Below are 213,457 nucleotides of genomic sequence, written 5' to 3' on the forward strand. Positions count from 1 at the left end.
CCCCGTCGTCTGGGTCAAGGACGCCTCGCGGTCGGTCCCGACCGCCGCTGCGCTGCTCAGCGACGAGCTGCGGCCCAAGCTGATGGCCAAGGTCAAGGAGGACTACGACTCGCTGCGGGCGCGGCACGCGGGCAAGGCGGACCGGCCACTGCTCGCTCTCGACGAGGCCCGGGAGCGGCGCACGCCGATCGACTGGTCCGGCTACCGACCGCCGCACCCGCACCTGCTGCTGCAGCAGGACCACGACGTCTCGTCGATCACCCGGTCGCACCGGATCTCCCAGCACGTCAAGGTGTTTCACCAGTACTCACTCGGGGAGCTGCGTCGCTACATCGACTGGCAGCCGTTCTTCAACGCGTGGGAGATGAAGGGCAGCTTCCCTGACATCCTCAACAACCCGGCGAGCGGTCAGGCGGCCCGGAAGCTCTACGACGACGCGCAGGCCATGCTCGACCGCATCGTCGAGGAGCGGTGGCTGACGGCGAACGGCGTCATCGGGTTCTTCCCGGCGAACTCGGTCGGTGACGACGTGGAGGTCTACCTCGACGACGCCCGCACGGAGCCGCTGACGGTCCTGCACCACCTTCGCCAGCAGGGGGAGCACCGGGCAGGCGTTCCCAACCGCTCGCTCGCCGACTACGTCGCCCCCAAGGGGACCAAGGACTGGGTCGGCGGCTTCGCCGTGACGGCCGGTCTCGGTGCCGGGGAGCGGGTCGCCGCGTTCCGGGCCGACCTCGACGACTACAACGCGATCCTGCTCGAGTCGCTCGCCGACCGCCTGGCTGAGGCCTTCGCCGAGCGCATGCACGAGCGGGTCCGCAAGGAGTTCTGGGGCTACGCGCCCGACGAGCACCTCGACAACGTGGCGCTGATCAAGGAGCAGTACGCCGGCATCCGCCCCGCCCCGGGCTACCCGGCGTGTCCCGAGCACACCGAGAAGGACACGCTCTGGCGCCTGCTCGACGTGGAGGCCAACACCGGCATCACGCTCACCGAGAGCATGGCGATGTCGCCCGGCGCCTCGGTCAGCGGCTGGTATCTCTCGCACCCGCAGTCCCAGTACTTCGTCGTCGGCCGACTCGGCCGCGACCAGGTCCAGGACTACGCCGACCGCAAGGGCTGGACGCTCGCCGAGGCAGAGCGCTGGCTCTCCTCGAACCTCGCCTACGACCCGGAGGACTGACCCGGTGACCCTCTCGCACACGAGCCAGGCCGACGAGGTCGTGGTCCCGACCCTGCCCGCGGCCGTCCTGTGGGACATGGACGGGACGCTCGTCGACACCGAGCCCTACTGGATCCAGGCCGAGCACGAGCTCGTCGCGGCCCACGGGGGCGAGTGGAACGACGAGTTCGCCCACCAGCTCGTCGGCAACGCCCTCGAGGTCTCGGCCCAGCTGATCATCGACAAGTCCGGCATCTCGCTCACGGTGCCCGAGATCGTCGACGCCCTTCTCGAGCGCGTCATCGCCCAGGTGGAGCGCCGGGTGCCGTGGCGTCCCGGAGCCCGCGAGCTGCTGCTCGAGCTGGGCTCCCTCGGCGTGCCGTCACTGCTCGTGACGATGTCCTGGCGCTCGCTCGCGGACATGGTCGTGCAGCGCCTTCCCGAGGGGGCCTTCGACCACCTCGTCACAGGCGACGAGGTGAGCCACGGCAAGCCGCACCCGGAGCCCTACCTCGCGGCCGCGCGACTCGTCGGGGTCGACCCCGCCGACTGCATCGCCATCGAGGACTCCCCGGCGGGCGTGCGCTCTGCGACCGCCGCCGGCGTGCCGACCATCGCGATCCCGCACGTGGTGCCCGTGCCGCCGATCGCCGGTGCGGTCCACATCGACACGCTCGCGGGCGTCGCCGCGGCCGACCTCACGACGATCGTGTCGAGCGTGCGGTCTCCTCGCTGAGGCGAGCCAGAGTGAGCAGCTGACGCCGCATCATCACGAGGTCGCCCCAGGCGAGTGCCGTGGCTCGGCCCCGAGCCACGGTCGACTCCGCGCGGGGGAGGGCGATGTCGCCGCGCAGGGTCGTCCGCGAGGTCGCTTCGCCCGGAAGGGCCACGGCCTGGTAGACGAGCGGCAGCCGCCCGAAGAGGCTTGTGCCGACCGGCTCGGTGATCTCGAGCGCGACCATCTCGTCGGGAACCCAGTCGACGAGCGTGAAGATCGTGGCGAAGCGCTGTCCCACCTCGAGGGAGTCCAGCCCGGGTGTCAGGGAGCGCGGGCTGCGCCGACCGAGGTTGTCGACGAGGTCGTAGCTGTAGGGCGCCACCCGCAGCTGACACAGCCACCGGAAGACGACGGACGGGGCGGCCTGCACGGTCACCGCCCGGCTCACGACCGGACCGTCGTGGCCGGCGAGGCGCTGCGGCACGCGAGATTCACCGAACTCGCCCCAGCGCCAGGGAAGCTCGCCCCACTGCGCCGCCCTCGTCCTCGTCCTCGTCCTCGAAAGGTCGATGATCAACGGCCCTTGCGTCGAGGGCCACGCCCGCGCGGCGCGCCCTTGCGTCCCGTCGCCTGGCCACGTCGAGCAGTGGCGCGCTGCGCTGGACTCGACGTCCGGGGGCCCCGGGCCTGCTCTGCCGGCTTCTTGACGGTCGACGACGACTCCGAGCCCGAGGCGCCGCGAGTGCTGCGCTCCGTCCGCCCGCGCACGATGCCGATGAACTCCTCGATGCGGGGGTCCCCGTCGTCGACCCGCCAGGCGAGGCCGATCCGCGACGGTGCGACGTCGGTGACCGGTCGGTGCACGACATCCTTGCGGTGGTGCAGGCGCGCGACCGACAGGGGCACGACGACGATGCCGGAGCCCGTCGCCACGACGGAGATGGCCTGCTTCGTCGTCATCGGCGGCATCGCCGTGGACCGCTCCAGCGCCTCGGGTCCGGCCACGGCTGCCCACTCGGGCACGGTGGAGGGATCCTGCATGAGCACGTCCTCCGCGAGATCGGCGACCGCGACCTCGTCGACGGCCGCGACGACGTGCTCCTTGGCCACCACGACGACCGGGACCTCCTCGTACAGGGGGATCACGTGCAGACCCTCGCGCTCGACCGGCAACCTCAGCAGGACCATCGACGACGTCCCGTCCCTGAGGTGGGTCAGAGCCTCGGCGTCCTCGACCGGCACGGCCGTCAGGGGGGACTCCGGGAGGCGCTGGGCCCACACCCGCAGCCACTTGTCGGGCGTCACGCCGGGCACGAACTCGACGCGGAAAGGTTCCGTCATGGTGGGCCTTCGCCGTCGGGACAGGTCGGTCCGAGGCTAGTCCACCGGCCAAGCTGCTGCCCGACCGGCCGATCGCCACGGACGTCGTCCGGCCGGTCACCGCGTCAGCGGTAGCCGGCGCCCAGACTCGTGCGTCGCCGGGGTCGTCGGACGCCCTAGGCTTGGCCCATGCCCACGCCGAAGCCGCAGACCATGAAGCCCCAGACGGCCGCGAAGAAGCTCGGCGTCCTGCTGTCCGAGACTCCGGCCGAGTTCCAGGACGGCGTCGTCAGCCGCACCGAGCTCAACGCCCTCCAGGCCGAGCCACCGGAGTGGCTCAGCACGCTGCGACGCAACGGTCCGCACACGCGCCAGGAGACCGCCCGACGACTTGGCATCTCCAACTCGGGCCTAGCCCGTGGTGGCATCGGGGAGCACCTGACGACCGACCAGATCAAGGCCGTCCTGGAGGAGATGCCGGCGTGGCTCGTCGCCGAGCGCGACATCTATGCGCAGGTCCGTGCCGAGGAGGCGCGCGTCAAGGCGCGTGATGCCGAGCGCGCCTGACCCGTAAAGGGCTCGCGCCGCCGTCTGACGGGCGATCACACTCGGTGTCGTGGACATCGAGGTCGACGTCACCGGTGGGACCGTCCGAGGCGGCAGCGAGGGGGAGCTCGCCGTGTTCCGAGGCATCCCGTTCGCAGCCCCTCCGGTGCCCTTCGAGGCCCCACAGCCGGTCCGTCCCTGGGTCGGGGTGCGGGACGCCACGGCGTTCGGTCCGCCGCCGCCGCAGTCCGGGTCCTTCGGCATGGACGCCCTGGGCGACGACGGCGACGACTGGTTGACGCTCAACGTGTGGTCGCCCGACCTCACCGGCCGCGCGCCGGTCATGGTGTGGATCCAGGGCGGCGCCTACATGTTCGGCATGTCGGGTCTGCCGGAGTACGACGGCAGCACACTCGCCCGTGCCGGCGTCGTCGTCGTGACCTTCAACTACAGGGTGGGCCTCGAGGGCTTCGGTCACGTCGAGGGGAGGCCCGCCAACCGCGGCCTGCTCGACCAGGTCGCGGCGCTCGAGTGGGTTCAGGGCAACATCGCCGTCCTCGGCGGTGATCCCGACCGGGTCACCGTCTTCGGCCAGTCCGCGGGCGGCGGGTCGGTGGCGGCTCTCCTGGCGATGCCTCGCGCGGCGGGGTTGTTCCGACGGGCGATCGCGCAGAGCGTCGCCGGGACGTACTTCACCCCGGCGCTCGCGGCCGACATCGCGCGAGCGTGCGCTGCCGAGCTGGGCATCGAGGTCGCCGAGCTGCCCTCCGTGGACCCTCGCCGGCTGCCGTCGGTCGGTGACGCGGTCTCGGCGAGGATGGGGCAGTTCGCCGGTCGCTGGGGCCGGGCTGCGCACGCGCACATCCCGTTCGCGCCGGTCGTCGACGGCGACGTCCTGCCGGCGACACCGTGGCAGGGGCTGACCGGCCAGGTCGAGCTCCTGGTCGGGCACACCCGTCACGAGCAGCGTCTGCTCACCGCGCTCAGCGGCATGCTCGGCGAGATCACCGAGGACCAGGCCGCCCTGGCCGCCGAGGTCTTCGGCCCGGATCCGGTGCAGTACCGGGAGGCGTTCCGGGACCCCGAGGAGCTGTACGACGTGGTGCGGTCGGACTGGCTCTTCCGGATGCCGTCGTTGAAGCTCGCAGAAGCACAGCTCGAGGCCGGCGGGCGGGCGCACCTCTACGAGCTGACCTGGCCGGCCCCCGGCATGGGTGGCGTCCTCGGTGCCTGCCACGGGCTCGACGTGCCGCTCGTCTTCGGCAACCTCGCCGCTGGACAGCCGGCCATGCTGATCGGCGAGCCGGGTCCGGAGGCCGAGGAGCTCTCGAGGCAGATGCGTGGCGCATGGACGGCGTTCGCCACGGACGGGGATCCCGGCTGGCCGGGCTTCGACACCGGCGCGACACGGCTGTTCGACCGCGTGCCCGCGGTCACGGCCTACCCCGAGGAGGTCTCCCGCCGGATCTGGACCCACGCGCCGGAGTCGCTGGACCTGTCCGGTCCGCACACCTGAAGCGTCACCGGTGCTGGGCTGTCCACGCCCCGGTCGTCGCGGCGTCCGCGATGAGGTCGGCCACCTCGGTGTGGTTCTCGCGGATCAGCCCGGTCGTGACGCGGACGTGGCCGGAGGGACCCGACGGGTGCTCGACGGAGAAGGGTGACCCCGGCGTCACGGCGATCCCCTGGCTCGCCAGTCTGAGCACGGCGGCCGCCTCGTCGCGTACCGGGACCCAGACGTTGAGTCCATCGGTGCCGGGCACCTCGATGCCGTGGGTGGCGAGCCTGTCGACGACGAGCGCGCGCCGGCGAGCGTACTCGGCCCGCGCCGAAGCCGTGTGGCGCACACAGTCCCCGTCGCGCAGGAGCGCGGCGAGGACCCGTTGCAGGAGCCGGCTGGTCCAGCCCTGGCCGATGGCCCGCGCATGACGGACGGGGGCGAGCAGGGCGGCCGGCCCACTGAGCGCCGCGATCCGCAGGTCCGGTCCGTGGGACTTGCTGAAGCTGCGGATGTGGAGCACCTGGTCCGGGATCCACGCTCCCAGACTGATCGGCGCCGACGTCGAGATCGGGCCGCTCGAGTCGTCCTCGACGACGATGCAGTCGTGACCGCGCAGCAGGCGAGCCAAGCGGCGCGCGCGAGTGGGTGACATCGACACCCCGGTCGGGTTCTGGCCGCGAGGCTGGAGGACGACCGCGGCGGGACGACCCGGCAGGAGCGCCTCGACGCGGTCGAGGTCGAGTCCCGTCTCGTCGAGTGGCACTCCCACGACGTCGACGCCACGGTCCTCGAGCAGGTCGAGCAGGGGTGGAAAGCCGGGGTTCTCGACGAGGACGAGGTCGCCCGGGCGCAGCAGGACCCGCGAGATGAGGTCGAGGGCGTCCATGGCGCCGTCCACGACGAGGAGCTCCTCGGCGGCATACGGCCAGTCCTCTGCCAGCTGGGCACGCAGCTGGTCGAGCACGGGGTCGTCGAGGTAGCTGCTCGGGGTCGCGGGCTCGGTCAGACCCGCCAGGACCGGCACGAGCGGAGGCAGCAGGGTGCTGTCGGGAATGCCCGTCGACAGGTCGAGGCTGACGGGGGACTCGTGGCGCAGGGCTCGCGTGTAGCGCTCACCACCGCGAGCGGTCGGCGCCACCGTCGTCCCGCGTCGTCCGTCCGAGCGGATCGTGCCGGACCTCGCGAGCAGCTGCCAGGCCGCGCTCACCGTCGTCGGCGACATCATCAGCTCCGCGGCCACGCGGCGGATCGGCGGCAGGTGGTCACCGGGCCGCAGGGCCTCGTCGCGGATCGCCCGCGAGACGGCCTGCGCGAGGCCCTTCGCGGTCGGGGCGTCGAGACGTTCCTCGAGGGAGGAGATGACGGCGCGCATCTTCGTAACATAGCAATCCATGCTTTGTGTGGGGTAGTGGTGGCACGTAGCGTGGACGTCATGACGACCCAGCCTGTGACGACCATCGACCACTGGATCTCCGGGGCCCGCGTGCCCGGCGCCTCCGGTCGCACCGCTCCGGTGCACGACCCCGCGACCGGACGTCGCACCGGGGTGGTGCCGCTCGCGTCGTCCTCGGAGGTGGACGCCGCGGTCAAGACCGCGTCGGCAGCGGCCCGAGACTGGCGGACGAGCTCGTTGTCGAAGCGCGCAGCGGTCCTCTTCGCGTTCCGGGAGCTGCTCCACACCCGCACCGACGAGCTCGCCGCGATCGTCACGGCCGAGCACGGCAAGGTCCTCTCGGACGCTGTCGGCGAGATCGCCCGCGGCCTGGAGAACGTCGAGTTCGCGACCGGCGTGCCGCAGCTGCTCAAGGGCGGCTTCTCGGAGCAGGCGGCGAGCGGTGTCGACGTCTACAGCATCCGTCAGCCGCTCGGCGTCGTCGCCGGCATCACGCCGTTCAACTTCCCGGTCATGGTCCCGCTGTGGATGTGCGCCAACGCCATCGCGTGCGGCAATGCCTTCGTGCTCAAGCCGAGCGAGAAGGACCCGTCGGCCTCCCTCTTCCTGGCCGAGCTCTGGAAGGAGGCAGGCCTGCCGGACGGCGTCTTCACCGTCGTGCACGGCGACAAGGAGGCCGTCGACGCGCTGCTGGACCATGACGAGATCGCCGCCGTCAGCTTCGTCGGCTCGACGCCGATCGCGAAGTACATCTACGAGCGCGGTACCGCCAACGGCAAGCGTGTCCAGGCCCTCGGAGGCGCCAAGAACCACGCGCTCGTGCTGCCCGACGCCGACATCGACATGGCCGCGGACGCCATCGTCTCGGCCGCCTACGGCGCGGCCGGCGAGCGCTGCATGGCGCTCTCGGTCGCGGTCGCGGTCGGCGGCGTCGGCGACGACCTCGTCTCGGCCATCTCCGCTCGGCTGCCGAAGCTCACGGTCGGCCCGGGCGCCGACGCAGGCACCGACATGGGCCCGCTCATCACGCGGGAGCACCGGGACAAGGTGGCCGGCTACGTCGCCGCGGGCGCCGAGGCCGGGGCGACCGTCGTCGTGGACGGCCGCGACCAGGACGTCCCGCAGGACGGCTTCTTCCTCGGCATGACCCTCCTCGACGACGTCACGCCCGACATGACCGTCTACCGCGACGAGATCTTCGGCCCGGTGCTCTCGGTCGTCCGGGTCGACAGCTACGACGAGGGCCTGGCCCTGATCAACCGCAACCAGTACGCCAACGGGACCGCGATCTTCACCCGCGACGGCGGCGCCGCCCGCCGCTTCCAGAACGAGGTCGAGGTCGGCATGGTCGGCATCAACGTGCCGATCCCCGTGCCGGTCGCCTACTACTCCTTCGGCGGGTGGAAGGACTCGCTCTTCGGCGACACCCACATGTACGGCCCGGAGGGGATCAGCTTCTACACGCGCGGCAAGGTCGTGACGCAGCGGTGGCCCGACCCCGCCACCTCGAGCGTCGACCTCGGCTTCCCGCGCACCCGCTGAGAAAGGACGCTCCCAGTGACCGACATCGACCACCGCACCGTCGTCGCCGCCCACCTCGAGGCCATGGACGAGGAGCAGGTTCGCGCACTCGACCGTGACCACGTCTTCCACTCGTGGTCCGCCCAGGGGCTCATCGACCCCTTGCCCATCGCACGGGCGCAGGGCTCGTACTTCTGGGACTACTCCGGAACGCGCTACCTCGACTTCAGCAGCCAGCTCGTCAACGTCAACATCGGCTACAACCACCCCAAGGTCGTCGCTGCCATCCAGGAGCAGGCGGCCCGGCTGGCGACCATCTCGCCCGCCTTCGCCAACGACGCCCGCAGCGAGGCCGCCCGGCTCATCACGGAGGTCGCCCCCGACGGACTCTCGGCGGTCTTCTTCACCAACGGCGGCGCCGAGGCCAACGAGAACGCGATCCGCATGGCGCGCCTGCACACGGGCCGGCACAAGGTGCTCGCGACGTACCGGAGCTACCACGGCGCCACGGCCGGCGCGATCACCCTGACCGGCGACCCACGCCGGTGGCCGTCGGAGCCGGGCGTCGCCGGCATCGTCCACTTCTGGGGTCCCTACACCTACCGCTCCGCCTTCCACTCCGAGAGCGAGGAGCAGGAGCGCGACCGGGCCCTGCAGCACCTGCGCGACACGATCATGGTCGAGGGGGCCCACACCATCGCCGCCATCATCCTCGAGACGGTGGTCGGCACGAACGGCATCCTCGTCCCACCGGACGGCTACCTCCAGGGCGTTCGCGACCTGTGCGACGAGCACGGCATCATGCTCATCGCCGACGAGGTGATGGCCGGCTTCGGTCGCTGCGGCGAGTGGTTCGCCGTCGACCGCTGGGGCATCCGCCCCGACCTCATCACCTTCGCCAAGGGCGTCAACTCCGGCTACGTGCCGCTCGGTGGCGTCGTCATCTCCGACGAGATCCGGGCGACCTTCGACCAGCGTGCCTTCCCCGGAGGGTTGACCTACTCGGGCCACCCGCTCGCGTGCGCCTCCGCGGTCGCCTCGATCAACGCCTTCCGTGAGGAGGGGATCATCGAGAACGCCCGGATGCTCGGCACCGACGTCATCGGCCCGCGCCTGCGCGAGATCGCGGCCCGGCACCCGAGCGTCGGGGACGTCCGCGGTCTCGGGGTCTTCTGGGCCGTCGAGCTCGTCCGCGACCGCGACACCCGAGAGCCGCTCGTGCCCTACAACGCGGCGGGGGAGTCGGCCCGGCCGATGGTGGCCTTCGCCGCAGCCTGCAAGCAGCGAGGGCTGTGGCCGTTCACGCACTTCAACCGCACGCACGTCGTCCCGCCGTGCACGACGACGCCGGCGGAGGTCCTGGAGGGGCTCGCGATCCTCGACGAGGCCCTCGACGTGGCCGACGAGCACACCGCCTGAGCACCCGCTGCGCCCGCCGAGGACGTATGCCGCGGCATACGTCCTCGGTCGGGGGGCGTCGTCAGTCCTCGACCTCGACGTCGCCGGTGACGGCGGGGTCGACGGCGCGTTCGGCCGCGTCGACCGGAAGGGGCGGGGGAGTGCCGCCCCAGGCGGGACAGAGGGCCCGGTGGTCGCACCAGTCGCAGAGCCGGCTCGGGCTGGGCCGCCAGTCGCCCGTCGTCGCTGCACGCTCGATGGCCTGCCACAGGGCCTTGACCTTGCGCTCGGTGCCGAGGAGGTCCTGCTCGTCCGGCTCGTAGGCGACGATCTCGCTGTTGCCGAGGTAGACCAGCTGTAGCCGCTTGGGCATGACGCCGCGCTGGCGCCACAGGACGAGCGCGTAGAACTTCATCTGGAAGAGGGCCTTGGCCTCGAAGTGCTCGGACGGCGAACGGCCCGTCTTGTAATCGACGACACGCATCGCACCACCGGGCGCCACGTCCAGCCGGTCCACGTAGCCACGCAGGACGAGCCCGTCGATCTCGGTCTCGACGTAGAGCTCGCGCTCGGCCGGCTCGAGGCGCGTCGGGTCCTCGAGGCCGAACCACGTCTGGAGAAGCGTCGCCGCGCCGGCGAACCACTCGTCGGTGCGTCCGTCGTGCTCGGCGAGCAGGTCGAGCATCGCGGGCTCCTCGTCGGCCAGACGCTCCCACTCCTGCGGCACGAGACCCACGGCGGCCTCGATGGTGCGCTCGGCCGCGGGCAGGTCGAAGAGCCGCTCCAGGACCGCGTGCACCAGGGTGCCGCGGGCCGTCGCCTGCGTCGGCGGCGACGGGAGCTTGTCGATGACCCGGAACCGGTAGAGCATCGGGCACGACATGAAGTCCGAGGCTCGGCTCGGGGACAGCGCTGCAACCATGGGGCCGACTGTATGCGGCACGGGCGACACTGCCGGTCCCGGCACGGCCGGACCCACAGCCGGCGGACGTGGCCTGCACAGGATGACCCGCCACCCAAGGCATATGGTCGTGTCCATGAGCACTCCCGCGCGCCCGTCCGCGGCCTACGGGTGGCGGATCGGCAGCCTCGCCGGGACGCCGATCTACCTCGGTCGGTCCTGGCCCGTCATCGCCGTGCTCATCGTCGTCGTCTTCGGACCCAACCTGGCGCGACCCGACCGGGGCGGCTCCTACGGCTACCTGCTCGCGGCGGGCTACGCCGTGCTGCTGCTCGTCTCGGTGCTCGTGCACGAGGCGGCCCACGCCCTGGCCGCGCGCTGGCGCGGTCATCCGGTCAGCAGGATCGTCGCGGACGTCTGGGGCGGCCACACCGTCTACGACGCCACCCACAGCTCGCCGACGAGCACCGCCCTCGTCGCCGTCGTCGGACCGCTCTCCAACCTCGTGCTCGCCGGAGTGGTCTGGGGCATCCGTGCTCTGACGACGAACGAGACGGCTCTGACGCTGCTCGGCATCGTGGCCTTCGCCAACCTCCTGGTCGGCCTCTTCAACCTCCTGCCGGGACTTCCGCTCGACGGGGGCCAGATCGTCAGCGCTCTCGTGTGGCGGGCCACGGGCAGCAAGGGTCGGGGTCTCGTCGCGGCGGGCTGGCTCGGCCGCGTGGTCGCGGTGCTGACGGTCGCGTGGTTCGCGCTGCGCCCTCTCGCCGAGGGTCGGCCACCCGACCTCTTCGACCTCGTCTGGCCGGTGGCGATCGCCTTCTTCCTGTGGCAGGGCGCGACCGGCGCGGTGCGCGCCGGTCACATCCACGAGGCGACCGCGGGCCTGGCGACCGACGTCCTCGAGCCCCTGACGCTCGTCGCGGGCACGGCGACCGTCGCGCAGGTCGAGGCGGCGTTGACCGCTGGGGCCTGGGTGGCCGCTGCCGACCCCGGTGGGTGGCCTCTGGGCGTCGTGGACGCGGCCTCCGCCGCCGCGGTGCCGGCCGGGAGTCGCGACCGCACCGCCGTCGCGTCCATCACCGTGGCCCAGCCGGCCGCCTGGGTGATCCCCCTGCCCGGCGACGCGGTGCTGACCGAGCTCATCAGCGTCATGAGCGAGCGGGAGCTCTCGCTCGCGGTCGTCGTCGACGAGGGGACCCGGGACATCCGGGGGTTGGCCAGAGCCGAGCGGATCAACGCCGTCGTCGGGGCCGAGCTGTCCCGCCGCGGGCGCCGCTGAGCCGCACCCGAACCAGGGCTGCACCGCTGACGTGTGCGGTCTGGCGTGGCCGCCTGACGTGGTTCACGCGTCAGGCGCCGTGTCCACATCCCCCTGGCGGGCTCGGTCCCTGTCCACAGGGTGGGGGCGCCGGTCCTCGCGGTGGCCGGCCACCCGCCACGGTGGTGGTTCGGGGCCCGACACGCGGGCCGGAGGGAGCATCATGGTGACGAGCCGGACCACGACGAGCACCAGACCAGAGGGGGCCGGCGGCAACGGCAGGGCCGGCGCCGTCGCGGGGCGCAACGAGGTTGCCCTGAGGGGTCGCCTCGCAGCCGAGGCCGAGGAGCGCGAGCTGCCGAGCGGGGACCACATCGCCGTCCTGCGGCTCGTCGTCCCTCGCCAACCCCCGACCGGCCGGCGCCGCGCCGTCGTCGACGGACCCAGGCGAGCGACCGTCGACACCATCGACGTCGTGTGCTGGACGGCCGCGACCCGCCGTGCGGCGATGCGGTTGCGGGTCGACGACCTCGTGGAGGTCGAGGGTGCCCTGCGCCGCCGGTTCTTCGGGGGACCGGCCGGGCGCCAGAGCCGCTACGAGGTCGAGGCTGCGGCGCTGCGTCGGGTGTCCGGGGGAGGTGTTGGCGGCACCTAGACTGTGCTCCCATGACCGACGCCGAGCAGCCCGCCGCCGCGCCGTCCCACGTCCCGGGGGCGCACGACCGACGCGGCGTCTTCGAGGTGGGAGAGCGCATCCAGCTGACCGACCCTAAGGGACGCCTGCACACGATCACGCTGGAGCCCGGGCGCGAGTTCCACACGCATCGTGGCTTCCTGCGGCACGATGACCTCATCGGATCACCCGACGGCTCCGTCGTCACCAACACCGCCGGCGTCGAATACCTCGCGCTGCGGCCCCTGCTCAGCGACTACGTCATGTCGATGCCCCGAGGCGCCGCCGTCGTCTACCCCAAGGACTCCGGCCAGATCGTCCAGATGGCCGACATCTTCCCCGGCGCGACCGTCGTCGAGGCCGGCGTCGGCAGTGGCGCCCTGTCCATGTCGCTCCTGCGCGCCATCGGCGAGCGCGGCCGCCTCCTGTCGTTCGAGCGTCGGGAGGACTTCGCCGACATCGCCCGTGGAAACGGTCGCGCCTTCTTCGGCGGCGACCACCCGGCGTGGACCGTCACCGTGGGGGACCTCGTCGAGTCGCTGCCGACCGTCGCGCCGGCCGGCACCGTCGATCGCGTCGTGCTCGACATGCTCGCGCCCTGGGAGTGTCTGGAGGCCGTCTCCGAGGCACTCGTCCCCGGCGGCGTGCTCATCTGCTACGTCGCCACCACGACGCAGCTGAGCCGGGTCGCCGAGGGGATCCGCGCGCACGGCGGGTTCACCGAGCCGTCCGCGTGGGAGTCGCTCGTGCGCGGCTGGCACCTCGAGGGCCTGGCCGTGCGTCCCCAGCACCGCATGCACGGTCACACCGGCTTCCTCATCACGACGCGTCGCCTCGCCCCCGGCGTCGTCCCGCCTGAGCGCAAGCGCCGGCCGGCCAAGGGCGCGTACGGCGAGACGGCCGACACGGGCGTCGGCGACGACACCTCGGGTGCGGGCGCCCCCGGGGTCGCGGTGGGCACCGACGCAGGGGCGACGCTCGTGCCCGGATCGACCGCCTCGACCGACATCCCGGCCGACGCCTGGACGCCCGAGGCGCTCGGCGAACGGGTCAAGAGCGACAAGACGATCCGACGCGTCCGCCGATCACTGGCTGAAACGTCCGACGACAACGGCTGACCCGGGGTTAGGGTCGAATCGTCACTATGTGCGAGTGACGGATCGAGGAGGCCACGATGTCTGATGACGTCCGCAACCCAGACCCTCAGGGTGCCGCCGGCGCCGGAGTCCCTGGTGAAGTTCCGGCAGCCGGAGACCGAGAGCTCGCAGCTCTGCGCGCCGAGGTCGAGTCGCTGCGTGAGGTGGCTCGGCACTCGCCGCAGCGCACCCGCGAGCTCGAGGCGCGACTCGCCCACGTCCAGACGAGCCTGTCGACGCTCTCGTCCCAGAACGAGCGCCTCGTGCGCACGCTCAAGGACGCCCGCGAGCAGATCGTCACCCTGAAGAAGGAGGTCGACAGGCTGGCGCAGCCCCCCAGCACCTACGGCCTGGTGATCGACCCGCCGGACGACGGGGCGGTCGACATCATCACGGGTGGCCGCAAGATGCGGGTCGCGATCAGCCCGTCCGTGGACCAGCAGGACCTCGGGCTCGGTCGGGAGGTCATGCTGAACGAGGCGCTCAACGTCGTGTCGGTGCACGGCTACGAGCGCGTCGGCGAGGTCGTCACCGTCAAGGAGCGCATCGACCACGAGCGGGTGGTCGTCATCACCCACGGGGACGAGGAACGCGTCTGCCGCATCGCCACCCCCCTGCTCGGCGAGCACATCCGCGTCGGCGACTCCCTGACGCTCGACCCCCGGTCGAACTTCGTCCACGAGGTCATCCCCAAGCTCGAGGTCGAGGAGCTCGTCCTCGAGGAGGTCCCCGACGTCGACTACGAGGACATCGGTGGTCTCTCGGGCCAGATCGAGCAGATCCGCGACGCCGTCGAGCTGCCGTTCCTGCACCCCGAGCTCTACAAGGAGCACGCCCTCAAGCCGCCGAAGGGCGTGCTGCTCTACGGCCCTCCCGGCTGCGGCAAGACGCTCATCGCCAAGGCCGTCGCGGCGTCTCTCGCCCGTCAGGTCGCGGCGCGCACCGGGAAGGCGACGGAGAAGAGCTACTTCCTCAACATCAAGGGCCCCGAGCTGCTCAACAAGTACGTCGGCGAGACCGAGCGACACATCCGTCTCATCTTCCAGCGCGCACGCGAGAAGGCTTCCGACGGAACGCCGGTCGTCGTGTTCTTCGACGAGATGGACTCTCTGTTCCGCACCCGCGGTTCGGGGGTCTCGAGCGACGTCGAGACGACCATCGTGCCGCAGCTGCTCGCCGAGATCGACGGGGTCGAGCGACTCGACAACGTCATCGTCATCGGCGCCTCCAACCGCGAGGACATGATCGACCCCGCCATCCTGCGGCCGGGTCGGCTCGACGCCAAGATCAAGATCGAGCGGCCGGACGCCGAGAGCGCGCGCGACATCTTCAGCAAGTACCTCGTGGACACGCTGCCGCTCCACGAGCACGACCTCGCCGTCAACGGTGGTGACCGCGACGCCACGGTCGCGGCCATGATCACCGCCGCGGTCGAGCGGATGTACTCCGAGATGGAGGAGAACCGCTTCCTCGAGGTGACCTACCAGGGTGGCGACAAGGAGATCCTCTACTTCAAGGACTTCAACTCGGGCGCGATGATCCAGAACATCGTCGACCGGGCCAAGAAGCTGGCGATCAAGGACTTCCTGACCACCGGACAGAAGGGCATCCGCGTCGAGCACCTCCTCGCGAGCTGCGTCGACGAGTTCAAGGAGAACGAGGACCTGCCCAACACGACCAACCCCGACGACTGGGCGCGGATCAGCGGCAAGAAGGGCGAGCGGATCGTCTACATCCGCACGCTGCTCAAGGGCAAGGACGGCACCGAGCCGGGCCGGTCCATCGCCACGGCCAACACGGGCCAGTACCTCTGAGAGCCTACGTATGCCGTGTGGCCCGGGTCCCCGGGCCACACGGCGTCGTCGACGGACGAGGCTGACGGCTGCCGGAGCCGACGATCGACGAGGACGCGGCGGCCATACGTGGCCTCTCGACGGTTGGGGTGGAGGTCAGCCGCGGCGGGGCGCGCGGATCCGCCGGACGGCATACGCCCCCAACGCGCGCCAGCCGAGCAGGAACAGCGCGAGCACGACCGAGGCGACCATCACGAAGCTGGCGGCAGTCCCGGACCCCACCGCATGGCGTAGCAGCATGCCGACGAGGACCGTGGCGAACCATACGGTGACGCCCGGTGCGACCTCGAGCGGCCAGACGTGGCGCACGAGGCGGACGACGACCCAGCCGACGGCCGTCCCGACGAGGAAGGGCCACGCGGTGAGGAGGGCGCCGAGCACCGGACCGGACTCGTCGTGGCTCGCCCGCCCCACAGCCGCGAAGACGAGCACGAGCAGGACGTCGATCAGGAGCGCGACCACGGGGCGGCGCCACCAGACAGGTCGGTTCATGGGTGCGTGTCGAAGGGGAGCTTCGCCTGCGGCGGCGCGTGCATCGGGTCGACACCCTCGAAGAGCGAGCTGACCGAACGGCCGTGGTGGATGCGGCTGATCGCCTCGGCGAAGAGCGCCGAGACCGAACGGACCTTGAGCTCGGGCCAGCCCTGCGGCGCAGGGACCGTGTCGGTCGTGACGACCTCGGTGACGAACGGGTGGTCGCGCAGCCGCTCGACGGCCTTGCCCGCGAAGAGGCCGTGGGTGCAGACGATGGCTGCCTCGGTCGAGCCCGCGTCCTTGAGGCGGTCCATCAGCTCGAGCATCGACCCGCCCGTGGCGATCTCGTCGTCGAGGATGATCGCGCGTCGTCCCGAGACGTCGCCGACGATCGAGTCGATGACGACCCGGTCGTCGGACACCCGTTGCTTGGACCCGGCTGCGACCGGCAGGCCCAGGAGCCGGGCGAACTGGGTCGCGACCTTGGCGTTGCCGAGGTCGGGGCTGACGACGATCGAGTTCGCGAGGTCGTTGTCGCGGAAGTGGTCGGCGAGCACACCGATGGCGGTCAGGTGGTCGACGGGTGTCGAGAAGAAACCGTGCACCTGGGGGGCGTGCAGGGCCATCGTCAGGACCCGGTGGCATCCCGCCGTCGAGATCATGTCGGCCACGAGGCGGCCGCCGAGGGAGATGCGCGAGGCATCCTTCTTGTCGGAGCGGGCATAGGCGTAGTGCGGCATGACGGCGGTGATCTGTGCCGCGGAGGCGCCACGGGCCGCGTCGATCATGAGGAGCAGCTCCATGAGGTGCTCCTGCGTCGGCGGCACGAGCGGCTGCACGATGTAGACGTCGCGCTGACGACAGTTGGCGAGCAGCTGCGCCTGCAGACAGTCGTTGCTGAACCGTTTGATGTCGACGGGGGAGCGGGTCACCCCGAGGTGGGAGCAGATCCGGTCGGCCAGGGCGGGGTGCGCCGAGCCGCTGAACACGACGACGTCGTTCACTTCGAGACCATCCCTCACGAGACTCGCGTGCGTTCGCAGACTATCCGACCGATCCGGGTCGCGCGTGGCGGGCGACCCATTCGCCGAGCTCGACCCGGGCGGAGCCGCCGACACGAGTGGCGCCAGGGAAGCTCATGAAGCCGTGCGGGACGCGAGGGTAGTTGGTGTGTCGCACCTCGACGCCGGCCTCGCGCAGCGCCTCGGCATAGGCCGCGCCCTCGTCCCGCAGGGGGTCGAGGTCCGCCGTCTGCACGAGCGCCGGCGGCAAGCCGCCCAGGTCGGGTGCGTGCAACGGCGAGACCAGCGGGTCGAGCGGGTCGAGGGCGTGCTCGTCCGTGCCGAGGTAGTGCGCGAGGAACATGTCCATGTCGCGGCGGGTGAGGATCGGGGCGTGGGCGTGCTGCGCCACGGACGGCGAGCTCATCGTCGCGTCGACAGCCGGGTAGACGAGCGCCTGGTAGGCGATCTCGGCGCCGCCCTCGGCGCCCAGCACCTGGGCGGCCACGGCCGCGAGGTTGCCGCCTGCGGAGTCGCCTGCCAGGCCCAGGGCGGTGTGCCGGACGCCGGGGCCGGACGCGTCCGACGCAGCCCAGCGAGCGGCGTCGATGCAGTCGTGGGCCGCCTGCGGCGCCCGGTGCTCGGGAGCGAGGCGGTAGTCGACGTTGAGCACGGCCACGCCCGCGCGGTCGGCGATCCAGGCGCAGAGGGGGTCGTAGCCGCGCGTGTTGCCGAGGACCCACCCGCCACCGTGGAACCACAGCATCGCCGGCAGGGCCTCGCTTTCGGCGTGTCGGGGGCGGTAGGTGCGCACGGCGACCTCGTGGCCGTCGCGTGCGCGGAAGCTGGTGCTGCCGATCTCCACGCCGGCCGGGACCGACCCGGTGATCCAGGTGAATGGGACCCGCGCCGGAGCGAACCATGCTCTGCTGCGGGCGATCTCGTCCGCAGTCTGCATCCGTTCGGCGCTGCGCGACCGGCTCAGGGCTCGGGCGAGGAGCTTCGTGCGCAGGGGCATGTCCCACGAGTGGCTGACCGTCACCGCGTCAGTCTTGCACCGCGTGCCGCGCTTTCGCGCACCGGGCAGTCGACTCGGGCGGACACGCCATGCCGGCCCCAAGTCGGCCCCCCGTCGGCCCCCCGTCGGCCCCCCGTCGGCGACGCTGCGGTGATTCGGGCTCGGCCTCGGGCAGGATTGACCCATGCCCGGCGACTCGGAGAGGACGCGACCCCCCACGGAGGGGGCCGCTGACGGCCGTGCCGAGCAGCCGGACGACACCACGGGGGAGACCATGAACCAGACGGCGGAGGACACCCACGCCCGGCCCGACGGGACGGAGAACGGGCACGTGCCCGACCAGGACCTCGACGACACCCGCAGCTCGCGGCCACCGTCGGGGATCGAAGGCGTCGAGGTCGTCGAGCCGCCGATCCCCGAGAGGGTTCGCCGCCCCGCTGACGGCGTCCGGCTGGCCGCCGCGGTCGTGCTGCTCGTCCTCGGGCTGGTCATCGCCGATCTCGCCGCCGGCACCAGGGGCGCGGTCGAGCAGGACCTCACCGACGCCACGAGCGGCCTGCCCCGGCTGCTGCTGACCCTCCTCGGCTGGATGAGCGGCATCGGGGTGCTGCTCCTGCCCATCGGCGTCGGTGCCGACCTGCTGGTCCGTCGTCGCCCCATGCAGCTGATCCAGGCCCTCGGCGCCGCCGTCGTTGCCGGGGTCCTCGTCATCGTCCTGGCGGTCCTCGTCCAGTCGGGCAACGGCGGGTTCATCACCAGCATCCTGACCCGACCGACGGCAACGGGGCACACCGGTCCGCTCGACATCGTCCTCGTCTCGATGCTCGCGCTGCTCACGGTCGCGGACATCTCGGGCCGCAAGTGGGTCTCGCCCATCGCGACCACGGTGATCATCGCGACCCTCGTCACCACGTTGCTGTCCGGCGCCATGACGCTCGCGGCCCTCGCGTGCTCCCTCCTCATCGGTTGGCTCGTCGGTCTCGCGTTCCGGCTCGTCTTCGGGGTCACCTCCACGCGACCCCCGGGCACCGAGGTGGCCGCCGTCCTCGTCTCCGGCGGCCTCCCGCTGACCCGGCTGGAGCTCATCGACGCCAACGACGCCGGCGACCGCCGCTACCTCGGGGAGACGACCCACGGCCCATTGGACGTCCACGTCATCGACCGCGACACCTTCGGGCTCGCGTCGGGTCGCCGCCTGCTGCGGGTGCTTCGCCTGCGCAGCGGCTTCACCCGGCCCCCGGCCCTGACGCTGCGCTCCGAGGTCGAGCACCGCACCCTCATGGGCCTCGCCCTGCGGGACGCCGGCATCCGTGCCCCCAAACCCGTCGCCGTGTCCGAGGTGGGACCGTTCTCGGCCGTCATCGCCTACGACGAGCCCCGGGGCACGCCGCTCAGCGAGCTCGAGGGCGAGCTCGACGACGCGCAGCTCGCGGCCGTGTGGCGCCTCGCCGGCACGCTGCACCGTCGACGGCTCGTCCATCGCCAGCTCGGTCCCTCGACGATCCTGCTCGACGACCGCGGCGGGGTCGCGCTCTCCAGGCTCGGCAGCGGCGACGTCGCCGCCGACGACATCAGCCTGCGCATCGACCTGGCACAGCTGCTGACCACGGTGGCGCTCTCCGTCGGACCCGAACGCACCGTGGAGTCCGCTGTCGCCGTCCTGGGCGAGGACGCCGTGCTGCGGGCCGTGCCCGTGCTGCAGCCCGTCGCCCTCAACCCCGACGCCCGGGTCGCGCTCAAGGCGTCCAAGTCGGTGATGGGGGAGCTGCGGGAGCGGCTCGTGGCCCTGCGACCCCAGGCCGAGGCCGAGGCCGTGGAACCGGTCCAGCTGAGGCGCATCTCGCTCAAGGCCGTGGCCACCCTCGTCATGGGTGGCATCGCGGGCTACGTCGTGCTGAGCCAGCTGGCCCAGGTGAACCTCAGCCAGGTGATCAGCACCGCCGACTGGCGCTGGGCCCTGATCCTCCTCGGCTTCGCGGCGCTCACCTTCGCCGGGGCCTCGATCGCCCTCGCCGGCGCCGTGCAGATCCCCCTCCGCTTCGTCCGGACGTACATGACGCAGCTCGCGGTCGCCTTCAGCGGGCTCGTCGCGCCGGCGGCCGTCGGCAACATCGCGCTCAACACCCGCTACCTCCAGACCTCGGGTCTCACCCCCACGATCGCGGGGGCGAGCGTCGGTGTCGCCCAGGTGGCCCAGTTCTGCTCCTACTTCGTGCTCCTCGTCATCTCGGGTGTGCTGGCCGGTACCGGGCCCGCCGTGTCGTTCAGCCCGTCCCCGGTGCTCGTCGCGACGATCCTCGCCGTCCTCACCGCGATGCTGGGGCTGCTCGCCGTCCCGCGGGTGCGGGCGCTCATCACCGACCGCGTGCTGCCCCAGATCAAGTCCGCGGTGCCTCAGGTCCTCGCCGTCCTGCAGCACCCGAAGAAGCTGAGCCAGCTCCTCGGTGGGGCGCTGCTGCTCGACATGTCGTTCGTCGCGGCCCTCGTGTGCGCCACACGGGCGTTCGGCTCGGACGCCCCGGTGGCCGCGGTCGCGGTCGTCTACTTCGCCGGGGCCATCATCGGGTCGGCGGTGCCGACTCCCGGCGGCCTCGGCGGGATCGAGGCGGCGATGTCGGCGGGCCTCATCGCCATCGGGGTCGACAGCGGGACCGCCGTCTCGTCGGTGCTGCTCTACCGCCTGGCCACCTACTGGCTGCCCATCCCCTTCGGCTGGTTCTCCCTCAACCGGCTGCAGAAGGTGGGGGCCATCTAGCCCCAGCGGGACGGCATACGCCATCTCCCGGTGACGGACTGCCCGCGGCGCTCGCGATCCGGGCGGTTATCGTCGGGCCATGACGGTGCGGCGGATCATGGGGCTCGAGACCGAGTACGGCATCTCGGTGCCCGGCGACCCGATGGCCAACCCGATGTTCCTGTCGGGACAGGTCGTCAGCGTCTACGCCGCGGCGCAGGGCATCCGGTCCAACCAGTCGAGCTGGGACTACGCCTTCGAGGACCCGCTGCGCGACGCCCGCGGCTGGCAGATCGACCGGCAGACGGCCGACCCGAGCCAGCTCACCGACGTGGAGGACCCGACCCTCGCCAACGTCGTGCTCACGAACGGGGCCCGCTACTACGTCGACCACGCCCACCCGGAGTACAGCTCGCCGGAGGTGACCCTGCCGCGCCACGCCGTGCGCTGGGACCGCGCCGGCGACGCCATCGCGCTCGAGTCGGTGCGCCTGCTCGCGGCGCGCCCCGGCCAGCCCCCCGTCAACCTCTACAAGAACAACACCGACGGCAAGGGCCAGTCCTACGGCACCCACGAGAACTACCTCATGCCCCGGCGCACGCCGTTCCCCGAGATCGTCCGGGGCCTCATCCCGTTCTTCGTGACGCGCCAGGTCGTCTGTGGCGCCGGCCGGGTCGGGCTCGGAGTGGACAGCCGGGGGACGGGGTACCAGATCTCCCAGCGCGCCGACTTCTTCGAGACCGAGGTGGGGCTCGAGACCACGCTCAAGCGCCCGATCATCAACACCCGTGACGAGCCGCACGCCGTGGCCGACCGCTACCGACGCCTCCACGTCATCATCGGCGATGCCAACCACCTCGACGTCGCGACGCTGCTCAAGACCGGGACGACCGCGCTGGTGCTCGGCATGATCGAGGACGGCCACCTCACGGAGGACTGGTCGGTCCGGCGGCCCGTTGCCGCCCTCCAGACGGTGTCGCACGACCCGACGCTGACCGCCACAGTCGAGCTGGTCGACGGTCGCACCGTGACCGCCCTCGACCTCCAGTGGATGTACCTCCAGGCCGCCCGTGACTGGCTCGACCGGCGGGGCGACGACCCCGAGGCCGAGGCCACGAACGAGGTCATGGGCCTGTGGGAGGAGGTCCTCACCGGGCTCGGCCGCGACGTCATGTCGTGCGCCCCCCTGCTCGACTGGGTCGCCAAGCTGAAGCTCCTCGAGGGCTACCGCGCCCGCGACGGACTGTCGTGGGACGACCACCGGCTCGCCGCCATCGACATCCAGTGGGCCGACGTGCGGCCCGAGAAGGGCCTCGTGCACCGGCTGCGGGACCGCGGCATGCTCCGCGACCTCGTGATGCCGGAGGAGGTCAAGGAAGCCCAGACCACGCCGCCGGAGGACACCCGCGCCTGGTTCCGCGGCGAGTGCGTGCGCCGCTTCACCTCACAGGTCTTCTCCGCGAGCTGGGACTCGGTCGTCTTCGACGTCCCCGGCCGCGCCAGCCTCCAACGCGTCCCGATCCTCGAGCCCGAGCGCGGCACCCGTGCCCAGGTGGGCACCCTCCTCGAGCAGAGCGCCGACGTGGGCGAGCTGCTCCGCGGACTGGCCACGCCCGAGTAGGGGCGGGGGTGGGGCGGGCCCACCAGGTCCTGTGGTGGGGCGATGTCCGCCGGTGCCAGGGGTGCTCGGACGGACGGGCCCCCACGGGTTAGGGTCGGGGCACGAGGTCCAACACGTCTGGGAGGTAGCCATGCCGGGTCAGGAGCACGCCAAGCCGCAGCGTCGTGACGAGGAGCCGCCGGAGACACCGGAGGCACCCCCGACCGCGCCAGCAGGCGCCGCCGTCAAGGAGGGCCTGTCCGACGACATCGACAGCGTCCTCGACGAGATCGACGGCGTCCTCGAGTCCAACGCCGAGGAGTTCGTCCGGGGTTTCGTGCAGAAGGGCGGCCAGTGACCCAGCCGTCCACCGGTCGGCCGCGGCGGCTCGACGACGCCTTCCTCAGCGCGGGCTCGTCGTCGTTCACCGAGTTCGTCGCTGCCTACCGTCCTGAGCTGCTTCCCTCCGGTCGGCGGCTGCCGTCCGGCGCGACCATCGAGGCGCCGCACGGCACCACCATCGTGTCTCTGCTCTTCGACGGTGGCGTGGTCATGGCAGGTGACCGTCGCGCCACCATGGGCAACGTCATCGCCAACCGCGACATGGAGAAGGTCTTCGCGGCCGACGACTACAGCGTCGTCGGCATCGCCGGTACCGCCGGGATCGCGATCGAGCTGGTCCGCCTCTACCAGGTCGAGCTCGAGCACTACGAAAAGATCGAGGGCGCGATCATGTCGCTCGAGGGCAAGGCCAACCGCCTCGCCTCGATGATCCGCGGCAACCTCGCACTCGCCATGCAGGGGCTGACGGTCGTCCCGACGTATGCCGGCTTCGACCTCGAGTCGGCCACCGGCCGCATCTACTCCTACGACGTCACGGGAGGCTGCTACGTCGAGGGAGGTCACCACTCGACCGGCTCGGGTTCGGTCTTCGCCCGGGGCGCCCTGAAGAAGCTGTGGCGGCCGGCCCTCGAGGAGCAGGCGGCCGTGTCGGTCGCGATCGAGGCCCTCTACGACGCCGCCGACGACGACTCGGCGACCGGTGGCCCGGACATCGGCCGACAGATCTGGCCGACCGTGGCGGTCGTGGACCACGCCGGCGCGCGGTTCGTCGCGCAGGACGTCCTCGAGGGACACGTGGAGAGCGTCATCGCCGCCCGCCGCGACAACCCGGGAGGTGCCCGATGAGCATGCCGTTCTACGTCCCGCCCGAGCAGGTGATGAAGGACCGGGCCGACTTCGCGCGCAAGGGAATTGCCCGCGGTCGGTCGGTCGTGGTCGTGGGATACGACCGCGGTATCGCCTTCGTCGCAGAGAACCCGTCACGGGCCCTGCACAAGGTCTCGGAGATCTACGACCGAATCGCGTTCGCAGCGGTCGGGCGCTACAACGAGTTCGAGAGCCTGCGGGTCGCAGGCATCCGCTACTCGGACCTGCGCGGCTACTCCTACGACCGCACCGACGTCACGGCGCGTGCGCTGGCCAACACGTACGCCCAGACGCTGGGCGCCGTGTTCACCCAGGAGTCCAAGCCGTTCGAGATCGAGATCGTCGTGGCGGAGGTCGGTGTCGACAGCGACAGCGACCAGATCTTCCGTCTCACCTACGACGGCTCGGTGGCCGACGAGCAGGGCTTCGTCGCGATGGGCGGGGCGAGCGAGGCGGCCGAGGAGCGACTCGGCACCGGGTGGAGACCGGGCATGACGCTGAGCGAGGTGCTTCGTCTCGCGGTCGACGTGCTGGGCGCCGGTGAGAACGGCGAGCGTCGCCCCTTGGACGAGGCGCAGCTCGAGGTCGCCGTGCTCGATCGCGACCGTCCTCGTCGCTCGTTCCGGCGCATCGTCGGTCCGTTGCTGACCCGGCTGCTCGGCGAGCCTCGTGCGACGACAGAGGCGCCCGCCGGCGTGTTGGGCTCGGAACCGTCTCCGGCCGAAGGGGCTTCCCCGACCGGGGCCGAGCCTGCCGAGGACGACGGGTCGACGACCCCGCCGACCGCGCCGGCCTGACCGCACGAACCCCGGCCCCCGAGGGCCCGGACGACGAAGGCCGCCCACCGAGCTGGTGGGCGGCCCTCGTCGTGCTCGTCGTCCTGACCCCGGAAGGCGGGGGACGGCGGCGGTGTCAGCGTCGCGTCGCGCCGACCTTGCCACCCGGAGCGCTGCGCTGGTAGTACGACGACTGGTCGGAGCCGTACGACGAGGAACCCTCGCCGTCCGAGTCCGCGCCCTGCTCGTCGCCCTGCTCCTCGCCCTGCTCCTTGGCGGAGGATCCCTCGGCGCCGTCAGAGGCGGCGGACTGGGCGTCGTCCTGCGGCTGGTCACCCTCGGCGTCCACGGCCTCGGACGCGCCGTCCTGCTCCGCGTCGTCGCCGGCCTCCTCACCCTGCTGCGCAGGGGCCGGCACCGGCTGCTGGGCCTCGGCGACCTGGGCCGGCTGGGCCGGCTTGTCCGGGGTGCCCAGGGTGTCCATCAGGGCGCCACCACCGAGGGTGGCGAGCATCTGCCGCACGTTGCCGAGCTGCGCGGTGATGCTGTCGCGCTGGGCGGTCGCCGCAGCGAGCTCGCGGTCGGACTCCTCCCGCAGCCGCGAGGCGTGGTCGCGGGCCTCGGAGACGATCTGGTCGGCCTGCGCCTGGGCGTTCTCGAGCAGGCGCTCGGCCCTGGTGCGCTTCTCGTGCGCGTCGTGCTCGGCTCGCTCCGTGAGCTGGCGCAGACGTGACTCGCTCTCGCTGAGGGCGGCCTCCTGCTGCTGGCGGCGCGCCTCGAACTCGGCGTCGGCCGACTCGCGGCGGGCTGCGAGCTTGACCTCGAGCTCGGCGGACGCCGTGGACGCCTTGAGACGGTGTGCCTCGAACTCGGCGGCGGCCTCCTGGCGCTGAGCGGCCGTGACGCTCTGGGCCTCGGCCACTATGGCCTGGGCCTCGCGGTTGGCCTGGGCGATGATGCGCACGGCCTCCTCGTCCGCGCGCGCACGGGCCTGCTCGGCATACGTCGCGGTGGTCACCTTGAGCTCGGCAGCCGAGCGGTTGGCGCGTTCGCGGATGTCGTCGGCCTCGCCGGCGGCGCGCGTGCGCAGGTCGGCGGCCTCCTGGTCGGCGAGCGTCAGGATCTGCGCGATGCGCTCACCGAGGTCGGAGAAGGTCTGGGCCTGGGTGGGGGAGCTGTTCTTCTTGAGGTCGGCCATGACCCGCGACTGCTGACCGAGCTGTCCCCGCAGGTCGGTCAGGGCGGCATTGAGCTTGGTCAGCTCGACGCTGCGCTCGGCAGCGTCCTTCTTGGCGGCCTGGAGCGTGCGGTTCTGCGACTCGATGAACGAGTCGACCTCTTCGGGCTCGTAGCCACGACGGGAGAACTTGAAGTGCGGTCTGTCGATCATTTCCGTCCAATGCAGGGGATGGTGGAGGGGTGCGGCGTGCGGGACACCGGCCATTGTGGCAGCCGCCCCCGCGAGTAGCACGCTCACGTCCGGCAGGCGTCGACCGTCCGCCGGTCGTTTCCGGCGCCATGGTCCCGCGCCGCCTAGAGTTGCTTCATGGAGCGGCGGATCTTCGGGATCGAGAACGAGTACGGCGTCACCTGCACGACGCAGGGCCAGCGGCGCCTGACTCCGGACGAGGTCGCCCGCTACCTCTTCCGCAGGGTCGTCGCATGGGGCCGTTCGAGCAACGTCTTCCTCGGCAACGGTGCGCGGCTCTACCTCGACGTCGGCTCCCACCCGGAGTACGCCACGGCCGAGTGCGACTCCGTGCGCGAGCTCGTCATCCAGGACAAGGCGGGGGAGCGGATCCTCGAGGGGCTCGTCGAGGACGCCCAGGGGCGGCTGCGCGATGACGGCGTCGAGGGCGAGATCTTCGTCTTCAAGAACAACACCGACTCGGCCGGCAACTCCTACGGCTGCCACGAGAACTACCTCTACGGCCGCGGCGGCGACTTCCAGCGGGTCTCGGACATGTTCATCCCGTTCCTCATCAGCCGGCAGATCGTCTGTGGGGCCGGCAAGGTCGTCGCGACGGCCCACGGTGCGAGCTTCGCCGTCAGCCAGCGCGCCGACCACATCTGGGAGGGCGTGTCGTCGGCGACGACACGCAGCCGTCCCATCATCAACACCCGCGACGAGCCCCACGCCGATGCCGAGAAGTACCGCCGCCTGCACGTCATCGTCGGCGACTCCAACATGTCGGAGACGACCAACCTGCTCAAGGTCGGCAGCGCCGACCTCGTGCTGCGGATGATCGAGGCGGGCGTCGTCATGCGCGACCTGTCGATGGAGAACCCCATCCGGGCCATCCGCACGATGAGCCACGACCCGAGCGGCCGCGCCACGGTCCGGCTCGCCAACGGACGCGAGCTCTCGGCCCTGGACATGCAGCGCGAGTACCTCGACAAGGCCATCGAGTTCGTCGACCGCGAGGGCATGGACAGTCCGGACACCAAGCAGGTCATCGATCTCTGGGGCCGTGCGCTCGACGCCATCGGGTCAGGCGACCTCGGCGCCATCGACACCGAGATCGACTGGGTCATCAAGTACCGCCTCATCGAGCGCTACCGCGCCAAGCACGGGCTGTCGCTCACCGATGCCCGCATCCAGCAGCTCGACCTCGCGTACCACGACATCAACCGGCGGCGTGGGCTCTTCTACCTGCTCCAGCGGCACGGCCGGACGGCGCGGGTGGCCTCCGACGTCGAGATCTTCCAGGCCAAGGTCCGCCCGCCCCAGACGACCCGGGCCAAGCTGCGCGGCGACTTCATCCGGGCCGCCCAGGCCCATGGACGCGACTTCACCGTGGACTGGGTGCACCTCAAGCTCAACGACCAGGCCCAGCGCACGGTGCTGTGCAAGGACCCGTTCCGCTCCGTGGACGAGCGGGTCGAGCGCCTCATGGAGACGATCGACCGGTCACCGAGCGTCCAACGGCCGCTTTAGTCCACCACCGCCTGGTGGGTCATCAATCCAACCGTTGTCTCGCGTCGTGCTGTCCGTCATGCGGTCGCGGTTCACCGCGGGGTCACAAGGGGACTCTTCGCGATCGCGGCTGACAGTTGGGTGTCGGCGAACGGACGCCGAGCCTTCGTCGGCACGCCGATTCTGTCCGGTGACCTGTTCGATCAGGTCGTTGGTCCTCATGGTCACCGTGTGGCTGAGAAGCGGCGAGGCAGCCAAAACCCAATCTCCTACTGGCCAACAGTCTCAGTCACAGCATGAGCAGAGCGATTCAGGTAAGCCGGAAGGTCCAGAGCGCCCTTTCGGTCTATCGCGCAAGACGAGGCAGACGTGAAAGGAACGGGTCACGGGCACTCCTGCACCAGTGAATGAACGTCTGGTGGGCATCACCTTGTTCGGACCACGGCACGCGCTTGGGTTCACCGTTGTGAAGGGGTTGGGCGACTCGGACCATCGGACCCAGTCAGAAGGTTGTCCGATTCGGCAGCGGATCCTGATCCCTATTCGTAGGATCCGTTCGATTGGCTGCGATTAGATCTTGCTCGAACTTCTGGATAGGCGTCACATGTGCAATGCGTCGAACCACTCACCCGGTTGTCGGTGCGGTTGGGGCGGAGATGGTCACCTCGGCCGTTCGCCGGGTGGGTATCGAATGGCACCGAGGCGAGCCGCCAGTCGGCGTTCGCTGCCCGTCACACGGATCTTTGACAGTTATACCGATCCCAATGCGCGGTGCCCAGTCTGCGGCGACAACGTGTTCTTCTACCAGGCACCTTCGGGTGGTCGGGTGTTCTTCGACGAGCTCGGCCCGCCGTGGCCGAAGCACCCGTGCACGGACAACCCTCGAGTCTCGGTGGCTCTGGCCTCCAAACCGGCGGGGGCGACGGCGTCTCTGCGCGTGTCCCCTGATCGCCGTCTTGCAGGCTGGCAAGTCGACGGTTGGACTCCGATTCAGATCGAGTCCTCGACCCGCGCCAGCGGCGCTCATGCCATGCGGTGCGTCACGTGGGAGGGCGGGTACCGCGAGTTCCGGGTCTTTCTGGATGAAGAGGTACGTGTCGATGGCGCAGCCGCTGCTGCGATGCGGCCGTGGGACGAAGGCGGGCACACCATCATCTCGTTCGTGGAGTTGGATACCGGAGCGGCGCCCCGGTCGATCCAGATCTCACGGTCGGCGCCCGGCCAGACCAGGCACGTCATGGAGCGACTTCTCAAGATCGTCGCCATCGCCGAGGCCGAGGCTGACGTCGTTGACATTGAGAAGGCCACCCGACGCTTCGACGAGCTTGAACGGCTGGTTGCGACCTGGGCGCAGCATCTATCTGACGACGAGGCCGATCCGCACTGGGCTCGGTTCCACGCAGCAAGTTCACGCGCAAAGAACAGAGTGGTCAGGGTGCAGCGTGCGGAGCTGGCCGAGAAGGAGTGCCTCGTTTCCGAACTGGAGACATTGGCTCGCTCGTCCGATTGGGAGTCCGTCTCCACCCGCTTCGCCGAGCTGCTCGAGAGGTGGAGAGCCGGCGGGGGACTCGGTCGCTATGGAACCGCCGACCTCGGGAGCCGATTCGTGGCCGCAGAGCGGACAGGTCTAGCCAAACAGGCCGAGGCTCAGCGAACTCGCGCAAAGATCGCGAGATTCGCAGTGAAGCAGCAGCTCATCGCCGAGCTGAACGATCTCGCAGAGACCACCGACTGGCCGGTCGCCGATCGCAGACACCAGAAGATCAAGAAGCGCTGGAATCGCACGGCGGGCTTCAACGAGGGCGACGAGGGCCGGCTCTCGCAGGCCTTCCGGGAGGCGGAGCGGACGTATGCCGCGGCGCGCGCTCGGGCACTGGCGGAGGCCGCGAGAAGGCGCGATGAGCGCGCCCGCGAGGCGCGGATTGCCACGAAGACCCACCTGATCAAAGCGATGGAGGCACTCCTGCGAACCGTTGACTGGAGTGCTGCCGACGGCCGGTACCGGGAGATCAAGCAGCAGTGGATCACGGCAGGTCATTTCGCCAGCGAAGGCGAATCAGAGCTGTCTGAAGCCTTCGAGGAAGTCGAAGCGGCCTACCTCGAGGCCCGTGATGAGGCGCGGGCGACGGCGGATCGAGAGCGCGCGATCCGCGAGGCGGAGGAACGGCGGGCTGAGCAGGAGAGTGTCGTCGCCGAGGCCGAGAATCTCGCGCGTGCTCCCTATTGGGACGCCGATGGGTTCGAAAAGTTGAGCCTCCGCTGGAAGGCATCGGGTCCAGCGTTCGAGCCGGTATTGCGAGCACGGTTCTTGGACGCATACATGATCGCCCGCGGTCCCGGCTTCAAGGACGCGATCCGGACCCGGCTTCAGATCATCGCCGAAGCCGCGCGCTTGTCCGACGTTGCGGGGTGGGACGAGCGTGCGCAGCAGTTCGTCGAGGTTGCAGCCCAATGGGACGCCGCGGCATGGGCGGGACCTGACATGGAATTGCCCCTCCTGAGGCGCTACCAGACGACGATGAACACCTTTCTGGTCGCGTGTGACGTCGATGACCTTGAGGGCTTCTTGGCTCAGGCCGAAAATGCACGACTGCGCGCGCATGGCTCGGGTGACCGCGTGCGAGTGAAGGAGATGGACGCGGAACTCGACAGGCTGGTTCGCCTGCCGACTGCCGTACGAGAGGCCCGGCTCTTTCGGAACGTGGCATCCGCTCACTGACCGCTGGGAAGTAGCCGGCGCGGCTCCGTAGGAAGGGCGCGCACGTGGTGAGAAAGGTCCTCATGAGCGTCCCTGCAACCCTTCCGATAGTCAGCGGCCGGCACCGCAACCGCGCCCTCGCCACGGCTCGCCATGCCCGGGCCATCCAGCTCGCGACCGAGGGCGGCACCTACCAGGAGATCGCCCGGCCGTCGAGGATCACCAGCAGCTCGAGTTGGCGCGGCTCGACGCCCTTCAGCAGGCGCTCTGGGACAAAGCGATGGCCAGCGATGTGGAGGCGGCTCGTGAGGTCCGTGGGGTCATCATGGCTCGGTGTCGGCTTCTGGGGCTGGACGACCGGTCGAAGCAGTCGGTGGGCTGGACGCCGCGGACGGTGGTCTTGTCTGCTGAGGATCGAGAGGCTCTCCGGCTCTGAGGCAATCGGCCTGTCACGCGGCCCGCGTTGCATGCCTGGCGTTGCAGGTTGAGGCGATCTCAAGGTCATCCACGACCGGCGTGGGAGGCGCGGACCGTGGTCCTGTCGGCTGCGGATCGTGAGGCGCTCGACCTCTGAGTTCGGCGCTGCATCGCTGGCGTTGCTCTACCGGGCATGGGGCCGCTGGATGGCAGCATGCGGACATGACGCGCATGTACGAGCCGTTGCAGCCGGCCGAGGGGCGCGCACGTGGTGAGAAAGGTCCTCATGAGCGTCCCTGCAACCCTTCCGATAGTCAGCGGCCGGCACCGCAACCGCGCCCTCGCCACGGCTCGCCATGCCCGGGCCATCCAGCTCGCGACCGAGGGCGGCACCTACCAGGAGATCGCCCGGCCGTCGAGGATCACCAGCAGCTCGAGTTGGCGCGGCTCGACGCCCTTCAGCAGGCGCTCTGGGACAAAGCGATGGCCAGCGATGTGGAGGCGGCTCGTGAGGTCCGTGGGGTCATCATGGCTCGGTGTCGGCTTCTGGGCGGCAATTGGTGTGACACGCCTGCCGCGGTTCGACTGCGCCGAGGTCCGGCGCACTCGGGATCGTCTGACTCCCATGACGGCGGTGATCGTCACAATGCGCTGCTCCCGGCTGACGTGCATGCCGCGGGTCATCTGGCGCTCTCTGGAATCCGCCCGCGTGGGCTTCCGCATCGGCGGGCGAGATCCGAACACCCGGGATGGTGCAGTGTGGCGACATGGCTGCTGTGTCGTTGCACGCACCGGTCGCGCTGGCGCGGCCCGTCGATGAGCTCACCCCTCCGGGAGCCAAGCACTTGGTGTGGGAGCCGAAGTGGGACGGATATCGCGTTCTCGTTGGCGCCGGCCGCATCTTCTCTCGCAACGGCACGAACCTCACGCCCCTGTTTCCCGATCTGACGCCCGTCCTGAGTTCGCGGTTGCCGGACGGCCTGGTGCTGGACGGCGAGGTGATCGCGTGGGATCCGGCCGCTGGCCGGTTGGACTTCGATGGGTTGCAGGCCCGCATGACGGCCGGCCGGCGGATCCGGTCGGTCGCTGCGCGGCGGCCCGCGCAGCTCGTCGTCTTCGACGTCCTAGCAGCGGGGGCTCAGGACCTGCGAGGCCGGCCGCTGCGGGAACGTCGTGCCGTGCTTGAGCAGGCTCTGCACGGAATGGCGTCTCCCATCGTGCTGTGCCAGCAGACCGACGACCTTGTCCTCGCCCGTGAGTGGTTCAAGACGCTCACGGCTGGCGGCATCGAGGGCCTGGTCATCAAGGACGCCGACGGTACCTACCCGACCGTGCCGGGGCAGCGGGTCTGGTGGAAGGTCAAGGCTAGGCAGACACTGGACATGCTCGCGATTGGGTTCACCGGTGACGTGGCAGCTCCGAGCTCCTTGGTGCTTGCGTTCCCGGGTGACGTGGACGACCGTGGCCAGCCGGTCACCGCCGGGTCGACCACTTCGCTGTCCAAGAGTGTCGGTCGATCACTGACGCCCTTGCTGCACCCAACTGGGGCGACCTTCGAGCGCAGTTTCGCTTGGGGCGCAGCCGAACCCACCCGAGTCACCGCGATCGCGCCGTTCGTCGTTGAGGTAGACGCTGACGCCTCAGCCGCCGCGGGTGTGCTCCGCCATGCCGCTCGACTGCACCGCGCCCGGCCGGACCTCGACGTGGGGGAGACCAAGTGAGCGACGTGCGACCGGCGGCGAGAGCGCGCACTGCACTCGAACACTTCCGTCCGCACGGGTTTTCGCGTTCGGCCGGCGGCGGTGCGAGGAGCACCGCGCGTGCTGGCACGCGGTGCTCTCTTGGGTCAGGTCGGCGGCCGCCTGCCCGGGACGACTGCGCCTGGCCTAACGGGCCGTGGTGATCTCGCCGCAGGCGACGGGGAGAGTGGCCTCGAACAGGCTGCTGAGCGAGCTGTGGTCGGCGTCGCCGGGCAGGTCGGCGCCGTGCAGCACGATGTGCAGGTTGGTAAGGTTCTTCGCGACGTCCTTTGGCACGACGACGCTGCGGTGGTAGGCGAGATTTCCGTTGGCATCGGCGGACAGGAACCGCTCGAGGCTGAGCCCGCTGGATGGGCTCGTGTCGCCAACGACGGTCATTGACACGTCGATCGGGCCGTAGTCGGGGGCGCCCTCGCCGAGGGAGACGAGCCCGTCCGGGGTGCCGGCAACGAACGAGCCGGGGTCAATCGGGTCGCCGGTGCTGGCGTCGGCCGCCAGCGTCGGGCACTCGTTCTTGGACTGGGTCAGCCCGTGGATGTGCATGGCGTGTGGCTCGTTCGGGGTCAGGCCCGAGGCGTTGAGCGTGATGTCGAGGGTGCGGCCGGTCAGCCGCAGCGCGGCGTGACCGGTGACGTTCGACCCGCCGTCGGCGACATGGTCGTGCGGGACGGGCAGTAGGTCGGCCTGGAAGTTGCCGGCACTTACGGCCGCGGCAGCACCCGCTGACAGCAGCAGCGTCACCGGCACGGCAAAGGCGATCTTGAGTCTCTTCTGCATGATGAATCCTTCGACGTTGAAGGCTGCCCCGAGCGTGCACGCGCACCCACCCACACGCTAGTTCGCGGCCACCCTGCCGGCCGGATTGGTCTTCGACGAGTGCGGAGCCACGTGATGACCTGACCTCACACAAAGAGTCGGAAACGCGGATGGCTCCTGCCGCCCCTCCTCGGCCCCCGTTGTTACCGTTGAAGAGGCGGCGTCGCCTTCGACCCCTCCAGTCGGAACCCTCACAAGGGTGGCGCCGTCCACGGGGGGCGCCGACTCGCCCCCTCTCGTCGGTCCCGGCGGCCGTGGCGTAAACACCTGAGTCTCCGTTGGTCGAGGGTCGAGGGGTTATGGGCTCGCCGGGGTCGTGTCGACGTCGGACTCTGGCCTGAACGGCCCGACGGGACATCTGTCCGTAACGCTCAGCGTGCACGCCGATGCCGTTCCGGACGACGATGGCGGGGCTGTCTACCCCTTCAGGAAGACGGCATGGGGAGGATGAGACGGCCGACCAGGAGTATCCGGACTTGCCTTGACGACCCGAGCCTCATCCCCGGGCATCTGCGCACGGTATCGCCGGGAGCCGATCGCTTACCAAGCACCGGGTTGCCCTATCGATCCAGCCCGTGATGGTTGGGAATGTGACCAGGCGGAGGACGAGCAGCTCATTCTTCGTGGTCTCCTGACCCACCACCTTCCCGTTGCCCAGAATGGGCACGGGCAGCGCCTGCACGGCTAATGAGGATCACAACCGGAGGTTTGTCGTGAACTGGGGTCGACTGCTCAGTGGTCTCGTCGTGCTGTTCGCCCTCGTCGCGCTCGTCTTCATCGTGTTCGGAGGTGGGATCGGCGTTCCCGAACTGGCCGTCATCGCCGTCTTGGCAGCGGCGGGGATCGTGTTCGTCATCCGACGAGCAAGGCTCACGCAGGGCAGCCCGACACCGCAAGGCAACCTGAAAGGCTGAGCCGCGCCACTGGGTAACAGTTCAGATGCACGTAGCGGCACACCGGGCCACGTGGAACTCTGACGGGGCAATGCGCTCCAGGAGCCCCTACTGCTCACCCTCGATCAAGAGTCGCTCCATAATCTGGGCCTTCTTTGCCCCATATTGATCCTCGGTGATGAGTCCCGCTTCACGCAGAATGTTGAGTCTCTGGAGTTGCGCCATCGGCGCATGGGCAGCAGCTAGTAGCACTCCTTCTGGAGGAAACGGGTCGCTCGCCGGGGGTGGTGGCAGATAGCGAACATTGGTCGACTGCGCCTCTGCGAACCGCGCCCTCTTCGAGGCCTCACTGATGAGTTGAGCCCCATTGCGGAAGTCGGGCATGTCCTCGAGCACGGCAGTCTCAGTGCCGTCGGGGCGTCGAACGTGGACCGTGATGTCGCCTACGCCTGCCGTCTTCTGGGTCATGCCTTGGCCAACGTCTACGTCGAACACGTACGCCAAGGGGATCCCCACGGCGTCGGTGTGCATCCCCGTCTCGACGTAGAGCACGTGCTCCGTCAGCCGAACTCTCATGCCAAGCCTCTCCGGCATCCTGGGGTTCCTCCCCATCGCCGCCCACAAAGTCGCGCCTTGACCCATGGACTCTGAGTGCTGCGCTTTGGCTTCTTCCGCTCGCTTCGGCGCGGTACCGGCCGCGGAGGACAGCCGGTCGCTGGCTACGTGCTTGTCGTCCATGTCTGCTCTCCCTGCAACTTCCTGGTCGCGACAGTGGCGACTGCCGCACTCCCTTCCCGTCGCGTCTTCCTGTCGTATCCCTGAGCGAAGGGTCCTTCCACCTCCTGCACGTCCACCCTCGGGCACCCGAACCACGCTCGCCAGAGGCGTAAGTCCCACCCGGGGGGTCGCTCACCGTCACCGCCGAGCAGGGTCGTGGCACGACCAGGCCGGCGAGCCCGTGCGACACGTGACCGATCAGGGACTGTGCCTTCTGTGAGCAGGCCGCGGCACCAGAGGTGTTGGCGATCCCCGTGAACGGGTCGCGGGGGAGAGGAGTGCTTGGCAGGGGTCGCGACCGGTTACACCACCGCGGCGCAACTGCAAGGGGGGTCGCGACGGTGGCACTTCTGCCGCTGCTGCCACAATGCGAGAGAGGCGACGGTGGCGCCTTCCCACCAGGACGGGTGTGAAGTTGTCACCGAGGCCTTGAGACGTTGTCGCCCTTGCGAGGGCGGCGACTTCGGCGGGGCGTTGCCTTGCCCAGGTCATAGGATCCCCGACGGATGGTTGACGTGCAGCGATTTCAGCCACCTCGCGCCTTCTCTGCGGAGAGGACCGGGCCCTTCCGGCAGGACGTCGAGAACGCGGCTGGCTGGGTAGGAAAGCGTCTCAGTCCTCCGCCTCAAGGGCGGCGGCTAGCTCACCCACGTGGCTCGCTGCCGATCAGTAGACGCGCCTAGGGGGCCTGACCTGATGAGGGGCTCTACGACCTCTCGCGTGGGGTCCGCTGTGCGGCTGTCTGGGCCCGCGTGCCGTAGTTGGCCGACGGTGGCAGTGAAGGACGGTTCCTGGAGGCGCTCGACCTGGGTTTGGCCCCGTCGTTCGAGTTATTCTGACTTGGCAGTCCAGACGGGGGCTGCGGCACGACTCACCAGGTGCTTGTTCATGGGACACAGTGCTCAGCGCGTCGAGATCAGGGATGGGGTCAGTGAGCAGGACAGGTTCGACTGTCCCCAGCAGACGGTCGCCGCCCTGCTGGAAGAGGTCGCGAACCTGAAGCTGGCCTTGGAGCACAGCCGCGACATCGGTGCGGCCATAGGCATCCTCATGGCGACCCGGAAGGTGACGCGGGAAGCGGCCTTCGACCTGCTGCGGCAGGCGAGCCAGTGCAGCAATGTGAAACTGCGTGTACTGGCCTTGGATGTGGTCGAGCAGGGCTGCATCCCTGAGTGAGATTCTCGATCATCGTAAGTCCCGGACTGCCCGGGAGTGCACGAGTGACAAACCGGCCGACCGGATCAGCTCGACCGGTCGTCACACGCCGAACGGTTACCAGGTCCCCTTGGCCTTGGGCCCAGAGACGTTGTCGCCCTGCGGGGTTCCCAGGCCACCCTTCCAAGAGCAACCGGGAACCCCTGACGCCGGCCAACTGGGGGTCAAGCCGACGTCACTGTGTAGAAGATCAAACCCTGAATCACGACGTGAATTTCAACGGTCGTCACGCTCTCCCCTCACCTGGAACCGGCCTGATGATTGAGCGCGGAGGGCACCGCTGGAGTTTCGGTCGTGATCGGCATGGAGCCAAGCCTCACGATCGAGAGCTGATGACCCGGAGCTGGAAAAGCATCGCGCTCCTGACCCGGACTATGACGGTCCTGCCGCTGGCGCTGTTCGCCGGTGTTGTCGCGGGCCTGGGTCTCGCCGCTCTGTCAGTGCGTCGACGCATACAGAGCCAACCCACGTGAAAGCCCTCTCCCCGTTCGTGTCCAAGTGCGCTACGTGGCAGCGCCGCTGAAGGTTGTGTCGTCAGGGTGGGTGGGGCGGCGCCGGTGCAGTTCTGCCAGGATGCGACGTTCGCGGCGTTCAAGTTCAGCGCGGCGGTGCGTTTGACCTGGCAGGGACCAAGTCCCGTGGCCCGCTGGTTCCGCGTTGGCCCGGTCCTGCAGGCGGGTGAGCTCCGCGAGCAGTTCCCGGATGGACATCGCGGCAAGGTCTGTCCTCGGCTCGCTCTGGGGACTGATGGCGGTCATGGCAGGTCTCCGTTCTGTCACCATTGACCTCGGCTCGCTACTTAACAGATGGCTCTTTCATTGTGAGCGTTAAGCCTCGTCGATGGGCTCGGACGAGGGTGTGTTCGAGTCGTGTTCGCCGAGGTGTTCTCTGGCCGGTGGCAGGGGAAGTTCATCCAATGGCAGGAGAAGGCGGTGCCGGCCTCCGCGCTGGTGTGGAAGATCCCCGCAAAGGATGCCCTCGAGGACTTGGTGTCGGGGGATGTCTAGCAGCTTTGCTGCGAGCTGCACCGTCACCATGCGATGGCGACCGTCCTGGGGATAATCATCGGGGGTGCCCCATGAGGCGTCGTCGTGGCCGCTCTGCCCAAGGTGCGCGCTCCATTGCAGGTCTTCGAGGTCGACATGGATTGAGAGCAGACGTCCGGAGGTCTCCAGCAGCTGGACGGCGATCGTTAGAGTCTCAGGGACGTCGGCCGCGACGATCGTCAAGTTCACCTGCAGCAGGCCGGATCCTGTCGTCGAGGCGCTTGCTCTCCACTGGGCCAACCCGTCCGCCACGTCGCTCGGGGACAGGCCGAGCTGAGCGGGGGAGTCGAGCAAGGCGGCCACCACGTAGCGTTCCACAACGTCTTCCTTCGCAGCTGTCGCCCATCAGGCGCATCGTCGGGGCCGCCAGGGCGGCGGTCCTGCGTGGCATGTGGTGCTGCTGGACGCGCACCGTCCTGGCGCTTGATAGGGCTGCCTTGAACCGGGGGCGGTCGTCACAGGGGAGACGGGGCCGCTCCCCGGCCACAGGGCACATACCCGACGTGGCCGAGACTGAATCGCGCCAGCTCGGCCATGGGCCTTCGTCCTTCCTGCGAGCAGAGGACCCCGTCGGCCGCCGCTCCCCACTATGCCCGCTAGGCGCATCAGCAGCCCGGCCGAGCCTCTTCTATCCCAGTGTGCGCTCTGCATGGACTCGCACGCCGTAGATGCGCCTTGAGGCGGCGGGGATCTAGCGGAGTTTCGTGAGCCAGGCGCGTCCTGTCCGCAGATCGTGTCGGTCGCGATCCAGTAGTTGACGCCTCAGTCGTTGTTCCTGTCGGCGTACATCAGGTATTTCGGGCCGTGGGCCAGCGAATTGACGCGCGACTCCGCCAGCACTGGCCAGTACGAGCCGTCCACGCATGTTCCCTTGTCGTCGATCGGTTTTGGGCCGTCGGCGATAGGCCGGTCTGAATCCGGTCTGAAGCCGGTCTGAAGCCGGTCTCCGCGGGCGTAGGCGATGCGGACCCCCCACGATGAGGCGGGACTTGCAGGCAGGGGCGAGCAGGGCGAGCGAGTCCGACAGCACTGCGCCAGCGTCGATCAACGACGCGTGGTCCACCGTACGTGTCAAGCCGCAGTTCGGTTGCTGGCCCATCGCCACGAGGTCTTCCACGACAGCGTCCTGGTTCTCGACCCCGCAGTAGCTGGCCCACGACATCAGGACCAGCGCCCGGGTCTCACCTCCGTTTTCCACGTTCATCGAGAGCCGAACTTTGGGCGTCCCAGATGCTGCGTCTACGCCCTGAGTCTCCAGCCCTGTCGTGATCGAGATGGCGACCTTCTGCGTGGCCTCCGTGAAGGCAAGGGTGTGGCAGACCTGGATGCGCGGCAGGATCGCCGCCCGGGCATTGGCTAGGACTTGTCGCGCCGGTCGGCCAAGAGGTCGCCGGGCAGGGTGCGCCACATCCACACCGTTATCGTCACCGCCGCTGCAGGGCGACACCTGCCACCCACATCACTCCTGCTTGAGCAGGCACCGGAAGGCCGGCGAGGAGCACCATGAGGCTCGCCATCGCGGCGGCAACTGCCAAGGCAGAGGTATCCGACCAGCGGCCACTTGGCGAGCAGAGACCCGACCATGCCCACGACCATGACGGCGGTCAGGGAGAGGAAGAGGACGTCCTCGAGCGTGTCCACCGCGGACACTGTGGCGGGCCGAGGTTGAGTCCAGAACAGGATGGCAAGGTAGGCGCTCGGTGCCAGGCCGACGAACGCTGTCCAACGCCGATGTTCGGGCATTCGGTCACCCCTCAGCCGCGCTGAAGGGGCCGCCGTCCCCTGTCGATCGGATCGTCGCATGGGGGACCGGGCACGCACGGCGTTTCAGGTGTTCGCGTGTAACGAAGGTGCGGTCGCCGCCGATGTGGCGGGCAGCGGGACGGTGATCGACCCCCCGAGCGGTCGCCGTCCCGTCCCTCCGACACCAGTGGACGCACCCCACCGCTACACCGGTGTGAGGGGTTTACTGATGTCACGCCCTATTTTCTGAAACCGCTTACATTGACCGTCGTAGTGGAATTGGATGGGGGTCGGCCCACGCTCCCACGCGGGCTTCAATGGCTGCCCACATCCGCCAGACCCCACCCCGGACACGGGCAGCGCGTCGCCACAGAGGCGACGCTGGCGGCGCCTCCGAGACCCCCCAGGAGGCGCCGCCACGCGCTCATCGCCTCCCCACGCGATGACTCCCCACCGGCTCTCTAATACGTTGCAGGCCGCGGCAAGGGAGCGTCTGTGAAATCAGCGAATTCACAGGTACGAGGTGGAAATGTCCAGCCTTTAAGGGCTGACGTGGCCGCCGGCGCGACTCGACGATGACCGGCGCTCCTGCACCCTGGCTGGAGCGCCGGCCTCTACATGCCCGCCCGGCGCGCCACACCGGCTAGGCATCGGACGCCACGTCCACGGCGACCTACACTCGGCTGGCTGGCGGTCAACTGGGGCTCAGGTGTCTGGATAATCTGGCCAAATTGGGACAAACCATCTGCCAGCCACTGGCCCCGAGTCCGACAAGCATAGGCTCCTGCGAGAGTGACTCGAGCTGCAAGAGCGCTACGACTGCGAGCTCTCAAAGGTTTTCTACAGCGCGGTCGGGCATGGGCAGCAGCCGATCGGGAAGGCGACCCCGCGCCGGCGCTGGATGAGCTCGCGCAGGCCGCGAGAGAAGCAAGGGCCGCCTACGATGCGGCCAGGAACTCGCCAACGTAGGCCAAAGCCTGCGGCCCGATCGAACAGGCGCTCGTTGAAAGCGAGTTCCGCACGAGTGACACCCGGCCGAAATTGGACCAGCTCGACCGGGTGTCACCCACCGAACGGGTTTGCGAAGTGACCGCTCGGCGTTGGTGGTGTGAAGTTGTCACCGAGGCCGTGGGACGTGGTCGCCCTTGCGGGGGCGGCGACTTCGGCGGGGCGTTGCCCTTGCCCACTTCAAGGATCCGCCGCCGATCACTGCTGTGCAGCGGATTGAGCAAACTCGGGCCGTCAGCAGCGGAGAGGCCCGGGGTCGCCTGAGCCGAGACAAGAGTGCGGCTGTCGCTATCCATGGAGTTGGGCATGTGTGATGTGGAGACCGTGGGAGATGAGTGCCTGCAGAAAGCGCACAAACTCCTGGCTGTCGCGCACATCTGAGCTCAGGAGTGAGGTGCCTCCGTTGCGCTCGGCGCGGATCGCGTAGGGCAGGAGGTCGATGTCATCAGCGGTCCCCTCGACCTGCACCTCTGCTCGCATGGCCTCATCATGCCTAATAGGTCGCGGCATGCAAGGGGTGGTGGCTGCGCGGCGGCTGGTGGGTCCCCTGTATGACTGCCGGCTCCGGGCCTGCGTGCCCGCCTCCAACCCGGGAGGCGAGCGCTCCACGTTGTTCCTGCCGTCACGTCGGCTTCCACCAGGCCGAGGGTTGCCTCAGCGTGGGTTTGCCCACGTCGTTCGAGTTATTCTGGACGGGCAGTCCAGCCGCGGGCTGCGGCACGACTCACTAAGTGTTTGTTCATGGGACACAGTGCTCAGCGCGTCGAGATCAGCGGTGGGGTCGAGGAGCAGGAGAGCTTCGACTGTCCCCAACAGGTGGTGGCCGTCCTGCTTGACGAAGTCATGAACCTGAGGCGTGCCTTGGAGCACAGCCGCGACATAGGGGCGGCCATCGGCATCCTCATGGCGACGCGGAAGGTGACGCGCGACGGAGCTTTCGACCTGCTCCGGGTGGTGAGCCAGAACAGCAATGTGAAACTGCGTCTGCTGGCCCTCGAGGTGGTCGAGCAGGGCTGCATCCCAGAGCAAGATGCCTCCGGTCGCAAGTCCTCGATGCCGTAGGGAGGGCTGAGAGCGGGCGCCATCAGCGGCCGAACGCGCCCCTCAACCGGAAGGGGGGAGGGGGAGCCGGGAGGGGCACGTCCTCTGCCCAATGCCATGCGGCGAGGTTCCTGGACATAGGCGGTGCACCAGACATCCTCGTCTCGCCGGGGTCTGGGGCAGCATCTCAACCGTAGTCGAGGGCCAGGGTGGAGGCCACTCTGGCTCCGTCTTCCATTGAGGAAAGGTGCTTGCAACCTGTGCCATTTCGTGGGTTTGTACAGACGGGCTGACTCGTTCGGGACACGCCCATTGCGCAGAAACCCACACGAGGAACTCCGCCCGCACTGCTCGCACTTGGTGCCGTTCGCCAGGCCTCGGTACTGGGTGGTGCCGGGGTCGTGGTCGGCATGGAGGTTGCCGGTCTTGCCGTCGGGCAGTGGCCAGATGGGCTGCCCGCACAGGCAACAGCGGTCCCCGGGGTGGATGCCTCGAGGAGTGCGGCTCGTGCGGGCTTGTGCTCGGGCGTGCGGTGGATCGGGTTGGCGGGGGCGTTGCGGTCGAAGGGCATCACCGTTCACCCATGTACCAGCCCACCATCGACTGGATGGGTTGGCTGGTCTGGCAGATGGGGCACCATACGCAGCAGCCGTTCGTCGAGCAGTGCGTCGATGTGGCGCCAGATGGCGACGCATCCGGGCTGCCTCGACGTCGCTGGCCATCGCCTGGCCCCAGAGCGCGGCCTGCAGAGCGTCGAGCCGTGCCAATTCGAGCTGTTGGTGGTTCTCGACCGCGTCCTTGCGATCACGGGTCAGTGCGTCGTGGACGATGTGGTGCACCGTGCCGCGGTTGGCGTAGCCGAGCTCGTCGGCGATCTCCTGGTAGGTCCGTCCCTCGGTGGCCAGCTGCATGGCGCGGGCGTGTCGAGCGGCGGCGAGGGCACGGTTGCGGTGCCGACCGCTGACGAGGGATCGCTGCCTCAAGGGTCATGAGAACCATTATCGGAATCGGGTCTGCGAATGCCCGCTACGCCGCTCCTACCGGAGCAGACATAGGTGGTTCGAGGGCGCCGGTCGTGCGTCACGCCACCGCCTATGGCCCTACGCGCCGGCCGCCACCGAGCTCCACCCGAGCGGCCCGGGGTGTCTCGCACCCGGCCCGCCTCGGTCAGAGCCCGGCGCACGATGACCTCGACCTGGGCGTTGACGCCGGCCACGTCGTCGCCCGCCGAGCGACTGAGCGCGTTGGGCACCGCCGGGCCGAGCCGCAGGACGGCCGAGCCGCCGGAGTAGCTTGCGCGGGGCGGTCAGCGCTGAAGGGGTGCCGGAGCCGACGCGTGGTGGTAACTTTGAAGGCTGACGGTTCTGAGGGGAATCGACAGGGGCCGGCAACAGGACCGCGCACCAAAGAAGGTGACGCGATGAGGCCAGCACGCATTCTGACGTCGGCCGCAGCGGTATTTCTCGCGGTAGGGACCGCAGCCATGATGGGGGTGGCGTCGGCTGGCGCCGCATCCCCGTCGCCGGCGCGACATCTCTCGATGGACTGCGAGTACAGCTCACTGTGCACGGAGGTGGCCAACCCGCAGGAGGTCTTCGGGGGAGAGTACGTGGGACACGACGAGCCGTCGGCGGTGTTCTACTCGAACGCCCCGGGGGCAGGCAACAACGTGCGCTATCAGGTCGTGCTGCCGCACGACCCCTCGCCGAACAACCCCACGGCACCGGGGAAGTCCTACAACTTCGAGCTGCACGGGGCGCTCTGGTTCGGCATGGCGCTGTGTGACACCCAGTCCTACCCGGAGCAGGTGTCGACCTGCACTCAGGACAGCGACACGAACATCGTCGACCCGACCGTGTCGCCGAACCACCCCGGGACGGCGTTCACCGAGCTGCAGTTCTACCCACCCGGCTGGGTCCCGTGGCCCGCGTGGGCCGTCGCGACCGGGGCCAGTGGGTGCGACCCGACGAGATGGTGCGCGGCGCTCAACATCTTCGGGCTCCTGGAGGACCCAGTCGCGGGAACACTGCAGAACCCGACCTGCGCAGCGCAGGTCGGCATCGAGTACTTCAACTTCGCCTTCGTGACGAGGAACGGCTCCAGCCAGGCCCCGGCCAACCCGCTCGGCTCGACCCTCGCGACGTTCACCCCGGACCCGGCCCAGGACCTCTTCATGAACTCCGGCGACCACCTCGCGGTCACGATGCATGACACCCCGGATGGGCTCCAGGCGGTCATCGACGACCTGAGCAGTGGCCAGTCAGGATCGATGACGGCCAGCCCTGCCAACGGCTTCGCCCAGATCCGGTTCGCGCCAACCGGGACGGACTGCACGGCGATCCCGTACGCCTTCCACCCGATGTACTCGACCTCCACCCCGGACACGCGGGTCATCTGGGCGGCGCACACCTACAACGTGGCGTTCTCGGACGAGATCGGCCACTTCGACACGTGCACCGGTCCCGGGCAGGTTCCGGCCACGCCGTTCGGGCTCGACCAGACCGGCAACCCGACGGCCTGCCCGGCAGGCAACTCCGAGCTGACCGGACCCACCGACACCGACGACAACTTCTGCTTCCCCGGTAGCCAGGCCCTGCGGCTGAAGGTCACCGGGTGCACGGACACCAACACCGGCTTCGACGGGATGAGCTACCAACCGGTCTGGCCGGACGGCAACCGAGCCCTGCACCCGTCACCCTTCATGTTCGGGCCGCCGCTGACGGGTCCGGGCTACGACACGAGCTTCAGCCGGCTCGCGTTCGAGGCCGACCTGCCGCGCATCGAGGGCACCTGTAACCGGATCACCGGTTCCGGATGCACCTTGATCCCGACCACTGACGCCGGCACACCTGCAGCGTTCTACCCATTCTTCAGCGCGGTCGGCGGCCGCAACTGCCTGCTCGGCTTCGGCAATGACGTCCCCGGCTCCAAGACCGATTTCGGGCGTAACGCCCAGTACGGCACTCTGCTGACGACCGCGTACCTAGCCTTCGGAGGCGGGGGCGCCACGATCAACCGCATCAACAACTTCCGCAACATCATCGCCAACCCCTGCCCGGGCAGCCCTGGCCGCTGACCCAACCACCTACATCGAGGCCGGGGTTCTACTCGGCCAGCTTGGCGATGGCCTGTGCCCAGAGGAAGTGCTTGTTCGTGCCGATGTTGCGGATGGTCTTGATGTTGAACGCCGCCTTGAGGTGCTCCGCGTCGCCTGCGCTGACGCCCTGCAGCGCGTCCACGGGCGCGTCGGCCAGCTCACTCAAAGAGACAGCCTCGAATGCCTTGTCGACCTTGCCGGCGATGTCGCCCATGATCACTCCCGCATGTCAGTGCGCGCCGCCGTGGCGTGCATGATGCAGATGTACCACCCAGAGCCCCGACGCGCGCTCCCAACGCCGTAAGTGAACCCTCAGCCACTCGGGCCGCGCGTACGGCTGTTCCCCTTTGACGCCTCAGGAAGTCCGCGGCCGCTCCATTCACGAGCTCGCCGGGCGCCGGGGCGTGGGCTCAGGTCAAGAGGTTGATGGAAACCCGAGCAGGCCTGGCCTCGTGGAGGGCCCAGGCGATGCACTCGTCAAGCGTGGCGCAGCTCGGACCGAGTTCGCTAGCGGTTAGAACCTCCCGCTCGTCAACGCACATCCACGCGGCGCGCCACGCGTCCATGCCATCGCGGCGTTCGACGTAAACCTCCCCTGTCCCGTCCTTGGGTCGGGTCATGGGGTTCCCCTCGGGGCAAACGCGATCGGGATCCCAATCTTCAGATGCGGGGACATGGGCGTGCCAGTCCTCACCGAAGAACGCCTGTGGATGAAAGCGCTTGAACGAACTGTTCGTCCGCTCACGATGCCCGCTCGCGGTGTCGTGATCGTTGGCGACCCAGTCGCGATCCGGTCCGCTGATTGTCATGCTCGCCCCCTATCCGTTTCCCCCGAGACCGACCACTCATTGACGACAACAGGCAAAGCCATATCACGCGACGCTGCCTGTTGACTGTGAAGTGCAGTACCTCGGTTACTCGCGCGGGCCAGGGTCTCCCAGCGCACGGAACGCCTGCCGCCAGCACGACGTCGCAGCCACGCATGCCGCGCGCTTCACCGGGCATCGTGCCAACCGGATGGGCTCACGGTCGGTCTCGTGCCTTGTGCCGCGTCGAGGTCCGGTCTGGCGCGGTGCAGTCTGTGACCTGCATTTCAGCCGGCACGGGACTGCTCCAGTGTCCCATGAGGAGCGTGCCATGCTCGACCTGCCTAACGAGAGGCCGACCCGAGTGGACTACAGAGCGATGAGCTCGGAGCCGATGCCGAGGGCGTCGAGGTCTACGACCAAACGCCAGTAAGACGTCGTTCTCGTAGAAGCTTTCGGCATCGCCGTTGCCTTGACTTGGATCGATCTTGTGCATGTCGCGCACGTCATACGAGATCACGTATCCCGCCTGTAAGTCACTCCACTCGACGCGGACGACCATGGTTGCCCTGGCGATGTCGTAGTTGTCGTTCCCGTGATTCTCTGCGATGTACTCGAACTGGTAAGTAAAGGTGTAGCTGTCGTCCTTCTTCAGAGAGCGCAGATACCCATGACAGGGCTCGTAACCTTCGATCCACTCCGGTCGTTGTGAGGAAGTAGACGGCCACCGACTGGCCCGGATTGCTGGACTTCCCCCCGAGTTCTGGCCCGGACCTGGATGCCCCGCTCCACCCCACGAGCGGGGCATCCGCATGTCCGGCGTGCCGCCCCCGTTCCGGAGGGCCTGGTAGCGCCGGGGCTCGGACGGAACCACGGGCGAGTCATACCGCTGCTGGGGTCGGTGTACGCCCGCAAGAACGTCGGGACCCTGTTGCCCCGGTCGATACCTCCGGGTCGATGCCTGCCGTTCGAACAACTTGTGCGTCGCCCGTATCTTTCCTGTGAGTCGTCTCGTTTCTCCTGCACTGGGCCGCCCGCTTCGGCGCGACTCGACGAGCACTCCTAGGAGAACGCGTGAACACCACTCGTAAGCACGTCCTGGCCGTAGGACTGTGCCTCGTTTCGGCGGCGGCGGGGGCACCGTTCGCAGCGGCGCTGCCGACCTCGGCCGCCCCGCCCACGGTGACTCCGTCGCTCACCAACACCGTCACCGACACGGTGAGTGACCTGCTGGGGACGCTCGACACGCGGGCCGTCACCAAGGCGGTCGTTCCGAGCGCAGCGGCCAAGTCCGCCGTCACGAAGCTGCTCGCCACGGCCGGCTCCGGCGCCAGGGCGACCTGGGACGCCCGCTTCGGCACGCTCCGCACGCTGCGCGGCAGCGGCTACCTGACTTCGGCCCGCACCGGCAGTGCCGTCGACGTCGCCCGCGGCTGGCTCGGTTCTCAGCCGGCGGCGTTTGGGCTGACGGCCGCCCAGGTTCAGGGCCTGACCGTCGCCCGCGACCACGTGCTTCCGGGCACCGGCACCCACGTGGTCAGCTTCGTCCAGACCTTCGCAGGGGCACCAGCGGCCCGGGGTGGCCGTCTCAACGTCGCCGTCGCGGCCGACGGGCGCATCCTGTCGTATGCCGGTGAGACCGGCGGGGGAGCGAACCTGCTCGGCGGCTGGCTCCTCGGCGAGGCGCCCGCCCTCGTCAAGGTGGCCGCGGCGCTCGCTCCCGGCACGGTCTGGACGCCCACCCGCACCGGCACGCAGGCCGGGTTCACCACGTACGACCGAGGCCCCTTCGCCGGGCCCTGCTACGTGCGCAAGGTGGCCTTCCCGACGAGCGCAGGCCCGGTGGCCGCGTACAAGGTCTTCTTCATCAAGAGCCAGACCGAGGCCTGGGAAGTCATCGTCGACGGCACCACCGGCTCGGTGCTGCACCGCACCAGCGTCGTGCAGTTCGACGACGCCCACGGCACCGTCTACGACAACTACCCCGGCGCAGCCAAGGGCGGGCAGCCGCGACAACAGTCGTTCGGGCCCACCCCCGAGTCCCCCAAGGGCTGGGTCGACCTCACCGGTGCCACCGGCACCGGGGCGACAACCCTCGGCAACAACGCCGACACCTACGCCAACTGGTCCAACTACCTCGCGCCCGTCGACAACGCGCCGCGACCCGTCTCCCCGACCGGCGCCTTCGACTATCCCTATGCCAACCGCTGGGCCGCGACCAAAGGCCAGACGGTGCCCCCCTCCTACGCCGAGGACCTCAACCCAGCCGCGACCAACCTTTTCTTCCAGCACAACCGGATCCACGACGAGTACTACGCACTCGGCTTCACCGAGTCCGCCGGCAACTTCCAGGTCGACAACGGCGCCAAGGGCGGCCAGGGCGGCGACGCCGTCCGCGGCCTCGTCCAAGCCGGCGCCGCCTCAGGTGGGTCGCCGACCTACACCGGCCGGGACAACGCATACATGCTCACGCTCGACGACGGCATCCCACCGTGGAGCGGGATGTTCCTGTGGGAGCCCATCGACGACGCGTTCGAGGGTCCCTACCGCGACGGGTCCTTCGACATGTCGGTGATCCAGCACGAGTACACCCACGGCCTATCGAACCGCTACGTCGCGAGCGGAGCCGGCCTCGCCTCGCAGCAGGCGGGGTCGATGGGTGAGGGATGGTCCGACTGGTACGCCCTCAACCACGGGTTCAACGCGGGCCTGCTCACCAAGCCGATCGTCGGCGACTACGTCACCGGCAACCCGACTCGTGGCATCCGCAACTGGAACTACGACCAGAACCCGACGACGTTCGGCGACATCGGCTACGACCTGACCGGTCCCGAGGTGCACGCCGACGGTGAGATCTGGACCGCGACGCTGTGGGACCTCCGCAAGGCCCTCGTGGCCCGTTACGGCGCGGCCAAGGGCGCGGCCGTGGCGGCGCAGCTCGTCACCGACGGCATGCCGCTGACCGCCCCGAACCCGTCGTTCCTCGACGCCCGCGACGGCATCCTGTCGGCCGACCTCGACCGTTTCCACGGCGACAACACCGCGCTCATCTGGTCGGTGTTCGCCAAACGTGGCGCCGGCGCCTCAGCCACGAGCAACACCGGTGACGACACCGAGCCCAAGCCCGGCTTCGACGTGCCGACCGCAGCGGTGAACGGCACCGTCGCGCTCACCCTCGTCAACGCGACGTCGGGGCAGCCGATCGGGAACGCCCGGGTCATCCTCGGTCGCTTCGAGGCCCGCGTCTCGCCGCTCGTGCGCACCGGCTCTGCCGGGGGCGCGACGGTCAAAGCCGTCACGGGCACGTACCCCCTGACGATCCAGGCGCCCGGGTTCGGCACCCAGACCATCGAGGGCTTCACGGTGGCCGCGGGCAAGAACGTCGCTAGGACGATCTCGCTGGCGCCCAACCTCGCCTCGACGGCCGCAGGCGCACAGGTCGTCTCCGCCTCGAGCCAGGACGACGGCGCACCTGCGAAGTTCGCCTTCGACGACACCGCCGCCTCGGTGTGGTCGACGAAGGCCGGCACCAGCGCCTACAACGCTGGCCCCGACGAGCGGGTCACGGTCAAGCTCGCCGCACCGGCCACGGTCAGCTCAGTGCGGGTCAGCGCGTTCAAGGCCACCAACGCCTCACGCTTCGCGGCGCTCAAGGGCTTTACCGTGCAGACGTCGCTCGACGGGGTGACGTGGACGACCGCCCGCACCGGAGCCTTCGGCTACCAGACGCCGCGCCCGACGGCGCCCGACCTCAACTACACGACGTTCGCGCTCAACACCCCGACCAGAGCGGCCTATCTGCGCTTCTTCGTCGACTCGGTCCAGGGCGACACGACGACGTACGCGCAGGTCGCCGAGATCGAGGCGTTCGGCTCTGGCGCCACCGTCGCCAACGGCAGCGTCACTCCCGACGCGCCCTACAGCGACCACGGCACGATCACCGCGAACAACCCCGCCGCGGGTGACCCGACCGGCCTGCAGAACATCTTCGGCGTCACCGGCGCCGAGATGAACACCGCGTGCACCTTCGCGCCCGCGTCCCAGGGCGTCGACGGCTGGGTGACGAAGCTGCCTGCCGGCTTCTCCGACGGGCTGCACTCCGTGTCGGTCACGGGCACGAGCCCGCTCGATGACACCGTCGGCCACGACCTCGACCTGTACTTCCTCGACAGCGCCTGCCAGCTGACGGGGTCGGCGGCGACCGGCTCGGCGGACGAGTCGGCCGTCGTGCCGCCCGGCACCGTCTACGTCCTGAGCCACCTATACACGGGCGCCAACGTAACCGTCGACGTCGCCGCCGTCGACAACCGCTGAGGACCTCGACTTCAAAGTCGACCCTCGCGAGCCAGACGGAGACCCGCTCATCCTCCGGTGAGCGGGTCTCTGTTTCCCTCCTCGCGCGACGACGCCACCGCCCATGAGGGGGTCCCCGGGAGGGGTTGGCGGTGGCGCCGCCATTCTCTAGATATCGACACGCCTGGGACGTCACGGGTCGGCTTGGGTGCCCGCAACCCCGGCACAGGTGCAAGCCGTGCATGACGCAATATCCGCAGCGGGCGCTATGAGGGCGCTCGTCGAAGCACCGGTGCTGCTGCCGAAAGTTCGTCGTCGGCCGGGGCACTTGCGGCCCGGATTGATCGGGCGGCCGCCGGTGCTGTGGTGACTGCTGGTGACGCCCGGGACGGGAATCCCCTCCACGAGACGTCCGCCCCGAACGCCGACCCCAACGTACCCACCGTGGCCGCCCGAATCTTCGACGCAAGCCACCTCGCCAGTCAGCGCGACTGGAGCCATCTGACGTTCGGCCCGAGCCCGCGGACGCCGGCCCCATCGGGCTTCACCCACGAGCAGGCCACACACGGGCCAACGCCATAGGGCTCTGACCTCCACGTGCAGATCCGCGCCGGGTGCGGCCTTGAGGAACGTTTCATCCAGGCGTCTCCCCGGGAGAATCGCCGCCCTATTCGGACGGCGGCCTGCTGGGCGCCCAGATGCGAGGCATGTCCTCGCTACCCGTCGAGGCACGGACCGACCAGCGTGGCCCGCACGAAAGAGATGCATGCAGATCCGACGGGGGCCGGGCGACTGGCTGTCAGACCAGCGTCCTTGGTCTTCGTCCCAGGCCGACCCGCGGTCTGGGTTTGGGACCCGGCCCCTGCCGCGCGCTTGCTCGAGGCAGAAGGCGTGAACCAGATCGCGCTTCTTTGTCCGCGCCGTCGGTCATCGGCGGCGCGACAGATAAGAACACCGAGGTCGCTCCAGGTCCATGCGAGAAGCGTCCCAGGGGGCACCGGCAGCTCAGCGGCGTGGGCGACATCGTCACCCCGCGCTCGCTCCCACTGATTTACACAGGCGAGTACAGCCTGGGGACAGGCGAATCCGCCAGGACGACGGCGAACGACCACACAACGTCATGGTCGGGTTACACGGACCCGGAGCGACGTCGCAGCTGGTCACACCCCGCGGCCATGGGCCAGCGACGTGCCCGGACTGGCCGGCGCGACATGCGTGTGGAACGGCTGCTCCTGCGTCTCAGTACTGCTCCGACGCGGCATGCGCCAGAGTCTCTTCCGGCCGGGCCTCAGCGTCGTCTTGGCTCGGGTGGCCGAGCGCTTCAGCGGGCTGGCCGGAGCTCTCGGCACCACCGTCAGCCGATGCTGCTGGCGGCGCGTCCACGGGCTCGGTGCCGTCCTGAGAGGAGTACTCGGTCGAGCTCAGGCTCTGCGGCGTCGTGGGCTCCGCGTCAGGCGGGGTGGGGCCGGGCTCACGCAGCTTTGGTGGTGCAGCCGACCACGCCTTCAGGTACTGGAGGACCTCGGCGTAGAAGGTGTCGGTGGCGTCGAGCACGGAGTCGATGAACGACCCGCGGCCGCGGCCCCGCTTGGTGCCCATCCCTGCGGTGAGTGCCAGCCGGAAGGATCGGATCTCTCTGGCGGGGTCGACCACGAGTATCGCGGGGTCTTGTCGAACGGCCCCGAGCAGTTCGGCGGCGCTGGAGCCGCGGGCGTGGGAGGCGAAGGTCTCGACTCGCACCGAGTCGGGTGCGGCCTTGAGCTGTCTCATAACCCAGTTAACGCGGGTGGTGGGGCGGCCCTCTCGGGGGGCGTCCACGTCGACGTGGCAGGTGACCCTCGACGCGCGGAGGTCGGCGGTGACGACGAGCTGGCCGACGGTGTCGGGGATCCGGATGGCACCCGTGAGCTGCCCGCTCTGGCACAGCGTCGTGGTCAGTGCTTGGGCTCGCAGCGTTGGGTCGGCCTGCTCCTTGCGGGTCAGCACCGGGACCACCTCAGTGCCGAGTTGACGCCCGAGGCGCAGGCTGGCGAACCGGAGCAGTGCGTCGAAGCGGGCGACCACGTCGGCGACGCCCTTGTCGGTGGGCCGCAGGGTGCCCGCCGCCACGGCGTCACGCACCGCAACCCAGGTTTCGCCCATGTCGTCGAACTCGAGCGCGCCGGAGCGGCTGTGCTCGAGGTAACGGATGAGCTCACCGAGGATCCACGCCTGGTCGGGGTCGGCGACGCCGCGGAACTCCTTCTGCATCACCGCTTCAGTCAGCACCTGGGTCCAGGAGAGGTGGTGCAGGGCGACCTTGCGCAGCTTGCGCTTGTCGACCTTCGTTGGGTGCTGCCCGGCGACCGCCGGGATCTCGTTGGAGATGGTCAAGACGGCGTCGTAGCCCTGCTCCTTCGCGATGTCGAGGTAGTTCTCGAGCTGCTCGACCTGCAAGGCGTTGGAGCCGGTCTTGACCTCCACCAAGGCGGTCCACGAGCGGGCGCCGCGGCTTACGCGGATGAGGCCGTCGGGGTAGAGCTTCTTCTCGCCGAGGAGGAACGGGACCTCGATGTAGGTCTCGATGGTGCCGGCCGGTGCGCCCAGGGGCTTCACCAGGGTCCGGCCGAACTCGCGGACCGCGGAGACGACGGCGAGCAGCGCGGACGTCGCGCGGCGTTCCTGCTCGTCGGCGCCGTTGATGCCGGACGTCGGGATGAGGCGGGCCTCGTGCCAGCTCTCTTCGGCCATCGTTCCCCCTTCTTATCGGTAGTGGTGCCAGTGGGACGCTACCGGCGGCTGCCCCCGTTTGCGTCGTTTGTCGACAACATGTGCGGCGAACCGCTCGAGCGGGTTCCAGGGAGCGACGTGGTCGCCGACCTGGTGTCCGACTCCCATAGCACCGGCCCAGCTGGGTCCGGCACACGCGCCGAAGCGCCAGGCCGCGAGCAGAGTCCATGCTCCGCGTCGCCCAGCACACATGCGAAGGCGCCACGGAGACGGTCACACGACAGGGGTGCGCTGTCGCGCGGGCAGCCGCCCGGCCAGCCGATCTCTTGGAAAAGCCTCGTGGAGGCGGGACATGGGGACAAGATGTGCACCAACTTGCAGGTGAGGTGTGGGTTGACGAGGACACTGTCCTCGGGGATGGCAGATGCTGAAACGCCATCGGCGATGTCCCCCTGACGACGTCTCGGACATCCCGAGGGCGGCGGAGTGGAACTGCGGCGGCCGATGGGGCGCAACGAGACCTTCTACTCCATCGACAAGACCCGCGACCTGCTCGGATACTCGCCGCACCACTCCTGGCGCGACGTCCTGCCCGACCCTCGCGCGGAGGCCTGAGCAGTCCGCGGGTGCAGTGACGGGATCGCCGCGGCTCTCGAGGCGGCCCTACCGGCGTCGGTCGGTGAAACGCATCGGGTCGAAGGCGGGAACCGCAGCGGCCGGGCCGTGTGCGACGAGATCGGCCACCAGTGACGCAGTGGGAGCCGCGAGGCTGAGCCCGAGCATGTTGTGCCCGGTGGCCACGACGATGCGTTCAGCACCCGGTGCGCAGCCGATGAGCGGTTTTCCGTCGGGTGTCATGGGACGAGGGCCGACCTGCTCGTCCGTGCTGGCGCGCCAGTCGATCCCGGACAGGTAGGGCGCCGCCTTGCGCTTCATGACGTCGATGCGTCCGGCATGCAAGCCTTCGGGGGTCCCGTCGAGGTCCACCATGCCGACCACTCTCGTCCGGTCGCCCATAGGGGTCACGCCGACGTGGGTCTCGCCGAGCCGGAGCACGTGCGTCGGTGGGTGCTCGGGATGGATCGTGAAACTGTAGCCCTTGCCCGGGGTCACGTACCCCCTGATCCCCAGCGGCCGCAGCAGCTGCTCGGACCACGCACCCGCGGCGATGACGGCATGGCTGGCTTCCACGACGCCCGAGCGTGTGGCGAGCTCGACCGATGTCCCGCGTTGGCGGAGTGCCAGGACCGGCGTGTCCCTCACCGGGCGCACGCCTCGTGACGCCAGCGATTCGCCGAGGCGATCCACCAACCGCGACGGGTCCAGCCACCGGTCGCCCCGATGGACGAATCCGACCTGCGCTGCGTCTCCGAGCCCCGGCTCGAGCTCGAGCAGGGCCTGCCGTTCCAGGATCGGCTCGGGCGCCGGGCAGAGACCGCGCCGCGAGACCGCGAGCAGGGACGCCCGGGACGCCTCTGCCTCGTCGCGGGTCGAGTGCAGCATGAGGAATCCCTCGTCCTGCAAGGCGTCGATGATCCCCGCCTCGACGAGCTCGTCCACGAGACCGGCCGTGCGCCGGTTGAGCAGGTCGAGGTCGTCCCAGGACCGGAGGAACCTGCCCTTGCTCGAGCTCGCGAGGAACCGTGCGAGGTAGCCCGCCACGCGCGGAAGCGCTCGCGCGCTCAAGAGGAAGCTGCCGCTCCCCGGCGAGGTGAGGGACCGCATCCCGTCGCGCACGACACCCCACGATGGGAGCGGGTCACTGCGTGCCGGGCAGACCCAGCCCCCGTTGACGCGAGCCGCGCCCCCGCCGAGCCCGCTCCCCGCCTCGAGGACCGTGACGGCATACCCACGCTCGAGCAGGTAGTGCGCGCTGAACAGGCCGATCAGCCCGCCACCGACGACGGCGACCTCACCGGTCGGCATCAGAACCGCGGGTCCGTGATGTCGCCAGGCAGGTGCGGCTGGGCCCGCGCGCGGAGCTCGGCCTCCTTGATCTGGGAGCGCCGCTCGTCGTCGGGGTCCAGGTCGGCCTCCGGGTCGACGTGCGTGGGGTCGAGGACGCGCTTGAGGAAGGTTCGGGTCCGATGGTGCTGCGGGTCACCGATCACGCGCTCGGGGTGCCCCTCCTCGACGATGACGCCGCCGTCCATGAAGATGACGCGGTCGGCGACCTCACGCGCGAACGCCATCTCGTGCGTCACCACGATCATCGTCATGCCTTCGGACGCGAGCCGTCGCATGACGGCGAGCACGTCGCCGACGAGCTCGGGATCGAGCGCGGAGGTCGGCTCGTCGAAGAGCATGAGCTCCGGGTCCATCGAGAGCGCACGGGCGATCGCGACGCGCTGCTGCTGACCACCGGAGAGCTGAGCAGGGAAGGCGTCAGCGCGGTCCGCGAGCCCCACCTTGTCGAGGTTGGCCCGGGCGACCTTCTCGGCCTCGGCCTTGCTCCGCTTGTGGACGACCTGCTGCGCCATGGTGCAGTTCTCGAGGACGGTCAGGTGCGCGAAGAGGTTGAACTGCTGGAAGACCATCCCCATCCTGCTGCGCACCCGGTCGATGTCGCAGTCGGGATCGGTGACGTCGATCCCGTCGACGAGCACCGTGCCGCCGCTCGGCTGCTCGAGCAGGTTGATGCACCGCAGCAGCGTGGACTTGCCCGAGCCCGAGGGCCCGATGACGCAGACCACCTCGCCCTGCTTGATCGAGGCGGTGATGTTGGTCAGGACCTCGACCGACCCGAAGGACTTGCGGAGGTCCGTGATCTCGACGACGGCGGCCGCGCCGTCCGGCGGGGTCGTATGCGTCGGGGCTGGGTTGGCCGTCATCGTGCCCTCGCCGACTTTGCTTCCATGCGCCTGACCGCAAAGGTGAGCGGCAGCGTGATGAGGAGGTAGCAGAGACCCGCGATGACGAGCGGCGTGAGGTTCGCGTTCGTGTTGGCCAGGTCCCGGCCGTACTTGGTCAGGTCGAAGGACGTCGCCGACAGCCCGATGATGTAGGCGAGCGAGCTGTCCTTCACGACGAGGATGAGCTCGTTCGTCAGCGGCGGGGTGACGATCCGGAACGCCTGCGGGAGAACGATCTTGCGGGTCGCGGCGCCGACCGGCATGCCGAGGGACCGGGCAGCCTCGACCTGCCCCTTCGGGACGGCCTGGATGCCGGCGCGGATCGTCTCCGCCATGTAGGCCGCTGCGACGATGCCGAGGGCGCTCCACACCGTGCCGTAGATGCCGAAGGGGATCTCCATGCCGGGGAACGCCAGCGGGAGCAGCCCGAAAGCAAGGAGCACGATGATCGCCGGCAGTCCTCGGAAGAACTCGATGTAGACCGTCGCGATCCACCGGTAGGGCCCGACGGAGGACAGGCGCATGAGGGCGAGGATCGTCCCGAGCACCAGGCCGAGGACGAAGGCGCCGAGCGCATACGCGACAGTGTTGAAGAGGGCGCGGCCGAGCCCTTGGGTCAGGGTGTCGTAGATCAGGTCGCCCCGGAAGAAGACCTTCTGGATCTGGCGCAGGTCTGCGACCGCGACGAGGACGGCGACGGCCGCGATGAGAACGGCGTACTGCGCCCACCGGATGCGCTGGGCCCGCTTGCGGGGCGAGAGGGAACGCCCTCGCCCCGCTGCTGCGTGGGACGTCATGGCACTGACCTCAGGACACGCTCGGCATCACGGCCGGCTCGGAGCCGAACCACTTCTTGTAGCTGTCCTTGTAGGACCCGTCCTGCACCGACTTCTTGAGGGCCGCGTTGAAGGCGTCCTTGATCTTGGCGGCGTTCGCGTCATCCTTCTGGAACAGGAAGCCGTACTGCTCGCCGGTGTCGAACTCCTTAACCACCGCGAAGTCCGGGTTGGACTTGGCGAAGTCGAGCAGGGGTCCGTTGTCGTTGATGGCCGCGTCGACCCGGCCGGACTGGACGCCCGCGATCTCGGTGGGCAGGTCGTCGAAGACGACGGTCTCGTAGCCGTTGGCGTCCTTGTTCTTTTCGGCGTAGGCCTGGCCGGTCGTGTCGGTCTGGACACCGAGCTTCTTGCCCTTGAGCGACGAGAGGTCGGCGATGTTGGACGACTTCTTCGCCAGCAGGGCCTGCGTCGCGCTGAAGTACGGCGTCGAGAACGCCACGGACTGCTTCCGCTTGTCGTTGATGGTGACCGCGCCCATCGCCATGTCGCACTTCTTCGCGGCGAAAACGGCACCGGAGGTCTGCGAGGCGAAGTCGATGTCGACGATGGTCACGTCGGGCTGCCCCAGCTGCTTCGCCGTGGCCTGCGCAAGGTCCATGTCGAAGCCGACGACCTTGCCGGAGCTGTCCTTGAACTCGAACGGCTTGTATGACAGGTGCGTGCAGACGGTGAGGGTCCCCGAGTTGACGAGCTGCGGCCCACCCGAGGGGTTGCTCGCAGTACCGTCGCTCGAGCCCGAGCCGCAGGCCGCGAGCGCCAGGGAGCTGGCGGAGACGACGGCCGCGAAGCCGAGAATGCGGGACCTGATCTGCGACATCTGTGTTCCTCCAAGGTTGTTGGTTTCGGCGAGACTACAGAGCGGCGTCCCATCCGGATACGGCCATCAGGGCACGTTCCGATAACTCGCCAGAGCGGCCCGGCGGGAGTCTCGAAAGGTGGACACTCGTGGCCTGCTGGACCTCGCAGGGTCCCGCAACCAACCTCAGTTGCATCGCAGCGCCGGGCGCATCGGGTCTGAGGGACGCGACGTCGGCGCGGACTCACGGCCTTCCGTTCTCGTGAACCTCGCAGGAGAAATCTCTTCGATGTCCTCGGCCCGGCATGGGCTAACCCGCCGCAACGAGGCGCTTTGTCCACCAGACCATCAGCTCGACGTGCGCACGGTGTCGCCGACCTGACGGCGCTCTTGTACGGAGTCCGAGTGACTATCCACGTCACAAGACGTGATGAGCTATGAGTTTGTTCAGGTATGCCACATCGGTCCTGCCGCTGAACTCGAACTTGACCTTGCCCAGTCCTGAGAACCAGAGCTCAAGCTCGGCGTCGAGGTCGAAGGTGCCCGCGGTCTCGAGCGAGAACGCCTAGACCTTGACGAGGGGGAGGGAGTGGAGTCCTTCTTCTTGCCGGTGATGCCCTGAACGTTCACTGCAATGATCCGCTGCTTGTGGATACGACGTAATCACGCATGCCCTTGTAGGCGGAGAATGCTTGCTCTCCGTCGATCAGTAAGGGGTCGATCTGACCAGCGACTGGCTGTAGTCGATCTGATTGAGCTTGATGTAACTGGCGTCCTGGAAGTCGATCATGCGCGAACCCTAAATCTCAGGTCCGATCGCGGCGGAAGGACTCCCTCTTGGCGATTCGCCGGCTGGAGCAGCGTGGCGAGTGAGCCCAATCTCTTCCTCACCACCCCGGGGGGTCGCATGGGCATGCCGATCCAACGTTTCACCTCACCGAAACGGACGCACGGCACAGTGGCGGCATGTCGTTCATGGGCAGACTCGAAAGACGCTGGGATGCACGTCAAACAGGTATGGAGCTGGTCGGAGTGGAGGTGTCGGTCGAAATCTCGGTGCCGGCAAAGGATCTCTGGTCGTTCATTCTTCATCCCAAGAGCGCACAGTTAACGGACCCGAGGGTGGTCAACGCGTTTCGCGTTCCGGGAACGCCGGTTGAGGAGGTCGGTGAGCAGCAGTGCATAGTGTCGGATCGCGGAGGAGTGCTCTCTGCTCAGATCGGCGAGATTGTTGCGCTGGAAGCACCCCGCCTGGTCGCCGTTAGGTGGTTGACGCTAGCTGGTGGATTCATCTCAAGACATTTGCTTGACGATCTGGGTCGCAGATCACGTCTGATGTATCAACTTGAGGGACAGGTGCTGGCCGGCTCCGGAAAATCGGCTCAGAAGCAGATGCGCACAGACGCGGCAGAGTCCTTGGCGCGCTGGCGTACAGCTGTTGAAAGCGGGGCTCGGTTCCCCGCCTAGTTCGTAGCTGGTGCGGCGTGACTGGACGACGGGACGGTCTTCCAGCTTCATCCGATGCAGACCAGCACGATTCGCGGCGGGATGGGCGCCTCAATGGGCGCCCCTACGTTTCCACTTGTGGGGACCACTGAATCTGGACGGCTTCCGGGTCGAAGGTCCGTCCCTGGCCTGAGCCGATGGGCTGGATAGTGATGCGCAGGCCGAGGAGACGGACGACGCGTTTACGCGTCTCGACGTCGGCCGCTTTCCAAGCGTCTTCGACCGTCGTACCGGTGAAGCCGGCCAGTTCAGGGTTGGGTTGAGCTGCGGCCAGTCGGGCGCGTTCGTTGGCGAGCTGTGGCTTGAGGCGCTCGGAGACGCGGCGGAGTTGGTCGCCGGTGATGGTGTCGTCGGCGAACTGGTCGGCGGCGAGGGCGAGCTTGGCCTCGAGGGCAGCGATGCGGTCTCGGGCGTGGGTAGCGGCGCCGTGGTCTCCGCCGAGGAGCCGGACTCCGTCGCGCTTGAGAACGCCCAGGATCACCTCAGTGACGAGTTGGTCGACGTCGGCCATGCGGCGGCGGACCTTCATGCATCCGGCGTGGGCGCAGGTGTAGCTGTGGGGGTAGACGCGGGTGCGTCCGTTCTGGAGCACGTACGTGTACTCCTTGGTGCCGACCAAGGGATCGCCGCACACGCCGCAGAGGGCGACCGAGCTGAGTAGATACTTCGGTTCGGTGCCGCGGTTGTTGCTCCTTCGGCCCGGGTCGGTGAGCAGCGCGACGACTCGTTCGTGGGTCGGCCGGTCGATGATTGGCTCCCATTGTCCGGGCCCGACCTCTTTGCCGAGGTGGGTGCGCACCCCGCAGTTGCGCCAGCGCAGCAGCATCTGACGGAGCACCACGGTCTGCCAGGGCTTTCCGGTGCTGGTGGAGATGCTGCGACGGTTCAGGTCGTTGCAGATCTTCCACAGCCCTTGACCCGAGAGCACTCGGTCGACGCACTCGCGGATGACAGCCGCCTCTTCGGTGTTCACCGCGAGGGTGCGGTCGGGGCGGAAGTCCCAGCCGTAGGGGCGCTTGCCGATGTGGGTGCCGTTGGCGGCGAGCTCGCGGTGCTTGGCCTTGAGTCGGCGGCGTTGCTGTTCGACCTCGTAGCGGGCGACCGTGCCTTTCATCCTGGCCATCATGCGGCCCTGTTCGGTGGCCAGGTCGATGTCGCCGCCGACGGAGGCGAGTTTGAGGCCGAGCCGGTCCGCGTGGTCGATGACGTCCTCGAGTTCTCTTGGCGTGCGGGTGAGTCGGTCGACGTCCCAGACGACGACGGCCTTGATGATCCCGTCACCGGCGTCGCGCATCATCCGCTCGTAGGCCGGCCTGGGCTTGCCGCGGGTGGCACTTACGTCGTTGTCCTCGTAGAGACCGGCGACGGCCCATCCCAGCTGCGTGACGAGCTGCTCGCAGTCGGCCAGCTGACGTTTGACCCCGAGTCCCAGACCCTCGGAGTCACGAGAGATCCGCACGTAGATGCCGGCTGGCAGGGTCACGGCGCACGCTCCCGGGGAGAAGGTCTAGACAAACATACTTCCAGTTATGGTTGTCATCTCCCCAGTCACCTTGGGTGACCGCCGATAGGGCGAGCCGAGGAGCGGTGGGATCGTTCCCTGCGTGCCATCCCAACCTGTCAGTGCGCTGTGGGGCGGCCACAAGGGTGGGCGTTACAGTGGCGGGGATTTGCCCAGCGGGACCTCCACGCCCGCCCGCCCCGACCGAAAGTCTTCCCCTGTGCGCCCCAACCGTCCGGCCGCTCGCACGGCCGTTGCCCTGATCGCTGCCCTCGGGCTCACGACCGTCGCCGCGTGCGGGTCGAGCTCGTCCGGCTCCACCGGCGCCGCGACGACGAACGTCGCCGCGTCGGCTGCTCTCAAGGGGGTCACGGCCACCGGCGCCGTCGACCTCAAGACGGCCCCGAAGGTGGCCCTCGGCGCCACGCCGATCAGCTCCAAGACCGTCGAGCACAAGGTGCTGACGCCGGGCACCGGCAAGGCCGCGACCAAGGCCGACACCGTGCGCCTGCGCGCCCAGATCTACAACGGCACGAGCGGCAAGCTCATCGACGACGGCTACGCCACCGGGCGCTCCGAGGAGGGCTATCGCCTGGGTCGGACCGACATCGTCGCCGGCTTCACCGAGGGCCTCGTCGGGGCCACGAAGGGCGGTCGTATCGCCTTCACGATCCCGCCCGAGAAGGGTTTCGGGTCGGCGGGCAACGAGCAGCTCGGCGTCAAGGGCACCGACACCATCGTCGTCGTCGCCGACATCGCCGACGTCCACACGCCGCTGACGAAGGTCGACGGCGCCCAGACGGCCGCTCCGGCCGGGCTGCCGACGGTGGAGTTCAAGAACGGCCCGACCAAGGAGCCGACGGTCACGGTCCCCAAGACGGCCGCGCCCACGACGACGCAGCAGGCGACCCTGGTCCAGGGCACCGGCGCGACCGTGCAGAAGGGCCAGACGATCAGCGCCCAGTACCACGGCGTCCTCTGGAAGGACGGCAGCGTCTTCGACTCCTCGTGGCAGCACGGGGCGGCCGCCGACTTCCCGATCGGTGTCGGTGGCGTCATCCCGGGTTGGGACAAGACGCTCGTGGGCAAGAAGGTGGGCAGCCGGGTGCTGCTCGTCATCCCGCCGGCCGACGGCTACGGCAAGGCCGGCAGCCCGCCGAAGATCTCCGGCACGGACACCCTGGTGTTCGTCGTCGACATCCTCGACTCGTACTGAGCAGCAACCGGACCGGCGACCCGCTCGCCTCCTCCAGTCACCAACGAAAGGGAAACGCAGCATGGCACTCGACCCGAACCGCACCAAGCCCGAGATCGACTTCCCCGAGGGCGACGCTCCCGCCGACCTCGTCGTCGAGGACCTCATCGAGGGTGACGGCCGCGAGGCCAAGGCGGGCGACACGGTCAGCGCCCACTACGTCGGCGTCGCGCACTCGACGGGCGAGGAGTTCGACTCGTCCTGGAACCGCGGCAGCGCCCTCGACTTCCGTCTCGGCGTCGGCATGGTCATCCCGGGCTGGGACAAGGGTATCGAGGGCATGAAGGTCGGGGGCCGGCGCAAGCTGACCATCCCCGCGCACCTCGCCTACGGCGAGCGCGGCGCCGGCGCGGCCATCAAGCCCGGCGAGACGCTGATCTTCGTCGTCGACCTCGACGACGTCAGATAACTCTGGCCAACCGGGCGGCATACCGCCCCGCGACGGCCGCGCCGAGGAATCCGGCGCGGTCGTCGTCGTATCCGCGGCCCATGGTGCTCAGGGTCACCGGCGACGAGCGGAGGGCTGCCTCGAGGCCATCGGTCTCCACCTCGTGGACCGAGAGCCGGCCGCCGCTCGCGGCCCCCATCGCCCGCGCCTGCTCGAGCACTCGTGCCCCCAGCCCTCCCGGCAGCAGGGGCACGGGCACGTCGGCGGGCACGAGGGAGACGCGGCCGTATGCCGTGAGGCTGTGGTGTGACACGCCGAGGTGCCGTTCGCGCGGGTCGGCCTCCGAGATCCGCAGGGAGCAGACGGGCCGGCCGCCGAGCGTTCCGGCCGCGTTGACGGCCTCGCCGGCCGACGTGCCCGAGAAGCCCCAGCGCGTACCGGTCCCGAGGTTGCCCGGGCCCTGGGACACGACGACGACGTCCGCCCGGACGACATGGCGTGCGGCGAGCAGGCCGGTGTGGACGTTGACGGCCTCGAGGTCGCCGCCGAAGGCCTGGCCGACCGTGATGGACGCATCGAGCCAGCCGGCGTCCCGGAGCCCGGCGACGGTGCGCGAGAAGTCGAGCGGCAGCGCGCCGCCGTCGGTCATGACGTAGGCGACCCGCAGCGAGGGCGCAGCCTCGCGCAGACCCGCCAGCACGGCCGGCAGAGCCGAGTGCAGGTCTGCCACGACGACCGGCAGCCCGGCGAGGTCGTCGGCACCGGCGAGGACCTCGTGGTGCTCGCTGTCCTGCTCGTCGACGCCGAGCACCATGGTCTGGGAGGGCGTGTAACGCGCCTTGACGAGGTGGCCCCGCACGGCGGTGACGTCCTCGACAGGGTGGGGGAGCGCGTCGGGCGCCGCGACGACGATGGCGAGACCGCCCGTGCCCAGGCCGCGCTCGAGGGCGGTCGTGTTGAGCAGCACTGCCGTCCCGGGCCCCAGGTCGCCGACGACCTCGACGTAGCCGAGCGCACGGACGACGTCGCCGGAGGGGAGGCGGACGGCATACTCGACCGCCCCCGCCCACCGGGAACGGACCTCGACCACGACACCCCGGCGCCACTGGATCATGGGGTGACCCTATTCGATCGCATGTTCGGGTAGCGTCGGACTGCCCACCCGCCGCCGCCCCTTCAGGAAGGTCTCGATGAGCCCTGCGTCTGCCTCGGCCGACAAGACCGAACGGCTGCTCAACCTCATCCTCGCGCTGAAGTCCGCGCGGCGGCCGGTCTCGAAGCAGAAGATCCGCGAGTCGCTGCCGGCCTACGCGCAGGCGAGCTCGGACGAGGCCTTCGACCGGATGTTCGAGCGCGACAAGGACGAGCTGCGCGAGATGGGCATCCCGATCACGACGACGGTCATCGACGTCCTCTTCGACGACGAGGTCGGCTACCGCATCGACGGCAGCGAGACGACCCTGCCCGCCATCAGCTTCGAGCCGGACGAGGTCGCGGCCCTGGCGCTGGCCGCCAGGGCCTGGTCGACGGCCAGCATCTCGGGCGCCGCGTCGGCAGGCCTGCGCAAGCTGCGCCTGTCGGGCGTCGAGATCGACGAGTCCGTCGCCGCCGGAGCCGAGCCGCGCATCCGCACCAAGGAGCCTGCCTTCGAGGCCGTGCACGCCGCCGTCTCGGCCCTGCAGCCGATCACCTTCGGTTACCGCAAGAACGACGGCGAGCTGACCACGCGACACGTGCAGCCCTGGGCGCTGAAGAACTGGCACGGCCGCTGGTACCTCACCGGCTTCGACGTGGACCGCGGCGACGAGCGCGCGTTCCGCCTCAGCCGCTTCGAGGGCGCCGTCCGTCGCAAGGGCAGGGCGGGGTCGTATGCCGTCCCGTCCGACCACGTGCCCGAGGTGGCCCTCGAGGCGCAGCTGCCCGAGCCCGAGGGGACGGCGGTCGTGCGGGTGCGCCACGGGCGCGGCCACACCCTGCGTCGCCACGCGCAGCGCACGACGGAGCTCGACGAGCGGTGGGCCGAGATCGAGGTGCCCTACCGCCGGGGCACGACCGAGCGCGACGTCGTCGCCCTCGGCACCCACGCGGTCGCCGTGTCCCCACCGGAGCTCGTCGACGGTGTCCGCTCGGCGCTGCTGGCCGTGGCTCGGGCACACCCGGGGTCGCCAAGGGCCGGAGCGACCGGAGCGACCGGAGCGACCGGAGCGACCGGGACGCCGCGATCGGAGGCACCGGCATGAGCGCACCGAGGCGGACGGCTGCACGGAGGCCCCCCGAGACGGCGACGCAGCGGCTCGGGCGCCTGCTCGACATGGTGCCGTGGCTGCTGCAGCACCGCGGCGTCCCGATCGCCGAGGCGGCGCAGGAGTTCGGCGTCGACGAGGAGCAGATCGTCGAGGACCTCGAGCTGCTCTTCGTCTGCGGCACGCCGGGGTACGGCCACGCCGAGCTCATCGACGCCCAGTGGGACAGCGGTCACATCTACCTCGACAACGCCGACGACATCGCGGCCCCGATGCGCCTCACGCGTGACGAGGCCGTGACCCTGACGGCAGGTCTGCAGGCCCTCGGGTCGACGCTCGTCGGCTCCGACGTCGCCGAGCGCACGCTCGAGAAGATCCGGGTGGCGGCGGCGACGGGCGCCGGTGAGCCCACGGGTCGCATCGACCTCGACCTCGACGACGGCAGCCAGCACGCCTCCATGGCGAGGCTCAAGGACGCCTTCGCCCACGGCCGGCGGGTGCACCTGCGCTACTACGTCGCGACTCGCGACGAGTCGACCGAGCGGGACGTCGACATCATGCGGATCCTCAACCTCGACGCCCAGTGGTACGTCGAGGGCTACTGCCACCGGGCCGAGGACGTCCGCCTCTTCCGGCTCGACCGGATCGAGGACGTCTCCGTGCTCGACGTCGACGGCACGCCGCCGGAGGGCGCGCGTCCCCGCGACCTCGACGACGTGTTCGTCCCCGGCGAGAACGACCTCACCGTCGTCATCGAGGCGAGCCGCTGGGCCGCGTGGATCGCGGACTACTACCCCAACGAGGGCGTCGAACGCGGCCCCGACGGGTCACTGCGGGTCACGCTCAAGGTGGCCGACCCGGCCCTCGTGCGCCGTCTCGTGCTCCGACTCGGCGGCGAGGCGCGCGTCGTCGAGCCGCCCGAGCTCGTCGAGGCGGTCGCCGAGGAGGCGCGCTCCGCGCTGGCGGCCTACCAGCCGAGCTGAGCTCGTGCCCACAGCGTGTCCGAGTGCTGACCACCGGTGCCCACATACCGGTCAGTTGCCCTTCTGAAGGGCGCCGCACGGCTCACGTTCACCGGGCGCACGTATGCTGGTCACCTGCAGCACCGAGGCTGCACAATGACGGTTCCGATCCGGACCGGCTTTCGACGAGGAGACGTAACCATGCCCAACCTGGGTGCCCCCGAACTCATCATCATCGCGGTCGTGCTCATCGCCCTGTTCGGTTGGAAGAAGCTCCCCGACATGGCTCGCAGCCTCGGCCGTTCCGCCCGGGTCTTCAAGTCCGAGGTCGACGAGCTGAAGAAGGACGGCAAGCCCGTCCCCAGCGACGCCGCGAGGACCACCGTGCCGGGCGACGTCGTCGATGCCGACGCCGAGCGTCGTGCGGCTGAGGCCCGCCTCGCCGACGCCGAGCGCCGCGCCGCAGAGGCCCGCGCCGAGGCCGACCGCCTGCGCGCCAGCAGCTCGGCCACCGCCCCGACGACGCCGACCACCTCGCCCGTGAGCAGCACGGACGAGGTCCGCCGCGACACGACGTTCTGAGTGGTTCGGTTCCCGGACCCGTCACACGGACTGACCTGAATGCCGTCACTGCGACGCCAGCGCGACCCCGAGGGGCGGATGTCGCTCGGCGACCACCTCCGTGAGCTGCGCAACCGCATCACCATCAGCGCGATCGCCATCCTCATCGGTGGCGTCCTCGGATGGGTCTACTACAACCAGGTCATCAACGCGCTGACCAAGCCGCTCACCGAGCTGCAGAAGGGGCGCGAAGGCGTCGTCAACATCAACTTCGCGGGGATGACCGACGCCTTCGCCCTGCAGCTGACGACCTCGCTCTTCGTCGGCCTGATCCTCGCCTCACCGGTCTGGCTCTTCCAGATCTGGGGCTTCATCGTCCCCGGGCTGACGAAGAAGGAGAAGCTCATCGCGCGGCTCTTCGTCGTCGCCGCGGTGCCACTCTTCGTCGCCGGGTGCTTCTTCGCGTTCATCATGGTGCCCAAGGCCGTCGCGGTCCTGCTCGGCTTCACGCCCGAGGGCGCCTACAACCTGCAGGACGGGTCCCAGTACCTCAACTTCGTGCTGAAGTTCATCGTCGCCTTCGGCTGCGCCTTCCTGCTCCCCGTCTTCCTCGTCGCCCTCAATGTCGTCGGGGTCCTCCCGGCGCACGCGATGCTCAAGGGCTGGCGACCGGCGGTCATGATCATCCTCGTCTTCGCGGCGATCATGACGCCCACGCCCGACGCCTACACGATGCTCTTCCTCGCCAGTCCGATGGTGCTGCTCTACTTCGCGTCGGTCGGGATCGCGTTCCTGCTCGACCGCCGCAAGGAGGAGCACAAGCCCGACTGGTTGGACGTCCCCGACGACCAGGCGTCTGCCCTGTAGCGTTCGGGTGTGTCCCAGCGTGTCGCCCTGATCGTCAACCCCACATCCGGGAAGGGCGTCGGACGGGTGCTGGGCGAGCAGACTCGTCTGCTGCTCCGCGAGGCCGGTCACGAGGTCGTCGACGTCTCGGGCAGCAACTACCAGCAGGCCCGCGTACGGGCACGTGACGTGGTGGCCGACGGCGTCGACACCCTCGTCGTGGTGGGCGGCGACGGCATGGTCCACCTCGGGGTCAACCTGTGCGCAGGGACGTCCACGCGCCTCGCCGTCGTCGGGGCCGGGACCGGCAACGACTTCGCCCGCAACCTCGGTCTGCCGGTCCGCGATGCGCGGGCATCCGTCGCGCTGCTCTCCGACGGCCGCACGCGGCGCATCGACCTCGGCCGCGTCTCGGACGGGGTGGTGGGGGAGTCCTGGTTCGGCGGCGTGCTGGGCGCCGGGTTCGACGCGGTCGTCAACGCCCGGGCCCAGCGCATGCGCTGGCCCCACGGGCAGATGCGCTACAACCTCGCGGTCCTGCGGGAGCTGCCGGTGTTCCGACCCATCCCGTACGCCGTCGAGCTGGACGGGCGCCGCATCGAGACGCGTGCGATGTTGGTGGCCGTCGCCAACACGACGTCCTTCGGCGGCGGCATGCGCGTCTGCCCCGATGCCGACGTCGCCGACGGGCTCTTCGACGTCATGATCGTCCACGCGCTGTCGATCCCCGCGTTCCTCCGGGTCTTCCCCCAGGTCTACTCCGGTACGCACACCACCCATCCGGCCGTCGAGATCCATCGCGCCCGGCGAGTTCGCTTGGAGGCGAGCGGTATCCACTCACAGGCCGATGGCGAGACCTTCGCCGACCTTCCCATCGACGCCGAGGTCGTGCCCGGCGCCCTCCGTGTCGTGACCCCCTCGGAGGTGGTCGCGTGATCGCCATCTGGCCGCGGCTCGCGGAGTTCGCCGCGCAGCTCGAGTTCCCGCTCGACGACTTCCAGACGGAGGCGTGCCGTGCCGTCGAGGAGGGGAGAGGCGTGCTCGTCGCCGCACCGACGGGCGCGGGCAAGACGATCGTCGGGGAGTTCGCGGTCCACATGGCTCTCGCCACGGGACGCAAGGCGTTCTACACCACGCCCATCAAGGCGCTGTCCAACCAGAAGTACACCGACCTCGTCCGCGTGCACGGTGCCGACAACGTCGGCCTGCTCACCGGCGACGCGTCGATCAACGGCGAGGCTCCCGTGGTCGTCATGACGACCGAGGTCCTGCGCAACATGATGTATGCCGGGTCGACCACGCTGCGTGGGCTCGGCTGGGTCGTCATGGACGAGGTCCACTACCTCGCCGACCGGTTCCGCGGGGCGGTGTGGGAGGAGGTCATCATCCACCTGCCGCCCGACGTCAGCGTCGTGTCGCTGTCGGCGACGGTCAGCAACGCCGAGGAGTTCGGTGCGTGGCTCGGGGAGGTGCGGGGCGACACGCAGGTGATCGTGTCGGAGCACCGCCCGGTGCCACTGTGGCAGCACATGATGGTGGGTCAGACGCTCTTCGACCTCTTCGTGGAGGAGCGTGATGCCGGCGCGGACGACGAGCAGTTCGCGGCGGCGCCCGGTCGCTACTCGGTGGCCGTCAACCCCGACCTCGTGCACGCCATCCGTGGCACCGAGGGGCGTGGCGCGTGGGACTCGCACTGGGTCAGCTCACGCGGAGGGCGCGACAAGGGCCGTCCGAAGGGCAAGGGCGGTGCCCGCAATGGCTCCGGTTCCGGTGCCGGTAACGGCGGACGCGGCGGTCGTGACGACTGGGCGGGCCGGGGACGCCGGGGCAACGACGCCTCCGGTGGCCGCGGCCCCGGTGGGGGCGACGGCGGTCGTGGCTTCTCCCGCGGCGGACGTCCCGGTGGTGGTGCGACGCGCGCCGAGGTCATCGAGCGCCTCGAGCGTGAGGGCCTGCTGCCGGCGATCACCTTCATCTTCAGCCGTGCCGGTTGCGACGGCGCGGTGAACCAGCTGCTGTCGAGCGGCATGCGCCTGATCCCCGAGTCCGAGGGTGAGGCCAACCGCCGCCTCGTCGAGGAGCGCATCCAGGGCCTGGCCGAGGAGGACCTCTCGGTGCTGGGCTACTGGGACTTCGTCGACGGCATCTCGCGCGGCTTCGCCGCACACCACGCCGGCATGCTGCCGACGTTCCGCGAGATCGTCGAGGAGCTCTTCACCGCCGGCCGGGTCCGCGCGGTCTTCGCCACCGAGACCCTGGCGCTCGGCATCAACATGCCGGCGCGCACGGTCGTGCTCGAGAAGCTGGTGAAGTTCAACGGCGAGAACCACGTCGACATCTCGCCGGCGGAGTACACCCAGCTGACCGGTCGGGCGGGGCGACGGGGCATCGACATCGAGGGTCACGCCGTGGTCCTCTGGAACCGCGGCCTCGACCCGGCGGGCGTGGCCGGCCTCGCATCGACGCGCACCTACCCGCTGCGTTCGAGCTTCCGGCCCACCTACAACATGGCGGTCAACCTCGTGCGCCAGTTCGGGCGTGAGAGCGCCCGCGAGATCCTCGAGACGTCGTTCGCCCAGTTCCAGGCCGACCGCGCCGTCGTCGGGTTCGTCCGCACGGTGCGCCGCAACGAGGAGGCGCTCGCCGGCTACGCCGAGCAGATGACGTGCCACCTGGGCGACTTCACCGAGTACGCCGCGATCCGCAACGAGATCCGCGAGGTCGAGAAGGACGGGGCCAGGGCGCGGTCCGCGTCGATGCGTACGGCTGCGGCGATCTCGTTGGAGTCGCTGAAGATCGGCGACATCGTGCGCATCCCGGCCGGGCGGCACAGTGGCCTTGCCGTCGTCGTGATGCCCAACCGCGGCGGCAAGGGGGAGTCGGCGTCCCCAGCCGTCGTCACCGAGGACCACCAGCTGCGGCGGCTGACCCTGCACGACGTCCCCACGCCCCTCGAGCCCCTCGGCTCGATGCGCGTGCCCAAGCAGTTCAACGCCCGCAACCCCAAGGCGCGCCGCGACCTGGCCGCGACGCTGCGCGCGACCATGCCGCACGACCCGCCGCCGCGCCGACGCCACAACGAGTCGGACCCGGCGGACGACCAGGTCGAGGAGCTGCGCCGACGGATGAAGGCCCATCCGTGCCACCGGTGTCCGGACCGCGACAACCACGCCCGCTGGGCCGAGCGCTGGTGGCGCCTGCGGCGCGAGACGGACGGCATCCAGCGCAAGATCGACGGCCGCACCAACTCCGTGGCCAAGACCTTCGACCGCATCTGCGAGCTGCTCGTGGAGATGGGCTACCTCGGTGACGGGGGCCAGACCATCACCGGTGACGGAGACCGGCTGCGCCAGCTCTACACCGAGAAGGACCTGTTGGCTGCGGAGAGCCTCCGCGAGGGGGTCTGGCGCCGTCTCGACCCGCCGTCGCTGGCGGCGATCGTCTCCACGCTCGTGCACGAGCCGCGCCGGGAGGAGACCGGGCTCACACCACGCTGGCCCAACGACGACGTCCGCGAGGCCTACGACCGGATGATCCGGATCTGGTCCGACCTCGAGGACGCCGAGGGTGCCCTGGCACTGCCACGCACGGGCATGCCGGACGGCGGCCTCGCCTGGGCGATGCACCGGTGGGCGAGCGGCCAGAGGCTCGAGGACGTCCTTCGCGGCACCGACCTGGCCGCCGGCGACTTCGTGCGGCGGTGCAAGCAGGTCATCGACCTGTTGGGACAGCTGACCGATGCCGCGGACCCGGCCCTGGCGACCACGGCCCGGCGGGCGAGCGACAGCGTGCTGCGCGGCGTCGTCGCGGCTGACCGGCTCGACTGAGGTCTGCCGGCGCGGGCTCACGATTGTCGTCGGCGGTGCCCGGTCGGCTATGGTTGACCCACCGGTCGGCGTTTTCGGTGCTCGTGTGTCTACACGCTCGCAAGGAACGCATTTGCGAGCGCAACTGTTTCTTCAGGGTTTCTGGAAAGTGGTCGCGTCTCTGCCGACCGAGGGTCGCTGACACGCAGCGGCTCACTTCCACCCAAAGGAGCAAACATGGCACAGGGAACCGTCAAGTGGTTCAACTCGGAGAAGGGCTTCGGCTTCATCGCCCCGACCGAGGGTCCCGACGTCTTCGTCCACTACTCGGAGATCACGGGCAACGGCTACCGCAGCCTCGAGGAGAACCAGGCCGTCGAGTTCGACGTCGAGCAGGGCCCCAAGGGCCCGCAGGCGATGCGCGTCCGCGCTCTCTGATCACTCGCTGATCTCGGCGGACCCACAGTCCGCACGAACGAAGGCCGGTCCCCTCGGGGACCGGCCTTCGTCATGTTCTGGTGACCGGAGAGCACCAGCGGGGTGCGACGGGGCGTGCAGCCCCGTCTGGGCACGCCACCTCCAGGGCGGCGCGCCGACACACTGCCGGCGCCCCTGCGCTCAGAGGCGGGTCAGGCGGTCGAACGGGCTGTTGACGCGGACCACGCCGGACTCGAAACGCAGCGTGACGGTCTCGGGGCTGCAGGCGACGACGACACCGAGCCCGTGGCGCAGGTGGGACACGCGGTCACCCACCGAGAACTGCTCGATGTCCCGGGCCGGAGCCGGCCTGAACGGGCTGCTGGAGAGGTGACGTCGGCGATCGGGAGTTCCGTGGTTGGGCACCCCTCAGTATGCGCCTTTTCGCACGGCGGTGGTGACCGCGGAGGCTCTCCGAGACGGTTCGCCCGCATGGTGTCGCGACAGACGTGACCGTACCGTGACGGTCCGCGAGCCCCCGCGGACGCCCCACGTCAGTCGATGCCGAGGGCGGAGATGACCCGGTCGAAGGACGAGGTCAGACCGTGCTCGACGGCCAGTCGCGACATGAGCGTGGGGTCCGCGACCGCCGTCGGCGCCGCGAGGTCGATGTCCGGCACGGCGGCGTCCTTGGCGACCGCGACGACGCGTGGGGCCGCGTCGAGGTAGTCGGCGGCGGCCTCGAGCCGGGCGCGCTGGGCACCCTTGAGAGCGGGGTCCCCTGCATCGATGGCGGCCCGGACGGCCTCGAGGGTGCCGTAGGTCGTGATGAGCTTCGCCGCGGTCTTCTCGCCGATGCCGGCCACTCCGGGCAGACCGTCGCTCGTGTCGCCCCGCAGGACGGCCATGTCGGCGTAGGCGGGACCGGTGCCCACGCCGTACTTCTGGGCGAGGAAGGCCTCGTCGACGAGGTCGGGCGAGCGCACGCCTCCGCGGGCGGTGTAGATGACGCGCACCTGCCTCGCGTCGTCGACGAGCTGGAAGAGGTCACGGTCCCCGGTGACGATGTCGACCGGCATCCGGCCGCTGAACTGCGTCGCGAGGGTGCCGATGACGTCGTCGGCCTCGTATCCGTCCACGCCGATGCGGGCGATGCCGAGAGCCGTCAACGCGTCGATGATGATCGGCACCTGGACCCCGAGGGCCTCGGGCACCTGCTCGCCGGCGAGCTCGTCGGGGCCGGGCTCGGCCACGCGGTGCGCCTTGTAGGACGGGATGGCCTCGACGCGGAACGCCGGTCGCCAGTCGTTGTCCCAGCACGCCACGAGATGCGTGGGCCGGCCACGGTCGACGAGGGAGGCGATCATGTCCAGCAGCCCGCGCACGGCGTTGGTCGGGACCCCGCTCGGGCCGATGACCTCTGGCACCCCGAAGAAGGCGCGGAAGTACAGCGAGGCGGAGTCGAGCAGGAGCATCCTGGGCACGGCGGACGGCATACGCGAGAGGCTACCGGCACGGGCGTACCGCCATGAGGAACGGCCCGCCCTGCCCGCAACCGCTGGACTACCCTTCGGCCATGGAAGATCTCGACCGTCGTCTCGTCGGCCTGCTGCTCACGGACGGCCGGATGAGCTACACGGACCTCGGCAAGGCGACGGGCCTGTCGACGTCCGCGGTCCACCAGCGCGTCCGCCGGCTGGAGGAGCGCGGTGTCGTCACGGGCTACACGGCGCAGGTCTCGCCGGACGCGCTCGGCCTGCCGCTGACCGCGCTCATCTCCGTGGCGCCCTTCGACCCGAGCGCCCCGGACGACGTGCCCGAGCGGCTGCGACACATCACCGAGATCGAGGACTGCCACTCGGTGGCCGGGGTCGAGAGCTACATCCTCAAGGTGCGCGTGGCCACGCCGGGCGACCTCGAGGACCTCCTCGCCCGCATCCGGTCCGCCGCCAACGTCTCGACGCGCACGACCGTCGTGCTCTCGACGCCGTGGGAGGGCCGCAGCGCCTCCGCCGTGCCGCGAGGGACCAGCTGAGCCGCCGGGCGGCCCAGCACCACAGATCCCCGCGCAACCGATCCGGGCGTCAGAGGTCCGACGGGTCGGTGTTCGCGCCGCACAGCACGACGACGACGGTCTCGTCCGGCTCGGGCCGGTAACGCCCCGACGTCAGGGCCGCCAGCGCGGCGGCCGCACCGTGCTCGACGACGACGCGCCACCGCTGCCACAGCAGCCGCCGCGCGGCGACGATCTCGTCATCGGTGACGAGGAGGCTCGTCACCGGGTGCCGCCCGACGACGTCGAACGCGATCTGCCCGATCCGCCGGGCGCCGAGCGAGTCGGCCGCGACACCCGACACCGGGACATCGACGGGCGCGCCCGCCTCGAGCGCCGCGTGCAGCGTGGCCGCGGTCGACGGCTCCACGCCGAGCACGCCTGCGGACCCCTCGAGAGCGGCGGTCACCCCGGCGAGCAGCCCGCCTCCGCCGACAGCGACCACCAGGGTGTCGACGGGCCGCGCGACCTCCCGGGCGACTTGGTCGACCACCTCGAGCGCCAGCGTGCCTGCTCCGGCCGCGATGTCGGGCTGGTCGTAGGCATGACAGTGGAGCGCTCCGGTCGCTGCGACCTCTCGCAAGGCGGCCTCGTACGCCGTCGCGTACTCGGTGCCTGCGAGGACCACTCGCGCGCCGTAGCCCTCGAGACGAGCGACCTTGACGGCGGGCGCGGTCTCGGGGACGAAGACGGTGGCCGGGACGCCGAGCTGCGCAGCGGCATACGCATTCGCCAGGCCGGCATTGCCCCCGGAGGCGACGACGATCCCCAGGGAGGGATCGAGAGTACCGAGCTCACGCGCGTGCAGGAGCCGGTTGAAGGCGCCTCGGGCCTTGAACGAGCCGGTGTGCTGGAGCAGCTCGAGCTTCAGCAGGACGCGTCCGGGCCCCAGCTCGTCGCCGGCGTCGATGACGGGGGTGCTGCGCACGTGGCCACTGATGCGGTCCCGGGCCTCGAGGACGTCAGCGCGCTCGATCACGGCGCCCAACCTGTGGTCGGTCCCGTCGTCCGGGCATGAGCATCACCCACGCCCGATGCGCGCCCTGACGGCGCGGGTGACGGACGCGAGGTCAGTGGGGGACAGCCCGATGTCGAAGCCACGCCGTCCCCCCGAGACGTAGACCACGTCGAAGGCGTATGCCGTGTCGTCGAGCACGGTGGGCAGCGCTCGTTTCTGTCCCACCGGGGAGATCCCGCCCACGACGTAGCCCGTGCTGCGCTCGGCGGCGGCCGGGTCGGCCATGGTCACGGTCTTGACGCCGAGCGCCGCCGCCACGGCCTTGAGGTCGAGCTGGCCGTCGACCGGGACGACGCCCACGGCCAACCCCTTCCCCGTGTCGACGAGGAGGGTCTTGAGGACGCGCGCCGGCTCGACGCCCAGCGCCTCGGCCGCCTCCAGGCCGTAGCTCGCGGTGGCCGGGTCGTGGTCGTAGGGATGGCGGGAGTAGGCGATGCCTGCGCGGTCGAGTGCCACGGTCGCAGGGGTCGACGGCCCGCCACCCGGTCGCTGTCGGGCCATCAGGCTCCGGCGACGGAGGCGAGTCCGTCCCAGATCGTCGTCACGACGAGGTCGGTGGCCTCGTCGGCGGTCGTGCCCGGGTGGGTGCTGCGCCAGACGGCCAGCCGCTCGCAGCCGCCGATGAGGATCTCTGCCATGGCCGTGACCCGGCGTGGCTCGAGGGCCTCGAAGGCCGGAAGGGTGCGCAGCCCCTCGGCGAAGGCCTTGGCGGTCTGCTGACGGATGCGCTCGACCGAGGCGGATGCCTCTCCGATGAGTGCGCCCTCGGTGCGCAGCAGGGCGAACGCCTGGTCGTGCTCGTCGATGAAGGCGAAGAACGCGTGCACGACGCAGCGCACCCGCTCCCGTGCGGCTGCGCCGGGCTGGGCGACCCACGAGTCGATGAGGGCCGCGAGCAGCTGGCCGCGAGCACGCTCGATCGTCGCTGCGAGCAGGCCCTCCTTGGAGCCGAAGTAGTCGTAGATGAGGGGCTTGGTGACGCCGACGAGCTCGGCGATCTCGTCCATCGTCGTCGCCTGGATGCCGCGGGTCGAGAAGACCTGCTCGGCCACGGCCAGCATCTGGGCCTCTCGCTCGGCGCGGGGCATGCGGATGCGGGTGCCGGGGGAGCGCGAGGTCATCGCGGCAGTCTACGGGGGGACCGCGACCGAGACCGGGGGGACGAGCAGCCCGGTCAGTCCTGCTGGTCCTCGGGCGGTGCCGCGGCAGGCAGCAGGCAGAACTCGTTGCCGTCGGGGTCGGCCATCAGCACCCGGCGGCGGGCCTCGCACCCGGTGCCGGACCCGTCGGCGAGTCGTGCCCCACCGAGGATGACGAGCCGATCGACCTCGGCCTCGAGAACGTGCGGCTCCGGGGCGGCCAGGTGGAAGTGCATGCGGTTCCTACCGGTCCGCGGCCGCACCGGGGGACCGCCCCACGCGATCTTGGCGCCTCCGGCGGGCGACTGGATCGCCGTCTCCTCGTCCTGGTCCCACACCAGCGGCCAGCCGAGGGCCTCGCTCCAGAAGTGCCCGACCTCGCGCGTGCCGTCGCAGGCGAGCTCGCCGAGGAAGCCGCAGCCGGCGAGGAAGGAGTTGCCGGGCTCGATCACGCAGAGCTCGTTGCCCTCGGGGTCGGCCAGGACCACGTGGCCCTCCTCCGGGGTCTGGCCGACGTCGAGGTGGCGGCCGCCCAGGTCGAGCGCTCGCGCCACGACCGAGCGCTGGTCCTGCTCCGACGTGCTCGTCAGGTGGAGGTGGATCTGGTTGGGACCGTCCTTCTTCTCCCGCGTGGGCAGGAAGCGGATGGGGAACTCGGCCTTCAGGCGGGGCAGGACCGTGACGCCGTCGTCCGCCGTCTCGCGGTCCAGCAGGCCGGCCCAGAAGCGGGCCAGTGCGGGTGGGTCCTGGGCGTCGAAGCAGAGCTCGTGCAGCCGGCTGGTCATGATGCACCCATCTGGGTCGGCGGTACCTCGGACGCCCGCCACGCTAGGTCGGCGGATCAGCGACGCACAACAGCTTTGCGCGGGGCTCAGTCGTGGCCCGGTTGCGTACCCTTGCGGTTACGTAACTGTATGGGTATGTTGGCGTCATGGACGGTGTGCTTCAGGCGTTGGCGGACCCGAGCCGGCGCACGGTGCTGGAGATCCTGCGGGACCATCCGGCCACCGCCGGCGAGCTCGCCGACGCCTTGCCGATCGCAAGACCGGGCGTGTCCAGGCACCTGCGGGTCCTGCGCGAGGCCGGGCTCGTCGAGGTGCGGGCCGAGGCGCAGCGCAGGATCTACACGCTGCGCCCGGAGGCGCTCGTCGAGGTCGACGAGTGGCTCGACGGCTACCGCGCGCTCTGGCAGAACCGGCTCGACGCCCTGCACACGGAGATCACACGAGGAAAGAAGGCCCGGAAGTGAAGATCATCGGCACGATGCGAGCCATCGACGACAGCCAGGGCGCGGTCCGCGTCGAGGACGTCTACGACACCGACATCGACGACCTGTGGCTGGCCTGCACGTCGCCGGAGCGATTGGCGCGCTGGATCGCCGAGGTCTCCGGCGACCTGAGCGTGGGTGCGACGGTCCAGGCCGTCTTCACCAGCACGTGGGCGGGCGCGGTGCGCATCGAGGCCTGCGACGCCCCGCACCACCTGCTCGTCACCAACGAACCGGGCACCGACGACGAGACGCAGCTCGAGGCCTGGCTGACCCCCGAGGGCTCGCGCACCCGGCTGGTCGTCGAGGAGCGTGGCCTGCCCGTCGGCCAGCTCCACTTCTACGGGGCCGGGTGGCAGGTCCACCTGGAGGACCTCGGCCGGTCCCTGGTGAGTGGGGCACCGGCACACGCCGACGGATGGTCGGCGGAGGCTGCGGCCCCCGACTGGCAGTCGCGGTGGACCGAGCTCACGCCGGCCTACGAGGAGACCGCCGTCCGATGACGCCTGCTGGTCAACGGACGAGCTGGGACTCCGCCGTGGCACGGCTCGTGGCGGCCCGCTGGGCGGCCTCGGCCATGACGGACTCCCGGTCGACCGACCCGTACCACCACCGCTGCCCCGACTCGGGCAGCGTGTAGATCGGGTCGTAGTAGACGTACTCGCGCGACAACGCCTCGGTGTCGTCGCCCTCGATCGACGTGCGGTAGTTCTTGCGCCAGTAGGAGATTCCGCGCTCGGTGTCGTACTCCTCGACCTGGTGCACCCAACGCTTGCCGACGAACGGCACGTCGCAGACGATGCGTGGCGTCGAGAAGCCCGGGAGGTAGCCCATCATCGAGTGCTGGAGGTGCTGGGCCTCGGCGAGCGAGAGCCGCCAGTGCTCGGCGAACGGGATCATGTCGCACATGTAGAAGTAGTACGGCGTGATCGAGGCGCCGTCGGCGAGGGCGAAGCACAGGTCGAGGAGCTGCTCGGTCGTGTCGTTGACGCCGCGCATGAGCACACCCTGGTTGCGGACGTCACGCACGCCGGCGTCGAGCATCGCCCGGGCGGCCCGGGCGACCGACGGGGTCACGGACTGGGCGCTGTTGACGTGCGTGTGGATCGCGAGCGAGACGCCCCGGGACCGGGCCTTGGCCGAGACGCGGGCGACGCCCTCGACGACATCCTCGGCGAACCAGTGCTGGGGCAGGGCCATGAGGGCCTTGGTCGCGAGCCGGATGTCGCGGATGTTGTCGATGTCGAGGAGCTGGTCGACGAAGGACTCGAGGTTCTTCCAGGGCATGTTGGCCACGTCGCCACCGGACACGACGACGTCGCGCACGACGGGCGACCTGCGAAGGTAGTCGAGCATCGCGGCGTAGCGGTCGGCGGGCTTGAGGTCGAACTTGAGCTTGGCGACCTGGGGGGTCGAGTTGCCGACGAGGTCCATGCGCGTGCAGTGGCCGCAGTACTGCGGGCACGTCGGGAGCAGCTCGGCGAGCACCTTGGTGGGGTAGCGGTGGGTCAGGCCCTCGGCCACCCACATGTCGTGCTCGTGCAGGGAGTCGCGCGAGGCGTGCGGGTGCGACGGCCAGTCGGTGCGTCGGTCGGAGAAGACCGGCAGCATGTAGTGGCGCACGGGGTCGGCATAGAAGGCGTCGGTGAAGTCGTGGCCGGCGGCCGGCATCGGCGAGTCGACGGAGGGCACCATCGTGTTGAGCATCTGAGGCGGGACGAGCATCGACATCGTCGCGCGCTCGGCCTGGTCCCTCGCGAGGTCGTCGTAGAAACGGTCGTCGAGCAGGTCGCCCATCAGCGCCCGGAGCTGCTTGATGTTCTTGACGCAGTTGACCCGCTGCCACTGGGCGCTGTCCCAGTCGGCCTGGGTGACATGCGCCCATCCGGGCACCCTCGTCCAGTCGGGCTCCACCAGCGGGCGACGAGCGTAGACGTACGGCTGCGACACCAGAGTCATAAGGCGACGATAACCGAAGGGACGCCTTCAGACCTCCTATGATGCAAAAGGATTTCTCGTTCGTCATCGTTGCGACAGAAGGATCTGCACCGTGACCTCAACGCCACCGCCACCGTGGAACGGCGATGTCCGCGTGGCCTCGCCCGTCGGCCTCCACCGCGTCCTCGAGCCCACCGGGGAGCGGATCACCCTCCCGCAGGCGGCGACGCGTCTCGACGCACGCCCGGAGCTGTGGCCCGACGAGGTCCGCATCGCCGTCGACACCCTCAACCTGGACGCCGCCTCCTACCGTCAGCTGGCCGAGAAGCACTCGAGCGGAGGCGTGGTCGACGGGGGAGCGGTCCGTGCCGAGGTCCTCGACATCATCGAGGCGCGCGGCAAGATGCAGAACCCCGTCACCGGCTCGGGAGGGATGCTCATCGGCACCGTCGAGGAGGTCGGTCCGGACAGCACGCTGGGTGTCGAGGTCGGCGAGAGGGTCGCCACGCTCGTCTCGCTGTCGCTGACGCCCCTCGCGGTCACCGACGGCCTCGCACGGTGGGACGGGCTCTCGGAGCAGGTCCCGGCGGCCGGCCACGCGATCCTCTTCGGGCGCAGCATCGTGGCTGCCCTCCCCGACGACCTCGACCCGCACCTCGCGCTCATGGTCATGGACGTCTGCGGCGCCCCGGCCCTCGTCGAGCGGGTCGTGGGGGAGTATGCCGCCCGCGGCGTCGCGCCGACCGTGACCGTCCTCGGCGGGGCCGGCAAGTCGGGCTCGCTGTCGCTGGCCGCGGCCCGCGCGGCCGGTGCAGGGCGCACCATCGGCGTCGTCCCCGTCGAGCGTGAGCGAGCCGTGCTCGAGGCGAGCGGGCTCGCCGACGCCGTGGTGCTCGCCGATGCGCGGTCTCCGCTGGGTCTGTCAGCGGCCGTCGAGTCCGCCGGCGGGCCGGCCGACGTGACGGTGGTCTGTGTCGACGTGCCGGGCTGCGAGCAGCCGGCCATCCTGGCCACCGCCCAGGGTGGCACGATCATCTTCTTCAGCATGGCCACCAACTTCGCGGCCGCCGCACTGGGCGCGGAGGGCCTGGCCGCCGACGTGCGGATGCTAGTCGGCAACGGCTACGTCCCGGGTCATGCCGAGACGGCGCTGCGCCTCGTCCGCGAGGTTCCGGCGGTGCGGGCTCTCTTCGAGGGCCGCCTGGCCGCGGAGACGGCAGGATCTGACGCATGAGCCGCCCCGACGCCCTGCTCGAGCTCGATCCTGCCGTCGTCCGGCGGGCCCGGGCCCTGGCCCGCAAGGCCGCCGCTCCGGTCGTGAAGATCGCCAGGAGCCACACGACCGTCTCCGTGGAGCGCGCCACTCTCCGACTGGCCGGGCTGGCCGGCGCGGACCACGAGCGCGTGCCGTGGGTCAACCACCTGGTGACGGCGGTCCGCGACGAGGTCGGGCTCGAGCACGGCGTCACGACACCGGTCTACGACGCCCTTCTCCGGGGGGAGGCCCCGGACCTCACGACGCTCGCCCAGAAGGCTGCGAGCGGCAACGTCTCGTTCCGGCTGCCGACCGGGCGCGAGGCCACTGCCGCCCGTCGCGCGGCGGCGAGAGGTGTCGGGGGCGGCCTGCGCGCCATCGACCGCGCCCGGGCCACTCGGGACCGCCTCGTCAAGCGGCACGGCGACCCGAGGACCAAACCCTGGATCTACCTCATCGTCGCCACCGGCGACATCTACGAGGACATCCCGCAGGCCCAGGCCGCCGCGCGTGAGGGCGCCGACGTCATCGCGGTCATCCGGTCGACGGGCCAGTCGCTGCTCGACTACGTCCCCGAGGGGGCGACCCGCGAGGGCTTCGCCGGGACCTACGCGACCCAGGAGAACTTCCGGCTCATGCGGGCTGCCCTCGACGACGTGAGCAAGGAGCTCGGCCGCTACGTGCGCCTGACGAACTACGCGTCCGGGCTCTGCATGCCCGAGATCGCGGCGCTCGCCGGCATGGAGCGCCTCGACATGATGCTCAACGACTCGATGTACGGCATCCTCTTCCGCGACATCAACCCCATCCGCACCTTCGTCGACCAGCGCTTCTCCCGACAGGTCCATGCCCGCGCGGGCATCATCATCAACACCGGTGAAGACAACTACCTGACGACGGCGGACGCCGTCGAGGCCGCGCACACGGTCACCGTGAGCCAGCTGCTCAACGAGCGGTTCGCCAAGGAGGCGGGTCTCGAGGACTGGCAGCTCGGTCTCGGCCACGCCTTCGAGATCAACCCGGAGCTCCCCGACAGCTTCCGCATGGAGCTCGCCCACGCCCTCCTCGCGCGTCAGCTCTTCCCGGACGCGCCCCTGAAGTGGATGCCGCCCACGAAGCACATGACGGGCGACGTCTTCCGCGGCTACCTGCTCGACGGCTTCTTCAACCTCGTCGGTGCCATGACGGGCCAGGGCATCCTGCTCGTCGGGATGATGACCGAGGCCGTCGTGACGCCGTTCCTGTCCGACCGCGACCTCGCCCTCCAGAACGTCCGCTACGTGATGAATGCCGCGAGCGGCCTGACCGAGGACTTCCACCCCCCGCGCGACGGGTTCATCCAGACCCGCGCACGACAGGTGCTCTCCGAGGCCGTCGACCTGCTCGACCGGATCGTCAGCGACACCGACGCCGCCGGCGACGCACCCCTGCTGGCTGCCATCGCCGACGGCACGTTCGGCCTGATGAAGCGTCCCGCCGACCGCGGCAAGGGGCTCGACGGGGTCTGCGAGCGCGCGGACGACTACGACAACCCCGCGACGACGGCGCTGGACGCCTGGACGCCCCCGGCGAAGGGAGGCCGCCCGTGACCCCCGACGCCCGCCGGCAGGGCAGCATCATCCGCCCGTACGGCGACACGACCGGCGACGGCATGGTGCAGATGTCGTTCACCCTGCCGCTGCCGCACGACAAGCGGGCCGAGGGCGCGGCGCTGCAGCTGGCCCGCAAGATGGGACTCGACCCGGCCCTTCTCGTGCACGCCAAGGCCATGGGGCCGGACTTCACCTTCTTCGTCGTCTACGGCAGCACGACGCACGTCGTCAACCTCGACGACGTGCACGTCGTCGAGCGCGAGTACCCCCTGCTGTCGGCCAAGGACGCCAACCTCGCCATCAAGAAGCAGCTGCGCCGCAAGCTCGTCGTCGTCGGGGCATGCATCGGCACCGACGCCCACACGGTCGGGATCGACGCCATCCTCAACATCAAGGGCTTCGCCGGCGAGAAGGGCCTGGAGTACTACCGCGAGATCACGGTCGTGAACCTCGGCGCCCAGGTGCTCGTGCCCGACCTCGTGGCCCGGGCCCGCGCCGAGAGGGCCGACGCCGTCCTCGTCAGCCAGGTCGTCACGCAGAAGGACGCCCACATCCACAACACGATGCAGATGTCCGCGGCCTTCCGCGAGGCCTACCCGGCCGGGCAGGTGCCGATCCTCATCGCCGGCGGACCCCGCTTCGAGGAGGGGTCGGAGACGACACTCGGTGTCGACCGCATCTTCGGCCGGGGCACGACTCCCGGCGAGGTCGCGAGCTATCTGGTCCACGAGATGACCCAGCGAAAGGCGAAGAAGTCATGACCGAGCGCCCCACCACGGCGAGCGTCGGGCAGCGGGTCACGCACCGCCGCTACGTGCCCTACAGCCATGCGCACTACGCGGGCAACCTCGTCGACGGCGCGTACTCGCTCGCGGCCTTCGGCGACGTCGCGACGGAGATGTGCATCGTCACCGACGGCGACGAAGGGCTCTTCGCGTCCTACAGCGACGTCCAGTTCAAGGCGCCGGTGCGGGCCGGGGACGTCATCGAGATCTCGGCGGAGATCGTCCGCGTCGGCACGCGGTCGCGCGAGATGGCCTTCGAGGTGCGGGTCGTCGCGCGCGGCAACCCCTCCCGAGGTGAGTCGGCGGCCGACCGTCTCGACCCGGTCGTCGTGGCGACGACCGCTCGGGGCGTCGTCGTCGTGCCCTGACCGCTGACGTCCCGGCCACACGGATTACGGTGAACCCCGTGCGGCGCCTCCTCCTGTCCCTGATCGCCGGCGGGCTGCTGTGCCTCGCGTTCCCGACGTTCGACGTGTGGGTGGCCGCCCCGCTGGCCCTCGCCGTGTGGGCCTGGGCGTGGACCGGGGCCGGTGGACGCCGCGGGTTCGTCTCGGGCCTGTTGGGCGGGCTTGCCTTCTTCGTCCCGACCCTCAGCTGGTCGGGCATCTACGTCGGGTCCCTGCCCTGGCTCGCACTCGCAACCCTGCAGGCCCTCTTCCTCGGACTGGCCGGCGCGCTCTACGGGTGGCTGAGTCGGCGGGGGAGCGTGCGACCGATGGCGTTCGCCCTCGTGTGGGTCGTGGCCGAGGGCTTCCGGGCCCGCGCGCCCTACGGCGGTTTCCCCTGGCTCAAGCTCGCCTTCGGTCAGGCCGACTCGCCCTTCGGCCGCCTCGTGGCGCTCGGTGGGGCGCCGTTCGTCGGCTCCGTCGTCGCGCTCAGCGGCGCGCTGCTCGCGCTCGCGGCCCAGCACGCCCTGTCAGCCGTGGCCGAGCGCCGGGGAAGCGTTGCCACCTCCGACCGCCGATGGCACCTGCCGTCCCGCCGGTTCGCCCTGCCTGCCGTGAGCGCGCTCGTGCTCGGGACCGTCGGTCTTGCCGTCCCGCTGCCGACCGACGGGCCGAGCGCCCAGTTCCTCGGGGTGCAGGGCAACGTGGCCCGACCTGGGCTGGACTTCAACGCCGAACGCCGGCAGGTCCTCGACAACCACGTCGCGGCGACCCTCAAGGCCCAGGAGGACGTCGACGCCGGGCGGGCGCCCGCGCCGGACCTCGTCGTCTGGCCGGAGAACGCCTCAGACATCGACCCCCTGCGCAACGCCGATGCCAAGAGCCTCATCCTCGAGACCGTCGACGCCCTGAAGCGTCCGCTGATCGTCGGCGGCCTGCTCGAGGAGCCGGTCGGCTTCGTGTCCAACGTCGCGCTGCTCTTCGAGCCCGGCAAGGGCAACACCGACCGCTACGTGAAGCGGCACCCGGTGCCCTTCGCCGAGTACATCCCGAACCGGTCGTTCTGGAGAACCTTCAGCAAGGAGGTCGACCTCGTGCGCCGGGACTTCGTGCAGGGGCCCGGCCCGGGTGTCTTCCGGGTGACCACGGCCTCCGGGCAGCAGGTCCGGGCGGGGCTGGCCATCTGTTTCGAGGTGGCCTACGACGACATCATGCGCGACGCCGTCCAGGCCGGCGCCAACGTCCTCGTCGTGCAGACGAACAACGCGACCTTCGGCTACACCGCCGAGTCGCCGCAGCAGCTGGCCATCAGCCGGCTGCGCGCCATGGAGTTCGGCCGTTCCGTCGTCCACGTGTCGACGGTCGGACAGAGCGCCCTCATCACCCCCGACGGAACCGCGCACCAGGTGACGTCGTTGTTCACACAGGCGGTGGTCCGAGGGGCACTACCCTTGCGGGACGCCACGACACTGGCGACGCGCGTGGGTGAGGCCCCCGAATGGGCCGCCGCCGCCGCACTGCTGACGATGCTCGCCCTGGGTCTTCGTGGCGGACGCGGTGAACGCGCTGGAGGTCCGGGAGTGCCGGACACGACGAAGGACGAGGATGACGACGATGCAGCGTGAGCCGGTGACCCGAGTCGCCGTGCTCATCCCGACCTACAACGAGCGGGACAACCTGCCCGGCATCGTCGCGCGCGTGCGCGCGAGCGTGCCCGCTGCCGACGTCTTCGTGCTCGACGACGGCTCACCCGACGGGACCGGAGAGATCGCCGACGGCATCGCGGCGTGCGACCCCCAGGTCCACGTCGTGCACCGCGCAGCCAAGGAAGGCCTCGGCAAGGCCTATCTCGCGGGTTTCGCCATCGTGCTCGACCGTGGCTACGACGCCGCCGTCGAGATGGACGCCGACGGATCCCACCTGCCCGAGCAGCTGCCGTCGCTCCTCGCTGCACTCGGCGAGGCCGACGTCGTCATCGGGGCCCGCTGGGTCAAGGGCGGCGAGGTGCGCAACTGGCCTGCCCGCCGCAAGGTGCTCTCGGTCGGCGCGAACATCTACACCAAGGTGCTGCTCGGCATGTCCGTCAACGACGCGACCGCCGGCTACCGCGTCTACCGGACGAGCGCCCTGCGCACGATGGGCCTGCAGGGTGTCGAGTCCCAGGGCTACTGCTTCCAGATCGACCTGACGCTCCGCGCGGTGCGCGCCGGCCTCACCGTCGTCGAGGTGCCGATCACCTTCGTCGAACGGGAGGTGGGCGTCTCCAAGATGGGTCAGGACATCGTCCGGGAGGCCCTGACGAGCGTCACCAGGTGGGGCATCGAGCACCGCGTCGGTCAGCTCCGGTCGGTTGCCGGCCGGATGCGGCGCCCCGAGACGGTGAGCGACCGCTCGTGACCGCGCCCCAGCCGTCCCGAGCCCGACGACCGCGACTGACCCGGCTCGCCGTCGCGGGCCTGCTGCTCCTGCCGATCATCGAGATCGTCGTCATCGTCGTGGTCGGGCAGTGGATCGGCGGGTGGCGCACCTTCCTACTCCTCGCGGCCACCTCGCTCCTCGGGGCCTGGCTGATCCGCGGCGAGGGAGGGCGCGCATGGCGCGCCCTGCAGCAGGCGGTGCGCGACGGGCGGATGCCGGCCCGGGAGATCGCCGACGGAGTCGTCGTGCTCGTCGGCGGCAGCCTGCTGCTCCTGCCCGGCTTCGTCACGGACGTGCTCGGCCTGCTCCTCGTGCTGCCGTTCACGCGTCCCGTCGCCCGGAGCCTGCTCGCCGCCGTCATCTCCCGCCGCCTGCTCGCCGAGACCGAGCGCTTCACCGGTCCCGCGGTGACCGGGCAGCCGAGCGGGTCCGGGTGGGAGCCGCCGACGACCCCGCAGGGGCGTCAGCGGTCGGCCTCGAGCGACGAGGTCGTCGAGGGCGAGATCATCGACGAGGACTGACCTGGCCCTCCCGGCCTGCCCGCCGTGGTCCTCGTCATCCGAGGTGATCCCGGCCGCCCGCCTCGCTGTCCACACCGCCTCGGACCGCGGCACACGGCATGCGGCGCACGGCAAGCCGCACCATGCAAGAAGCCCGCCTCCACGAACGGGGCGGGCTTCTCGGTGGTGCAGTCGGTGAGGTCAGGCCGTCTTCTTGCGACGCGGCTTCTCACCGCGTGACTCGCGCAGCAGCGTCAGGCGCTCCTCGAGCAGCTCCTCGAGCTCGGGGATGGAACGACGCTCCAGGAGCATGTCCCAGTGCGTGCGCTGGTGCTTGACCGGCTTCGCCTCCGGCTCGGGACCGTCGCCCTGCAGCTTGGCGTCGAGGCCGCAGCGGCACTCCCACGTCGAGGGCACATCGGCCTCGATCGAGAAGGGAAGCTCGGTGCGGTGACCTTCCGGGCAGACGTAAGCGGTGAGCTGACGCTCACTCGGGACGACGTTCTCGTCCGATTCCATGCTCCTCGCGCCGAGGTTGGAACCGCGTAGTGCTCGATCGGCCATGTGGACCCCTCCAAGACTTATGCCCTTGTGACACCTCTCTGGTGTCTTACCCTCACAGACGCTTGAACGAGCGAAACGGCCCACTTGTTCCCCGGGGAGCCGCGAATTGTAAGCGAGTCTCAGATGACGGCAGGAACGGGGTTGCCGGCCTGTTCGATGCCCTCCCGCATGCGCACCCGCGACAGCAGCAGCCCTCCGATGGCGAAGAAGACGATGAGCGCGATGATCGCCCAGCGGTAGCTGAGCGTGAACTGGTAGACGAGACCGAAGATGAGCGTTCCGAACCAGCTCGTGCCGCGCTCCATGGCTTGGTAGAGGCTGAAGTACTCCGCCTCGCGTCCGCGGGGGATGAGCTGGCTGTAGAGCGAGCGCGACAGGGCCTGGGTGCCGCCGAGGACGATGCCGATGAGGAGGGCGAGGGCGAGGAAGATGACGAGCGACTCCGAGGGGACGAGGAAGGCGAAGACGACGACGACGGTCCAGAGGCCGACCCCGTAGAGGACGGTGCGCCATGCCCCGATGGAGGCGGCCACCCGGCCGAAGAGCCGCGCGCCGAAGAAGGCGACGAACTGCACGAAGAGGAAGACCCCGAGCACCGTCGTCTCCGAGAAGCCGAGCTCCTTGCTCCCGTAGACGCTCGAGCTGCCGATGACGGTCTGGATGCCGTCGTTGAAGAAGAGGTAGGCGAGCAGGAACATCTTCGTCTGCGGGTAGTTCGCGAGGTCGCGGAAAGTGCTGCGCAGCTGGACGATGCTGCCGCGGACGACGCCGGCGGAGCGCTCGACCGGTGTCTCGACCGTGCCGGTCAGGTGTCGGAGGCCGAGGTAGGGGATGATCGTGAACCCGGCCCACCAGAGGCCTGCGGACAGGATGCTGATGCGCGTGCTCATGGCGCGGTCGAGGCCGAGGTCCTGGTGGAAGAAGTCGAGGGCGAAGTTGAGCGCGAGCAGGGTCCCGCCGCCGAGGTAGCCGAACGCCCATCCCTTCGAGGAGACCCGGTCGCGCTCGTTCTCGTTGGCGATGCGGCACAGGATCGAGTCGTAGATGACGAGCGAGGCGCCGAGGCTGATGCCCGCGACGACGACGAGGGACGCTCCCAGCTGCCAGTTGGTGCCGGCGACGAAGAACATGAGACTCGCCGCCAGGGCACCGACCCAGGCGAAGGTCGCGAAGAGCCGGGTCGGTCGGGGGCTGCGGTCGGCGATGGCACCGATGAAGATCAGCACGATCGCCGAGAGGATCGTCGTGAAGGTCACCGTGAAGAACCACAGCGACCCCGGCGCCACCGGGATGCCGAGCACGGAGAGGGTCGTCGTGCAGTCCTGGCCGTCAGGCAGGCCGGGGCACGCCGCCTCCTCGGCGACGGTCGTGAGGTAGGGGCTCATGAGCACCGTCGCGGTGGTCGTGACGTAGGCCGAGTTGGCCCAGTCGTACCAGTACCAGGCTCGCTGTTCCCGGGTCTCCGGCCGAGCGGCGTTGACGACGACGTGCGACATGCGAGGACTGTCCCACACGACCGGGCGACAGGGCAGGGGGAGCGGCGCCAACACGCCGCGGCACGTGGCGCGGACGGTCCGGAGACGGCATACGTCCGCTCAGTCAGCGGCCGGGCCGGGGCGCTCGGGTGAGACGGGGGACCGGACCGGCTGGTCCGGCCGGTCGGGTGTCGTCAGCAGCTCCCAGGCCAGGCCGTGAGCCAGGACGACGAGGCACACGACGGCGAGCGCGGCCGCCTGGAGACCGCTGAGGCCCACGGGAGCGGCCACCTCGGGGACGGCCCCGAGCACGACGATGACGCCGTAGAGGACGGCCACCAGCCACCGGTGCCGCCGGAACGGGCCGCGGACCCCGGGGCGCCGGTCAGCCTGGATGAGGCGGATCGTCGACCACGCCCCGAGCGCGGCGACGAGGCCGAAGGTCGTGCGCCAGACCCCGGGTCGGCCGGGGTCGACCTGGGCGAAGAGCCCCATGACGCCGGGGAGCAGGAACGTCAGGTACACGCCGCCGACCAGCCGACGGGTCTCGTTCGAGGCGAGCAGCTCCCGGCGACGCTCCACCGCGGTCCACCACAGGCCGACGAGCGTGAAGCAGGTCGCCGACACGACGGCATAGAACGTGGAGAGGTCCATGCGCCTTCCTTTCGCTGGTGGAATCGTCCCACCGTGGACCGCTCGCACACTCTGGTTTAGACCTAAAGTATCGAGGGTGAGCACCATGGCGGGGGACCAGGTCGGGCGGATCATCGAGGCGTGGCAGCGGGAGATGCCCGACGTCGACGTGTCGTCCATCGGCATCATCACGCCCGTCTGGCGCCTCGGCGGCATCGTCATGGACAACCGGGCACGGGTTCTCGCGGCGCACGGGCTCGAGCAGAGCCACCTCGACGTCCTGACGACCCTGCGCCGAAGCGGCCCGCCGTACCGACTGACCGCGGGCGAGCTGTCCCGGCGCTGCCGGGTGACGCCAGGTGCGACGACCCAGCGCGTCCAGGCGATGGAGACGCTCGGGCTCGTCGAACGCATCCGTGAGGAGCCCGACCGGCGCACGGTGCACGTGCAGCTCACACCCTCGGGACTGGCTCGCCTCGACGGGATCTTCGCCGAGGTCATGGCGGGCGACGAGTCACTGCTCTCGGGGCTGTCGCAGCCGCAGCGCACGGCGCTGGAGGAGCTGCTCCGGGTGTGGCTCGACGGGCTGGAGGGCGGCTCGGCGACGCCCCGGCCAGGCGCGGTCACCGGTCAGTGAGGACGACGAGTCGCTGGGTGGCGCGGGTCATCGCGACGTAGCGGTCGACGGCGCCCTCGATGCCGTCGCCGAGGCTCTCGGGCTCGACGAGGACCACGAGGTCGAACTCGAGTCCCTTCGACAGAACAGGCGTCAGCGACCGGACGCGCGCCGTCTCCTCGAACGTGGGATCGCCGATGACGCAAGCGGTTCCCTCCGCGTGGGCACCCAGCCACTCGTCCAGGACCGCTGTCAGGTCGGCCGTTGCGCCGTGCTGGACGGGCACACCGCTCTCGCGGACGGAGATCGGCACGTTGGCATCAGGCAGTGCCGCGCGAATGACCGGCTCGGCCTCGGCCATCACCTCTGCGGGGGTGCGGTAGTTGACGCCGAGCGTCGCCAGGGCGACCCGGTCGAGCCCGATCCGTCCGAGGCGCTCCTGCCACGACTCGGTGAAGCCGTGGCGCGCCTGCGCGCGGTCGCCGACGATGGTGAGGCTCCGCGACGGGCAGCGGTTCAGCAGCATCCGCCACTCCGCGTCGGTCAGCTCCTGGGCCTCGTCCACGACCACGTGCGCAAACGGTCCGGCCAGCAGGTCGGGGTCTGCGTCGGGATCTGCGTCGTCGTCGAGGGCTCCTCGCAGGTCCTCGCCGCGCAGCATCGACATGACGTGCATGTCCGAGTCGTCCGACGCCATGAGGTGCTCGGCGACCGCGGCCCTCTCCTCACGCTCGACGGCGAGGGCGCGGTCGCGCCGGCGACGGCGCTGCGTCGCCTCGCGGTCCCCGAGCCGGCGCCGGGCCGTGTCCAGCAACGGCAGGTCCGACACCGTCCACGCGGTCGGCTCGGCGCGCTGGAGCAGACGCACCTCGGAGATCTCGAGGGAGGGCGCGCACCGGTGCAGGTAGGCCGGGACGGTCCACAGGTCACCGACGAGGTCGTCGGCGTCGAGGAGCGGCCAGGACCGCTCGAAAGCCGTCCTGAGCTCGCGGTTCTGCTCGAGCGCGTGCCGGACCATCGCCGGTGTCGCCTCGAGCTCGATGTCCTGGCCGTCGTCGTCGACGCGTGCCTCCAGGTCGTGGCGCTCGAGGAGGATGGCGACAAGGGCGTCCCAGACGTCGTCGCGGGCTTCGTTGTGGGGCAGGTGGATTCCCGCCGCGAAGGCTTCCTGCCAGTCGGCGGGGGAGAGCCAGACCTCGGCCCAGGGTGTCACGACCTCCATCCCGCGGGTCGGTGGCTCCTCGTAGAGTGCGACGGCCGGCTCGATGGCGTCGACGAGCGCGGTCGAGGCCTTGAGGCGCGCCACGTCGGCGTCGACCTCCGGGGGAGCCGCGGCACCCTCTGCGACGAGGTCGCGCAGGGTGCACGTCTGCACGCCCTCCTCACCGAGGCTCGGCAGGACGTCGAAGACGTAGGCGAGGTAGGGCTCGTGGGGTCCGACGAAGAGCACGCCTCCGCGGCGGTGGCCGAGCCGCGGGTCGGAATAGAGCAGGTATGCCGTCCGGTGCAGTGCGACGACCGTCTTGCCGGTGCCCGGGCCGCCGTCGACGACGAGGGCGCCCCGGGAGCCGGCCCGGATGATGGCGTCCTGGTCGGCCTGGATGGTGGCGAGGACGTCCCTCATCCGCGGTGACCTGCTCGCGCCGAGGGATGCGATGAAGGCGGACTCGTCGTCGAGCGCGGCGCGTCCCTCGAGGCCGTCCGGTGTGAAGACCTCGTCCCAGTAGTCGCTGATGCGACCCCGGGTCCAGCGGTAGCGCCGCCGGCTCACCAGGCCCAGCGGGTTCGCATGGGTGGCGCCGAAGAACGGCTCGGCTGCCGGGGACCGCCAGTCGATGAGCAACCGTCGACCGGTGCTGTCCGTGAGGCCGAGACGGCCGACGTACACAGGACGGGAATCATTCTCATTCACCATGTGGCCGAGGCACAGGTCGAGCCCGAAACGGCGCAGGGTGCGCAGCCGCGCCGTCAGCCGGTGGACCTCCTGGTCGCGGTCCAGGGCGGCCTGCCCGGTGCCGGCGGGCGCCCGGCGCGCGACCTCGAGGCGGTCGGACAGGTCGGCGACGGTCTGGGCCATCGTCTCGGCGACGGCGGCGAAGTGGGCGTCGTCGTGGGCGATGAGGGCCGGGTCGGACTTGGCTGTCAGGTGGTCACGAAGGTCGAATGCGCTGGTCGTCGAAAAGGTCACGGGTGAGCTCCGTCCCGGGTGCTGGTGTCGAGCCAGCGATTCTCGGGCACGACTGGGGTCTTGCCGCAAGACCCGGGGTGCGCTATACGTTGGAAATGGAAGGACGCGTCGTACGCGCCCTTCCTTCTTCATGTCCGGCCCGTGGTCCCGGGTGGAGCCTCATGGTCGTGCCCATAACGCCGATAATCGACATTATGTCACTTTGGGTTCGAGAGGGCCTCCCCGGTGGCGCGTGCACCGTGGTCCTGACGACGTCGGCCGAGCCGTACCCTTGCCCGTGATGCAGTGCGACTACTTCGACGCCGGCCGCTGTCGTTCGTGCGCCCTGATGGGCGTGCCGTATGCCGTGCAGCTCGCCGACAAGGACGCACGCTGTCGTCGCGCCCTGGCTGACGTCGCCCCGGACGTCACGTGGCTCGAGCCCTGTCCCAGCGCCGAGTCCGCGTTCCGCAACAAGGCCAAGCTCGTCGTCGGTGGACGCGCTGGGTCCGTCACCGTCGGGATCCTCGACCCCGGCGCCAACGGCGTCGACCTGCGCGCCTGCGGCCTGCACGAGCAGCCGCTCCAGGAGCTGATCCCCCGGGTGGCCGACCTCGTCGACGAGCTCGGACTCGTGCCGTACGACGTCAGTGCCCGTCAGGGCGAGCTCAAGCACGTCATCCTGACCCTCTCCCCCACCGGTGAGGTCATGCTGCGCTTCGTCCTCCGCTCGCGCCGTCACCTCGCCCTGCTGGAGTCGCGCCTGCCGATCCTGCGCGCCCGGCTCCCCGAGGTGAGCGTCGTCTCGGTCAACCTGCAACCCGAGCACAAGGCCGTTCTCGAGGGCGACACGGAGATCATCCTGACGGAGCTGGGCGAGCTGGCCATGCCGGTCGGCGAGATCACCCTCTTCCTGCGCCCCAACAGCTTCTTCCAGACCAACACCGCGGTTGCCTCGGCGCTCTACCGTCAGGCACAGACCTGGATGCAACGGATGGCGCCCTCCGTGATCCTCGACCTCTATTGCGGCGTGGGCGGATTCGCCCTGCACGGCGCTCTGGCCGGGGCTGGTCGCGTGGTGGGCATCGAGGTGTCGGCAGAGGCCGTCCGCAGCGCCGAGACCAGCGCCGCACGGCTGCGCGCGGAGCGACCTGACGTGGGGACCCTCGAGTTCCGCGCCGAGGACGCCACGGAGGTCGACACCCTCGACCGGGCGCTGCGACGAGGTGACACCTCGATGGTCGTGGTCAACCCTCCCCGTCGCGGGATCGGCCCCGACCTGGCGGCCTGGGTCGAGCGCTCCGACGCCACGCACCTCGTCTACTCGAGCTGCAACGTCGACAGTCTCGCGGTCGACCTCGCGAGACTTCCCTCCTACGTCGCACGCGAGGCGCGGCTGTTCGACATGTTCCCGCAGACGACACACCACGAGGTCATCGTCCGGCTCGAACGCGCCCAGGAGTCCTCCGCCACCTGAGCGCGCGGGCCCAGCACGGCCGGGTCCGCCCATGCCTTTCCTGGGCCCCTCCTGACCCAACCCTGAACCCACCCTGAACCAAACCTGAAGGGTTCTGGGGCCGCATCTGGGCCATGCCTGAACCGCGCCCCGGGCAGTCGTCCCCATTCGTTCCCTCTGTCACAGATTCCCTGTCCGGCCACGCGCCGACCGGCGCCGTCGTAACCTGCGACCAAGGGAGCCGTTGGGGCGGATTCCCTTGCGACACAGGCAAATCCGGCTATGTGCGCATTCCACCCGCTTTGGGTGATTTGGGGAGGAAACAGCATGACAATTCGCCGACGGGGGCTCTACGCGACCCTTGCAACCATCACACTGCTGCTGCCGGGCTCGACGGCACTGGCGCAGGCCTCAGTGGCCACGGCTCCACCCACGGTCGCCGCCGTGGCCCCGGAGCCGATCTCCAACCTGCCGATCGTCGCCATCGACCTCACGGACCCCGACGCGACCAAGAACCAGCTCAGCTACCTCAACGCCTCCAAGGACAACTCGGTCGGCGCGACGGTCAACCTGGTCGACGGCTCCAACGCTGCCTACGCGATCGTCGACGCCCCAGCCACGATCAAGGGCCGCGGGAACTCGACGTGGACCAAGGCCAAGAAGCCGTACCAGATCAAGTTCAAGACGGCCGCCGGCCCGCTCGGCATGGAGTCGGCCCGCACCTGGGTCCTGCTGGCCGACTACTCCGACCCGTCGTTCATGCGCAACAAGCTGAGCTACGACCTCGCGCGTGCGGTCAACCTGGCCTACTCCCCCGAGTCCCGCTTCGTCGACGTCAAGATCAACGACGTCGACGGCGAGCACGTCCTCGGCAACTACCTGCTGACCGAGAAGACCGAGGTGGGCCCCACCCGGGTCAACCTGACGGACCCGCAGGCCAACCTCGTGGAGCTGGACCAGAACTACGGAACGGCAGAGCCGTTCTACTTCACCACCGCCACGAGCAAGCGGATCTTCACGCTCAAGGACGCGCCCGGTGGCGTCAACGCCACCCTCACGGCGGACCAGGCGGCCGGCTGGGCCAGCACCAAGGCCTATCTGAACAGCCTGGAGACGGCGCTCTACGCGCCCACCCCTGACTGGACGAAGATCAGCTCGATGATCGACGTCGACTCCTTCGTCAAGTACTACTTCGTCCACGAGGTCGCCGAGAACTACGACTTCAACCGGTCGAGCATGTACTTCTACAGGAACGGCCCCAGCGACACGCTGCACGCCGGACCGGTGTGGGACTTCGACCTCTCGCTCGGCAACTTCACGGCCCAGGCATGGGGTGGAGACCCGAGCTCCGACTACGTCAAGACGACGACCTTCCTGCGGAGCAACACGCACAGCTGGTTCGAACAGCTCATGCGCAACCCGCAGTTCGTCGCCCGGGCGAATGCCCTCTACACCTCGACGGTCCGGCCGCAGGTCAACGCGATGAAGGCGCAGATCGACTCCCTGAGCCCGGTGCTGTCCGCGTCGGCCACCCGCGACTTCGAGATCTGGTCGGGGTCGCGCAGCAACCCCACGACCTTCAGCAACGGTGTGACGGCGCTCAAGGCCTGGACCGCGAGCCGGGTCGGCTACCTCGCCCAGGCGTACGGATCGAGCCTGCCGACCTTCAGGTTCGCGGCCCACCTCGCATCGATCGGGTGGCAGCCGACCGTCTCCGGCGGCATGATCGCCGGCACCACGGGTGAGTCGAGGCGCATGGAGGCGCTCCGTTTCCAGGTCGTCAACACCGCCCTGACCGGCGGTGTGCAGGGCAACGCCTACGTCCAGAGCCTCGGCTGGATGGGCTACGGGGCCACCAACGCGGTCGTCGGCACGACCGGCCGCTCGCTCCGGCTCGAGGCGGTGCAGCTGCGGCTGACGGGTGCCCTGGCCACGAACTTCGACCTCGCCTACCGGGTGCACGTCCAGAACGTGGGCTGGATGCCGTGGGTCAAGAACGGCGCCACGACGGGCACAACGGGGCGGTCGCTGCGCATCGAGGCGATCCAGATCCGGCTGCTCGACAAGACGCCGTAGCCGATACCGTCACCCCGTCGGCCTCCCGAACCCAGATCGCCGGGAGGCCGACGGGGCGTGCCCGCGTCTTTGCATAATGTCGATTAACGGCGAATCACATTGTGGCACAAAGGAATTCGCTACCCCGCGCGACGACCCAGTCCGGCCGCATAGTCGTCCAGTGCGCGAAGGACGGCGGGCGCGCGGTAGACGCGGTTGCGGCGGTGGCCCGTCGACTCGAGCAGCACGCCGTCCTCGACGAGCCGACGCAGCCCGCCCTGTGCGGTGGGGGCGGACACCCCCAGCTCGCGGATGACCACCCTCGCCGTGACCACCGGCTGGCGCAGCAGCAGGTCGAGGATCGCCCAGGACGCGGACCCGGCCCGTGCCGTGACCACCTCGGACCACCCCGCACGCACCTCGCGAAGCGTGCCGACGAGCTGCTCACCGATGTGGGTGCCGTTGCGGGCCGCTTCGGCGACGCATCTCAGGATCGGCTCGATGTCGCCACCGCGATAGGCGGTCAGGGCGGCGAAGTAGTCGTCGCGGATGGCGAGCAGGCCTGCCGAGATCGGGACCGTCACCCGTCGGATGGCGCCGGTGTGGAGCAGCACCGAGTGCAGGAGCGCACGCCCCGTGCGGCCGTTGCCGTCGGTGAAGGGGTGGATCGTCTCGAACTGGGCGTGAGCCAGGGCGGCGTGGGCCAGGGGCGGTAGGTCGTCGCGATCCATGAAGGCGACGAGGTCTCGCATGAGGCCGGGGACCTCGGCAGCGACCGGTGGGACGTAGTCCGCGTCCCCCGGGTGGCGGGCCGAGCCCCCGACCCAGACCTGCTGGTCGCGCCAGCGACCCGGCACGTGGTGCGACTGCTGGGCCATGAGGGCCCGGTGCATGGCCAGCACGGCGTCCTCGTCGAGCCGCCCGGCGAGATCCAGCGCGGCCTGCATCGTGCGGACGTTGCCGAGGATGACACCGGCGTTGGCCCGGTTGCCCTCGCCGATCTCTGCCTCGGCCAGGGCTCGGGCCGAGGATGTGAGGTTCTCGATCTGCGAGCTGGCGGCACTCTCCGAGCGCAGCAGGACCGAGGCGAAGGGGGCGATCTCCCCCGCTCCCCCGGCGTCGAAGGCCGCGAGCAGCCGGGTGGCCTCGTCGAGGTCCGCCGCGACGTCGCCCGGCAGGTCGAGACGGACGCCGGCGATGCGGGGCACCACGGCCGCCTCGAACGACGACGGGGTCGAGCGCAGGGAGCGCCGGGACACCTCGAGCAGTCCCTCGACGGGCTGCCACGAGACCGTCGTAGCCTCGAGGGCAGGCCATGGTCCGGCCATCTCTGACCACCTCCTGAGTAAAGGTTAGACCATAACCTTAATCAAGAGGCAGGCGCGAGGCATGGGGCACCTGCGACGGGGCGTCGATGACCCACCACGCGGCATACGGGCTCAGCGACGCCACACCGTCGACGCCGCCGAACACGGGGTAGCCGCCGAGCACGTCGAAGGGACGGGTGATCCCGGCCTCGGCGAAGTGCCGCACCTCGAGGGTCTGCCAGGACGACGTCACGTTGTAGACGCACAGCATCGATCCGCTCGGATGGGTCCGGACGACGGCGAGGACGCCGTCGTCCGTCTCCCACAGCACCCGGGTCAGTCCGGATGCGTGCAGCGGTGGCAGCCCCGCACGCACGCTCGCGAGATGCCGCAGCCCGCGGAAGACCTTCCCCGGGACGGTGCCGAGGTCATCGCGTCGCGCGGCGAGGCCCCAGTCCAGCCGCTCACGGTGAGCCCAGCGGTTGTCGTCCTCGTGCCCCGGTTCCTGCGCCCACCGCGGGTCGTTCGGCATCCCGAGCTCGTCCCCGCTCCACACCACGGGGATGCCGCCCCACCCCGCGATGATCGCGTGGGCGAGGAAGAGCCGTGCGAGCCCCAGCCCGGTTCCGGTCGTGTCGCCGAGTGCGTGCGCGTGGGCGAGGCCCGTCAGCGAGGCCGCCGTGCCGCTGATGCGCTTGTCGCCGGTGGCCGGGTTGTGCTGGAAGACGAGGCCGTGCGCCCACGAGCCGGGGTGCTCACCGGCGTACCAGTTCGACAGGAACCGGCGGTGGGCATGGCCGTCGAGGCCGGCTGCCGCCGCGTCGCCGTCGTCGATGGCCCAGCCGATGTCGTCGTGGCAGCGCACGTAGCAGATCCAGGTGCCACTGGGCGGTGTGGTCGGCAGCGACGACAGGGCCTGCTTCGTCAGCCCGGTGCTGGCCGTCGCCAGCATCGACCACACCTGGACCATGAGGCTGTTGTGATAGGCGAGGTCGCTGACCCGCCCTGCGTGCTCACCCTGCCCGAGGTACTGCACGAGGTCGCGGGGGCCGACGATCGCCTCGGCCTTGAACGCGAGAGCGGGGCACGCGATACGGGCCACCGTGCGCAGCGCCTGGGTGACGGCGTGGACCTCGGCCTGGTTCTGGCAGTTCGTCCCGAGCCGCTTCCACGTGAAGGCGATGGCGTCGAGCCGCAGCACCTCCACACCGAGGTTCGCCAGGTAGAGCACGATGTCGGCGTACTCGACGAGGACGTCGGGGTTGGCCCAGTTGACGTCCCACTGCCACTCGTTGAACGTCGTCCAGACCCAGCCCCCGAGGTCGTCGTCCCACGTGAAGTTGCCCGGCGCGAAGTCAGGGAAGACCTCCGGCAGGGTGCGCTCGTAGGCGTCCGGCATGACCCGGTCGGGGAAGACGTGGAAGTAGTCGCGATAGCGCGACTCCCCCGCCCGGGCCCGCTCCGCCCACTCGTGCTCGCGCGCGACGTGGTTGAGCACGAGGTCCAGCACGAGCGAGATGCCTTGTCCCCGAAGGTCGCTCGCCAGACGAACCAGGTCATCGACGTCGCCGAGATCGGCACGGACGGTGCGGTAGTCCTGGACCGCGTAACCGCCGTCGTTGTCGCCCTCCCGCGGCTGCAGCAACGGCATGAGGTGCAGGTAGGTGACCCCGAGGTCACGCAGGTAGTCGATGCGCCCGCGCAGCCCCTCGAGGTCGCCGGCGAAGCGGTCGGTGTAGCAGGCATAGCCGAACATGCCCGGTTGCTGGAGCCAGTCCGGGCGCAGCAGGCGCCGTTGGTCGAGACGACGCAGCTCCGGCGACCGGACGCGGTGGGCCGCGACGGCGCGCTCGACGAGCCGAAGGGTCAGCGCGGAGACGTCGCGATCGGGGTAGAGCACCGTGAGCGCAGCGACGAGGTCGTCGCACCAGCGTTCGAGCCGCAGCTCGATGGTCTCGCGGTCGGCGTCGTCGAGACCCTCCAGCAGGGAGGCCATCGCCTCCGTCGTCGGTCGCACGTCATGGGCGCCTTGGCTCATGGCCCGATTGAACAGCACCGGGCGTCCGGGCGACAGTGGCACGCCCGGTCACGCGCAGGCCCTCACCCGCGCCGCGTCACTCGAACGGGCTCGGATCGCCCGCCCCGACCCGGGTCACGACGGGGTGGCCGTCGGAGTAGTCGACGACGGTCGTGGGCTCGAGGCCACACTCCCCCGAGTCGATGACGGCGTCGATGACGTGGTCGAGGCGGTCCTTGATCTCCCAGCCCTCGGTCATCGGCTCGTCGTCCTCGGGCAGCAGGAGAGTGCTCGACAGGATCGGCTCACCCAGCTCGCGGAGCAGCTCACGCACGACCGGGTGCTCGGGGATGCGTACGCCGACGGTCTTCTTCTTCGCATGGAGCAGCCGCCGCGGCACCTCCTTCGTCGCCGGCAGGATGAACGTGTACGGGCCGGGAGTCACCGCCTTGATGGCGCGGAAGACCGAGTTGTCGAGGTGGACGAACTGGCCGAGCTGGGCGAAGTCCGCGCAGACGAGCGTGAAGTGGTGCTTGTCGTCGAGGTGCCTGATGCGAAGGATGCGCTCCTTGCCCTCGGGGTTGTCGAGGGAGCACCCGAGGGCGAAGCAGGAGTCGGTCGGGTAGGCGATGAGTCCGCCTGATCGCAGGATCTCGACCGCCTGGTGGATCGCCCTGGGCTGCGGGTCCACCGGGTGGACGTCGAAGTACTTCGCCATGGTGCCCACCCTGCCATGCTGGCGTCCATGACTGGGCACACGGGCGAGGACGAGGTCGCCGTCGAGGTCGTCGACAACCCGGACCGGGGTCGGTTCGAGCTGCGTGAGGGAGAGGAGGTCATCGGCGTCGCGAGGTATGCCGTCGTCCCTGGCGACGCACCGGACGCCACCGACCGTGTCGTCTTCTTCCACACGGAGGTCCGCCACGACCACGAGGGACGGGGGCTCGCGGCACGTCTCGCGTCGTCCGCGCTCGAGGCCACCATGGCGTCGGGGCGCTCGATCGTCGCGCTGTGCCCGTACATCAAGGTGTACCTGCGTCGACACCCGGAGCCGTATGCCGGCAGCGTCGTCACGCCGACCGCCGTCGACGTCGAGGCGGCTGAGCGAGCCGCGGCGGCCGAGAGGTGAGCCGGCCGCACGTCGTCGTGGTGGGCGGCGGCATCGTCGGGTCGGCAGTGGCGCGCCGGCTCACCCAGTGCGAGCCGCGCCCCGACGTCACGCTCGTCGAGAAGGAGGCTCGGCCTGCCATGCACCAGACGAGCCGCAACAGCGGGGTCGTGCACGCCGGGCTGTACTACGCTCCCGGCTCCGCCAAGGCCCGGCTGTCGCGCGAGGGAGTCCGCCGGCTCCGCCTGTACTGCCGGGAGCGTGGGCTGCCCTACGACGAGGTGGGCAAGCTCGTCATCGCGCTCGACGACGTCGAGACGGAACGCCTCCGGGACATCGAGGTCAGGGCCAGGGCCAACGGCGTGCCCGGCCTCAGATGGCTCGGTCCCGGCGCCCTGCGCGACGTGGAGCCGCACGTGGTCGGTCGGGCTGCCCTTCACTCCCCCACGACGGCGATCACCGACTTCTCCACCGTGGCCGCAGCGATGCTGGACGACGCGGCCGCTCGTGGCGCGGAGGTGCTCACCGGTTTCGAGGTCACCGGCCTCGAGCACCGCGACGCTCGCGTCGACGTCCGAGCCGCCGACGGCCGTCGCCTCGATGCGGATCTCGTCGTCGTCGCAGGAGGCCTGCACGCGGACCGGCTCGCCGTTCTCGCCGGCGACGGGCCGAGCCCCGCGATCGTGCCGTTCCGGGGCGAGTACGTCCGCCTGCGCGCGTCGGCCACGCACCTCGTCCGCGGTCTCGTCTATCCGGTGCCCGACCCGCGCTACCCGTTCCTCGGGGTCCACCTGACCCGCCGGGTCGACGGCAACGTGCTCCTCGGGCCTAACGCGGTCCTCGCGACGGCCCGGGAGGGCTACCGCCGCCGGGACGTGGAGCTCGACGTGGTCCGGGCGCTGGTCGTCTCACGCGGGTTCCGGCACTTCGCCCGGGCCAACCTCCTCACCGGCGCGCACGAGGTCGCCGGCTCGTTGAGCCGTCGCCTGTTCGTCGAGCGGGCGCGCCGCTACGTGCCGGCCATCGAGCACGCAGACGTCGTGCCCGGGGCAGCCGGAGTGCGGGCACAGGCCATGGATCCCGACGGCTCCCTCGTCGAGGACTTCCGGTTCAGTCGGGTCGGTTCGGTGCTGTGCATCCGCAACGCACCGTCGCCGGCCGCCACGGCGTCCCTCGCCATCGCCGACCTGGTCGTCGCCCGGCTCGACCTCGGCTGATCTCGGCTGGCGGCGGTCGGGTGGCCGCGCGCGTCACTGCTTGCCGAAGTACGTGCTCGCCTCCATCGCGTCCACCACCGAGTCGCCGCCGTGCGCGTCCTTGGACCAGCCGAGCAGGTCGATCCCCGCGTCGACGCCGACGATGGCTGGCGCGACGGTCCCTGCCAGGGCGGCCCACTTGGAGACCTTGATCTCTGGGCCGTGGGCCGGGTTGAGCGCGATCTGTGTCCCGAGGGCGTTGGGGAGCGGGTCGTCCCCGACGAACGGCACGTGGTCGACGAACGAGCCCAGCGGGTTCTGCAGCGTCGTCAGCATCTCCCCGCGCACGTGGTAGTTGCGGATCTGGCCCGCGGAGTAGCTCGCATCACCCATGCCGAGCGCCGTTGCCGCCGCCACCGTGTTGGCGTGGACGCCGGCCGCGTTGAACGTCACGGCGGGAATGTCGGTGGCGACCGAGGCGGTGCTCGCGAGGCCCCCTCCGAGGGAGTGACCGGTGATGACCATGTTCTCGCTCCCCACCGAGCCGGCGAGGTCCTGGGCGAGGGAGATGGCCTGCAGGTGCTGGCCGCTCAGGGCTCCGATCCCCTGCTGGGCATTGGTGCCCCAGTCGCTCAGCGACGTCGTGCCGGCGAAGGCAAGGACGTACTGGCCGTCCTCGTTGCGGTAGACGGCCGCGTCGAACCCGTCCCCGGTGTGCAACCGGTCGGGGTCGATCCCGAGCTGCTGCAGGGCGTCGGCATCGAGCGGTGACCAGCCGTCGACCTCGCTCGGGTGGTAGACGTTGTCGGCCACGTGCGCCAGCTCGAGGTCGATGTCGTGCGGCGACCTGCCGCGGACCTGGTCGGCGAGCGGAGCCGGTGCGGTGACGGCATCGGCGCCGGTGGTTCCCGCCCCACCGAGCCAGGGGAAGAGCCCGGGAGGAGCGAGTGGTCCGGGCGAGGCCACCCCGAGCGCGCTCGTCCCGCGCTGCGCCCGGGCGTTGTCCGTGAGCCGGCGCGACATCGTCTCGAGGGTCGAGCCGAGAGCCACGAGGGACGCGGAGGTCGTGCGCCACCTGTCCTGGGCGGACTGGGCGTCGTCACCACCCCAGGAGCGGCCGATGACGGCGAGCGCCCGGGTGCCCGCCGACCGGATGCCGTCCACCTCGGCGGCGCACGCGGTGAGCTCGCGCGCGGTGCGCTCGAGGGCTTCGGGGTCTGCACCCTTGCGGTAGAGCACGTTGGCCTCCTGTCGACGGTGGGCCCCACCGTAGGTGCCCCCAGGTGGTCGGTCCATGGGGAGCACTCCCCAGCGTGTCGGCCCGCTGAGACCGGAGGTCAGCCCCGGCGGCGCACGACGACGAACCGCCCGATCACGCCGATGGCCAGGACCACGGCGCCCGTGGCGAGGGAGCCGGTCGGGACCGCCAGGGCCAGCACGACGCACCCGGCCAGTCCGGCGAGGGCGAGTGCCCGGGGGTAGCGACGGTGCTGCCGGTCCTGGGTCAACGCCGACGCGTTGGCCACCCCGTAGTAGGTGAGCACGCCGAAGGACGAGAACCCGATGACCCCGCGGAGGTCGGTGAGCAGCACGAGCACGACGACGACGGCGCCCAGCGCCAGCTCGGCCCGGTGGGGCACGTGGAACCGTGGATGCACCGCCGACAGGGCCCGTGGCAGGTCGCCGGCGCGGGCCATCGCCAGCGTCGTGCGGCCCACGCCCGCCACGAGAGCCAGCAGCGCCCCGAGGGCTGCGACGGTTGCCGCGGCGGAGGCCACCCACGGCAGCCACCCGTCCGGGCCCTGAACCATCACCGCGAGCTGGTGCACCGGGGCCGCCGTCGAGGCGGTGGCCCCCGGTCCGAGCACGTGCAGCAGGATTCCTGCCGTGACGGCATAGAGCGGCACGACGACGGCGAAGCTCAGCACGATGGCGCGCGGGATGGTCCGCGCCGGGTCCAGCACCTCCTCTCCCAGCGTCGCGACGCGGGCGTACCCGGCGAACGCGAAGAAGAGCAGGGCTGCGCCTTGGAGCACGCCAGCCCAGCCACCCGCGCCGGGCGTTGGCTCACCGCCGTCGAGCGGGGTTGCTCCCCACAGCCTGACCGCCGACACGATCAGGACGGTGACGAGCAGGGCGAGGACGATGATGACGAGGATGCGTGTCAGGGCCGCCGTCCGCGTGATCCCGCGGTAGTTGACGGCGACGATCGCCGCCACGACGGCCGCCGCGAGGGGCCGCTGCCACGCGGGCGGGGCCACGTAGACGGCGATGGCCAGAGCCATGGCTGCACAGCTGGCGGTCTTGCCGATGACGAAGCCCCAGCCGGCGACGAAGCCCCACCGGGGCCCCAGTCGCTCGCGCCCGTAGACGTAGGTGCCCCCGGACGTCGGGTACTGCGCGGCGAGCTGGGCGGACGACGTGGCATTGCAGAACGCGATGACGGCAGCGATGCCGAGCGAGACGAGCAGCAGGGATCCGGCCGCCGCGGCAGCGGGCGAGAATGCCGTGAAGAGACCGGCGCCCACCATCGACCCGACACCGATGAAGACGGCGTCGCCGGTGGTGAGGCGCCGGGCCAGCGCGGCGCCCTGGCCGGGAGTGGTCATGGCCCCGAGTCTGCCGTGGCCGGGCGACCGGCACCCGCCGGGGCCTGCCCGGCGGGTGCCGGTCCGGCCCGGTCCGGCCCGAGGGCCCGGTCCGTCCCGAGAGCTCGGACCAGGCCCGTCCAATGCCGATGGCCAGCTGCGAAGGTCAGCTGCGAAGGTCGGTGAGCATCGACTCGAACGGCGTGACCTGCGCGAACGGGTCGACTCGGGCGGCCCGGGGTGAGCCCAGGACCAGAGCCGCGAACGCCGTGCCCGCGCGCTCGATCCGGTCTCCGAGCCGTCCGGCGTCGACGCTCCCCCAGTCCTCGCTGGCCGCGAACACCGCCACCGGGGCGACAAGCGCCCCGAGGTGCGCGAAGAGCGGACGCAGGGCGTGGTCGATCGCGAGCGAGTGGCGTGCCGTGCCGCCCGTCGCGCCGAGCAGCACCGGGGTGTCGCGGAGCGCGTCCTTGGGAAGCACGTCGACGAGCATCTTGAACAGCCCGCTGTAGGACGCGGCATACACCGGCGTCGCGACGACGACGGCATCGGCCTCGGCGATGGCGTCGAGACGCACCTGCAGGTCGGGAGAGGCGAAGCCGGTCAGCACGTTGTTCGTCACGTCGTGCGCGACGTCGCGGACGTCGACGACCTCGACGACGACCTCGCCCACGTCGTGACCGGCCAGGGCCCGGACGGTGGCCTCGGTCAGGCGGTCGGCGAGCAGCCGCGTCGAGGACGGCTGGGTCACGCCGGCCGTGATGACGGCGAGGTGGAAGGGGGTCTGCGTGGTCACGAGGTCACCTCCAGGGTGGTCGGCTCGGGCGAGGCGCCGGTGACGGCGTCGCCGTCGGCGTAGACGGTGGTGTCGTGCGCGCCGCCGGCGGCCGCGACCCGGTTCGCGTGGATCGGGGCGTCGGGGACGTGCGCGGGCTTGAGGGCTGCGAACTCCTTGCGCAGCACGGGCACGACCTCCTCACCGAGGATGTCGAGCTGCTCGAGGACGGTCTTGAGCGGGAGCCCGGCGTGGTCGACGAGCCACAGCTGGCGCTGGTAGTCGCCGGCGTAGTCGCGGAAGCCGAGGGTGCGCTCGATGACCTCCTGCGGGCTGCCGACGGTCAGTGGCGTCTGGCTCGTGAACTCCTCGAGCGTGGGGCCGTGGCCGTAGACCGGCGCGTTGTCGAAGTAGGGCCGGAACTCGCGGACGGCGTCCTGGCTGTTCTTGCGCATGAAGACCTGCCCGCCGAGTCCGACGATGGCCTGGTCGGCGCTGCCGTGCCCGTAGTGCTCGAACCGGCGACGGTAGAGCTGCACCATCTGCTTCGTGTGGCTGGCCGGCCAGAAGATGTGGTTGGAGAAGAAGCCGTCGCCGTAGTAGGCGGCCTGCTCGGCGATCTCGGGGCTGCGGATCGAGCCGTGCCAGACGAACGGCGGCACGCCGTCGAGCGGACGCGGCGTCGAGGTGAAGCCCTGGAGCGGGGTCCGGTACTTGCCCTGCCAGTCGACGACGTCCTCGCGCCACAGGCGGTGCAGCAGGGCGTAGTTCTCGATGGCGAGCGGGATGCCGTCACGGATGTCCTTGCCGAACCAGGGGTAGACCGGTCCGGTGTTGCCGCGGCCGAGCATGAGGTCCATGCGGCCGTCGCTCAGGTGCTGGAGGTAGGCGTAGTCCTGGGCGATCCGGACGGGGTCGTTCGTCGTGATGAGGGTCGTGGAGGTCGAGAGGACGAGCCGCTCGGTCTGGGCGGCGATGGCCGCGAGCAGGACGGTCGGGTTGGCCGGCGCCGCGAAGGGCGGGTTGTGGTGCTCCCCCGTCGCGAAGACGTCGAGCCCGACCTCCTCCGCCTTCCTCGCGATGGCCACGGTGGCCTTGATGCGCTCGTGCTCGGTCGGCGTACGGCCCGTCGTGGGGTCGGTGGTGACGTCGCCGACGGTGAAGATCCCGAACTGCATGTGTCCCAGCTCCTTGTGATTGAGAATTCAATCATACCTAACGCGACGACCTCCTCCGCCATTCCCGCTGTGACATCCTGTCGCGGTGAGCCCTGAGATCTCCCCCAAGGACCGCTTCATCACGGTCTACGGCCGCAACCCCGTGCACGAGGTGCTGCTCGACGAGGACCTGCACGTCGACAAGGTCGTCATCGCCGAGGGGGCCCGCGGCAGCGGTCTGCGCGAGATCCAGCAGGCGGCCCGACGGCGCCGCGTCGACGTGCAGTACGCGAGCGCCGAGCGGGTGAAGAAGCTCGCCGGCAACGGTCGCCAGGACCAGGGCGTCTTTGCGGACGTCGTGGCGCCGCGCATGCGACCGCTGGAGTCGGCGCTCGCGGAGGACGCAGCCTCCCTGCGCGCCGTCCTCGTGCTCGACGGGGTGACGACCCCCGCCAACGTCGGCATGATCCTGCGCTCGGCCACGGCGGCAGGCGTCGACGGCATCGTCGTCCCGCGCAAGGGCGTCGCCTCGCTCGACCCGCTCGTCGTCAAGGCCTCGGCGGGCGTCGCCTTCCGGGCCCCGATCCTCAAGGCTTTCACGGCTGCCGAGGCCGTGAGCGACCTCAAGCGCGCCGGCTTCCACGTGGTCGGGCTCGACGCCGACGGCGACGACGACCTCTTCGCGGCCCACCTGCCCGAGCCGGTCGCGTTCGTGCTCGGCAGCGAGACCGCGGGGCTGACCCCGGAGGTGGCCGATCTCGTGGACACCTGGGTGTCCATCCCGATGGCTGCGGGCGTGGAGTCGCTCAACGTGTCCGCCGCGGCCGCCGTCGTCTGCTTCGAGCTCGTCCGGCGCGCACGCCTCTGAGCTGCGGGCGGGGCCGACCTACCCCCATGAGGTATGCCGTCCGGCGGCCACCCGCGCCCTCGCTCAGCGCCGCTCGGTTCCGTGGCGGTCCGTCAGGCGCCGGACGCGCGTCAGGCGCCCCACCTGTCCGCGAGCGCCCGCACCACGGTGAGGTTGCGAGCAGTGCCGACCGCTCCGGTCAGCCGCTCGATGCGCGCGTTGTTCAGCCGGGCAGCCTGGACGCCCTCGGCGAGGAACATGACGATGTCCCGGCCCTGGACGAGTGCGGCCTCGGTGGCGACGTCCCAGGCATGCAGCGCGCTGACGCCCTCGGGGTCGAGGTCACCCGTCATGAGCATGACGTAGCGCCTCGCATCCGGTGCGATCGGCGACTCGAGCGCCTCGGCCTCCTCGGCGAGCGTCCTCAGCTGCGCGGGCGTGCGCACGACGACCGGCACGTCGAAGCCGAACTCGGTGCTGATGGTCCGTCGCAGGTCCGCCTCGACCTTGGCAGCACTCCGTGTCGACCTGCGGACCCGGACGTTGCCGCTCTGGATGTAGGTCTCGACCTCCTCGTAGCCCTCCGTCTCCAGCAGCGCACGGAGCGCCTGCATCGGCACCTGCCGCTGCTTGCCGAGGTTGACGGCGCGCAGGAAGCCGATCCAGGTGGGCATCTCAGGCGTCCTGTCCGAGTGAGCAGGTGCCCTGGCCGACGGACTCGACGCGTCCACCGACGTGGACGGTCCCCTGGTCGTCGAGGTCGAGGATCAGCCTCGACGGACGGCCGACGGCAGCTCCCTGACTGACGACGACGGAGACGTCCCGGACGCCCTGCGCGACGAGCCAGCCACCGAGGTTGGCGCAGGCGGACCCGGTGGCGGGGTCCTCGAGGACCGCCTGACCCTGGGTGTAGAAGAGCCGGGCCTCGATGCTCGTGGGCCCGCTCCAGGCCCAGACGTAGACGTGCGGAGGCCGACCGGGTGAGGTCATGTGTTCGGCCATCCGGTGCGGGTCGGGGTCGCAGGCCCGGACGCCCTGGATGCTGTCGAGCCGAACGACGAGCTGCTCGACCCCTGCGTCGACCCAGCTCGCGTCCGAGCGCACGAGGTCGGCGACGTCGATCCCGAGGGCCGCGGCGAGCTCGGCACCGCTCGAGGACACCTCGCGGAGGGTCGCCGGTCGCGCGGTGAGGCGCCAGCCACCGTCCACGCGGTCGACGGGGATGCGCCCGGCCGGCATGGTGAGGTGAACGCTGTCCAGTCCGCCGGCGAGGGTGGCGACGACCTCGGCGGTCCCCAGGGTCGGGTGCCCGGCGAAGGGCATCTCGTGCCCCGGCGTGAAGATCCGCACGTCCGCCTCCCCCGCCGTGCCGTCCCCCAGGGATGTCACGAACGTCGACTCGCTGAGGTTGAACTGGCGGGCCCAGGCGAGCATCTCGTCCCGGGTGAGCCCGGCGGCGTCGGGGAACACGCAGAGCGGGTTTCCCGAGAAGGGGTGGCCGGCGATCGAGAAGACGTTGAGCAGGTGGAAGGGCAGGTCCATGGCCCGAGTCTGCCGGAGCGCCGTGGGCTGCCGCAGGCTCCCGCGCAGGGCTCGCCGATACTGTGACGGTCATGGCCACTCCCGACGGCGTCGTTCCCGGCAACATCTACCTCTTCCGGCACGGCGAGACGGAGTGGTCGCTCAGCGGGCAGCACACCGGCACGACCGACCTGCCGCTGCTGCCCGAGGGCGAGGCGGCCGCCCGCGAGCTCGCCGACGTGCTGCGCAGGCACCGCTTCGAGCGCGTCCTCGTCTCGCCCCTGCAGCGCGCCAAGCGCACCGCCGAGCTGGCCGGCCTCGGCGACTTCGAGGTGGAGCCGCTGCTGCGCGAGTGGGACTACGGCGCGTACGAAGGAGTCACGACCAAGCAGATCAGCGCCGAGATCGGCCACCCGTGGGAGGTCTTCGTCGACGGTGTGCAGCCGGGCGTCACCCCGGGCGAGACCGTCGACGAGGTGTCCGCGCGGGCCCAGCAGGTCATCGACAAGGTGTGGCCCGACCTCGAGCACGGCGACGTGGCCCTCTTCGGCCACGGCCACGCGCTCCGCGTCCTGACCGCCACCTTCCTCGGGCTCGACCCGCGCTTCGGCCAGCACCTCATCCTCGACGCCGGGTCGATGAGCGTGCTGACTCATCACCGATCCACCCGCTGCCTCGGGATGTACAACCTCTCCCCCTGGCGTCTGCTCGCCGACTGACGACGGCCCACGGTCCGCGCGGGCGACCGCTCGCGCAAAAGGGACGAAACGCCTGCGCCCGACCGGTCGGGCGGGATATCGTTCCGGCGACCGCTCGACCCGAGGAGCTGCCGTGCGCCACACGCCCATCACCGCCCCCGGGGCGGCCGCAACCGCTGTCGCCTCGCTTCTCGTCGGTCTCGCCGCGGTCGCGACAGCGCCACCCGCGGACGCCGGAGTGAGCACCCCGGGCCCGATCTCGTCGGTCGTCGCCACTCCGGGTCCCGCCGCCGGCCAGATCACCTTCACCTGGGCCGCGTCCGGTGCCAGCACGACCGGCTTCGTCGTGGAGACGGGACTGACCACCTTCAAGGTCGGCGACCCGGTCCTGCCCGACCATGGCCGCCGCCCGACGTACTTCACCTTCCCGGCGAACCGGCGCTCGGTCACCCTGAGCGCGGCTCAGGTCGCCTCCGCCGGCGCCGGCACCTCTTCCGCGAACCACCTCTACTACCGCTTCAAGGCGGTCAACCAGACCGCCTCCGGCACCGCCGTGCGCAGCTGGCCGTACCTGCAGAACGTCGCGGTCAAGCCGGCCACGCCCGCGGCGACGGGCACCGCCCTCCGCGTCGCGACCTTCAACGTCCACACCGCCACGGCCGCCTCCGGGGTGCGGCCCTGGACGACCCGGGTGTCCGGCATCGCCCGGACGATCCTGTCGCGCAAGCCCGGCGTCGTCACCCTTCAGGAGCTCGGCATCGGTCGAGCCGACGGCAGCACCCAGCCGAGCACGCTCGGCACCCTCACCCAGGCGCGCAGCCTGGTCGACACGCTCGCCGCACAGGGCGGCGGTCGCTACCAGCTCGTGCGGAGCACGCGCTTCGTGGCGCCCGGCACGCCAGAGGCGATCCAGGGAGCCCGCATCCTCTACGACACCAGCCGCTACCGTCTCGTCAGCTCCTGCCCGGAGCGGTCGGACAGCCTGCCGCTGAGCAACAACAGCTGGTCGAGCTCCTGCACGATCCCGCTTCCGACGCTCACGGGGGACGACGCCTGGAGCAGGCGGCGCGCCTCCTTCGCCGTGCTCGCCGACCGCACCACGGGGCGGCAGTTCTACGTCGTGTCCGCCCATCTCGACCAGCGGCACAGCACCGTGTACGCGACGGAGCGGACGTACGAGCGGCTGCGCGCGACGCAGGTCCGCGCGGTCCTGGCCCGGATCGACCAGCTCAACACCGGGCGGCTGCCGGTGGTCCTGTCGGGCGACCTCAACACCTACCAGAACAACCAGGGCGGCTACGACGCGCACGACACCCTCGTGTCGGCGGGCTACTACGACACCGCGGCCGCCGTGACCCAGGTCAACCCGCGCTTCACGACGATGAACCACTTCTCGTGCACGCTCACGGTGCCCGGCACCGGTTGGGGCAGCCGGCTCGACGTCGTCGCGGTCAAGGGCGTCAGCGGCGCGGCGCGCTGGGAGAACGTCATGGCCACCACCGACTGCGCCCGGCCGTCCGACCACAACATGGTCGTGGCCGACATCCGGCTTCCCTGAGCCCGGGCCGGCGTCGCAGCCACTCCCCGGCCGGCATGCGCCCTCAGGAACGGCCACACGGCATACGTCGGTGGCGTCGTGGCACGAACGGGTCGGCAGGCCGACCTCAGGCCTTGGGGAGCTCCCAGGTGTGGACGGGCTCGTTGGCCATCATGCCCTCGATGTAGTGGCGCAGCATCTCGCGCAACGCCTTGTCGCGGGTCAGGCCCCGCGCCTCGAGCCGGGCGACGCACTCGGTCTGCCACGAGGCGCCGTTGACGCCCAGCAGGCAGCGCTGCTCGATGATCGACAGGAAGCGGTCGCGGACGGCTGCGGAGACGCCCCAGCGCTCCAGGCCCTCGTGGGCCATCGGCAGGAGCCGGCGCAGCACGAGCTCGGTGGCCGGCACGTCCCCGAAGCCGGGCCAGTAGGTGCGGGCGTCGATCCCGAGGCGTGCCCCCTCCTCGAAGTTCGCCTCGGCTGCCGAGAAGCTCATGCGGGTCCAGACCGGGCGGTCCTCCTCGGCGAGGACGCGCATGGCGCCGTAGTAGAAGGCCGCGTTGGCCATGACGTCGGCGATGCTCGGGCCGGCCGGCAGGACGCGGTTCTCGACGCGCAGGTGCGGGCGGCCGCCGACGATGTCGTAGATCGGGCGATTCCAGCGGTAGACGGTGCCGTTGTGCAGCCGCAGCTCCTTGAGCTCAGGCACCTCGCCGCGCTCGAAGACCTCCTCGGGCTCCTCGTCGTAGAGCTCGGGCAGCAGGGCCGGGAAGTAGCGGACGTTCTCCTCGAACAGATCGAAGATCGAGGTGATCCACCGCTCGCCGAACCACACGCGGGGACGCACGCCCTGGTTCTTCAGCTCCACCGAGCGCGTGTCGGTGGCCTGGGTGAAGAGCGGGATGCGGGTCTCGGCCCAGAGGCGCTGGCCGAGGAAGAACGGCGAGTTCGCGCCGAGCGCGAGCTGCGGTCCGGCGAGGACCTGGGCAGCGTTCCAGTGGTCGGCGAAACGCTCGGGCTGCACCTGCAGGTGCAGCTGGATCGAGGTGCAGGCCGACTCTGGAGCGAGGCTGTCGGAGTAGCGGGCGATGCGCTCACCGGTCGGGCCCTCGAGCTCGAGCCAGACGTCCTCGCCACGGGCGTCGAGGACGGCGTTGTTGAGCGCGGCGTAGCGGATGTTCTCGCTGATCCAGTCGCCCTCGAAGTGCTCGGGCATGACCGTCGGCAGGATGCCGATGGCGACGATGCCGGCGTGCGCCTCGGCAGCCTTGGCAGACGCGCGGTTCAGCGACTCACGCAGCAGCTGCTCGAGCTCGATGGCCGAGTCACCCGGGAGTGGGCGGGGGTGGACGTTGAGCTCGATGTTGTAGCGCGCAAGCTCGGTCTGGTAGTCCTCGTCGGCGATCTGCTCGAGCACCGTCTTGTTGTCGAGCTTGGGACCGAGGTCCTCGTTGACGAGGTTGAGCTCGATCTCCAGACCGGTCATGGGGCGGTCGAACTCGAACTCGCTCTTGCCGAGCATGCGTTCGAACACGTCGAGGTCGCGGCGCACCTTCTCCCGGTACTGCTGCCGCTGCTCGCGCGTGTACCTGGCCTGTTCGACGTCGGCTCCCACGTGAGGAGACAACCACACTCGGGGTCCCGACGCGAGTGACGCGCACGGAGCGGTCGCCACCCGGACGTGCTCGTCGTCAGGTGGTGACCGCTCCGTGCACCGACTCAGCCCTCGAAGGCCTCCGGCGGCGGGCACGAGCAGACGAGGTTGCGGTCGCCGTAGGCCCCGTCGATGCGGCTGACCGGCGGCCAGTACTTGTCCGCGGCGTGGACCCCGACGGGGAAGGCAGCCTCGGTGCGCTCGTACGGATGACCCCACTCCCCCGCGATGTTGAGGGCGGTGTGCGGCGCGTGGCGCAGCATGCTGTCGCCGACGGCGACCTCGCCGGCCCGGATCGCCTCGATCTCACCGCGGATGGCGATCATGGCGTCGCAGAAGCGGTCGAGCTCGTAGAGGTTCTCGGACTCCGTGGGCTCGACCATGAGGGTGCCGGCGACGGGGAAGCTCATCGTCGGCGCGTGGAAGCCGTAGTCCACGAGCCGCTTCGCGACGTCGTCGACCGTCACGCCCGTCTCGGCCGTGATCTGCCGGACGTCGAGGATGCACTCGTGGGCCACCAGGCCGTCGTGCCCGGAGTAGAGCACCGGGTAGTGCTTGCGGAGACGGGCCGCGATGTAGTTGGCGCCGAGGACGGCCATCTGGGTGGCGTGCCGCAGCCCCTCGCCGCCCATGAGCCGCACGTAGGCCCACGAGATCGGCAGGATGCTCGCGGAGCCGTAGGGCGCGGCCGAGACGGGGCCGACGCCGGACTCTGGACCTGCCTCTGCCGCGAGCGGGTGGTTGGGCAGGTGGGGTGCGAGGTGGGCCCGGACCGCGACCGGGCCGACACCGGGACCGCCGCCGCCGTGCGGGATGCAGAACGTCTTGTGCAGGTTGAGGTGGCTGACGTCGGCGCCGAACTTGCCGGGCTGGGCCAGACCGACGAGGGCGTTGAGGTTGGCCCCGTCGACGTAGACCTGGCCGCCGGCCTCGTGGACGAGCTCGCACAGCTCGGTGATGGTGTCCTCGTAGACCCCGTGCGTCGACGGGTAGGTCACCATGATCGCCGCCAGGTCGTCGCGGTGGGTCTCGATCTTCGTGCGGAGGTCGTCCATGTCGACGGTGCCGTCCGGGGCGGTCTTGACGACGACGACCTTGAGGCCCGCCATGACCGCCGAGGCGGCGTTGGTGCCGTGGGCGCTCGCGGGGATGAGGCAGATGCGTCGGTGGCCCTCGCCGCGCGCCTGGTGGTAGGCGTGGATCGCGAGCAGGCCGGCGAACTCACCCTGCGAGCCGGCGTTGGGCTGCAGCGACACCGCGTCGTAGCCGGTGATCTCGCACAGCCACGCCGACAGGTCGTCGATGAGGGCGCGGATGCCCTCGGTCTGCTCGGCCGGCGCGAAGGGGTGGAGGTTCGCGAACTCCGGCCAGGTGACGGGCTCCATCTCGGTGGTGGCGTTGAGCTTCATCGTGCACGAGCCGAGCGGGATCATGCCGCGGTCGAGCGCGAAGTCGCGGTCGGAGAGCCGGCGCAGGTAGCGCAGCATCGCCGTCTCGGAGTGGTGAGCGTGGAACACCGGGTGCGTGAGGAACTCCGTCGTGCGTTCCAGGGCCTCGGGTATGCCGTGTGCCCCGGTCTCGTTGACCCGCCGGGTCACGTCGTCCGTCGCCTTGAGCCCGAACGCGTCGAGGACCGCGAGCACCGTTGCGGGAGTGGACGTCTCGTCGAGGCTGAGCGAGACACGGTCGGCGTCGACGCGCCACACGTTGATGCCACGGTCGGCGAAGGCCGTCGTGACCTCCTCCGCACGACCCGGGACGACGACCGTGAGCGTGTCGAAGAACGAGGTCGTCTCGACGTCGACGCCGCCGTCGATGAGGGCGCCGCGGAGGGTGGCGGTGAGGGCGCCGACCCGCCTCGCGATGGCCACGAGTCCGGCGGGACCGTGCCACACGGCATACATGCTCGCCATGACGGCGAGGAGGACCTGCGCCGTGCAGATGTTGGAGGTCGCCTTCTCACGGCGGATGTGCTGCTCACGCGTCTGCAGCGCGAGACGGTAGGCCTGGTGTCCCTCGGCGTCGACGGAGACGCCGACGAGGCGGCCGGGGATCTGGCGCTCGAGACCGCGGTGGACGGCCATGTAGCCGGCGTGCGGACCGCCGAACCCCATGGGCACGCCGAAACGCTGGGCGCTGCCGACGGCGATGTCGGCACCCCACTCGCCCGGAGCGACGGCCAGCGTCAGGGCGAGCAGGTCGGCACAGGCCGTCACGAGCCCCTTGGCCTCGTGCACGGCGGCGGTCAGCGGCGCCCAGTCGACGAGCTCGCCGGTCGCGTCGGGATACTGCACCATCGCACCGACGACGGCCCTGCCGCCGGCGGCGGACGTCAGGGAGTCGGCGTCGGTCACGCCGCGCAGGTCGGCGACGAGCAGCGGCAGCCCCAGCGCGTCCGCGCGCGTGCGCATCACGGCGATGGTCTGCGGGAAGAGACGCTCGTCGACGAGCACCACGGCGTCCGCGGGCGCCTTGCTCGCGCGGCGCATCAGCGACATGGCCTCGGCTGCGGCCGTCGACTCGTCGAGGAGCGACGAGCCGGCGACGTCGAGGCCGGTGAGGTCGGTGATGACGGTCTGGAAGTTGAGCAGTGCCTCGAGGCGGCCCTGCGAGATCTCGGGCTGGTAGGGGGTGTAGGCGGTGTACCAGGCGGGGTTCTCGAGGACGTTGCGGCGCACGACCGGAGGGGTCACGGTGCCGTAGTAGCCGAGCCCGATGAGCGAGGTGAGCACGGTGTTGCGTGCCGCGAACCCGCGAAGCTCCTCGATGACGGCGCTCTCGCTGGCGGCGGCCTCGACCCGCAGCGGGGTCCCTGACCGGATGGCGCCGGGGATGGCCCGGTCGCACATGGCGTCGAGGCTGGGCTGGCCCACCACCTCGAGCATGTGGCGCACGTCGTCACCGGCAGGTCCGACGTGGCGGCTGACGAAGTCGGCCATCACCGTCTCGGTGGACGTTCCGGTCGTGACGGGCACGAGGTGGTCGATCGACATGCGGGGCTCCTGACGGGTTCGAGCGGACGACACACGCTCCCCGTCTGTCGAGCACCACGACGGTGCCTCCAGAGTTGCCTCGCCCGCATGGTCCTGGCGCCTGAGAGGTTCCGGGGATGTTGCCCCTTCGGCGCCTCGTAGGTGCAGCGCACCCCGAGGACTCTCCCACGCAGGGTCGATCGGCAGTGTCGAATCTACCAGTCGGGGCGGGTCCCGGCGTCATGCGAACGGCCCGGCCGGGATGTCCGGTCGGGCCGCGTCGAGGGTCGTAGGTTCAGGGGGTGGAAGCCGGTCAGGCCATCCGGCGAGCCTGGCGGCGGGCGCCCAGCTCGTCGTCGGGGTGGTCGAGTGCGGTGTCGTCGTCGACCCGCTCGCTCGGGAGCTGGGCCAGCTCGCCCTCGACCTCGCGCCACACGCGTCCCACGGCGATTCCGAAGACGCCCTGTCCGCCCTGGACGAGGTCGATGACCTCGTCTGCCGACGTGCACTCGTAGACCGAGGCGCCGTCGCTCATGAGCGTGATCTGGGCGAGGTCCTCGACGCCGCGCTCGCGCAGGTGGCTGATGGCCACGCGGATCTGCTGGAGGGAGACGCCGGTATCGAGCAGGCGCTTGACGACCTTGAGGACGAGGATGTCGCGGAAACCGTAGAGGCGCTGGGTGCCTGAGCCCGTCGCGCTGCGCACGGACGGCTCGACGAGACCGGTGCGGGCCCAGTAGTCGAGCTGGCGGTAGGTGATGCCCGCAGCCTTGCACGCGGTCGGGCCGCGGTAGCCGTTGTCCTCGTTCAGCTCGGGCAGGTCGTCTGTGAACAGCAGGCCCTGGGACCCGACGGGCATGGTCCGGCCGGTGTCGCGCGCGTCCTCGATGGCGGCCATGCCGTCCTCCTCGTGCTCAGGCTGCAAGCCGCACCGTGCGAGCCCGCAGACGACATCGGGATAACTACAGCGACGTCGTTCTTCTGACGGTAGGCCGCGGTCCCGCTCCGGTCAATCACCACGAGGTCGCGCATCGACGGCGTGTCGGCGCGCGGAGCGAACCTTTGACGTCTACCTGAAGGTGAGACCGGAGGCATTCGCTGGTGCTGCGTGGTGGCTCAGGGCCTGCGCTGCTCGGGGTCCAGGGAGCTCAGTCCGGTCGGTCGGGCAGGTCCGGGCGGTCACCCGGCTCCTGCGACTCGGGCGAAGGGCCCTCGAAGTCCTCGGCCGAGACGTGGTCGAGGAACTCCTTGAAACGCTCGACCTCGTCGTCCTCCTCGGAGGACACGACGATGGCGGCCTCGTCGAGGATCGCCGGCTCGACCAGCACCTTGGCTCCGGTGCGCAGGGCGAGCGCGATGGCGTCGCTGGCCCGTGACCCGACCTCGACCTTGCCGTCGATGATGAGGGCCGCGTGGAAGACGGAGTCCTTGAGAGCCACGATCCGCACCTCGGTCAGCTCGTGTCCGAGCACGGCCAGCAGGTCTCTCATCAGGTCGTGCGTCAACGGCCGCGGCGGCACCACCCCCTGCTGCGCGTACGTGATGGCAGCGGCCTCGGCAGCTCCGATCCAGATGGGCAGGTATCGCCCTCCGTCCCGCTCACGAAGCAGCACGATCGGGTGGTTCGTGGGCATCTCGACGCGGACGCCCAGGACATCGACCTCTCTCACTCCTCCACCGTACCCCGGCCCGTCACCGGGACGGACGGCCCTCAGTGAGCGAGACCGGCCCGGACGAGCGCGACGTGCAGCGCGATGCAGGCAGAGGCGATCTCGGCGGCCCGCTCGTCGCGCGTGCCACTCCCCCGGCGGGTGGCCAGGACCTGGTCGACGAGCCCGATCTCGCGGTCCGCGGCGGTGCGGAACGGCCGCAGGTGGCGCGCCTCCAGCCCGTGGTCGGAGAGCGTCCGGGCGGCGGCGGCGATGGCCAGCGCCTCGTGCCCGAAGTGGCCTCGCTCGTCGGGTTGCAGCAGCCCGTAGGTCTCCAGCGCGTGCATCGTCGTGCGGTCGATACCCGTGGCCTCGCGCAGCTCGGGACCGGTCAGGGCGACGACGGGCCGCGGCAGGAGGTCGCCGGGGCGAGGCACCTCCGGGTCGTCCTCCGGCGCCGGCGGCAGGGGCCGGCCGCCGGGGTCGAGCTCCGGGTCGGACAGCCCACGGTCGAGGGCGTCCAGGGCCTCGCGGATCACCTTGAGCGGCCAGTAGCGGTCGCGTTGTGCGGTCAGGACGTAGCGCAACCGGCGCACGTCGTCCTCGGTGTAGGTGCGGTAGCCGGACGCGGTTCGGTGTGGCAGCACGAGGCCTTCGGCCTCGAGGAAACGGATCTTGGACGCCGTGACGTCGGGGAAGTCCTCGGACAGGGCGGCGAGCACCTTGCCGATCGTCAGGCGCCGAGGGGTCGCGGTCGTGCCCCCGTCGCCCGCCACCGTGGCTGCGGTCATGCCGTTTCGGGCTGGGGGGCTCCGGACGAGTAGTAGACGAGTCGGAACTTGCCGATCTGGACCTCGTCACCGAGGTGCAGGGGTGCCTCGTCGATGCGTTCCCGGTTGACGTAGGTGCCGTTGAGCGAGCCGGCGTCGCGGACGACGTAGCCGCCGCCCTGGGCGACGAAGACGGCGTGCTTGCGCGAGACGGTCACGTCGTCGAGGAAGATGTCCGAGTCGGGGTGGCGCCCGGCCGCGACCTGCTGGTCGTCGAGCAGGAAGCGTGCACCCGTGTTGGGTCCGCGAAGCACGACGAGCAGCGCCGTGCCGGGACGCAGCGCGTCGATGGTGGCGTGGTCCTCGGCCGTCAGGCCGCGCGGGGCGACGGTGTCGACGTGGTCGCTGTCCTGCGACGGCACGCCCTGGAACCGCATGGTGCGGGGTTCGACGTTCATGTCGTCGGGGTCGGGCAGGTTGCTCGACATGCGGTCCTCCTCTGTGGTGCGGGCGGATTCGGGTGCATCCACTCTAGTTGACGGGCAGGTCATATCCTGCCCGGCGAAACGGCGGACGCTGCCCCTGGGTGGGACTGGGCTGGCGTGGGGCGGGGTGGTGCCGGGTCAGGACAGTGAGGCCGTGTAGGCCGACGCGTCCATGAGCCCGTCGACCGAGGAGGGGTCGGCGAGGCGCAGTTCGAACATCCAGCCCTCTCCGTACGGGTCGGAGTTGATCAGCTCGGGCGCGGCGTCGAGCGCGGCGTTCGTGGCCGTCACCTCGCCCTCGAGCGGTGCGTAGACGTCGCTGACCGACTTGGTGGACTCGACCTCGCCGCAGGAGTCACCGGGCGTGACCGTGTCGCCGACCGCCGGAAGGGAGACGTAGACGACGTCTCCGAGGGCGTCCTGCGCAAAGGCGGTGATACCGATGCGGACGACCCCGTCGTCGCCGACGCGGACCCACTCGTGGTCGCTGGTGTAGCGCAGGTCAGAGGGGTAGTCCAGCTCGCTCATGTCGCTCCTTCGTCGGTGGGCGGCCCGGTTCGGGGTGTCGTGACCGCGGGTCCTGCTGTGCGTGGGTGCCGCGGACGATGTGGCGGCACCCCAGAGGATGCCATGCCCGTGCGGACCGCGCAGGAAGTGGGGCCCGTGAGTGCACTGTGAGTGTGGGCGAGCCACGTCAGGAGACGCGCGCGGCTGCCATGGGGATCATTCGACCGGCTTGGCGTGGGTCATCTCGGACGGCCGGTGCAGCGAGGTGATCTCGATGAGGCTCGACTCGGTCACCACGGCCTCGGCCCCCTTCTGTCGCACCGACTCGACGATGCCTCCCGGGATCGTCATGGCCGAGGAGAGGGTCTTCGAGTCGCCGATGACCTTGATGACGAGGGGGCGCGGCACGGGCACGCCGTCGACCAGGATCTGGCCGCCCCGGTCACCCACGAACGAGGAGGCGACCACGCGCACGCCCCCCACGTCGATGGACTCCGCCCCCGCGTCGCGCAGCTCCTGGATGATGTCGAGGACGATCGGCCCCGTCACGGCGTTGGTCGGGTCGGAGACTCGCAGCGTGATCCCCGGCCCCTTCGCTGCAATGGTCCCGGCCAGGATGCCGAGGGTGTCGACGCGCTTCTGCGCCTGGGAGAGGGCCTCGCCCGCAGTGCCGGTGCCGTTCTTGAGCCGGTCTCGCGTCGCCTCCAGCTCACGGACCTGCTGGTCGAGGCGGGACGAGCGCAGCGAGATGTCGTCGAGCACCCGCACGAGGTCCGTCTGGCTCAGCTCGTCGAGACCCCGCTGGTTGGTCAGCTGGACCTGCGCGGCGATGCCTGCGCCGAGCAGGACTGCGAGCAGCGCGCCCAGGAGGTTGGCGCGGGTGGCGCGGGGGCGGCTCATCTTCAGCAGTCGCGTCCAGGCGGCCCGGCCCTCCACGGGCACCCGGCTCGTCCCGGTCTCGCGCGCTCCGGCCGCGGTGAAGTCGACCTCCGCGCCGTCGTCGAGGCCGGTCCCGAAGACGGGGGCAGGCGGCGCCGCCGGGACGTGGTCGTCATCGGCAGTGCCCGTGGTGGGCGCGTCGACCTCGCCGGTGCTCTCCGGCTCGAGGATCGTCTCGGGAGTCGTCACAGACGGCTCGTCAGGCGTCGTCTCCGGCGGCGGGTTGGGACGGTCCTTCTTGCGCTTTCCCATGCTCAGGCCTTGAAGAGGTGCCGACGGATCGAGGCGACGTTGGAGAAGATGCGCACGCCCAGGACGACGACGACGCCCGTCGAGAGCTGCGAGCCGACGCCGAGCTGGTCGCCGAGGAAGACGATGAAGGCCGCGACGACGACGTTCGACAGGAACGAGACGACGAAGACCTTGTCGTTGAAGATCCCGTCGAGGATGGCGCGGATGGCGCCGAAGACGGCGTCGAGCGCCGCGATGACGGCGATGGGCAGGTACGGCTGGAGCCACACCGGCACAGAGGGATCGAGGAAGAGACCCACCGCGAGTCCGGCCACGAGGCCGAGAACTGGGATCACGAAGGGTTCTCCTGACTGGTTGGGGACGCAGGGCTTCCGGTACCCTGGTCGGTGGAGCTGCTGGTGCCGTTCGAGGACCGTGCGCGGCTGGAGGTGCTCGCACCACTGGGCGAGTCACTGGGCGACCCCCCGGACTGCGAGCTGCGCCTCGAGGTGCTCGTCCCCGTCTGCAGGGAGGGCGTCCCGGGCGCGGTCGAGCCTACGGTCGGACGCAAGGGTTCGGCGACCTCAAGTCGTGCCGCCGAGTCTCCGGGCACCGTGAGCGAGTCGCTCGCCGCCATGACCGAACGGATCTTGTACTGGTCGGTGAGCTGGGAGAGGTAGAGCCCCGCGAACGAGGGCTCGAAGAGCTGCTGCATGCCCTGGGGGTCGCCGAGGGCCGTGATGACGTAGGGCCTGGAGAGGGGCCGGAAGTCGACGATGATCGCCTGACCCGCGAACCGGATGGCGGCGGTGGAGCTGAGCCGGTGACCGTTGATGGAGATGGCCTCGGCTCCCGCCCCCCAGAGACCGTTGACGATGATCTGCAGGTCCCCGGAGGCGACACGTCCCTCTTGGAACCCGCTGCTGGGCCGGGTTCCGGCGTTGCCGTCGGCCCCGGTCGAGGCGGCATCGTCGAGGGTCAGGGTCACGCCGGGCCCTTTGAGCGGCACTGCGGCGGCCTGGACCTCGAGGTCCTTGATCGTGGCCGTGAGGTCCGGCCCACCGGACTGCTGCAGGGACAGGGCCTCGAAGTCCTGCACCTGCTTGCCGAGCGCGGCGACCCTGGCCTCCTGCTCTGTGCCGTGCTTCTGGAGCGCCTCGATCCGGGTGACCAGCTCCTTCTTCACCGCAGCCGCCGCCGTGGGCTTGGGCCGCAGGGACTGCGCCGCGACGGCGAAGAGGAATCCTGTGAGGATGGCGAGCACGACGACGAGGACGGTGCGGGTGGACGTCGCCCTCGGCAACCCTGCAGCGGCCCGGCGGTCCGCGGCCTCCTGGTAGCCCGCGTCGAGCGGCCGCTCCATCATCGTGGTCAGCAGCGTCATCGACTCGTCAGGACGGCGTTGCGCGGTCACGGGGTCACCGCCCGGGGGCCCCTCAGCACGATGCGCGCGTGGACGGCATACAACACCGCGGCCAGCCAGTACAGGACGACGCCCCACCACGCGAAGCCCCACCCGAAGGGACGCGCCAGCGCCCCGAGCCAGTCATCGCGCTGCGCGAGCAGCAGCAGCGGGAAGGCGTAGAGCAGGTTGAACGTCGCGGCCTTGCCGACGAAGTGCACGGGCAGGCCGAGCTGACCACGCGACCGGAGGAACAGCAGCATGAGGGCCATGACGAGCTCTCGGGCGAGGAGCACGACGACCAGCCAGACGGGGATGATGTCGCGCCACGCGAGCCCGAGCAGGGTCGTGAGGATGTAGAGCCGGTCGGCGATGGGATCGAGGAACTGGCCGAGCCGGCTCTCCATGTTGAACTGGCGGGCGATCTTGCCGTCGAGGTAGTCGGTGATGCCCGAGAAGAGCAGCAGGAGCAGAGCGAGACCGTCCCGCTCCGAGAGGATCGCCCAGAGGAAGACGGGGACGCCCAGCAGGCGCAGCACCGACAGGACGTTGGGGATGGTCAGCAGCCGCTCCGTCACGACGTGCTCGCGCTCCCCCGCCTTCTCGACCTCCACGGCGGCTAGCCTAACCGGCCGCCGGAGCGGCCGATGCGCGTCCTCGGCATCGATCCGGACACGGCCGGAACGATGCCGAACCGGCACGCGGCGTGGCCCTGCCGCTCTGGCACACTCGGCACCATGCCCGGCGGACACTCGCACACGCACACCCACGCCGCCCACGGCGCAGCGGGCACTGTCGCCGTCAGCACGCTGGCCCGGGTGGGCCTGACGCTCGTGCTCGTGATCGCCGCAGCGGCCACGGTGTACGGGGTCGTGCGCTACTGGCCCGGCGACACGCAGACACCCAACCGCGTGGGGACGACGGACTTCGCGGCGCCCGGCGTGACCTTCCCGATCGCCGAGGTGCAGCAGGTGCTACCGGTCTGCGCGGACCCCCGTGCCTCCACCGGGTCCACCTCGGCTGACGGGCCGGCCGGCGACGGCGGCGTCACCTCCGCCACGTGCGGCGCGATCACGGTGCAGCTCGAGCAGCCCACGGCGTCGTCCGGCGACGTGCGCCCGACCGTGTCGGTGTCGGTCCCGCCTGCCGTCTCGACGTCGGGTCTGCGTGAGGGTGACACCGTCCAGCTCCTCCGGACCCCGCCACAGGGCGCCCAGCCGGAGACGTACTCCTTCCTCCAGGTCCAGCGCGGAGCGCCGCTGTCGCTGATGCTCGCGCTCTTCCTCGTCGTCGTGGCGGTCGTCGCGCGGTGGCGTGGGGTGCTCGCCCTGGTGGGACTCGGTCTCGGCGGTCTCGTCGTCGTCAAGTTCATGCTGCCCGCGCTGCTCGAGGGCCAGTCGGGCCTGCTCGTGGCGCTCATCGGGTCCTCGGCGATCATGTTCGTGGTCCTCTATCTCGCACACGGGCTCTCGATCCGCACGAGCACGGCGCTCGCCGGCACCCTCTTCGGGGTGGGGATCACCGCAGTCCTGGGCCTGCTCGCCGTCGACATGGCGCGGCTGAGCGGCGTCGCCAACGACGAGGGTGCGACCCTGGCCTCGTTCGTGACGACGATGAACCCGCGGGACCTGCTGACGTGCGCGATCATCGTCGCCGGGTTGGGCGTGCTCAACGACGTGACCATCACGCAGTCGTCCGCGGTGTGGGAGCTGCGGGCCGCGGCCCCGACGATGGGTCGGCGTGAGCTCTTCCGGTCCGGAATGCGCATCGGCCGTGACCACATCGCCTCCACGATCTACACGATCGTGTTCGCGTATGCCGGCGCCGCCCTGCCCGTGCTGCTCCTCCTCTTCCTCTACGAGCGCCCGGTGCTCGAGATGCTCCAGACCGAGTCGCTGTCCGAGGAGATCGTGCGCACGCTCGCGAGCGCCATCGGGCTCGTCCTCGCGGTGCCCGTCACGACGGCCATCGCGGCGCTCACCGTGGGAGCCGTGAAGACACCTGCGTCCCGTCCCGGGGCTCCTGGGCCGGGCTCGTCGTCCGACGCGCCGCCCGAGGAACCCGGGCACGCGTCGCCGGGCGGTCCGACGGCGGCCGACCTCGTCCGGACCGCGAGCGGACCACCGCCGCCGATGACCCGGGCCGAGGCCCGGTCACGGATGACGTCCGGCTGACGTCGGCCTGCCCCGACGTGAGGTCGGGTGCGTCAGCTCACGGTGAGCGTCGAGGTCCACGTGGTGCCCCCAGCACTCGTGAACGTCACCGTGACGGATGCCGGGTTGGTGCCCGTCTTCGTCGCCGAGACCCGGACAGTGCTGCCCGTCGCGTTGGGCGCCACGGTGACGGTGCCGGTGCCGGCCGTCTTGCCGGTGCTGGTCCACGAGATGGTCTCGGTCGACGAGCTGTAGGCGATCGGGGTGCCCGTGCTGTCCACGAAACCGACGAGGGCGGAGATGACGCCGTTGTTGCCACCCTGGACGGTGCAGGTGTAGCCGGAGCCGGCGCTGCCGGTGCAGACCGGCGTGACGGCGTTGCCGTCCACCGTGACTCCGGAGAAGGCCAGTCCGGTCGCCGAGGCGTTGACGACAGCCTGGGTCAGAGGGGCAGACGTCGACGACAGGTAGCTCGAGGTGGCGGCATACGTGGCCGTGATCGTGCGGGACCCCGTGACGGCGAACGCCGTCGTGCACGTGGCCACACCCGAGCCGTTGAGCGTCTGCGTGCCCGAGGCGCAGCTCAGGGCGGTCGAGCCGTCCTTGAAGGTGACGGTGCCGGTGGGCACTCCCCCACCAGGGCCCACCGCGCCGACGGTGGCCGTGAAGGTGACGCTCTGTCCCGTCACGACCGGTGTGACGGACGTCGTCAGGCTCGTCGTCGTCGAGGCGGCGTTGACGACCTGGCTCACGACTGTCGAGGTGGAGGCCTGGTGGTTCGACGAGCCACCGTAGACGGCGCTGATGCTGCGCGTCCCTGCCGAGCTGTGCGCGACGACGCAGGTCGCCGTCCCCGAGCTCAGCGTCTGGCTCCCGCCGGCACACGTCACGGTCGTCGCCCCGTCCTTGAAGGTGACGGTGCCGGTCGGTACGCCGCCGCCCGGGGCAGCCGCGGACACCGACGCGGTGTAGGTCACCGGCTGACCGACGACGGACGGCGTCGTCGACGAGACGAGGGTGGTGGTCGTCGGCGCGGCACCCACGACCTGGCCGACCGAGGAGGAGGACGAGGCGGCGTAAGGGGCCGACCCGGCATACGTGGCCGTGATGCTGCGTGACCCGGCGCTCGTCCAGCTCGTGGAGCAGGTCGCGGTGCCCGAGCCGAGCGTCTGGGAGCCACCGGTGCACGTGATGGCGGACCCGCCGTCGCGGAAGACGACGGAGCCCGTCGGGGTGCCGGAGCCTGCGCTGACGGTCGCGGTGAGCGTGACCGACTGGCCGACCACGGACGGGTTCGCCGACGAGGTGAGCGAGGTGCTGGTGGGAACGGCGGCCTGCACGGTGACCGCACTGCTCGTGGCGCTCGTTGCCGTCCACCCCGAGCGCGTGGCGACGACGGTGTATCGGTAGGTGCCGTCGGGCACCGACGCGTCGGTGCAGGAGGTGGTCGTGAGCAGCGACGAGCCGGAGGAGCCGCAGGCGGGCGCGGTGCTGCCCGTCGAGGTGTTGGTGCGGTCGACGCGGTAGCCGGTCGGCGTCACCCCGGTCGACGGCGCACTCCAGGTGACCGTGACGCTCGTCGCGCCGGTCGAGGTGCTGGCGCTCACGCCCGAGGGGGCCGTCAGGGTGGCGGTGGTCGCGCTGCCAGACCCCAGGCCCGTGGCGGCCCAGGACGCCCAGGCGGTGCCACCGACGGCCATGAAGGCCGTCAGCAGCACGCCGACACGGAGGGCGCGCACGCCGCGGCTCGGGGCGGCACGGCGTGCGCGCGTCTTCGGGGCGGTCAGGAGCGGCATCAGTGCTGCGCCGTCCCTGACCAGGTGAGCGCGAAGCTCTTGTTCTTGCAGGCGTCCTGGTTGACCGTCGGCAGGTCCCGCAGCCGGATGGCCGCGGTCGACATGCCTGCGGCAGGAAGGGTGACGGTCGCGCGAGCGGGGACCTGCAGGACGGTGTCGGCCGCGAGCTGCGGCTGCCGCACCTCGAGGTTCGTCACGGCGGCACAGCCGGGCGGAGTGCTGTCGCTCGAGAGGCGGAGCTCGAGACCCGTCACCTGGACGGTGACCGGACCCGGGTTGCTGACGCGGACCGGCACCGGTCGCCAGACCCCGGGAGCGAGCCCGTCGATGCTGCCGGTCACGGTGAACTGCAGGCCGAGCGCCCGCAGCGTGTCCCGGTAGGAGAACGTGTAGTCCGCGGAGGCGGACTGACGACCGGTGCCGTCGACGGCGCGGACGGAGAGTCGGTGGCGACCGGCGCGCGTGGGGTCCAGCTCCCAGGTCACAGGCGTCGTGCACGGGAACCAGCCCCGGTCGTCGGTGGAGCACCGGAAGCTCATGCCGCTCTGGGGGTGGGTCCACGAGGCGGTGTTGGTCACGGTCGACGTCGGGTCGGCCGGTACGGACGCCAGGACGGGGGCAGCGAGCAGGACGCCCGGCGCGATCCCGGGAGTTGCGTCCGCCGCCATCGTCAGAACGACGAGGACGCCGAACAGCCCCAGGGCGGTGTGCCTGGTGGGTGTCGGCGTCTTCACGGCGTGCTCCCTGTCTGGACGGCGTCGGGCCTGCTGGGGGCCCATGGAGACGGACGGGGTGGGTGCCGGGGTCGATCGGCGTCCCACCCCGTCCGGGTCTCAGCTGGCGATGTAGGTGATCGTCACCGCGGCGCCCTTGCAGGCGTTCTGGTCGGTCGACTTGTTGTTGAACTGCATGGTGAACGTGCCGGTCGTGGTCGCGGTCGGCGCGAGGTCCGCCTGGGTCACCGTGATGGCGGCGGCGTCCGTGGCGTTGGTCGGTGCCGGAGCCCCGTTCAGCTTGTAGTCCGTCCCGTCGCAACCAACCTTGTCGGTCGTGACGAAGGCCTTGACGGCCTGGAGCTTGTAGTTCTCGGTGCCCGTGTTCTTGACCGTCGCGGTGACCGTCTGGACGGTGTCACCGGGGAACATCGCGTTGGCGACGTTGCCCGTGACCTCGAAGACGCTCGCGGCGCCGGCCCTCGTAGAGGCCGTGCCGCTGCCGCCACCGAGGCTGGTCCAGTAGGCGTAGGCGCCACCAGCAGTCGCGAGGCCGATGACACCGGCGGCGACGAAGGCTGCGGACTTCTTCTTCTTGGAGTTCTTCTTCTCGGTGCGCATGGTGTCCCCATGACCCTTCCCTCGAGTGGCTTTACCGTTTCTTGGTGTGCTGCTGGGAAGACAATGACACGCGAAACAGCCGAAACACGGGCACCTCGGGCAACGTTGCGCATACCTTGCGGATTGCTTGTGCTAGGTCGGGAGCCCTTGCAGCGGGTGGCGGGATGCCTTGCACTACAACCGGATTCGCAGGTCTGGGAGAGGCCCCGACGACGTGCACGTCAGCCGAGGACGGTCGGACTCGTTCGGCGTGGTTGCGGGTCATCCAGAGCTGGGATCACAGCCCGGTGTCGCTTTGTGCTCCGTCGGGCAGCTTGTCCCTCCACCGCCCCGCCTGATGGGTCGGAGGGCGTTGACGGGGCTCAGAGTGCCGGTAAGGCTGGGTGCGGGCCTCCCCGATCCGCCAGGGGGTAGCCAGGTCGGCGGTTGTCACGTCGGTTGTGCGACATTCCACACGGAGATCGTGATGTCGAAGGGTGAGCCCACGGGCGTCGGCACCGAGTCGAGCGACTCCATGCGTTCGCAGAGTCGCCTGATGCTGGTCCTGCAGGCCTTCGCCGCCGCCCCGGCGGACCAGGACATCCCGAATCTCGTGATCTCGCAAGCCGTCGCGGCGTTGCAGGCCGCCGGCGGCGTCGTTGCTCTGGTGAACGGGGACAGGCTCGAGCCCCTGGCCAGCCGTGGCTACACCCGCTCGGAGCAGAGGGCATGCGGACCCTTGCGCGTGGGAGACCTGTCCCTGCCGTTGACCTCGGCGGCAACGACCGGGGAGCCGGTGTGGCTGGCATCGCAGGCCGAGGTTGCGATGCGGTTTCCGCGCATCGTCGAGCTGGTGTCCCGCGACGAGCGGGCCTACGCCGTGCTCCCCCTGCGGGCAGCAGGAGCCTTGCTCGGCGTCATGGGGATCAGCTGGGTCCAGCCGCACGCCTTCAGCGCGTCCGATCGTGAGCTCCTGCTGGCCTTGGCGGACATCTGCGCCATCCACCTGCAGCACTGGCGCAGGCACGACGACGGCCTCGGCGACCACGACGACACCTCCGTTGCTCGGATGCCTCCCTCGGCGGTCGCGCTGGCGCCGCTCGTGCACGCGTTGACCGGGTCAGACACCATCGAGGACCTGGCGAGAGCCTTCGCCGAGCAGGGCGCGGCGGCCGTGGGCGCGACCTTCTCCAACATCGCCGTCGTCGAGCCGGCAGCAACAGGACCCATCGCCCGGCTGTATCACGTGTCCAGCCTGGTGCCGCAGGTCGCACAGCGCTACCAGGCCATCCCGGTCGACGGGTCCACACCCCTCGGCGCGGCGATGTCCGGGCGCGACGAAGTGTGGCTCAGCGACCTGGAGCAGGTGGGGGCGCAGTTCCCGGAGCTGCTCGCCGACACCGCGGCGGCAGGGCTCGCCGCGACCGCGTCACTGGCGTTGATCGGCCGGGAAGGCCGAGTCATCGGGGCTCTCGGTCTGGGCTGGGATGCCCCACAGACCTTCCCCGCCTCGCAACGCGACGAGCTGAAGGAGGTCGCCAAGCTCGTCGCGGACGCGCTCGTGCGGGCGCAGATGCTGGCGACCGAACGCGCAGCGCTGGAACGGTCCGAGCTGCTGCACCACATCCTCACCGCTCTGGTCGCCTCGGCGTCGCTCAGCGAGGTGACCGCAGCGGTCTTCGTGGACGGCACGGCCCCGTACGGCGCGGCTGCCGCACGACTGGCCCTCGTCGACCGACAGCACCCCGATGCGCTGGTCACCATCGCCGCTGTCGGACTGCCCGAGGGGCTGGAGGCCGTCTGGCAGCCCGGCGCGGGCGCACCGCTCTCTCCGCTGTCCGATGAGCGCAGCATCGCGGCGACCGTGTACCTGCCTACCCTGGAGGACCTCGTCCCCACGAGCCCGGACGCCCAGGCTGCGCTGGCGCGCGCCGGCCTGCGATGTTGGCTCGGCCTGCCTCTGCGCAGCGGGTCGCGCACGCTCGGGTCCCTCGTGCTGGCCTTCTCCCAGGAGAACGCCCTCGGACCCACCGACCTGACCGCCCTGTCCGACCTCGGTGCAGCCGTGTCTGAAGCCGTCAGCCGTGCCGTCGAACGCGACAGTGACCACGACCTCGCCGTGCTGGTGCAGCGAAGCCTGTTGGCCGAGCCGCTGCCGAACCTCTCCGACGTGCAGGTGAGCGCGCGGTACCTGCCTGCGGACGCTCGCTACGGCATCGGGGGCGACTGGTACGACGCCATCCCGCTCTCGGGCGGCAGAACCCTCCTGATGATCGGGGACGTCGCCGGTCATGACGCCGGTGCGGCCGTGGCCATGGGCCAGATCCGCGCTGCAGCCCGGGCGTTGGCCCCCACCAACGAACCTGCCCGGCTCCTCGAGGAGCTGGACCGGTTCGTCACGTCGTCGTCCGCGCAGACGATGGTGACGGCCGCCGCCGTCCTCCTCGACCCTCGGAACGGCCGTCTGACCTACTCGCTCGCGGGTCACCCGCCGCCGATGCTCCGGCAACCGGGCTCGAAGGTCCACTGGCTGGAAGTGGTGGACCCGCCTCTTGGCGCCCCGATCGCGAACCGTGCGCAGCACACCGTCGAGCTGGCTCCCGGCAGCACGCTGGTCCTCTACACCGACGGCCTCATCGAGCAGCGCAGTGAGCCGATCGATGCCAGCCTCCTGCGCCTCGCGGCCGCCATCGACGACGGCCCGGTGGACAGCTCCGACCGCCTGTGCAGCTCGCTGCTCGACCGGTGCCTGCGCGACGCCCCGCGCAGGGACGACACGGCCATCATCTGCGCCGTGATCGATCCTGTGGTGCCCTCGAGGTGACGGTCGGGGCGTCCAGCTACAAGGGCTCGCGACCCAGAACCGCGAGCGGGAGCGTCTCGACCAGGTCCTGCCCGGCGAAATGGAAACGGGGCCTGACCTGTGTGAACAGGTCAGGCCCCAATCGGTCGGGCTGACAGGATTTGAACCTGCGACCCCTTGACCCCCAGTCAAGTGCGCTACCAAGCTGCGCCACAGCCCGAATGCCCCTCGGGGCGAAAGGAACATTAGCGCACCGGGTGCCGCTGGTCCCAATCGGCCCCCACGGGGCCCGCTGTCCTGCTCCGGGTCAGCGGCGACGCTTCTCGCGGACGCGGACCGAGACCTCGATCGGGGTCCCTTCGAAGCCGAACTGCTCGCGCAGTCGACGCTCGATGAAGCGGCGGTAGCCGGCCTCGATGAAGCCGGAGGCGAAGATGACGAACCGCGGCGGGCGCGTCGAGGCCTGGGTCGCGAAGAGGATGCGTGGCTGCTTGCCACCACGCAACGGGTGCGGGTGCGACGCCACGATCTCGCCCATGAAGGCGTTGAGGCGACCGGTGGGGACACGGCTGTCCCAGGACTCGAGCGCGGTCTCGATGGCCGGCACCAGACGGTCCATGTGCCGGCCCGTGAGCGCGGAGATGTTGGCGCGTGGCGCCCACGGCACCTGAACGAGCTCCTTCTCGATCTCGCGCTCGAGGTAGTAGCGACGCTCCTCGTCGAGGGTGTCCCACTTGTTGTAGGCGATGACGAGGGCGCGGCCCGAGTCGATGACCTGCTGGACGACCCGGATGTCCTGCTCGGCGATCGGCTCCTCGGCATCGATGAGCACGACCGCCACCTCGGCCTTCTCCAGGGCGGTCTGGGTGCGCAGCGACGCGTAGAAGTCTGCTCCCCGGCTCTGGTGGACGCGGCGCCGGATGCCGGCCGTGTCGACGAAGCGCCAGGTCTTGCCGCCGAGCTCGATGAGCTCGTCGACCGGGTCGCGCGTCGTGCCGGCGACGTTGTCGACGACCACCCGCTGCTCGCCGGCGAGACGGTTGAGCAGGCTCGACTTGCCGACGTTGGGTCGACCGACGAGTGCGACCCGGCGCGGACCGCCCTGGGCGTAGGCGCCGTGGGCGGACACGTCGGGAAGGACCTCGAGCACGGCGTCGAGAGCGTCACCGCTCCCCCGGCCGTGCACGGCGGATACCGGGTACGGCTGCCCCAGCCCGAGGCTCCAGAGCATCGCCGCGTCGGCCTCGCCGCGCTGGTCGTCGACCTTGTTGGCGACCAGCACGACCGGCTTGCCCGAGCGGCGCAGCAGCTTGACGACCGACTCGTCGTCGTCGGTGGCGCCGACGGTGGCGTCGACCACGAACATGACGACGTCGGCGAGATCGATCGCGATCTCGGCCTGCTCGGCCACGCGCAGGTGGATGCCGGTGGCGTCCGCCTCCCAGCCGCCGGTGTCGACGATGGTGAAGCGGCGTCCGCCCCACTCGGCCTCGTAGGAGACCCGGTCACGGGTGACGCCGGGCACGTCTTCGACGACGGCCTCGCGGCGGCGCAGGATGCGGTTGACCAGGCTCGACTTGCCGACGTTCGGGCGGCCGACCACGGCCACCACCGGGAGCGGTCCCCGCGCTCCGGCGTCGTCGGAGAGCTCCCCCTGGGCGTCGAGCAGGGCCTGGTCCTCGGGGCTGAGCTCGAAGTCGTCGAGCCCCGCGCGCAGGGCTCGCTCCACGGCGGCGTCGTCGACGACGGGGGCGGCGGTCGAGATCGGAGCGCCCTCGTCGATGGGGCGGGCGGTCTCGTCAGTCACGGTGTCCTCGAATCAGTGAACGTCTGTTGAGGGACCATTCTCCACCCGCGAGCGGCGTACATGTGACGCGAGCGCGTCGCGCAGCTGGTCGCTGGCGAGCCGGAGGCGGTCCCGGCCCGGAACCGCGGGGTCCACGACGAGCCGGAAAGGGTCCCCGAAGTCGACGACCAGGCGTGACCGGAACGTCGGCCACTCGTCCTTGCTGGCGCCGGGCACGCGGGTGCCGCTGACGGCGACGGGCACGATCTGGGCGTCGGTGCGCAGCGCGATCCAGGCCGCGCCGTGGTTGACCTGGTGGACCTCGCCGTCGCCCCGGTTCCCCTCGGGGAAGATGCCGACGGCTCCCCCGGACTCGAGGACCGCGCTCGCGGCGGCAAGTGCAGCGCGGTCGCCCACGGAGCGGTCGATGGGGATCTGGCCCACGTTGCGGATGGTCCAGCCCCAGAAGCCCGAGAAGGCCTCCTGCTTGACGAGGAAGCTCGCGGGTCGCGGCGCCAGACCGAAGACGAGGGGCCCGTCGAGGAACGCCGCATGGTTGGCCACGAGGATGACCGGCCCGGTCAGGGGGACCCGCTCGGGGTGCAGCGCCGTGCCGCGGTAGAGCGTGTTGAAGATGACCTTGCCGATCGGGCGGCCGATCCGGGCCCGGTTGGGGTGGGGAGCGACCGCCGAGCTCATGCCCGGGCCGCCTCGACCACCTGGAGCACCGCCTCGACCGAGCCCTCGAAGTCGAGGTGCGAGGTGTCGATCGTCGTGACGCCGTCTGCCGCGACGGTGAACTCCGACACGGCCGAGTCGGCGCGGTCACGGTCGACGATCTGGGACCGGGTCGCGGCCACTGCGGCAGCGTCGGCGGCTCCGTGCAGCTCGTGCGAGCGTCTCGCCAGTCGCGCCTCCTCGGACGCCGTCAGCAGGATGCGCACGGGCGCGTCAGGCGCGACCACGGTCGTGATGTCGCGGCCCTCGGCGACCACTCCGCCCTTGGCCCCGGCGGCCTCGGAGATGAGTCGACGCTGCAGGACCCGGAGGATCTCGCGGACGGGGATGACGGCCGCCACGGCCGAGACGTTGGTCGAGATGGCCGTCTCGCGGATCGCCGCGGCGACGTCGGTGCCGTCGACGGCGACCGTCGGCGAGTCGGGGTCGGTCCCGATGGTCAGCGGAAAGCTCTGTGCGGCAGCGGTGATCGCGTCGGCGTCGGTGAGGTCGACACCTTCGTGGAGGCACCACCACGTCAGCGCACGGTACATGGCGCCGGTGTCGAGGTAGCCGTAGCCGAGGGAGCGCGCGACCTGCTTGCTGACGCTCGACTTGCCGGAGCCGGAGGGCCCGTCCACGGCGACGACGAATCCGGACAGGTGCTCCACGGCGGTCTGCGACATGCGGACGAGGATAGTGCCTGGTCGGGGCCCCTCCTGGACGCGCCCGCGGGGCGGGACCGTCAGTCGTGGACGCGCCACCCGAGCCGTGCCAGCTCGGCGCGGAGCGGCTCGACGGAGGCCGGGACGACGGAGATCTCGGCAACTCCGACCGCCTGTCCCAGACCGTGCTCGAGGTGCAGGTCCTCGAGGTTGATGCCGGCGTCGCCGACGTCGGTGAGCAGCCGGGCGAGCGACCCTGGCTCGTCGGGGACCACCACGGAGACGACCTCGTATGCCGCGGGCGCGGCGCCGTGCTTGCCGGGGATCCGCGCGTGGCCCAGGTTGCCGGCCTCGAGGACTCGGCTCAGGGTGCCCAGAGCGCCGTCCCCGTCGTCGTCCACGAGGGAGTCGAGCGCGCCGACGACGTCGTCGACCTGGTCCCGGACGAGTCGCAGGACGTCGCGCACGGCCGGTGCGTTGCCGGCGAGGATCTGGGTCCACAGGCGCGGGTCGCTCGCGGCGATCCGGGTCACGTCGCGCAGCCCCTGACCGGCGAGGCCGACGGCTGACTCCGGCAGCTCACGCAGGCAGGCGGCGACGATGCTTGCGGCCAGCTGCGGCACGTGCGACACCGCCGCGACGGCCTCGTCGTGCTCGTGTGCCGGCATGACCCGGACGGCGGATCCCACGGAGAGCGCCAGCTCACGGACGCGACGGACGGCGGCGTCGGTGGAGCCCTCGTGCGGGACGACGACCCAGGCCCTCCCGTCGAACAGGTCGGCGCGGGCAGCCGCGGCTCCGGAACGCTCGCGCCCCGCCATGGGGTGCGAGCCCACGTAGCGGCTGGCGTCGGCGCCCGAGTCGAGGACGACTCGCAGCACCGACTCCTTGACGGAGGCGACGTCGGTGACGACGGCGTCCGGCCAGCGGTTCAGGGCGTCGACGACGACCCTCGCGGCGACGTCGGGCGGGGCGGCGACGACGACGACATCGGGTGAGTCGCTCTGGTCGTCGGCGATCTCACCGGCCCGCAGGTCGCGCGCCAGACGCACGGCCGTCGGGGACGGGTCATCGATGGAGACACGGAAACCGTTGTGGGACAGAGCGATTCCGAGACTGGTGCCGATCAGCCCGGCGCCGACGATGCGGACGTGCGTGGTCACCCCGTCAGCGTAGCGACCGTGTCGCCACGCCGACGGGAGGTCCGGATCACATACCGGCGGCCTTGTAGAGCGCCCCGATCTCGGCCTTGTTGAGCCGGCGCGTTCGCCCGGACTTCAGGTCGGCGAGACGGATGGGGCCGACCTCGGTGCGCACGAGCTCGAGGACCGGGTGACCCACCGCCTCGAGCATGCGGCGCACGACGTGCTTGCGCCCCTCGTGGAGCACCACCTCGACCATGGCCTTGCCGGGTTGGTGGTCGACGATCCGGAACGAGTCGACGCTCACCGGGCCGTCCTCGAGCTCGACGCCCTCGCGCAGCCGCTTGCCGACGTCGCGCTGCACCGGTCCGCGGATCGTGGCGACGTACGTCTTGAGGACGCCGTATGCCGGGTGTTGCAGCCGGTGCGCGAGGTCGCCGTCGTTCGTCAGCAGGAGCAGGCCCTCGGTGTCGGCGTCGAGGCGTCCGACGTGGAAGAGGCGCTGCTCACGGTTGCCGACGTAGTCCTCGAGCGAGACACGGCCCAGCTCGTCGTGCATCGTCGTGACGACACCCTTGGGCTTGTTGAAGGCGAGGTAGACGCGGTCCTCGTCGAGGTTGACCCGCACCCCGTCGACGTGGACCACCTGGGTCTGTGGGTTGATGCGCACGCCGAGCTCGGTGACCACCTGGCCGTCCACCTCGACGCGACCCTGCTCGATGAGGTTCTCGCAGACACGCCTCGACCCGACACCGCCGGCCGCCATCAGCTTCTGCAGCCGCACACCCTCGGGGTCGTGGACGTCGATCTCGGGAGCGGCCTTGCGGTCGGGCAGCTTCGTGGGCTGGCTCGCCTTCGTCGAACCTGCGAAGCGAGGACCGGTGGCCTTGCCGCCGCTCCCGCTCCGACCGCCCGCGACCGGACGGCCGGTGCGGCCCTTGGACCCTGAACCGCCTCGAGCCGCGGCGGGTCCGCCGCGGCGGGCGCCGCCCGAGGCGCCGGACGAGCCGGACCCCTTCTTCGGTTGGCGGGGTGACCTGGAGTACTCGCTCATGCGTGTCCTTCCTCGATGAGCTCGTCGATGACGTCGGCGTCCGGGAGGTAGGGCGCCAGCGCCGGGAGGTCGTCGAGCGACGACAACCCCATGCGTTGGAGGAAGTAGGGAGTCGTGCGATAGAGCATCGCACCGCTCTCCCCGAGGTCCTCGACCTCTTCGATGAGACCGCGCGACGTCAGCGTGCGCACGACGCCGTCGACGTTGACGCCGCGGACGGCGCTGACCCGCGCACGGGAGACGGGCTGGCGGTAGGCGATGACGGCGAGCGTCTCGAGGGAGGCCTGTGTCAGCTTGGCCTGCTGGCCGTCGAGGACGAACTTCTCCACGACGGGCGCGAAGTCGGACCGGCTGTAGACGCGCCATCCGCCCGCGACGCTGCGCAGGGTGAAACCGCGCTGCGCGGCGGCATACTCGTCCTCCAGCGCGTGCAGGTGACCGCGCACGTCCTCGACGGGAAGCTCGAGCGCCGAGGCGAGGGCAACCTCGGTCACGGGCTCGTCGACGACCATGAGCACGGCCTCGAGCGCCGAGCGGGCGCCGCCCGGGAAGTCGTTGATGTCGAAGGCGATCTGCTCGTCGGCAGCCTCGCGGTCGTCTAGCTCGACGGGCACGTCGGGCTCCACGGTCGCGTCGGGCCCCTGCGCCGACTGGTCACTCATCGTCTGCTCCTGTCCGCGGGGCGGCGGCGCCGCCCGTCTCCTCGGGACCGTGCGTGACTTCGTCGGTCTCGTCGGTGTCCTCGGCCTGATCGGTGTCGTCGGTCTCGTCGGTCTCGTCGGTCTCGTCGAACTCGTCGTCGATGGCGATGTCGCCCGCCTCGGTGCCGGTCCACCGGATGTCGAGCTCGCCGAGCGCCTCGGCCTGCTCGAACGCGATCGCGGCCTCCTTGAACAGCTCGAGCAGTGCGAGGAAGCGGGCCACGATGACGAGCGTGCTCTCGGCGTCGGCGACGAGGCTGCGGAAGGAGACCTGCCCGCGGTGCCGAAGTCGTTCGACGATGAGCGCCGCCTGCTCGCGCACGCTGACCTGGGGTGCGTGCAGGTGCTCGAGGCCGACGGTCGGCGCGACCTTCGGCGTCATCGCCCGGGCAGCGATCATGGCGAACTGCTCGGGAGTGATGGCGATGACGAGCTCGGGGAGAAGGCTCGCGAACTCGGGCTCGAGGCCCGCCTGACGGGGGGTGATGCGCCCTGCCGTCGCCATCCGGTCGCGGAAGGTGTTGGCGATCTCCTTGTAGGCGCGGTACTGCAACAGCCTCGCGAAGAGCAGGTCGCGGGCCTCGATGAGGGCGAGGTCCTCGTCGTCCTGCGGACCGGACTGCGGGAGCAGTCGCGAGGCCTTCAGGTCGAGCAGGGTGGCGGCGATGAGCAGGAACTCGGAGGCCTGGCCCAGGTCCCAGTCGCTGTCGATGGCCTGCGCCCTCTTGATGTGGGCGACGAACTCGTCGGTGACCTTGGCGAGCGCGACCTCGGTGATGTCGAGCTTGTGCTTGCTGATGAGTCCGAGCAGCAGGTCGAAGGGCCCCGAGAAGACGTCGAGGTGCACCTCGAAGGGCGCGGACGCCCGGCGGGTGATGACTCCGCCGGGCGTCAGCTCCTGCGCCGGTGCCTCGACCACCACGGTGGTCGAAGGCACGGCAACGTCGTCGACGTCGACCGGGGGACGGTCGACGGTGTCCTGCTCGGTCATCAGTTCACTGCGGATCAGGCTGCGCCACCGCGCGCGATGAGCTCGCGGGCGAGCTGGCGGTAGGCGTTGGCACCGGAGTGCTCGGACGAGTACGACGTGATCGGCTCGGCGGCCAGGGTCGCGTCGGGGAACTTCACCGTGCGGCTGATCACGGTGTGGAAGACCTGCTCACCGAAGTGGTCGACGACCGAGCGCACGACCTCGCGGCTGTGCAGCGTGCGGCTGTCGTACATGGTGGCGAGGATGCCGTCGACCTGCAGGCGGGGGTTGAGCCGGTCGGTGATCTTGTCGATCGTGTCGACGAGCAGAGCGACGCCGCGCATGGCGAAGAACTCGCACTCGAGCGGGATGAGGACCCCGTGGGCGGCCGTCAGCGCGTTGACCGTGAGCAGGCCCAGCGAGGGCTGGCAGTCGATGAGGATGATGTCGTACTCGTCGACGATGGGACGCAGCACCCGGGCGAGGATCTGCTCTCGTGCCACCTCGCCGACGAGCTGGACCTCGGCGGCGGAGAGGTCGATGTTGGCGGGCACGAGGTCGAGGTTCTCGGTGCGCGTCTGCTGGATGACGTCGTGGATGTCGTGGCCGCGCTCGATGAGGAGGTTGTAGATCGTCGTGTCGAGCTCCTGGGCGTTGACGCCGAGGCCGACCGACAGCGCACCCTGCGGGTCGAAGTCGATGACGAGGACCTTGCGGCCCAGCTCGGCCAGCGCCGCCCCGAGGTTGATGGTGGTCGTCGTCTTGCCGACCCCACCCTTCTGGTTGCACATGGCGATGATGCGCGCGGGTCCGTGGCTCGAGAGCGGACCGGGGACCGGGAAGTCAGGGAGCGGACGACCGGTCGGGCCCATGGCGCCGGATCCGGCGGACTCGGTGCCCGGCAGCTGCGCGACCCGCGGGACGGCGCTGACCGGACTCTGGCGGGTCTGGTCGAGGTCCTCGGACGGCAGGGACTGCATGGTGTCGTGTGACTCCTCGTTCACCGGGTGTTCCACTCCGCTCGGCCTTGCCCTGGGATGCTGCGGTCAGCCTCGCGCTGATCACGTGTGACCTTATCAGCGGGCACGGGGGTGGGCGCCCGCATAGACCTCGCGCAGTCGGTGCACCGAGACCATCGTGTAGATCTGCGTCGTCGTGACGGAGGCGTGCCCGAGCAGCTCCTGGACGACCCGCACGTCGGCACCACCGTCGAGCAGGTGGGTGGCGAACGAGTGCCGCAGGGTGTGCGGCGACACGTGCTCGGTGAGGTCGGCACGTTCGGCGGCGCGGCGGATGACAGCCCACGCAGACTGGCGCGAGAGACGGGCGCCGCGCTGGTTGAGGAAGAGCGCCGGGCCGCCCCTACCGTGCGTGGCGAGGGCCGGACGGCCCCTCACGAGGTATGCCGTCACGGCGTCGACGGCGTAGCGCCCCACCGGGACGACGCGCTCCTTGCCGCCCTTGCCGCGCAGCCGCACGGAGGCCACTCCACCGCGCGCCGGACCGCCGCCTGACGGGTCGTCAGGGGCGGCCGTCTCGATGTCGTCGACGTCGAGGTCGACCGCCTCACTGATGCGCGCGCCGATGCCGTAGAGGATCTCGAGGAGTGCACGGTCGCGCAGCGACTCGGGCGTGTCGCCCACCGATGCGGCGGCCAGGAGGCGCTCCACCGCCTCGACCGGGATCGCCTTGGGCAGCCGCGCGGGCGGCTTCGGCGGCGCCACGTTGGCCGCCGGATCCCCCGCGACCTCGCCCTCGAGCGCGAGGAAGCGGTGGAAGCCGCGGACGGCCACGAGCGTGCGCGCCGCGGACGACGCGGCGAGTCCGCGCTCGCGCAGCGACGCGAGGAAGTCGGTGACGTCGGCCTCGGCGACCCGGCCCGCGTCGTCGATGCCCTTGACGGCGAGGAAGGCCGTGTAAGCGCGCAGGTCCCGCGCGTAGGACTTCAGGGTGTTGTCGGAGGCGCCCTTCTCGACCCGGACGTGGTCGAGCCACCCGCGGACGTCGCGCTCGAGGCGCGAGAGCCGTGCCGCGGGTGGCTCGGTGACGACCTGCTCGGTCAGGAGAGGGCCTCGTCGAGGCTGGTCCACTGCATGCCGTGCGCCTCGGCCACGCCGGCGTACGTGACGTGGCCGTCGTGGGTGTTGAGGCCGAGGCCCAGGGCGTGGTCGGAGCGCAGCGCGTCACGCCAGCCCTGGTTGGCCAGCTTCACGGCATACGGAAGGGTCGAGTTCGTCAGGGCGTAGGTCGAGGTGTTGGGCACGGCACCCGGCATGTTGGCGACGCAGTAGAAGACCGACTCGTGCACCCGGTAGGTGGGGTCGGCGTGCGTCGTCGGGTGGCTGTCCTCGAAGCACCCGCCCTGGTCGATGGCGATGTCGACGAGCACGGAGCCCGGCTTCATCTGCGAGACCAGCTGGTTCGAGACGAGCTTGGGGGCGGCGGCACCCGGGATCAGCACGGCGCCGATGACCATGTCGGCCTCCTGCACCTGCTGCTGGACCGTGAGCCGGTTCGAGGCCAGGCCGTGGACCTGGTTCTCATAGCGCCAGAAGGACATCCGCAGCTTGTCGAGGTCGGTGTCGAGCAGCGTGACGTCGGCCCCCATGCCCAGGGCGATGTTCGCGGCGTTCTGCCCCGAGACGCCGGCGCCGAGGATGACGACCTTCGCGTTGGCCACGCCGCCGACACCACCCATGAGGACACCGCGTCCGCCCTGCGCTCGCATCAGCGCGTGCGCGCCGACCTGAGGCGCCAGGCAGCCCGCCACCTCGGACATCGGGTACAGCAGCGGCAGTCCGCCGGAGGGCAGCTGCACCGTCTCGTAGGCGATGCCGGTGACCTTGCGCTTGACGAGCTCCTCGGTCAGCGGCTTGTCGGCCGCAAGGTGCAGGTAGGTGAAGAGCGTCAGCCCCTCGCGCATCCGGTGGTACTCCTCGGCCACGGGCTCCTTGACCTTGAGCACCATGTCGGCCTCGCCCCACACGTCGTCCGCGGACCCGATGACGCGGGCACCTGCTGCCGCGTAGTCGTCGTCACTGATCTGCGAGCCGACGCCGGCATCCTTCTCGACGAGCACGTCGTGCCCGTTCTCGACGAGCTCGTGGACACCTGAGGGGGTGATGGCCACGCGGTACTCGTGGTTCTTGACCTCGCGGGGGATGCCGACCTTCATGCTGCGCACTTCCTTCCGGGCTGACTCGGCCACGGCGCCTTTGCGGTGGCGAGAAGGGCCCGTCGAGGGCCGCGACCCAACTGTATCCGTGGGCGCTGCAGCCCGGTCACGACCTCGCCCAACCGACCGCCGACGGCGCCGGCCTGCCAGAGTGTGCGCATCGGTGTGCGCCGGGCGTGCGCACCGCCGCAGCCGTCAGACGACACGGGAGGAGCCCGACATGACCGACCCCTTGCCTCAGGAGGGCTACACCTGGCCGGTGGCGCCTGCGGGTGCGCCGCAGCCGGATCACCGCCGGCCGGCACGGCGCGACCGAGTCGCGTGGGCCGGTCTGACCCGTCGCCAGGGGATCGCAGCAGGGACGGTCTTTGCCGTCCTGGCCGTGTGGAGCACGGTCTTCAGCGGTGTCGAGCTACCGTGGGGCCTGGGGGTCGTGGCAGCGGGAGTCGTCGCGTCCGCCCTTGCCACGGCCCTCCCCCGGGTGCGTCCGTTCGCCCAGGGCTTCCTCGCAGGGTCGGTCGTCGCCGGCGTCGGCGCGGCGGCCGTCCTCATCATCTTCTTCGTCGCCATCTTCGTCACGGCGGGCCCGTGAAGCTCTACGCGGACTCCCCCGCCCGGCGCACCCGACAGATCCTCTCGGACGTGCTCATGCTGCTCTGGCTGGGGCTGTGGGTCTATGCCGGTCGTCAGGTCCACGACACCGTGGACCGGCTGCGTGCCCCCGCCGACTCGATCACCTCGGCGGGCCGATCGGTCAACGGCGCCCTCACCGGTGCCGGCGACCAGGCGGGCCAGATCCCCCTCGTGGGCGACCAGCTGAAGACCTGGCTCACCCAGGCCGCCGGGTCGGGCACGACGCTCCAGTCGGCGGGGACCTCGATGGCGGACACCGTCGACAGGCTGGCACTCGGACTCGGGCTGGCCACCGCCCTCGTGCCCATCCTCATCGTCCTGGCCGTGTGGCTCTACGTCCGGGTTCGCTTCGTGCGCAACGCAACCCAGTCGCAGCGCTTCATCGACGCCGGTGAGGACCTGGACCTCTTCGCCTTGCGGGCCTTGGCGACTCAGCCGCTGAAGGCACTGGCGAGGGTGACCGACGACCCGGCAGGGGCGTGGCGCCGTCAGGACCGCGACGTCATCCGCCGCCTCGCCCTGCTCGAGCTGCGCGACCAGGGACTGCGCCCGCCACCGGGCCCCTGACCTCCGCGACCGGGGCTGCAGCCGACGTCCCGATGCGCCCGGGCGCGAGGGGCGCCGGGCGCGAGGGGCGCCGGGCGCGAGAACGCGTGCGTCAGTCGGTCCGCGACACCTGTGGGACGAGGTCTTCGGCGGACGGCGTCCACGAGTCGGCCGAGGCCGCGACCTGGTCTCCCGAGCGGATGTCCTTGACCTCGTCGCCGGACTCACCCGCGCCGGGGAACCAGACGAACGGGATGCCGCGGCGCTCGGCGTAGCGGATCTGCTTGCCGAAGCGAGCCGCGGAGGGGGCGACCTCGCAGGCGATGCCCCGCCGACGCAGCGCGGTGGCGACGGCGACGGCCTCCTCGCGGGACTCGTCGTCGGTGAGGGCGACGAGCACGGCGGCCGGGGTCGACCGGGAGGCTGTGACGAGTCCGCGACCGATGAGCAGGCCGAGGATGCGCGTCACCCCGATCGAGATGCCGACGCCCGGGTAGGTGGTCCTGCCGTCACTCGCCAGGGCGTCGTAGCGGCCGCCGGAGCAGAACGAGCCCCAGGACTCGTGACCGACGAACTGGGTCTCGTAGACGGTGCCGGTGTAGTAGTCGAGGCCGCGCGCGATGCGCAGGTCGGCGACGAGCTTGCCCGGTGCGTGGGCCATGCCGGTGCGGATGACGCGGGCCAGCGACTCGAGGCCCTCGTCGAGGAGCGGGTGCTCGACGCCGAGCGCGCGGACCTGCTCGACGAAGCCGAGGTCCGTCGAGCGGATCGCCGCGAGCGCGAGGCACTGGTCGGCCTGCTCGTCGGTCGTGCCCGACTCGACGAGGAGCGCCTTGACCTTCTCGGGCCCGATCTTGTCGAGCTTGTCGACGATGCGCAGGGTCCCGATGACGTCGGTGATGCCGATGCCCTGGTAGAAGCCGTTGGGGATCTTGCGGTCGTTGACCTGGATGACGAACTCGCCCACCGGGAACCTGCTGAACACGTCGGCGATGACGAGCGGCATCTCGGCCTCGAAGTGGGGCGAGAGCTGACCCACGTCGACCACGTCGATGTCGGCCTGGGTGAACTCGCGGTAGCGGCCCTCCTGGGGCCGCTCACCGCGCCACGCCTTCTGGATCTGGTAGCGCCGGAACGGGAAGGCGAGCCTGCCGGCGTTCTCGAGCACGTACCGGGCGAAGGGGACGGTCATGTCGAAGTGCAGGCCCCATCGGGCGTCCTCGTCGCTGCCTCCGGACAGGCGCGACACCGCGTAGATCTCCTTGTCGGCGTCCTCGCCCTGGGCGCTCAGCCGCTCGATCGGCTCGATGGACCGGGTCTCGACCGACGAGAACCCGTGCAGCTCGAACGTCTCGCGGATGACGTCGAGGAAGCGCTGCTCGACGATGCGCTCGGACGGGAGGTACTCGGGGAAGCCGCTGATCGGCATGACCTTGGCGGCCTTGGGCTGCGGTGTGCTCACGCGGGCAAGTCTTTCAGGTAGGGGTTGGTGGCCCGCTCGTGGGCCATCGTCGTGGCCTGGTAGTGCCCGGGCAGCACCAGAGTCGTGTCGGGCAGGGGCAGCACCACGTCGCGCAGGCTGCGCTGCATCGCGGCCGGGTCGCCGCCGGGAAGGTCGGTGCGACCGACCGAGCCGGCGAACAGCACGTCGCCGGTCACCATGGTGCGGTCGACGTCGACCTGCTCACGGATCCCGTCAGGCACCCGGTCGATGCCGAACATCACCGACCCCTCGGTGTGCCCCGGGGCATGGAGCACGTCGAACTCCATGCCCGCCAGGGTGAGTCGCGCGCCGTCGCCGATCTCGACGACGTTGGTCGGCTCGGTCCACGTCGCCGCCGCGCCGAACTGCTGCTCGAACATCGCGATGAGGCCGGGGTTGCTGCGCCCCAGCAGGTCGTGGAGCCGGTAGCGGTCGTCGGCGTGGATGTAGGCGGCCGTGTCGGACCCGCACACCGGCGTGACCGAGTAGACGTGGTCGACGTGCCCATGGGTGAGCAGCACCGCCGCGGGCCGCAGCCGGTGCTGCGCCAGGATCTCGCGCAGCATCTCCTCCACGCCCACGCCCGGGTCCACGATGACGCAGTCCTCCCCAGGCTGCGGCGCGAGGACGTAGCAGTTGGTGTCGAACGCCTGGGCCGGGAACGCGATGGTCAGCACGCTGGGAGCCTAGCGACGGCGCCGACGGCGGCACCCGGCATACGCCCCTTCGGGGAGTCTGGGTATGCCGTGAGGGACCCCCGGGGACCGCGATCCGCGCGTGCGTGGGGAGATGTCACGGACTCGTGACCCCTCCCGCTGCGCGGGCACCGTCCTCGTTCCATAAAATGACCGGACGCCCGGGGACCGCCCATGTGGCCCGTACGAGGAGAGGTTCGTGACCAAAGAGCAGGAACGCGCACGTGCGCGCCGCCGCTACGAAGAGCACCAGAAGACCGAGAAGCCCCCAGTGGGCGACTCGACCCGCGACAAGCAGGTCTTCGGTGTGATCCTCGCGGTCATCCTCGTCATCGCGGCCGTCATCGTCGTGCCCAAGCTCGTCGGCAGCTCCGACAGCCCCACCCCGGCGGCCGGGTCGACGACGCCCGCCAGCACCACGACACCCGCCCCGACCTCGTCCGGCGGCCTCGCCGCAGGGCAGAAGCTGGCAGCAGGCTGCACCGCTCCCCCGGCCAACCAGGCGACCCCGAAGCAGCAGAAGGAGGTTCCCGCCAAGGCCACCGCGGCGGGCAAGACCTTCGTCGCGACCGTCAAGACGACGTGCGGCGACATGACCTTCGAGCTCGACGGCGCCAAGGCGCCCCAGACCGTGGCCTCGTTCATCAACCTCGCCAAGACCGGCTTCTGGGCGCCGAGTCCGTGCCACCGCGTCACCACCCAGGGCATCTACGTCCTCCAGTGCGGCGACCCCACCGGCACCGGTCAGGGCGGCCCCGGCTACACCTTCGGCATCGAGAACGCGCCCAAGGACGGCAAGTACGCCACCGGCGTCCTCGCCATGGCCCGCACCCAGGACCCCAACAGCAACGGCGGTCAGTTCTTCATCACCTACAAGGAAACCCAGTTGCCCACCGACGGTGGTGGCTACACGATCTTCGGGAAGGTGACCAAGGGCCTCGACATCGTTGAGAAGATTGCCGCCAACAAGGCCCTGCCCCCCAGCCCGACGGACGGAACCCCCGTCTCCCCGATCAGCATCCTCAGCGTCAGCGTGACGGAGAAGAAGGCATGACCGACATCCAGCACCCCCAGACTGACGAAACCTCCGAGCCTTCCGAGACCTCGACGGAGCCCTCGACCGAGCCCTCGACCGAGCCCTCGACGGAGCCCTCGACGGAGCCCTCGACGGAGCCCTCGGCACCCACGGCCGCGGCCGTCCACGAGACGGATGAAGCAGCGGTCGTCCCCGCTGCCGACGGCGCCGACACCGCCGACACGCCTGCCCCGGAAGGCGTCCCAGCCGGGACGGAACCAGAGGCAGCGGAGGCGGCACCCGTGACGGAGCCGGCGAACGTCGAGCCCGCAGGCACCGAGCCCGTCGCCGGGGAGGGCGACGAGCCGGCCATGGCCGAGGCCGAGACCGCTGACGTCGTCGCCTCGGTGAGCAGCACCGAGACCGGCGACACGACCGAGGCGACCACCGAGCCGACCACCGAGACTCCGACCGAGACTCCGACCGAGGAGTCGCCTGAGGCCACCCCTCCGGCGCCCTCTTCGGCCGGTGTACCCAAGCCGTCTGCGATCCCGACTCCCGCGGCGCTCGCCAAGGCGGTGCCGCATCCGACCGTGACCCCGGCTGCGCCGGCGCTGATCACGACCGACCACTCCGCCTCCGCGGCGTTCGGACGCGTCGACGAGAACGGCACGGTCTTCGTGCGCACGAAGGACGGCGAGGAGCAGGAGGTCGGCTCCTACCCCGGAGCCAGCGACGAGCAGGCACTCACCTACTTCGCCCGCAAGTACGACGAGCTCTTCGCCTCTGCCGTGCTCCTCGAGCAGCGCCTCTCCCAGCCCGAGGTGCCGTCCAAGGATGTCGCCGAGGGCCTGAAGACCCTTGCGGCGCAGGTCAAGGACGCGACCGTCGTCGGGGACCTCGACGCCCTCGCCGCGAAGCTCGACGAGATCCAGTCCGGCCTCGCGGCCAAGCGCAACGTCGAGCAGCAGCACCGCGCCGAGGCTCGCGCCGCGGCCACGGCGGAGCGCGAGAAGATCGTGACCGAGGCCGAGTCCATCGCGGGTCAGCCGGAGAACCGCATCCAGTGGAAGACCAGCGGCGCCCGCATGCGCGAGCTGCTCGACGAGTGGAAGGCCCACCAGCGCGCGTCGACGCGCCTGGACCGCGAGACGGAGTCGAACCTGTGGCAGCGCTTCAGTGCCGCCCGCAACGGGTTCGACAAGGCGCGCCGCAGCCACTTCGCCGGCCTCGACGCTCAGCACGCTGACGCCAAGGGCGCCAAGGAGCGGCTCGTCGCCGAGGCCGAGACCCTGGCGACGAGCACGGACTGGGCTGCGACCGCCGGCGCGTTCAAGCGACTCATGGACGAGTGGCGCCGTGCAGGTCGGGCCAGCCGGTCCGACGACGACAAGCTGTGGGCGCGCTTCAAGGCCGCCCAGGACAGCTTCTTCGCCGCCAAGGACGAGGTCGTCGCGGCCGAGGAGGAGCAGTACCGCGGCAACCTCGCCGTCAAGGAGGCCCTGCTCGTCGAGGCAGAGGCGATCCTCCCGGTCACGGACCTCGAGAAGGCCAAGGCCCAGCTGCGCGTCGTCCAGGACAAGTGGGACGCCGCCGGGAAGGTCCCGCGGTCCGACATGGAGCGCGTCGAGAAGGCCATGCGACGTGTCGAGCAGACCGTGCGTGACGCCGAGGACCGCCGGTGGAAGTCGAGCAACCCCGAGGTCGCGGCTCGCGCCCGGGCCATGGTCGACCAGCTCGAACGCGCCGTCGCGGACCTGCAGGACGACCTCGCCAAGGCGGAGGCCTCGGGCAACGCGAGCAAGATCAAGAAGGCGCAGGAGGCCCTCGACGCCCGCCAGGCCTGGCTCGACCAGGCCCGCGCCGGCGTCGCCGAGTTCGGCGGCTGACCACCTGCAACACCCACGAAGAGGCCCACCCGACAAGCGAGCTCGCGGGTGGGCCTCTTCGTGCGCCCGTCGTCGGAACGCGCGGTGCGAGAGGCTACATCGTCGACTTGCCGCCGTTGACGCGGTAGACGTCGAAGACACCGTCGATCTTGCGGACGGCCTGCATGACGTGGTCGAGGTGGGCCGGGTCGCCCATCTCGAACGTGAAGCGTGAGATGGCCACGCGGTCGCGCGAGGTCTGGACCGACGCCGACAGGATGTTGACGTGCTGGTCCGACAGCACCCGGGTGACGTCACTGAGCAGCCGGTTGCGGTCGAGCGCCTCGACCTGGAGCTGGACGAGGAAGACGCTGGCCGAGCTCGGCGCCCACTCGACGTCGATGAGCCGCTCGGGGTTGGCCGTCAGCTGGTCGGCGTTGGTGCAGTCGACGCGGTGCACCGACACGCCGTTGCCGCGTGTCACGAAGCCGATGATCGGGTCACCGGGCACGGGCGTGCAGCACTTGGCGAGCTTGACCCACACGTCGGCGGTGCCCACGACGACGACCCCCGGGTCGCCGGGCTTGCGCCGGCTGGCGGCCCGGGTCGGGACGGTGGCCTCGGCGAGGTCCTCCGTGGCACCGTCGACGCCGCCCATCGACGCCACGACCTTGCCCACGACGTGCTGCGCTGACACGTGCCCCTCGCCGACCGCGGCATACAGCGCCTCGATGTCCTGGTAGCGAAGGTCGGTGGCGACGGCCGTCATCGAGTCGTGGCTCATCAGCCGCTGCAGCGGCAGGTTCTGCTTGCGCAGCGCCTTGGCGATCGAGTCCTTGCCGGCCTCGATGGCCTCCTCGCGGCGCTCCTTCGAGAACCACTGCTTGATCTTGTTGCGGGCGCGCGGGCTCTTGACGAACTGCAGCCAGTCGCGCGACGGGCCGGCACCGTCGGCCTTGGACGTGAGCACCTCGACGACATCGCCGTTCTCGAGGGTCGACTCGAGCGGCACGAGGCGGCCGTTGACGCGAGCACCGATGCAGTGGTGGCCGACCTCGGTGTGGACGGCATAAGCGAAGTCGACGGGGGTGCCTCCCATCGGGAGGGCGACGACCGAACCCTTCGGGGTGAAGACGTAGACCTCGCTGCTGCCCATCTCGAAGCGCAGGGAGTCGAGGAACTCACCCGGGTCCTCGGTCTCGCGCTGCCAGTCGAGCAGCTGTCGCAGCCACGCCATGTCGTTCTGCGGCGTGATCTCGCCCGGACGCGCGGGACCGCCGCCGTTGCTCTGGTCCTTGTACTTCCAGTGGGCCGCGACGCCGTACTCGGCGCGGCGGTGCATCGTGTGCGTGCGGATCTGGATCTCGACCGGCTTGCCCTGCGGCCCGATCACCGTCGTGTGCAGCGACTGGTACATGTTGAACTTGGGCATCGCGATGTAGTCCTTGAACCGACCCGGGACCGGGTTCCACCGCGAGTGAAGGGCGCCCAGCGCCGCGTAGCAGTCGCGCACCGTGTCGACGAGGACGCGGACGGCGACGAGGTCGTAGATCTCCTCGAAGTCGCGGCCCCGCACGATCATCTTCTGGTACACGGAGTAGTAGTGCTTGGGCCGTCCGGTGACGACGGCCTTGATCTTCGCCGCGGTCAGGTCCTCCGTGACCTGGGTGCGCACCCCGGCGAGGTACTCCTCACGGGCGGGGGCACGCTCGGCGACGAGGCGCACGATCTCGTCGTAGACCTTGGGGTAGAGCGTCGCGAAAGAGAGGTCCTCGAGCTCCCACTTGATGGTGTTCATGCCGAGGCGGTGCGCGAGCGGCGCGTAGATCTCGAGCGTCTCGTTGGCCTTGCGCTTGGCCGACTCGGGGCTGACGTAGCGCCACGTGCGGGCGTTGTGGAGCCGGTCGGCGAGCTTGATGACCAGGACCCGGATGTCGCGGGCCATCGCGATGACCATCTTGCGCACGGTCTCGGCCTGGGCGGCCTCGCCGTACGTGACCTTGTCGAGCTTGGTCACCCCGTCGACGAGCATCGCGATCTCGTCGCCGAAGTCGCGGCGCAGCTCGTCCAGGCTGTATGCCGTGTCCTCGACGGTGTCGTGCAGCAGCGCGGCCGCGAGCGTCGGGGGCGTCATGCCGAGCTCGGCGAGGATCGTCGTCACGGCGAGCGGGTGCGTGATGTAGGCGTCGCCGCTCTTGCGCATCTGCCCTTCGTGCGCGTGCTCCGCGACGGCATACGCCCGCTCGATGACCGAGAGGTCGGCCTTCGGGTGGTTCTGGCGGACCGCCGTCATGAGCGGCTCCAGGACGGGGTTGCCGGCCGGCCGGGTCGCCCCGAAACGCGCGAAACGGGCGCGCACCCGCGACGGGGTGGACAGCTCGTTGCGGACGTCCTCGCTCATGAAGAGAGTCTAGGCGGTCCCTCCGGGATCACAGCGTGAGGATGGCGTTGACCGGCCGGTCGGCGAGACGCTTTCGGCCCTCGAGGAAGGCCAGCTCGAGGACGACCTCGATCGCGGCGACCTTGGCGCCGGCCCGCTCGACGAGCAGCGCGGTGGCCTCGGCGGTCCCCCCCGTCGCCAGGACGTCGTCGATGACGAGCACCCGCTGGCCGGCCTCGAAGGCATCGGTGTGCACCTCGATCTCAGCCGTGCCGTACTCGAGGGCGTAGGACTCCTTGAGGGTCTCCCCCGGCAGCTTGCCCGCCTTGCGCACCGGGACCATGCCGAGGCCCAGCTCGTAGGCCACGGCGGCACCGAGGATGAACCCGCGTGCCTCGATGCCGACGATGACGTCGACCTGACCTGCATACCGCTGGGCGATGTCGCGCACGAGCTCGCCCAGCGCCGGGCCGTCGGCGATCAGCGGCGTGAAGTCCTTGAAGAGGACACCCGGCTTGGGGAAGTCCGGGATGTCACGCAGCTTGCTCGCGACGAGGTCACTGATCTGGCTCACGCCGTCTCCTGAGGTGGTCGAACGTGCGGTGTCGGGCTGGTCAGCGCCGCGACTTCGGGGCGCGCTTGGGCTGGTTGCGCGGTCCCGGCTGGGCGTACTTGTGCACCGGTCGCGGCGTGCCGTCGGACTGCGTCGTGCCCGCGGCACCTGCTGCCGCGCCCGTGGTGTCGGCACCGACGACGGCCGGCTCGAGCGCACCCTGGGGTGCGGCGACGTGCGGCTTGACACCGTGCCGCGCCACGTACTTCTCGAGCTCCCGGACCGCCGGCTCGTTGCGGCGCAGGTCGACGAGCAGCGGCGTCGCGATGAAGATCGAGGAGTAGGCGCCGACCGCGATACCGATGAAGAGCGCGAGCGACAGGTCCAGCAGGGTGCCCGGGCCCAGCAGCGTGAAGCCGACGAAGAGGACTGCCGCGATGGGCAGCAGCGCGACGACCGTCGTGTTGATCGAGCGCACGAGCGTCTGGTTGACCGCGAGGTTGGCTGCGGCCGAGTACGTCATCCGCTTGGTGCGGAAGGCCTCGGCCGTGTTCTCGCGCACCTTGTCGAAGACGACGACGGTGTCGTAGAGCGAGTAGCCGAGGATCGTCAGGAAGCCGATCATCGACGACGGCGTGATCTCGAAGCCGAACAGCGCGTAGATCCCGACGGTGATGACGAGGTCGTGCAGCAGCGCCACGAGTCCCGCGACGGCCATCTTCCAGGTGCGGAAGTAGAGCGCCATGACGATGGTCACGAGGATGAGGAAGACGATCAGGCCCCGGATCGCCTGCTGGCTCACCGACTGCCCCCAGCTCGGGCCGATGAGCGAGGCACTGACCGCGCTCTTGTTGACGCCGAACTGCTGGGCCAGGGCGGCACTGGCCTCGTCGGTGCGGTCCGAGGCTGCCTCGGACTGCACGCGCACGGTGTCCTGCCCGACGATCGTCGAGATGACGTTGCCCTGGATGCCGGCCTTGGAGATGGCAGCCTGGGCCTTCTCCTCGTAGCCCTGGCTGTTCGAGACGCCCTGGACGCGGAACTCGGAGCCACCGCTGAACTCGATGCCGAAGTTGAGTCCCTTGACGAAGATGCCGATCAGGGCCAGGGCGATGAGCACGCCGGACACGGCGTACCACGTCTTCTGGCGCTTGATGAAGTCGATCGAGCGCTTGCCGGTGTAGAGGTCGTTGCCGACCTGGGAGAAGTTGATCATGCCTGGGCCTTCCCATCGGCGACGCGGGCCGAACCCACGGTGGCGGGCGGGCGCTGGGCGCCGGGTGCCCCGAACTGGCCGCGCCCGCGGTAGCGGACCGACTCCTTGGCGCCGAGGCGCTGCGGGTCGAGACCGGACCACTTGTGGCCGTTGCCGAAGAACTCGGTACGGGCCAGCAGCTGCACCACGGGGTGCGTGAAGAGCATGACGACGAGCAGGTCGATGAGCGTCGTGAGCCCCAGCGTGAAGGCGAAGCCGCGGACGTTGCTCGAGGCCAGCAGGTAGAGCACGACGGCCGCGATGAAGTTGACGGCATCGGCCGCGATGATCGTGCGCCGCGCTCTCTTCCAGCCGGTCTCGACCGCCGCCACGAGCGGTCGCCCGTCCCGGACCTCGTCGCGGATGCGTTCGAAGTAGACGATGAAGCTGTCGGCGGTGACACCGATGGCCACGATGAGACCCGTGACACCCGCCATGGTCAGGCGGAACCCGTGCGTCGTCCCGAGCACCGTGACCGCGAGGTAGGTGATGACGGAGGCGACGACGAGCGAGGCGACCGTGACGAGGCCGAGCGCGCGGTACTGGAAGAGCGAGTAGACGACGACGAGCAGCAGGCCGATGAAGCCGGCGAGCAGGCCGATGCGCAGCTGCTCCTCGCCGAGCTGCGGCGTGATGTTGTCCTGCGTCTGCAGCGCGAACGAGATCGGGAGCGCACCGAACTTCAGCTGCTCGGCGAGCTGCTTGGCGGAGTCGATGGTGAACGAGCCGGTGATCGAGGCGCGCCCGTCGGTGATGACGGCGCGGGCCTGCGGCGCCGTGATGACCGCCTTGTCGAGCACGACCGCGAACTGGTCGAGCGGCGGCTGGGACTGCAGGCCGTAGAGGCGCTTGGTCACGGCCGCGAACTTGGCCTTGCCGGCGTCCTTGAAGGACAGGGCGACCTCGACGATCGAGGTGGGCTGGCCGTTGGGGCCGGGCTGGTAGCCGCTCGTGGCGTCGGCGATCTCGCTGCCGTCGATCTCGCTCGGGCCGAGGACGTACTTGGTGACCCGGTCCTCGCCACAGGTGGCGATGGGCTGGGTCGGGTCGTCCTGCACCCTGTCGATCGCGCCCGGGGCGGAGCAGTCGAGGGCGGTGTACGCCTTGGCCACCTTGGCGGCGGCCGCGTCGGCCTTCGCCTTGTCCCAGCCGAGGCCCACGAGGCCCGTGCTGGCCTGCGCCTTGACGGCGGCCTCGGTCTGGGCCGGCGTGGGTGCGGGAGCCGTCTGCGTGGCTGCAGGGGCCGGGGTCGTGGCCTTGCCGGCAGGAGTCGTGGCCTTGCCCGTCGCGGTGCCCGTCGGCGTGGCCGGCGTGGTGGCTGCTCGGAGTGCGTCGGGGACGACGCCGTTCTGCGCGGTCGCCGACGTCGACGGGGTCGCCGTGGCAGTGCCGGACGGCTTCTTCGTCGTGCCCGTCGAGGTTCCGGTCGGCGTGCCCGTCGGTGTCCCGTTCGGGTTCGCCTGCGACGCGTTGGCGTCGAGCGCCTGGACGTAGACGGCGCGGAAGCGCAGCTGTGACGGCTTCTTCAGCGCGTCGAGCTGTTCCTTGGTGGGCTGCCCGGGGATGGAGACGACGATGCTGCGGCCACCCTGCGTGGTGATCTCGGCCTCGGACACACCGTTGGCGTCGATGCGCTGGCGGATGATGTCGACCGCCCGGTTGACCTGGCCCTCGCTGATCGTCTCGGTGCCGGTGAGCTGCGGCTGGAGCACGAGCTCCGTGCCGCCCTCGAGGTCGAGTCCGAGGCGGGGGGTCATCGACCCGTCGCCCCACTTCGTCAGGCCGACTGCCAGGGCGCCGAGGCCGAGGATGACGACGATGAGCGCCAGGAGGCTGCGTCTCGCCGACTTCTTGGTGGAGCTGCGTGCCACGAAACCCTCACTGACCGTTCTGCTGGGAGTCGGGCGTGCTGCCCGGTGCGTCATCGGGCGCGGCGTCCGTTGCCGGCGTGCTGGCGGTGGTGCCGCTGACGCCCTCGGAAGCCGTGTCGGTCTGCTTCATCGCGATGGCGCGCCGGTCGACCCGGATCGTGGTGCCCTCGGCGATCTCGAGCCAGGCGCTGGCCTCGTCGAGGTGCTTGACCGTGCCGTAGATGCCGGACGACGTGACGATCCGGTCGCCGACGTTGAGCGAAGAGCTGAAGTCCCGCATCTGCTTCATCCGCTTGTTCTGGGTGAAGAACAGCCAGCCCAGCAGCAGCAGTGGCAGGGCGAAAATCAGCAACGAGAAGCCCCCGTTGGTGTTCATGTCAGCTCAGTCCTTCGTGTCTTCGTCCGGTCGGTGTGCACACGTGCCACGACCCGGTGATCGGGTCGGATGTCGCGTCAACGACCGGGGGCACCGGATGGTGCCGCGGCAGCGGCGGTGGTGCCCGCAGGAGTCTACGTGCGCCGGTGCAGTTTGTCAGACCGGATCGGGGCGTCGTGACGCGGACGCGGGTCACGTTTTGGTCGCACTCGAGCGTCTCCGGGGCAGGTGTCCTCAGGCGTCGAAACGGGCGCCACCGGCCTCGTCGATGGGCAGCGTGGCCGTCCACAGAGCCTGGGCGTCACGTGGTGGGGTGAGGCCGAGGTGGTCCCACGCCAGGCTCGATGCGGCGCGCCCACGCGGCGTGCGCACCATGAAGCCCTCGCGCACGAGGTAGGGCTCGGCGACCGTCTCCACGGTGTCGGGCTCCTCGCCCACGGCGACGGCCAGCGTCGAGAGGCCCACAGGCCCGCCGTTGAAACGGCGGCAGAGCGCCTCCAGGACGGCTCGGTCGAGACGGTCGAGGCCGCGTTCGTCGACGTCGAACAGCTCGAGGGCCTGACGGGCGGCGGCGTGGGTCACCCGGTCCTCGCCGTGGACCTGGGCCCAGTCGCGCACCCGGCGCAGCAGTCGGTTGGCGATGCGTGGAGTGCCTCGGGAGCGCAGTGCGATCTCGCGGATGCCGTCCTCGTCGGCGTCGAGACCCAGCAGGCGGGCCGACCGGTGCAGGATCGTGACGAGGTCCGCGGCCGCGTAGTAGTCGAGGTGACCGGTGAAGCCGAACCGGTCGCGCAGCGGGGCAGGCAGCAGGCCTGCGCGGGTGGTCGCACCGACGACGGTGAAGGGTGGCAGCTCGAGCGGGATCGCTGTGGCGCCGGGGCCCTTGCCGATGATGACATCGACGCGGAAGTCCTCCATCGCCAGGTAGAGCATCTCCTCGGCGGACCGGGACATCCGGTGGATCTCGTCGAGGAAGAGCACCTCGCCCTCCGCGAGCGAGGAGAGCACCGACGCGAGGTCGCCGGCGTGCTGGATCGCGGGTCCTGAGGTGATGCGGATGGGCTGCTCGAGCTCGCTGGCCACGATCATCGCGAGGGTCGTCTTGCCGAGGCCGGGAGGACCTGACAGCAGGACGTGGTCCGGCGGGGTGCCACGCCGCTTGGCGGCCTTGAGGACGAGCCCGAGCTGGTCGCGCACCCGTGTCTGCCCCGGGAACTCGTCGAGCCGCTTGGGCCGCAGGGCTGCCTCGACCTGCCGCTCCTCGGTGTCGCCGACGACGTCGACGATGCGGGCCGTCGCGTCGAAGGACCCGTCGTCCCAGACGTCGGGGACGGTGCCGGTGTCGAGCTCCCAGGAGCCGTCCGAGCGGTCGGCACTCATCGGCCCAGCTCCTGCAGGGCCGCGCGCAGCAGCGCTGAGACACCGGCCCCATCGGCCGCGAGCGGCGCCACCTTGTCGAGCGCGTCGTCGGCCTGTCGCGCCGTCCACCCGAGACCGACGAGGGCCTCGCGGACCTGCTCGCGCCACGCCTCACCGGAGTCGAGGTGGACGGGATCGACCCGGCCGGCCGAGCCTGGCAGGGCACCCAGCTTGTCCTTGAGCTCGAGGACCATGCGCTCGGCGCCCTTCTTGCCGATGCCGGGGACCTTCGTCAGCGCGACGAGGTCGCCGGTGCCGAGCGCCACTCGCACGGCGTCGGGTGAGTGCACGGCGAGCACGGCGAGGGCGAGCCGGGGCCCAACACCCGAGACGGTCTGGACCGTCTCGAAGACGTGCTTCTCGTCGTCGGTCGCGAAGCCGTAGAGCGTCAGCGAGTCCTCGCGCACGACGAGGCTCGTGGCGAGCTCGGTGGGCTGCCCCAGTCGCACGGACGTGGCCGTCGCGGGTGTCGTGTGGACGAGCATGCCGACTCCCCCGACTCCGACCACGACGGAGTCGAGGCCGACCTTGAGGACGGTGCCGGAGAGCGAGGCGATCATCGGGGCTGGGCTCCAGAGTGCGGTGGTGGGGTGCGATCGGGTGAGGCGGGCCGGGCGGCCCTGGAGGTCTGGGTGGACGCGGCCCGCAGCCGCTGCACGGGGGGCACCGATCCCGGCGGGACCCGGCGGGGTATCCCGCTCCCCCGGTTGACCGTGCGCGCCAGCACCTCGAGCCGTGCCTCCTCGAGCCGGTTCTGGGTGCCGCCGCGCCAGACGTGGCAGATCGCGAGGGCAAGGGCGTCGGCCGCGTCGGCCGGCTTCGGAGGTGTGTCCAGACCGAGCAGGCGGGTCACCATCGTGGTCACCTGTGCCTTGTCGGCCCGTCCGCTGCCGCTGACGGCAGCCTTGACCTCCGTGGGCGTGTGCAACGTGACCGGAAGGCCCAGCCGCTCCGCGATGATCATGACGATGCCGGTCACCTGGGCCGTGCCCATCACGGTGGAGACGTTGGTGTCGGCGAAGACCCGCTCGATGGCGACAGCCTCGGGTCGGTGTCGCGCGAACCACTGCCGCATCTCGTCCTCGACCGCGACGAGACGTCGGGGCGTGGGGTCGGTGGACGGCGTCCGGATGACTCCCACCTCGACGAGGGCGAGCTTGCGGCCCGGCACTCCGTCGACGACGCCGACTCCGCACCGCGTGAGGCCGGGGTCGACCGCGAGGACGCGCACGGCATACCTCCAGGTCTGTGGGCGGGACGGACGGGACGAGTGGGAACGCCAGGTCGATCCGAACAGGTGTTCGGGACAACGCTAACCGCCCGCCCCCGAAAGCACGGGAGGCACGCCGGTCCCGGCGTGCCTCCCGTGCTGCGGCCTGACGGCCGGCTCAGTCCTCGTCCTCGTCGAGCTGCGCCAGCACGTCGTCGGGGATGTCGCCGTTGGCGAAGACGTTCTGCACGTCGTCGCTGTCCTCGAGCGCCTCGATGACCCGGATCATCTTCTTGGCCCCGTCCAGGTCGAGCGGGACCTGCAGGTTCGGGACGAACGACGCCTCGGCCGACTCGTAGTCGATGCCGGCGTCCTGGATCGCCTTGCGGACCGCGACGAAGTCGGTGGCCTCGGAGATGATCTCCCAGGTGTCGCCGTTGTCGTTGACCTCCTCGGCACCCGCCTCGAGCACGACCTCGAGGATGTCGTCCTCGCTGCCGGCATCCTTGAGGACGGTGACGACGCCCTTGCGGTTGAAGACGTAGGACACCGAGCCCGGGTCGGCGAGCTGGCCACCGTTGCGGGTCAGCGCGGTGCGCACCTCGGCAGCGGCGCGGTTGCGGTTGTCGGTGAGGCACTCGATGAGCACCGCGACGCCGTTGGGGGCGTAGCCCTCGTACATGATGGTCTGCCAGTCGGCCGCGCCCGCCTCGGCGCCCGAGGCACGCTTGACCGCGCGGTCGATGTTGTCGTTGGGGACCGACGTCTTCTTGGCCTTCTGGATGGCGTCGTAGAGGGTCGGGTTGCCCGCGGGGTCAGCCCCGCCCTGGCGCGCCGCGACCTCGATGTTCTTGATGAGCTTGGCGAAGAGCTTGCCGCGCTTGGCGTCCTTGGCCGCCTTCTGGTGCTTCGTGGTGGCCCATTTGGAGTGGCCGCTCATGCAGTGTCCTCGCGTTCCGGTGACTGGCGTGCGCCCGACTGCTGGAGTCGGTGCTCTCTGACGATCGAGACGAACTCGGCGTGGATCCGGCGGTCGGCCCCCACCTCGGGGTGGAAGGACGTGGCCATGAGGTTGCCCTGCCGGACCGCGACGATCCTACCGGCGGCCGCGCCCTCGCTCACGCGGGCGAGCACCTCGACCTCGGGGCCGACCTGCTCGACCCACGGCGCCCGGATGAAGACGGCGTGCACGGTGCCGGTCGCCCCGGCGTCGCGCCAGGCGTAGTCGAGGTCCTGCTCGAAGGAGTCGACCTGGCGGCCGAAGGCGTTGCGCCGCACGGTGATGTCGAGGCCGCCGAGCGTCTGCTGGTCGGGCCGCCCGTCGGCGATGCGGTCGGCGAGCATGATCATCCCGGCGCACGAGCCGTAGGCCGGCATGCCCTCCGCGATGCGGCGCAGCAATGGCTCGCGCAGGTCGAAGGCGCGGACGAGCTTGTCCATGACGGTCGACTCCCCGCCGGGGATCACGAGTCCGTCGATCGACTCGACCTCCGCCGGGCGACGGACCGTGACCGCGTCCGCGCCGAGCGCGTCGAGGGCCGCGAGGTGCTCGCGGACGTCGCCCTGGACCGCGAGGACGCCGATCCGCGGGAGGGACAGGATGCTGGTGGTGCTCACCGAGCCAGCCTAGGGCGCCGGTGACCGGGCGACGGTCACGGGTCCGTGGCCGGGAACCGTCTGGCATACGAGACACGAGAGCTGCCCGCCCTGACGACGGCACCGGCTCAACGGATACGTTGCGCCCATGACGACGGTGCAGACCCACGAAGACCTGATCGCCCGCGCCGCGGAGGCCGACGCCGCCTCACCGCTGCGGGGCACGCGAGACCTCTTCACCCTGCCCGACGACGTCATCTACCTCGACGGCAACTCGTTGGGCGCGCTGCCGACGGCCGTCCCCGCCGTCGTCGACGACGTCATGCACCGCCAGTGGGGCGAGCGGCTGATCCGGTCGTGGAACGAGGCCGACTGGTGGGGCGCGCAGACCCGGGTCGGCGACCGCGTCGGGCGTCTCGTCGGCGCCGCGCCGGGCCAGGTCGTGGTCACGGACTCGACGTCGGTGAACCTCTTCAAGGCGGTCATCGGCGCCGGTCGGCTGCGTCCCGGCCGCACCGTCGTGCTCACCGACCCGGACTCGTTCCCGACCGACCTCTACATGACGGAGTCCGCGGCCGCCCTGGCCGGCCTCGAGGTGCGCCGGGTGCACCCGCGCGACGCCGTGACCGCCATCGCCGAGGCGGGAGAGGCCCTCGCCCTCGCCTCGTACTCGAGCGTCGACTACCGCACGGGCGAGCTGTGGGACCTTCGGGCGATCACGGAAGCCGCCCACGCCGTCGGGGCGCTCGCCTGCTGGGACCTCTGCCACTCCGCCGGCGTCATCGAGGTGGACCTCGACGCGGGCGGCGCCGACCTCGCCGTCGGCTGCGGCTACAAGTACCTCAACGGTGGCCCGGGCGCTCCCGCGTTCCTCTATGTCGCGACCCGCCACCAGGACGACTTCGACCAGCCGCTGACGGGTTGGCAGGGCCACGCCCACCCCTTCGAGATGCGCCCCGACTACGAGGCCGCACCCGGGATCACCCGCGCCCGGGTCGGCACCCCGCCCCTGCTGTCGGTGCTCGCCCTGGAGGCCGCGCTCACGGCATACGACGGTCTCTCCCCCGCCGACGTGCGGGCGGCATCGCTCTCGGTGACGGGCACGTTCATCGACGCCCTCGACGCCCTCGGGGTCGACCTGCCGCTCGCGACGCCGCGCGAGCCCGAGCGACGCGGGTCGCAGGTCTCGCTCCGGCACCCGCAGGCCTTCGCCGTCGTGCAGGCGCTCATCGCCCGCGGCGTCATCGGCGACTTCCGCGAGCCCGACATCATCCGGCTCGGTTTCGCACCGCTCTACGTGACGCACGTCGACGCGGTGCGCGCTGCGGTGCACGTCCAGGAGGTCCTCGACGGGCGCGAGTTCGAGCGGCCCGAGTTCGCCGAGCGCGGCGCCGTCACCTGACGAGTGCCGCTGCGGGACGATCCGTCATTCGATCCGTCGACGGGGATGCGTCAGGACGTCGACGTTGTCGCTCCACTGCTCCACCGAGCCGACGCCCCGTGGGAGCAACCGCACGGCCGGGTCGAGGATGCTCTCGGCGACCACGCTGACGGCGGCGTCACGGACACCGAGGAACGGCCGGTCCCAGAACGGCTCGACGGGGTCCGGGGCCGTCGGGAGCCCGGTGTCGGCCTGAACCCGGCACAGCGTCCGGAGGGCCAGGACGAGCCCCGCCTCCCGGCGGTGCCAGTCGCTCGCGGTCAGGGCTGCCTCCAACGGTGCCGCTGCTGCCGCGGCCCGTGGCAGCCGGGTGAAGCTCGTGCCGAGCCACTTGGAGTACGGCGCCCAGCGACGCTCGAGCAGGTGCCCGAGGTGCATCACCACCCCGGCGAGCCGCGCCGCCACGACCCGTGAGCCGAGCTCGTCGCCGCGCTCCCCCGTGCGGCCGACGAACGGCAGCTCCTGGGCGAGCCGGGCCCAGTCCACCGCGACGACGTGCCGCCAGACGTCGTCGGGATACCACTCGAGCCGACGACGTATGCCGTCCAGCTCGCCCGCGCCGTCGGCGAACACGTCGCCGGCGGTGACCTCCAGGACGGCCTGCCCCGTGATCGACAGCCAGTCCCCGACGGTGAGGTCGGTGGTCGGGTCGACCCCGAGGCGCGAGGTGGCGAGCTCGCGCGCCGTCTCGACCTGCACGCGGTGACGCACGGCCGGGTCCCAGGTCGTGGCGAACCGCACGGGATGGCCGGCGAAGGAGTCGGGCAGGTGCTCGGCGAGGTGCGTGTCGACGTCGTCGACGAGCCCGCGCGGGACGAGGAGGTTGAGCCGCAGGCCCCAGTCGTGGTCGCGGGACCGTGCGTCGTCGAGACCGAGGACGTCCGACCCGCTGCCCAGCCGCGCCGCGGCATACGGCAGCCCGGGCCAGCGCGCCTCCACGAGCGGACCCACGACGTGCTCGAAGTACGACCGTGACAGCTCGGCTCCGGAAGGGCTCACGACCCGATGCTGCCAGCCGCGACCCACGACGACGTGTGCCGCCGCGCCCGTGGGGCACGACGGCACACGTCAGCGGCTTGCTGGGTGGCCTGAGGTCACCAACCGCGCTCGGCGAGCCGGTGCGGCTGCGGGATCTCGTCGACGTTGATGCCGACCATGGCCTCGCCGAGGCCGCGGGAGACCTTGGCGACGACGTCGGGGTCGTCGTGGAAGGTCGTCGCCTTGACGATGGCCTCGGCGCGCTGGGCCGGGTTGCCCGACTTGAAGATGCCGGAGCCGACGAAGACGCCCTCGGCGCCGAGCTGCATCATCATCGCGGCGTCGGCCGGGGTCGCGATGCCACCGGCCGTGAAGAGCACGACGGGGAGCTTGCCGGCCTCGGCGACCTCCTTGACGAGCTCGTAGGGGGCCTGGAGCTCCTTGGCCGCGACGTACAGCTCGTCGGGGCTCATCGACCGGAGGCGGTTGATCTCGGCGCGCAGGGTGCGCATGTGCGTCGTCGCGTTGGAGACGTCACCGGTGCCGGCCTCACCCTTGGAGCGGATCATCGCCGCGCCCTCGGTGATCCGCCGCAGCGCCTCGCCGAGGTTGGTCGCGCCACACACGAAGGGCACCGTGAACTGCCACTTGTCGATGTGGTTGGCGTAGTCGGCCGGGGTGAGAACCTCCGACTCGTCGATGTAGTCGACGCCGAGGCTCTGCAGCACCTGGGCCTCGACGAAGTGGCCGATCCGGGCCTTGGCCATGACGGGAACCGAGACGGCCTCGATGATGCTGTCGATCATGTCGGGGTCGCTCATGCGCGAGACCCCGCCTTGGGCACGGATGTCGGCGGGGACCCGCTCGAGGGCCATGACGGCGACGGCGCCCGCGTCCTCGGCGATCTTGGCCTGCTCGGCGGTGACGACGTCCATGATGACGCCGCCCTTGAGCATCTCGGCCATGCCGCGCTTGACGCGCGTCGTGCCGGTGGAGCTCGCGTGCTGGTCAGCCGCGGGCGTGGTGCCCGTGGTCGGGGTGGTGCTCACGATGTCCTGCTTTCCCGTGATCTGGGTGTTGGGGTTGCCTCAAAGCGTAGGCCCACGCGACGTCGGCCCACGACTCGGTCCTCAGACGGCGGCGAGGTGCTCGGGTGACTCGTCGTTGAACTCGACGGTGTGCGGCATGGGCGTGTGGCCGGCGAGGTGGAACATCCGGATCGTCCACTTGCGCCGCACCCGTCGCACGTCGGTGACGGCGTCGTTGTGGAAGCGTCGCGCGAGCTGGACCCGCATGCAGGCCGACGCGAGGCGGGCCAGCACGTCCTCCCCCAGCTCGGTCGACCGCAGCGAGCTGACCGCCTCGGGCGTCAACGCGAGGTCGAGGGCCTCGGTGAGGTCGTTCTCGGCCAGCTCCCGCGCCTCGCCGTGCTCCGACGGGGCCTCGAGCGACTCGGCGGCCGCATTGGCGAGGATCAGCGACGTGGCGCCGTCGAGCAGCCCGCTGTTGGCGAGCTCGACGGAGGCCTCCGCACGCCGGACGAGCCGGGCGTCGAGCGCCGCGAGCGTGCCGCTGAGGCGCACGTGGAGCCGGTCGACACGGGCCGCCGTGTAGGAGAGGTACCAGGCGATGACGACGAGGACGAAGAGGATCGCGAAGACCCAGGAGAGGACCTCGCTCATCGGGTGCCCCCGCGCAGGAAGCGGTTCCAGCGTCCCTGCGGCTGCCAGTCCGCGGCCGCCCGCCCCTCGATGACCGTCTCGTAGACGGCGAGGATCTCGTCGGCCACGACCGACCAGTCGAACAGCCGGGCCCGGCGCTGGCCGGCCGCTGCGAGCTCGGCCCGGCGCTCGGGCCGTCGGAGCAGGTCGACGAGGGTGCGCGCGAGGTCGTCGGGGTGCTCGTTGGCGAACATGGCACCCGCCGTGCCGCCGTCGAGCACGCGGGAGAACGCCGAGAGGTCGCTGGCGAGCACGCACGCGCCCGCACTCATGGCCTCGATGAGGATGATGCCGAAGCTCTCGCCACCGGTGTTGGGGGCGACGTAGACATCGACCGATGCGAGGAGCGAGGCCTTGTCGTCGTCGGAGACCGACCCGAGGAACTCGCAGGCGGCCCGGACCTCCGGGGGCCAGCCCTCGGTGACCTCGTCGGGGTCGCCGGGCCCGGCGACGAGGACGCGCAGCCCCGGGATCGAGCGCAGGACCTCGGGCAGCGCGGCGGCCAGCACCGGCAGCCCCTTGCGCGGCTCGCCCATGCGGCCGAGGAAGGCGATCGTGGGCGAGGCCGGCGTCCCGATCCAGGCCGACCGCCGTGGGGCGCTCGCGAACCGGTCGACGTAGACCCCGTTGGGGATGACGACGGCGTCACCGCCGACGTGGGTCGTCACGGTGCGCCGGGCGTCCTCGCTCACGGCGATGCGGCCCGAGATCTTCTCCAGGCTCGGCCGGATGATGGGGTATGCCGTCTGCATCGTGCGCGACCGGATCATCGAGGTGTGGAAGGTGGCCACGATCGGCCCTTCGGCCGCCATCAGCGCCAGCACGCTGATGCTGGGCGTCACCGGCTCGTGCAGGTGCAGCACGTCGAAGTGTCCGGCGTCGAGCCACTTGCCGACCTTCGAGGCCGTCACCGGCCCGAAGTTGAGTCGCGCGACCGAGCCGTTGTAGCGCACGGCGGTCGCCCGGCCGGCGGAGGTGACGTAGTCGGGGAGCTCGGTCTCGCTGTCGGCGGGTGCGAGCACCGACACCTGATGGCCCTGGGCGATGAGGTGCTCGGCGAGGTCCCGGACGTGGAACTGCACCCCTCCCGGCACGTCGAACGAGTACGGGCAGACGATCCCGATCCTCACGGGGTCTCACCCGGGATGGGCGCACCCGACGGCACCGACGCGCCTGAGGGTGTCGAGGGTGTCGAGGGTGTCGAGGGTGTCGAGGCTGCCGAGGCCGCCGAGCCTGCGGGCGGGACGGGCGCAGCGAGGTCCTCGACGAAGACGCGCTGGAGCATGTGCCAGCTCGAGGTGTGCTCCCGGATCGTGACGGCCAGGTGGTCGGCGCACTGCTGGATGAGGTCCGCGGCGCGGACGGCCGTGGTGCCCTCGATCCGTGGCACGAGGCGGTCGCTGAACTCGATGACCGTCCGATGGCCGCCGAGCCCGGCGCCGGCGGGCGCAGGCTCGTACCAGATGCGAGCGGCATAGAGCGGTGCGCCGGTCATGAGCGACAGCACCGCGGGCCCTTTCGCCATCCGGGCGCGGTGGCCGAGGAGATCGACCTCGACACCCCCGTTGGTGAGGTCGCGGTCGGCGGCCAGGGCGATGAGCCGCCCACCCTCACGGGCTGCGGCGAGCAGGCCGTGGAAGGGGTCGTCGCCACCCGTCAGCGGGATGATGTCCATGTCGATGCTGTGCCTGAAGGCCACGAACTCCTGGAACACCTCCTCGGGCTTAAGACGCTCGGCGACGGTCGTGACGGGCATGAGACTGCCGGCGGACCAGGCGGCCGCGAGGTCGAAGTTGCCGAGGTGGCCGACGAAGACGACGCCGGCCTCGCGGCGTGCGCACAGCTCGCGGATGTCGGCGTCGCCGCGCACCACGACGGCGCCGTCGATCTGGGCGCGCGTGAGGGACGGGAGCCGGAACGCCTCGCAGTAGTAGCGCATGTAGGAGCGCATCCCCTGGCGGACGAGTGCGTCGAGGTCGGTCTCGGACAGCTCCGGCCGGACGCGGCGGTAGTTCGAGCGCAGCCGCTCGATGCCCTTCCCGCCGCGCCGGACGAGCACGTCTGCGACCCGGTTGAAGAGGGCGTATGCCGCCCGTTCCGGGAGGGCGCGTACGACCGACCACCCGAGCTTGAAACCGAGCACGCTGACGGTGTCGGTGGCCCTGCGCGGCAGGCCGGTCACGCGCCCACCTCACCGGAGGCGAGGGCCTGCCGGCGCACCGTGAGCATCCGCTGCAGCACCGTGACGAAGCTCGCGACGGCGAGCAGACCGAGCACGACACCGAGCAGGACGGTCGAGTTGAACAGGTCGGCGAAGAAGGCCGCGACGAGCACGGCGACGAGGCGGTCGGCACGTTCGGCGATGCCGACGTCGGCGGTGTAGCCGAGGCCCTCGGCGCGGGCCTTGGCGTAGGAGACGACGCTGCCGAGGATGAGGCACGCGAGGGCGAGGCCTGCCATGAGCTGGTTGTCTCCCCGGCCGGCGTAGTAGATGACCAGCCCGCCGAAGATCGCGGAGTCGCCCATCCGGTCGAGCGTCGAGTCGAGGTAGGCGCCCCACTTGCTGGACCGGCCGGACTCGCGGGCCATGATGCCGTCGACCGTGTCGGAGAAGACGAAGGCCGTGATGACGAGCACCCCCACCCAGATCTCGCCGCGGGGGAAGAACGCCAGCGCTCCGACGCACACCCCGAGGGTGCCGACGATCGTGACGACGTCGGGGCTGATGCCGAGCCGGAGGAACAGGTGGGCGATCGGACCGAGGATCTTGGTCATCGACGCGCGCAGGAGTCTGTTGAGCATGGTGGGGACAGCGTACTGACCGAGAGGACGTGCGCGGCTGCGGCGCTCGGCTCAGCCGGCGGGCCAGGCCTCCACGAGCCGGGTGCGGGTGTCCTCGAGCAGCACGGGCAGCGCCTTGGTCTGCGCGACGATCGGGAGGAAGTTCGAGTCCCCGCTCCACCGCGGCACGACGTGCTGGTGCAGGTGGGCGGCGACACCGGCACCGGCGACGGCCCCCTGGTTCATGCCGAGGTTGAACCCGTGCGGACCCGACGCCGCCTGCAGGACGCGGATCACCTGCTTGGTCAGCGACGTGAACTCCGCCGTCTCCTCATCGGTGAGGTCGATGTAGAGGGAGACGTGCCGGTAGGGGCACACGAGCACGTGCCCGGGGTTGTAGGGGAAGAGGTTCATCACGACGTAGCAGTGCTCGCCCCGATGGACGATGAGGCCCTCCTCGTCGGACTTGCCGGGTGCCGTGCAGAAAGGGCAGCCGTGGCCCGCTTCGTCGGTGGGCTTGTCGCCGAGGATGTAGGCCATCCGGTGCGGCGTCCAGAGCCTCTCGAAGCCGTCTTCGACGTGGGCGAAGTCCGCCGCCGACTCGGTGCCACTGCCCTGCGTCGTCATGCTGACAGATCCTAGGGCGGGCGCTTGCCGACGCCGGGCCGGCCCCCGGCACGACTCGACCCCCAGCGTGTCGATTTCGCCTGGGGCGCGACGTTGGGTTCAATGGTTCACGGGCCCTGCGGTGTGTGAGACCGCAGGGCCTTCGCCGTCCCCGCTCCGGGACGTGACGTGGAACGACCCTGCGGGTGTGAGAGCCGCAGGGCCGGTCGTCCCGGGGACCCGACGGACGTCGTCGCGCACAGGTGCGGGAGGAAGGTGAAGGCCCGGGAAGTATGAGTTCCCGGGCCTTCCTCTTCGTCATCGCCGAAGCGATTCGGAACCCGTTCCGCCGAAGCGGTTCGGTCCCTCATTTGTATCCCCGTGCATCCCGGCGCGCAAGCAGTTCCCCGATTTCCCCGGGACTTTTTTCCTCGCGCGACCGTGCCGGTCCGGCGGGCCGGTCATGACCCGCCGGGACCGGCCGGCGACGGTCAGCCGAGCGACACGGCATACACCTCGAAACGGTCGTCGCCGGGAAGGGTGATGGACTGGAGCTGCTTGCCCGGGTCGGCGGCAACGGTCGTGCCGAACAGCTGGACAGGGGGTCCGTCGACACCGGAGCCACCCTTGATGCGGTGGTCCATCGCGATGGCGACCTGGTTGCCGTTGTGTCCGCTGCCGGCCGCCCAGTCGGTGAGCGCGATCGGCACGGACTGGACGCTGCCGTCGGTGTAGGTCAGGCGCAGGGCCGTCGACACGTCGCCGTTGTGCGTCGAGCCGATGACGTGGATCGAGCTGCGGCTCGCCGCCGGCACGAGGATCGTCTGCCCACGCCCCTCGACGAAGTTCGGCGTCGTGCCCGAGGTCACCGGGGCGGCATACGTGACGCCGTTCCAGTCCCACGTGCCGGCCGCCGGCAGCAGGGCCGCGTCGTAGCTCCAGCCGCTGTTGTCGAAGTTGCCGTCGCTCGGCGCCTCGACCGTCGCAGTCCCGTCGTGGTTGCGCGCCGGGGCGAGGTCGACGGCGCAGCCGGCAGCACCGGGGACGCAGTCGAGCGCCTCCTGCAGCTGCACGGTGACGACCTTGGTGACCGGGTCGACGCCCGGTGCCGACGCCGTGACGCGGACCTCGTGCGAGCCGGCACCCAGCCCGGCCGGCAGGGTGAGCGTCACCGGCACCGACGCGCTGGCCGGCACGCCGTCGCTGTGCAGCACGGCTGCTCCGTCACCGCTTCCGCCGACCGCGGCCGACCAGCCCTGTGGGGCCGAGACGTCGAGCTGCACGGGGAGGCTCTTGGGCGCCTGACCGACGAGGTCGACCGAGAAGCGGGCCTGACGCGCCCCGGTGGGCACGACGACGGGGTTGGGGCGCGCGGTCATCGACAGTGACAGACGCGGGTCGCGGCCGGCCTGCACAGCCGACGGCGGCACGTCGGCGGGCGTCGTGCCCCAGCGGCTCGGCGACGTGCCGACCGTGTGGGCGAGGGTGCCACCGCTGCGCAGCGCGTCCCAGCCGACCCAGCTCTTCGTGCTCTTGCTGCCGTTGACGTCGAGGCTCTGCACGTAGCGTCGGTCGTCCGAGACGCCGGGCGCCGTGATCGTCAGTCGGCCACCCTGGCCGGTCCGCACCGAGGCCGGCGACGCGACGTCGATGTCGACACGCTCGAACTGCGGCGAGCTGACGACGAAGAAGTTCGCGCCGCTCATCGTCGGGTAGAGGCCCCATGACGAGAAGACGTACCAGGCCGACATCGTGCCGAGGTCGTCGTTGCCCGTCATGCCGTCCGCGCCGTCGGTGAAGAGCGTGAAGGCCGCACGGGCGACGGTCGCGATCTTGGCGGGCTGCTGCACCCACGCGTAGACGTAGGGCGCGAGCAGGTCGGGCTCGTTGTTCGGGTTGTAGGTCGGCTTGCTGTAGTAGGCGTAGGTCGCCTCGATCCAGTCGGTCCGGGCGGTGCCGGCCGGGTCCTTCAGCAGCTTGTCGTAGGCGAAGAAGTTGTCGAGGCGCTTCTCGGTGGCACCACGGCCACCCATCAGGTCGACGAGGCCGGCGGGGTCCTGCGGGGCGAGCCACTGGTACTGGTAGGAGCCACCCTCGTGGAAGGCGTGCGCCGCCTCGACCGGGTCGTACGGGTCGAGCCACGTGCCGTCACTCATGCGCGGGCGGAACGTCTGCGTGCCGGCGTCCCAAAGGTTCCTGTACCAGCCGCTGCGCTCGGTGAGCACCGAGGCGTCGGCGGTGTGGCCGAGTCCCTTGGCCATGATCGCGAGCGAGGCGTCGGCAGCGGCGTACTCCATCGTGGCCGACGCGGGGTGCGCACAGTCGTTGTCTCCGCCGTGGGAGACGCAGTCGGTGCCAACGCGCAGGCCGAAGGGGATGTAGCCGAGCTTCTCGTAGTAGTGCTGGCCGGACCGCCCGTTGTACTGGCTGTCGGCGGGTGGCTGCTCGGTGGCGTTCTGCTTGAGCAGGGAGTACGCCTCCGCCTCGTGCCCGGCCAGGAAGCCCTTGCTCCAGCCCTCGACGAGGAACGGCGTCACGGGGTCGCCGGTCATGATGTTGGTTTCGCTGTTGACGAGCGCCCACCGCGGGAGCCAGCCGCCCTCTCGCCCGATGGCGAGCACCGAGAGGTAGGAGTCACGCGCGACGTCGGGGGCGAGCACCTCGAGCAGCTGGTTCTGCGGCCGGTAGGTGTCCCACAGCGAGAAGTTCTGGCGCGGGGTGTAGCCCTCGGCGACGTGGTTCTTCCCGTCCCAGCCGTGGTAGCGCCCGTCGACGTCGGAGGCGAGGTTCGGGTGCATGAGGGAGTGGTAGAGCGCCGTGTAGTAGGCGGTCCGTCGCTCGTCGGAGCCGCCGGTGACGCGGGCGTGCCCGAGCTGCTCCTCCCACCGCTGGGTGAGTGCCGCTCTGGTTGCGTCGAAGTCGAAGCCGTCGCCGGTCTCCGTGGAGAGGTTGGCGCGGGCGCCGTCCGCGCCGGTGTAGCTCAGCCCGACCTTCATCGTCACCGACGTCGTCCCGGTCGGGAAGGTCACGGCCGCGCCGTTGCCGCCGTCCTTGGTGGAGGCGTCACGGGCGCCGGCCGTCAGCGTGGAGCCGCTCCACGTGCCGAAGGTGCTGAAGGGGCGGTCGAACTCGGCGCGGAACCACACCGTGTGCTGGTCCTTGCCCGCGCAGAAGTTGCCGTCGTGGATGCGGCCCTCGACCACACGGTCGCCGACGACGTGCACCTCCGAGTCGAAGACGCGCATGTTGGCCTTGCCCGTGTTGAGCAGGACGTTGGCAGCCTTGTCCGCCGGGAAGGTGAACCGCTGCCACCCGGTGCGGTCCGTCGCCGTCAGCTCGGCCTGGACGCCGTAGGTCGGCAGCCCCACGCGGTAGTAGCCGGGGCCCGCCTCCTCGTCGGAGTGGGAGTAGCTCGACGCGTAACGCGAGGAGTCGACGCTCGTGATGGCGCCGCTCGTCGGCATGACGGGCAGCTCCCCGACGACGGGACACCCCACGCCGGACAGGTGCGTCTGGCTGAAGCCGTAGATGGACTTCTGCGAGTAGTCGTAGCCGCCCTCTCCCCCGGTGTCGGGGCTGACCTGGACCATCCCGAACGGCGCGCTGGCACCCGGGAAGGTGTTCCCGTTGTCCTGGGTGCCGATGAACGGGTTGACGGACTGGACGAGCCGTTCGGCGGCCGCGGCCGTCGGGGGCGCCCCGGACGGCAGGACCGGGCCGAGAGCGGTGGCGGCGAGGACGACGGTGCCGAGCGAGCGGAGCACGGTGCGCATGGACGTTCCTTTGGCGAGCGACGACGACGGTGTCCTGCCCGAGACTCGTGATGTCCGGTCCGACGGTCAACCGGAGGCGCCTGTCCTGTCCGATGGACGCGGGACATCGGACAAACGCGGACGTATGCCGTGTGCCACCGGCACGCGAAGGAGCCCCGCCGACACGTCGGCGGGGCTCCTTCCCGGTCACCACACGGCATACGCCGTGGGTGGCCTGGCGGTTCTCAGACCTGGGCGCGGCTCTCGATCGCGGCGAGGATCTCGGCGATGGCGTCGTCGACCGGCACGCCGTTCTTCTGCGAGCCGTCGCGGTAGCGGAAGGACACCGCGCCCGCGGCCCGGTCCTCCTCGCCGGCAATCAGCGTGAACGGGACCTTCGACTTGCTCGCGTTGCGGATCTTCTTCGGGAAGCGGTCGTCGCTCGCGTCGAGCTCGACGCGAACTCCCTTGCGCTTCAGGCGGTCCAGCACCTCACTGAGGTAGTCGGCATAGTCCTCGGCCACCGGCACACCGAGCGCCTGGACCGGGGCGAGCCACACCGGGAAGGCCCCGGCGTAGTGCTCGACGAGCACCCCGAGGAAGCGCTCGATCGACCCGAACTTCGCCGAGTGGATCATGACCGGCTGCTGGCGGGTGCCGTCAGCAGCCTGGTACTCGAGGCCGAAGCGCTCGGGCTGGTTGAAGTCGTACTGGATCGTCGACATCTGCCAGGTGCGGCCGATGGCGTCGCGCGCCTGCACCGAGATCTTGGGACCGTAGAACGCGGCGCCACCCGGGTCCGGGACGAGCTCGAGGCCGGACGCGGTCGCGACCTCCTCGAGGACCTTGGTCGCCGCCTCCCACTGCTCGTCGGAGCCGATGAACTTCGACGACTTCTCGCCCTCCGTGTCGCGGGTGGACAGCTCGAGGTAGAAGTCGTCCAGACCGAAGTCCTTGAGCAGACCCAGCACGAAGTCGAGCAGGTGCTTGATCTCGGCCGGTGCCTGCTCGGCGGTCACGTAGCTGTGCGAGTCGTCCTGCGTCATGCCGCGCACGCGGGTCAGGCCGTGCACGACGCCGGACTTCTCGTAGCGGTAGACGCCGCCGAACTCGAAGAGGCGAAGCGGCAGCTCGCGGTAGGACCGCCCCCGCGACTGGTAGATGAGGTTGTGCATGGGGCAGCTCATGGCCTTGAGCTGGTACTTCGCGCCCTCGAGCTCCATCGGCGGGAACATCGTGTCGGCGTAGTACGGCAGGTGCCCGGAGGTGTGGAACAGCGCCTCCTTGCTGATGTGCGGAGTGCCGACGTAGGAGAAGCCCTCCTCGATGTGGCGGCGCCGGACGTAGTCCTCCATCTCCCGCTTGATGACCCCGCCCTTGGGGTGGAAGACGACGAGGCCCGAGCCGAGCTCGTCGGGGAAGCTGAAGAGATCCATCTCGGCGCCGATGCGGCGGTGGTCGCGGCGCTCGGCCTCGGCGAGGCGGTCGAGGTAGGCCTTGAGCTCGTCCTTCGTCGGCCAGGCGGTGCCGTAGACACGCTGCAGCTGGGGGTTCTTCTCCGAGCCTCGCCAGTAGGCCGCGGCCGAGCGCATCAGCTTGAACGCGTTGCCGATGAGCTTGGTGCTCGGGATGTGCGGGCCGCGGCACAGGTCGCCCCAGGCGCGCGTGCCGTCACGGCGGATGTTGTCGTAGATCGTCAGCTCGCCGGCCCCGACCTCGACACCGGCACCCTCGGCGGCCTCGTCGGCGTTGCCGCCCTTGAGGCCGACGAGCTCGCACTTGTACGGCTCGTCCTTGAGCTCCTCGAGCGCGTCGGCATCGGTGACGACGCGACGGGAGAAGGTCTGTCCCTCGTTGATGATCTTCTGCATGGCCTTCTCGAGGGCCTTGAGGTCATCGGGGTGGAACGGGGTCTCGACGTCGAAGTCGTAGTAGAAGCCGTCGCGGATGGGCGGACCGATGCCGAGCTTGGCATCGGCGTGCAGCGACTGAACGGCCTGGGCGAGGACGTGGGCGGTCGAGTGGCGCAGGACGGCGAGGCCGTCCTCGCTGTCGACCGTCACCGGCTCGACGACGTCACCGTCGCCGACGGGGTGGAAGAGGTCGCGCAGCTGACCGTTGACGCGCGCGACGACGACGGCGCGGTCACCCTCGAAGAGCTCACCCGCCGTCGTCTGCTCCGCGACCGATCGCTCGCTTCCGGCGACGGTGACGGTGATCTGTGCAGACACGGTTGGTGCTCCTCGTTCGACAGGACCCGCCGTCGGGCGGCGAGTCGTGGGTGGCGCCGCTCGGTGCGGCTCGGCAAGGGTATCGAGACACCGACGTGGCGGGCGACGCGGTTTGGGATGACTGGCCACCCGAGACGGCGAGAACGGCCGCACGGACCCGGCACCCGACCAGCACCCCCACCGTCGAGAGGCCATGAATGGCCGCTCCACGCACGTTGAAAGGCCACGTATGGCCAGTCTCCGTGGCCACTCGACGTCGCCGAGGCGGCCACATGTGGCCTCTCGACGGTTCACAGGGTTCGGCGGCTCGGGGTCACCACGTGTTCTCGACGACGGCGTGCTCGATCTCACCCTTCGCGTCCTCGAGGACCGACAGGGTCCGCGACGGCTCGAAGGCGGTCCGCAGACGCACGGTCGACGGCAGCCGCACGGGCTTGCGGAACCACACCCGGCTCGTCAGCCCCGACGCGGGGAGTCGCGGACCGAGGGAAGCGAGCACCCGCGCGTAGGAGTACATACCGTGCGCGATCGCCGTGGGGAAGCCCAGCGGCCTGGCCGTCAGGGCGTGCACGTGGATGGGGTTCCAGTCCCCGGACACCGCGGCATACGACCGACCGGTGCCCTCGCCGAGGCGCCAACGGGGGCCGGCGGTGACGGCCGCGAGCTGATCCGTCGAGGGCGGCTCGGACGGCTCGGCGTCGGCGTGCTCGGTGCCGCGCGAGAGGTAGGTGCTGACGCCACGCCACACCACCTCGCCGCGCACGCCCACCTCGGACACGAGGTCGACCTGGCGTCCACGGCGGTGCGGCCTGAGGTCCTGCGCCCAGACCGAGACGTCGAGCGGCTCGTCGACCCCGACGGGCCTGACGACCTCGATGCGGTTCTCGACGTGGACGGCGCCGAGGAGCGGGAGGGGGAATCGGTCGCCGCTCATGACCGCCATCTGGAGCGGGAAGGCGACGAGGTGCGGGTAGGTCGGCGGCAGCGTGCCCGAGACGGGGAACCGGCACACGTGCGAGTAGGCGACGAGGTCGTCGACGTCGAGGCGTATGCCGGCACGCGAGTAGCGCACGTCGGGCACGGTCTCGCCGGCGTTTCCCCGGCGCAGGGCTGCTGTCGCGTAGATGCGGCGCAGGTCCGGAGCTCCTTCGAGCGTGATCTCCCTGGTCATCGCGACGTCACGCTCCCGTCACGCACCGAGCAGGCTCTGCCCGCAGACGCGGACGACCTGACCGGTCACGGCGGCGGCACCCGGCTGGACGAGCCACGCAATGGTCTCGGCCACGTCCTTGGGCAGCCCGCCCTGCTGGAGCGAGTTCATCCGTCGCCCGATCTCTCTCGTGGCAAAGGGGATCCGTGCCGTCATCTCCGTCTCGATGAAGCCAGGGGCGACGCCGTTGACGGTGATGCCACGGTCGGCGACCTGGCGCGACAACGCTGTGACGAGGCCGATGACACCGGCCTTGCTCGCGCCGTAGTTCGTCTGACCGCGGTTGCCGGCGATGCCCGCGATCGAGGCCACGCAGACGATGCGGCCGCCGTCGGAGAGACCGCCCTCACCGAGGATCGCGTCGTTCATCCGCAGGACCGAGCGGAGGTTGACCTCCATGACGCTGCGCCAGCGGTCGTCGTCCATGTTGACGAAGAGCTTGTCGCGCGTGATGCCGGCGTTGTGCACGACGACGTCGAGCCCGCCGTGGCGCGAGGTGGCGTGCTCGACGATGCGGCGACCCGCATCGTCGGACGTCACGTCCAGCTGGAGGGCGGTGCCCTTCACCTCGTTGGCCACCCGCGCCAAGGCGTCCCCGGCGGCCGGCACGTCGACGGCGACGACCGTCGCGCCGTCCCGGGCCAGCACCTTCGCGATCTCCGCACCGATGCCACGCGCTGCCCCGGTCACGACCGCGACCTTGCCCTCGAGGGGACGGAGCGCGTCGGCGTCCGCGCTCGTCGACTCGTCGACGTGCACGACCTGTCCGTCGACGTAGGCCGAACGACCGGACAGGAAGAACTCGACGGCGGAGCGGACGCCGTGCTGCGCATCACCTCGGGCCAGCACGAGGTTGGCGGTGGCCCCGCCGCGCAGCTCCTTGCCGAGGGAACGTACGGCGCCCTCGAGGGCGCGCTGGGTCGTCACCTCGGCGACGTCGGTCAGGGTCTCGGGGTCGGTGCCGATGACGACGACGCGGCCGTTGCGCCGCAGCGCCTTGACGGCCGGGGCGCCGAGCAGGCGCAGCTGGTCGAGCTCGGCAGGGTCGACGGCGGCGCTGAGGTCGAGCACCACCGCACCGACCTTGTCCTCCGCATCGGATGCGGTCGACACCGTGGTGACCCCCGCGCCGGCCAGCCAGGACGTGAGGCCCTCGGCGAACCGGCCGCCGCCCGCCACGAGGACGGGACCGTCGCACAACGGCATACCCGGCTCGAAGCGGCGCAGCCGGGTGGGCTGCGGGACGCCGACCTTCCTGGCCACGGGAGAGCTGACGATGGTCGTGAACAGATCGCTCATGGTCAGGCCTCCAGGATCGCGACGACGCCCTGCCCACCGGCAGCGCAGATGGAGATGAGGCCGCGACCTCCGCCGGCCTCCTGGAGCTGTTTGGCCAGGGAGGCGACGATGCGTCCTCCGGTGGCCGCGAAGGGGTGTCCGGCGGCGAGCGAGGAGCCGTTGACGTTGAGTCGGCTCCGGTCGATGGAGCCGAGGGGCCCGTCCAGGCCGAGGCGCTCACGGCAGAAGTCCGGGTCCTCCCACGCCTTGAGGGTCGTGAGCACCGTGGCGGCGAAGGCCTCGTGGATCTCGTAGAAGTCGAAGTCCTGCAGGCTCAGGCCGTTCCGGGCCAGCAGGCGCGGCACGGCATACGCCGGCGCCATGAGCAGACCCTCGTCGCCGTGGACGTAGTCGACGGCCGCGGTCTCGGCGTCGACGAACCACGCGAGCGGGGTCAGCCGGTGCTCCGCTGCCCACTCCTCGCTCGCGAGGAGCACGGCCGAGGCGCCGTCGGTCAGGGGTGTCGAGTTGCCCGCCGTCATCGTCGCCCCGTCCCCCTTGCCGAAGACCGGCTTGAGCGTGGACAGCTTCTCGACACTCGAGTCGGGACGCAGGTTGGTGTCGCGCGAGACACCCAGGTAGGGCGTGACGAGGTCGTCGAAGAAGCCGCGCTCGTAGGCGGCGGCGAGGTGGTGGTGGCTCGCGGCGGCGAGCTCGTCCTGGGCCTCACGCGTGATGCCCCACTGCGCGGCGGTGAGAGCCATGTGCTCCCCCATCGACAGGCCGGTACGCGGCTCGACGTTCTCGGGGACGGCCGGGACGAGATGTCCGGGACGCAGTCCTGCGAACGCCTTGGCCCGCTCCCCCGCCGAACGGGCGCGGTTGGCGGCGAGGAGGGTCTGCCGCAGCCCCTCGCTCACCGCGATGGGGGCGTCGCTCGCGCTGTCCACGCCGCCGGCGATGCCCGCGTCGACCTGCCCCAGGGCGATCTTGTTCGCGACGAGGATGGCCGCCTCGAGCCCGGTGCCGCAGGCCTGCTGGATGTCGTAGGCCGGGGTCGTGGGGTCCAGGCGCGTGCCGAGGACGGTCTCGCGGGTGAGGTTGAAGTCCCGGCTGTGCTTGAGCACGGCACCGGCGACGACCTCTCCGAGGCGCTCACCGGCGAGGCCGTAGCGCGCCACGAGCCCGTCGACGGTGGCGGTGAGCATGTCCTGGTTGGACGCCTTGGCATAGGGCCCGTTGGACCGGGCGAACGGGATGCGGTTGCCCCCGAGAACCGCGACGCGGCGCGGCGTGCGCGGCGTGCTCCGCGGGGTGGACTGGGAAGCCATGGGTCTCTCCTGAGCTCGGATGTCGGACCGGTCGTCGTCGTCCAAGATATCCGAAACTGCCAGTAGTCGGTACAGCCAGTACCTGTTACTTTCGTGAGATGGACGACGACGTGGCCACTACCGCCGCAGGGCCGGCGACGACCCGGGACGGACGCGACTCACGCTGGGAGCGACACCGCGAGGAGCGCCGGGCCGCGCTCGTCGACGCGACGATCCGCGCCATCCGGGTCCACGGCGCGGGGGTCGGCATGGACGACATCGCCGCCGAGGCCGGCACGTCCAAGACCGTGATCTACCGGCACTTCGACGACAAGGCCGGGCTCTACCGCGCCGTCGCCGAACGCATCGACGGCCGCGTCGTCCGCAACGTCGGCGCCGCACTCTCCCGGTCGAGCACCCCGGCGGCCGACACTCGCGAGCTCGTCGAGTCCACCGTCGAGGCCTACCTCGCACTGGTCGAGTCCGACACCGAGGTCTACCGCTTCGTCGTCAACCGGCCCCTCGTCGACCGCCCCCTGGCCGACGACCCGGTGGGCGGCACCGTCGACCAGGTCACGGACCAGCTCACCGGGCTGCTGCTCGACTCGTTGCGCGCGAGCGCGACCGACCCCTCCAGGGCTCGCACCTGGGCCATCGCCCTCGTCGGGTCGGTCCGCGCCGTCGCCGACGACTGGCTCGCCACCCCCGAGAGCGATCGCGCCCCGCGCGCCTCCGTCGTCGACTCCCTGACCGAGCTGGCCTGGCACGGCCTCGCTCCCGTCCTCACCTCCCCGACCACCACGACCTCCTGAGGTCCAGACCGGAAGGCACCAGATGTCCACGGCCACCGACTCCCCCACCGACGTCCCAGCCGAGACACCACCGACACCCCCGCAGGTTCGGGACGCCACCCTCGCCTCCGCGCTGCGCCGTCATCTCGACGGTCCGTTCGGCGACGTGCGCGACCACTGCCGCGGCCTCGACCCGGCGACGTTCGGGCCGTCGTCCGCGCCGCTGCCGATGGACGAGCACCGGGCCCGGGTCACCTCCCAGCTTGCGGCTCTCGCCGCGGAACCCTTTGCAGCCCAAGGCTTCCCCGAGCACCAAGGTGGGACCGCGCACTACGGCGAGGCGGTGGCGGCATTCGAGATGCTCGGCCACACGGACCTGTCGCTGTTCGTCAAGGCCGGCGTCCAGTGGGGCCTCTTCGGTGGCGCCGTCTCCCTGCTCGGCACGAGCCGGCACGACCACCTGCTGCCCCGCGTCATCTCGGGCGAGCTGCAGGGCTGCTTCGCGATGACCGAGACGGGCCATGGCAGCGACGTCCAGAGCCTGCTGACGACCGCGACGTTCGACCCGGCGGGCGACGAGCTCGTCGTCCACTCCCCCGAACCCGCCGCTCGCAAGGACTACATCGGCAACGCAGCGCGCGACGGACGGCTCGCAGCCGTGTTCGCACAGCTCGTCGTCGACGGCGAGTCACGTGGCGTGCACTGCGTCCTCGTCCCGATCCGGGACGAGGACGGCGCTCCCGCGCCGGGCGTCACCATCGAGGACTGCGGACCGAAGCTGGGCCTCGGCGGGGTCGACAACGGGCGCCTCCTCTTCGACCACGTGCGGGTCCCCCGCACCAACCTGCTCGGGCGCTACGGCGACATCGGCGACGACGGTGCCTACACGAGCCCCATCGACAACCCCGGCCGCCGCTTCTTCACCATGCTCGGCACCCTCGTGCGTGGCCGCATCTCCGTCGCGGGCGGGGCGGGAGCCGCCGCGCGCTCGGCCCTCGCCGTCACGACGACGTATGCCGTCAGCCGTCGTCAGTTCGCCGCCCCCGACTCCGATGTGGAGACGACCGTCCTCGACTACCGCACGTACCAGCGGCGGCTGCTGCCGAGGATCGCGACGGCATACGCCCTCCAGCTCGCCCAGCACGAGCTCGTGGCCACGATGGACGACGTGCTGGCCGGCCGGACGACGTCCGAGCAGGACCAGCGCCGGCTCGAGACCCGGGCCGCCGGCATCAAGGTCCTGACCACTCGGCACGCGACCGACACGATCCAGGAGTGCCGCGAGCTCTGTGGGGGCGCCGGCTACCTCTGGGCCAACCGCCTGGCCGCCCTCAAGGCCGACACCGACATCTTCACGACGTTCGAGGGTGACAACACCGTCCTCCTCCAGCTCGTCGCGAAGTCGCTCCTCACCGAGTACCAGGCGACCTTCGGTGACCTCGACACGGCAGGCATCGTGCGGTTCGGCGCAAGGCTCGTCGGCGGGACGGTCATCGAGCGCTCGGCGGCCCGCGGCATCATCCAGCGCCTCGTCGACGCCGCTCCCGGCCGCGACGAGGACGTGACCTTCGGCATCCGCGGCACCCAGCTGCGCCTGCTGCGCGAGCGTGAGGAGCACCTCATCGAGGGCCTGGCACGACGGCTGCGACGCGCGACCGCACCGGGCGCCGACGCGTTCGCCGTCTTCAACGCGACCCAGGACCACCTCGTCGACGCCGGCACGGCACACGTCGAGCGGCTGGTCGCCGAGACGTTCGCCGCCTCGGTCGAGTCGTGCAGGGACCCCGAGGCACGCGCGGTGCTGGCCCGCGTCTGCGACCTGCATGCCCTCACGACGATCGAGCGCCACAAGGGGTGGTACCTCGAGCACGACCGGCTGAGCCCCGCCCGCGCCAAGGCGCTGACCGCCGTCGTCAACGAGCTGTGCGCCGAGCTGCGTCCGCACGCGCTGACGCTCGTCGACGCGTTCGGCATCCCGACGGGACTGCTGACGACCGAGATGTCCGGCACCGCCTGACGGGGCCGGCTCACTGCCCGTCAGGACGTGAGGACGTCAAGACGTGAGGGGACGTCAGTGGGTCGGGCGCTCGTAGCGGCCCCGGCGGTGCACGAGGGGCGCCTCGTCGGCGCCGACCTCGGTGTGCTCGATGGTCGCCTCGACCAGCACCGACCAGCCGACGTCGTGCCGGCTCGCCGGGTCCAGGCGCACCCCCATCCACGTCGCGGACGAGGTGGCACGCGGGCCCCAGGTGGTCTGCTCCCACTCCGCGAGCCGGAAGGGCCCGCCCGGAGCCGGCATGGTGCCGGCGAAGGCGTCGGCGAGTCCCTGGTCCCGGGCGCCCAGCAGGGCCACCACGGCCGTCCCGGTCTCCTCCAGACGGTCGAGCAGGTCGGACTCGGCGTGGAGGAGACCGACGACCCGTCCGGGGTCGCCGGTCGCGACGAGGTAGGACGACACCGTGAGGCCGGCTCGTTCGATGCCCGCGCCCGAGGTCCACAGCGAGACCGTGCCGCCGATGCGCCCCCGGAGGCGACGCACCTGGTCGCGGTCCTCCTCGGGCACGTCGAACGGGTGCTCCGTGTGGATCGTCACCGGGCGTTCCCTCGTGAGCGCGGCGGCGCCGCCGGAACGCTCACTGGGGCTCGGCCACGAGGAGGGCGTCGTCGACCGACACCTCTCCGGGCTCGACCACCCGGGCATAGACGCCGGCGCACTGCGAGGGGGTCTGGGTGATCTCGAGCGTGCAGTCGCCGAGCCGGACGACACGGCCGACGAGCTTGTCGAGCCCCGAGGCGTCCATGTCGAGGACGATGTTGGCCTTGGGGTGCGTCTCGACGTAGTCGTCGACCGTCACGAGGTGCACGGCATGCTTCTTCGAGCGGTTGCCCTCGGGGCCCGTCTCGGTGATCGCGACCGAGTCGAGCTGCTGCCCGGGCGCGTCGGAATCGGGATAGATGTAGAGGCTCGAGACCGTGGCGATCATGGGTCCCACGCTAGTCCGCCGTGAGGCTCCCCGCCGTGCAGCCGCTCCGCAGCCGACCTCAGAAGCCGGTCGGCTCGGTCTCCAGCTCCGGCTCGGTGGGGCGTCCCTCGTGGTGGAGGGGTTGCAGGGCCGTGGTGCGCTCGAGCCAGATCAGGGCGTCGTAGCGCGCTCCGATCCGGGTGGGCACGTAGTTGCCCACGCCCCTGGCCTCGCGGTCGGGGTGGTAGACGACGCCGATGGCCCGGTGCCCCATCCAGCTCGAGAGCCACGGGCCCGAGCGGTCGTCGGGGAAGACGATGACGGCCGGGTCCCCCAGGCTGTCGTGGAGCAGCGCCTCGAGGCTGCCCGCGCGCCCCTCGGGAACCGCGAGGACGCTCTCGGGGTCTCCCCACGCGGCAGCGGCGACCACGGTGCCCCGGTGCGACGTGAGGCCGACGAGGGCGACCGAGTCCGCGGGGTGCCGCTCGCGCAGCAGCTGGCCGACGTTGACCAGTCCCTCCCGAGCCATGTCGGTGGCGCGAGCATCGCCCACGTGGGTGTTGTGCTCCCACACGAGGCCCTTGGACCCCGGCCCACCATGACGGGCGAGGCGCCCGATGGTGTCGACCATGTGGTGGTCGCGGACGTTCCACGACTGGCGGTCCCCGCGCACCATGGTGCGGTAGTAGTGCTCGGCGTTGGCGGCGACCTCCGCGTTCTGCACCACGTCGAGCATCTCCTCGTCCCCCAGGGTCTCCCGGGCACGTCGGCGCACCTCGACCAGCAGTCTCACCACCTCCGGCTCGCAGCCCGTGGGGACGAGCCGGGTGCTCCTGGCATAGAGGTGCGGGTCCTCGCCGAAGGGCACGAAGCACTGCCACGCGCGCAGGGCCGTCGGCAGCGCGTCCGGGGAGTTGGCCTCCAACCACCCCATCACCTCCCAGAGCGAGTCCCAGAGGGAGTAGACGTCGAGGCCGTAGAAGCCGACCCGAGCGGGGCCGGGTCGCGCCAGGTTGTAGGCGTGGAGCCAGGTCAGGAAGTCCGCGACCTCCCGGTTGGCCCACATCCACGTCGGCCACCGTTCGAACCGGCTGAGCACGCCGACCGCGTCGAGGTGCTGGTCGGCCTCTCCCTTGACCCACTGGTTGATCCGCCAGCAGTCGGGCCAGTCGCCCTCGACGCCGATCCACGAGAAGCCGTGCTCCTCGATGAGACGGCGGCTGAGCAGGGCCCGCCACTGGTAGTACTCGCTCGTGCCGTGGGAGGCCTCCCCGATGCAGACGAACCGGGCACCGTGCACGCGCGCGACCAGGGGGTCGAGGTCGGTGACGTCGCTCAGGGGTCTGGACAGGGAGCGCACCTCGGCCACCATCGGGGCCCCACCGTTCGGGCCGGGCGCCGTGCTCATGGCCGCCTCCTTCGTGTCGCGTCCTGCGAGCCCACTCCGAGGTGCTCGACGAACCAGTCACGGGCCAGTGCCGCGGCCTCGCCGAGCGTCCCGGGCTCCTCGAACAGGTGTGTCGCCCCCGGGACGACGGCCAGCTCGCAGCGACAGCCGCTCAGGTCGTCCCGCGCCCTCCTGTTGAGGGCCAGGACCTCCCGGTCAGCCCCTCCGACGATGAGCAGGGTCGGCGCCCGCACGGCCGCCAGCCTCGGTCCTGCCAGATCCGGGCGGCCGCCCCGGGAGACGACGGCGGCCACCTGGGAACCGGGCTCCGCAGCGGCCCACAGCGCTGCACCCGCGCCGGTGCTCGCCCCGAAGTAGCCGACGAGGCAGGAGCCGGTGTCGGGCCGCCGGGCCAGCCAGTCGGTCGCGGACCCCAGACGGCTCGCCAGCAGCGGGATGTCGAACACCCGGGCCCGGTCGCCCTCCTCCTCGGGCGTCAGCAGGTCGAGCAGCAGCGTGCCGAGCCCGGCCTCGTGGAGCACCTCGGCGACGTAGCGGTTGCGTGGGCTGTGCCGGCTGCTGCCACTGCCGTGCGCGAACACCACGACGCCGGTGGCGTCCGGGGCGGCGGCGACACCGGCGGGCAGGTGCAGGTGTCCCTCGATCGACACCCGGCCGGCCGGGATGGAGACGTCCTCGTCGGTGTCGCCGGCGAGTCCGTCCCCGCCTCCACCACCGGCAGCAGCCGTGTCCGTCAGCCGTGCGCGATGGTCGGCCCGCTCGAGCAGGGCGACGACCTCGTCGTCGCTCGTCGGCGAGAAGTCCTCGTAGTGGGCGCCGACCGCCCGGAAGTGCTCGGGCGCCGACACGCACACGACGGCGTCGGCCTCGGGCAGCTCCCGCAGGGTCTGCGCCGGAGCGACCGGGACCGCCAGCACGACGCGTTCGGCTCCGAGCTGCCGTGCAGCACGACACGCGACGCGCGCCGTGGACCCGGTGGCGATCCCGTCGTCGACGATGACCGCGATCCGCCCGTGCAGGTCGACCCGGGGGCGGCCGCGTCGCAGCCGCTCGACCCGCGCGTCGAGGACCGCCCGTTCCCGACGCTCGACGACCTCGAGGTCCTCCTCGGTGATCCGGGCTCGTGCGAGCAGGGTGTGGTCGACGACCTTGACCCCGCCTTCACCGATGGCGCCCATCGCGAGCTCCGGTTGGAAGGGGACCCCGAGCTTGCGCACGACGATGACGTCGAGGGGCGCGTCGAGCGACTCCGCGACGACGGACGCGACCGGGACCCCTCCACGGGGCAGCCCGAGCACGACGACGTCCCGGGTCCGCAGGAATGCCAGCTTCGCCGCCAGCCGCCGACCGGCGTCCCGCCGGTCCTCGAACAGGACCACGGCGACCTCCCTCCGCACACGAGCGGCGCAGACATGGGTCGCGCCGCGGCCTCGCCCGCCCGTCGTCACCCATCGTCGCCCGTGGGTCGATCCCCCGACAGAGACCTAGGTCCCGTCCCTGTGAGCGGCCGCGATCAGCGACCTCGTCCCGCGCCGAGGCGCACACTTGGACCATGGCCATCGACTTGGGGCAGCAGTGGTTCCGCGATCTCGCCGAGCTGCGCCACACCACGACGCCGAAGCGGATCCGTGCCCTGCTGGACGGGCGGACGGTGCTCGACACCCGGGACGCGATGCTGGTCTACGAGCCCCACCGGGTCGTGCCCTGGTATGCCGTGCCGCCGGGGGATCTCCAGCTGGACCTGAGCGAGCACGACCCGTCGCCGGTGCCGGAGCTGCGCGGGCCGGTGCTGCCGCCGCAGCACAACGAGTGGCACACGGTGCCCGGCCGTTCGCTGCACCTGGGCGACCGGGGTGAGGTGGCCTTTCGGCCCGACGCCCCCGAGCTCGGGGGCCGGGTGGTGGTGCACTGGGAGCCGTTCGAGTGGCTTGAGGAGGACGAGCCCGTCATGGGTCATCCTCACGACCCGTTCAAGCGCATCGACGTGCTGCGCAGCAGCCGGCACGTGCGGGTCGAGGTCGGTGGTGTGACCGTCGCCGAGTCGACGCGACCGTCGATGCTCGTCGAGACCTCGCTGCCGGTGCGGTGGTACCTGCCTCGGGAGGACGTCCGCATGGACCTGTTGTCGCCGTCCGCACATCACACCGTGTGTGCCTACAAGGGAGTTGCGTCCTATCTCAGCGCCGACGGCGCCGCCGACGTCGCGTGGTTCTACCCCGACCCGCTGCACGACGCGCTCCCCGTCAAGGACATGGTCTGCTTCTGGAGGCCCGCCGAGGTGCTCGTCGACGGCGTGTCGGTCGACACCTCCATGCCCGGCGACCCGCGAGCGACCGACGGGCCGACCCGCACCCGCTGACGAACCGCTGGCGGGCGGAGACCGCACACCGTCCCGGTCAGGAACGGGGACGAGAAGAGCCGCCCTGCGCTGGCGCGGGGCGGCTCCTGTGTGTCGGTGGACGTGAAGGGACTCGAACCCCTGACCTCTCGCGTGTGAAGCGAGCGCTCTAACCAGCTGAGCTACACGTCCGGGCGCCCCTGTGACGACAAGGCGTCGGGGCGTCGGAGGGAAACAATAGCGGGTGCCGACGCCCACGCGTTAATCGCCCCCGCAAGTCCCCGGGAGTGCCCTGGTCTCCGCCCGATGCCCGTTGCCGGTGCTGGCTCCCGGCGGCGTCAGTCGACCCCGGGGACCTGCGTCAGCAGCTGCTCGGCCCACTCGGGGACGAACGTCGGGATGCCCGCCCACGCGAGGTACCCCCAGATGACACCCCAGACGATGAGCAGCGTGCCGAGGGCCACGACACCCCGCACCCAGACGGCCTGGTCCATGATCCAGTCGTTCCACCGGCTCACGTGTCGCCTGGCGAAGTCCAGCCAGCGCTGGGCGAACTCGAACTCGCTCGCGAGGATCAGGAGCCCGAAGAAGACGACGAGCCAGCCGGGGCCCGGCGCAGGGACCATGATCAGCCCGGCGACCGTCACGAGGCCGCCGATGACGCCCACCGCGATGCGCCAGATGACGTGGGTGAGCCTGTTGCTGCGCAGCCGGGCGCGCCACGCCCAGCGGTCCTCCCCGGCGTCGAGCGTCGCGTTGCGGTCCGAGTAGTCCACGGGCGCGGGCGGTTCGCGACGGGGTCGGCCAGCGCCGCGGTCGGAGTCGGTCATGGGTCGCAGTCCCGCTCGGCGTTGCTCCGGAAGATCCGCAGCAGCTCGCTCGTGACGGGCCGGTCGGCCGGCATCGTCCGGTCGTCGACGGCGTGGATCGGCAGGACGTCCTTCGTCGAGCTGGTGATGAAGACCTCGTCGGCGCTCTGGAGCACGTCGAGCGGCAGCGACTCCTCCCGGATCTCGATGCCGGCGGCGCGCCCCCACTCGATGGTCAGCTCGCGAGTGATGCCCAGGAGCGGCCCGGCCTCGGCCGGTGGCGTGAGCACCAGGCCGTCGACGACGACGAAGATGTTGCTGCCCGTGCACTCGCACAGCTCGCCACGTGTGTTGCCGAAGACCGCCTCGATGGCCCCCTCGGACTTGGCGCGGGCGAGGGCGACGACGTTCTCGGCGTAAGACGTCGTCTTGAGCCCGACGACGGCCGAGCGTTCGTTGCGCGTCCAGGGGACGACGGTGAGCTTCCCGCTCGACGGAGGCAGCGGCTGCGGTGCCGCCACCACGATGTACGTCAGAGCGGCGTCGTCGCGGTCCGAGCCCAGGGGCCCGACTCCCCCGGTGACGCTGTAGCGCAGGCGCCCGAAGTCGATGGTGGGGCCGTCCAGCACCGCGGCGACGCCCTTGTCGACGAAGCCCAGGTCGAGGGGCGGCAGTCCGAGGCCGGCGGCGGAACGCTCGAGGCGTCGGTGGTGGCGCGTCAGGGCGAAGGGCTGCCCGGCGGCGATCTTGGCGGTCTCGAAGACGCCGTCGCCGACCGTGACCGCGTGGTCGAGGGCGGAGACGGACGGGCCGGTCGGGTCGACGATGTCGCCGTTGACCCAGACGCGCGTGGTCGTGCTCATGGTCCCTTCCTGGGGGCTCGGCGGCCGCCCGGAAGGCGCCCGACGGGAGTGCTCATGGTGTCACAGTGCCGGCGGCGAGCCCGATGAGGCGGGCGGCCTTGAGCTCGGTCTCGGCCCACTCCCCCGCGGGGTCCGAGTGCCAGGTGATCCCGGCGCCCGTGCCGAACCTGAGCCACCGCCCGCCGTCGTCGTCGTGCTCGGCCCAGAAGGTGCGGATGCCCACGGCCAGGTCGGCCTCTCCGTGGTCGGCGTCGACCCAGCCGATGGCCCCGCAGTACGGCCCGCGCGGCATCGGCTCGAGGTCGCGGATGGCCCGGAGCGCGCTGGACTTCGGCGCCCCCGACACCGAGCCGGGCGGGTAGGCGGCCGCGAAGACGTCCGTCCAGCCGATGCCGGAACGCAGCCGGCCGCTGACCGTGGAGACAAGGTGCACGAGACCGGGGTGGGTCTCCACGGCGCACAGCTCGTCGACCGACACGGTGCCGGGCTCACAGACACCGGAGATGTCGTTGCGCATGAGGTCGACGATCATGACGTTCTCGGCGTGGTCCTTGGGCAGCATCTCCGGGGCCGTGGTCGCGGTGCCCTTGATCGGACGCGTCACCAGACGCCCGGCGCGGCGCGAGAGGAAGAGCTCCGGCGACGCGGAGACGACGTCGACGCCAGCCGCCTCGCATCGGATCCTTGCGGCATGAGGCGCCGGGTTGCCCTGTCGCAGAAGCACATCGAGTCCGTCGAGGTCGGCATCGGCCGAGAGCTCGTGGCTGAGGACGCGGCACACGTTGACCTGGTAGACAGTGCCGGCCGCGATCCGCTCACGGACCTCCTCCACGGCGAGGAGGTATGCCGTCCGGTCCAGTGACGTGCGCCAGTGGCGGTCGAGCGGCACCCAGTCCACTGCGGGCCACGGCACGTCGACGGGACCCGGGCCCACGGCATACGCCAGCGGGGTGACCTCGGCGAAGCGCACCGCCGTGACCGCACCCTCGAACGTGGCCACGACGGCCCAGAAGCCCTCGCGCGTGATCGCGTCGAGGGCGTCCGGGCCGTGGCGGACGTCGATGACCCCGCGCGCGGCCCGGTCGGCGAAACGAGCGTGGTCCACCCGCAGATCGTAGGGCCTAGGTCGCGAGCGCCTTCTCGATGTCGTCCGCGAGGTCAGCGGGCTCGGTCGTCGGCGAGTAGCGCCCGACGACGGTGCCGTCCCGGGCGACGAGGAACTTCGTGAAGTTCCACTTGATCTTCTTGCCGAGCAGGCCGCCCTTCTCGGACTTCAGCGACGTATAGAGCGGGTGCTCGTTCGGGCCGTTGACGTCGACCTTGGAGAACATCGGGAAGGTCACGCCGTAGTTCTTCTGGCAGAAGGCACCGATCTCTTCGTCGCTGCCAGGGTCCTGGCCGCCGAACTGGTTGCACGGGAAGCCGAGGACGGTGAGGCCCCGGTCGCGGTAGGTCTCGTAGAGCGTCTCGAGGCCGCCGAGCTGCGGGGTGTAGCCGCACTCGCTGGCGGTGTTGACGACGAGGACGACGTCCCCGGCGTACTCGTCCAGCGACACCTCCTCGCCGTCGATGGCGGTGGCCTTGAAGTCATGCAGCAGCGTCACGCTGTCTCCTCTGTGGTCGGGTGTCGATGGGGGTTCGGAGCTGTCGGGGGTGGAGATGGGTCATTCGTCGGGTTCGGGTGGCGTCGCCTCGCCGTCACGCTCGTCGCGGTCGGCCCACTCGAGCAGCGGGCTGAAGTCGAACACGGCGTCGTCGATGCCGGCGTGCAGGTCGCCGAGGCGGGCGAAGCGCTCGGGCATCGTCGCGATGGTGAAGTCCTGCGGCTCGGCGTCGGCGACCTCGTCCCAGGTGAGCGGGGCGGAGACGGTGCCGCGCGGGTTCCCGCGCACGCTGTAGGCCGCCGCGATCGTGTGGTCCCGGGCGTTCTGGTTGTAGTCGACGAAGAGGTCCTTCGGCGAGCGGTCCCTGCGCCACCACGTCGTCGTGACGTCCTCGGGCAGCCGGCGCTCGACCTCGCGGGCGAAGGCGAGGGCTCCACGGCGGACGTCCTTGAAGCCCCGGTCGGGCGCGATCCGGACGTAGACGTGCAGGCCCGACCCGCCGGACGTCTTGGGCCACCCGACCGCTCCCAGCTCGTCGAGGATCTCGTGGGTCGTGGCCGCCGCGCGCCGGACCTTGTCGAAGCCGCACTCGGGCATGGGGTCGAGGTCGATGCGCCACTCGTCAGGGCTCTCGGTGTCGGCGCGTCGGCTGTTCCAGGGATGGAACTCGACCGTCGACATCTGCACGGCCCAGATGACGTCCGCCAGCCGCGTCACGCACAGCTCGTCGGCGTGCAGGCCGTAGCGCGGGAAGTGCAGCCTGACCGTCTCCACCCACGGCGGGGCCCCGGCCGGGAGGCGCTTCTGGTGCACCTTGGGCCCGTCGACCCCCTTGGGGAACCGGTGCAGCATGCACGGCCGCTCACGCAGCGCGTTGACGATCCCCGGGCCGACCGAGAGGTAGTAGTCGACGAGGTCGCGCTTGGTCTCCCCGCGCTCGGAGAAGTAGACGCGGTCGGGACTCGAGAGCCGCACCGTGTGGTCGCCGACCTCGATCTCCACAGCGGGGGCCTTGCTCGACGCAGCCATGTCCGACAGCCTACGGACCGCGGCCGGGGCAGCGCTCGGACGGGCCCGACGGCACACACCCCGACGTGCGGAAGGGCCCGTCGACTCACGTCGACGGGCCCTTCAGTGGAGCGGACGACCGGGCTCGAACCGGCGACCTCAACCTTGGCAAGGTTGCGCTCTACCAACTGAGCTACGTCCGCCTGCCAACCTGCGGGACCGAGACCCCGTGGGTGCGAGGTAGACCATAGCGGACCGTCGGCCGGAGTGCGAAACCCGCTCTTGGAGTAGCCGTTCGGCTACTTTTCGACGGCCATCTCGCCGAGCTCCGACCACTGCGTGCCCTCGATCGTCGTGTTGACGATCCGCGGCGTCGCGGTGAGGTAGGCGGGAAGCTCGGCGGTCGCCTCCTTGAAGTGGTCGCTCTGCACGTGGGCGCCGCCGGCGGCGTCGTCACGGAAGGCCTCGACCAGGACGTACTCGTTCGGGTCGTCGAGGCTGCGCGACCAGTCGAACCAGAGGCAGCCCTCCTCGGCCCGGGTCGCCTCGGTGAAGCGCCGGGAGATCTCGGGCCAGTCGTCGGCGTGCTCGGGCTTCACGGGGAACTTGGCGGTGATGAAGATCAAGGGGTCACACTCCTGTGGTCTCGAGGATGCCGGGGTGGCACCGGATCGCGGTGAGGCGGTCGGTGGGGTGCAGGACAGCACCCATCGTGCCGGATCGGGACATCGCGAGGGCGACGCGTGAGGGAGGTCATCCCCGGGGAGTGATGACCCCCCGCGGCAGGCGTCGGTTCCATGAAGGTATGTGCCGCTGGATGGTGTACTCAGGTGACCCGGTCCTCGCCGAGGATCTTCTCTTCAAGCCCGAGCACTCGCTCATCGAACAGAGCCTGCACTCGCGCATGGGGGCGACGACCACGAACGGCGACGGCTTCGGGATCGGGTGGTACGGCGAGGGGGCCACCCCCGCGCTGTTCAAGAGCGTCGACCCCGCCTGGAACGACGAGAACCTCCGTGAGCTGACGACCCAGGTGCGGACCCGACTGCTGTTCGCCCACGTACGCGCCTCGACGGGCACGCCGGTGCAGCGCAGCAACTGCCACCCGTTCCGGCACGGTGACTGGCTCTGGATGCACAACGGGGCGGTCTTCGGCTTCCACGAGATGAAGCGGGACCTCATGTTCGCGGTGGACCCGTCCCTCTATCCGGACATCACGGGGTCCACCGACTCCGAGGCGCTCTTCTTCCTCGCCCTGACCTTCGGACTCGAGGACGACCCGGTGACGGCCGTCGCCCGGGCCGTCGGCTTCGTCGAGGACCTTGCCGAACGCTCCGGTGTGGCCAACCCCGTGCAGGCGACGATGGCAGCGACCAACGGTGAGTCCGTGTGGGCCTTCCGCTACTCCTCGCAGCACCAGAGCCGGACGCTGTTCCACTCGACGAACGTGGCCCAGCTTCGCGACCTGCACCCCGAGGTGGAGATGCTCCGGACGTTGAGCGACGAGACCCGCTTCGTGGTGTCCGAACCGCTGCGTGACCTGCCCGGCGCGTGGCGCGAGGTGCCCGAGTCGTCCTACGGCGTCATCCAGCCGGGCGAGGACGAGCTCCGACCGTTCGCACCGATCCGCCCGGCACACGTTCTCTGAGGAACCCGAGCCACCTCGAGCCCCTACCCCGAGGCGCCGACCTCGGTCGGCGTGTCGGGTGGCGCGTGGACACGGGCGCGTGGGACAGGGGCGTGCACAAGGGGGTGCCGGTGATGACGAGCGTCATCACCGGCACGGCTCCCCCGGGTCAGCCACCGAGAATGCGGGCCTTCTGGGCCTGGAACTCCTCCTCGGTCAGCACCCCTGAGTCCCGGAGCTCGCCGAGCTGCTGGAGCTTCTCGAGATCGACGCCGGTGTCCTGGGGTGGTGGTGGCGGGGGTGCGTACTGCGGCTCGGGTGCGTACTCCTGCTGCTGCTGTTGCTCCTGCGCGGCCCACCGCCCGGCCTGGCGGCGCGACACCCTGTTCGACACCGCCGTGGCCGTCCCGGCGACCACGGCCGTCCTGGCGATTCCACCTATGAGTCCCATCGCGTTCTCCTTCAGCTGACCTGTTCGACGTTGACCTGTTCGGGCGCGCCCCACCTCGGAGGCACGCGGGATCCCTCTAGCCGGCGGCACTCGGCGGCGCGTCGGACGGCGTCGACGTCTCGGCCGTACCGGACGCCTCCAGCGCCTCGAGCCGGGCGATGACGGCGTCTGCCGGCACGCGCACGCTCGCCACGACCTCTGCACCGGCCCGGCGCATGGCAGACACGAAGGGTCCCGCCCACGTGTTCTCGTAGACGAGAAGCGCAACCGCGTTGCCGGGCTGCACCAGCGCAGCGGCTTCCTTGAGGTCGTCCTCGTCGAGCAGGTCGGACTCGACGCCCTCGAAGACGGCCAGGTCGAGGGTGCCGTCACCGTCGAGGTCGGATATCGAGACGGCCGTCACGGCCCCGTCGTCCGACCGCACGAGAGCCTTCATGTCGAGGACACGGATGATGCCACGGTCGACGAGGTCGACGAGGATCGCCATGCCCTCACCCGTCAGGCGGGCACCGGGGAACTCCAGTGCGAGGTAGTCGATCGGTCCGACGTCGACGTTGACGCTCATGTCCTGCCTCCTTGGTGGCTGTCCACTGACACCTCGACACTCGCCGCCTCTGCATGGCCGGCGCATCGCTCCTCGAGGATGAGTGGAAGGTCGGCGGCGGCGAGCGCCTCAGGCGGAGCCGGGTTGGTCTCGGCCGGTGCGCTCGTCCTCCACCTGGTGCACTGCGGTCACGCCGATGCCGAGGGACTCCAGCAGGGAGAGCACGCTGGAGAGGGTGTCTGCGTGGACCACCGGCGTGATCAGGATCGTCGCCCCGCCGCTGTTGCGGCGCTCGAGCGAGACCGGAGAGTCGGTCAGGTCCGTCGCCAGCTCACCGTCGAGGACGATCTCGTAGACCAGCATGACAACCCTCACCTTCCCAGAACCGCGGGTTTGCGCTCACGGCCGACAGCACGTGGCTAGCCTCGAAGTGTCAGGGGGTCCCACGCATCCATCGATGGGAGTGACATGGTCGGGCCGCGGCAAGCCCGCATGGCGACTCCCTTGCGGCCGCCCGGAATCATCGACCGTCCGCGCCTGTCGTCGTTCATCGACCGTCGACCCGTCGTCGTGCTGGTCGGCATGGCGGGCTACGGCAAGTCGACCCTCCTGGCTGCGGCTGCCCGTCGTCAACGCGACAGCGAGCCAGCACTCTGGCTCACCGTGGACGACTCGGACCGGGACCCGTTGCGGCTGGTCTCGGACCTCATCACCGCGGCCAGCCTCTCGGGGCTGGACGAGCTCGGTGCCGACCTCGAGCCGCTGCGTGCCTCGGCGCTGCGGGCGGAGCCACTCACCCTCGTCGACGCGCTCCTCGAGGTGCTCTACGACAGTGCAGTGCCGCTGACGCTGGTCCTCGACGACCTCCAGCACCTCTCCGAGTCGAAAGCCTCGGCCCATGTGGTCGACCACGTGCTCCGGTGGGCTCCGGCCAACATGCGCATCGCCATCGCCGCCCGTGTCGTGCCCCCGCTGCGGCTGCAGCGGCTTCGGCTGGAGGACCGGCTGGCGTACATCACGCACGACGAGCTCGCGTTCAGCCCCGAGGAGACGGTCGAAGCCGTGCGCGCTGCGGGTCTCGAGCTCGACGCCGACACCGTCGACACCCTCCACCGCACCACGGACGGTTGGCCGGCGGGCGTCCGCATGGCGATCCTTGCTGCCCGCCGGAGCGACAGGCCGCGTCAGGTCCCTCTCGAGCTGAGACGTGACCAGGCGCTCGCGGACTACCTCGCCACCGAGGTCCTCGCTTCCCTGAGCGACGACATCAGGGAGTTCGTCCTCGACAGCTGCCTCGACGAGCAGGTCTGCGTGTCCCTCATCGACACCATCCGCGGGACGCACGATGCGGAGGCCTACCTCGAACAGTGCCTGGCCGACGGACTGTTCCTCACTCGCGGCGACGTGTCGTCCGAGGACGCCTGGTATCACTGGCACCCGCTCTTCGCGGCGCACATCCGTCGTCTGCTGGCCGCCAACCTGCCACGGCGGGCCCAGGCGCTCCACGAGACCGCCGCGTCCTGGTGGAGCTCCGTCGACCCACCGACCGCGATCCGTCACGCGATGGCAGCCGGAGACAGCGAGAGGGCCTCGAAGATCTTCGCCGACCGCTGGCTCGACCTCTTCCTCGAGGGACGGGTCGACGCGGTGCTCGAGGCGGTGGACCAGCTGCCGGAGACCTCGACCTACAGCAGCGACGCGCACCTCGCCAAAGCGCTGATCTTCGGACAGCATGGCAGCCTGGTCGCCGCCCGCTCCGAGCTCGACCTCGCCCGCGGCGCAGCCGATCTCCTTCCTGCGGCCGCCCGAGCGAGACTCGAGGACCGGATGTCAGTGGTCGAGCTGTTCCGAATCGGCCACGACCTCGGCCTGGGTCCGGCGGTCGAGTCCGGTGCTGCACTCCTGGACCTGATGGACAGGAGCCAGCGCGCGCCTGATCCCGCCATCCGGGCGTCCGTCCAGGTGTTCGTCGGCATGGCCGAAGCCAGGCTCCAGACCCATCCCAAGCTGCCCCTCGAGATGCTGCGCTCGTCTGCCACCACGGCACACGACGCCGGCCTCCTCGCCCTCGAGCTGACGGCGCTTGCGGAGTCGTGCCTCCCGGCGGTCGCCGAGGGACGACTCAGCGAGGTGCGCGACCTCGCCTCGAGCGTGCTCGCCCGGGCCGAGGAACGCGGCTGGGTGGGGCTGGTGACCCTGGCACCCGCGGTCGCCTATCTCGGCTGGTTCGACTACTGGCGCGGCAACCTGCGCGAAGCGCGGGCCCAGCTGGAGCGAAGCCTGTCCATGGTGCTTCCGTTCGACTGGGAGCTGCGCGGTCTCGTCCTGAACTTCCTGACGAAGACCTGCCTGTCCTTGGGGGACCTGCGCTCTGCGCGACGCAACGCAGCCGAGATCACGTCGATGATCGAGTCCGGCCACGCCGCACCGTGGTGGCCCTCCATGCTGGCCGGACTCGACGGGCTGATCCTCCTGGCGGAGGGGAACAGCCATGATGCGGTGGCGCTCGCCTCCCGGCCCCCGACCGATCCGGAGTACCGGCTGGCTCCCTGCCACAGGGCGAAGGTGCTGCTCCGTGGCGGCCGGCCGGAGGCGGCGCTGGCCGAGCTGGACCGGGTGCCGGCCCCGGAGGTCTTCGTGCACATCCAGTGTCTCGCCCACTGCCTCGCCGCCGAGGCCCACGCCGTCCTGGGGAGCGCGGACGCCGCCCACGCGTCTCTCGAGCTCGCCCTGGCGGCAGCGGAGCCGGACGAGCTCTACGGACCCTTCCTCGGTGCCGGCGAGGCCATGACGGAGCTGCTGAAGTCCCATCTGCGCCACGGCACGGCCCACCCCACGGCGGTGACCCACGTGCTCGGCCGCATCGTCCGCGGGGAGGACCACAACGTCACGGGCTGGGGCGAGCGGCTTACCGAACGGGAGCGGGTGATCCTCCAGTACCTCGCGACGAACCTCACCAACGCGGAGATCGCCGAGGCGGAGTTCATCTCCTTGCACACGGCCAAGACCCACATCGCGCACATCTACCAGAAGCTGGGCGTGAGCAGTCGTCGCGCCGCCATCCGTCGCGCCGCAGAGCTTGAGCTCTACTGACGGACGGGCCGGACCTGCTGCACGGCACTGACGTCGCACGGACGTCGCCGTCATCTACCTCGCAGGGAGTGAGGCGCCCGGCTCGGTGCCGGCGACATGCTGAACGTGACGTGAACTTCCTCCTCACACAAGGCGGGTGGGTATGCGAGCCGTCGTTGTCGTGGCCGGTGAAGTCGACGAGCGCGACATCTGGCCGTATGCCGTGTGGTCGGACAGCGACGGCACGAGCACGACGCTGACGGTCCGGGTGCACGACAGCCAGGAGCTTGTCGGCGTCCTTGCCGCCCTGACCGATCTGGGACTCGAGGTCATCTCGACACACCTCGTCGACGAACCGGGAGGAGGCAGGGGCGAAGCCCCCGATCCCCTCCGGTGACGACCGATCTCGCTCGCGGAGTGTGATGCCGGCATCGAGAGGGTGAAGAAGCGTAGGCCTCGGCACGAGGTCTGATCTCTGCAACGCGACACGTCGCGTCAACGAAAGGAATGGCTCACCATGGACTTCTGGAGCTTCTTCTGGCTGCTTGTCTGGTCCTTCTTCTTCGTCGCCTACCTGATGATGCTGTTCCAGATCTTCGGAGACCTCTTCCGAGACAAGGAGCTCGGAGGGTTCGCCAAGGTCTTGTGGGTCGTGGTGCTGTTCGTCGTCCCACTGCTCTCCGCTCTCGTCTACATCATCGTCCGCGGTCGTGGCATGGCAGAGCGCGCGATGGCGAGCAACCGCGAGCAGATGGCCGCGCAGGAGGACTACATCCGCAGCGTCGCTGCCCCGTCGTCGTCCTCGTCCGTCGAACAGCTCTCCCAGGCCAAGGCCCTCCTCGACAGCGGTGCCATCACGGAGGAGGAGTTCGCCGCGATCAAGGCCAAGGCGCTCTCGTGAGTCCGGTGCCCGGGTCGGTGCTTCGGCCGGCAGACGCTGTCGATCGAGACCGCCTCCTGGCCACGTTCCTCGAGCTGCTCGCCGTGGACAGTCCCACTGGTCACGAGGAGGAGATCGGCGCGGTGCTGGAGGCGCGGTACGCCGAGCTCGGGTGCACCACGACCAAGGATGACATCGGCAACATCGTGGCAGTCTTCCCTGGCACGCGCCCTGGCACCATCCTCGTGTCGACTCACATGGACACGGCGGGCACCGATCGCGGGATCGTCCCCGTCATCGGCGACGACGGGGTCATCCGCACCGACGGCACGACGATCCTGGGCGCGGACGACAAGTCCGGCCTGGCGGGGTGCATGGAGGTGATGAGGCTGCTTCGCGCCCACCCTGAATGGTCCTTCCCGACGATCGAGTTCGTGTCGACCGTCGGGGAGGAGTCGGGTCTGGTCGGCTCACGTCATCTTGACGTGAGCCGGCTGAACGCCACCCACGGGTTCGTCCTCGACACCGCCGGCGTGATGGGGTCGGTGACCTACTGGTCGCCGACGTCGGTCTACCTCACCATCACCTTCCACGGGCGCAAGGCCCACGCGGGCGTCGAACCGGAGAAGGGCATCAGCGCCGTCCAGGTCGCCGCGGAGGCGGTGGCGGCGATGCAGCTCGGTCGCATCGACGAGGAGACCGTCGCCAACATCGGCACGATCCAGGGCGGCGAGGCTCGCAACGTCATCCCCGACACCGTCGTGCTGCAGGGGATGGCGCGAAGCCACGACCAGGACAAGCTGGACCGTCAGCTCTCGGCGATGCGCCAGGCTTGCGAGCAGGCGGCCGAAGCCCACTCTGCTGCAGTGGACTTCGTCCAGGAGGAGATCTACAAGACCTACCGCATCGCGGAGGACGCACGGCCCTATCGGGAAGCGGCGAGCGCGATCCGTTCGCTCGGACTCGAGGTCTCCCCGCGCAAGTCTGGCGGCGGCACCGACGGCAACTACTTCAACGCCAAGGGGATTCCCTGTGTGGCGCTGCCGACCGGAATGGTCGACGAGCACGCCACCAGCGAGCACATCGCCATCGACGACCTGGTCGTCGCGTGTCAGGTCCTGCTCGCCATCGTCACCCAACCAGCTCAGGGAGATGAACAGCCATGAGGTCCGTGCTCGGGCGCCGCATCATCGCGACAACCGTCCTTGCCACGACCCTCCTCGTGGCGGGGTGCAGCACCAGTCCCGCCAGCCAGGACCTGTGCGCCAACGCCAAGAACCTCACGTCGGCGGTCGACGAGATGCGAGCCCTCAAACCCGACGGGTCCAAGCTCGACGCGCTGAGCGCCAAGGTCGACGCGGCACTGGCCAGGCTCGACCAGTTCCAGGCGGTCAGCGAGGGTCGTTTCGACACCGCCGTCTCGACGTTGCGCGCGAACCTCGAGGGTTTCAAGCAGACCTTGGCTGCCGCGGGCAACGAGGCCTTCACGGCGGCGGCGCCCCAGCTCACGGCCTCCCTCAAGGACATCAGCACCGCGTATGCCGCCCTGAACGAGTCCCTCGCCACTCAGTGCAAAGCCGCCTGACGGGCACCCCCTCGCACGGAAGGAAATGACATGAGCGTCAAGTTCGTGCTCGAAGCACTGGTCGTGCTGGGAGCGATCGTCATGGGAACCCGCGCCGGAGGCGTGGGCGTCGGGCTCTGGGGCGGCCTCGGCACCTTCGTGCTCGTCTTCATCTTCCGTGAGCCGCCGGGTGAGCCGCCGGCCGCGGCGCTGGCGATCATCCTGGCCGTCGTCACGTCAGCGGCGATGATGCAGGCCGCCGGAGGGATCGACTGGATGGTCTCGGTGGCCGCCGGCGTCATCGAGAAGAGGCCGAAGCAGATCACGCTGATCGCTCCCCTGACGGCCTTCCTGTTCTCCATCGGCGCGGGGACGAGCAACATCATCTACCCGCTGCTGCCGGTCATCTACGACGTGTCCTACAAGAACCACATCCGGCCTGCGAGGCCGCTGACCGTCACGGTCGTGCAGTCCGGTATCGCCCTGGCCGCGTCACCCGTCTCCGCCGCCATGGCCGCGATGCTGACGCTGACCGACGTCGCTCCCTACAACCTGGGTCTCACGCAGATCCTGGCGATCACGATTCCCTCCTGTGTCATCGGCATCGTGGTCACCTCCCTGGTGGTCAACCGGATGTGGAAGAACCTCGACGACGACCCCGAGGTGCAGGCCAAGATCGCCGCGGGCGAGCTCGAGGCCCCACAGCTGGCCGTCGCGGGCGCATCCGCCTCGTCGAGGCTCACCTACACCAAGGAGGGCCGCAACTCCGCGCTCGCATTCCTCCTCGGCGTCGTCGCCATCGTCATCCTCGGCCTCTTCCCTCAGCTGCGTCCTGCCTTCGCCGCGGAGGGTGAGGCAGCCGTGGCCATCGACATGACGACGACCATCGTCATGGTGATGTTCGTCGTCGGCGTAGCCATCCTCTTCCTCGGTCGTCCCGACGTGAAGACGGTCCCGGACCAGTCGGTCTTCAAGGCCGGCATGATCTCGGCCATCGCCCTGTTCGGGATCGCCTGGCTGACGGCGACGTTCATCTCGGCCCACGAGGACTACATCGTCGGCACCATCGGTGGCTGGGTGACCAGCTGGCAGTTCATCTTCGCCGTGGCGGTGTTCCTCGTGGCCGCCCTCACGACGAGCCAGTCGACGGCGACCCGGACCATCGTGCCCATCGGCCTGGCCGCCGGGCTCCCTGCCGGCATCGTCACCGGGATGTGGGCCGGTGCGCTGGGTGGTGTCTACACCCTGCCCGCGAACGGCACCCAGATCGCCGCGGCGAACTTCGACCTGACGGGCACGACCAAGCTCGGCACCAAGCTCGTCGACCACAGCTTCTTCATCCCCATGCTCGTGCTCTCCGTCACGACCATCGCGGTGGGCGCCCTCATCGGCGGGATCTTCTTCTGAGCCGCCGTCTCCCACCGACCACGACCACCACGAAGGAGTGACCATGCAGGCCAAGGAGATCGCCGACCGGACCAGCGCGTTGATGCCGGGCGTCGTCGAGGACCTCGAGAGGCTCGTGGCGATCCCCTCGATCGCCTTCCCCGGCTATCCGTCGGAGCCGGTGGAGCAGATGGGGAGCACGACGTTGCAGATGTTCCGCGACGTCGGGTTCACGAACGCCAGGCTCATGGAGGTGCCTTCGGGCTACCCGCCGATCTATGCCGAGATCGAGGGACCACCGGGGTCACCCGTCGTCGTGCTCTACGCCCACTACGACGTGCAGCCGGCACCTCCGGAGCAGGGCTGGACCAGCGACCCGTGGACGGCGACCCGCAAGGACGACGGCCGCATCTACGGGCGGGGCGCCGCTGACGACATCAGTGGACTCGTCACCCACCTGGGCACCCTCAGGGTCTTCGACGGTAAGCCGCCCTGCACCGTCAAGCTCATCCTCGAGGGCATGGAGGAGACGGAGAGCAACCTCGAGGCGTTCGTCGAGGCGCACCCCGAGCTGTTCGCGTGCGACCTCTTCGTGATCTGCGACATGGGCAACCTCCGGGTCGGTGAGCCGGCCCTGACGACGGCGCTCCGTGGCGACGTCGCGTGCATCGTGACGGTGCGCACCCTCGAGCACCCCCTGCACTCGGGCGTCTTCGGGGGCCCGGCGCCGGACGCGATGATGGCGCTCGCCCGACTGCTGTCGACCCTGCACGACGACGCGGGGAACGTGACGGTCAAGGGGGTGACCGAGACGGTCTGGGAGGGGGCCGACCTCAGCGAGGACGACCTCCGCTCCAGCGCCGACGTCCTCGACGGTGTCGCTCTGACGGGCAGCGGTCCCGTCGGCGCGCGGCTGTGGGCCCGGCCGTCGGTCAACGCGATCGGCGTCGACATGACGAACATCGCGACCTCGTCCAACGTGCTCATCCCGGAAGCGCGCGCGAAGATCTCGATGCGCATCGTTCCCGGCTCCGAACCGTCGGAGGAGCTCGACGCGCTCGTGGCCCACCTCGAGTCGCACGCGCCCTGGGGCGCCAAGGTCGAGGTCCAGCGCACGAAGGAGGCTCCCCCGTTCCTCTGCAAGACCGACGGACCTGCGTATGCCGCTGCGCGCGAGGCGATGTCCGTGGCCTTCGGCAAGCCGGTCGGCGAGGCCGGCTGCGGTGGCTCCATCCCGTTGCTGCGCACCCTCCAGACGGCCGCCCCGGGGGCGGAGTTCGTGCTGTGGGGACCGGAGGATGTCGCCGCCGCGCGCATCCACGCGTCCGACGAGAGCGTGGACCCCTCTGAGATCGAGAAGCTGATCGTGACCCAGGCCCTCCTGCTCCAGCGCCTGGCGGACGGCGCGGGAGGCGACACCGTCTAGCCGGACACGAGTGCCGTGGCGCGGGGTCCGGCTCAGACCCCGCGCCACGTCGACGTGGCGCGGCCGATGCGCTCGGACAGCCCCGAACCGACGACCACCCCGACGGCGATGGCAACGATGGAGAGCAGGGCGCTGATGAAGTCGCCGAGCCCTGCTGCCTGGTCCGCTCCCACGATCCGTGCCACGCCCTGGAGCCCGAGTGCGCCCGGCACGAGCAGCCAGAAGGTGGGCAGGAAGGTGACGGGCACCGGGGGTCCGCTACGTCGACTCTGGATGGCGTAGCAGACGGGCAGGACGACGGTCGCGGCCAGGAAGCTGGCGCCCAACGTGCCCAGGACCAGGCCGGACAGCGCCTGCACGCCGTAGCCGACGTAGAGGACGACGAGGAGCCACCCCAGGGTCCCCCGAGGCGCGGACGAGGCGATGAACTGGCCGATACCGAAGACGACCACCCCCGCCCACGGTGCCCAGCCGCCGAGGGATGCGGCCGAGCCGCCCGACGGTGGCGGGAAGCCCGCGATCTCGACGCCCAGGGCGATGCCGAAGGTCAAGACGAGCAGGCGCTCGAGGCCGTAGACGAGCCGGGCGGAGCCCGCCAGCATGTCCCCGGTGGACAGCTCCACCGTCGCCACGGTCAGTGCGGCTCCCGGCAGGAAGGTCACCAGCGTCGGGATGACGATCTCCAGCGGCGGTGCGTCGAGTGCCGGCGCCACCCACTCGAAGACCGTGGCCGTCACCAGTGTCGCGGTGACGACGGGCAGCACCACCGAGAGCATCCGCTCGCGGTCGGCCCACCAGCGCAGCCCGCCCACGAGGAAGCCGATCGTCAGGAACACCGGGAGGGCGCTGGCTCGAGGATTGAGCATGAGCCCCAGTCCGACGGTGAGGACGCCGCTGCCGAGGACGGAGACGACGCCTCCGAACCGCGGGCGTGACGTCAGCAGGGCGTCGAGCCGGGTGCTGGCCGACTCCGCGTCGACCGAACCGTGGCGGATGTCGTCGACCAGCCTGTAGAGGGCGTCTATCTGGTCGAGGCGCAGAGGGTCGCTGGTGCCCGCCTCGAAGTCCATCCGGCTGGGGCCGCCTGTGTCGACACGGACGAAGACGCCCGTGGGGACGACGAAGAACGTCACCCCGGTGGCGGCATACACCCCGGCGACCTGCTCGAGGATCTGCCGCACGCGCTCCGTCGCGTCACCGCCCCGCGACAGGGCCAGCCCGAGGTGACGGAGCAGGTCGAGCACGATCGCCGGCGGAGAGGCCGGCACCGGCTCGGGCTCCGGGTCGACGGCGGGGCCAAAGGGTTCCAGCCGCCGACGTGCGAACTCCGCCACGTCAGACCCCACGCGGTTGACCATCGACCACAACCGGCCGGGCGACGACGTGGGTGAACCCGTCGCCGACCCGGCTTCTCTCGACATGTCATCCAGCGTGGCTGCATCCCCCTCGCCGAGAGTCATCCTCCACGAGTGACTCTCCCGCGGTGGTGGCGCTCCTAGATTCAGGACGAGTGCACGCGCCGGTGACCACGGCAGAGCCGGCCGGACGAAGGAGCGCAGCATGTCTGACAGGAGTTCGCCCGTGGGGTCCGAGGGCCACGTGGTCACCCCGGAGAAATCGACCGCTCGCGCCGGCGGCGTCCTCGTTGCGACGTGCCTGTCGACCTTCGTCGTCAACGCCAACACCTCTGCCGTGAGCATCCTGCTCCCAGCGATCAGCGCCGACACCGGAACGGACGTCACGACGTTGCAGTGGGCGGTCACGGGCTACTCCCTGGTCGGGGCCGCCGTCATCGTCACGTCGGGGTCGCTGGGCGACGTCTTCGGGCGCAAGCGCGTGTTCCAGTTCGGCCTGGTGCTCTTCGTGGCGTCGTGCATCCTCATCGCGCTGTCGTCGTCGGGAGGCGCCGTCATCGCCGGCCGCGTCATCCAGGGCGCGGCCGGGGCCACGATCCTCGCGTGCGGGCTCAGCCTCCTGTCCGTGGCCAACAAGGACGAGGCCCAGCTGCGTGCCGTGTCGCTCTGGGGCGCCGCGGCCGCCGTCGGGGCCGCCGCCGGTCCGCTCATGGGTGGTGCGCTGGTCACGGTGGCGGGATGGCAGGGCCTCTTCTGGGTCGACGCGGTCATCGGCGTGGTGTGCATCCTGATCGCGGCCCGCGTGGTGTCCGAGTCGCGCGACACGACGCGCTCGCGGGCCATCGACTATGCCGGCTCGGCGCTCATCGCGCTGACCCTGGCTCCGCTCATCCTCGTCCTCAGCAAGGGAGGCACGTGGGGCTGGGCCTCCGCCGCGTCGCTCGTGTGCATCGCCATCGGAGTCCTCTCGGGCTTCGCCTTCGTCGCCGTGGAACGACGCGTGGCGGTCCCCATGCTCGACCTGGCTCTGCTCCGCAACCGCATCCTGGTCGGCTCCACCGTCGCCATCCTCATCGGGGCGGGCACCATCAACGCGCTCATGTACCTGCTCAGCCTCTACTTCCAGGACCCCGCAGCGCTGGGCTTCAGCACCTTGCAGGCCGGACTGGCGACGCTGCCGGCCACCCTGGGCCTCGTCGCCATCGCTGCAGCCGTGCCGCGCCTGACGGCGCGGCTCGGTGGGCGTCAGGTCGTCGGACTCGGGTTCCTCATCACGGCGGCCGGGTTCGCCGCCCTCGGACTCGTCAAGGAGTCCTGGGGCTACGGCGCGTTCCTCCTGCCGCTCGTGGCGGTGGCCGTGGGCATGGGCCTGTCCAACGGGCCGGCGTCCTCGGCGTCCACCGCGTGTGTGCCGGCCAACCAGGTCGGCTCCGCCTCCGGCGTCTCCAACATGGCGCGGTACGTCGGCGCCGCCGTCGCCACGGCCCTGGCCGCCACCATCTACGGCGCGGTGATCGCCGATCGCACCGCCGAGGGCCACCCGCCGCCAGAGGCCCTGGCCTCGGCCCTGGCGACGGCGTCATGGGTGATGGCCGTCCTCAGCTTCGCCGGCGTCGTGATGGCCGTGGTCATGGGGCGCCACCAGGCCGCGCGAGGCACGGTGCACGACTCGGCTGCCGCGGCAGCCGCCACGTCATTCACCCTTCCCACCACGGCCAGCGGCAGCGCCCCCGGCGGTGCGACCAGGAGCCGCTGACCGACTCGTCAGGCGACCGCGTACCGACGTCGGGCGATCGTCAGGCCGACCAGGGAGACGACGGCCACGACCATGTAGTAGACGCTCGGGGCGTTGAGCGAGCCGGTCAGGCTGATGAGCCAGGTGAGCACGAGCGGAGCGATGCCACCCATCACCGTCACGCCCACGTTGTAGGCGACCGAGACGCCCGTCGCTCGCACGTCACGCGGGAAGAGCATCGTGAGCAGCGCTGGGAGGGGGCCGAAGTAGAAGGCCATGATGACTCCGAGGCACCCGATGGCGATGACGAGCACCGGCACCGTGGGTGAGGCGATCACGACGGCGAACAGCGGCCACGCGAGCACGAGGGCTCCGACGGCCGCCCACGCCATCACCCTCGAGGGGCCGACCCGGTCGGCGAGGCGACCGACGAGCGGGACCCCGACCATGGTGACCAGCCCCGCCACGACCCCGCCCAGGTAGGCAGCGCTCGCAGGCACTCCGAGGTTCTTCACGGCATACGTGGGCATGAAGAGGATGAGGTAGACGGAGATCGTCGCGACGCCGACGCAGGCCGAACCGGTGAGCACGCGTCCGAGGTGCTCGGTGAGGGTCGCCCGGATCGGCGCCTCGTGGGGCGTGCTCTGCGTGAACTCCTTCGTCTCGGACAGCCGCGCCCGGATGTAGAGCCCGACCGGCCCGATGAGGCATCCGACGAGGAACGGGATCCGCCAGCCCCAGGAGTAGAGGTCCTGCTTCGAGAGCTGGTTGAACAGGACGTAGCCGAACGCCGACGCCAGGAACATCGAGATGCCCTGGCTCGCCACCTGCCAGGACGCGTAGTAGGCCTTGCGGTTGGGCGCGGTCTCGACGAGGAACGTTGTGGCCGAACCGAACTCGCCACCGGCAGAGAAGCCCTGGATCAGGCGTGAGACGGGGATGATGACGCCCGCCCAGGCACCCACCATGGCGTGCGTCGGCGCGACGGCCATGAGGACCGTGCCGACCATCATCAGCAGGAGCGTCAGGGTGAGTGCCTTCTTGCGGCCGTGCCGGTCGCCGTAACCGCCGATGAGCATGCCGCCCAACGGCCGCACGAGATAGGAGATGGCGAAGGTCGCGAAGGTCAGGATCAGCCCCAGGGTCGCGTCGCCCTCGGGGAAGAAGTTCTCGGCGATGACGACGGCGAACGACGCGTAGACGATGATGTCGAACCACTCCAGGGCGGCGCCGATGGAGCTGCTGAGGACTGCCTTGCGAGCCTCGGCGAGCCGTTCCGGCGTCGCTTCCACCTCGGTGGCGGTGAGAGTCATGGTTCTCCTTCGGGGGCGTGGGGCGTTGACGGCGGGACTGGTCGGACGGGAGGTCAGGCGCGGAGGTGTTCCAGCAGGCTGTCGAGCAGCGCGTCGCAACGCGCGATCTGGTCGAGCTCGACGAACTCGTCGGGTGCGTGCGCCTGCGCGATGTCGCCGGGACCGCACACGACCGTGGGGATCCCGGCGCGCTGGAAGAGCCCCGCCTCGGTGCCGTAGGCGACCTTCTCCTGCGACGCGACACCGCCCAGCACGGTCACCAGCTCGATCACCTCATCGTCCTGCGCAGTCTCGAGCCCGGGCGCCTCGGCGCCGATCGACACCTCGACACGTGCGTCGGGGTTCTCCTGCCGCATCGACTCCTCGATGCGCCGAGCCTCGGCACGGAACCTCTCGACGGTCGCCGCGACGTCCACCGCGGCGACCGCGCGGAACTCGAGGTTCAGGGAGCACTCCGCCGGGACGGTGTTGACGGCGATGCCGCCTGCGATCTGGTTGACGGTGGCGGTCGTGAAGGGCACGTCGTAGTGCTCGTCGAACGGGCCGTCGGCGCGGAACTCGTCGGCGACTGCGCGGACGAAGCGGACGAGCTGGGCGGCATACTCGATCGCGTTGACACCGAAGGGAGTACGCGAGGAGTGGGCGGCGACTCCGTGGAACGTCACGCGGATCATCGTCAAGGACTTGTGACCGCGGATCACGCGCATGCTCGTCGGCTCGCCGACGATGCACGCCCGGGGACGCAGCCCACGCCGAACGATCTCGTCCACGAGGGAGATGGCGCCGACGCAGCCGACCTCCTCGTCGTAGGACAGGGCCACGTGGACCGGCGCACGCAACGGGGTGCTCACCAGCTGCGGCACCTTGGTCACCACGGAGCCGATGAAGGCCTTCATGTCGCAGGTCCCCCGCCCGTAGAGCCGGCCGTCGCGGATCGCGGGGACGAACGGGTCGGTGGACCACACCTGGCCGTCGACGGGCACGACGTCGGTATGGCCCGACAGGACGATGCCGCCGGAGGTCGTGCCGTCCTGCGCCGGGAAGGTGGCCAGCAGGTTCGCCTTGGTGCCGTCCTCGTTCTCGACGAGCACGGGCTCCACCCCGTGGGCGCGCAGCTCGGCCGCGACGACGTCGATCAGCGGCAGGTTGCTGTCGCGACTGGTCGTGTCGATGCGCAACAGCCGGGTGGTCCACTCGAGGCTGACCGGCTGGTCGGTCTCGGGTCGCCCCGGCTGGCCGGTGGGGGTGGTCGAGGTCTCGGCGTCTGCGGTCCCTGCGATCTCGGGGGCTGCGGTCTCGGGCGGCATGGGTGCTCCGTCGGTCGGGTCGTGCGTGCATGGCCTTGAGTTGCCCGCACCAGTCGTCGAGACTGGCAGGCATGCCAAAGCGAGCCGCAGCGACGCAGGATCGCGCGACGAAGGATGAGATCTTGCAGGATTCCGCCAGGGTCGCCGATGAGGTGGACCTGGCGATCGTCAACTGCCTGCAGCTGCAGCCTCGGGCGTCATGGACGCTCGTGGGCGAGGCCCTCGACCTCGACCCGGTGACCGTGGCTCGCCGGTGGCAGCGGCTGTCCTCCGCCGGTATCGCCTGGGTGTCCGGACGAGCGACCGGGCAAGGTCGGCCAGAGTCCTGCCTCGCCGTCGTCGAGCTCAGCTGCAGCGCGGCCGAGACCCTCGCGATCGCAGAGCGCGTCACCGAGCTGCCCCACGTCCTCAGCGTCGAGCACACCAGCGGGCCACGGTCGCTCACCATCCTCGTGGAGGTGCGCGACCTCGCCTTCCTGTCCCGATTCCTCCTCGAGTCCGTCGGGTCGATCCGCGGGGTCGTGGCGACGAGCAGCCATGCCGTGACGAAGGTCTACTCGATGGGCGACCACTGGCAGCTGCACGTCCTCGACGTCGCCCAGCGGGCGGTGATGGCGCGGGCACCTCACCCGCGGGTCGACGGGCTCACCTCCGAGCAGACGGATCTGAGTCGTCCCTACGACCCGGTCGACAGACGGTTGGTCCTCCTGCTCGGCGAGGACGGCCGCATGCCCGTCGCCTCGCTCGCCGCGCGCGCCGGGCTCAGCGAGAGCACGGTGCGCCGGCGACTGGCCGACCTGGTCAACAACGGGCGCGTCGTCCTGCGGTGCGACATGGCCCTGCCCGACTCGGGATGGCCCGTCATCAGCTGGCTGTGGGCCTACGCCGACGCGAGCGACGTCGACAGCATCGCCACGAAGCTGCGACGACTCCCGGGCATCCGGGTGTGCTGGCGGATCTCGGGCGGCCAGCCCAACCTCATGCTGGCGCTCACCACGCACTCCCTGCACGAGCTGTCCGCCGTCGAGGCCCGGTTGGCCGTCGAAGTGCCTCGCATGTCGATCCTCGACCGGTCCATGGTCCTGAGGTCGATCAAGCGCATGGGCCGCGAGCTCGACCTCGACGGTCGCAGCATCCGGTCGGTGCCGCTCGACATCTGGGCCGACCCAGCAGGCCGACCATGACACGCTGAGCGCATGCCCAGTGCCGCCAAGGACGTGTTGAAGGACTACCTGCAGGGTGCGCGGGACGTGCTGGTGTGGAAGCTCGACGGCCTGTCCGAGCACGACCTGCGGCTACCTCGAACGCCGACCGGCACCAACCTGCTGGGCCTCGTCAAGCACGCGCTCAACACCGAGGTGACCTACTTCGGCCCGACGTTCGGCCGTGAGTGGCCCACGCCGGACGAGCTCGTCTCCCCCGACGAGCCCGACCCCCTTGCCGGTTGGTACGCCACCGAGAACGAGACCGCAGCCGGCATCGTCGACCTCTACCGCCGCGTCCAGGCCTTCGCCGACGTGACGATCGACGCCCTGCCGCTCGACGCGATCGGTCACGTCGAGCACTGGGGCGGCGCGGAGGTCACGCTTCACGAGATCATGGTTCACAAGACCGCGGACCTGCAGCGGCACGCGGGCCACGCCGACATCCTCCGCGAGCAGATCGACGGCTCCACGGGCCTGTTGCCGCGCCACGGCAACATGCCGGACGGCACCGACTGGCCGGCGCACGCCCAGCGCCTGGGGGCGATCGCCGCACGGTTCCACGGCGGAGCCGGGTAGGCCGAGACGCACACGCGACCACGAACGGTGCAGAATCGCAGGCAAGAGCCGAGGCACGAGGAGGCACTGGACCAGTGAGATCTCAGGAAGCCTCCCGCCGAGGCGAGGCCGACGCGACGTCCGGATCCCGGCGAACCGGTGTCGTCAGGGCAGGGGCCAGGCTGATCGACGTGGACGGCGCCAGGGTAGGACGTCGGGCCCGGTGGACATCGGGGCGCACGCGGTGGCTCCTGGGACTGGCAGCAGTACTGGGTCTGGCCGGCTGCCAGGCTGTCCATCCGACCGTGTCCGAACTGCGGACGGTGCCCGGTGCCAGCGCGATATACCCGACCAGCGTCGCGGTTCACGGGGTTACGGCCACCGAGGGCAGGCACACGCTGTTCGACTCGTCACCCTCCATGCTCCTCGCGACCTACTGCACCACCGACGGTGAGATGGACGTGGTGAGCTGGTTCGCCACCTCACTCGAGTCGGAGGGTTGGCAGAGCGTCCCGAACCCACCGGGGAGCTCCACCAGCGACGTCGCGCGGACGGTCGAGTGGAGGCGTGGGGATCGCAGGTTCACCGTCCAGGTGCTGACACCGGTGTACGTCGGCCGGCTGGACCCGGCACTGGCGCGACGCTGCAGCACTGCCTACCGGACCGTCGCGCAGTGAGCTCCCTGGTCGCGACGGGCCACGGGCCCGGTCCGGGGGCTCGCGCCGGCATCTGGGCCTGATCCCCGGTCGTGGTGCTCGCGGCCTAGCCTTGGGGGATGGATCTCGGCCTGGACTTCGGCACCACGCACACAGTCGTCGCCCACGCCGATCGCGGCAACTACCCGGTGGTGGCCTTCCTCGACGAGGAGGGTGATGCTCGTGACCACTTCCCCTCCGTCGTCGCGGACGACGGAGGCACGCTGGTCTACGGTTTCGCGGCGGTGGAGGCGGCCCGACGAGGTGTGCCGTCCGCTCGATCGTTCAAGCGGCTGCTCGCCGAGCCCCGGATCACGCCGGACACGGTGATGCGCCTCGGTCAGCGCGAGGTGCCGCTGTTCGACGTGCTGAGCGGGTTCTTCTCGGCCGTGCTGGACGCTCTGCGGACCGCGTCGAGCATCGAGGGCCGGCTGGACGGGACGACCCCGGTCCGCGCCATGCTGGGAGTCCCGGCCCAGGCCAACAGCGCCCAGCGCTTCCTCACGCTGGAGGCGTGTCGACGCGCGGGGTTCGACGTGGCCGGCCTGGTCAACGAGCCATCTGCTGCCAGCTTCGAGTTCGCGCACCGGCAGGCTCGCTCGATCACGTCCCGCCGCGACCTCGTCATCGTCTACGACCTCGGCGGCGGCACCTTCGACGCGTCGCTGCTTCGGCTGTCGGGCACCCACCACGAGGTGCTCGACTCCTTCGGCGTCAACCGGCTCGGCGGGGACGACTTCGACCACGCCCTGGCCACGGCCGCCCTCGAGGCAGCAGGACGCTCTTGGACCGAGCTGACCGAGGCATCGTCCGCCGGCCTGCTCGAGGAATGCCGTGAAGCCAAGGAGCGCATCGGTCCCCAGTCACGCCGGGTCGCCGTCGAGGTGCCCGCGGCAGATGGGCGGCCCAGCACCCCGGTCACCGTTCCCGTCGACGACTTCTACGCCGCCGTGACCCCCCTGGTCGCGGCGACGACCGATGCGATGGAGCCTCTGGTGCAGTCCTTGCGCTCGCCCGAGGGAGACGGCGACGAGCTGCCCGGAGTGGCCGGCATCTACATCGTCGGTGGCGCCAGCGGACTGCCGCTGGTCCCCCGGCTGCTGCGGTCACGGTTCGGCCGCCGCGTGCACCGCTCCCCGATGCCGAGCGCCTCTACTGCCGTCGGCCTGGCCATCGCGGCCGACCCTGACGCGGGGTTCTCGCTGCGCGACCGGCTCTCGCGTGGCTTCGGCGTCTTCCGGGAGCGCGAGGGCGGAGCCGTGCTGTCCTTCGACCCGGTGCTGGACCGGTCGCTGCGGACCGCGGACGCGCTGGGCGGGCCGGCATCCGCCGAGCCGGTGGTGGTGACCCGCCGCTACCGGGCCGCTCACAACATCGGCTGGTTCCGCTTCGTCGAGTACTCCTCGGTCGACGACCAGGGCGAGCCTCGCGGGGACCTGGCGCCGGTGGCCCAGATCGTCTTCCCCTTCGACCCGGAGCTCCAACGGACGGAGCTCGGTGTCGGCGGCGCCACCGCTGGCGGGCCCTCGCTCCTGCGCGGTCTACCCATCGTTCGCCTCGAGGGCGGCCCGCTGCTCGAGGAGCGCTACACGGTGGACCCGGCCGGCATCATCGAGCTCTCCCTCACCGATCTCACGACCGGCTACCGTCAAGAGCACGTGCTCCACGTCTGAGCCGGTCGCGGCTCGGTCCTCAGTAGAGCTCGAGCTCCGCGGCTCGACGGATCGCGGCTCGTCGGCTGCTGACGCCCAGCTTCTGGTAGATGTGGGCGATGTGGGTCTTGGCCGTGTGGAGGGAGATGAACTCGGCCTCGGCGATCTCGGCGTTGGTGAGGTTGGTGGCGAGGTACTGGAGGATCACCCGCTCCCGTTCGGTGAGCCGCTCGCCCCAGCCCGTGACGTTGTGGTGCTGCCCCTCAGCGATGCGCCCCAGCACGTGCGTCACCGCCGTGGGGTGCGCCGTGCCGTGGCGCAGATGGGCCTTCAGCAGCTCCGTCATGGCCTCGCCGGCACCGAGGAAGGGCCCGTAGAGCCCGTCGGGCTCGGCTGCTGCCAGGGCGAGCTCGAGCGAGGCGTGCGCCGCGTGCAGGTCGCCCAGGGCGGCGTGCGCCTCTGCCTCGATGCAGCGCGAGAGGCACTCGATGTGCACGAAGGCCTCGGGCGTCAGAACGCGGTCGAGCTCGGCATGCGCCTCGCCCGGGAGGCCGGCCTGCACGAGGACCTTGGCCCGGTGCGCCGGCGCCAGACTGTACTCGGGGTCCGAAGCGGGCACCTTGGCGAGCGCCGCAGCCTCCTGGATGCCGCCCTCCGCCAGGAGGATCAGGCCCTCGAGTCCGGCGAGCATGGAGGGCCACCACGGCGCGGTCCGCCCGGACTCGATCATGGTGGTGATCTCCCCTGCGTTGCGACGCGCCGAGCGGAGGTCACCCAGGGCCAGGCACGTCTTCGTCAGGAAGTTCAGGACGAGGCCGCGCAGCTCCCAGTCGAAGGGAAGCACCATGGACAGGCTGCGTTCCAGCTGGGCGCGCGCCTCGTGCAGGTTGCCGCGCCAGTAGTCGAGCCAGCCGAGATAGGCCACGGCCGGGGCCAGGGTCGCCAGCCCCACCCAGCCGCGCTGGTCGGCTCGAGCCAGCACGCCGGCGGCGAGGTCACGGACCTCACTCAGGTGTCCCTCGGCGATCGCGGGGATGCACGACTCCGCGAGGGCCGTCAGCTCGAGGGCGACCAGGCCGTTGTCGGCCGCTGTGGCGGCCGAGGAGCGGAGCATCTCGAGGGAGAGCTTGTGATGGCTCTGGGCCCGCGCTTCTCCCATGCCCACGAACACCTGCACCGCGGCCCGGATCGCTGGGTCGGGCACGTGCTGGCTCTGGTCCATGCGGCCCAGCAGGGCAGTGCCGGACTCGACCGCCTGAACCAGACCGAGGTCGTATCCCGTGCGGAACAGCTCGACGATGGCCATCCGGTCCTCGTACGTGGACCGCGCAGAGGCCGGGAGGCCCTTGGCGGTGCCGTGTGCGGCCTCGAGGGCAGATCGGGCGGCGTCCAACCTGCCACGCTGCCCGTAGATCAGGGCTTTGGCGAGGTGGGCGTCGATGCTCCGCGCCGATGTCTCCGGAAGCTGGTCCACGGCTTCGAGCACAGCGTCGACGCGCCCCTCGAGGAAGAGCTCGAGCCACCGGTCTGCAAAGATCCGCGAGGCGGCCTCCCCGTCGCCAGCCGCCATCGCGTGCCGGATCGCCGTGGGGGGATCGATCGGGCGCCACCACTCCGCGGCAGCCCGGTGCAGGGCCAACGCTCGCTCGGGCAGGTCGCTCGCCAGACGGCGACGGATGTGCGCCGCGAAGAGCGGGTGCCAGTTGTACCAAGCCTCCTCCGCCGAGACGTCACCGCGGGTGAGGAACAGGCCGTCGGCCAGGCACTGCTCCAGGTGAACCTCGGCGTCGAGCGTGCCCCGGATGGTGTCGATGAGGGAAGGGCAGACCTGCTCGTCGAGGCAGCTGTCGAGGACGAAGTCCCGCAGCTCGTCGTGAAGGGAGTCGAGCACCTCGGTGGCGAGGTAGTCGGCGAGTGCCTGGTCACGTCGCAGCTCCATCGGGACCTGGTGCGGTCTGCCGCTCTGTCGTGCGGCCAGAATCGCCATGCGAACCCCCGCCGGCCAGCCGTCCGTGACGCGGTGGATCGTCCCGACGTTCTCGGGCTCGAGGTCGAGACCGGCAACGCGTACGGCCTCGGCCGTCTCCTCACGGCTGAACGCGAGCTCGTCGTGCGCGATGTAGGCCAGTCGGTCCTCCAGCCGAAGCCGCTGGAGTCGCAGGGGCGGGACGACGCGGGCGGCGATGGCGATGCGCATGTTGGCCGGAGCCCACCGGAGCACGTGGTCGATGACTCGCGCCGAGGCTTTCGAATCGGACAGGTGCTGGAGGTCGTCGAGGACCAGGGTCAGCGGCACAGCGGTGTCGTAGAGCTCCTCGAGGAGCGAGTCGACCATGGTGAGGGGTTCCGCTCGCAGCGCTGATGCGCGCAGCGGCTCGAGGCCGGCGCTGAGCTCGTCCAGCCCCGACAGGCCGGCTGCGGTCAGGAGGTCGGAGACCAGACGCACAGGCTCCCGGTCGGACTCGTCGAGGGTCAGCCACAGGGCGGCTCCGCGGTCCTGCTGCCGTCGGGCCGCGGCGGCAAGGAGCGTCGACTTGCCATAGCCGGCCATGCCAGCCAGCACCACCACCGGTCGACGGTCGATCAAGGACAGCAGGAGCGGCCGGTCGATGATCCCCGGTGACGGCGAGGGGGTCGACATACGAGCCTGACGCGGGCCGACCATATCCCTCCCCCGTAGGCGGAACGTCACACCTGGTGACCCCTTCGAGGCTAGACCCGGGCCGCGCGCCCGTCAGCAGAACCGGACCTTTCGCCCGAGGCACGGTGCGGCATACGTGGTGTTGGACGTCACCCTGACCGACGTGCGGGCTCGTTCGTGACGTCCGGATCAGGCTGGAGCGCAGTCATCCTTTGCGGGTGACGCGGCCCCGCTCAGGGGTGACCTAACGTTCGTAGACCGGTCACGTCGGCGTACTTCGCCGGGCAGCCCTCGATGCCAGACTCGTTCACACCTTGGAGATGCAATGTCGGTACCTGAGGCTGCGGCCGCTCATCCTGGGAGAAGTGTCGGGCCGACCAGCGAGTTCAGTCTGTTCTTCCACGTCAAGCCCGGCGAGGGTGCGGCGATCCGGTCGGCCCTGGATGACCTGCAGGACACGCCCGGCTACCGGCCCGGGGACTACGGCATGGCCATTCAGACGATCCACGAAGCCAGATTCGTCCTGTTCGATGACGACACCAGACTGGCGTTCGTCACCAGCTTCGACGGACCGTGGGAAGCGTACATGGAGGACTTCTTCACCTCAGGTCCGACGCTGGGACTGTTCGACGCGATCTTCCGGCATGTCGAGGGCTACGACGGGCTCCCGGACCTGGCGTCGGTGCGGACGTTCGTCCTGGGTGCAGAGGTTGCAGCAGCCGCCTACGCCCGGAACTACGGCGGAACGGTGAAGGAGATCCGCAAGGCACAGCGGGTCAACCAGGCCTTCCAGCAGGTGCTGGACCACCCGCAGGCCGCAGAGGCCCTCGGGCACCCTGCACTGGCGCCGCTACTGGATGAGGCTGCGGACTAGCCCGTGGTGCCTCCGGCACTCCCACCGCCTGCAGACAAGGACGCTCATGTCGGACCACATCTCCGGGCCGCGCGCACTCGCGGATCCCATTGCGGACATCACCGATGTCTACGCCTTCCCCAGCCCCCAGCAACCGGGTCACCTCGTAATGGTGCTCAACACACTGCCGTTCGCGGCGTACACAGCGGTGTTCTCCGATGGCCTCATCTACCGTCTCCGGCTGCGGCGCGTCGCCCCGGTCGGGTCGGGCCATTCGGCGCGGTTCGCGGCCGAGGACGATGAGTACACGTTCGATGTCGTCTTCGGGCCCGCCGGCGCGACGGGAGACCCGACCGTTGTCGATCAGGTGGGCACGTGCACGACCCCAGCGGGTGAGTCGGTCGCCTTCCGGGTGAATGACACGGACGGCGGCGAAGGCCACGGGATACGGGTCTTCGGTGGCGTGCGCTGGGACCCGTTCATCATGGATGCCCCCGCAGCGTTGAAGACCATCGCGACCGGTCGGCTGTCCTTCACCGATCCCGGCTCGATCTACCTCGACGGGAAGAACGTGCTCGGGCTGGTTCTCGAGGTCGACCTCGCGCAGCTGCCCGGGGCCGAGCTGGTCGGGATCGTGGCGGAGACCCTGACCCGTGGCACTTTCAACGTTCGGATCGAACGCGTTGGTCGACCCGAGGTGAAGAACCTGATGTTGGCGCCCAAGCAGTTCGACCAGGTGAACCGCGACCTGGAGATACGTGACCTCTACAACATGGAGGACGCCTTCAAGCTCGGTGACTCGTACGGCGGCGCCTACCGGGCCCGTCTGAACGCCAACCTCGACTTCTGGGACGGCCTCGACGGCGCGATCGACTGGCGCCGTACCGGCGACGCGGTCAGCCACCCCCTGACGGAGATGGTGATCGCCGACTTCCTCGTCGTCGACGTGACCAAGCCCTACCTCGAGCAGGGGTCGTTCTTCGAGATCGAGACCGCCGCGCTCCGCGGGCAGACACACCGCACCTGTGGAGGACGGTCGTTGAACGACGACGTCATGGACACCCTCTTCACACAGCTCATCAACGCCGGAAGGGGTCCCGTGATCCGCGACGGCGTCGACCAGGCCTCCCGACCTGCCAGCCGCAGCTTCCCCTACCTGGCAGCACCCAACCCTGACCCGCCCGAGCTTCCCCACCACCACTAGCGATCCCAGCGACGCAGAGAGGCGTGACGGCATGAGCGCATCGCAGGGCGGCATCCTCGAGCTCGACGACATCCAGAGCGGCGCGCTGTTCGAGCGCCCATCCCCGTACGTCGGCACCTACCTGCTCCTGCGAGTCGACGACCGCTCCGCTGGGCGGGAGCTGGTCAGGCGCCTGCACTCCGTCGCGCAGTCGCAGCGGGCATCGGGACACTCCTCCCAGGGCACCTCCCTGACCGTGGCCTTCACCTACCAGGGGCTCAAGGCACTCGGCGTGCCGCAAGCGTCGCTGGACAGCTTCGCGCCCGAGTTCCGGGTCGGGATGGCGGCCCGGGCCGACCATCTGGGCGACGTGGGTGACAGCAGCCCTCAGAACTGGGAGTACCCGCTCGGCACGGACCAGGTGCACGTCGCGGTGGCTGCGCTCTCACCGGACAGCACCCAGCACCAGCTCGCTGTCGACAAGGCCCGCCGCGCCCGGCGTGAGCTGGGAGGAATCGAGCTGGTCTGGAGCCAGGACTGCTACCAGCTGCCCACGGGTCGAACCTCCTTCGGGTTCAAGGACGGGATCGGCCAACCCACGATCGAAGGTCTGGGCAGGCCCGGGGTCAACACCCGAGGGCGACCGCTCAAGGCGGGCGAGATCATCCTGGGCTACCCGGACGAGTCCGGGGAGCTGCCTCCGATGCCGACGCCGGAGATCCTCGGCCGCAACGGCACGTACGTCGTCTTCCGCAAGCTGCACACCAGGGTGGCGGCGTACCGCCGATACCTGGCCGCCAAGTCATCCAGCCGCGCCGAGGAGGCGCTTCTGGGCGCCAAGATGGTCGGACGCTGGCAGAGCGGTGCGCCACTCGCGCTGGCCCCTGAGCAGGACGACCCCGATCTCGGCAGCGACCCGGTCCGCAACGACGACTTCCTCTACGGCGACGATCCGCGTGGCTTCAAGTGCCCGGTCGGGGCACATGCTCGGCGAGCGAACCCCCGCGATGCCTTCGACGGCGACGCGAGTGTCGATGTGCGCCTCCACCGGATGATCCGGCGCGGCACGAGCTACGGACCGATGCTTCCTGACGGCGTGCTCGAGGACGACGGCGTGGACCGCGGCATCATCTTCGTCTTCGCCGGCGCGCACCTCAGACGCCAGTTCGAGTTCGTCAAGACCCAATGGCTCAACGACGGCATCTTCATCGGCGCTCCTCGCGAGAAGGACCCCCTCGTCGGAGGGAACGACGGGTCGGGGCACTTCACCATCCCGCAGCACCCGATCCGTCGTCGGCTGCAGGACCTTCCGCCCTTCGTCACCACCCGCGGCGGCGAGTACTGCTTCGCCCCCGGTCTCCGCGGGATGCGTTGGCTGGCGGAGCTCGACTCATGACCAACATCGACCCAGAAGGAGCGGCAGACGTGCCAACCAGCCCGACAGGCAGCAGCCGGTGGGACGCGCTCGACTTCGGGCCGCCTGCCTCCGACCACGAAGAGCCCGACTCGCCGGTTCTGCTGGACTTCGTCTCCGGCGGCCGCGTCGCCGTGGTGACCCTGAACCGGCCGCACGCCGACAACGCCATCACGACGCTCATGGGAACTCGCCTCACCGAGATCGTCGAGAGCATCGCAGTCCGGCCCGGGATCCGGGTTGTCATCCTCACCGGGGCCGGCGACCGGGCCTTCTCCGTGGGCAGCGACCTGCGTCAGCGTCGGGACATGACGAAGGAGGACTGGCTACGTCAGCGCCAGGACTTCGACCGAACGCTCTACACCGTCCGCCAGCTCCGTAAGCCCATCTTCGCCGCCGTCAACGGCGTCGCCTACGGGGGCGGCTCGGAGCTCGCTCAGAGCACCGACTTCATCATCGCTTCAGACAACGCCACCTTCGGACAGCCCGAGGCGATGCTGGGCCTGGCCGCCGGTGGCGGCTCACCGGCACTGCTCCCACGCCTGTTGCCCCCGGGCAAGGCACTGCAGATGCTGATGACCGGCGACCCCATCGATGCTGCCGAGGCATACCGGCTCGGCATGGTCAACGAGGTCCACCCCTCGGCACAGCTGATGGGCGCCGCAGTGCGGATCGCCGAGACGATCGCGAGCAACTCCCCGACCGCCGTCCAGGCCGTGAAGCGGGCGGTTCGTCTGGGCGAAGGCCAACCGACCGAACAGGCCATCGCCATCATGATGGACGCCCACTGGCGATCAGCCGTGCACCCAGACCGCATCGAAGGGATCGGTGCGTTCAACGAGGGCCGCGATCCGGCCTTCCAGGACTCCGACTACTGAGGCCCCCATGACAGCGGCAACCACTCGCAGGCAACCGACACGAAGGAGTTGAGGCATGGACCGGGGAGAGGACCTCGAAATGACGCGCGCGGGCCTGACCATGATCAACCCCGCCCCCTACAACGCCGAGGCTCCCCCAGCAGCCCTGGCCGACGACATCACACCCAGCGAACTGCACTATGTCCGCAGCAACTTCGCCGTTCCTGAACACGACGGCAGACTCGAGATCGGCGGCGCTGCGGACACGCCCACCACCCTGACCCTCGAAGACCTGCGCGCCATGCCGGCACGTGAGGCCGCGGTCACCCTCGAATGCGCGGGGAACGGGCGCCTGGGGATGCAACCGTTGCCCACCGGGGAGCCGTGGGGCGACTACGCGGTCTCCACCGCCCGGTGGACCGGTGTCGCCCTGCACGAAGTCCTCGAGCGGGTGGGTCCCCAGGAAACGGGTGTCGAGGTCCTGTTCGAAGGGGCCGATCACGGCGCGTACCACCTCACGCCGATCCTGGCAGACACGGACCGCAACGACCTGAGCTTCATGCGGGCCCTTCCCCTGGCGACCGCCATGGACCCCGCAGCCGAGATCCTCATCGCCTACGAGATGAACGGTCAGCCACTAAGCGGCGACCACGGCGGCCCCTTCCGGCTCGTCGTACCGCACTGGTACGCCGTCGCGTCCGTGAAGTGGCTGAGACGCATCGACGTTCTCACCGAGCCCTTCGCCGGGGAGTTCCAGACGGGCCACTACATCTACCAATGGCCCGACCGACCCCACGAGCCCGTCCGCCTCATGCGGGTGCGAGCCCGGATCACGGACCCGACGCCCGGGGCCGTCCTGAGCCGCGGCAGCTACGTCGTGCGAGGCAAGGCCTGGTCCGGGACCGGGCCTATCACCAAGGTCGAGGTCAGCCTCACAGGCGAAGGAGAGTGGCACCCGACTCAGCTCGAACCGCCGAACAGCACCTCCCAGTGGCAGAACTGGTCCTTCTCCTGGCAGGCCACCGATGTCGGACGCCACACCCTGCGAGCCAGGGCCACCGACCAGGCCGGCAACGTGCAACCGGACGTGCCGCCGTGGAACCGCCTGGGCTACGGCAACAACGCGATCGAGGTCATCTACGTCGACGTGCACTGACGACAGGACAGCCCCTGACCGGCGTTTGCCGCTGATCAGGGGCTGTCACGTCCAGCCTGGCGGCGACGACGTGGCCAAGCCTGACGGCAGCGGACGCGGCGCTGTCCAGCAGCTGAGCCCCGGGCGGCCACGGGAGCAGAACCGGCGCGACGTCCGGGTATGCCGCTGACGTGACGGCCGCCGAGCGCCAGCTCGGGGCTCCTGCCCGTTCAACTGGGCTGGATCGGCGTTCCCGGCGGCACCTTCTGCGCCTCGGTGGTGAGCATCTGGGCCCGGATGAGAGCGCACTCGACAGCCGCCTCTCCGACGAGTGCGGGATCGGCGGAGGCCAGACCAGGGATGCGCTGCTTGAGCTGCTCGATGAAGTCGCGTCCGACCTGCGCCTCGTCGATCACCGACAGAACCCACGACACCGTCCGCGGGTCCGGTCGCCACGTGCGGTCGTCCTGGGGGCTGGCCATGACATCGAGGCTACGACCGGAAACCGTCTGGCGTTGATCGTCCAGCGCCGCGCCGCGCTTCCGTCTGCGAGTGGGAGTCCGCCATCGCCGCGTCGAGGTGGCCTGTCACGCCCGGGCATGCCGCTGGGGGGTCGTGCCGATGTCCGCTCGTTGGGTGGGCTCGTCGCAGCAACTGCACTGCGCGCCCCAGGACCAGCCGACCGTACGGTTCAGAGGTCTGCCCCGAAGACCAGTGCAGGGCCCCCGTTCTTGTGGATCTCCCGCTCCAGGTGCAGTCCGATCTTGCGCGCCACCCCTTGGGAGGCCACGTTGTCGGGGCGGATTATGGCAATCACGTGCTCAACGTCGGCCACGCGCGCAGCATCGACAACCGAGAGCGCTGCCTCGGCGGCATACCCCAGCCTGCGAAGTGGTGCACGCACGTGCCAGCCCGCCTCGACCATCCAGTCGCCCTCGACCTCCTGAAGCGTCAACCCGCAGTCGCCGACGAACTCGCCGGAGTGGGTCTCGACCACCCAGAGTCCGAACCCGTGCTTCGCGTAGTTGTCCCGAGTCCATTCGATCCAGCCTCGTGGACCACGAGATCCCCCGAGTTCCAGGGTGGCGATCTCGCTGAGGTCCGACTCCTGCATCTCCCGGAATCGGAGCCTTTCGGTGGGTTGCGGAAGCACTGGACCACGCTAGCGGCTGGCGGACAGCCGTCGCGCGAAGTCACGCTGTCCCGCTGCGGTGAGGTCGGGACGCTCGCACCGTCCATGCCGCGGTCCGCAGATGGTCCAGCAGAGTGGTCTGAGACGAGTGAGACAACACAACAGCCTTGGCCGGCGTCGCGCCGCTCCCCCAGGTTCATGATCTTCCGGATCTGCCGATGACAGCGCGTCGCTTCAGCGAGATGTGGGTGATCGGTCGTGCCGCCTGCTGGTCCTGAGTTCACCCGCCGCGGCCGTAGTTCGCTTCCCCATGATCACGGTTGCTTCGCCGATGCATGGACCGGGGACTTGCCATCGCTCGGACGCGTCGAGGCGCCTCGCCGGATCAGAAGGGCTGACGACGTCATCAGGAGGAGTCGCTCGTGCGGCAGGCGGTCCAGGAGGGCGTGCACGAGTCCCCGACCGATTCCCGCCCGCCGAGCAGCGCCAGCCACTCCGATGCTGACCAACTCGAAGTGCCCTCCCAGCCATGCCTCGTTGAGGGGGAAGCGTTGCCGGAACGGCGAACTGGTATGTCATCCGAGCGCGCACGAAGTGTGCTCCCGAGCACAGACCCGGTCCGGTCCACGTAAGCACACTGAGGCATGACCACGACCAAGCACCCGCAGCACCGCAACAGCAAAAGAAGGAATCGCGCCAAGCGGGCTGCCAAGAAGTGGTCCCCGGCGAAGTCCCCGGCGGAGCGAGCCGCGGCGAAGACGGCGGCGGAGCGGGTCACGGCGGAGCGGGTCGCGGCCGAGCAAGCGGCCGCCGCGTTCAACCCGCCACGGCAAGCCAACCGCCGCAAGAGCCTCGCGTGCCGCTTCGGTTGGCATCACTGGGAGTCCAAACGCGCCGAGGCCCAGAGGTTCCGTGAGTGCACTCAGTGCGGTCGACACCGGTACTACGGGTGGTCTGGCGACCGGGGCGGCCGTGACGAACAAGGCGACGACGATGAGAGCTGGCGGCTCCATGACCCCGGAGTCGGACACGCGGGGAACAGCGGGTGGTTCGACTGGGGCGACGGGGGCGACGGGGGCGACGGGGGCGACGGGGGCGACGGGGGCGACGGGGGCGACGGGGGCGACG

At 70.4% G+C, this 213,457-nt stretch carries 191 protein-coding genes, 3 tRNA genes, 1 pseudogene and 1 riboswitch (1 of these 196 running past the window's edge); of the genes and pseudogenes, 82 read left to right on the plus strand and 113 right to left on the minus strand.

The genetic code is table 11. The features are described 5' to 3' along the window. A protein-coding gene (metH, locus tag ABD831_RS14130; protein ID WP_425582827.1) for a methionine synthase crosses the window boundary here: on the plus strand, positions 1 to 1,183 show its final stretch. 2,600 nt of this gene lie to the left of the window's left edge; the window shows 1,183 of its 3,783 coding nt (coding positions 2,601-3,783); its start codon lies beyond the left edge, outside the window; it ends in the stop codon at positions 1,181 to 1,183. A gap of 4 nt (positions 1,184 to 1,187) precedes the next feature. Continuing rightward, positions 1,188 to 1,898, plus strand: coding sequence for an HAD family hydrolase (locus tag ABD831_RS14135; protein WP_344947662.1), 711 nt, complete (start codon positions 1,188 to 1,190; stop codon positions 1,896 to 1,898). Here the strand turns inward: ABD831_RS14135 and ABD831_RS14140 are convergent. Then, a complete protein-coding gene (locus tag ABD831_RS14140) occupies positions 1,861 to 2,364 on the minus strand; it encodes an SRPBCC family protein (RefSeq protein ID WP_344947665.1) in 504 nt (167 codons plus the stop codon). The two genes, ABD831_RS14135 and ABD831_RS14140, sit on opposite strands and share 38 nt — an antisense overlap. 89 nt (positions 2,365 to 2,453) lie before the next feature. Further along, a complete protein-coding gene (locus ABD831_RS14145; protein ID WP_344947668.1) occupies positions 2,454 to 3,221 on the minus strand; it encodes a LysR substrate-binding domain-containing protein in 768 nt (255 codons plus the stop codon). Between the two features lie 168 nt (positions 3,222 to 3,389). Between ABD831_RS14145 and ABD831_RS14150 the strand changes: the two genes are divergently transcribed. Further along, the gene (locus ABD831_RS14150; RefSeq protein ID WP_344947672.1) at positions 3,390 to 3,767 is read left to right on the plus strand and encodes a DUF5997 family protein; all 378 of its coding nucleotides are present in this window, start codon (positions 3,390 to 3,392) and stop codon (positions 3,765 to 3,767) included. A 49-nt stretch (positions 3,768 to 3,816) separates the two neighbouring features. Beyond that, on the plus strand, positions 3,817 to 5,262 hold the full coding sequence (locus ABD831_RS14155; protein ID WP_344947675.1) for a carboxylesterase/lipase family protein: 1,446 nt from the start codon (positions 3,817 to 3,819) through the stop codon (positions 5,260 to 5,262). A 4-nt stretch (positions 5,263 to 5,266) separates the two neighbouring features. On the opposite strand, the gene ABD831_RS14160 is transcribed toward ABD831_RS14155, so the two are convergent. Then, complete coding sequence (locus ABD831_RS14160) at positions 5,267 to 6,619, minus strand: aminotransferase-like domain-containing protein (protein ID WP_344947678.1); 1,353 nt, start codon at positions 6,617 to 6,619, stop codon at positions 5,267 to 5,269. A 60-nt stretch (positions 6,620 to 6,679) separates the two neighbouring features. Here ABD831_RS14160 and ABD831_RS14165 point away from each other — a divergent pair, with 60 nt between their 5' ends. Both ABD831_RS14165 and ABD831_RS14170 read left to right on the plus strand, forming a co-directional pair. Then, entirely contained in the window at positions 6,680 to 8,182 is a 1,503-nt protein-coding gene (locus ABD831_RS14165) for a CoA-acylating methylmalonate-semialdehyde dehydrogenase (protein WP_344947681.1), read from the plus strand. 63 nt (positions 8,183 to 8,245) lie between these two features. Further along, positions 8,246 to 9,580, plus strand: a complete 1,335-nt coding sequence (locus tag ABD831_RS14170; protein ID WP_344948248.1) for an aspartate aminotransferase family protein — start codon at positions 8,246 to 8,248, stop codon at positions 9,578 to 9,580. Between the two features lie 61 nt (positions 9,581 to 9,641). Here ABD831_RS14170 and ABD831_RS14175 read toward each other — a convergent pair whose 3' ends face one another. Further along, positions 9,642 to 10,481: a RecB family exonuclease gene (locus ABD831_RS14175; protein WP_344947684.1), complete on the minus strand. Its 840-nt coding sequence runs from the start codon at positions 10,479 to 10,481 to the stop codon at positions 9,642 to 9,644. A gap of 115 nt (positions 10,482 to 10,596) precedes the next feature. Here ABD831_RS14175 and ABD831_RS14180 point away from each other — a divergent pair, with 115 nt between their 5' ends. From ABD831_RS14180 to arc, 4 genes are all read left to right on the plus strand, one after another. Further along, positions 10,597 to 11,742, plus strand: coding sequence for a site-2 protease family protein (locus ABD831_RS14180; RefSeq protein WP_344947687.1), 1,146 nt, complete (start codon positions 10,597 to 10,599; stop codon positions 11,740 to 11,742). A gap of 202 nt (positions 11,743 to 11,944) precedes the next feature. Then, positions 11,945 to 12,376 carry a single-stranded DNA-binding protein gene (locus ABD831_RS14185; RefSeq protein ID WP_344947691.1) on the plus strand — a complete coding sequence of 144 codons (432 nt, stop codon included), beginning with the start codon at positions 11,945 to 11,947 and terminating at the stop codon, positions 12,374 to 12,376. Between the two features lie 11 nt (positions 12,377 to 12,387). Continuing rightward, a complete protein-coding gene (locus tag ABD831_RS14190; protein WP_344947694.1) occupies positions 12,388 to 13,512 on the plus strand; it encodes a tRNA (adenine-N1)-methyltransferase in 1,125 nt (374 codons plus the stop codon). 56 nt (positions 13,513 to 13,568) lie between these two features. After that, positions 13,569 to 15,344, plus strand: coding sequence for a proteasome ATPase (gene arc, locus ABD831_RS14195; protein ID WP_344947697.1), 1,776 nt, complete (start codon positions 13,569 to 13,571; stop codon positions 15,342 to 15,344). Between the two features lie 135 nt (positions 15,345 to 15,479). Here arc and ABD831_RS14200 read toward each other — a convergent pair whose 3' ends face one another. Genes ABD831_RS14200 through ABD831_RS14210 form a run of 3 tightly spaced genes read right to left on the minus strand, consistent with a single transcriptional unit; the run spans position 15,480 to position 17,900 of the window. Further along, entirely contained in the window at positions 15,480 to 15,875 is a 396-nt protein-coding gene (locus ABD831_RS14200; protein ID WP_344947700.1) for a DUF3054 domain-containing protein, read from the minus strand. Further along, positions 15,872 to 16,861 (minus strand): ribose-phosphate diphosphokinase, encoded by a 990-nt coding sequence (locus ABD831_RS14205; RefSeq protein ID WP_142177957.1) that lies wholly within the window; start codon positions 16,859 to 16,861, stop codon positions 15,872 to 15,874. Before ABD831_RS14205 ends, ABD831_RS14200 begins: the two co-directional genes overlap by 4 nt. A gap of 40 nt (positions 16,862 to 16,901) precedes the next feature. Then, entirely contained in the window at positions 16,902 to 17,900 is a 999-nt protein-coding gene (locus ABD831_RS14210) for an alpha/beta hydrolase (protein ID WP_344947705.1), read from the minus strand. Positions 17,901 to 18,060: 160 nt separating this feature from the next. Here ABD831_RS14210 and ABD831_RS14215 point away from each other — a divergent pair, with 160 nt between their 5' ends. The 5 genes from ABD831_RS14215 to prcA all read left to right on the plus strand — a co-directional run bounded on the left by ABD831_RS14215 (position 18,061) and on the right by prcA (position 24,216). Further along, positions 18,061 to 20,631, plus strand: a complete 2,571-nt coding sequence (locus ABD831_RS14215) for a lysylphosphatidylglycerol synthase domain-containing protein (protein WP_344947708.1) — start codon at positions 18,061 to 18,063, stop codon at positions 20,629 to 20,631. A gap of 79 nt (positions 20,632 to 20,710) precedes the next feature. Beyond that, positions 20,711 to 22,231, plus strand: coding sequence for a depupylase/deamidase Dop (gene dop / locus ABD831_RS14220; protein ID WP_344947711.1), 1,521 nt, complete (start codon positions 20,711 to 20,713; stop codon positions 22,229 to 22,231). Positions 22,232 to 22,361: 130 nt separating this feature from the next. Continuing rightward, positions 22,362 to 22,568: a ubiquitin-like protein Pup gene (locus ABD831_RS14225; protein ID WP_030146057.1), complete on the plus strand. Its 207-nt coding sequence runs from the start codon at positions 22,362 to 22,364 to the stop codon at positions 22,566 to 22,568. Then, entirely contained in the window at positions 22,565 to 23,398 is an 834-nt protein-coding gene (gene prcB / locus ABD831_RS14230; protein WP_344947717.1) for a proteasome subunit beta, read from the plus strand. The genes ABD831_RS14225 and prcB overlap by 4 nt, the downstream gene beginning before the upstream one ends. Next, complete coding sequence (gene prcA, locus ABD831_RS14235) at positions 23,395 to 24,216, plus strand: proteasome subunit alpha (protein ID WP_344947720.1); 822 nt, start codon at positions 23,395 to 23,397, stop codon at positions 24,214 to 24,216. Before prcB ends, prcA begins: the two co-directional genes overlap by 4 nt. 115 nt (positions 24,217 to 24,331) lie before the next feature. Here the strand turns inward: prcA and ABD831_RS14240 are convergent, their stop codons facing one another. Continuing rightward, entirely contained in the window at positions 24,332 to 25,585 is a 1,254-nt protein-coding gene (locus tag ABD831_RS14240) for a coiled-coil domain-containing protein (RefSeq protein WP_344947723.1), read from the minus strand. Between the two features lie 156 nt (positions 25,586 to 25,741). On the opposite strand from ABD831_RS14240, the gene pafA reads away from it, so the two are divergent. After that, positions 25,742 to 27,133 (plus strand): Pup--protein ligase, encoded by a 1,392-nt coding sequence (pafA, locus tag ABD831_RS14245; RefSeq protein ID WP_344947726.1) that lies wholly within the window; start codon positions 25,742 to 25,744, stop codon positions 27,131 to 27,133. Between the two features lie 772 nt (positions 27,134 to 27,905). Next, complete coding sequence (locus ABD831_RS14250; RefSeq protein WP_344947729.1) at positions 27,906 to 29,831, plus strand: DUF349 domain-containing protein; 1,926 nt, start codon at positions 27,906 to 27,908, stop codon at positions 29,829 to 29,831. Between the two features lie 789 nt (positions 29,832 to 30,620). Here ABD831_RS14250 and ABD831_RS14255 read toward each other — a convergent pair. Further along, entirely contained in the window at positions 30,621 to 30,911 is a 291-nt protein-coding gene (locus ABD831_RS14255; protein WP_344947732.1) for a hypothetical protein, read from the minus strand. An 83-nt stretch (positions 30,912 to 30,994) separates the two neighbouring features. Between ABD831_RS14255 and ABD831_RS14260 the strand changes: the two genes are divergently transcribed. Further along, a complete protein-coding gene (locus ABD831_RS14260; RefSeq protein ID WP_344947735.1) occupies positions 30,995 to 31,948 on the plus strand; it encodes an ATP-dependent DNA ligase in 954 nt (317 codons plus the stop codon). A 165-nt stretch (positions 31,949 to 32,113) separates the two neighbouring features. Here ABD831_RS14260 and ABD831_RS14265 read toward each other — a convergent pair whose 3' ends face one another. After that, positions 32,114 to 32,764, minus strand: a complete 651-nt coding sequence (locus ABD831_RS14265) for a hypothetical protein (RefSeq protein ID WP_344947738.1) — start codon at positions 32,762 to 32,764, stop codon at positions 32,114 to 32,116. A gap of 698 nt (positions 32,765 to 33,462) precedes the next feature. Here ABD831_RS14265 and ABD831_RS14270 point away from each other — a divergent pair. Beyond that, entirely contained in the window at positions 33,463 to 33,717 is a 255-nt protein-coding gene (locus ABD831_RS14270) for a hypothetical protein (protein WP_344947740.1), read from the plus strand. A gap of 87 nt (positions 33,718 to 33,804) precedes the next feature. Here the strand turns inward: ABD831_RS14270 and ABD831_RS14275 are convergent, their stop codons facing one another. Beyond that, on the minus strand, positions 33,805 to 34,434 hold the full coding sequence (locus ABD831_RS14275; protein ID WP_344947743.1) for an SHOCT domain-containing protein: 630 nt from the start codon (positions 34,432 to 34,434) through the stop codon (positions 33,805 to 33,807). A 927-nt stretch (positions 34,435 to 35,361) separates the two neighbouring features. On the opposite strand from ABD831_RS14275, the gene ABD831_RS14280 reads away from it, so the two are divergent. Beyond that, positions 35,362 to 35,649, plus strand: coding sequence for an ANTAR domain-containing protein (locus ABD831_RS14280; RefSeq protein WP_344947746.1), 288 nt, complete (start codon positions 35,362 to 35,364; stop codon positions 35,647 to 35,649). 866 nt (positions 35,650 to 36,515) lie between these two features. Here the strand turns inward: ABD831_RS14280 and ABD831_RS14285 are convergent. Together ABD831_RS14285 and ABD831_RS14290 are read right to left on the minus strand one after the other, a co-directional pair. After that, positions 36,516 to 37,052 carry a hypothetical protein gene (locus ABD831_RS14285; protein ID WP_344947749.1) on the minus strand — a complete coding sequence of 179 codons (537 nt, stop codon included), beginning with the start codon at positions 37,050 to 37,052 and terminating at the stop codon, positions 36,516 to 36,518. Positions 37,053 to 39,773: 2,721 nt separating this feature from the next. Then, positions 39,774 to 39,965 (minus strand): hypothetical protein, encoded by a 192-nt coding sequence (locus ABD831_RS14290; RefSeq protein WP_344947752.1) that lies wholly within the window; start codon positions 39,963 to 39,965, stop codon positions 39,774 to 39,776. Positions 39,966 to 40,226: 261 nt separating this feature from the next. On the opposite strand from ABD831_RS14290, the gene ABD831_RS14295 reads away from it, so the two are divergent. The 3 genes from ABD831_RS14295 (at position 40,227) to ABD831_RS14305 (ending at position 43,602) form a co-directional block, all read left to right on the plus strand. Continuing rightward, positions 40,227 to 40,547: an ANTAR domain-containing protein gene (locus ABD831_RS14295; protein ID WP_344947755.1), complete on the plus strand. Its 321-nt coding sequence runs from the start codon at positions 40,227 to 40,229 to the stop codon at positions 40,545 to 40,547. A gap of 650 nt (positions 40,548 to 41,197) precedes the next feature. Continuing rightward, positions 41,198 to 41,518, plus strand: coding sequence for a hypothetical protein (locus tag ABD831_RS14300; protein ID WP_344947758.1), 321 nt, complete (start codon positions 41,198 to 41,200; stop codon positions 41,516 to 41,518). Positions 41,519 to 42,099: 581 nt separating this feature from the next. Then, positions 42,100 to 43,602: a hypothetical protein gene (locus ABD831_RS14305; RefSeq protein WP_344947761.1), complete on the plus strand. Its 1,503-nt coding sequence runs from the start codon at positions 42,100 to 42,102 to the stop codon at positions 43,600 to 43,602. A 28-nt stretch (positions 43,603 to 43,630) separates the two neighbouring features. Here ABD831_RS14305 and ABD831_RS14310 read toward each other — a convergent pair whose 3' ends face one another. Together ABD831_RS14310 and ABD831_RS14315 are read right to left on the minus strand one after the other, a co-directional pair. Further along, positions 43,631 to 43,837, minus strand: coding sequence for a hypothetical protein (locus ABD831_RS14310; protein ID WP_344947764.1), 207 nt, complete (start codon positions 43,835 to 43,837; stop codon positions 43,631 to 43,633). Between the two features lie 196 nt (positions 43,838 to 44,033). Then, the gene (locus ABD831_RS14315; protein ID WP_344947767.1) at positions 44,034 to 44,432 is read right to left on the minus strand and encodes a hypothetical protein; all 399 of its coding nucleotides are present in this window, start codon (positions 44,430 to 44,432) and stop codon (positions 44,034 to 44,036) included. 1,071 nt (positions 44,433 to 45,503) lie between these two features. Here ABD831_RS14315 and ABD831_RS14320 point away from each other — a divergent pair. Next, positions 45,504 to 48,743 (plus strand): M36 family metallopeptidase, encoded by a 3,240-nt coding sequence (locus ABD831_RS14320; protein ID WP_344947770.1) that lies wholly within the window; start codon positions 45,504 to 45,506, stop codon positions 48,741 to 48,743. A 1,218-nt stretch (positions 48,744 to 49,961) separates the two neighbouring features. On the opposite strand, the gene ABD831_RS14325 is transcribed toward ABD831_RS14320, so the two are convergent. Then, positions 49,962 to 51,452 carry a hypothetical protein gene (locus tag ABD831_RS14325; protein ID WP_344947773.1) on the minus strand — a complete coding sequence of 497 codons (1,491 nt, stop codon included), beginning with the start codon at positions 51,450 to 51,452 and terminating at the stop codon, positions 49,962 to 49,964. A gap of 465 nt (positions 51,453 to 51,917) precedes the next feature. Here ABD831_RS14325 and ABD831_RS14330 point away from each other — a divergent pair, with 465 nt between their 5' ends. Continuing rightward, on the plus strand, positions 51,918 to 52,046 hold the full coding sequence (locus ABD831_RS14330; protein WP_344947776.1) for a hypothetical protein: 129 nt from the start codon (positions 51,918 to 51,920) through the stop codon (positions 52,044 to 52,046). Between the two features lie 48 nt (positions 52,047 to 52,094). Here the strand turns inward: ABD831_RS14330 and ABD831_RS14335 are convergent, their stop codons facing one another. The 5 genes and pseudogenes from ABD831_RS14335 to ABD831_RS22255 all read right to left on the minus strand — a co-directional run. After that, positions 52,095 to 53,357, minus strand: coding sequence for an NAD(P)/FAD-dependent oxidoreductase (locus ABD831_RS14335; RefSeq protein ID WP_344947779.1), 1,263 nt, complete (start codon positions 53,355 to 53,357; stop codon positions 52,095 to 52,097). Continuing rightward, positions 53,357 to 54,262 carry an amino acid ABC transporter ATP-binding protein gene (locus ABD831_RS14340; RefSeq protein WP_344947782.1) on the minus strand — a complete coding sequence of 302 codons (906 nt, stop codon included), beginning with the start codon at positions 54,260 to 54,262 and terminating at the stop codon, positions 53,357 to 53,359. Before ABD831_RS14340 ends, ABD831_RS14335 begins: the two co-directional genes overlap by 1 nt. Further along, on the minus strand, positions 54,259 to 55,080 hold the full coding sequence (locus ABD831_RS14345) for an amino acid ABC transporter permease (protein ID WP_344947785.1): 822 nt from the start codon (positions 55,078 to 55,080) through the stop codon (positions 54,259 to 54,261). Before ABD831_RS14345 ends, ABD831_RS14340 begins: the two co-directional genes overlap by 4 nt. 10 nt (positions 55,081 to 55,090) lie before the next feature. Then, positions 55,091 to 55,939 carry a transporter substrate-binding domain-containing protein gene (locus ABD831_RS14350; protein ID WP_344947788.1) on the minus strand — a complete coding sequence of 283 codons (849 nt, stop codon included), beginning with the start codon at positions 55,937 to 55,939 and terminating at the stop codon, positions 55,091 to 55,093. A 397-nt stretch (positions 55,940 to 56,336) separates the two neighbouring features. Next, positions 56,337 to 56,468, minus strand: a pseudogene (locus tag ABD831_RS22255) (PH domain-containing protein); the annotation flags it as partial. 416 nt (positions 56,469 to 56,884) lie between these two features. Between ABD831_RS22255 and ABD831_RS14360 the strand changes: the two are divergent. Beyond that, entirely contained in the window at positions 56,885 to 57,385 is a 501-nt protein-coding gene (locus ABD831_RS14360) for an SRPBCC family protein (protein ID WP_344947791.1), read from the plus strand. A 103-nt stretch (positions 57,386 to 57,488) separates the two neighbouring features. On the opposite strand, the gene ABD831_RS14365 is transcribed toward ABD831_RS14360, so the two are convergent. Next, the gene (locus tag ABD831_RS14365) at positions 57,489 to 58,907 is read right to left on the minus strand and encodes a recombinase family protein (RefSeq protein WP_344947794.1); all 1,419 of its coding nucleotides are present in this window, start codon (positions 58,905 to 58,907) and stop codon (positions 57,489 to 57,491) included. A gap of 238 nt (positions 58,908 to 59,145) precedes the next feature. On the opposite strand from ABD831_RS14365, the gene ABD831_RS14370 reads away from it, so the two are divergent. Together ABD831_RS14370 and ABD831_RS14375 are read left to right on the plus strand one after the other, a co-directional pair. Further along, the gene (locus ABD831_RS14370) at positions 59,146 to 60,141 is read left to right on the plus strand and encodes an FKBP-type peptidyl-prolyl cis-trans isomerase (RefSeq protein ID WP_344947797.1); all 996 of its coding nucleotides are present in this window, start codon (positions 59,146 to 59,148) and stop codon (positions 60,139 to 60,141) included. A gap of 61 nt (positions 60,142 to 60,202) precedes the next feature. Next, entirely contained in the window at positions 60,203 to 60,589 is a 387-nt protein-coding gene (locus ABD831_RS14375; RefSeq protein ID WP_020144225.1) for an FKBP-type peptidyl-prolyl cis-trans isomerase, read from the plus strand. Here ABD831_RS14375 and ABD831_RS14380 read toward each other — a convergent pair. Continuing rightward, positions 60,582 to 61,682: a DUF3866 family protein gene (locus ABD831_RS14380; RefSeq protein ID WP_344947802.1), complete on the minus strand. Its 1,101-nt coding sequence runs from the start codon at positions 61,680 to 61,682 to the stop codon at positions 60,582 to 60,584. The two genes, ABD831_RS14375 and ABD831_RS14380, sit on opposite strands and share 8 nt — an antisense overlap. A gap of 76 nt (positions 61,683 to 61,758) precedes the next feature. Between ABD831_RS14380 and ABD831_RS14385 the strand changes: the two genes are divergently transcribed. The 7 genes from ABD831_RS14385 to ABD831_RS14415 all read left to right on the plus strand — a co-directional run bounded on the left by ABD831_RS14385 (position 61,759) and on the right by ABD831_RS14415 (position 69,424). After that, positions 61,759 to 62,808 (plus strand): helix-turn-helix transcriptional regulator, encoded by a 1,050-nt coding sequence (locus tag ABD831_RS14385; protein WP_344947805.1) that lies wholly within the window; start codon positions 61,759 to 61,761, stop codon positions 62,806 to 62,808. After that, positions 62,805 to 63,794: a helix-turn-helix transcriptional regulator gene (locus ABD831_RS14390; RefSeq protein WP_344947807.1), complete on the plus strand. Its 990-nt coding sequence runs from the start codon at positions 62,805 to 62,807 to the stop codon at positions 63,792 to 63,794. Before ABD831_RS14385 ends, ABD831_RS14390 begins: the two co-directional genes overlap by 4 nt. A 180-nt stretch (positions 63,795 to 63,974) precedes the next feature. Then, the gene (gene tatA, locus ABD831_RS14395; RefSeq protein ID WP_344947809.1) at positions 63,975 to 64,355 is read left to right on the plus strand and encodes a Sec-independent protein translocase subunit TatA; all 381 of its coding nucleotides are present in this window, start codon (positions 63,975 to 63,977) and stop codon (positions 64,353 to 64,355) included. Positions 64,356 to 64,394: 39 nt separating this feature from the next. Next, complete coding sequence (gene tatC / locus ABD831_RS14400; RefSeq protein WP_344947812.1) at positions 64,395 to 65,201, plus strand: twin-arginine translocase subunit TatC; 807 nt, start codon at positions 64,395 to 64,397, stop codon at positions 65,199 to 65,201. A 9-nt stretch (positions 65,202 to 65,210) separates the two neighbouring features. Further along, positions 65,211 to 66,116, plus strand: a complete 906-nt coding sequence (locus ABD831_RS14405; RefSeq protein ID WP_344947815.1) for a diacylglycerol kinase — start codon at positions 65,211 to 65,213, stop codon at positions 66,114 to 66,116. Continuing rightward, a complete protein-coding gene (locus tag ABD831_RS14410) occupies positions 66,113 to 69,007 on the plus strand; it encodes a DEAD/DEAH box helicase (RefSeq protein ID WP_344947818.1) in 2,895 nt (964 codons plus the stop codon). Before ABD831_RS14405 ends, ABD831_RS14410 begins: the two co-directional genes overlap by 4 nt. A 216-nt stretch (positions 69,008 to 69,223) precedes the next feature. Continuing rightward, a complete protein-coding gene (locus tag ABD831_RS14415; RefSeq protein WP_020144233.1) occupies positions 69,224 to 69,424 on the plus strand; it encodes a cold-shock protein in 201 nt (66 codons plus the stop codon). 180 nt (positions 69,425 to 69,604) lie between these two features. Here ABD831_RS14415 and ABD831_RS14420 read toward each other — a convergent pair whose 3' ends face one another. Together ABD831_RS14420 and ABD831_RS14425 are read right to left on the minus strand one after the other, a co-directional pair. Next, the gene (locus ABD831_RS14420) at positions 69,605 to 69,739 is read right to left on the minus strand and encodes a hypothetical protein (RefSeq protein ID WP_344947822.1); all 135 of its coding nucleotides are present in this window, start codon (positions 69,737 to 69,739) and stop codon (positions 69,605 to 69,607) included. A gap of 218 nt (positions 69,740 to 69,957) precedes the next feature. Beyond that, entirely contained in the window at positions 69,958 to 70,899 is a 942-nt protein-coding gene (locus ABD831_RS14425; protein ID WP_185744685.1) for a 5'-3' exonuclease H3TH domain-containing protein, read from the minus strand. Positions 70,900 to 70,979: 80 nt separating this feature from the next. On the opposite strand from ABD831_RS14425, the gene ABD831_RS14430 reads away from it, so the two are divergent. Further along, the gene (locus ABD831_RS14430; RefSeq protein WP_344947827.1) at positions 70,980 to 71,438 is read left to right on the plus strand and encodes an Lrp/AsnC family transcriptional regulator; all 459 of its coding nucleotides are present in this window, start codon (positions 70,980 to 70,982) and stop codon (positions 71,436 to 71,438) included. 49 nt (positions 71,439 to 71,487) lie between these two features. Here the strand turns inward: ABD831_RS14430 and ABD831_RS14435 are convergent, their stop codons facing one another. Genes ABD831_RS14435 through ABD831_RS14450 form a run of 4 tightly spaced genes read right to left on the minus strand, consistent with a single transcriptional unit; the run spans position 71,488 to position 74,398 of the window. Next, positions 71,488 to 72,435: a threonine/serine dehydratase gene (locus tag ABD831_RS14435; RefSeq protein WP_344947830.1), complete on the minus strand. Its 948-nt coding sequence runs from the start codon at positions 72,433 to 72,435 to the stop codon at positions 71,488 to 71,490. A 42-nt stretch (positions 72,436 to 72,477) separates the two neighbouring features. Further along, a complete protein-coding gene (ybaK, locus tag ABD831_RS14440; protein WP_344947833.1) occupies positions 72,478 to 72,975 on the minus strand; it encodes a Cys-tRNA(Pro) deacylase in 498 nt (165 codons plus the stop codon). Next, positions 72,975 to 73,595 (minus strand): TetR/AcrR family transcriptional regulator, encoded by a 621-nt coding sequence (locus ABD831_RS14445; RefSeq protein ID WP_344947836.1) that lies wholly within the window; start codon positions 73,593 to 73,595, stop codon positions 72,975 to 72,977. The genes ybaK and ABD831_RS14445 overlap by 1 nt, the downstream gene beginning before the upstream one ends. 53 nt (positions 73,596 to 73,648) lie before the next feature. Continuing rightward, positions 73,649 to 74,398 carry a VOC family protein gene (locus ABD831_RS14450; RefSeq protein ID WP_344947839.1) on the minus strand — a complete coding sequence of 250 codons (750 nt, stop codon included), beginning with the start codon at positions 74,396 to 74,398 and terminating at the stop codon, positions 73,649 to 73,651. Positions 74,399 to 74,544: 146 nt separating this feature from the next. Between ABD831_RS14450 and ABD831_RS14455 the strand changes: the two genes are divergently transcribed. Both ABD831_RS14455 and ABD831_RS14460 read left to right on the plus strand, forming a co-directional pair. Then, the gene (locus ABD831_RS14455) at positions 74,545 to 74,862 is read left to right on the plus strand and encodes an ArsR/SmtB family transcription factor (RefSeq protein ID WP_344947842.1); all 318 of its coding nucleotides are present in this window, start codon (positions 74,545 to 74,547) and stop codon (positions 74,860 to 74,862) included. Further along, positions 74,859 to 75,383 carry an SRPBCC domain-containing protein gene (locus tag ABD831_RS14460; RefSeq protein ID WP_344947845.1) on the plus strand — a complete coding sequence of 175 codons (525 nt, stop codon included), beginning with the start codon at positions 74,859 to 74,861 and terminating at the stop codon, positions 75,381 to 75,383. The genes ABD831_RS14455 and ABD831_RS14460 overlap by 4 nt, the downstream gene beginning before the upstream one ends. 10 nt (positions 75,384 to 75,393) lie before the next feature. Here ABD831_RS14460 and ABD831_RS14465 read toward each other — a convergent pair whose 3' ends face one another. Next, positions 75,394 to 76,839 carry a KamA family radical SAM protein gene (locus ABD831_RS14465; protein ID WP_344947849.1) on the minus strand — a complete coding sequence of 482 codons (1,446 nt, stop codon included), beginning with the start codon at positions 76,837 to 76,839 and terminating at the stop codon, positions 75,394 to 75,396. Positions 76,840 to 76,930: 91 nt separating this feature from the next. Here ABD831_RS14465 and kdd point away from each other — a divergent pair, with 91 nt between their 5' ends. From kdd to ABD831_RS14500, 7 genes are read left to right on the plus strand one after another with little or no spacing between them, the layout of a single operon-like run. Then, complete coding sequence (gene kdd / locus ABD831_RS14470) at positions 76,931 to 78,052, plus strand: L-erythro-3,5-diaminohexanoate dehydrogenase (protein WP_344947851.1); 1,122 nt, start codon at positions 76,931 to 76,933, stop codon at positions 78,050 to 78,052. Next, complete coding sequence (gene kamD / locus ABD831_RS14475) at positions 78,049 to 79,662, plus strand: lysine 5,6-aminomutase subunit alpha (RefSeq protein WP_344947853.1); 1,614 nt, start codon at positions 78,049 to 78,051, stop codon at positions 79,660 to 79,662. Before kdd ends, kamD begins: the two co-directional genes overlap by 4 nt. Then, positions 79,659 to 80,426 carry a lysine 5,6-aminomutase subunit beta gene (gene kamE, locus ABD831_RS14480; RefSeq protein ID WP_344947856.1) on the plus strand — a complete coding sequence of 256 codons (768 nt, stop codon included), beginning with the start codon at positions 79,659 to 79,661 and terminating at the stop codon, positions 80,424 to 80,426. The genes kamD and kamE overlap by 4 nt, the downstream gene beginning before the upstream one ends. Further along, on the plus strand, positions 80,423 to 80,818 hold the full coding sequence (gene kal, locus ABD831_RS14485; RefSeq protein WP_344947859.1) for a 3-aminobutyryl-CoA ammonia lyase: 396 nt from the start codon (positions 80,423 to 80,425) through the stop codon (positions 80,816 to 80,818). Before kamE ends, kal begins: the two co-directional genes overlap by 4 nt. 38 nt (positions 80,819 to 80,856) lie before the next feature. Next, the gene (lnt, locus tag ABD831_RS14490) at positions 80,857 to 82,461 is read left to right on the plus strand and encodes an apolipoprotein N-acyltransferase (protein WP_344947862.1); all 1,605 of its coding nucleotides are present in this window, start codon (positions 80,857 to 80,859) and stop codon (positions 82,459 to 82,461) included. Further along, positions 82,442 to 83,233, plus strand: a complete 792-nt coding sequence (locus tag ABD831_RS14495) for a polyprenol monophosphomannose synthase (protein WP_344947864.1) — start codon at positions 82,442 to 82,444, stop codon at positions 83,231 to 83,233. The genes lnt and ABD831_RS14495 overlap by 20 nt, the downstream gene beginning before the upstream one ends. After that, complete coding sequence (locus ABD831_RS14500) at positions 83,230 to 83,775, plus strand: FxsA family protein (RefSeq protein WP_344947866.1); 546 nt, start codon at positions 83,230 to 83,232, stop codon at positions 83,773 to 83,775. The genes ABD831_RS14495 and ABD831_RS14500 overlap by 4 nt, the downstream gene beginning before the upstream one ends. A 180-nt stretch (positions 83,776 to 83,955) precedes the next feature. Here ABD831_RS14500 and ABD831_RS14505 read toward each other — a convergent pair whose 3' ends face one another. The 3 genes from ABD831_RS14505 to ABD831_RS14515 all read right to left on the minus strand — a co-directional run bounded on the left by ABD831_RS14505 (position 83,956) and on the right by ABD831_RS14515 (position 86,447). Continuing rightward, a complete protein-coding gene (locus ABD831_RS14505) occupies positions 83,956 to 84,318 on the minus strand; it encodes an RNA polymerase-binding protein RbpA (RefSeq protein WP_142177929.1) in 363 nt (120 codons plus the stop codon). 119 nt (positions 84,319 to 84,437) lie between these two features. Continuing rightward, on the minus strand, positions 84,438 to 85,814 hold the full coding sequence (locus ABD831_RS14510; protein ID WP_344947869.1) for an MFS transporter: 1,377 nt from the start codon (positions 85,812 to 85,814) through the stop codon (positions 84,438 to 84,440). 99 nt (positions 85,815 to 85,913) lie between these two features. Then, positions 85,914 to 86,447, minus strand: coding sequence for a hypothetical protein (locus tag ABD831_RS14515; RefSeq protein WP_344947871.1), 534 nt, complete (start codon positions 86,445 to 86,447; stop codon positions 85,914 to 85,916). 85 nt (positions 86,448 to 86,532) lie between these two features. On the opposite strand from ABD831_RS14515, the gene ABD831_RS14520 reads away from it, so the two are divergent. After that, positions 86,533 to 87,063 carry a MarR family winged helix-turn-helix transcriptional regulator gene (locus tag ABD831_RS14520; RefSeq protein WP_344948252.1) on the plus strand — a complete coding sequence of 177 codons (531 nt, stop codon included), beginning with the start codon at positions 86,533 to 86,535 and terminating at the stop codon, positions 87,061 to 87,063. Here ABD831_RS14520 and helR read toward each other — a convergent pair. After that, complete coding sequence (helR, locus tag ABD831_RS14525) at positions 87,050 to 89,230, minus strand: RNA polymerase recycling motor ATPase HelR (protein WP_344947874.1); 2,181 nt, start codon at positions 89,228 to 89,230, stop codon at positions 87,050 to 87,052. The genes ABD831_RS14520 and helR overlap by 14 nt on opposite strands. Positions 89,231 to 89,510: 280 nt before the next feature. Between helR and ABD831_RS14530 the strand changes: the two genes are divergently transcribed. Both ABD831_RS14530 and ABD831_RS14535 read left to right on the plus strand, forming a co-directional pair. Then, positions 89,511 to 90,686: a methyltransferase domain-containing protein gene (locus tag ABD831_RS14530; protein ID WP_344948255.1), complete on the plus strand. Its 1,176-nt coding sequence runs from the start codon at positions 89,511 to 89,513 to the stop codon at positions 90,684 to 90,686. A gap of 306 nt (positions 90,687 to 90,992) precedes the next feature. Beyond that, the gene (locus ABD831_RS14535) at positions 90,993 to 92,741 is read left to right on the plus strand and encodes a CotH kinase family protein (protein ID WP_344947877.1); all 1,749 of its coding nucleotides are present in this window, start codon (positions 90,993 to 90,995) and stop codon (positions 92,739 to 92,741) included. Between the two features lie 119 nt (positions 92,742 to 92,860). Here ABD831_RS14535 and ABD831_RS14540 read toward each other — a convergent pair whose 3' ends face one another. From ABD831_RS14540 to ABD831_RS14550, 3 genes are all read right to left on the minus strand, one after another. After that, positions 92,861 to 94,048 carry a Fic family protein gene (locus tag ABD831_RS14540; protein WP_344947881.1) on the minus strand — a complete coding sequence of 396 codons (1,188 nt, stop codon included), beginning with the start codon at positions 94,046 to 94,048 and terminating at the stop codon, positions 92,861 to 92,863. A gap of 37 nt (positions 94,049 to 94,085) precedes the next feature. Continuing rightward, entirely contained in the window at positions 94,086 to 96,065 is a 1,980-nt protein-coding gene (locus ABD831_RS14545; protein ID WP_344947884.1) for an amylosucrase, read from the minus strand. Between the two features lie 76 nt (positions 96,066 to 96,141). After that, a complete protein-coding gene (locus ABD831_RS14550; protein ID WP_142177922.1) occupies positions 96,142 to 96,762 on the minus strand; it encodes an L-threonylcarbamoyladenylate synthase in 621 nt (206 codons plus the stop codon). A 27-nt stretch (positions 96,763 to 96,789) separates the two neighbouring features. On the opposite strand from ABD831_RS14550, the gene ABD831_RS14555 reads away from it, so the two are divergent. Continuing rightward, positions 96,790 to 97,173, plus strand: coding sequence for a GNAT family N-acetyltransferase (locus ABD831_RS14555; RefSeq protein WP_344947891.1), 384 nt, complete (start codon positions 96,790 to 96,792; stop codon positions 97,171 to 97,173). After that, complete coding sequence (gene lhgO / locus ABD831_RS14560) at positions 97,170 to 98,369, plus strand: L-2-hydroxyglutarate oxidase (RefSeq protein WP_344947894.1); 1,200 nt, start codon at positions 97,170 to 97,172, stop codon at positions 98,367 to 98,369. The genes ABD831_RS14555 and lhgO overlap by 4 nt, the downstream gene beginning before the upstream one ends. 33 nt (positions 98,370 to 98,402) lie before the next feature. Here lhgO and ABD831_RS14565 read toward each other — a convergent pair whose 3' ends face one another. The 4 genes from ABD831_RS14565 to ABD831_RS14580 form a co-directional block, all read right to left on the minus strand. After that, entirely contained in the window at positions 98,403 to 99,644 is a 1,242-nt protein-coding gene (locus ABD831_RS14565; RefSeq protein ID WP_344947897.1) for a Tle-like phospholipase domain-containing protein, read from the minus strand. Between the two features lie 41 nt (positions 99,645 to 99,685). Further along, positions 99,686 to 100,957, minus strand: coding sequence for an APC family permease (locus tag ABD831_RS14570; RefSeq protein WP_344947900.1), 1,272 nt, complete (start codon positions 100,955 to 100,957; stop codon positions 99,686 to 99,688). 145 nt (positions 100,958 to 101,102) lie between these two features. Continuing rightward, complete coding sequence (locus ABD831_RS14575; protein ID WP_142177917.1) at positions 101,103 to 101,732, minus strand: CE1759 family FMN reductase; 630 nt, start codon at positions 101,730 to 101,732, stop codon at positions 101,103 to 101,105. Next, entirely contained in the window at positions 101,729 to 102,889 is a 1,161-nt protein-coding gene (locus tag ABD831_RS14580) for an LLM class flavin-dependent oxidoreductase (protein ID WP_344947905.1), read from the minus strand. The genes ABD831_RS14575 and ABD831_RS14580 overlap by 4 nt, the downstream gene beginning before the upstream one ends. Before the next feature lie 85 nt (positions 102,890 to 102,974). On the opposite strand from ABD831_RS14580, the gene ABD831_RS14585 reads away from it, so the two are divergent. Then, positions 102,975 to 103,736 carry a TrmH family RNA methyltransferase gene (locus tag ABD831_RS14585; protein ID WP_344947910.1) on the plus strand — a complete coding sequence of 254 codons (762 nt, stop codon included), beginning with the start codon at positions 102,975 to 102,977 and terminating at the stop codon, positions 103,734 to 103,736. Between the two features lie 110 nt (positions 103,737 to 103,846). Here the strand turns inward: ABD831_RS14585 and ABD831_RS14590 are convergent, their stop codons facing one another. Both ABD831_RS14590 and ABD831_RS14595 read right to left on the minus strand, forming a co-directional pair. Continuing rightward, complete coding sequence (locus ABD831_RS14590) at positions 103,847 to 104,389, minus strand: DUF1697 domain-containing protein (protein WP_344947913.1); 543 nt, start codon at positions 104,387 to 104,389, stop codon at positions 103,847 to 103,849. Position 104,390: 1 nt separating this feature from the next. Then, positions 104,391 to 105,257: a PhzF family phenazine biosynthesis protein gene (locus ABD831_RS14595; RefSeq protein ID WP_344947918.1), complete on the minus strand. Its 867-nt coding sequence runs from the start codon at positions 105,255 to 105,257 to the stop codon at positions 104,391 to 104,393. A 71-nt stretch (positions 105,258 to 105,328) separates the two neighbouring features. Between ABD831_RS14595 and ABD831_RS14600 the strand changes: the two genes are divergently transcribed. Together ABD831_RS14600 and ABD831_RS14605 are read left to right on the plus strand one after the other, a co-directional pair. Beyond that, on the plus strand, positions 105,329 to 105,955 hold the full coding sequence (locus tag ABD831_RS14600; RefSeq protein WP_344947921.1) for a histidine phosphatase family protein: 627 nt from the start codon (positions 105,329 to 105,331) through the stop codon (positions 105,953 to 105,955). Positions 105,956 to 106,067: 112 nt separating this feature from the next. Further along, entirely contained in the window at positions 106,068 to 107,492 is a 1,425-nt protein-coding gene (locus tag ABD831_RS14605) for an exonuclease/endonuclease/phosphatase family protein (RefSeq protein WP_344947924.1), read from the plus strand. 106 nt (positions 107,493 to 107,598) lie between these two features. On the opposite strand, the gene ABD831_RS14610 is transcribed toward ABD831_RS14605, so the two are convergent. The 11 genes from ABD831_RS14610 to clsA all read right to left on the minus strand — a co-directional run bounded on the left by ABD831_RS14610 (position 107,599) and on the right by clsA (position 118,694). Next, on the minus strand, positions 107,599 to 109,086 hold the full coding sequence (locus tag ABD831_RS14610) for a glutamate-cysteine ligase family protein (RefSeq protein ID WP_142177910.1): 1,488 nt from the start codon (positions 109,084 to 109,086) through the stop codon (positions 107,599 to 107,601). 104 nt (positions 109,087 to 109,190) lie between these two features. Continuing rightward, positions 109,191 to 112,118 (minus strand): aminomethyl-transferring glycine dehydrogenase, encoded by a 2,928-nt coding sequence (gene gcvP / locus ABD831_RS14615; protein ID WP_344947930.1) that lies wholly within the window; start codon positions 112,116 to 112,118, stop codon positions 109,191 to 109,193. A gap of 78 nt (positions 112,119 to 112,196) precedes the next feature. Next, positions 112,197 to 112,296: riboswitch (glycine riboswitch) on the minus strand. Positions 112,297 to 112,410: 114 nt separating this feature from the next. Further along, a complete protein-coding gene (locus tag ABD831_RS14620) occupies positions 112,411 to 112,995 on the minus strand; it encodes a MerR family transcriptional regulator (protein ID WP_344947933.1) in 585 nt (194 codons plus the stop codon). Between the two features lie 250 nt (positions 112,996 to 113,245). Beyond that, entirely contained in the window at positions 113,246 to 113,767 is a 522-nt protein-coding gene (locus tag ABD831_RS14625) for a bifunctional nuclease family protein (RefSeq protein WP_142177907.1), read from the minus strand. A gap of 41 nt (positions 113,768 to 113,808) precedes the next feature. Then, positions 113,809 to 114,537 (minus strand): transcriptional regulator FtsR, encoded by a 729-nt coding sequence (gene ftsR, locus ABD831_RS14630; RefSeq protein WP_344947937.1) that lies wholly within the window; start codon positions 114,535 to 114,537, stop codon positions 113,809 to 113,811. Further along, entirely contained in the window at positions 114,534 to 115,004 is a 471-nt protein-coding gene (locus ABD831_RS14635) for an FHA domain-containing protein (RefSeq protein ID WP_142177905.1), read from the minus strand. Before ABD831_RS14635 ends, ftsR begins: the two co-directional genes overlap by 4 nt. A gap of 135 nt (positions 115,005 to 115,139) precedes the next feature. Further along, positions 115,140 to 115,529, minus strand: a complete 390-nt coding sequence (gcvH, locus tag ABD831_RS14640; RefSeq protein ID WP_344947944.1) for a glycine cleavage system protein GcvH — start codon at positions 115,527 to 115,529, stop codon at positions 115,140 to 115,142. A gap of 195 nt (positions 115,530 to 115,724) precedes the next feature. Beyond that, positions 115,725 to 116,699 (minus strand): DUF881 domain-containing protein, encoded by a 975-nt coding sequence (locus ABD831_RS14645; protein ID WP_344947947.1) that lies wholly within the window; start codon positions 116,697 to 116,699, stop codon positions 115,725 to 115,727. A 2-nt stretch (positions 116,700 to 116,701) separates the two neighbouring features. Then, the gene (locus ABD831_RS14650) at positions 116,702 to 117,034 is read right to left on the minus strand and encodes a small basic family protein (RefSeq protein WP_142177902.1); all 333 of its coding nucleotides are present in this window, start codon (positions 117,032 to 117,034) and stop codon (positions 116,702 to 116,704) included. Then, a complete protein-coding gene (locus ABD831_RS14655; protein WP_344947951.1) occupies positions 117,031 to 118,092 on the minus strand; it encodes a DUF881 domain-containing protein in 1,062 nt (353 codons plus the stop codon). Before ABD831_RS14655 ends, ABD831_RS14650 begins: the two co-directional genes overlap by 4 nt. Beyond that, positions 118,089 to 118,694, minus strand: a complete 606-nt coding sequence (gene clsA, locus ABD831_RS14660; RefSeq protein WP_344947954.1) for a cardiolipin synthase ClsA — start codon at positions 118,692 to 118,694, stop codon at positions 118,089 to 118,091. The genes ABD831_RS14655 and clsA overlap by 4 nt, the downstream gene beginning before the upstream one ends. 123 nt (positions 118,695 to 118,817) lie before the next feature. Here clsA and ABD831_RS14665 point away from each other — a divergent pair, with 123 nt between their 5' ends. Continuing rightward, on the plus strand, positions 118,818 to 120,254 hold the full coding sequence (locus ABD831_RS14665; protein ID WP_344947957.1) for a YibE/F family protein: 1,437 nt from the start codon (positions 118,818 to 118,820) through the stop codon (positions 120,252 to 120,254). Positions 120,255 to 120,286: 32 nt separating this feature from the next. Here the strand turns inward: ABD831_RS14665 and ABD831_RS14670 are convergent, their stop codons facing one another. The 3 genes from ABD831_RS14670 to ABD831_RS14680 all read right to left on the minus strand — a co-directional run bounded on the left by ABD831_RS14670 (position 120,287) and on the right by ABD831_RS14680 (position 123,363). Then, positions 120,287 to 122,029, minus strand: a complete 1,743-nt coding sequence (locus ABD831_RS14670; RefSeq protein WP_344947960.1) for a beta strand repeat-containing protein — start codon at positions 122,027 to 122,029, stop codon at positions 120,287 to 120,289. Next, the gene (locus ABD831_RS14675; RefSeq protein ID WP_344947963.1) at positions 122,029 to 122,763 is read right to left on the minus strand and encodes a hypothetical protein; all 735 of its coding nucleotides are present in this window, start codon (positions 122,761 to 122,763) and stop codon (positions 122,029 to 122,031) included. The genes ABD831_RS14670 and ABD831_RS14675 overlap by 1 nt, the downstream gene beginning before the upstream one ends. A gap of 99 nt (positions 122,764 to 122,862) precedes the next feature. Then, a complete protein-coding gene (locus ABD831_RS14680) occupies positions 122,863 to 123,363 on the minus strand; it encodes a hypothetical protein (protein WP_344947966.1) in 501 nt (166 codons plus the stop codon). Positions 123,364 to 123,898: 535 nt separating this feature from the next. Between ABD831_RS14680 and ABD831_RS14685 the strand changes: the two genes are divergently transcribed. Then, positions 123,899 to 126,166 carry a GAF domain-containing SpoIIE family protein phosphatase gene (locus ABD831_RS14685; protein WP_344947969.1) on the plus strand — a complete coding sequence of 756 codons (2,268 nt, stop codon included), beginning with the start codon at positions 123,899 to 123,901 and terminating at the stop codon, positions 126,164 to 126,166. Positions 126,167 to 126,291: 125 nt separating this feature from the next. Here ABD831_RS14685 and ABD831_RS14690 read toward each other — a convergent pair. The 11 genes from ABD831_RS14690 to ald form a co-directional block, all read right to left on the minus strand. Next, positions 126,292 to 126,365, minus strand: a tRNA-Pro gene (locus ABD831_RS14690). A gap of 87 nt (positions 126,366 to 126,452) precedes the next feature. After that, positions 126,453 to 127,952 (minus strand): ribosome biogenesis GTPase Der, encoded by a 1,500-nt coding sequence (gene der / locus ABD831_RS14695; protein WP_142177893.1) that lies wholly within the window; start codon positions 127,950 to 127,952, stop codon positions 126,453 to 126,455. 12 nt (positions 127,953 to 127,964) lie between these two features. Beyond that, complete coding sequence (locus ABD831_RS14700) at positions 127,965 to 128,630, minus strand: lysophospholipid acyltransferase family protein (protein WP_344947972.1); 666 nt, start codon at positions 128,628 to 128,630, stop codon at positions 127,965 to 127,967. Beyond that, entirely contained in the window at positions 128,627 to 129,334 is a 708-nt protein-coding gene (gene cmk / locus ABD831_RS14705; protein WP_344947975.1) for a (d)CMP kinase, read from the minus strand. Before cmk ends, ABD831_RS14700 begins: the two co-directional genes overlap by 4 nt. A 59-nt stretch (positions 129,335 to 129,393) precedes the next feature. After that, positions 129,394 to 130,476: a prephenate dehydrogenase gene (locus ABD831_RS14710; RefSeq protein WP_344947978.1), complete on the minus strand. Its 1,083-nt coding sequence runs from the start codon at positions 130,474 to 130,476 to the stop codon at positions 129,394 to 129,396. A gap of 46 nt (positions 130,477 to 130,522) precedes the next feature. Continuing rightward, positions 130,523 to 131,509 (minus strand): pseudouridine synthase, encoded by a 987-nt coding sequence (locus tag ABD831_RS14715; RefSeq protein ID WP_344947981.1) that lies wholly within the window; start codon positions 131,507 to 131,509, stop codon positions 130,523 to 130,525. Further along, positions 131,506 to 132,171, minus strand: coding sequence for an SMC-Scp complex subunit ScpB (gene scpB / locus ABD831_RS14720; RefSeq protein WP_344947984.1), 666 nt, complete (start codon positions 132,169 to 132,171; stop codon positions 131,506 to 131,508). Before scpB ends, ABD831_RS14715 begins: the two co-directional genes overlap by 4 nt. Beyond that, complete coding sequence (locus tag ABD831_RS14725) at positions 132,164 to 133,201, minus strand: segregation and condensation protein A (protein ID WP_344947987.1); 1,038 nt, start codon at positions 133,199 to 133,201, stop codon at positions 132,164 to 132,166. The genes scpB and ABD831_RS14725 overlap by 8 nt, the downstream gene beginning before the upstream one ends. A gap of 14 nt (positions 133,202 to 133,215) precedes the next feature. Continuing rightward, positions 133,216 to 134,184 carry a ParA family protein gene (locus tag ABD831_RS14730; protein ID WP_142177886.1) on the minus strand — a complete coding sequence of 323 codons (969 nt, stop codon included), beginning with the start codon at positions 134,182 to 134,184 and terminating at the stop codon, positions 133,216 to 133,218. A gap of 72 nt (positions 134,185 to 134,256) precedes the next feature. Next, positions 134,257 to 135,243 (minus strand): site-specific tyrosine recombinase XerD, encoded by a 987-nt coding sequence (gene xerD / locus ABD831_RS14735; RefSeq protein ID WP_344948264.1) that lies wholly within the window; start codon positions 135,241 to 135,243, stop codon positions 134,257 to 134,259. Then, positions 135,240 to 136,355, minus strand: a complete 1,116-nt coding sequence (gene ald / locus ABD831_RS14740; protein WP_142177885.1) for an alanine dehydrogenase — start codon at positions 136,353 to 136,355, stop codon at positions 135,240 to 135,242. The genes xerD and ald overlap by 4 nt, the downstream gene beginning before the upstream one ends. 220 nt (positions 136,356 to 136,575) lie before the next feature. Between ald and ABD831_RS14745 the strand changes: the two genes are divergently transcribed. Together ABD831_RS14745 and ABD831_RS14750 are read left to right on the plus strand one after the other, a co-directional pair. After that, positions 136,576 to 136,947, plus strand: coding sequence for a hypothetical protein (locus ABD831_RS14745; RefSeq protein ID WP_344947991.1), 372 nt, complete (start codon positions 136,576 to 136,578; stop codon positions 136,945 to 136,947). After that, complete coding sequence (locus ABD831_RS14750; protein ID WP_344947994.1) at positions 136,944 to 137,555, plus strand: hypothetical protein; 612 nt, start codon at positions 136,944 to 136,946, stop codon at positions 137,553 to 137,555. Before ABD831_RS14745 ends, ABD831_RS14750 begins: the two co-directional genes overlap by 4 nt. A 91-nt stretch (positions 137,556 to 137,646) precedes the next feature. On the opposite strand, the gene hisS is transcribed toward ABD831_RS14750, so the two are convergent. Together hisS and ABD831_RS14760 are read right to left on the minus strand one after the other, a co-directional pair. After that, a complete protein-coding gene (gene hisS / locus ABD831_RS14755) occupies positions 137,647 to 138,996 on the minus strand; it encodes a histidine--tRNA ligase (RefSeq protein WP_344947997.1) in 1,350 nt (449 codons plus the stop codon). Then, positions 138,993 to 139,694 carry an MBL fold metallo-hydrolase gene (locus ABD831_RS14760; protein ID WP_344948000.1) on the minus strand — a complete coding sequence of 234 codons (702 nt, stop codon included), beginning with the start codon at positions 139,692 to 139,694 and terminating at the stop codon, positions 138,993 to 138,995. Before ABD831_RS14760 ends, hisS begins: the two co-directional genes overlap by 4 nt. A 217-nt stretch (positions 139,695 to 139,911) precedes the next feature. Between ABD831_RS14760 and ABD831_RS14765 the strand changes: the two genes are divergently transcribed. Together ABD831_RS14765 and ABD831_RS14770 are read left to right on the plus strand one after the other, a co-directional pair. Continuing rightward, positions 139,912 to 140,766: a peptidylprolyl isomerase gene (locus tag ABD831_RS14765; RefSeq protein ID WP_344948003.1), complete on the plus strand. Its 855-nt coding sequence runs from the start codon at positions 139,912 to 139,914 to the stop codon at positions 140,764 to 140,766. After that, the gene (locus ABD831_RS14770) at positions 140,763 to 142,616 is read left to right on the plus strand and encodes a DUF349 domain-containing protein (RefSeq protein ID WP_344948006.1); all 1,854 of its coding nucleotides are present in this window, start codon (positions 140,763 to 140,765) and stop codon (positions 142,614 to 142,616) included. The genes ABD831_RS14765 and ABD831_RS14770 overlap by 4 nt, the downstream gene beginning before the upstream one ends. Positions 142,617 to 142,710: 94 nt before the next feature. Here ABD831_RS14770 and ABD831_RS14775 read toward each other — a convergent pair whose 3' ends face one another. The 10 genes from ABD831_RS14775 to pdxT form a co-directional block, all read right to left on the minus strand. Continuing rightward, positions 142,711 to 144,996 (minus strand): RelA/SpoT family protein, encoded by a 2,286-nt coding sequence (locus tag ABD831_RS14775; RefSeq protein ID WP_142177879.1) that lies wholly within the window; start codon positions 144,994 to 144,996, stop codon positions 142,711 to 142,713. Between the two features lie 28 nt (positions 144,997 to 145,024). Further along, positions 145,025 to 145,549, minus strand: coding sequence for an adenine phosphoribosyltransferase (locus tag ABD831_RS14780; RefSeq protein WP_142177878.1), 525 nt, complete (start codon positions 145,547 to 145,549; stop codon positions 145,025 to 145,027). A gap of 40 nt (positions 145,550 to 145,589) precedes the next feature. Then, entirely contained in the window at positions 145,590 to 146,744 is a 1,155-nt protein-coding gene (gene secF, locus ABD831_RS14785; RefSeq protein WP_344948011.1) for a protein translocase subunit SecF, read from the minus strand. Further along, positions 146,741 to 148,654, minus strand: coding sequence for a protein translocase subunit SecD (gene secD, locus ABD831_RS14790; RefSeq protein WP_344948014.1), 1,914 nt, complete (start codon positions 148,652 to 148,654; stop codon positions 146,741 to 146,743). Before secD ends, secF begins: the two co-directional genes overlap by 4 nt. Positions 148,655 to 148,661: 7 nt before the next feature. Beyond that, positions 148,662 to 149,030: a preprotein translocase subunit YajC gene (yajC, locus tag ABD831_RS14795; RefSeq protein WP_344948017.1), complete on the minus strand. Its 369-nt coding sequence runs from the start codon at positions 149,028 to 149,030 to the stop codon at positions 148,662 to 148,664. A gap of 234 nt (positions 149,031 to 149,264) precedes the next feature. Beyond that, positions 149,265 to 150,410, minus strand: coding sequence for a Holliday junction branch migration DNA helicase RuvB (ruvB, locus tag ABD831_RS14800; RefSeq protein WP_344948020.1), 1,146 nt, complete (start codon positions 150,408 to 150,410; stop codon positions 149,265 to 149,267). Beyond that, positions 150,407 to 151,009, minus strand: coding sequence for a Holliday junction branch migration protein RuvA (gene ruvA, locus ABD831_RS14805; RefSeq protein ID WP_344948023.1), 603 nt, complete (start codon positions 151,007 to 151,009; stop codon positions 150,407 to 150,409). The genes ruvB and ruvA overlap by 4 nt, the downstream gene beginning before the upstream one ends. Further along, positions 151,006 to 151,680 carry a crossover junction endodeoxyribonuclease RuvC gene (gene ruvC, locus ABD831_RS14810; protein WP_344948026.1) on the minus strand — a complete coding sequence of 225 codons (675 nt, stop codon included), beginning with the start codon at positions 151,678 to 151,680 and terminating at the stop codon, positions 151,006 to 151,008. The genes ruvA and ruvC overlap by 4 nt, the downstream gene beginning before the upstream one ends. Before the next feature lie 157 nt (positions 151,681 to 151,837). Next, positions 151,838 to 152,599, minus strand: a complete 762-nt coding sequence (locus ABD831_RS14815; RefSeq protein ID WP_344948029.1) for a YebC/PmpR family DNA-binding transcriptional regulator — start codon at positions 152,597 to 152,599, stop codon at positions 151,838 to 151,840. Next, on the minus strand, positions 152,596 to 153,258 hold the full coding sequence (pdxT, locus tag ABD831_RS14820; protein ID WP_344948267.1) for a pyridoxal 5'-phosphate synthase glutaminase subunit PdxT: 663 nt from the start codon (positions 153,256 to 153,258) through the stop codon (positions 152,596 to 152,598). The genes ABD831_RS14815 and pdxT overlap by 4 nt, the downstream gene beginning before the upstream one ends. Before the next feature lie 145 nt (positions 153,259 to 153,403). On the opposite strand from pdxT, the gene kynU reads away from it, so the two are divergent. Next, positions 153,404 to 154,657, plus strand: a complete 1,254-nt coding sequence (gene kynU / locus ABD831_RS14825; RefSeq protein ID WP_344948032.1) for a kynureninase — start codon at positions 153,404 to 153,406, stop codon at positions 154,655 to 154,657. A gap of 24 nt (positions 154,658 to 154,681) precedes the next feature. Here kynU and ABD831_RS14830 read toward each other — a convergent pair whose 3' ends face one another. From ABD831_RS14830 to ABD831_RS14885, 12 genes are all read right to left on the minus strand, one after another. Next, on the minus strand, positions 154,682 to 155,695 hold the full coding sequence (locus ABD831_RS14830; RefSeq protein WP_344948034.1) for a DUF4037 domain-containing protein: 1,014 nt from the start codon (positions 155,693 to 155,695) through the stop codon (positions 154,682 to 154,684). A 95-nt stretch (positions 155,696 to 155,790) separates the two neighbouring features. Further along, positions 155,791 to 156,723 carry a pyridoxal 5'-phosphate synthase lyase subunit PdxS gene (pdxS, locus tag ABD831_RS14835; RefSeq protein ID WP_344948037.1) on the minus strand — a complete coding sequence of 311 codons (933 nt, stop codon included), beginning with the start codon at positions 156,721 to 156,723 and terminating at the stop codon, positions 155,791 to 155,793. 81 nt (positions 156,724 to 156,804) lie between these two features. Further along, positions 156,805 to 157,356, minus strand: coding sequence for a hypothetical protein (locus ABD831_RS14840; protein ID WP_344948040.1), 552 nt, complete (start codon positions 157,354 to 157,356; stop codon positions 156,805 to 156,807). Beyond that, positions 157,353 to 158,525 carry a glycosyltransferase family 4 protein gene (locus ABD831_RS14845; protein ID WP_344948043.1) on the minus strand — a complete coding sequence of 391 codons (1,173 nt, stop codon included), beginning with the start codon at positions 158,523 to 158,525 and terminating at the stop codon, positions 157,353 to 157,355. The genes ABD831_RS14840 and ABD831_RS14845 overlap by 4 nt, the downstream gene beginning before the upstream one ends. Beyond that, on the minus strand, positions 158,522 to 159,577 hold the full coding sequence (locus ABD831_RS14850; protein ID WP_344948046.1) for a phosphatidylinositol mannoside acyltransferase: 1,056 nt from the start codon (positions 159,575 to 159,577) through the stop codon (positions 158,522 to 158,524). The genes ABD831_RS14845 and ABD831_RS14850 overlap by 4 nt, the downstream gene beginning before the upstream one ends. After that, the gene (gene pgsA, locus ABD831_RS14855) at positions 159,574 to 160,197 is read right to left on the minus strand and encodes a phosphatidylinositol phosphate synthase (protein WP_142177865.1); all 624 of its coding nucleotides are present in this window, start codon (positions 160,195 to 160,197) and stop codon (positions 159,574 to 159,576) included. Before pgsA ends, ABD831_RS14850 begins: the two co-directional genes overlap by 4 nt. A gap of 51 nt (positions 160,198 to 160,248) precedes the next feature. Next, positions 160,249 to 160,803, minus strand: a complete 555-nt coding sequence (locus ABD831_RS14860; RefSeq protein WP_344948049.1) for an HIT family protein — start codon at positions 160,801 to 160,803, stop codon at positions 160,249 to 160,251. Positions 160,804 to 161,273: 470 nt separating this feature from the next. Continuing rightward, positions 161,274 to 164,555: a GH92 family glycosyl hydrolase gene (locus ABD831_RS14865; RefSeq protein WP_344948052.1), complete on the minus strand. Its 3,282-nt coding sequence runs from the start codon at positions 164,553 to 164,555 to the stop codon at positions 161,274 to 161,276. Positions 164,556 to 164,779: 224 nt separating this feature from the next. After that, entirely contained in the window at positions 164,780 to 166,765 is a 1,986-nt protein-coding gene (gene thrS, locus ABD831_RS14870; RefSeq protein ID WP_344948055.1) for a threonine--tRNA ligase, read from the minus strand. A 313-nt stretch (positions 166,766 to 167,078) separates the two neighbouring features. After that, positions 167,079 to 167,936 (minus strand): MaoC family dehydratase, encoded by an 858-nt coding sequence (locus ABD831_RS14875; protein ID WP_344948056.1) that lies wholly within the window; start codon positions 167,934 to 167,936, stop codon positions 167,079 to 167,081. Between the two features lie 18 nt (positions 167,937 to 167,954). Next, positions 167,955 to 169,274, minus strand: coding sequence for a 3-oxoacyl-ACP reductase (locus tag ABD831_RS14880; protein WP_344948059.1), 1,320 nt, complete (start codon positions 169,272 to 169,274; stop codon positions 167,955 to 167,957). A gap of 2 nt (positions 169,275 to 169,276) precedes the next feature. Beyond that, positions 169,277 to 170,584 carry an acetyl-CoA C-acetyltransferase gene (locus tag ABD831_RS14885; RefSeq protein WP_344948061.1) on the minus strand — a complete coding sequence of 436 codons (1,308 nt, stop codon included), beginning with the start codon at positions 170,582 to 170,584 and terminating at the stop codon, positions 169,277 to 169,279. Between the two features lie 98 nt (positions 170,585 to 170,682). Here ABD831_RS14885 and ABD831_RS14890 point away from each other — a divergent pair, with 98 nt between their 5' ends. Both ABD831_RS14890 and ABD831_RS14895 read left to right on the plus strand, forming a co-directional pair. Then, positions 170,683 to 171,375: a TetR family transcriptional regulator gene (locus tag ABD831_RS14890; RefSeq protein WP_142177858.1), complete on the plus strand. Its 693-nt coding sequence runs from the start codon at positions 170,683 to 170,685 to the stop codon at positions 171,373 to 171,375. 22 nt (positions 171,376 to 171,397) lie between these two features. After that, positions 171,398 to 173,371: an acyl-CoA dehydrogenase family protein gene (locus ABD831_RS14895; protein ID WP_344948066.1), complete on the plus strand. Its 1,974-nt coding sequence runs from the start codon at positions 171,398 to 171,400 to the stop codon at positions 173,369 to 173,371. A gap of 54 nt (positions 173,372 to 173,425) precedes the next feature. On the opposite strand, the gene ABD831_RS14900 is transcribed toward ABD831_RS14895, so the two are convergent. Genes ABD831_RS14900 through ABD831_RS14915 form a run of 4 tightly spaced genes read right to left on the minus strand, consistent with a single transcriptional unit; the run spans position 173,426 to position 177,104 of the window. Then, positions 173,426 to 173,947: a flavin reductase family protein gene (locus tag ABD831_RS14900; protein WP_344948068.1), complete on the minus strand. Its 522-nt coding sequence runs from the start codon at positions 173,945 to 173,947 to the stop codon at positions 173,426 to 173,428. A 40-nt stretch (positions 173,948 to 173,987) separates the two neighbouring features. Then, positions 173,988 to 174,338 (minus strand): hypothetical protein, encoded by a 351-nt coding sequence (locus ABD831_RS14905; protein WP_344948072.1) that lies wholly within the window; start codon positions 174,336 to 174,338, stop codon positions 173,988 to 173,990. A gap of 58 nt (positions 174,339 to 174,396) precedes the next feature. After that, entirely contained in the window at positions 174,397 to 175,725 is a 1,329-nt protein-coding gene (locus tag ABD831_RS14910; RefSeq protein WP_344948075.1) for an erythromycin esterase family protein, read from the minus strand. Beyond that, positions 175,722 to 177,104: a phosphoribosyltransferase family protein gene (locus ABD831_RS14915; RefSeq protein ID WP_344948078.1), complete on the minus strand. Its 1,383-nt coding sequence runs from the start codon at positions 177,102 to 177,104 to the stop codon at positions 175,722 to 175,724. The genes ABD831_RS14910 and ABD831_RS14915 overlap by 4 nt, the downstream gene beginning before the upstream one ends. 173 nt (positions 177,105 to 177,277) lie before the next feature. Here ABD831_RS14915 and ABD831_RS14920 point away from each other — a divergent pair, with 173 nt between their 5' ends. Further along, positions 177,278 to 178,084: a DUF427 domain-containing protein gene (locus ABD831_RS14920; protein WP_344948081.1), complete on the plus strand. Its 807-nt coding sequence runs from the start codon at positions 177,278 to 177,280 to the stop codon at positions 178,082 to 178,084. Positions 178,085 to 178,181: 97 nt separating this feature from the next. Here ABD831_RS14920 and ABD831_RS14925 read toward each other — a convergent pair. The 8 genes from ABD831_RS14925 to ABD831_RS14960 form a co-directional block, all read right to left on the minus strand. Next, positions 178,182 to 178,255: transfer RNA gene (locus tag ABD831_RS14925), tRNA-Val, on the minus strand. A 146-nt stretch (positions 178,256 to 178,401) separates the two neighbouring features. Continuing rightward, complete coding sequence (locus tag ABD831_RS14930) at positions 178,402 to 178,893, minus strand: TIGR02611 family protein (protein ID WP_344948084.1); 492 nt, start codon at positions 178,891 to 178,893, stop codon at positions 178,402 to 178,404. Then, entirely contained in the window at positions 178,890 to 179,735 is an 846-nt protein-coding gene (locus ABD831_RS14935; RefSeq protein ID WP_344948087.1) for an aminotransferase class IV, read from the minus strand. The genes ABD831_RS14930 and ABD831_RS14935 overlap by 4 nt, the downstream gene beginning before the upstream one ends. A gap of 52 nt (positions 179,736 to 179,787) precedes the next feature. Then, positions 179,788 to 180,840, minus strand: coding sequence for an anthranilate synthase component I family protein (locus ABD831_RS14940; protein WP_344948090.1), 1,053 nt, complete (start codon positions 180,838 to 180,840; stop codon positions 179,788 to 179,790). A 16-nt stretch (positions 180,841 to 180,856) separates the two neighbouring features. Further along, positions 180,857 to 181,339 (minus strand): glutathione peroxidase, encoded by a 483-nt coding sequence (locus tag ABD831_RS14945; RefSeq protein WP_344948093.1) that lies wholly within the window; start codon positions 181,337 to 181,339, stop codon positions 180,857 to 180,859. 60 nt (positions 181,340 to 181,399) lie between these two features. Further along, entirely contained in the window at positions 181,400 to 182,368 is a 969-nt protein-coding gene (ligD, locus tag ABD831_RS14950; protein ID WP_344948096.1) for a non-homologous end-joining DNA ligase, read from the minus strand. Positions 182,369 to 182,474: 106 nt separating this feature from the next. Continuing rightward, positions 182,475 to 182,550: transfer RNA gene (locus tag ABD831_RS14955), tRNA-Gly, on the minus strand. A 96-nt stretch (positions 182,551 to 182,646) separates the two neighbouring features. Then, positions 182,647 to 182,973 (minus strand): putative quinol monooxygenase, encoded by a 327-nt coding sequence (locus ABD831_RS14960; protein WP_344948099.1) that lies wholly within the window; start codon positions 182,971 to 182,973, stop codon positions 182,647 to 182,649. A gap of 191 nt (positions 182,974 to 183,164) precedes the next feature. Between ABD831_RS14960 and ABD831_RS14965 the strand changes: the two genes are divergently transcribed. Further along, positions 183,165 to 183,995 (plus strand): class II glutamine amidotransferase, encoded by an 831-nt coding sequence (locus tag ABD831_RS14965; RefSeq protein WP_344948102.1) that lies wholly within the window; start codon positions 183,165 to 183,167, stop codon positions 183,993 to 183,995. A 148-nt stretch (positions 183,996 to 184,143) separates the two neighbouring features. Here the strand turns inward: ABD831_RS14965 and ABD831_RS14970 are convergent, their stop codons facing one another. The 3 genes from ABD831_RS14970 to ABD831_RS14980 all read right to left on the minus strand — a co-directional run bounded on the left by ABD831_RS14970 (position 184,144) and on the right by ABD831_RS14980 (position 185,332). Beyond that, the gene (locus tag ABD831_RS14970) at positions 184,144 to 184,425 is read right to left on the minus strand and encodes an SHOCT domain-containing protein (protein WP_344948105.1); all 282 of its coding nucleotides are present in this window, start codon (positions 184,423 to 184,425) and stop codon (positions 184,144 to 184,146) included. Between the two features lie 76 nt (positions 184,426 to 184,501). Continuing rightward, a complete protein-coding gene (locus ABD831_RS14975) occupies positions 184,502 to 184,990 on the minus strand; it encodes a DUF6325 family protein (RefSeq protein WP_344948108.1) in 489 nt (162 codons plus the stop codon). A gap of 108 nt (positions 184,991 to 185,098) precedes the next feature. Next, on the minus strand, positions 185,099 to 185,332 hold the full coding sequence (locus ABD831_RS14980; RefSeq protein WP_142177843.1) for a hypothetical protein: 234 nt from the start codon (positions 185,330 to 185,332) through the stop codon (positions 185,099 to 185,101). A gap of 129 nt (positions 185,333 to 185,461) precedes the next feature. On the opposite strand from ABD831_RS14980, the gene ABD831_RS14985 reads away from it, so the two are divergent. From ABD831_RS14985 to ABD831_RS15015, 7 genes are all read left to right on the plus strand, one after another. Beyond that, entirely contained in the window at positions 185,462 to 188,062 is a 2,601-nt protein-coding gene (locus tag ABD831_RS14985; RefSeq protein WP_344948112.1) for a winged helix-turn-helix domain-containing protein, read from the plus strand. A 142-nt stretch (positions 188,063 to 188,204) separates the two neighbouring features. Beyond that, the gene (locus ABD831_RS14990) at positions 188,205 to 188,438 is read left to right on the plus strand and encodes a hypothetical protein (protein ID WP_344948116.1); all 234 of its coding nucleotides are present in this window, start codon (positions 188,205 to 188,207) and stop codon (positions 188,436 to 188,438) included. Positions 188,439 to 188,558: 120 nt separating this feature from the next. Continuing rightward, the gene (locus ABD831_RS14995; protein ID WP_344948121.1) at positions 188,559 to 188,942 is read left to right on the plus strand and encodes an SHOCT domain-containing protein; all 384 of its coding nucleotides are present in this window, start codon (positions 188,559 to 188,561) and stop codon (positions 188,940 to 188,942) included. Next, complete coding sequence (locus tag ABD831_RS15000; protein ID WP_344948126.1) at positions 188,939 to 190,087, plus strand: M20/M25/M40 family metallo-hydrolase; 1,149 nt, start codon at positions 188,939 to 188,941, stop codon at positions 190,085 to 190,087. Before ABD831_RS14995 ends, ABD831_RS15000 begins: the two co-directional genes overlap by 4 nt. Further along, positions 190,084 to 190,506 carry a hypothetical protein gene (locus ABD831_RS15005; protein WP_344948130.1) on the plus strand — a complete coding sequence of 141 codons (423 nt, stop codon included), beginning with the start codon at positions 190,084 to 190,086 and terminating at the stop codon, positions 190,504 to 190,506. The genes ABD831_RS15000 and ABD831_RS15005 overlap by 4 nt, the downstream gene beginning before the upstream one ends. Positions 190,507 to 190,536: 30 nt before the next feature. Beyond that, a complete protein-coding gene (locus ABD831_RS15010) occupies positions 190,537 to 191,892 on the plus strand; it encodes an anaerobic C4-dicarboxylate transporter family protein (protein ID WP_344948134.1) in 1,356 nt (451 codons plus the stop codon). A gap of 43 nt (positions 191,893 to 191,935) precedes the next feature. After that, positions 191,936 to 193,297, plus strand: a complete 1,362-nt coding sequence (locus tag ABD831_RS15015) for a M20/M25/M40 family metallo-hydrolase (protein WP_344948138.1) — start codon at positions 191,936 to 191,938, stop codon at positions 193,295 to 193,297. Positions 193,298 to 193,329: 32 nt separating this feature from the next. Here the strand turns inward: ABD831_RS15015 and ABD831_RS15020 are convergent, their stop codons facing one another. Beyond that, on the minus strand, positions 193,330 to 194,643 hold the full coding sequence (locus ABD831_RS15020; RefSeq protein WP_344948142.1) for a threonine/serine exporter family protein: 1,314 nt from the start codon (positions 194,641 to 194,643) through the stop codon (positions 193,330 to 193,332). A gap of 214 nt (positions 194,644 to 194,857) precedes the next feature. On the opposite strand from ABD831_RS15020, the gene ABD831_RS15025 reads away from it, so the two are divergent. Continuing rightward, positions 194,858 to 196,408, plus strand: a complete 1,551-nt coding sequence (locus tag ABD831_RS15025; RefSeq protein WP_344948146.1) for an MFS transporter — start codon at positions 194,858 to 194,860, stop codon at positions 196,406 to 196,408. Positions 196,409 to 196,416: 8 nt separating this feature from the next. On the opposite strand, the gene ABD831_RS15030 is transcribed toward ABD831_RS15025, so the two are convergent. Together ABD831_RS15030 and argE are read right to left on the minus strand one after the other, a co-directional pair. Next, positions 196,417 to 197,700 (minus strand): MFS transporter, encoded by a 1,284-nt coding sequence (locus tag ABD831_RS15030; protein ID WP_344948150.1) that lies wholly within the window; start codon positions 197,698 to 197,700, stop codon positions 196,417 to 196,419. Between the two features lie 53 nt (positions 197,701 to 197,753). Then, the gene (gene argE / locus ABD831_RS15035; protein ID WP_344948153.1) at positions 197,754 to 199,007 is read right to left on the minus strand and encodes an acetylornithine deacetylase; all 1,254 of its coding nucleotides are present in this window, start codon (positions 199,005 to 199,007) and stop codon (positions 197,754 to 197,756) included. Between the two features lie 122 nt (positions 199,008 to 199,129). Here argE and ABD831_RS15040 point away from each other — a divergent pair, with 122 nt between their 5' ends. The 4 genes from ABD831_RS15040 (at position 199,130) to ABD831_RS15055 (ending at position 203,135) form a co-directional block, all read left to right on the plus strand. Next, positions 199,130 to 200,191, plus strand: coding sequence for an Lrp/AsnC family transcriptional regulator (locus tag ABD831_RS15040; RefSeq protein ID WP_344948156.1), 1,062 nt, complete (start codon positions 199,130 to 199,132; stop codon positions 200,189 to 200,191). Between the two features lie 12 nt (positions 200,192 to 200,203). Beyond that, on the plus strand, positions 200,204 to 200,788 hold the full coding sequence (locus tag ABD831_RS15045; protein ID WP_344948159.1) for a DinB family protein: 585 nt from the start codon (positions 200,204 to 200,206) through the stop codon (positions 200,786 to 200,788). 398 nt (positions 200,789 to 201,186) lie between these two features. Further along, positions 201,187 to 201,444 carry a hypothetical protein gene (locus tag ABD831_RS15050; protein WP_344948162.1) on the plus strand — a complete coding sequence of 86 codons (258 nt, stop codon included), beginning with the start codon at positions 201,187 to 201,189 and terminating at the stop codon, positions 201,442 to 201,444. Between the two features lie 98 nt (positions 201,445 to 201,542). After that, on the plus strand, positions 201,543 to 203,135 hold the full coding sequence (locus tag ABD831_RS15055) for an Hsp70 family protein (RefSeq protein ID WP_344948165.1): 1,593 nt from the start codon (positions 201,543 to 201,545) through the stop codon (positions 203,133 to 203,135). 19 nt (positions 203,136 to 203,154) lie between these two features. On the opposite strand, the gene ABD831_RS15060 is transcribed toward ABD831_RS15055, so the two are convergent. Beyond that, positions 203,155 to 205,755 carry a winged helix-turn-helix domain-containing protein gene (locus ABD831_RS15060; RefSeq protein WP_344948168.1) on the minus strand — a complete coding sequence of 867 codons (2,601 nt, stop codon included), beginning with the start codon at positions 205,753 to 205,755 and terminating at the stop codon, positions 203,155 to 203,157. Between the two features lie 325 nt (positions 205,756 to 206,080). Here ABD831_RS15060 and ABD831_RS15065 point away from each other — a divergent pair, with 325 nt between their 5' ends. The 5 genes from ABD831_RS15065 to ABD831_RS15085 are packed head-to-tail and all read left to right on the plus strand — an operon-like array spanning position 206,081 to position 211,218. Next, entirely contained in the window at positions 206,081 to 206,629 is a 549-nt protein-coding gene (locus tag ABD831_RS15065; protein WP_344948172.1) for a hypothetical protein, read from the plus strand. Between the two features lie 46 nt (positions 206,630 to 206,675). Next, positions 206,676 to 207,812, plus strand: coding sequence for a DUF4331 family protein (locus ABD831_RS15070; RefSeq protein ID WP_344948176.1), 1,137 nt, complete (start codon positions 206,676 to 206,678; stop codon positions 207,810 to 207,812). Between the two features lie 31 nt (positions 207,813 to 207,843). Further along, positions 207,844 to 209,187, plus strand: a complete 1,344-nt coding sequence (locus ABD831_RS15075) for a Dyp-type peroxidase (protein WP_344948179.1) — start codon at positions 207,844 to 207,846, stop codon at positions 209,185 to 209,187. Between the two features lie 29 nt (positions 209,188 to 209,216). Then, positions 209,217 to 210,083 carry an enoyl-CoA hydratase/isomerase family protein gene (locus ABD831_RS15080; protein ID WP_344948182.1) on the plus strand — a complete coding sequence of 289 codons (867 nt, stop codon included), beginning with the start codon at positions 209,217 to 209,219 and terminating at the stop codon, positions 210,081 to 210,083. Positions 210,084 to 210,138: 55 nt separating this feature from the next. Further along, a complete protein-coding gene (locus tag ABD831_RS15085) occupies positions 210,139 to 211,218 on the plus strand; it encodes a sulfite oxidase (RefSeq protein ID WP_344948185.1) in 1,080 nt (359 codons plus the stop codon). 209 nt (positions 211,219 to 211,427) lie between these two features. On the opposite strand, the gene ABD831_RS15090 is transcribed toward ABD831_RS15085, so the two are convergent. Then, a complete protein-coding gene (locus ABD831_RS15090; protein WP_344948188.1) occupies positions 211,428 to 211,679 on the minus strand; it encodes a hypothetical protein in 252 nt (83 codons plus the stop codon). 209 nt (positions 211,680 to 211,888) lie between these two features. Continuing rightward, positions 211,889 to 212,311: a GNAT family N-acetyltransferase gene (locus ABD831_RS15095; protein WP_344948191.1), complete on the minus strand. Its 423-nt coding sequence runs from the start codon at positions 212,309 to 212,311 to the stop codon at positions 211,889 to 211,891. Positions 212,312 to 212,973: 662 nt separating this feature from the next. Here ABD831_RS15095 and ABD831_RS15100 point away from each other — a divergent pair. After that, positions 212,974 to 213,457: hypothetical protein (locus ABD831_RS15100; protein WP_344948196.1), on the plus strand; the 484-nt coding region annotated here is incomplete at its 3' end.

It is taken from the genome of Terrabacter ginsenosidimutans, from assembly GCF_039539425.1.
Taxonomy (GTDB): Bacteria; Actinomycetota; Actinomycetes; order Actinomycetales; family Dermatophilaceae; genus Terrabacter; species Terrabacter ginsenosidimutans.

Excerpts from the sequence above, each read along its gene's own strand:
- ABD831_RS14145 (WP_344947668.1), bottom strand. The coding sequence starts at position 3,221 with ATGACGGAACCTTTCCGCGTCGAGTTCGTGCCCGGCGTGACGCCCGAC.
- ABD831_RS14150 (WP_344947672.1), top strand. The coding sequence starts at position 3,390 with ATGCCCACGCCGAAGCCGCAGACCATGAAGCCCCAGACGGCCGCGAAG.
- ABD831_RS14160 (WP_344947678.1), bottom strand. The coding sequence starts at position 6,619 with ATGCGCGCCGTCATCTCCTCCCTCGAGGAACGTCTCGACGCCCCGACC.
- ABD831_RS14165 (WP_344947681.1), top strand. The coding sequence starts at position 6,680 with ATGACGACCCAGCCTGTGACGACCATCGACCACTGGATCTCCGGGGCC.
- ABD831_RS14170 (WP_344948248.1), top strand. The coding sequence starts at position 8,246 with ATGGACGAGGAGCAGGTTCGCGCACTCGACCGTGACCACGTCTTCCAC.
- ABD831_RS14175 (WP_344947684.1), bottom strand. The coding sequence starts at position 10,481 with ATGGTTGCAGCGCTGTCCCCGAGCCGAGCCTCGGACTTCATGTCGTGC.
- ABD831_RS14180 (WP_344947687.1), top strand. The coding sequence starts at position 10,597 with ATGAGCACTCCCGCGCGCCCGTCCGCGGCCTACGGGTGGCGGATCGGC.
- ABD831_RS14185 (WP_344947691.1), top strand. The coding sequence starts at position 11,945 with ATGGTGACGAGCCGGACCACGACGAGCACCAGACCAGAGGGGGCCGGC.
- ABD831_RS14190 (WP_344947694.1), top strand. The coding sequence starts at position 12,388 with ATGACCGACGCCGAGCAGCCCGCCGCCGCGCCGTCCCACGTCCCGGGG.
- arc (WP_344947697.1), top strand. The coding sequence starts at position 13,569 with ATGTCTGATGACGTCCGCAACCCAGACCCTCAGGGTGCCGCCGGCGCC.
- ABD831_RS14200 (WP_344947700.1), bottom strand. The coding sequence starts at position 15,875 with ATGAACCGACCTGTCTGGTGGCGCCGCCCCGTGGTCGCGCTCCTGATC.
- ABD831_RS14215 (WP_344947708.1), top strand. The coding sequence starts at position 18,061 with ATGCCCGGCGACTCGGAGAGGACGCGACCCCCCACGGAGGGGGCCGCT.
- dop (WP_344947711.1), top strand. The coding sequence starts at position 20,711 with ATGACGGTGCGGCGGATCATGGGGCTCGAGACCGAGTACGGCATCTCG.
- ABD831_RS14225 (WP_030146057.1), top strand. The coding sequence starts at position 22,362 with ATGCCGGGTCAGGAGCACGCCAAGCCGCAGCGTCGTGACGAGGAGCCG.
- prcA (WP_344947720.1), top strand. The coding sequence starts at position 23,395 with ATGAGCATGCCGTTCTACGTCCCGCCCGAGCAGGTGATGAAGGACCGG.
- ABD831_RS14240 (WP_344947723.1), bottom strand. The coding sequence starts at position 25,585 with ATGATCGACAGACCGCACTTCAAGTTCTCCCGTCGTGGCTACGAGCCC.
- pafA (WP_344947726.1), top strand. The coding sequence starts at position 25,742 with ATGGAGCGGCGGATCTTCGGGATCGAGAACGAGTACGGCGTCACCTGC.
- ABD831_RS14255 (WP_344947732.1), bottom strand. The coding sequence starts at position 30,911 with ATGACCCGCGGCATGCACGTCAGCCGGGAGCAGCGCATTGTGACGATC.
- ABD831_RS14260 (WP_344947735.1), top strand. The coding sequence starts at position 30,995 with ATGGCTGCTGTGTCGTTGCACGCACCGGTCGCGCTGGCGCGGCCCGTC.
- ABD831_RS14265 (WP_344947738.1), bottom strand. The coding sequence starts at position 32,764 with ATGCAGAAGAGACTCAAGATCGCCTTTGCCGTGCCGGTGACGCTGCTG.
- ABD831_RS14270 (WP_344947740.1), top strand. The coding sequence starts at position 33,463 with ATGGGCACGGGCAGCGCCTGCACGGCTAATGAGGATCACAACCGGAGG.
- ABD831_RS14275 (WP_344947743.1), bottom strand. The coding sequence starts at position 34,434 with ATGGACGACAAGCACGTAGCCAGCGACCGGCTGTCCTCCGCGGCCGGT.
- ABD831_RS14280 (WP_344947746.1), top strand. The coding sequence starts at position 35,362 with ATGGGACACAGTGCTCAGCGCGTCGAGATCAGGGATGGGGTCAGTGAG.
- ABD831_RS14290 (WP_344947752.1), bottom strand. The coding sequence starts at position 39,965 with ATGCGAGCAGAGGTGCAGGTCGAGGGGACCGCTGATGACATCGACCTC.
- ABD831_RS14295 (WP_344947755.1), top strand. The coding sequence starts at position 40,227 with ATGGGACACAGTGCTCAGCGCGTCGAGATCAGCGGTGGGGTCGAGGAG.
- ABD831_RS14300 (WP_344947758.1), top strand. The coding sequence starts at position 41,198 with ATGTGGCGCCAGATGGCGACGCATCCGGGCTGCCTCGACGTCGCTGGC.
- ABD831_RS14310 (WP_344947764.1), bottom strand. The coding sequence starts at position 43,837 with ATGGGCGACATCGCCGGCAAGGTCGACAAGGCATTCGAGGCTGTCTCT.
- ABD831_RS14315 (WP_344947767.1), bottom strand. The coding sequence starts at position 44,432 with ATGACAATCAGCGGACCGGATCGCGACTGGGTCGCCAACGATCACGAC.
- ABD831_RS14325 (WP_344947773.1), bottom strand. The coding sequence starts at position 51,452 with ATGGCCGAAGAGAGCTGGCACGAGGCCCGCCTCATCCCGACGTCCGGC.
- ABD831_RS14335 (WP_344947779.1), bottom strand. The coding sequence starts at position 53,357 with ATGCCGACCGGTGAGGTCGCCGTCGTCGGTGGCGGGCTGATCGGCCTG.
- ABD831_RS14340 (WP_344947782.1), bottom strand. The coding sequence starts at position 54,262 with ATGACGGCCAACCCAGCCCCGACGCATACGACCCCGCCGGACGGCGCG.
- ABD831_RS14345 (WP_344947785.1), bottom strand. The coding sequence starts at position 55,080 with ATGACGTCCCACGCAGCAGCGGGGCGAGGGCGTTCCCTCTCGCCCCGC.
- ABD831_RS14350 (WP_344947788.1), bottom strand. The coding sequence starts at position 55,939 with ATGTCGCAGATCAGGTCCCGCATTCTCGGCTTCGCGGCCGTCGTCTCC.
- ABD831_RS14360 (WP_344947791.1), top strand. The coding sequence starts at position 56,885 with ATGTCGTTCATGGGCAGACTCGAAAGACGCTGGGATGCACGTCAAACA.
- ABD831_RS14375 (WP_020144225.1), top strand. The coding sequence starts at position 60,203 with ATGGCACTCGACCCGAACCGCACCAAGCCCGAGATCGACTTCCCCGAG.
- ABD831_RS14380 (WP_344947802.1), bottom strand. The coding sequence starts at position 61,682 with ATGATCCAGTGGCGCCGGGGTGTCGTGGTCGAGGTCCGTTCCCGGTGG.
- ABD831_RS14385 (WP_344947805.1), top strand. The coding sequence starts at position 61,759 with ATGAGCCCTGCGTCTGCCTCGGCCGACAAGACCGAACGGCTGCTCAAC.
- ABD831_RS14390 (WP_344947807.1), top strand. The coding sequence starts at position 62,805 with ATGAGCGCACCGAGGCGGACGGCTGCACGGAGGCCCCCCGAGACGGCG.
- tatA (WP_344947809.1), top strand. The coding sequence starts at position 63,975 with ATGCCCAACCTGGGTGCCCCCGAACTCATCATCATCGCGGTCGTGCTC.
- tatC (WP_344947812.1), top strand. The coding sequence starts at position 64,395 with ATGCCGTCACTGCGACGCCAGCGCGACCCCGAGGGGCGGATGTCGCTC.
- ABD831_RS14415 (WP_020144233.1), top strand. The coding sequence starts at position 69,224 with ATGGCACAGGGAACCGTCAAGTGGTTCAACTCGGAGAAGGGCTTCGGC.
- ABD831_RS14425 (WP_185744685.1), bottom strand. The coding sequence starts at position 70,899 with ATGCCGTCCGCCGTGCCCAGGATGCTCCTGCTCGACTCCGCCTCGCTG.
- ABD831_RS14430 (WP_344947827.1), top strand. The coding sequence starts at position 70,980 with ATGGAAGATCTCGACCGTCGTCTCGTCGGCCTGCTGCTCACGGACGGC.
- ybaK (WP_344947833.1), bottom strand. The coding sequence starts at position 72,975 with ATGGCCCGACAGCGACCGGGTGGCGGGCCGTCGACCCCTGCGACCGTG.
- ABD831_RS14445 (WP_344947836.1), bottom strand. The coding sequence starts at position 73,595 with ATGACCTCGCGCTCCCCCGGCACCCGCATCCGCATGCCCCGCGCCGAG.
- ABD831_RS14450 (WP_344947839.1), bottom strand. The coding sequence starts at position 74,398 with ATGACCAGCCGGCTGCACGAGCTCTGCTTCGACGCCCAGGACCCACCC.
- ABD831_RS14455 (WP_344947842.1), top strand. The coding sequence starts at position 74,545 with ATGGACGGTGTGCTTCAGGCGTTGGCGGACCCGAGCCGGCGCACGGTG.
- ABD831_RS14465 (WP_344947849.1), bottom strand. The coding sequence starts at position 76,839 with ATGACTCTGGTGTCGCAGCCGTACGTCTACGCTCGTCGCCCGCTGGTG.
- kamD (WP_344947853.1), top strand. The coding sequence starts at position 78,049 with ATGAGCCGCCCCGACGCCCTGCTCGAGCTCGATCCTGCCGTCGTCCGG.
- kal (WP_344947859.1), top strand. The coding sequence starts at position 80,423 with ATGACCGAGCGCCCCACCACGGCGAGCGTCGGGCAGCGGGTCACGCAC.
- ABD831_RS14495 (WP_344947864.1), top strand. The coding sequence starts at position 82,442 with ATGACGACGATGCAGCGTGAGCCGGTGACCCGAGTCGCCGTGCTCATC.
- ABD831_RS14505 (WP_142177929.1), bottom strand. The coding sequence starts at position 84,318 with ATGGCCGATCGAGCACTACGCGGTTCCAACCTCGGCGCGAGGAGCATG.
- ABD831_RS14510 (WP_344947869.1), bottom strand. The coding sequence starts at position 85,814 with ATGTCGCACGTCGTCGTCAACGCCGCTCGGCCGGAGACCCGGGAACAG.
- ABD831_RS14515 (WP_344947871.1), bottom strand. The coding sequence starts at position 86,447 with ATGGACCTCTCCACGTTCTATGCCGTCGTGTCGGCGACCTGCTTCACG.
- ABD831_RS14520 (WP_344948252.1), top strand. The coding sequence starts at position 86,533 with ATGGCGGGGGACCAGGTCGGGCGGATCATCGAGGCGTGGCAGCGGGAG.
- ABD831_RS14530 (WP_344948255.1), top strand. The coding sequence starts at position 89,511 with ATGCAGTGCGACTACTTCGACGCCGGCCGCTGTCGTTCGTGCGCCCTG.
- ABD831_RS14535 (WP_344947877.1), top strand. The coding sequence starts at position 90,993 with ATGACAATTCGCCGACGGGGGCTCTACGCGACCCTTGCAACCATCACA.
- ABD831_RS14540 (WP_344947881.1), bottom strand. The coding sequence starts at position 94,048 with ATGGCCGGACCATGGCCTGCCCTCGAGGCTACGACGGTCTCGTGGCAG.
- ABD831_RS14545 (WP_344947884.1), bottom strand. The coding sequence starts at position 96,065 with ATGAGCCAAGGCGCCCATGACGTGCGACCGACGACGGAGGCGATGGCC.
- ABD831_RS14550 (WP_142177922.1), bottom strand. The coding sequence starts at position 96,762 with ATGGCGAAGTACTTCGACGTCCACCCGGTGGACCCGCAGCCCAGGGCG.
- ABD831_RS14555 (WP_344947891.1), top strand. The coding sequence starts at position 96,790 with ATGACTGGGCACACGGGCGAGGACGAGGTCGCCGTCGAGGTCGTCGAC.
- ABD831_RS14565 (WP_344947897.1), bottom strand. The coding sequence starts at position 99,644 with ATGGACCGACCACCTGGGGGCACCTACGGTGGGGCCCACCGTCGACAG.
- ABD831_RS14570 (WP_344947900.1), bottom strand. The coding sequence starts at position 100,957 with ATGACCACTCCCGGCCAGGGCGCCGCGCTGGCCCGGCGCCTCACCACC.
- ABD831_RS14580 (WP_344947905.1), bottom strand. The coding sequence starts at position 102,889 with ATGCAGTTCGGGATCTTCACCGTCGGCGACGTCACCACCGACCCCACG.
- ABD831_RS14590 (WP_344947913.1), bottom strand. The coding sequence starts at position 104,389 with ATGCCCACCTGGATCGGCTTCCTGCGCGCCGTCAACCTCGGCAAGCAG.
- ABD831_RS14595 (WP_344947918.1), bottom strand. The coding sequence starts at position 105,257 with ATGGACCTGCCCTTCCACCTGCTCAACGTCTTCTCGATCGCCGGCCAC.
- ABD831_RS14600 (WP_344947921.1), top strand. The coding sequence starts at position 105,329 with ATGGCCACTCCCGACGGCGTCGTTCCCGGCAACATCTACCTCTTCCGG.
- gcvP (WP_344947930.1), bottom strand. The coding sequence starts at position 112,118 with ATGTCGATCGACCACCTCGTGCCCGTCACGACCGGAACGTCCACCGAG.
- ABD831_RS14620 (WP_344947933.1), bottom strand. The coding sequence starts at position 112,995 with ATGGCCGCCATCGAGGACGCGCGCGACACCGGCCGGACCATGCCCGTC.
- ftsR (WP_344947937.1), bottom strand. The coding sequence starts at position 114,537 with ATGACCGCAGCCACGGTGGCGGGCGACGGGGGCACGACCGCGACCCCT.
- ABD831_RS14635 (WP_142177905.1), bottom strand. The coding sequence starts at position 115,004 with ATGTCGAGCAACCTGCCCGACCCCGACGACATGAACGTCGAACCCCGC.
- gcvH (WP_344947944.1), bottom strand. The coding sequence starts at position 115,529 with ATGAGCGAGCTGGACTACCCCTCTGACCTGCGCTACACCAGCGACCAC.
- ABD831_RS14645 (WP_344947947.1), bottom strand. The coding sequence starts at position 116,699 with ATGGGAAAGCGCAAGAAGGACCGTCCCAACCCGCCGCCGGAGACGACG.
- ABD831_RS14665 (WP_344947957.1), top strand. The coding sequence starts at position 118,818 with ATGCCCGGCGGACACTCGCACACGCACACCCACGCCGCCCACGGCGCA.
- ABD831_RS14670 (WP_344947960.1), bottom strand. The coding sequence starts at position 122,029 with ATGCCGCTCCTGACCGCCCCGAAGACGCGCGCACGCCGTGCCGCCCCG.
- ABD831_RS14680 (WP_344947966.1), bottom strand. The coding sequence starts at position 123,363 with ATGCGCACCGAGAAGAAGAACTCCAAGAAGAAGAAGTCCGCAGCCTTC.
- ABD831_RS14685 (WP_344947969.1), top strand. The coding sequence starts at position 123,899 with ATGCTGGTCCTGCAGGCCTTCGCCGCCGCCCCGGCGGACCAGGACATC.
- ABD831_RS14700 (WP_344947972.1), bottom strand. The coding sequence starts at position 128,630 with ATGAGCTCGGCGGTCGCTCCCCACCCCAACCGGGCCCGGATCGGCCGC.
- cmk (WP_344947975.1), bottom strand. The coding sequence starts at position 129,334 with ATGTCGCAGACCGCCGTGGAGCACCTGTCCGGATTCGTCGTCGCCGTG.
- ABD831_RS14715 (WP_344947981.1), bottom strand. The coding sequence starts at position 131,509 with ATGAGCGAGTACTCCAGGTCACCCCGCCAACCGAAGAAGGGGTCCGGC.
- scpB (WP_344947984.1), bottom strand. The coding sequence starts at position 132,171 with ATGAGTGACCAGTCGGCGCAGGGGCCCGACGCGACCGTGGAGCCCGAC.
- ABD831_RS14725 (WP_344947987.1), bottom strand. The coding sequence starts at position 133,201 with ATGACCGAGCAGGACACCGTCGACCGTCCCCCGGTCGACGTCGACGAC.
- ald (WP_142177885.1), bottom strand. The coding sequence starts at position 136,355 with ATGAAGGTCGGCATCCCCCGCGAGGTCAAGAACCACGAGTACCGCGTG.
- ABD831_RS14745 (WP_344947991.1), top strand. The coding sequence starts at position 136,576 with ATGACCGACCCCTTGCCTCAGGAGGGCTACACCTGGCCGGTGGCGCCT.
- ABD831_RS14770 (WP_344948006.1), top strand. The coding sequence starts at position 140,763 with ATGACCGACATCCAGCACCCCCAGACTGACGAAACCTCCGAGCCTTCC.
- ABD831_RS14775 (WP_142177879.1), bottom strand. The coding sequence starts at position 144,996 with ATGAGCGAGGACGTCCGCAACGAGCTGTCCACCCCGTCGCGGGTGCGC.
- secF (WP_344948011.1), bottom strand. The coding sequence starts at position 146,744 with ATGATCAACTTCTCCCAGGTCGGCAACGACCTCTACACCGGCAAGCGC.
- yajC (WP_344948017.1), bottom strand. The coding sequence starts at position 149,030 with ATGAACACCAACGGGGGCTTCTCGTTGCTGATTTTCGCCCTGCCACTG.
- ruvB (WP_344948020.1), bottom strand. The coding sequence starts at position 150,410 with ATGAGTGCCGACCGCTCGGACGGCTCCTGGGAGCTCGACACCGGCACC.
- ruvA (WP_344948023.1), bottom strand. The coding sequence starts at position 151,009 with ATGATCGCCTCGCTCTCCGGCACCGTCCTCAAGGTCGGCCTCGACTCC.
- ABD831_RS14815 (WP_344948029.1), bottom strand. The coding sequence starts at position 152,599 with ATGAGCGGCCACTCCAAATGGGCCACCACGAAGCACCAGAAGGCGGCC.
- kynU (WP_344948032.1), top strand. The coding sequence starts at position 153,404 with ATGACGACGGTGCAGACCCACGAAGACCTGATCGCCCGCGCCGCGGAG.
- ABD831_RS14840 (WP_344948040.1), bottom strand. The coding sequence starts at position 157,356 with ATGAGCGAGGTCCTCTCCTGGGTCTTCGCGATCCTCTTCGTCCTCGTC.
- pgsA (WP_142177865.1), bottom strand. The coding sequence starts at position 160,197 with ATGCTCAACAGACTCCTGCGCGCGTCGATGACCAAGATCCTCGGTCCG.
- ABD831_RS14860 (WP_344948049.1), bottom strand. The coding sequence starts at position 160,803 with ATGACGACGCAGGGCAGTGGCACCGAGTCGGCGGCGGACTTCGCCCAC.
- ABD831_RS14865 (WP_344948052.1), bottom strand. The coding sequence starts at position 164,555 with ATGCGCACCGTGCTCCGCTCGCTCGGCACCGTCGTCCTCGCCGCCACC.
- ABD831_RS14875 (WP_344948056.1), bottom strand. The coding sequence starts at position 167,936 with ATGACCAGGGAGATCACGCTCGAAGGAGCTCCGGACCTGCGCCGCATC.
- ABD831_RS14880 (WP_344948059.1), bottom strand. The coding sequence starts at position 169,274 with ATGAGCGATCTGTTCACGACCATCGTCAGCTCTCCCGTGGCCAGGAAG.
- ABD831_RS14885 (WP_344948061.1), bottom strand. The coding sequence starts at position 170,584 with ATGGCTTCCCAGTCCACCCCGCGGAGCACGCCGCGCACGCCGCGCCGC.
- ABD831_RS14890 (WP_142177858.1), top strand. The coding sequence starts at position 170,683 with ATGGACGACGACGTGGCCACTACCGCCGCAGGGCCGGCGACGACCCGG.
- ABD831_RS14895 (WP_344948066.1), top strand. The coding sequence starts at position 171,398 with ATGTCCACGGCCACCGACTCCCCCACCGACGTCCCAGCCGAGACACCA.
- ABD831_RS14905 (WP_344948072.1), bottom strand. The coding sequence starts at position 174,338 with ATGATCGCCACGGTCTCGAGCCTCTACATCTATCCCGATTCCGACGCG.
- ABD831_RS14910 (WP_344948075.1), bottom strand. The coding sequence starts at position 175,725 with ATGAGCACGGCGCCCGGCCCGAACGGTGGGGCCCCGATGGTGGCCGAG.
- ABD831_RS14920 (WP_344948081.1), top strand. The coding sequence starts at position 177,278 with ATGGCCATCGACTTGGGGCAGCAGTGGTTCCGCGATCTCGCCGAGCTG.
- ABD831_RS14930 (WP_344948084.1), bottom strand. The coding sequence starts at position 178,893 with ATGACCGACTCCGACCGCGGCGCTGGCCGACCCCGTCGCGAACCGCCC.
- ABD831_RS14935 (WP_344948087.1), bottom strand. The coding sequence starts at position 179,735 with ATGAGCACGACCACGCGCGTCTGGGTCAACGGCGACATCGTCGACCCG.
- ligD (WP_344948096.1), bottom strand. The coding sequence starts at position 182,368 with ATGGCTGCGTCGAGCAAGGCCCCCGCTGTGGAGATCGAGGTCGGCGAC.
- ABD831_RS14965 (WP_344948102.1), top strand. The coding sequence starts at position 183,165 with ATGGTGTACTCAGGTGACCCGGTCCTCGCCGAGGATCTTCTCTTCAAG.
- ABD831_RS14970 (WP_344948105.1), bottom strand. The coding sequence starts at position 184,425 with ATGGGACTCATAGGTGGAATCGCCAGGACGGCCGTGGTCGCCGGGACG.
- ABD831_RS14975 (WP_344948108.1), bottom strand. The coding sequence starts at position 184,990 with ATGAGCGTCAACGTCGACGTCGGACCGATCGACTACCTCGCACTGGAG.
- ABD831_RS14980 (WP_142177843.1), bottom strand. The coding sequence starts at position 185,332 with ATGCTGGTCTACGAGATCGTCCTCGACGGTGAGCTGGCGACGGACCTG.
- ABD831_RS14985 (WP_344948112.1), top strand. The coding sequence starts at position 185,462 with ATGGCGACTCCCTTGCGGCCGCCCGGAATCATCGACCGTCCGCGCCTG.
- ABD831_RS14990 (WP_344948116.1), top strand. The coding sequence starts at position 188,205 with ATGCGAGCCGTCGTTGTCGTGGCCGGTGAAGTCGACGAGCGCGACATC.
- ABD831_RS14995 (WP_344948121.1), top strand. The coding sequence starts at position 188,559 with ATGGACTTCTGGAGCTTCTTCTGGCTGCTTGTCTGGTCCTTCTTCTTC.
- ABD831_RS15005 (WP_344948130.1), top strand. The coding sequence starts at position 190,084 with ATGAGGTCCGTGCTCGGGCGCCGCATCATCGCGACAACCGTCCTTGCC.
- ABD831_RS15010 (WP_344948134.1), top strand. The coding sequence starts at position 190,537 with ATGAGCGTCAAGTTCGTGCTCGAAGCACTGGTCGTGCTGGGAGCGATC.
- ABD831_RS15015 (WP_344948138.1), top strand. The coding sequence starts at position 191,936 with ATGCAGGCCAAGGAGATCGCCGACCGGACCAGCGCGTTGATGCCGGGC.
- ABD831_RS15025 (WP_344948146.1), top strand. The coding sequence starts at position 194,858 with ATGTCTGACAGGAGTTCGCCCGTGGGGTCCGAGGGCCACGTGGTCACC.
- ABD831_RS15030 (WP_344948150.1), bottom strand. The coding sequence starts at position 197,700 with ATGACTCTCACCGCCACCGAGGTGGAAGCGACGCCGGAACGGCTCGCC.
- argE (WP_344948153.1), bottom strand. The coding sequence starts at position 199,007 with ATGCCGCCCGAGACCGCAGCCCCCGAGATCGCAGGGACCGCAGACGCC.
- ABD831_RS15045 (WP_344948159.1), top strand. The coding sequence starts at position 200,204 with ATGCCCAGTGCCGCCAAGGACGTGTTGAAGGACTACCTGCAGGGTGCG.
- ABD831_RS15050 (WP_344948162.1), top strand. The coding sequence starts at position 201,187 with ATGCTCCTCGCGACCTACTGCACCACCGACGGTGAGATGGACGTGGTG.
- ABD831_RS15055 (WP_344948165.1), top strand. The coding sequence starts at position 201,543 with ATGGATCTCGGCCTGGACTTCGGCACCACGCACACAGTCGTCGCCCAC.
- ABD831_RS15060 (WP_344948168.1), bottom strand. The coding sequence starts at position 205,755 with ATGTCGACCCCCTCGCCGTCACCGGGGATCATCGACCGGCCGCTCCTG.
- ABD831_RS15065 (WP_344948172.1), top strand. The coding sequence starts at position 206,081 with ATGTCGGTACCTGAGGCTGCGGCCGCTCATCCTGGGAGAAGTGTCGGG.
- ABD831_RS15070 (WP_344948176.1), top strand. The coding sequence starts at position 206,676 with ATGTCGGACCACATCTCCGGGCCGCGCGCACTCGCGGATCCCATTGCG.
- ABD831_RS15075 (WP_344948179.1), top strand. The coding sequence starts at position 207,844 with ATGAGCGCATCGCAGGGCGGCATCCTCGAGCTCGACGACATCCAGAGC.
- ABD831_RS15085 (WP_344948185.1), top strand. The coding sequence starts at position 210,139 with ATGGACCGGGGAGAGGACCTCGAAATGACGCGCGCGGGCCTGACCATG.
- ABD831_RS15090 (WP_344948188.1), bottom strand. The coding sequence starts at position 211,679 with ATGGCCAGCCCCCAGGACGACCGCACGTGGCGACCGGACCCGCGGACG.
- ABD831_RS15095 (WP_344948191.1), bottom strand. The coding sequence starts at position 212,311 with ATGCAGGAGTCGGACCTCAGCGAGATCGCCACCCTGGAACTCGGGGGA.